This window comes from Pseudomonas sp. IT-P74 (genome assembly GCF_949768175.1).
In the GTDB taxonomy this organism is placed as follows: Bacteria; Pseudomonadota; Gammaproteobacteria; order Pseudomonadales; family Pseudomonadaceae; genus Aquipseudomonas.
Map to the genome: position 1 here is coordinate 1 of NZ_CATKQD010000002.1, position 227050 is coordinate 227050.

212 protein-coding genes and 2 pseudogenes (1 of these 214 cut by a window edge) are annotated in these 227050 nt (G+C 60.0%); 111 read left to right on the forward strand and 103 right to left on the reverse strand.

All coding sequences use genetic code 11. From position 1 onward, the window contains the following. The coding region (locus ACM6J5_RS01470) for a VCBS domain-containing protein (RefSeq protein WP_414927644.1) at window positions 1-2275 on the reverse strand (2275 nt) is incomplete at its 3' end. Window positions 2276-2363: 88 nt separating this feature from the next. Next, window positions 2364-2651, reverse strand: a complete 288-nt coding sequence (locus tag ACM6J5_RS01475; RefSeq protein ID WP_095941802.1) for a PilZ domain-containing protein — start codon at window positions 2649-2651, stop codon at window positions 2364-2366. A 203-nt stretch (window positions 2652-2854) separates the two neighbouring features. On the opposite strand from ACM6J5_RS01475, the gene ACM6J5_RS01480 reads away from it, so the two are divergent. The 6 genes from ACM6J5_RS01480 to ACM6J5_RS01505 all read left to right on the forward strand — a co-directional run bounded on the left by ACM6J5_RS01480 (window position 2855) and on the right by ACM6J5_RS01505 (window position 8344). Then, window positions 2855-3520: a LuxR C-terminal-related transcriptional regulator gene (locus ACM6J5_RS01480; RefSeq protein ID WP_095941801.1), complete on the forward strand. Its 666-nt coding sequence runs from the start codon at window positions 2855-2857 to the stop codon at window positions 3518-3520. A gap of 542 nt (window positions 3521-4062) precedes the next feature. Further along, window positions 4063-4551, forward strand: a complete 489-nt coding sequence (locus ACM6J5_RS01485; RefSeq protein WP_095941800.1) for an Hcp family type VI secretion system effector — start codon at window positions 4063-4065, stop codon at window positions 4549-4551. Window positions 4552-4560: 9 nt separating this feature from the next. Then, on the forward strand, window positions 4561-5538 hold the full coding sequence (locus ACM6J5_RS01490) for a hypothetical protein (protein ID WP_150673334.1): 978 nt from the start codon (window positions 4561-4563) through the stop codon (window positions 5536-5538). After that, window positions 5535-5900 carry a hypothetical protein gene (locus ACM6J5_RS01495; protein WP_095941799.1) on the forward strand — a complete coding sequence of 122 codons (366 nt, stop codon included), beginning with the start codon at window positions 5535-5537 and terminating at the stop codon, window positions 5898-5900. The genes ACM6J5_RS01490 and ACM6J5_RS01495 overlap by 4 nt, the downstream gene beginning before the upstream one ends. Before the next feature lie 635 nt (window positions 5901-6535). Next, window positions 6536-6934, forward strand: coding sequence for a hypothetical protein (locus ACM6J5_RS01500; RefSeq protein ID WP_150673333.1), 399 nt, complete (start codon window positions 6536-6538; stop codon window positions 6932-6934). Window positions 6935-7171: 237 nt separating this feature from the next. Next, complete coding sequence (locus ACM6J5_RS01505; RefSeq protein ID WP_414927645.1) at window positions 7172-8344, forward strand: DUF1624 domain-containing protein; 1173 nt, start codon at window positions 7172-7174, stop codon at window positions 8342-8344. Between the two features lie 126 nt (window positions 8345-8470). On the opposite strand, the gene ACM6J5_RS01510 is transcribed toward ACM6J5_RS01505, so the two are convergent. From ACM6J5_RS01510 to ACM6J5_RS01545, 8 genes are all read right to left on the reverse strand, one after another. Then, the gene (locus tag ACM6J5_RS01510; protein ID WP_414927646.1) at window positions 8471-9868 is read right to left on the reverse strand and encodes an LLM class flavin-dependent oxidoreductase; all 1398 of its coding nucleotides are present in this window, start codon (window positions 9866-9868) and stop codon (window positions 8471-8473) included. A gap of 34 nt (window positions 9869-9902) precedes the next feature. Further along, entirely contained in the window at window positions 9903-10748 is an 846-nt protein-coding gene (locus ACM6J5_RS01515; protein WP_414927647.1) for an amino acid ABC transporter permease, read from the reverse strand. Beyond that, window positions 10745-11566, reverse strand: coding sequence for an ABC transporter substrate-binding protein (locus tag ACM6J5_RS01520; protein WP_414927648.1), 822 nt, complete (start codon window positions 11564-11566; stop codon window positions 10745-10747). The genes ACM6J5_RS01515 and ACM6J5_RS01520 overlap by 4 nt, the downstream gene beginning before the upstream one ends. A gap of 265 nt (window positions 11567-11831) precedes the next feature. Next, window positions 11832-12284, reverse strand: a complete 453-nt coding sequence (locus ACM6J5_RS01525; protein ID WP_414927649.1) for a VOC family protein — start codon at window positions 12282-12284, stop codon at window positions 11832-11834. A gap of 121 nt (window positions 12285-12405) precedes the next feature. Further along, a complete protein-coding gene (locus ACM6J5_RS01530; RefSeq protein ID WP_414927650.1) occupies window positions 12406-13659 on the reverse strand; it encodes a thiolase family protein in 1254 nt (417 codons plus the stop codon). Then, complete coding sequence (locus ACM6J5_RS01535; RefSeq protein ID WP_414927651.1) at window positions 13656-15539, reverse strand: feruloyl-CoA synthase; 1884 nt, start codon at window positions 15537-15539, stop codon at window positions 13656-13658. The genes ACM6J5_RS01530 and ACM6J5_RS01535 overlap by 4 nt, the downstream gene beginning before the upstream one ends. 90 nt (window positions 15540-15629) lie before the next feature. After that, window positions 15630-17078, reverse strand: a complete 1449-nt coding sequence (locus tag ACM6J5_RS01540) for an aldehyde dehydrogenase (protein ID WP_414927652.1) — start codon at window positions 17076-17078, stop codon at window positions 15630-15632. 83 nt (window positions 17079-17161) lie between these two features. Beyond that, on the reverse strand, window positions 17162-17992 hold the full coding sequence (locus ACM6J5_RS01545) for a p-hydroxycinnamoyl CoA hydratase/lyase (protein ID WP_046038330.1): 831 nt from the start codon (window positions 17990-17992) through the stop codon (window positions 17162-17164). Between the two features lie 213 nt (window positions 17993-18205). On the opposite strand from ACM6J5_RS01545, the gene ACM6J5_RS01550 reads away from it, so the two are divergent. Further along, the gene (locus ACM6J5_RS01550) at window positions 18206-18694 is read left to right on the forward strand and encodes a MarR family winged helix-turn-helix transcriptional regulator (protein ID WP_414927653.1); all 489 of its coding nucleotides are present in this window, start codon (window positions 18206-18208) and stop codon (window positions 18692-18694) included. A 61-nt stretch (window positions 18695-18755) separates the two neighbouring features. Here ACM6J5_RS01550 and ACM6J5_RS01555 read toward each other — a convergent pair whose 3' ends face one another. Beyond that, the gene (locus tag ACM6J5_RS01555; protein WP_414927654.1) at window positions 18756-20078 is read right to left on the reverse strand and encodes an OprD family porin; all 1323 of its coding nucleotides are present in this window, start codon (window positions 20076-20078) and stop codon (window positions 18756-18758) included. Between the two features lie 331 nt (window positions 20079-20409). Here ACM6J5_RS01555 and mhpT point away from each other — a divergent pair, with 331 nt between their 5' ends. Beyond that, the gene (mhpT, locus tag ACM6J5_RS01560) at window positions 20410-21627 is read left to right on the forward strand and encodes a 3-(3-hydroxy-phenyl)propionate transporter MhpT (protein WP_150673324.1); all 1218 of its coding nucleotides are present in this window, start codon (window positions 20410-20412) and stop codon (window positions 21625-21627) included. Between the two features lie 423 nt (window positions 21628-22050). Here the strand turns inward: mhpT and ACM6J5_RS01565 are convergent, their stop codons facing one another. Continuing rightward, on the reverse strand, window positions 22051-22950 hold the full coding sequence (locus ACM6J5_RS01565; protein ID WP_414927655.1) for a LysR substrate-binding domain-containing protein: 900 nt from the start codon (window positions 22948-22950) through the stop codon (window positions 22051-22053). A 140-nt stretch (window positions 22951-23090) separates the two neighbouring features. On the opposite strand from ACM6J5_RS01565, the gene phnA reads away from it, so the two are divergent. The 5 genes from phnA (at window position 23091) to ACM6J5_RS01590 (ending at window position 28931) form a co-directional block, all read left to right on the forward strand. After that, the gene (gene phnA / locus ACM6J5_RS01570) at window positions 23091-24314 is read left to right on the forward strand and encodes a phosphonoacetate hydrolase (protein WP_150673322.1); all 1224 of its coding nucleotides are present in this window, start codon (window positions 23091-23093) and stop codon (window positions 24312-24314) included. Between the two features lie 96 nt (window positions 24315-24410). Further along, window positions 24411-25697 (forward strand): MFS transporter, encoded by a 1287-nt coding sequence (locus tag ACM6J5_RS01575; RefSeq protein WP_414927656.1) that lies wholly within the window; start codon window positions 24411-24413, stop codon window positions 25695-25697. 405 nt (window positions 25698-26102) lie between these two features. Continuing rightward, window positions 26103-27047, forward strand: coding sequence for a chromate resistance protein ChrB domain-containing protein (locus tag ACM6J5_RS01580; RefSeq protein WP_414927657.1), 945 nt, complete (start codon window positions 26103-26105; stop codon window positions 27045-27047). Continuing rightward, window positions 27040-28395, forward strand: a complete 1356-nt coding sequence (gene chrA, locus ACM6J5_RS01585; protein ID WP_414927658.1) for a chromate efflux transporter — start codon at window positions 27040-27042, stop codon at window positions 28393-28395. The genes ACM6J5_RS01580 and chrA overlap by 8 nt, the downstream gene beginning before the upstream one ends. 83 nt (window positions 28396-28478) lie before the next feature. Next, window positions 28479-28931, forward strand: coding sequence for a chromate resistance protein ChrB domain-containing protein (locus ACM6J5_RS01590; RefSeq protein WP_414927659.1), 453 nt, complete (start codon window positions 28479-28481; stop codon window positions 28929-28931). Between the two features lie 48 nt (window positions 28932-28979). Here ACM6J5_RS01590 and ACM6J5_RS01595 read toward each other — a convergent pair whose 3' ends face one another. Next, window positions 28980-29132 carry a YHYH domain-containing protein gene (locus ACM6J5_RS01595; RefSeq protein WP_414927660.1) on the reverse strand — a complete coding sequence of 51 codons (153 nt, stop codon included), beginning with the start codon at window positions 29130-29132 and terminating at the stop codon, window positions 28980-28982. 265 nt (window positions 29133-29397) lie between these two features. Here ACM6J5_RS01595 and ACM6J5_RS01600 point away from each other — a divergent pair, with 265 nt between their 5' ends. Beyond that, a complete protein-coding gene (locus ACM6J5_RS01600; protein ID WP_414927661.1) occupies window positions 29398-30714 on the forward strand; it encodes an MFS transporter in 1317 nt (438 codons plus the stop codon). A 38-nt stretch (window positions 30715-30752) separates the two neighbouring features. On the opposite strand, the gene ACM6J5_RS01605 is transcribed toward ACM6J5_RS01600, so the two are convergent. Then, window positions 30753-31052, reverse strand: a complete 300-nt coding sequence (locus ACM6J5_RS01605; protein WP_057387496.1) for a metal-sensing transcriptional repressor — start codon at window positions 31050-31052, stop codon at window positions 30753-30755. Window positions 31053-31565: 513 nt separating this feature from the next. Here ACM6J5_RS01605 and ACM6J5_RS01610 point away from each other — a divergent pair. From ACM6J5_RS01610 to msrA, 3 genes are all read left to right on the forward strand, one after another. Beyond that, window positions 31566-32303 (forward strand): HupE/UreJ family protein, encoded by a 738-nt coding sequence (locus ACM6J5_RS01610; protein ID WP_414927662.1) that lies wholly within the window; start codon window positions 31566-31568, stop codon window positions 32301-32303. Window positions 32304-32315: 12 nt separating this feature from the next. Next, window positions 32316-32999, forward strand: coding sequence for a transmembrane anchor protein (locus ACM6J5_RS01615; protein WP_414927663.1), 684 nt, complete (start codon window positions 32316-32318; stop codon window positions 32997-32999). Window positions 33000-33465: 466 nt separating this feature from the next. Further along, on the forward strand, window positions 33466-33972 hold the full coding sequence (gene msrA, locus ACM6J5_RS01620) for a peptide-methionine (S)-S-oxide reductase MsrA (protein WP_414927664.1): 507 nt from the start codon (window positions 33466-33468) through the stop codon (window positions 33970-33972). A gap of 141 nt (window positions 33973-34113) precedes the next feature. On the opposite strand, the gene ACM6J5_RS01625 is transcribed toward msrA, so the two are convergent. Then, a complete protein-coding gene (locus tag ACM6J5_RS01625) occupies window positions 34114-35595 on the reverse strand; it encodes a PLP-dependent aminotransferase family protein (RefSeq protein ID WP_414927665.1) in 1482 nt (493 codons plus the stop codon). 62 nt (window positions 35596-35657) lie between these two features. On the opposite strand from ACM6J5_RS01625, the gene ACM6J5_RS01630 reads away from it, so the two are divergent. Together ACM6J5_RS01630 and ACM6J5_RS01635 are read left to right on the forward strand one after the other, a co-directional pair. Continuing rightward, a complete protein-coding gene (locus tag ACM6J5_RS01630; RefSeq protein WP_095941780.1) occupies window positions 35658-36275 on the forward strand; it encodes a nitroreductase family protein in 618 nt (205 codons plus the stop codon). A 34-nt stretch (window positions 36276-36309) separates the two neighbouring features. Then, window positions 36310-36855, forward strand: a complete 546-nt coding sequence (locus ACM6J5_RS01635; RefSeq protein ID WP_414927666.1) for a carboxymuconolactone decarboxylase family protein — start codon at window positions 36310-36312, stop codon at window positions 36853-36855. Window positions 36856-37155: 300 nt separating this feature from the next. On the opposite strand, the gene ACM6J5_RS01640 is transcribed toward ACM6J5_RS01635, so the two are convergent. After that, window positions 37156-37695, reverse strand: coding sequence for a hypothetical protein (locus ACM6J5_RS01640; protein WP_414927667.1), 540 nt, complete (start codon window positions 37693-37695; stop codon window positions 37156-37158). 298 nt (window positions 37696-37993) lie between these two features. Here ACM6J5_RS01640 and ACM6J5_RS01645 point away from each other — a divergent pair, with 298 nt between their 5' ends. Both ACM6J5_RS01645 and ACM6J5_RS01650 read left to right on the forward strand, forming a co-directional pair. Further along, complete coding sequence (locus ACM6J5_RS01645) at window positions 37994-38284, forward strand: hypothetical protein (protein WP_414927668.1); 291 nt, start codon at window positions 37994-37996, stop codon at window positions 38282-38284. A 132-nt stretch (window positions 38285-38416) separates the two neighbouring features. Further along, a complete protein-coding gene (locus ACM6J5_RS01650; protein WP_095941776.1) occupies window positions 38417-38977 on the forward strand; it encodes a hypothetical protein in 561 nt (186 codons plus the stop codon). A gap of 30 nt (window positions 38978-39007) precedes the next feature. On the opposite strand, the gene ACM6J5_RS01655 is transcribed toward ACM6J5_RS01650, so the two are convergent. Genes ACM6J5_RS01655 through ACM6J5_RS01675 form a run of 5 tightly spaced genes read right to left on the reverse strand, consistent with a single transcriptional unit; the run spans window position 39008 to window position 44041 of the window. Beyond that, window positions 39008-39325, reverse strand: a complete 318-nt coding sequence (locus tag ACM6J5_RS01655; protein ID WP_008053359.1) for a cytochrome C oxidase subunit IV family protein — start codon at window positions 39323-39325, stop codon at window positions 39008-39010. Between the two features lie 13 nt (window positions 39326-39338). After that, window positions 39339-40052: a heme-copper oxidase subunit III family protein gene (locus ACM6J5_RS01660; RefSeq protein WP_095941775.1), complete on the reverse strand. Its 714-nt coding sequence runs from the start codon at window positions 40050-40052 to the stop codon at window positions 39339-39341. A gap of 5 nt (window positions 40053-40057) precedes the next feature. Further along, a complete protein-coding gene (locus tag ACM6J5_RS01665; RefSeq protein WP_414927669.1) occupies window positions 40058-40750 on the reverse strand; it encodes a cytochrome c oxidase subunit 3 in 693 nt (230 codons plus the stop codon). Beyond that, window positions 40747-42519, reverse strand: coding sequence for a cytochrome c oxidase subunit I (ctaD, locus tag ACM6J5_RS01670; protein WP_095941773.1), 1773 nt, complete (start codon window positions 42517-42519; stop codon window positions 40747-40749). Before ctaD ends, ACM6J5_RS01665 begins: the two co-directional genes overlap by 4 nt. Window positions 42520-42568: 49 nt before the next feature. After that, window positions 42569-44041: a c-type cytochrome gene (locus tag ACM6J5_RS01675; protein ID WP_414927670.1), complete on the reverse strand. Its 1473-nt coding sequence runs from the start codon at window positions 44039-44041 to the stop codon at window positions 42569-42571. A gap of 315 nt (window positions 44042-44356) precedes the next feature. On the opposite strand from ACM6J5_RS01675, the gene ACM6J5_RS01680 reads away from it, so the two are divergent. Both ACM6J5_RS01680 and ACM6J5_RS01685 read left to right on the forward strand, forming a co-directional pair. Then, window positions 44357-44695, forward strand: a complete 339-nt coding sequence (locus ACM6J5_RS01680; RefSeq protein ID WP_095941771.1) for a hypothetical protein — start codon at window positions 44357-44359, stop codon at window positions 44693-44695. A gap of 544 nt (window positions 44696-45239) precedes the next feature. Next, window positions 45240-45395, forward strand: coding sequence for a hypothetical protein (locus ACM6J5_RS01685; protein ID WP_172435283.1), 156 nt, complete (start codon window positions 45240-45242; stop codon window positions 45393-45395). 289 nt (window positions 45396-45684) lie between these two features. On the opposite strand, the gene ACM6J5_RS01690 is transcribed toward ACM6J5_RS01685, so the two are convergent. Together ACM6J5_RS01690 and ACM6J5_RS01695 are read right to left on the reverse strand one after the other, a co-directional pair. Further along, window positions 45685-46611: a LysR family transcriptional regulator gene (locus ACM6J5_RS01690; RefSeq protein WP_095941770.1), complete on the reverse strand. Its 927-nt coding sequence runs from the start codon at window positions 46609-46611 to the stop codon at window positions 45685-45687. After that, window positions 46608-47582 carry a quinone oxidoreductase family protein gene (locus ACM6J5_RS01695; RefSeq protein WP_414927750.1) on the reverse strand — a complete coding sequence of 325 codons (975 nt, stop codon included), beginning with the start codon at window positions 47580-47582 and terminating at the stop codon, window positions 46608-46610. The genes ACM6J5_RS01690 and ACM6J5_RS01695 overlap by 4 nt, the downstream gene beginning before the upstream one ends. A gap of 369 nt (window positions 47583-47951) precedes the next feature. Here ACM6J5_RS01695 and ACM6J5_RS01700 point away from each other — a divergent pair, with 369 nt between their 5' ends. After that, a complete protein-coding gene (locus ACM6J5_RS01700; protein ID WP_057715339.1) occupies window positions 47952-48230 on the forward strand; it encodes a DUF2790 domain-containing protein in 279 nt (92 codons plus the stop codon). 275 nt (window positions 48231-48505) lie between these two features. Continuing rightward, entirely contained in the window at window positions 48506-49159 is a 654-nt protein-coding gene (locus ACM6J5_RS01705; RefSeq protein ID WP_414927751.1) for a hypothetical protein, read from the forward strand. A 239-nt stretch (window positions 49160-49398) separates the two neighbouring features. On the opposite strand, the gene ACM6J5_RS01710 is transcribed toward ACM6J5_RS01705, so the two are convergent. Together ACM6J5_RS01710 and ACM6J5_RS01715 are read right to left on the reverse strand one after the other, a co-directional pair. Further along, window positions 49399-49698: a hypothetical protein gene (locus ACM6J5_RS01710; protein WP_095941767.1), complete on the reverse strand. Its 300-nt coding sequence runs from the start codon at window positions 49696-49698 to the stop codon at window positions 49399-49401. 348 nt (window positions 49699-50046) lie between these two features. Then, the gene (locus ACM6J5_RS01715) at window positions 50047-50688 is read right to left on the reverse strand and encodes a response regulator transcription factor (RefSeq protein WP_095941766.1); all 642 of its coding nucleotides are present in this window, start codon (window positions 50686-50688) and stop codon (window positions 50047-50049) included. Window positions 50689-50985: 297 nt separating this feature from the next. Between ACM6J5_RS01715 and ACM6J5_RS01720 the strand changes: the two genes are divergently transcribed. The 8 genes from ACM6J5_RS01720 to ACM6J5_RS01755 all read left to right on the forward strand — a co-directional run bounded on the left by ACM6J5_RS01720 (window position 50986) and on the right by ACM6J5_RS01755 (window position 67740). Then, window positions 50986-55848 carry a HAMP domain-containing protein gene (locus ACM6J5_RS01720; protein ID WP_414927671.1) on the forward strand — a complete coding sequence of 1621 codons (4863 nt, stop codon included), beginning with the start codon at window positions 50986-50988 and terminating at the stop codon, window positions 55846-55848. Between the two features lie 49 nt (window positions 55849-55897). Next, a complete protein-coding gene (locus ACM6J5_RS01725; protein WP_095941764.1) occupies window positions 55898-57031 on the forward strand; it encodes a response regulator in 1134 nt (377 codons plus the stop codon). A 381-nt stretch (window positions 57032-57412) separates the two neighbouring features. Continuing rightward, a complete protein-coding gene (locus tag ACM6J5_RS01730; RefSeq protein WP_414927752.1) occupies window positions 57413-60478 on the forward strand; it encodes an Ig-like domain-containing protein in 3066 nt (1021 codons plus the stop codon). A gap of 310 nt (window positions 60479-60788) precedes the next feature. Further along, a complete protein-coding gene (locus tag ACM6J5_RS01735; RefSeq protein ID WP_414927672.1) occupies window positions 60789-61529 on the forward strand; it encodes a Mut7-C RNAse domain-containing protein in 741 nt (246 codons plus the stop codon). Between the two features lie 109 nt (window positions 61530-61638). After that, the gene (locus tag ACM6J5_RS01740) at window positions 61639-63765 is read left to right on the forward strand and encodes a TonB-dependent receptor family protein (protein WP_414927673.1); all 2127 of its coding nucleotides are present in this window, start codon (window positions 61639-61641) and stop codon (window positions 63763-63765) included. 88 nt (window positions 63766-63853) lie between these two features. Next, window positions 63854-65131 (forward strand): flavohemoglobin expression-modulating QEGLA motif protein, encoded by a 1278-nt coding sequence (locus tag ACM6J5_RS01745; RefSeq protein WP_414927674.1) that lies wholly within the window; start codon window positions 63854-63856, stop codon window positions 65129-65131. A gap of 156 nt (window positions 65132-65287) precedes the next feature. Further along, window positions 65288-66826: a DUF3300 domain-containing protein gene (locus ACM6J5_RS01750; RefSeq protein ID WP_414927675.1), complete on the forward strand. Its 1539-nt coding sequence runs from the start codon at window positions 65288-65290 to the stop codon at window positions 66824-66826. An 80-nt stretch (window positions 66827-66906) separates the two neighbouring features. Continuing rightward, window positions 66907-67740: a DUF2950 domain-containing protein gene (locus ACM6J5_RS01755; RefSeq protein WP_414927676.1), complete on the forward strand. Its 834-nt coding sequence runs from the start codon at window positions 66907-66909 to the stop codon at window positions 67738-67740. A gap of 42 nt (window positions 67741-67782) precedes the next feature. Here ACM6J5_RS01755 and ACM6J5_RS01760 read toward each other — a convergent pair whose 3' ends face one another. Continuing rightward, the gene (locus tag ACM6J5_RS01760; protein ID WP_414927677.1) at window positions 67783-68286 is read right to left on the reverse strand and encodes a GNAT family N-acetyltransferase; all 504 of its coding nucleotides are present in this window, start codon (window positions 68284-68286) and stop codon (window positions 67783-67785) included. A 154-nt stretch (window positions 68287-68440) separates the two neighbouring features. Here ACM6J5_RS01760 and ACM6J5_RS01765 point away from each other — a divergent pair, with 154 nt between their 5' ends. From ACM6J5_RS01765 to ACM6J5_RS01775, 3 genes are read left to right on the forward strand one after another with little or no spacing between them, the layout of a single operon-like run. Continuing rightward, a complete protein-coding gene (locus ACM6J5_RS01765; protein WP_095941756.1) occupies window positions 68441-68788 on the forward strand; it encodes a metalloregulator ArsR/SmtB family transcription factor in 348 nt (115 codons plus the stop codon). Window positions 68789-68811: 23 nt separating this feature from the next. Further along, entirely contained in the window at window positions 68812-70095 is a 1284-nt protein-coding gene (locus ACM6J5_RS01770; RefSeq protein ID WP_095941755.1) for an arsenic transporter, read from the forward strand. 29 nt (window positions 70096-70124) lie between these two features. Then, window positions 70125-70595 carry an arsenate reductase ArsC gene (locus ACM6J5_RS01775; protein WP_414927678.1) on the forward strand — a complete coding sequence of 157 codons (471 nt, stop codon included), beginning with the start codon at window positions 70125-70127 and terminating at the stop codon, window positions 70593-70595. Between the two features lie 231 nt (window positions 70596-70826). On the opposite strand, the gene ACM6J5_RS01780 is transcribed toward ACM6J5_RS01775, so the two are convergent. Next, window positions 70827-71999 carry a hypothetical protein gene (locus ACM6J5_RS01780; RefSeq protein ID WP_414927679.1) on the reverse strand — a complete coding sequence of 391 codons (1173 nt, stop codon included), beginning with the start codon at window positions 71997-71999 and terminating at the stop codon, window positions 70827-70829. 359 nt (window positions 72000-72358) lie between these two features. Between ACM6J5_RS01780 and ACM6J5_RS01785 the strand changes: the two genes are divergently transcribed. From ACM6J5_RS01785 to ACM6J5_RS01795, 3 genes are all read left to right on the forward strand, one after another. After that, on the forward strand, window positions 72359-72844 hold the full coding sequence (locus tag ACM6J5_RS01785) for an adenosine-specific kinase (protein WP_095941740.1): 486 nt from the start codon (window positions 72359-72361) through the stop codon (window positions 72842-72844). 333 nt (window positions 72845-73177) lie between these two features. Then, window positions 73178-73987 carry a glycosyltransferase gene (locus ACM6J5_RS01790; RefSeq protein ID WP_414927680.1) on the forward strand — a complete coding sequence of 270 codons (810 nt, stop codon included), beginning with the start codon at window positions 73178-73180 and terminating at the stop codon, window positions 73985-73987. An 84-nt stretch (window positions 73988-74071) separates the two neighbouring features. Beyond that, window positions 74072-74875, forward strand: a complete 804-nt coding sequence (locus tag ACM6J5_RS01795; RefSeq protein WP_095941738.1) for a 2OG-Fe(II) oxygenase — start codon at window positions 74072-74074, stop codon at window positions 74873-74875. 93 nt (window positions 74876-74968) lie between these two features. Here ACM6J5_RS01795 and ACM6J5_RS01800 read toward each other — a convergent pair whose 3' ends face one another. From ACM6J5_RS01800 to ACM6J5_RS01820, 5 genes are all read right to left on the reverse strand, one after another. Further along, entirely contained in the window at window positions 74969-75718 is a 750-nt protein-coding gene (locus ACM6J5_RS01800) for a hypothetical protein (RefSeq protein WP_095941920.1), read from the reverse strand. A 103-nt stretch (window positions 75719-75821) separates the two neighbouring features. Next, complete coding sequence (locus ACM6J5_RS01805; protein WP_414927681.1) at window positions 75822-77435, reverse strand: DUF5666 domain-containing protein; 1614 nt, start codon at window positions 77433-77435, stop codon at window positions 75822-75824. Further along, entirely contained in the window at window positions 77432-78274 is an 843-nt protein-coding gene (locus tag ACM6J5_RS01810; RefSeq protein ID WP_150673829.1) for a DUF6502 family protein, read from the reverse strand. Before ACM6J5_RS01810 ends, ACM6J5_RS01805 begins: the two co-directional genes overlap by 4 nt. A 129-nt stretch (window positions 78275-78403) precedes the next feature. Then, window positions 78404-79003 (reverse strand): hypothetical protein, encoded by a 600-nt coding sequence (locus ACM6J5_RS01815; RefSeq protein ID WP_414927682.1) that lies wholly within the window; start codon window positions 79001-79003, stop codon window positions 78404-78406. A gap of 305 nt (window positions 79004-79308) precedes the next feature. Then, window positions 79309-79881 (reverse strand): hypothetical protein, encoded by a 573-nt coding sequence (locus ACM6J5_RS01820; protein ID WP_414927683.1) that lies wholly within the window; start codon window positions 79879-79881, stop codon window positions 79309-79311. Between the two features lie 233 nt (window positions 79882-80114). Between ACM6J5_RS01820 and ACM6J5_RS01825 the strand changes: the two genes are divergently transcribed. Together ACM6J5_RS01825 and ACM6J5_RS01830 are read left to right on the forward strand one after the other, a co-directional pair. Next, window positions 80115-80741 carry a dihydrofolate reductase family protein gene (locus ACM6J5_RS01825; RefSeq protein WP_414927684.1) on the forward strand — a complete coding sequence of 209 codons (627 nt, stop codon included), beginning with the start codon at window positions 80115-80117 and terminating at the stop codon, window positions 80739-80741. 96 nt (window positions 80742-80837) lie between these two features. Continuing rightward, window positions 80838-81644 (forward strand): glycosyltransferase family 2 protein, encoded by an 807-nt coding sequence (locus ACM6J5_RS01830; RefSeq protein ID WP_414927685.1) that lies wholly within the window; start codon window positions 80838-80840, stop codon window positions 81642-81644. A 78-nt stretch (window positions 81645-81722) separates the two neighbouring features. On the opposite strand, the gene ACM6J5_RS01835 is transcribed toward ACM6J5_RS01830, so the two are convergent. Together ACM6J5_RS01835 and ACM6J5_RS01840 are read right to left on the reverse strand one after the other, a co-directional pair. Then, complete coding sequence (locus tag ACM6J5_RS01835) at window positions 81723-82355, reverse strand: c-type cytochrome (RefSeq protein ID WP_414927686.1); 633 nt, start codon at window positions 82353-82355, stop codon at window positions 81723-81725. Window positions 82356-82365: 10 nt separating this feature from the next. Continuing rightward, window positions 82366-83607 carry a molybdopterin-dependent oxidoreductase gene (locus tag ACM6J5_RS01840; protein WP_414927687.1) on the reverse strand — a complete coding sequence of 414 codons (1242 nt, stop codon included), beginning with the start codon at window positions 83605-83607 and terminating at the stop codon, window positions 82366-82368. A 353-nt stretch (window positions 83608-83960) separates the two neighbouring features. On the opposite strand from ACM6J5_RS01840, the pseudogene ACM6J5_RS01845 reads away from it, so the two are divergent. Both ACM6J5_RS01845 and ACM6J5_RS01850 read left to right on the forward strand, forming a co-directional pair. After that, window positions 83961-84131: pseudogene (locus tag ACM6J5_RS01845) on the forward strand (transposase domain-containing protein); the annotation flags it as partial. A 57-nt stretch (window positions 84132-84188) separates the two neighbouring features. Further along, window positions 84189-84554, forward strand: a complete 366-nt coding sequence (locus tag ACM6J5_RS01850) for an NIPSNAP family protein (protein ID WP_095941706.1) — start codon at window positions 84189-84191, stop codon at window positions 84552-84554. A 143-nt stretch (window positions 84555-84697) separates the two neighbouring features. Here ACM6J5_RS01850 and mqo read toward each other — a convergent pair whose 3' ends face one another. Continuing rightward, on the reverse strand, window positions 84698-86344 hold the full coding sequence (gene mqo, locus ACM6J5_RS01855; RefSeq protein WP_150673851.1) for a malate dehydrogenase (quinone): 1647 nt from the start codon (window positions 86342-86344) through the stop codon (window positions 84698-84700). Between the two features lie 372 nt (window positions 86345-86716). Between mqo and ilvD the strand changes: the two genes are divergently transcribed. Then, window positions 86717-88399: a dihydroxy-acid dehydratase gene (gene ilvD, locus ACM6J5_RS01860; protein ID WP_414927688.1), complete on the forward strand. Its 1683-nt coding sequence runs from the start codon at window positions 86717-86719 to the stop codon at window positions 88397-88399. A gap of 144 nt (window positions 88400-88543) precedes the next feature. Here ilvD and ACM6J5_RS01865 read toward each other — a convergent pair whose 3' ends face one another. Beyond that, complete coding sequence (locus ACM6J5_RS01865) at window positions 88544-89194, reverse strand: DUF2238 domain-containing protein (protein WP_095941703.1); 651 nt, start codon at window positions 89192-89194, stop codon at window positions 88544-88546. Window positions 89195-89351: 157 nt separating this feature from the next. Here ACM6J5_RS01865 and ACM6J5_RS01870 point away from each other — a divergent pair, with 157 nt between their 5' ends. After that, window positions 89352-89783 carry a nuclear transport factor 2 family protein gene (locus tag ACM6J5_RS01870; protein ID WP_414927689.1) on the forward strand — a complete coding sequence of 144 codons (432 nt, stop codon included), beginning with the start codon at window positions 89352-89354 and terminating at the stop codon, window positions 89781-89783. A 142-nt stretch (window positions 89784-89925) separates the two neighbouring features. On the opposite strand, the gene ACM6J5_RS01875 is transcribed toward ACM6J5_RS01870, so the two are convergent. Next, window positions 89926-90741, reverse strand: coding sequence for an AraC family transcriptional regulator (locus ACM6J5_RS01875; RefSeq protein ID WP_150673854.1), 816 nt, complete (start codon window positions 90739-90741; stop codon window positions 89926-89928). 134 nt (window positions 90742-90875) lie between these two features. Between ACM6J5_RS01875 and ACM6J5_RS01880 the strand changes: the two genes are divergently transcribed. Next, the gene (locus ACM6J5_RS01880) at window positions 90876-91388 is read left to right on the forward strand and encodes a carboxymuconolactone decarboxylase family protein (RefSeq protein WP_095941700.1); all 513 of its coding nucleotides are present in this window, start codon (window positions 90876-90878) and stop codon (window positions 91386-91388) included. A 146-nt stretch (window positions 91389-91534) separates the two neighbouring features. On the opposite strand, the gene ACM6J5_RS01885 is transcribed toward ACM6J5_RS01880, so the two are convergent. The 3 genes from ACM6J5_RS01885 to ACM6J5_RS01895 are packed head-to-tail and all read right to left on the reverse strand — an operon-like array spanning window position 91535 to window position 94508. Next, window positions 91535-93043, reverse strand: coding sequence for a tripartite tricarboxylate transporter permease (locus ACM6J5_RS01885; protein WP_095941699.1), 1509 nt, complete (start codon window positions 93041-93043; stop codon window positions 91535-91537). A 15-nt stretch (window positions 93044-93058) separates the two neighbouring features. Further along, entirely contained in the window at window positions 93059-93541 is a 483-nt protein-coding gene (locus tag ACM6J5_RS01890) for a tripartite tricarboxylate transporter TctB family protein (protein ID WP_414927690.1), read from the reverse strand. A 1-nt stretch (window position 93542) separates the two neighbouring features. Next, complete coding sequence (locus tag ACM6J5_RS01895) at window positions 93543-94508, reverse strand: Bug family tripartite tricarboxylate transporter substrate binding protein (RefSeq protein WP_414927691.1); 966 nt, start codon at window positions 94506-94508, stop codon at window positions 93543-93545. A gap of 341 nt (window positions 94509-94849) precedes the next feature. Here ACM6J5_RS01895 and ACM6J5_RS01900 point away from each other — a divergent pair, with 341 nt between their 5' ends. Further along, on the forward strand, window positions 94850-97279 hold the full coding sequence (locus tag ACM6J5_RS01900) for a DUF3772 domain-containing protein (RefSeq protein WP_414927692.1): 2430 nt from the start codon (window positions 94850-94852) through the stop codon (window positions 97277-97279). Between the two features lie 171 nt (window positions 97280-97450). Here ACM6J5_RS01900 and ACM6J5_RS01905 read toward each other — a convergent pair whose 3' ends face one another. The 7 genes from ACM6J5_RS01905 to feaR (ACM6J5_RS01935) form a co-directional block, all read right to left on the reverse strand. Next, window positions 97451-98941: an aldehyde dehydrogenase family protein gene (locus ACM6J5_RS01905; protein WP_095946275.1), complete on the reverse strand. Its 1491-nt coding sequence runs from the start codon at window positions 98939-98941 to the stop codon at window positions 97451-97453. A gap of 138 nt (window positions 98942-99079) precedes the next feature. Next, window positions 99080-99469, reverse strand: a complete 390-nt coding sequence (locus tag ACM6J5_RS01910; RefSeq protein WP_095946276.1) for a c-type cytochrome — start codon at window positions 99467-99469, stop codon at window positions 99080-99082. A 237-nt stretch (window positions 99470-99706) separates the two neighbouring features. Further along, on the reverse strand, window positions 99707-100444 hold the full coding sequence (locus ACM6J5_RS01915) for an ATP-binding cassette domain-containing protein (protein ID WP_095946277.1): 738 nt from the start codon (window positions 100442-100444) through the stop codon (window positions 99707-99709). Then, window positions 100444-101187 carry an ABC transporter permease gene (locus ACM6J5_RS01920; RefSeq protein ID WP_095946278.1) on the reverse strand — a complete coding sequence of 248 codons (744 nt, stop codon included), beginning with the start codon at window positions 101185-101187 and terminating at the stop codon, window positions 100444-100446. Before ACM6J5_RS01920 ends, ACM6J5_RS01915 begins: the two co-directional genes overlap by 1 nt. Before the next feature lie 11 nt (window positions 101188-101198). Beyond that, a complete protein-coding gene (locus ACM6J5_RS01925; RefSeq protein WP_256589172.1) occupies window positions 101199-102398 on the reverse strand; it encodes a YcaO-like family protein in 1200 nt (399 codons plus the stop codon). 786 nt (window positions 102399-103184) lie between these two features. After that, entirely contained in the window at window positions 103185-104042 is an 858-nt protein-coding gene (locus ACM6J5_RS01930) for an McbB family protein (protein WP_414927693.1), read from the reverse strand. An 894-nt stretch (window positions 104043-104936) separates the two neighbouring features. Continuing rightward, window positions 104937-105845 carry a transcriptional regulator FeaR gene (gene feaR, locus ACM6J5_RS01935; RefSeq protein WP_095946281.1) on the reverse strand — a complete coding sequence of 303 codons (909 nt, stop codon included), beginning with the start codon at window positions 105843-105845 and terminating at the stop codon, window positions 104937-104939. 281 nt (window positions 105846-106126) lie between these two features. Here feaR (ACM6J5_RS01935) and ACM6J5_RS01940 point away from each other — a divergent pair, with 281 nt between their 5' ends. Further along, window positions 106127-107449 carry a hypothetical protein gene (locus ACM6J5_RS01940; protein WP_150673860.1) on the forward strand — a complete coding sequence of 441 codons (1323 nt, stop codon included), beginning with the start codon at window positions 106127-106129 and terminating at the stop codon, window positions 107447-107449. Between the two features lie 578 nt (window positions 107450-108027). On the opposite strand, the gene hpaC is transcribed toward ACM6J5_RS01940, so the two are convergent. Further along, window positions 108028-108537, reverse strand: a complete 510-nt coding sequence (gene hpaC / locus ACM6J5_RS01945) for a 4-hydroxyphenylacetate 3-monooxygenase, reductase component (RefSeq protein WP_095945909.1) — start codon at window positions 108535-108537, stop codon at window positions 108028-108030. A 259-nt stretch (window positions 108538-108796) separates the two neighbouring features. Between hpaC and ACM6J5_RS01950 the strand changes: the two genes are divergently transcribed. Next, window positions 108797-109426 (forward strand): response regulator transcription factor, encoded by a 630-nt coding sequence (locus ACM6J5_RS01950; RefSeq protein WP_053161157.1) that lies wholly within the window; start codon window positions 108797-108799, stop codon window positions 109424-109426. Window positions 109427-109577: 151 nt separating this feature from the next. Here ACM6J5_RS01950 and feaR (ACM6J5_RS01955) read toward each other — a convergent pair whose 3' ends face one another. The 9 genes from feaR (ACM6J5_RS01955) to ACM6J5_RS01995 all read right to left on the reverse strand — a co-directional run bounded on the left by feaR (ACM6J5_RS01955) (window position 109578) and on the right by ACM6J5_RS01995 (window position 117544). Further along, window positions 109578-110498, reverse strand: coding sequence for a transcriptional regulator FeaR (feaR, locus tag ACM6J5_RS01955; RefSeq protein WP_414927694.1), 921 nt, complete (start codon window positions 110496-110498; stop codon window positions 109578-109580). 151 nt (window positions 110499-110649) lie between these two features. Beyond that, window positions 110650-111600 carry a PDR/VanB family oxidoreductase gene (locus ACM6J5_RS01960; protein WP_414927695.1) on the reverse strand — a complete coding sequence of 317 codons (951 nt, stop codon included), beginning with the start codon at window positions 111598-111600 and terminating at the stop codon, window positions 110650-110652. A 172-nt stretch (window positions 111601-111772) separates the two neighbouring features. Next, window positions 111773-112513, reverse strand: a complete 741-nt coding sequence (locus ACM6J5_RS01965; RefSeq protein ID WP_414927696.1) for an SDR family NAD(P)-dependent oxidoreductase — start codon at window positions 112511-112513, stop codon at window positions 111773-111775. A 10-nt stretch (window positions 112514-112523) separates the two neighbouring features. Continuing rightward, entirely contained in the window at window positions 112524-113024 is a 501-nt protein-coding gene (locus ACM6J5_RS01970) for an aromatic-ring-hydroxylating dioxygenase subunit beta (RefSeq protein ID WP_414927697.1), read from the reverse strand. Then, window positions 113021-114304, reverse strand: coding sequence for an aromatic ring-hydroxylating oxygenase subunit alpha (locus ACM6J5_RS01975; protein WP_414927698.1), 1284 nt, complete (start codon window positions 114302-114304; stop codon window positions 113021-113023). The genes ACM6J5_RS01970 and ACM6J5_RS01975 overlap by 4 nt, the downstream gene beginning before the upstream one ends. A 36-nt stretch (window positions 114305-114340) precedes the next feature. Then, complete coding sequence (locus ACM6J5_RS01980) at window positions 114341-115471, reverse strand: amidase (RefSeq protein WP_414927699.1); 1131 nt, start codon at window positions 115469-115471, stop codon at window positions 114341-114343. Next, window positions 115468-115974, reverse strand: coding sequence for a nuclear transport factor 2 family protein (locus tag ACM6J5_RS01985; protein WP_414927700.1), 507 nt, complete (start codon window positions 115972-115974; stop codon window positions 115468-115470). Before ACM6J5_RS01985 ends, ACM6J5_RS01980 begins: the two co-directional genes overlap by 4 nt. Window positions 115975-115977: 3 nt before the next feature. Beyond that, window positions 115978-116349 carry a hypothetical protein gene (locus ACM6J5_RS01990; RefSeq protein ID WP_057715413.1) on the reverse strand — a complete coding sequence of 124 codons (372 nt, stop codon included), beginning with the start codon at window positions 116347-116349 and terminating at the stop codon, window positions 115978-115980. 31 nt (window positions 116350-116380) lie between these two features. Further along, on the reverse strand, window positions 116381-117544 hold the full coding sequence (locus ACM6J5_RS01995) for an acyl-CoA dehydrogenase family protein (protein WP_095945901.1): 1164 nt from the start codon (window positions 117542-117544) through the stop codon (window positions 116381-116383). Window positions 117545-117878: 334 nt separating this feature from the next. Here ACM6J5_RS01995 and ACM6J5_RS02000 point away from each other — a divergent pair, with 334 nt between their 5' ends. The 8 genes from ACM6J5_RS02000 (at window position 117879) to ACM6J5_RS02035 (ending at window position 124313) form a co-directional block, all read left to right on the forward strand. Continuing rightward, window positions 117879-119369: an ATP-binding protein gene (locus tag ACM6J5_RS02000; RefSeq protein ID WP_150673870.1), complete on the forward strand. Its 1491-nt coding sequence runs from the start codon at window positions 117879-117881 to the stop codon at window positions 119367-119369. Window positions 119370-119609: 240 nt separating this feature from the next. Beyond that, a complete protein-coding gene (locus ACM6J5_RS02005) occupies window positions 119610-120758 on the forward strand; it encodes an amine dehydrogenase large subunit (protein WP_095945898.1) in 1149 nt (382 codons plus the stop codon). A gap of 10 nt (window positions 120759-120768) precedes the next feature. After that, complete coding sequence (locus ACM6J5_RS02010; RefSeq protein WP_095945897.1) at window positions 120769-121308, forward strand: MauE/DoxX family redox-associated membrane protein; 540 nt, start codon at window positions 120769-120771, stop codon at window positions 121306-121308. Window positions 121309-121313: 5 nt separating this feature from the next. Then, complete coding sequence (mauD, locus tag ACM6J5_RS02015; protein ID WP_095945896.1) at window positions 121314-121940, forward strand: methylamine dehydrogenase accessory protein MauD; 627 nt, start codon at window positions 121314-121316, stop codon at window positions 121938-121940. An 18-nt stretch (window positions 121941-121958) separates the two neighbouring features. Beyond that, a complete protein-coding gene (locus ACM6J5_RS02020) occupies window positions 121959-122480 on the forward strand; it encodes a methylamine dehydrogenase light chain (RefSeq protein WP_008050506.1) in 522 nt (173 codons plus the stop codon). 234 nt (window positions 122481-122714) lie between these two features. Next, window positions 122715-123236, forward strand: a complete 522-nt coding sequence (locus tag ACM6J5_RS02025; RefSeq protein WP_414927701.1) for a cytochrome C — start codon at window positions 122715-122717, stop codon at window positions 123234-123236. 91 nt (window positions 123237-123327) lie between these two features. Next, a complete protein-coding gene (locus ACM6J5_RS02030) occupies window positions 123328-123546 on the forward strand; it encodes a DUF4287 domain-containing protein (protein ID WP_095945894.1) in 219 nt (72 codons plus the stop codon). 95 nt (window positions 123547-123641) lie between these two features. Then, a complete protein-coding gene (locus tag ACM6J5_RS02035; protein WP_414927702.1) occupies window positions 123642-124313 on the forward strand; it encodes a class I SAM-dependent methyltransferase in 672 nt (223 codons plus the stop codon). 379 nt (window positions 124314-124692) lie between these two features. Here ACM6J5_RS02035 and metE read toward each other — a convergent pair whose 3' ends face one another. Continuing rightward, window positions 124693-126981 (reverse strand): 5-methyltetrahydropteroyltriglutamate--homocysteine S-methyltransferase, encoded by a 2289-nt coding sequence (gene metE, locus ACM6J5_RS02040; protein ID WP_414927703.1) that lies wholly within the window; start codon window positions 126979-126981, stop codon window positions 124693-124695. Window positions 126982-127351: 370 nt separating this feature from the next. Between metE and ACM6J5_RS02045 the strand changes: the two genes are divergently transcribed. From ACM6J5_RS02045 to ACM6J5_RS02065, 5 genes are all read left to right on the forward strand, one after another. Next, on the forward strand, window positions 127352-128335 hold the full coding sequence (locus ACM6J5_RS02045; RefSeq protein WP_414927753.1) for a FecCD family ABC transporter permease: 984 nt from the start codon (window positions 127352-127354) through the stop codon (window positions 128333-128335). Further along, window positions 128335-129102 (forward strand): heme ABC transporter ATP-binding protein, encoded by a 768-nt coding sequence (locus ACM6J5_RS02050; RefSeq protein ID WP_095945890.1) that lies wholly within the window; start codon window positions 128335-128337, stop codon window positions 129100-129102. Before ACM6J5_RS02045 ends, ACM6J5_RS02050 begins: the two co-directional genes overlap by 1 nt. A 54-nt stretch (window positions 129103-129156) precedes the next feature. After that, window positions 129157-130041: a ChaN family lipoprotein gene (locus ACM6J5_RS02055; protein WP_414927704.1), complete on the forward strand. Its 885-nt coding sequence runs from the start codon at window positions 129157-129159 to the stop codon at window positions 130039-130041. A 154-nt stretch (window positions 130042-130195) separates the two neighbouring features. Beyond that, the gene (locus ACM6J5_RS02060) at window positions 130196-130801 is read left to right on the forward strand and encodes an SCO family protein (RefSeq protein WP_150673878.1); all 606 of its coding nucleotides are present in this window, start codon (window positions 130196-130198) and stop codon (window positions 130799-130801) included. 1 nt (window position 130802) lies between these two features. Continuing rightward, on the forward strand, window positions 130803-131312 hold the full coding sequence (locus tag ACM6J5_RS02065; protein WP_095945887.1) for a copper chaperone PCu(A)C: 510 nt from the start codon (window positions 130803-130805) through the stop codon (window positions 131310-131312). A gap of 229 nt (window positions 131313-131541) precedes the next feature. Here ACM6J5_RS02065 and ACM6J5_RS02070 read toward each other — a convergent pair whose 3' ends face one another. Then, entirely contained in the window at window positions 131542-131958 is a 417-nt protein-coding gene (locus ACM6J5_RS02070; protein WP_095945886.1) for an organic hydroperoxide resistance protein, read from the reverse strand. 125 nt (window positions 131959-132083) lie between these two features. Beyond that, complete coding sequence (locus ACM6J5_RS02075) at window positions 132084-132413, reverse strand: hypothetical protein (protein WP_095945885.1); 330 nt, start codon at window positions 132411-132413, stop codon at window positions 132084-132086. A gap of 184 nt (window positions 132414-132597) precedes the next feature. Between ACM6J5_RS02075 and potE the strand changes: the two genes are divergently transcribed. From potE to ACM6J5_RS02110, 7 genes are all read left to right on the forward strand, one after another. Next, window positions 132598-134007, forward strand: coding sequence for a putrescine-ornithine antiporter (gene potE / locus ACM6J5_RS02080; RefSeq protein ID WP_150673880.1), 1410 nt, complete (start codon window positions 132598-132600; stop codon window positions 134005-134007). Next, window positions 134004-136289, forward strand: coding sequence for an Orn/Lys/Arg decarboxylase N-terminal domain-containing protein (locus ACM6J5_RS02085; RefSeq protein ID WP_095945883.1), 2286 nt, complete (start codon window positions 134004-134006; stop codon window positions 136287-136289). The genes potE and ACM6J5_RS02085 overlap by 4 nt, the downstream gene beginning before the upstream one ends. 180 nt (window positions 136290-136469) lie before the next feature. Continuing rightward, window positions 136470-136871, forward strand: a complete 402-nt coding sequence (locus ACM6J5_RS02090) for a hypothetical protein (protein WP_095945882.1) — start codon at window positions 136470-136472, stop codon at window positions 136869-136871. Next, complete coding sequence (locus tag ACM6J5_RS02095; RefSeq protein ID WP_095945881.1) at window positions 136871-137410, forward strand: phosphohydrolase; 540 nt, start codon at window positions 136871-136873, stop codon at window positions 137408-137410. The genes ACM6J5_RS02090 and ACM6J5_RS02095 overlap by 1 nt, the downstream gene beginning before the upstream one ends. 199 nt (window positions 137411-137609) lie before the next feature. After that, a complete protein-coding gene (locus tag ACM6J5_RS02100) occupies window positions 137610-139223 on the forward strand; it encodes an arylsulfatase (RefSeq protein WP_414927705.1) in 1614 nt (537 codons plus the stop codon). Window positions 139224-139291: 68 nt separating this feature from the next. After that, window positions 139292-140560, forward strand: a complete 1269-nt coding sequence (locus ACM6J5_RS02105; protein WP_414927706.1) for an OmpP1/FadL family transporter — start codon at window positions 139292-139294, stop codon at window positions 140558-140560. A gap of 50 nt (window positions 140561-140610) precedes the next feature. Next, entirely contained in the window at window positions 140611-141285 is a 675-nt protein-coding gene (locus ACM6J5_RS02110) for a DUF3313 domain-containing protein (RefSeq protein ID WP_095945878.1), read from the forward strand. A 50-nt stretch (window positions 141286-141335) separates the two neighbouring features. On the opposite strand, the gene ligD is transcribed toward ACM6J5_RS02110, so the two are convergent. Together ligD and ACM6J5_RS02120 are read right to left on the reverse strand one after the other, a co-directional pair. After that, a complete protein-coding gene (ligD, locus tag ACM6J5_RS02115; RefSeq protein WP_414927707.1) occupies window positions 141336-143924 on the reverse strand; it encodes a DNA ligase D in 2589 nt (862 codons plus the stop codon). Window positions 143925-144726: 802 nt separating this feature from the next. Next, window positions 144727-145455 carry a tellurite resistance TerB family protein gene (locus ACM6J5_RS02120; protein WP_414927708.1) on the reverse strand — a complete coding sequence of 243 codons (729 nt, stop codon included), beginning with the start codon at window positions 145453-145455 and terminating at the stop codon, window positions 144727-144729. Between the two features lie 257 nt (window positions 145456-145712). Here ACM6J5_RS02120 and pcsA point away from each other — a divergent pair, with 257 nt between their 5' ends. After that, window positions 145713-146435 carry a phosphatidylcholine synthase gene (pcsA, locus tag ACM6J5_RS02125; RefSeq protein WP_095946388.1) on the forward strand — a complete coding sequence of 241 codons (723 nt, stop codon included), beginning with the start codon at window positions 145713-145715 and terminating at the stop codon, window positions 146433-146435. A 2-nt stretch (window positions 146436-146437) separates the two neighbouring features. After that, a complete protein-coding gene (locus ACM6J5_RS02130) occupies window positions 146438-146824 on the forward strand; it encodes a DUF488 domain-containing protein (RefSeq protein WP_414927709.1) in 387 nt (128 codons plus the stop codon). Between the two features lie 97 nt (window positions 146825-146921). Here the strand turns inward: ACM6J5_RS02130 and ACM6J5_RS02135 are convergent, their stop codons facing one another. The 4 genes from ACM6J5_RS02135 to ACM6J5_RS02150 all read right to left on the reverse strand — a co-directional run bounded on the left by ACM6J5_RS02135 (window position 146922) and on the right by ACM6J5_RS02150 (window position 149228). After that, window positions 146922-147191 (reverse strand): DUF4242 domain-containing protein, encoded by a 270-nt coding sequence (locus tag ACM6J5_RS02135; RefSeq protein WP_095946386.1) that lies wholly within the window; start codon window positions 147189-147191, stop codon window positions 146922-146924. Between the two features lie 148 nt (window positions 147192-147339). After that, entirely contained in the window at window positions 147340-148557 is a 1218-nt protein-coding gene (locus ACM6J5_RS02140) for a cytochrome c biogenesis protein DipZ (protein ID WP_414927710.1), read from the reverse strand. 146 nt (window positions 148558-148703) lie between these two features. Continuing rightward, window positions 148704-148916, reverse strand: coding sequence for a hypothetical protein (locus tag ACM6J5_RS02145; protein WP_095946384.1), 213 nt, complete (start codon window positions 148914-148916; stop codon window positions 148704-148706). 48 nt (window positions 148917-148964) lie between these two features. Continuing rightward, window positions 148965-149228 carry a DUF2790 domain-containing protein gene (locus ACM6J5_RS02150; RefSeq protein ID WP_095946383.1) on the reverse strand — a complete coding sequence of 88 codons (264 nt, stop codon included), beginning with the start codon at window positions 149226-149228 and terminating at the stop codon, window positions 148965-148967. Between the two features lie 306 nt (window positions 149229-149534). Between ACM6J5_RS02150 and ACM6J5_RS02155 the strand changes: the two genes are divergently transcribed. Together ACM6J5_RS02155 and ACM6J5_RS02160 are read left to right on the forward strand one after the other, a co-directional pair. Further along, window positions 149535-150275, forward strand: a complete 741-nt coding sequence (locus tag ACM6J5_RS02155) for a response regulator (protein WP_095946382.1) — start codon at window positions 149535-149537, stop codon at window positions 150273-150275. Continuing rightward, window positions 150272-151582, forward strand: coding sequence for an ATP-binding protein (locus ACM6J5_RS02160; protein WP_414927711.1), 1311 nt, complete (start codon window positions 150272-150274; stop codon window positions 151580-151582). Before ACM6J5_RS02155 ends, ACM6J5_RS02160 begins: the two co-directional genes overlap by 4 nt. A gap of 662 nt (window positions 151583-152244) precedes the next feature. Here the strand turns inward: ACM6J5_RS02160 and ACM6J5_RS02165 are convergent. Both ACM6J5_RS02165 and ACM6J5_RS02170 read right to left on the reverse strand, forming a co-directional pair. Continuing rightward, on the reverse strand, window positions 152245-153000 hold the full coding sequence (locus ACM6J5_RS02165) for a DUF2063 domain-containing protein (RefSeq protein ID WP_414927712.1): 756 nt from the start codon (window positions 152998-153000) through the stop codon (window positions 152245-152247). Then, window positions 152993-153835: a DUF692 domain-containing protein gene (locus tag ACM6J5_RS02170; protein WP_095945684.1), complete on the reverse strand. Its 843-nt coding sequence runs from the start codon at window positions 153833-153835 to the stop codon at window positions 152993-152995. Before ACM6J5_RS02170 ends, ACM6J5_RS02165 begins: the two co-directional genes overlap by 8 nt. A gap of 440 nt (window positions 153836-154275) precedes the next feature. Here ACM6J5_RS02170 and ACM6J5_RS02175 point away from each other — a divergent pair, with 440 nt between their 5' ends. Together ACM6J5_RS02175 and ACM6J5_RS02180 are read left to right on the forward strand one after the other, a co-directional pair. Then, window positions 154276-155322 (forward strand): class I SAM-dependent methyltransferase, encoded by a 1047-nt coding sequence (locus tag ACM6J5_RS02175; protein ID WP_414927754.1) that lies wholly within the window; start codon window positions 154276-154278, stop codon window positions 155320-155322. Between the two features lie 124 nt (window positions 155323-155446). Further along, complete coding sequence (locus tag ACM6J5_RS02180) at window positions 155447-156289, forward strand: NAD-dependent protein deacetylase (protein ID WP_414927713.1); 843 nt, start codon at window positions 155447-155449, stop codon at window positions 156287-156289. Between the two features lie 115 nt (window positions 156290-156404). On the opposite strand, the gene ACM6J5_RS02185 is transcribed toward ACM6J5_RS02180, so the two are convergent. Further along, window positions 156405-157307 carry a LysR substrate-binding domain-containing protein gene (locus ACM6J5_RS02185; RefSeq protein ID WP_414927714.1) on the reverse strand — a complete coding sequence of 301 codons (903 nt, stop codon included), beginning with the start codon at window positions 157305-157307 and terminating at the stop codon, window positions 156405-156407. 175 nt (window positions 157308-157482) lie between these two features. Here ACM6J5_RS02185 and ACM6J5_RS02190 point away from each other — a divergent pair, with 175 nt between their 5' ends. The 5 genes from ACM6J5_RS02190 to ACM6J5_RS02210 all read left to right on the forward strand — a co-directional run bounded on the left by ACM6J5_RS02190 (window position 157483) and on the right by ACM6J5_RS02210 (window position 161988). Next, entirely contained in the window at window positions 157483-158181 is a 699-nt protein-coding gene (locus tag ACM6J5_RS02190; protein WP_046043267.1) for a CoA transferase subunit A, read from the forward strand. A 36-nt stretch (window positions 158182-158217) separates the two neighbouring features. Continuing rightward, window positions 158218-158883 carry a CoA transferase subunit B gene (locus ACM6J5_RS02195; RefSeq protein ID WP_008026717.1) on the forward strand — a complete coding sequence of 222 codons (666 nt, stop codon included), beginning with the start codon at window positions 158218-158220 and terminating at the stop codon, window positions 158881-158883. 11 nt (window positions 158884-158894) lie between these two features. Continuing rightward, entirely contained in the window at window positions 158895-160076 is a 1182-nt protein-coding gene (locus ACM6J5_RS02200; RefSeq protein WP_095945680.1) for an acetyl-CoA C-acetyltransferase, read from the forward strand. Between the two features lie 412 nt (window positions 160077-160488). Beyond that, on the forward strand, window positions 160489-161283 hold the full coding sequence (locus ACM6J5_RS02205; RefSeq protein ID WP_095945679.1) for a hypothetical protein: 795 nt from the start codon (window positions 160489-160491) through the stop codon (window positions 161281-161283). Between the two features lie 138 nt (window positions 161284-161421). Next, window positions 161422-161988 carry a hypothetical protein gene (locus ACM6J5_RS02210; RefSeq protein ID WP_150674099.1) on the forward strand — a complete coding sequence of 189 codons (567 nt, stop codon included), beginning with the start codon at window positions 161422-161424 and terminating at the stop codon, window positions 161986-161988. Between the two features lie 3 nt (window positions 161989-161991). On the opposite strand, the gene ACM6J5_RS02215 is transcribed toward ACM6J5_RS02210, so the two are convergent. From ACM6J5_RS02215 to ACM6J5_RS02225, 3 genes are all read right to left on the reverse strand, one after another. Further along, on the reverse strand, window positions 161992-162708 hold the full coding sequence (locus ACM6J5_RS02215) for an alpha/beta hydrolase (RefSeq protein WP_095945677.1): 717 nt from the start codon (window positions 162706-162708) through the stop codon (window positions 161992-161994). Between the two features lie 182 nt (window positions 162709-162890). After that, window positions 162891-164003 (reverse strand): succinylglutamate desuccinylase/aspartoacylase family protein, encoded by a 1113-nt coding sequence (locus ACM6J5_RS02220; RefSeq protein WP_095945676.1) that lies wholly within the window; start codon window positions 164001-164003, stop codon window positions 162891-162893. A gap of 204 nt (window positions 164004-164207) precedes the next feature. After that, a complete protein-coding gene (locus ACM6J5_RS02225) occupies window positions 164208-164987 on the reverse strand; it encodes an ABC transporter substrate-binding protein (protein WP_095945675.1) in 780 nt (259 codons plus the stop codon). A 330-nt stretch (window positions 164988-165317) separates the two neighbouring features. On the opposite strand from ACM6J5_RS02225, the gene ACM6J5_RS02230 reads away from it, so the two are divergent. Beyond that, the gene (locus ACM6J5_RS02230; RefSeq protein ID WP_414927715.1) at window positions 165318-165959 is read left to right on the forward strand and encodes a type 1 glutamine amidotransferase; all 642 of its coding nucleotides are present in this window, start codon (window positions 165318-165320) and stop codon (window positions 165957-165959) included. Between the two features lie 31 nt (window positions 165960-165990). Here the strand turns inward: ACM6J5_RS02230 and ACM6J5_RS02235 are convergent, their stop codons facing one another. Continuing rightward, window positions 165991-166425 (reverse strand): rhodanese-like domain-containing protein, encoded by a 435-nt coding sequence (locus ACM6J5_RS02235; RefSeq protein WP_414927716.1) that lies wholly within the window; start codon window positions 166423-166425, stop codon window positions 165991-165993. A 101-nt stretch (window positions 166426-166526) separates the two neighbouring features. On the opposite strand from ACM6J5_RS02235, the gene ftrA reads away from it, so the two are divergent. Continuing rightward, window positions 166527-167501 carry a transcriptional regulator FtrA gene (ftrA, locus tag ACM6J5_RS02240; RefSeq protein ID WP_095945672.1) on the forward strand — a complete coding sequence of 325 codons (975 nt, stop codon included), beginning with the start codon at window positions 166527-166529 and terminating at the stop codon, window positions 167499-167501. A gap of 118 nt (window positions 167502-167619) precedes the next feature. Here the strand turns inward: ftrA and cobF are convergent, their stop codons facing one another. Both cobF and ACM6J5_RS02250 read right to left on the reverse strand, forming a co-directional pair. Next, complete coding sequence (gene cobF / locus ACM6J5_RS02245) at window positions 167620-168375, reverse strand: precorrin-6A synthase (deacetylating) (protein WP_095945671.1); 756 nt, start codon at window positions 168373-168375, stop codon at window positions 167620-167622. Then, entirely contained in the window at window positions 168375-168947 is a 573-nt protein-coding gene (locus ACM6J5_RS02250; protein WP_414927717.1) for a histidine phosphatase family protein, read from the reverse strand. The genes cobF and ACM6J5_RS02250 overlap by 1 nt, the downstream gene beginning before the upstream one ends. Before the next feature lie 564 nt (window positions 168948-169511). On the opposite strand from ACM6J5_RS02250, the gene ACM6J5_RS02255 reads away from it, so the two are divergent. The 3 genes from ACM6J5_RS02255 to ACM6J5_RS02265 all read left to right on the forward strand — a co-directional run bounded on the left by ACM6J5_RS02255 (window position 169512) and on the right by ACM6J5_RS02265 (window position 172623). Further along, complete coding sequence (locus tag ACM6J5_RS02255; RefSeq protein WP_414927718.1) at window positions 169512-170528, forward strand: arginine N-succinyltransferase; 1017 nt, start codon at window positions 169512-169514, stop codon at window positions 170526-170528. 49 nt (window positions 170529-170577) lie between these two features. Beyond that, window positions 170578-171612, forward strand: coding sequence for an arginine N-succinyltransferase (astA, locus tag ACM6J5_RS02260; RefSeq protein ID WP_095945668.1), 1035 nt, complete (start codon window positions 170578-170580; stop codon window positions 171610-171612). Between the two features lie 141 nt (window positions 171613-171753). After that, a complete protein-coding gene (locus ACM6J5_RS02265; RefSeq protein WP_095945667.1) occupies window positions 171754-172623 on the forward strand; it encodes an isocitrate lyase/PEP mutase family protein in 870 nt (289 codons plus the stop codon). 329 nt (window positions 172624-172952) lie between these two features. Here the strand turns inward: ACM6J5_RS02265 and ACM6J5_RS02270 are convergent, their stop codons facing one another. Then, the gene (locus ACM6J5_RS02270) at window positions 172953-174026 is read right to left on the reverse strand and encodes a diguanylate cyclase (RefSeq protein ID WP_095945666.1); all 1074 of its coding nucleotides are present in this window, start codon (window positions 174024-174026) and stop codon (window positions 172953-172955) included. 198 nt (window positions 174027-174224) lie between these two features. On the opposite strand from ACM6J5_RS02270, the gene ACM6J5_RS02275 reads away from it, so the two are divergent. The 3 genes from ACM6J5_RS02275 (at window position 174225) to ACM6J5_RS02285 (ending at window position 178175) form a co-directional block, all read left to right on the forward strand. After that, on the forward strand, window positions 174225-175679 hold the full coding sequence (locus ACM6J5_RS02275) for a flavin-containing monooxygenase (RefSeq protein WP_414927719.1): 1455 nt from the start codon (window positions 174225-174227) through the stop codon (window positions 175677-175679). Between the two features lie 22 nt (window positions 175680-175701). Then, window positions 175702-176658, forward strand: a complete 957-nt coding sequence (locus ACM6J5_RS02280; RefSeq protein WP_095945664.1) for an alpha/beta fold hydrolase — start codon at window positions 175702-175704, stop codon at window positions 176656-176658. 110 nt (window positions 176659-176768) lie between these two features. Then, entirely contained in the window at window positions 176769-178175 is a 1407-nt protein-coding gene (locus tag ACM6J5_RS02285) for a VOC family protein (RefSeq protein WP_095945663.1), read from the forward strand. A 348-nt stretch (window positions 178176-178523) separates the two neighbouring features. On the opposite strand, the gene ACM6J5_RS02290 is transcribed toward ACM6J5_RS02285, so the two are convergent. From ACM6J5_RS02290 to ACM6J5_RS02305, 4 genes are all read right to left on the reverse strand, one after another. After that, complete coding sequence (locus tag ACM6J5_RS02290; RefSeq protein ID WP_095945662.1) at window positions 178524-179102, reverse strand: hypothetical protein; 579 nt, start codon at window positions 179100-179102, stop codon at window positions 178524-178526. Window positions 179103-179233: 131 nt separating this feature from the next. Next, entirely contained in the window at window positions 179234-180307 is a 1074-nt protein-coding gene (locus ACM6J5_RS02295) for a lipocalin-like domain-containing protein (RefSeq protein WP_414927720.1), read from the reverse strand. Continuing rightward, a complete protein-coding gene (locus tag ACM6J5_RS02300) occupies window positions 180297-182768 on the reverse strand; it encodes an ABC transporter permease (protein ID WP_414927721.1) in 2472 nt (823 codons plus the stop codon). Before ACM6J5_RS02300 ends, ACM6J5_RS02295 begins: the two co-directional genes overlap by 11 nt. A gap of 1 nt (window position 182769) precedes the next feature. Then, window positions 182770-183438, reverse strand: a complete 669-nt coding sequence (locus ACM6J5_RS02305) for an ABC transporter ATP-binding protein (protein WP_414927722.1) — start codon at window positions 183436-183438, stop codon at window positions 182770-182772. Window positions 183439-183575: 137 nt separating this feature from the next. Here ACM6J5_RS02305 and ACM6J5_RS02310 point away from each other — a divergent pair, with 137 nt between their 5' ends. After that, window positions 183576-185549, forward strand: coding sequence for an alkyl/aryl-sulfatase (locus ACM6J5_RS02310; protein ID WP_414927723.1), 1974 nt, complete (start codon window positions 183576-183578; stop codon window positions 185547-185549). A 200-nt stretch (window positions 185550-185749) separates the two neighbouring features. Here ACM6J5_RS02310 and ACM6J5_RS02315 read toward each other — a convergent pair whose 3' ends face one another. Beyond that, complete coding sequence (locus tag ACM6J5_RS02315; RefSeq protein ID WP_095945657.1) at window positions 185750-186589, reverse strand: AraC family transcriptional regulator; 840 nt, start codon at window positions 186587-186589, stop codon at window positions 185750-185752. A gap of 97 nt (window positions 186590-186686) precedes the next feature. Between ACM6J5_RS02315 and ACM6J5_RS02320 the strand changes: the two genes are divergently transcribed. Continuing rightward, window positions 186687-187604 (forward strand): LysR family transcriptional regulator, encoded by a 918-nt coding sequence (locus ACM6J5_RS02320; protein WP_095945656.1) that lies wholly within the window; start codon window positions 186687-186689, stop codon window positions 187602-187604. 137 nt (window positions 187605-187741) lie between these two features. Here ACM6J5_RS02320 and ACM6J5_RS02325 read toward each other — a convergent pair whose 3' ends face one another. After that, the gene (locus ACM6J5_RS02325; RefSeq protein WP_256589149.1) at window positions 187742-188107 is read right to left on the reverse strand and encodes a hypothetical protein; all 366 of its coding nucleotides are present in this window, start codon (window positions 188105-188107) and stop codon (window positions 187742-187744) included. Between the two features lie 75 nt (window positions 188108-188182). On the opposite strand from ACM6J5_RS02325, the gene ACM6J5_RS02330 reads away from it, so the two are divergent. Beyond that, a complete protein-coding gene (locus tag ACM6J5_RS02330; RefSeq protein WP_095945655.1) occupies window positions 188183-189223 on the forward strand; it encodes a helix-turn-helix domain-containing protein in 1041 nt (346 codons plus the stop codon). 151 nt (window positions 189224-189374) lie between these two features. Here ACM6J5_RS02330 and ACM6J5_RS02335 read toward each other — a convergent pair whose 3' ends face one another. After that, on the reverse strand, window positions 189375-190181 hold the full coding sequence (locus ACM6J5_RS02335; protein WP_095945654.1) for a class I SAM-dependent methyltransferase: 807 nt from the start codon (window positions 190179-190181) through the stop codon (window positions 189375-189377). Between the two features lie 172 nt (window positions 190182-190353). On the opposite strand from ACM6J5_RS02335, the gene ACM6J5_RS02340 reads away from it, so the two are divergent. Beyond that, a complete protein-coding gene (locus ACM6J5_RS02340; protein ID WP_095945653.1) occupies window positions 190354-190734 on the forward strand; it encodes a hypothetical protein in 381 nt (126 codons plus the stop codon). A gap of 58 nt (window positions 190735-190792) precedes the next feature. Here the strand turns inward: ACM6J5_RS02340 and ACM6J5_RS02345 are convergent, their stop codons facing one another. The 4 genes from ACM6J5_RS02345 to ACM6J5_RS02360 form a co-directional block, all read right to left on the reverse strand. Continuing rightward, complete coding sequence (locus ACM6J5_RS02345) at window positions 190793-192226, reverse strand: sigma-54-dependent transcriptional regulator (RefSeq protein WP_095945652.1); 1434 nt, start codon at window positions 192224-192226, stop codon at window positions 190793-190795. Further along, the gene (locus ACM6J5_RS02350; RefSeq protein WP_095945651.1) at window positions 192195-193688 is read right to left on the reverse strand and encodes an ATP-binding protein; all 1494 of its coding nucleotides are present in this window, start codon (window positions 193686-193688) and stop codon (window positions 192195-192197) included. Before ACM6J5_RS02350 ends, ACM6J5_RS02345 begins: the two co-directional genes overlap by 32 nt. A 144-nt stretch (window positions 193689-193832) precedes the next feature. After that, window positions 193833-194891 carry an SCO family protein gene (locus ACM6J5_RS02355; RefSeq protein WP_414927724.1) on the reverse strand — a complete coding sequence of 353 codons (1059 nt, stop codon included), beginning with the start codon at window positions 194889-194891 and terminating at the stop codon, window positions 193833-193835. Between the two features lie 202 nt (window positions 194892-195093). Beyond that, on the reverse strand, window positions 195094-196539 hold the full coding sequence (locus tag ACM6J5_RS02360) for a sensor histidine kinase (protein WP_095945649.1): 1446 nt from the start codon (window positions 196537-196539) through the stop codon (window positions 195094-195096). A gap of 278 nt (window positions 196540-196817) precedes the next feature. On the opposite strand from ACM6J5_RS02360, the gene ACM6J5_RS02365 reads away from it, so the two are divergent. Both ACM6J5_RS02365 and ACM6J5_RS02370 read left to right on the forward strand, forming a co-directional pair. Beyond that, window positions 196818-198164, forward strand: a complete 1347-nt coding sequence (locus tag ACM6J5_RS02365) for a hypothetical protein (RefSeq protein WP_414927725.1) — start codon at window positions 196818-196820, stop codon at window positions 198162-198164. A 35-nt stretch (window positions 198165-198199) separates the two neighbouring features. Then, window positions 198200-200440, forward strand: coding sequence for an Ig-like domain-containing protein (locus tag ACM6J5_RS02370; protein ID WP_414927726.1), 2241 nt, complete (start codon window positions 198200-198202; stop codon window positions 200438-200440). A gap of 52 nt (window positions 200441-200492) precedes the next feature. Here the strand turns inward: ACM6J5_RS02370 and ACM6J5_RS02375 are convergent, their stop codons facing one another. Together ACM6J5_RS02375 and ACM6J5_RS02380 are read right to left on the reverse strand one after the other, a co-directional pair. Continuing rightward, a complete protein-coding gene (locus ACM6J5_RS02375; protein ID WP_414927727.1) occupies window positions 200493-201899 on the reverse strand; it encodes an FAD/NAD(P)-binding protein in 1407 nt (468 codons plus the stop codon). A 14-nt stretch (window positions 201900-201913) separates the two neighbouring features. Continuing rightward, window positions 201914-202477 (reverse strand): helix-turn-helix domain-containing protein, encoded by a 564-nt coding sequence (locus tag ACM6J5_RS02380; RefSeq protein ID WP_414927728.1) that lies wholly within the window; start codon window positions 202475-202477, stop codon window positions 201914-201916. A 15-nt stretch (window positions 202478-202492) separates the two neighbouring features. On the opposite strand from ACM6J5_RS02380, the gene ACM6J5_RS02385 reads away from it, so the two are divergent. From ACM6J5_RS02385 to ACM6J5_RS02415, 7 genes are all read left to right on the forward strand, one after another. Then, complete coding sequence (locus ACM6J5_RS02385) at window positions 202493-203500, forward strand: DMT family transporter (RefSeq protein WP_095945847.1); 1008 nt, start codon at window positions 202493-202495, stop codon at window positions 203498-203500. A 272-nt stretch (window positions 203501-203772) separates the two neighbouring features. Next, window positions 203773-206691 carry a monovalent cation/H+ antiporter subunit A gene (locus ACM6J5_RS02390; RefSeq protein ID WP_414927729.1) on the forward strand — a complete coding sequence of 973 codons (2919 nt, stop codon included), beginning with the start codon at window positions 203773-203775 and terminating at the stop codon, window positions 206689-206691. After that, a complete protein-coding gene (locus ACM6J5_RS02395; RefSeq protein ID WP_007973781.1) occupies window positions 206691-207035 on the forward strand; it encodes a Na+/H+ antiporter subunit C in 345 nt (114 codons plus the stop codon). The genes ACM6J5_RS02390 and ACM6J5_RS02395 overlap by 1 nt, the downstream gene beginning before the upstream one ends. After that, a complete protein-coding gene (locus ACM6J5_RS02400) occupies window positions 207032-208717 on the forward strand; it encodes a monovalent cation/H+ antiporter subunit D (protein WP_414927730.1) in 1686 nt (561 codons plus the stop codon). Before ACM6J5_RS02395 ends, ACM6J5_RS02400 begins: the two co-directional genes overlap by 4 nt. Next, complete coding sequence (locus tag ACM6J5_RS02405; protein WP_095945850.1) at window positions 208714-209202, forward strand: Na+/H+ antiporter subunit E; 489 nt, start codon at window positions 208714-208716, stop codon at window positions 209200-209202. Before ACM6J5_RS02400 ends, ACM6J5_RS02405 begins: the two co-directional genes overlap by 4 nt. Continuing rightward, window positions 209199-209477: a K+/H+ antiporter subunit F gene (locus ACM6J5_RS02410; RefSeq protein WP_007986253.1), complete on the forward strand. Its 279-nt coding sequence runs from the start codon at window positions 209199-209201 to the stop codon at window positions 209475-209477. Before ACM6J5_RS02405 ends, ACM6J5_RS02410 begins: the two co-directional genes overlap by 4 nt. After that, window positions 209474-209836 (forward strand): Na+/H+ antiporter subunit G, encoded by a 363-nt coding sequence (locus ACM6J5_RS02415; protein ID WP_090456437.1) that lies wholly within the window; start codon window positions 209474-209476, stop codon window positions 209834-209836. The genes ACM6J5_RS02410 and ACM6J5_RS02415 overlap by 4 nt, the downstream gene beginning before the upstream one ends. Before the next feature lie 138 nt (window positions 209837-209974). Here the strand turns inward: ACM6J5_RS02415 and ACM6J5_RS02420 are convergent, their stop codons facing one another. From ACM6J5_RS02420 to ACM6J5_RS02435, 4 genes are all read right to left on the reverse strand, one after another. Beyond that, window positions 209975-210412 (reverse strand): DUF3995 domain-containing protein, encoded by a 438-nt coding sequence (locus ACM6J5_RS02420; protein ID WP_150674076.1) that lies wholly within the window; start codon window positions 210410-210412, stop codon window positions 209975-209977. A gap of 118 nt (window positions 210413-210530) precedes the next feature. Beyond that, on the reverse strand, window positions 210531-211544 hold the full coding sequence (locus ACM6J5_RS02425) for an ABC transporter substrate-binding protein (protein WP_414927731.1): 1014 nt from the start codon (window positions 211542-211544) through the stop codon (window positions 210531-210533). 118 nt (window positions 211545-211662) lie between these two features. Beyond that, on the reverse strand, window positions 211663-211866 hold the full coding sequence (locus ACM6J5_RS02430) for a hypothetical protein (protein WP_414927732.1): 204 nt from the start codon (window positions 211864-211866) through the stop codon (window positions 211663-211665). Then, a complete protein-coding gene (locus tag ACM6J5_RS02435) occupies window positions 211866-212315 on the reverse strand; it encodes a hypothetical protein (RefSeq protein WP_172435400.1) in 450 nt (149 codons plus the stop codon). Before ACM6J5_RS02435 ends, ACM6J5_RS02430 begins: the two co-directional genes overlap by 1 nt. A 233-nt stretch (window positions 212316-212548) precedes the next feature. On the opposite strand from ACM6J5_RS02435, the gene ACM6J5_RS02440 reads away from it, so the two are divergent. The 4 genes from ACM6J5_RS02440 to ACM6J5_RS02455 all read left to right on the forward strand — a co-directional run bounded on the left by ACM6J5_RS02440 (window position 212549) and on the right by ACM6J5_RS02455 (window position 213757). Continuing rightward, window positions 212549-212737 carry a hypothetical protein gene (locus ACM6J5_RS02440; protein ID WP_141250094.1) on the forward strand — a complete coding sequence of 63 codons (189 nt, stop codon included), beginning with the start codon at window positions 212549-212551 and terminating at the stop codon, window positions 212735-212737. Window positions 212738-212749: 12 nt separating this feature from the next. Then, window positions 212750-212998: a hypothetical protein gene (locus ACM6J5_RS02445; RefSeq protein ID WP_095945854.1), complete on the forward strand. Its 249-nt coding sequence runs from the start codon at window positions 212750-212752 to the stop codon at window positions 212996-212998. A gap of 159 nt (window positions 212999-213157) precedes the next feature. Next, window positions 213158-213388: a hypothetical protein gene (locus tag ACM6J5_RS02450; RefSeq protein ID WP_008052572.1), complete on the forward strand. Its 231-nt coding sequence runs from the start codon at window positions 213158-213160 to the stop codon at window positions 213386-213388. A 132-nt stretch (window positions 213389-213520) separates the two neighbouring features. After that, window positions 213521-213757 (forward strand): DUF2789 domain-containing protein, encoded by a 237-nt coding sequence (locus ACM6J5_RS02455; protein ID WP_015094504.1) that lies wholly within the window; start codon window positions 213521-213523, stop codon window positions 213755-213757. A gap of 113 nt (window positions 213758-213870) precedes the next feature. Here ACM6J5_RS02455 and ACM6J5_RS02460 read toward each other — a convergent pair whose 3' ends face one another. Continuing rightward, window positions 213871-215478, reverse strand: coding sequence for a methyl-accepting chemotaxis protein (locus ACM6J5_RS02460; protein ID WP_371918297.1), 1608 nt, complete (start codon window positions 215476-215478; stop codon window positions 213871-213873). 235 nt (window positions 215479-215713) lie between these two features. Continuing rightward, window positions 215714-216118: a TraR/DksA family transcriptional regulator gene (locus ACM6J5_RS02465; protein ID WP_007907888.1), complete on the reverse strand. Its 405-nt coding sequence runs from the start codon at window positions 216116-216118 to the stop codon at window positions 215714-215716. A gap of 370 nt (window positions 216119-216488) precedes the next feature. Here ACM6J5_RS02465 and ACM6J5_RS02470 point away from each other — a divergent pair, with 370 nt between their 5' ends. The 3 genes from ACM6J5_RS02470 (at window position 216489) to ACM6J5_RS02480 (ending at window position 219349) form a co-directional block, all read left to right on the forward strand. Continuing rightward, window positions 216489-217094, forward strand: coding sequence for a glutathione S-transferase (locus ACM6J5_RS02470; RefSeq protein ID WP_150674072.1), 606 nt, complete (start codon window positions 216489-216491; stop codon window positions 217092-217094). A 190-nt stretch (window positions 217095-217284) separates the two neighbouring features. Continuing rightward, window positions 217285-217968 carry a response regulator transcription factor gene (locus ACM6J5_RS02475; protein ID WP_008052577.1) on the forward strand — a complete coding sequence of 228 codons (684 nt, stop codon included), beginning with the start codon at window positions 217285-217287 and terminating at the stop codon, window positions 217966-217968. Further along, entirely contained in the window at window positions 217946-219349 is a 1404-nt protein-coding gene (locus ACM6J5_RS02480; protein ID WP_150674071.1) for a sensor histidine kinase, read from the forward strand. Before ACM6J5_RS02475 ends, ACM6J5_RS02480 begins: the two co-directional genes overlap by 23 nt. 126 nt (window positions 219350-219475) lie before the next feature. Here ACM6J5_RS02480 and ACM6J5_RS02485 read toward each other — a convergent pair whose 3' ends face one another. From ACM6J5_RS02485 to ACM6J5_RS02495, 3 genes and pseudogenes are all read right to left on the reverse strand, one after another. Further along, window positions 219476-219889, reverse strand: coding sequence for an SRPBCC family protein (locus ACM6J5_RS02485; protein WP_414927733.1), 414 nt, complete (start codon window positions 219887-219889; stop codon window positions 219476-219478). A 26-nt stretch (window positions 219890-219915) separates the two neighbouring features. After that, complete coding sequence (locus tag ACM6J5_RS02490) at window positions 219916-220713, reverse strand: SDR family NAD(P)-dependent oxidoreductase (protein ID WP_095945858.1); 798 nt, start codon at window positions 220711-220713, stop codon at window positions 219916-219918. A gap of 2 nt (window positions 220714-220715) precedes the next feature. Next, a pseudogene (locus tag ACM6J5_RS02495) lies at window positions 220716-221042 on the reverse strand (aldo/keto reductase); the annotation flags it as partial. A gap of 198 nt (window positions 221043-221240) precedes the next feature. Between ACM6J5_RS02495 and ACM6J5_RS02500 the strand changes: the two are divergent. Then, window positions 221241-222161: a LysR substrate-binding domain-containing protein gene (locus ACM6J5_RS02500; RefSeq protein ID WP_414927734.1), complete on the forward strand. Its 921-nt coding sequence runs from the start codon at window positions 221241-221243 to the stop codon at window positions 222159-222161. On the opposite strand, the gene ACM6J5_RS02505 is transcribed toward ACM6J5_RS02500, so the two are convergent. Together ACM6J5_RS02505 and ACM6J5_RS02510 are read right to left on the reverse strand one after the other, a co-directional pair. Continuing rightward, complete coding sequence (locus ACM6J5_RS02505; protein WP_095945860.1) at window positions 222082-222678, reverse strand: DinB family protein; 597 nt, start codon at window positions 222676-222678, stop codon at window positions 222082-222084. The genes ACM6J5_RS02500 and ACM6J5_RS02505 overlap by 80 nt on opposite strands. Before the next feature lie 72 nt (window positions 222679-222750). Further along, entirely contained in the window at window positions 222751-223860 is a 1110-nt protein-coding gene (locus ACM6J5_RS02510; protein ID WP_095945861.1) for an NAD(P)/FAD-dependent oxidoreductase, read from the reverse strand. A gap of 111 nt (window positions 223861-223971) precedes the next feature. Between ACM6J5_RS02510 and ACM6J5_RS02515 the strand changes: the two genes are divergently transcribed. Further along, window positions 223972-224292: a DUF2388 domain-containing protein gene (locus ACM6J5_RS02515; protein ID WP_095945876.1), complete on the forward strand. Its 321-nt coding sequence runs from the start codon at window positions 223972-223974 to the stop codon at window positions 224290-224292. Between the two features lie 53 nt (window positions 224293-224345). On the opposite strand, the gene ACM6J5_RS02520 is transcribed toward ACM6J5_RS02515, so the two are convergent. After that, window positions 224346-225278, reverse strand: a complete 933-nt coding sequence (locus tag ACM6J5_RS02520) for a pyridoxal-phosphate dependent enzyme (RefSeq protein ID WP_150674065.1) — start codon at window positions 225276-225278, stop codon at window positions 224346-224348. A 187-nt stretch (window positions 225279-225465) separates the two neighbouring features. On the opposite strand from ACM6J5_RS02520, the gene ACM6J5_RS02525 reads away from it, so the two are divergent. After that, a complete protein-coding gene (locus tag ACM6J5_RS02525; protein ID WP_414927735.1) occupies window positions 225466-226125 on the forward strand; it encodes a methyltransferase family protein in 660 nt (219 codons plus the stop codon). Between the two features lie 43 nt (window positions 226126-226168). Here ACM6J5_RS02525 and ACM6J5_RS02530 read toward each other — a convergent pair whose 3' ends face one another. Both ACM6J5_RS02530 and ACM6J5_RS02535 read right to left on the reverse strand, forming a co-directional pair. Then, the gene (locus tag ACM6J5_RS02530) at window positions 226169-226831 is read right to left on the reverse strand and encodes an HAD-IA family hydrolase (protein ID WP_414927736.1); all 663 of its coding nucleotides are present in this window, start codon (window positions 226829-226831) and stop codon (window positions 226169-226171) included. A gap of 60 nt (window positions 226832-226891) precedes the next feature. Further along, window positions 226892-227050: the 3' portion of a response regulator gene (locus ACM6J5_RS02535; protein ID WP_095945865.1), read on the reverse strand. The gene runs 249 nt beyond the window's last position; 159 of the gene's 408 nt are visible here — the last part of the coding sequence; the start codon falls outside the window, past its right edge — the gene reads right to left on this strand; its stop codon occupies window positions 226892-226894.

Sequence of the window (227050 nt, forward strand, 5' to 3'; positions counted from 1 at the left end):
TGGTGACGGTCTGCGGCGCCGAGACCGCGTTGCCCGTACCGCTGTCATCAGTGGCCACCACGGTGTAGGAGAAGCTGATGGTTTCACCGGTGCTCAGGAAGTCCAGGTTCTCGCTGCTGCTGTAGGTCCAGCCGGCCTGATTGACCGAGAAACCGGCGACCAGCGCCGCGGCCTGCGCCGCTCCGAGGGTGCCGCCGCTCCAGGCGATATCGTGGTTGGCGCTCTGGCTGACCGTCACCCCGTCATTACTGTCCAGATCGGCGAAACTCAGCGTACCGCTGTCGCTCAAGGTGGCCGCGCCGTTGCCTTCGTTCATCGCCCCGGCCGTGTCGTCGATGGTCAGCGTCGGCTGGTCATTGGTGCCGGTCAGGGTGATCGTCACCGTTTGCGCTGCCGAGGTCGCGGTGCCCGTACCGCTGTCATCAGTGGCCACCACGGTGTAGGAGAAGCTGATGGTTTCACCGGCGCTCAGGAAGTCCAGGTTCTCGCTGCTGCTGTAGGTCCAGCCGGCCTGATTGACCGAGAAACCGGCGACCAGCGCCGCGGCCTGCGCCGCACCGAGGGTGCCGCCGCTCCAGGCGATATCGTGGTTGGCGCTCTGGCTGACCGTCACCCCGTCATTGCTGTCCAGATCGGCGAAGCTCAGCGCTCCGCTGTCGCTCAAGGTGGCCGCGCCGTTGCCTTCGTCCATCGCCCCGGCCGTGTCGTCGATGGTCAGCGTCGGCCGGTCGTTGGTACCGGTCAGGGTGATCGTCACGTCCTTGGTCACTGTCGCCCCGAAGTCGTCGGTCAGCGTCACCGTGAACACTTCGGTCTTGGTCTGACCTTCAGCCAGGTACTGCGCCGCACTGTTGTTCAGCGTATAGGTCCAGCCCACGCTGCCCGCCGCGTCGCCGGTGCTCTCGTCGCTGACATTGGCCACCAGCGAACCCAGCGCACCGGATGGCGCGCTCACGCTGGCCACATGGGCGTCATCGGCCAGGTCCACGTCACCGAAGGCGAAACTGCCGCTGGCTACCGTGGTACCGTCTTCGGTCACCGCACCGCTTTCAATTTCTGCCGCCGACACCGTTGGCGCGTCGTTGGTACCGGTCAGGGTGATCGTCACGTCCTTGGTCACTGTCGCCCCGAAGTCGTCGGTCAGCGTCACCGTGAACACTTCGGTCTTGGTCTGACCCTCGGCCAGGTACTGCGCCGCACTGTTGTTCAGCGTATAGGTCCAGCCCACGCTGCCCGCCGCGTCGCCGGTGCTCTCGTCGCTGACATTGGCCACCAGCGTACCCAGCGCACCGGACGGCGCGCTCACGCTGGCCACATGGGCGTCATCGGCCAGGTCCACGTCACCGAAGGCGAAACTGCCGCTGGCTACCGTGGTGCCGTCTTCGGTCACCGCACCGTTTTCGGTTTCTGCCGCCGTCACCGTCGGCCCGTCGTTGGTGCCGGTGATAGTGATGGTCACATTCTGCGATACCGACGAACCATGGCCATCGCTGATGGTGACCAGGTAAGTTTCGGTGACTGTCTGTCCCTGTGCCAGGTACTGTGCCGCCGCATTGCTCAGGTTGTACGTCCATTGCACCGAACCGTCGGCCGCGTTCGCTGCTTCGCTTACCGGCGAGAGCGCGAACGTACCAAGATAAGTAGCGTTGCCCCCCGCTGGCGCGAACGTCGCCATGTGCGTGTCACTCAGGTCGACGTCGTTAAAGACAATCGTGCCGCTGGCCGTCAGCGCGTCGGTCGCGCTCGCAGTGGTGTCGGCGTCTTCGGTCACCATGCCGGCCTGCGCGCCGAGGCTGATCGTCACGCCATCATTCTCGCCCGAAAACTGCACTGTCGCGGTGGCCCAGCTGAGCGTTCCATTGCCCAGACGCATCGCATAGGTAAAGCTGTCCGTCAGGAACTCGCCAGTAGCAAGCGCCTGGAGTTGTGCCTTGAAAGCAGTGGTGAATGTAGCGGCGTCGTAGCCAACCTTGCCGTCAGAGGTGATCCAGATCTTTGCACCATTCATACTGGTGTCAGAACTCGTCGCCTCAGCCCTCGCCGTATCCTGGGTCAGGAGGTCGGCCGGAGCATAAACCTTGGTGGCAGTAGGATCGCTCACCGCATTGTCGAGTGACCAGAGTGTCTTCGCGTTACCGCCGAGGTCATTGGACATGACGTCCCAATACACGACCCCCAACAGATTTTCAGTGGTGGTAAAGACGTCATCCTTCGCCTGCGGCGTGTTGGAAAACGAGGTAATGGTTCCGCCGCTGGTAGTTGTAGTGCTAGCCATGTCTTTCTCCCTAGAAGTCACCCTGAGCAAAAAACCGCTGTGGGCCGCTAACAGCCACCATCCGATTCTTCCCCCACCCACGAACACATCACTCCACCGGTACCAGCCGGCTGGCCAGCAGCTTCACGCCCACCCCGGCCCTGCCGCCCTGCGGTTCAATGCGCACGATTTGTCCTTGCGCCTTGAACTTCATGGGGCCGCCGGGAGTGTCGAGTTCGATCTCGAAGTCAATCAAGCTACCCACCTGCTGCTCGCTATCGGTTTCGAAATACAAACCGGAGGCGCTGATGTCACGGATGACACCGCTACCCCCGCCGATCAGTTGCAGCGACAGGGTGACTTGTTCACGGGGCTCAATTCGGTGTGTGTCTTTCATGGCAGCAGTCTAAAAACGGCCTCTGTTTTTTACATGAGCGCGCTATCCCTTTTTTCTGGGAGTCAATCACCCATGAAAACAGTGTTTTACGGGACAAATGTCATGGGAGGGGATGTCTGAAGCGCTATAGAAAAAAGCCAGGGGCTGCAACGATTGCTATCATGGTCAGCTAACACAACCCGCCTAAAGAGGCAGCGAGCCGCATGCCAATTCAAGTCCTGTTAGTCGCTCTACCGCTCGTGGCCTGGGGCCTTGAGCGTCTGGTGGAAAGCGCTCAACCGAGGTTGAAGCTGGCGGGTTCGACGGCGTCGGTGGCGCAATACCTGCTTTCGTTGCACCAATACACACCAGATGTGGTGGTATTGGACCTGGACAGCGAGGACTGTATCGAGTCGCTGGCCGAGCTGCACAGCCGGACCAAGGCCAAGATTCTGGTAGTGACAGGGTCGAGTGACTTGGCACTGCATGACAGTGCGGTGCTGGCGGGCGCACGTGGCGTGGTGGATAAGCGGGAGTCGGCATCGGCATCAACATTGCTCAAAGCCATAGAAAAAGTGCATGAAGGCGAACTCTGGATCGACCGCAATGCGACCAGCCGTATCTTCCTTGAACTGGCGCGCAAGAAAGTCGAGCGCGATATTGACCCGGAGCAACACAAAATCGCCAAGCTGACGCGCCGCGAACAGCAAACCATTGCATCGCTGGCCAGCGACCCCTCTGCCCCTGGCAAGTTGGTGGCCGAGAAGCTGCACATCAGCGAGCACACGCTGCGCAACCATTTGACATCGATCTACAGCAAGCTGGGCCTGACGAACCGTGTAGATCTTTACGCCTACGCACACAAGCATGGGCTTTCCACAGGCGACTGAGGGCCGCGGCAACACGACCGATCTACCCCACCCTTCTCCTGCATTGGGCCACAGTGGGAGGCACTACTTCATTCCAATCGGTGGTGACCAGACTCTCTCAATCGGTGATTGCAAACCGTACGCCGGGAAACGGATTGCGGGCGACAGGCACTGCGTGCCAATTGGGGTTAACTGTATTTTGGCAGGCGGTAATCGGCCAGGAGCCGCCGCTCAAATACGTCCAGCAAACTGAACACAATTCCATGTATAGGTAGAAATGGCTTGGGTTTGATCCAGGCGGCACGCATGAATAGGCACGATAGTATGTCTATCTCAAAGATGTACTGACCTGGCTGCCAGCGCAGCGGACCATTGAAATCGGGCAACCGCTACCGCGCGCGCGTATGCGGGCCTGACTCACTCAAGGGTAAGTTGGGCAAGGCTTACGTCTAATCGCGATAGACGGTTAGCCGAACGCTAACGGACCATGGAACATTTTGCTGATGCAAGTGTCACACCTTTCCATCAGGAGTCACCCCAATCACTACCAAGGAGAGGTAACTATGGCTTTCGACGCCTACATCCAAATCGAAGATATTGCTGGCGAAGCGCTGGATGAGCAATACAACAACTGGATCGAGATCACCAGCTACGGCTTCGCCGTCAATCAAAGCACGTCTGCTACCGCAAGCTCTTCTGGCGGTGCGACATCAGGCCGTACGACCCTGACCAATTTCACCTTCACCAAGTTTCTCGATAGCGCCAGTTGCAAGCTGCTGGAAGCAAGCTGTGCGGGTCGGCATCTGAAAGAAGTGAAGCTTGCGCTTTGCCGGGCAGGCACAGACAAGCTTAAGTACTACGAAATAGTCCTGGAAGAGGTGATCATTGCCGACTACTCGCAGAACGCCAGCTCGGGCGTTCCCATCGAGGTCGTTCAGTTGAACTACGGGCGCATCAAGACCACTTACACGCGACAGAAACGATCCGATGGTAGCGCTGGCGGGAATGTGACGGGGGGCTGGGACCGGATCAACAACAAGACGTATGCGTGAGGTAAGACGATGTCTGAAGCAAGGAGCTTCATCAACCCCAGAACTCAGTCATACCAGTCTTTGAGAGCCAGCACACCGGTTTCGGGGCACGCCCGGGGCAAATTCGATGTCCTCAATGCCCACATTACCAACAGCGTAGTCATGGCAGGGGAGCTGGTGATTGTGGGCGACTCCGATACACCCTCTTGCACCAGTCACGAAGCATTCCTGATGGCCAAGGCTGCGCAAGTGCACACTGGCCTGCTGACCAGCGGGGTCGAGGCGGACGATTTCTTTCTAGAGCATTTCGATTTACTGCAAAGTATGCTGGCAAACGCCTCAATGGGGGCAGGTGCGGCCAGTGAGGGGTGGAGCAAGCATCTGAGTAATATCAAGGTCACCCTTGAAGAGATCGAGAAGCTGCACCGCGATTACCTTGGTTCTGGCACCTTAAGTGCGCGCGACGCGTTCTACGCAAAGCGCACCCTGTTGTTCATGAAGCTCGAAAAGCAGTTGGCGAGCGTTGCCGCATACGGCTCAGGCTTACGTAATCAAGGGAAGATCAAACAGGCATTGGGTATTTCGACGCGAAGCTATTTGAATCATGGTGAAATCGCGGGCTATGCCGACAAGGTGTCTGGGGTTGCCAGAGCATCAAATCTGGTCAAAAAAGGCACGTATATTGGTACCGCGCTGGATGTGGCATCCACCGGCCTGGCGATTCATAAAGCCTGCACGACGGGGCGGGAGGACCAATGTCGACGCGCCAAATATGTTGAAAGTTCGACCTTGATGGGTAGCCTGGCGGGCGGCAGCGCGGGGGGGTATGTGGGCGGTATGATAGGGACTGGTGTTTGTGCCGTCGTTCTGGGGATCAGTACAGGCGGCCCCGGAGCACTAGCTTGTGCTGTCATCGGTGGAGCAGCGGGCGGTAAGATTTTCGGTGATTTCGGGAGCAAGGGAGGCGAGATGCTGGGTGACTTTTTGTATAGTGAGGTATCGGAGTGAATGAAGTTCACCCTGGACTGATCGCGTTACTGATCATTGCACCCATGATACTGGCAATGATCGTACAGTGTTGCATTGCTCATAAATACACTGAGCGCTTTGAGTCGTTTCTTACGAATTGTATTTTCGTGACCGGCAATAAAAATACATTTCAACATGCAGGCCTTCTGGGCAAGGTTATGCGCACGGGGTTGATCTCTATGGTGCTGGCTGTACCGAAGATCTTTGTGCGCAGGGGTTTGATTGACATCGATGAAGTCAAACGATTCCCGCCCCGTATGAGACGACTGCTGGTGAGCCTGTTAGGCATCCACATCGTGTTGCTCACCGCGCTGGCCATTTTCAATTATGCACAGCGTTGAAACTTAGCCGGCTAGCATTGGCTTTACCCGGTCGGTGGCCAGCTAGATGGTATTGGCACGGTCACCGGACCAGCTCTTGTCAACGTGGAGAAAATCACGGATAGAACTACTGGGCCTCGGTCAAAGGCGACTACCTGAGCCAAGGTAACCCGCGCCCCGTCAAATTCTCAGACACCGTCAACTTCTAAGTAGAACCTAGCAACAGATCGTTCATTTTCGATCCCCTGGGACTGCAAAACACGCCTTAACGGACCATTTTTTAATAGCGGGAACGTGACTGGCAGCAAACCTTTAGAATAGACGGCGGCGTTTGAAGCGCCGCCGTCATTTAACCAGTCAGATACAGAGGTCGAAGTTAGATTACGACCGATAGCTACTTGATGTGAGAGACCGCTAAGGGTCGTTTTCTGCCTCTCGCGACAGGCAAAAACCGACCAGGAACGAACATCAAGCCAGCAAACCCCAAAAGCCCCGCACTCTGACGCCGTTAGCTATTTAAGCAACGCCTCCTAGAACTTTTTCCTATTTATCGGTCTATGTGGATAGGCACATCCATTCGCCAAGCGCGGACCCGCAGGCTCCCCCGAAGCCGGATGGCCACACGTCCAGAAATCAATCAGAGGTTGTCTTCGCTCATGAAATTCCATGACCCACGGATGGTGCTCTTCGGCCTGTTCGCGTTCGCGGCAGTGGGCTCGGCATCAGCCACACAGATGAAGACCTCAACCCCTGTTTTGGCACCTGAAGTCGCGGTCGTTCAGGTGCCGGTCCAGGCTGCGGTCAACCCTTGGCCGACCTTGGCCAGTATGGCCGGCAAGCAGCCAGGGCCGTTGCTTGCCCATGACGACCGATACTGGCATGACGGCCGTTGGCACTCTCGTCGAGACGATTGGCGCCGGGATGACTGGCGTAGGGATAACTGGCGCAGAGAGCAAGCCCGCCGTGAAGCAGAACGCCATCGTTACTGGGAGCGCCACCAGGATCGGGCCATGCGGTACCGCTACGAGGACGATCGCCGCTACTATCGACGCTAGTGCGACGCCCCGCAGGTTAAAAACGTCGACGGGATACGGGCGCCCCGCTTTCGCCCTCCTCGTCGGCGTTGAAGGCAATATGCAAACGCCGCCCTCCTCCAAGTGCCGATGACGCCGAAATCAGCCACCCCATGTGAATGCCCATGAAGCAGGCTTGAGTGTTATGTTATATCCTATACCAACATAAACTGTCAGTCGTTACTGACAGAGCCATCCACTCCCTGCTTGCGGCATTCGATGACAACGCCTAATCACCTCCCCCCCATCACAAGCTTGAACCAACGCCTGTTGTCCATTGACGCCCTGAGGGGATTAGTCATCCTCCTTATGCTGTTGGATCACGTGCGCGAAACGTTCTTTTTGCACCGTCAGGTAGTAGACCCGATGGACATCGAGTCCACTGAGCCGGCGCTATTTTTCAGCCGCACACTTGCCCATTTGTGTGCGCCGGTTTTCATACTGCTCACCGGACTGTCCGCTTGCCTGTACGGCCAAAAGCACCAGGGCAAGGGCGATGTATCAGCCTTTTTATTCAAGCGCGGTCTGTTCCTGGTACTGCTGGAGTTCACCCTGGTGAATTTCGCCTGGACCTTTCAGTTCCCGCCTACGGCCATTTACATGCAGGTGATCTGGGCCATTGGCATCTGCATGATTGCCCTGGCCGGACTGGTTTGGTTACCCAGGCCCATTCTGTGCTGTCTGGGTCTGGTGATCGTGGCCGGGCACAACCTGCTGGATAATCTGCACTTCGCGGCAAGCTCGCCCATGCATATACCTTGGGCGATTCTGCATGATCGCGGCTGGATCGATTTCTCCGACAGCTTGCGTCTGCGCACCTCGTATCCTGTACTGCCGTGGATTGGTGTGATTGCTCTTGGGTACAGCATCGGCCCCTGGTTTGCCGGCCAGGTCTTGGCCGCGGATCGTCAACGTGCTCTGCTGCTTGCAGGGGTCGGGACATTGATCGGATTTGTCGCACTGCGAGCCGTCAATGGTTATGGCGAGGCGCCTTGGGTCGCCCATGAAGGCGTCACGCAAACCCTCATGAGCTTCTTCAACATTACAAAATACCCACCTTCCCTGCTGTTCCTTTCGCTGACGCTGGGCACGGGCCTGTTACTGCTTCGAGCCCTGGAACGGGCCCGACAACGCAAGTGGGTCAATGCGTTGGCAGTCTTTGGCGCGGCGCCGATGTTCTTCTACTTGCTCCACCTTTACGTACTCAAGACGCTGTATCTGGTCGGCGCGGCGTTGTTCGGATTGAATCAGGGAAATTATTTCGGTTTCGACAGCATTTGGGCGGTGTGGCTGACGGCGGTGCTCTTGGCTTTATCCCTGTATTTACCCGTGCGCTGGTTCGCGGCATTGAAGGCACGCCGTCGCGATATCGGATGGCTCAAATATTTCTGATCAGGACATGCGCTCACAAAAAGGGCGCCTGGAGAGTAGTGCCTGCCAGTTAAGCTCGCTCCCACAAGGTTTGCGGTGTTCAAACGTTTAACTGATTGGCATTAGCCCTTGGAGAGCCCATTTTTTCTAGACTGTCCCGTCCTGAAAACCTTTATCAAAGCGGAATGAGGCGCCGTAAGCCGAATCTGGTAAATGGCTAGCGCCATCGCCCCGTAACCGCGAACGGAAAGTACCGCTCTGCGGCCGGGTGCGATACAAGCCACGTTTTTGCAATTCAGGAATGACCAACTCTACGAAGTCCTCAAGGCTACCCGGGCTGATCAGCGGGTTGAGCATGTAGCCGCTGGTGCCGGAAATACGGGCGTGCTCTTCGATCCGGTCAGCCACCTGTTGCGGCGTTCCCACCAGAATCAGATCACTGCCCCGGGTGACGTTGGCAAAGCGCTGTTTGACATCGCCGGCGGTCAAGGGCTTGCCGCTGCCATCAGGCCGCATCACATAAGAGGTCATGCCTTCGGTATGAGTGGACAACGCTTCGCTGTCCGCATAGCGGCTGATGTCGATACCGGTATCACCGGCATAGCTCACCAGTTGTGCCTGCAAGTGATAGTTGCTTTGCAGCTCGTCATATTTGCGTTGGGCTTCGATCTCGGTCCTGGCCGTGACGATGCGCAGTACGGTCAGTGATTTGACATCCCCGGCGTGACGCCCCCGTGCCCGGGCCTGCGTCCATATATCTTCCAGCCCCTGGCGAATCTCCAGCGGGTTGGACTTGGCGATGAAAATCAGCTCGGCGTGCTTGGCCGCAAACTCACGACCACGGCCTGACCAACCGGCCTGGATCAGCAAGGGTGTGCGTTGCGGTGACGGAGACGTCAAATGCGGCCCGGCCACCCGGTAATGCTCGCCGACATGATTGATCGGTCGCACGCGATCGCCCTTGGCATAGACCTGGCGAGACTTGTCGGCAACCACGGCATCGTTTGCCCAACTGCCTTCCCAGAGCTTGTAAACCACATCGAGAAATTCATCGGCGCGTTCATAGCGATCATCGTGCTTGATCATCTGTTCCAGGCCGAAGTTACGGGCAGCGCTGGTCAGGTAGGACGTGACGATGTTCCAGCCGACCCGGCCATTGGTCAGGTGATCCAGCGTGCTGAAACGCCGGGCATGGGTGAAAGGATGCTCGTAACTGGTGGTCACGGTGACGCCGAAGGCCAGGTTTTCCGTCACGGCGGCCAATGCCGGAATGATCATCAATGGATCGTTGGCCGGTGCTTCCACCGCCCACTTCATGGCCGCGTCGGCATTACCGCCAAACACATCGTAGAAACCCAGCACATCACCAAAAAACAGCATGTCGAGATGAGCCTGGTCGGCGATGCGCGCCAGGTTCGACCAGTAGCCCAGCGAGTTGATGGCCAGTCGTTCGTCAGCCGGGTGCGTCCAGAGGCTCGGCGCGCCGCCACAGCCAACACTGGCTTGCTCGTATAACGCAAACAACAGAGGTTTTGGATCGGACATCGTAGTACCTGTAAAAAGTCATTGAGCGGATGGGTCAGCGCTGAGGCTTGAAACCTTTGCCGTAATGGCGTTCAAGTCGGTTCTGTATCAGCTCCAGTCCAATGGACAGGAGCCAGTAGATAACGGCTGCGGTGGTGAGCATTTCGATGTAGCGGTAGGACGAGCGACCATAGGACTGCGCGAGGAACATCACTTCCCAGACCCCCATCACCGATATCAACGATGAGTCCTTGAGCATTGAAATGAACTGGCTGGTTGTCGGTGGAATGATCGTGCGCATGGCTTGCGGCAGAATGATGTGCAGAAACGTTGCCGCAGGCCTCAGACCCAAGGCCATCGCCGCTTCGCGCTGCCCGGGTGCTACAGCCATGATGCCGGCACGAAAAATCTCGCTGAGGTAGGCACCGTAATTGAGTGACAGCGCAATGATCCCCGCGCTGATCGCGCCCGGAACCACACCCAACTGCGGCAGCCCCAGATAGATCAGCAGGATCTGGATCAGCAGCGGCGTACCGCGAAAAAAGGACGCATAAAAACTGGCAATGCCCAAAGCCACTGCACTGCGAGACAGGCGCGCCAGTGCCGTCACGAAGCCAAGGAGCAACGACAGCCAGATCGAGCAGAAGCACAGGAACAGCGTCAGCGCGGCGCCCTGCAAGAAACCGTCAGGCCCCGGATGCAGGCCGACCAGGTTGGGCAACTTCTGCACAATGATCGAGAACTTCAGATCGAAGCTCATGAAAAACATGACGCACAGGCCGAACAGCATTGCCCAGGTCAAATACAGGCGAGTGCGAAAACCAAATAGCTGGCTGAAACGACGCGTCTGGGTTTCGGGGGCGACAACCGCCTTGGCCGGGTGTGGATTGAGGGCTGTCATTGGCTGATATCGGCACCGATCCACTTCTGTGAAATCCTGCTCAAGGTGCCATCGGCCTTGAGCTGGGTGACGACCTCAGTGATCTTGGCATTCCATTGCGGATCGCCCTTTTCGATCGCGACCACGTTGGGCTCCGCATACAGCGTGTCGCCGGCAATTTTGAAGCGAGGATCCTGGGCGATGCGTTCGCGAGCAGTGATGAGGTTGGTGACCATGGCATCCAGACGCACGCCCGTGCCCAGGGCCAGATCCTGGAAGGCTACCGTTTCGTTGTCGTATGGCGCGATCTGGACGCTTTCGAATGGATAGCTCAACGGCTTGTCCTCGGCGCCCTCGATCAGCAGATCCTTGTTCAGATAGGCTTCATAGGTCGACGCACTGATCACACCGACTTTTTTACCTGACAGATCCTTGCCCGTGACAATGTTCTTGTCGTTGGCATTCACCACGATCACGGCCGGTGACTGGTAATACTCCACCGGGAAGTCGAACACTTCGGCCCGTGCCTTGCTCGGGGTCATCGAGCACACGCAGATGTCATACCGACCGTTCCAGTGTCCGGCAGCGATGACATCCCAGGACGGTGTTTGCAGCTTCAGCTTCACCCCTAGCCGTTGCGCAACGGCCTTGGCGACATCCACGTCAAACCCGTCCAGTTGGTTCTGTTCATTGAGAAAGGAGAATGGCGGATAACTTTCCATCAGAACGCCGGTCAGCTCCCCGCTGCTGGTTACGCGATCCAGCGTGGCGCCCGCCAAAGCCGTCGAGCAGGTAGCGAGTAATGCCAAGCCAAAAGGTAAAAGCGCCTTAGTGTTCACAGACAAGTGCTCCAATCGATTCAAAATACTGAATAGATTAAAACGCACTATAAAAATAGTTTGTACTTCCTTTATGGAATATAAGACTGCGTTCAAGCTATATTGGATCGAGCGCGTCAGGTGCTTGCAGCGCTGACTTCTGGTGACAAGCAACACCCACGCGCCAGGCACAACTGGTCAAGACCTTGCTCAATAGCGTGGTGTCGCTGGGGTAGGCGTCTGCCGCTGATGTTTCAGGCACTGAGGCGAGCATCCAGCGATGAGCTCATCGAGAAGCGTGCTGCCCGAGCTCCTGGGCAAGCCCGATGAGAATGCCTTCGGGCCCCCGTATGTAGCAGAGTCGATACGCATCTTCGTACCGGGCCACTTTGCCGACGAGCTGCGCGCCGAGTTTGTGGAGCCTGGCGAGCGTGTCGTCGATGTCCTCGACGGTGAACATGACACGCAGGTAACCGAGGGCGTTCACCGGGGCGTTGCGGTGATCGGCGACCACAGGGGGTGCGAGGAATCGGGATAACTCGAGCCGGCTGTGACCGTCCGGCGTACGCATCATGGCAATCTCGACGCGCATGTCACGTAATCCGGTGACGCCATCTGCCCAGTCGCCTTCGATGGGCGCGCGCCCTTCGAACTCGAGGCCGAGTTCGGTGAAGAACTCGATGGCGGTGTCGAGGTCTTCTACCACGATGCCGATGTTGTCCATTCGCTTGACCGTCATGATGTCTCCTTGCTGTCCAACGTAGCCGTTCAACGTAGTAGTCGAACACCTAGCTTGGCATTGCCGGGCAAGACGACAAAATGAACTGACCAGCGGATCCCCCCGCTCAACCGATGAGGCATCAGGCACGCCAGTCGGGGTTCTCGATCAATAGCGCCATGCCCTGCCCGCCGCCGACACAGGCCGCGGCGACCCCGTAACGCAAATTGTGCTCACGCAGTTGTCGGGCCAGGGTCAGCACCAGACGCAAGCCACTGGCGGCCAAGGGGTGGCCGAGTGCCAACGAACCACCCTGGACGTTCAGACGCGAACAATCCAGCTCCAGTTCCTGAGCCACCGCCAGCACCTGGGCGGCCTGGGCTTCGTTGATTTCAAAGCGGTCGATCTGCTCCAGACTCAAGCCGCTGCGCTGCAGCAGCAGGCGAATCGCCGGTGCCGGACCGATGCCCATGAACTCTGGCGCCACCCCGACCACCGCGCTGGCCCGCAGCAAGGTCAACGGTGTATCCCGGCAAGCCGAAACGCGCCCGACCAGGGCTGCTGCCGCGCCATCGACCACCGCACAACTGTTGCCGGCGGTTTGCACCCCGCCTTCATGCACGGTGCGCAACCGGGCCAACGCTGCGATCTCACCAGGCCGCGGGTGGCTGTCTTCACTCACCGTCACGACACCGCGTGACAGGCGGATGCCCCGTGGCTGATAGCCTTGCAACTCAAACACCTGAGGCCCCACGGCAACGATCTCGGGTGCCAGCCAGCCCGCTTGTTGTGCCGCAAACGCTCGCTGATGACTGGCACAGGCGTAGGCGTCCACCGCTTCGCGAGTCAGCCCATAACGCCGCGCGAGGTTGTCGGCGGTGGTGATCATGTCCACACCGGGAGCCGGGTCGTACAAGGCTTCCCAGAGAAAATCCCTGAACTGCACTTGCGCACCAAGGCGGAAACCGCCTCGATGGGTAAAGGCCGCAATCGGATTGCGCGACATCGATTCGGTGGCCACGCACAGGGCCAATTGCACGCCGTCATCCAGTTGCCTGGCGGCCTGGCGCAGCAGTTCGAAACCGGTGGCGCAGATGCGCTGCACCCCCAGTGCCGGAACCGATTGCGCCACGCCGCTGTAGAGGCCGATGTGCCGAGGCAGCATATAGGCATCGAAGCTGGCCTGGGCCATGGAGCCCGCCAGCACGCTGTCTACCGCCAGCGGGTCGACTTTCGCGCGCGCCAGTACTTCGCGCCCGACCTTGATGCCAAGGTCGATCGGCGACACCTCGGCCAACGCCCCACCGAGGTCCACCCACGGCGTGCGCACGGCATCGAAAATCGCCGCATCGGCAAAGGCCGAGTACTGCCCGCCTGTGTTCGGGACTTCGCTCACGACTTCGCCCCGGCGCGCAGGATGGCCGGATCGAGCCCGCGATACAGCGCCTCGACCTGCTCCGCGCGCCACTGCAATACCGCACGCTGATTGATCGAGCCCTTGTCGGTGATTTCCCCCCGGTCGATGGACGCCGGCTCATCGAGCAAGGCGATCCATTCCAGGCGACTGGCATTGCCCGTGGCCTCGCGATTGAGTCGCTGCAACCAGCCGGCGAACCATTCGCGCACCGGCGCGCTGGCCAACACTTCGGCGTCACTGGCACTGGCCGCCAGCCCTGACAGCCGTCGACATTCAAACATCCGCGCAAAGACCAGCGCGCCCAGGCATTCACGATCCGGCGCGGTCACCACCAGGTCCTGGACATAGGGCGAACCTTCGAGCACCGCGCGGCTGCGCAACGGCCCGACGCTGACGAACACCCCGGATGACAACTTGAAATCTTCGGCGATGCGCCCGTCGAACATCAGCCCCAATTGCGGATCCCTCGGGTCGGCGAGCTTGAGTGCATCGCCGGAACAGTAGAAGCCCTGGGGGTCGAACGCTTCGAGGGTCTGCTGCGCTGACCGCCAGTAGCCGGGCATGATGTGCGGCCCACGAAAGCGTCCTTCGAGTTTGCCGTCCACCGGCACCAGGCGCACCTCGCAACCGGGTGCCGGCAGGCCGACATAACCGGCCATGGACAACGGCCCGGTGGTGAAGGTGCAGGACGGCGAAGCCTCGGTCATGCCGAGCCCGGCCATCATGCGGATACGCTCGCCGCAGTGCTGTTCGCTGACGCGGTCGAGACGGTCCCAGACACTTTGCGACAGGCCGGCCGCAGCAAAAAAGAACAGGCTGATGCGTTTGAAAAAGATCTCCCGCAGTTCCGCGTCCTGCTCCAGTGCCGAGGCCAGTTCCTCCCAGCCCTTGGGCACGGTCAGGTAGGCGGTGGGCGACACTTCCTTGAGGTTACGCAGGGTTTGCGCGAAACCCTGCGCCGTGGGCTTGCCGTCGTCCAGGTAAAAACTGCCACCGTTGTAGAGCACGATGCCGACGTTATGGCTGCCGCCGAAGGTGTGGTTCCACGGCAGCCAGTCCACCAGCACCGGCGGTTCTTCGCCGAACACCGGAAACGTCTGCAACAGCATCTGTTGGTTAGAGCACAGCATGCGTTGGGTGGTGATCACCGCTTTGGGGAGTTTGGTCGAGCCGGAGGTAAACAGGAACTTGGCGATGCTGTCTGGCCCCGTGCTGGCAAACGCGGCTTCGGCCTCGGCAGCGCCCGGCTGCTCAAGCAGGCTGGCAAAGCTGACCTGGTGGCGTCCTGCGACTTCGCCCCGGACGGTAATCATGGGCGTTTCAACCGGCAGCACGGCATCGATGGCACGCTGGTAGGCTGCGGCATCACTGACAAACACCAGGCCGGGTTGCAGCAGGTCGCAGACGTGACGCAGCTTGGCGAAATCCTGGGACAGCAGCGAATAGGCCGGCGACACCGGGCAGTAGGGAATGCCCGCATACAGGGCGCCGAACGCCAGTTGCAAATGTTCGATGTCATTGCCCGAGAGCAGCACAAGCGGTTTGTCCGCCGACAGGCCGTAGCTCAACAGGCTTTGGGCGATGGCCCGGACACTGTCGAGCATCTGCGCGTAACTGACCCGACGCCACTCACCGTCGGCCTGTCGGGCGGCGATGAAAGTCTGCTCGGGACGCACCCGGGCCCAATGCACCAGACGGTCGAGCAGTCGCGGCGGATAGTCGGCCAATGGCTCCAGGGAACACATGTGCAACGCGCCCTGCTGTTCTGTCACCTCGACCGCTGCGCGACCGATGGACACGTGACGGTAGCGCGGCGCGCGGGCCTGGGTATGGGGTTGCGATCTGAATTCGGAACTCACGTGCTTGTTCTCCATCAAGGCACGCTACCACCAGGCCGCACGAATGGGCATGGTGGTGGCTGCCGCCTTTTTTATTGTTATTTCTGCGGTTCAGATCGGGTAATGCCGCGGTCCATGTTGCAAGGTGACCCAGCGCAACTGGGTGAAATGCTCGATGGACGCCTTGCCGCCAAAGCTGCCGTAGCCGCTGGACTTGACCCCGCCGAAAGGCATTTGCGCTTCGTCGTGCACGGTCGGGCCATTGATATGGCAGATGCCCGACTCGACCCGTTGGGCCAGCGCCAGGGCGCGCCCGGTATCGCGACTGAAGATCGCCGCCGATAACCCGAACTCGGAATCGTTGGCCAGGCGCAGCAACGCTTCATCGCCCTCCCCGCGCAGCAATACCGCCACCGGGCCGAAGGACTCTTCGCGATACAGACGCATGCTCTCGTTGACGCCATCAAGCAGGGTCGGCTGCAAAATGCTGCCGTCCAGTTGCCCGCCGACCACCAAACGCGCGCCCTTGGCCAGGGCATCGTCGATCAACCCCTTGATGCGCGTTCCGGCACTGGCATCCACCAGCGAACCGAGCACCGAATCCGCCAACGCAGGATCACCCGCCCGCAGGGTCTCGACCTTGGCCGCCAGCTTTTCGACAAAGGCATCGGCGACCTTGGCATCGACGATCAACCGTTCGGTGGACATGCAGATCTGCCCCTGATTGAAGTACGCACCGAAGGCCGCTGCCGCCACCGCTGCATCCAGGTCGGCATCATCGAGCACCAGCAACGGCGCCTTGCCACCCAACTCCAGCAAAGCCGGCTTGAGGTGGCGCGCCGAGAGTTCGCCAACGATACGCCCTACATGGGTCGAGCCGGTGAAGTTGACCCGCCGCACCGCCGGGTTGGCGATCAGCCGCTCGACAATCGCCGGGGCATCCGCCGGGGCATTGCTGATGACGTTGACCACGCCGTCACCCAGTCCGGCATCCTGCAAGACCTGGCCGATCAGACGGTGCACCGCCGGGCTCAGCTCAGAGGCCTTGAGCACCACGGTATTGCCGCACGCCAGCGGCATGGCGATGGCGCGGGTGGCGAGAATCACCGGGGCATTCCACGGGGCGATCCCCAGCACCACGCCGCAGGGTTGGCGCAGGGCCATGGCAAAACTGCCCGGCACATCCGAGGGGATGACTTCGCCATTGATCTGGGTGGTCATCGACGCCGCTTCACGCAGCATGTTGGCCGCCAGCCGCACGTTGAATCCGTACCAGTTGGCCATGGCCCCGGTTTCGCCGGCCGCCGCGATGAATTCGTCGCTGCGCGCCTGTAACTGCTCGGCCGCTATAAGCAAACGGGTACGACGTTCATTGGGCGCCAGGGCGGCCCAGGCGGGAAACGCGGCCTGGGCGGCAGCCACTGCGGCGTCGGCATCTTCCAGGGTGGCGGCGGCTACCCGCGATACCACTTCACCGGTCACCGGATTGCGACGTTCGAAGGTCCGACCGTCGCGGGCAGGCAGCGACTGGCCGCCAATCAGCAGGGGCACGTCCAGCATGGTGATTCCTCTTTATTGTCTTTATCGGAAATTCATTCGAGCGATGCAGAGCGCCGGGGCGGACAGGCACCCGGCGATCAGTCTCAGCGCTTGTAGGCCTGCAGACCGGGTTTGATGCTCTTGTCGTCGAGGAATTGCTTCATGCCTTGTTCGCGGCCACCTTCGGTGTCGAGCAGGCGCGACTGGTCGAGCTTGGCGTACAGGTAGTCCTCGTTCTGCTCCCAGGTCAGCTCGCGGCAGCGCTTGAAGCCATGCTTGGCCGCACGCAGCACCACCGGGTTTTTCTCCAGCAGGTTGCGCGCCAGATCCACGGTGACTTCACGCAATTGCGCCAGGGGTACGCTTTCGTTGACCAGGCCCATCTCGGCGGCTTTCTGCCCACCGAAGGTCTTGCCGGTCATGATGTAGTACAGCGACTGACGATGGCCCACGGTGTCGGCCATGGCCTTGCTCACCAGGTTGCCCGGCGGAATGCCCCAGTTGATTTCCGAGAGGCCGAAGGTCGCTTCGTCGGCGCAGATCGCCAGGTCACAGGCCACCAGCGGGCTGAAGCCGCCCCCGAAGCACCAGCCGTTGACCATGGCGATGGTCGGCTTGGTGTACATGCGCAGCAGTTTCCATTGCCATTGCGAGGCTTCGCGGCGGATCTTTTCCTGGAGGATCTCCGGGCCCGCGTCCACTTCGCGGAAGTATTCCTTGAGGTCCATGCCCGCGGTCCAGGCTTCGCCGGCACCGGTCAGCACCAACACGCCGGCCGCCGGATCCTGCTCCAGGGTTTCCAGCACATCGATCATTTCCCGGTTGAGTGTCGGGCTCATGGCGTTGCGTTTTTCCGGACGATTGAGAATGACCCAGGCGATGCCTTCTTCGATCTCGACCTTGACGGTTGTCCAGCGACCTTCGTAGTTGCTCATGGCATTGCTCTCTTGTTCTTGGCTTGAAGATGACTGGAAATTAAAGGACCGACATAGTTATGTCAATTAACTATTAATCGAATTAACCATTTTTTTATCCAACAGAAATATCCTCCGACCCTACCGCCATGAACGACGGGCGTAGCTATCAGCGGCCAACCCCGGCAAACTGGATACACTTGTTAACCTCCACTTCTTCAGGATTCACCCGCAATGGCCAAGCCTTCCTCCCTCGCCGACCAGAGCGAGTCCCCGTCCGCCACCGCCGAGCTGCAGGCACCGCTGGATTCGGCACTGGATGACCTGATCGGCTACGCGATGCGGCGCGCCCAACTCAAACTGTTCCAGAACCTGATCGGTCGCCTGTCAGCCCACGACCTGCGCCCCGCGCAGTTCTCGGCCCTGGCGATCATCGACCAGAATCCGGGGCTGATGCAGGCCGACCTGGCCCGGGCCCTGGCCATCGAGCCGCCGCAGGTGGTGCCGCTGCTCAATAAACTGGAAAGCCGCGCGCTGGCGGTACGAGTGCGCTGCAAGCCGGACAAGCGCTCCTACGGAATCTTCCTGAGCAAGACCGGCGAAACCTTGCTCAAGGAGCTCAAGCAGATCGCCGCGCAAAGCGATTTCGACTCCACTTCATCGCTGAGCGGCGGGGAGCGCGAGGAACTGCTGCGCTTGCTGAGAAAGGTCTACCAGGACTGAACGCAGGCTGCCGGCACGCTCCAGAAGGTGCGGCCGGCGGGGAACATCGAAGAACCCGGGCTTACCAGATCGGCAAGGTATAGAGCACCTGGAAGCGGGTCTGGTTTTCATCACGAAACGCCGTACCGCTCGGGAAGTCATTGCGATAGATCGCCTTGCGCGCCAACAGCCCGACGTTTTTCAGCGGGCCGCTCTGAATCACATAACCCAGTTCCATCTGGAATTCGCGCTCCTTGCGGTCCTCGGCGTTGTAGGCGGCCAACTCGATATTGTCGCCGCGTACGTAACGCAACCTTCCCTTCAAACCGGGCACCCCGGACGCCACGAAGTCGTAGTCATAGATCGCTTGCCAGGTGCGCTCCCTGGCGTTGAGAAAATCCGAAGCCATGGTCTGTTCGCTCATGCCCATCAACTCCGTGCCGGAGATGTAGGGCGTCGCCGTGTCGCCGCTGGAATGCATGTAGCCGAGGCTCACACGGTGCCCGCCGAAGCGGTAGCCGAACAATGCCGAGAGGTTGCGATTGTCCACCCTGCCCGCCTTGGCGCTGCCATCCTCGCGGCTGAAAAAGCTGCGCAAGTCGCTGGTGAACACACCTTCGCCGAGCGGCAGGTTATGCAGCAATGCCAGGGTGTCCTGTTGGTACAGGTCAGTCACCTCGGCATGGTAGGCGCGCAGACTGAGTTCTTTGTTGACCTGATAATCACCCCCTACGTACGCCAGATGCGAGGTGGTGGCGGCGCCGTTGAATCGCCGGTTTGGCGAGGCGATGCTCATGGCCTGATAGTCCGTGGAATCGCGCTTGTTGATGCGGTCGATATAGCCGGTGTTGAGGGTCAGGCCCTCGATATCTTTGGAACTGAGGGTCGTGCCGCGAAAGGTCTGTGGCAACAGTCGCGATGGGCTGGCGAAAGCGAACGGCAGGAAAATCGAGACATCGCCGCTCTTCACCGTGGATTGGGCAAATCTTAGTTTGGCCGTCGGGGCGAGCCGTGAATATTCATCCGCCGCGCGCTTGTCGCTGGCCGACACCGGCAACAACTCGGTGCCGCTACGATGCGGCGCAGAGTCGAGCTTGACCCCCAGCAACCCGCGAACGTCCAGACCGAATCCCACAACGCCTTCGGTAAACCCCGACTCCACGCCCAGGATGAAACCCTGGGCCCACTCCCGTGCAGCCGTCTTGGCGCCGCCGTCTTTGTAGTCACGGTCCATGTAGTAATTGCGCAGGGTCAAGTTGGCGTGACTGTCCTCGATAAACCCCTCTGCTCGCGATGTTGAGGGCAGGACGCTGAAGCCGAGAAGCGCCAGGAGCAATCCTGGATTAACACGGGACACACAGGAAACTGACGCCGCTGCATCGGCGTTGACGGGGTGTTTTGGCATGTTCGATATCCATTTTTATTGTTGTGCTGGATGCCTGACGACCACAGGGCAATCGGCTTCGTGGACAGAGAATGGAAACAGCCGAGGGTGATCGTCAATCGCAGATAGCCGATAATCGAACATTAATATTGTTATCTATTTTTCAACAAGATCATCATAAATCAATTAATCGATTGTTTTTAAAGGCTTTAATTCAGAGGATCGTGCCTTTTAAGAGGTCGTTCATTTTTTAGTTATATTTGTTATCTTAATCGCCAGCCATTACATCCAGCGTGCCGGAGTGCAACGGGATGGCTCGACTCCACAACAAAAACAACAATGAGGTTCACCCATGGACAGTCCATCGCGTCGCTCGACGCTGACAATCGCTTTGTGCTTTATCGTTGCGCTGATCGAGGGGTTCGATCTGCAGGCTGCCGGCACCGCTGCCGCGGGTTTGCGCCAGAGCTTTGCCCTGGACCCGAAGATGATGGGCTGGGTGTTCAGCGCCGGGATCATCGGCCTGCTGCCAGGTGCGTTTTTTGGCGGCTGGGTGGCCGATCGTATCGGCCGCAAGAAAATCCTCGTCGGCGCCGTACTGCTGTTCGGCGTCTTCTCGCTCTGCACCGCCTATGTCGAGAGCTATTCCAGCCTGCTGCTGGTGCGCTTCATGACCGGCCTGGGCCTGGGTGCCGCCCTGCCCAACCTGATTGCCCTGTGTGCCGAGGCCGTGAGCGAGCGCCATCGCGGCACCGCCATCAGCGTCATGTACTGCGGCGTACCCCTGGGCGGCGCGCTGGCGGCGGTGGTGGCGATGTTTTCCAGTGAACACTGGCAAACCACCTTTATCATCGGCGGTCTGACGCCCTTGCTGGTGGTGCCGCTGATGGCCCTGCTGCTGCCCGAATCCACGGCGTTTCGCCAGCAACACGTCACGACCGCCAGCCCACGGTCGTCCACCGCCCAGGCGCTGTTCGGCGAAGGACGCGCACGCTGCACGCTGGCCTTGTGGTTGAGCTACTTCTTCACCCTGACCGTGATGTACATGCTGCTCAACTGGCTGCCCTCGCTGTTGCTGGAACAGGGTTTCACCAAGCCCCAGGCAGGCATGGTGCAGATGCTGTTCAACATCGGCGGCGCCATGGGTTCGCTGCTCGGCGGGGTGATGCTGGACCGCTGCAACGGCCTGAAAGTGGTCCTGTTCGTGTACGCCGGGGTGTTGGCGGCGCTGGCCGGGGTCGGCCTGTCAGTGGGTATCGTGCCGATGGCCATCGCCGGGTTTGCCGTCGGGTTGTTCGTCATGGCCGCACAGCTGGTGCTGTACGCCCTGGCGCCCCCTTCCTACCCGACGTCGGTGCGCGCCACCGGTGTCGGCGCGGCCGTGGCCATCGGCCGGCTCGGTTCGGTGGCAGGTCCCCTGGCCGCCGGCCAGATCCTCGCCGCCGGTGCCGGCACCACTGGCGTGCTGCTGGCAACGTCACCGGGGCTGGTGATCGCCGCGCTGTCGATCCTGACCGTGATCGCCCGCAACGGCGCGACCACTGAGTCTCATCCGCAAGCTGCAAGCTGAGCCACGCCACCCTGGGGTTTGAGGAATGAAAATGCCCGGCAATTTGCCGTAATGCTGTTCACTTAAGCGAATGTGGTCCTCTGTAGGAGCGAGCCTGCTCGCGATGGTCGTTAACGATAACGCGTATTTACTGGCTAAACGCGGCGCTCTTGAGTCCATCGTCGGAACGCCGCCCGGAGCAAGCTCGCTCCTACAATTTCCTTAACTGAACAGCATTACGGCAATTTTCCGGGCATTTTCATGACCACCGAATCTGCCTCAAATCGATGCACATCATTGACTAATCAGTACAAGGGGGACCGTTAAGCGTCTTATTGCCCATCCACTTCGAACCGGTAAAACTGTCGATCCGGTTCGCTGACATCACTGAAGGGACGAAAGCCAGGGAGCCTTAAATACCGGCACCAATATCTACGACTACCATCACTGCGATTCCTCACCTGTCACACTCACTGATTGCAGCCAATCAACAAAGGCCCGCAAATGGACGGGCTTGTCGGCGTCAAGCGGAACCAGCGCATAGTAAGTCGGGCCGAGTGAGCGCAAAGCCGGAAAGGGTCTCTGCAACCGTCCGGCGGCACATTCGGCCTCAAGCGTTGGAAAGGGACCTATTCCGAAACCAAGCCCATCGACGACGGCCTGCAAGGTCACGAAGAAATGATCGAAGCGCAAGGTTCGGCTCGCTCGAAGCATCGGTTGATTTGCACTTTCCAACCAGGCTTCCCAGTCACCTGGGCGGGTTTCGGTGGTCAACCAGGTTTCGGCGGCCAGTTGCTCAACTGCCTCGATGCCTGTCCTGGCGAGCAAAGACGGGCTCGCAATCACCGTATTCGATTCCCGGTACAAGGGTATTGCCTGAAATTGACCACCGTTTGGTACGCCCCGTCGTATGGCAATGTCGAAACTTCCCGTGAACGCCGGTTGCGTCGAAAGCACGGTCGAAACGCGCACGTCCACCCCGGGGTGTGTCTCGGTAAATAAAGGCAATCGGGGGATCAGCCAGCGCATCGCGACGGTGGCCGGGGCGCTGACACGGATGATTTTCAGCTGCTGCTTCTTGCCATAGCGCTCGGCAGCGTCCGCGATGTGATCGAACGCGGCGCTGATTTCCCGGGCGAGCGCCCGGGCATGGGGCGACGCCACCATGCTCTGCCCATCACGCACAAACAGCGGTTGACCGAGCCACTCCTCAAGGGCCGCAATCTGCCGACTGACCGCGCCGTGAGTCAGGTTCAGTTCCCGGGCCGCAGCCGAGTAACTGCCTGCCCGGGCGGCCACTTCAAAAATGCGCAGCGCGTGAAGCGGCGGAAGTTTTTGCCTCATGTGTGAGCCTCATGCACAGGTATCGCCAGTTTAATTCGATTGTGTGAGAAAGATGCTCAGAATACGGTGAATCGCCGGTTTCAAACAGTGCAGGTCACTCACCGCGCCGTGCGCTCACTCATCGAAGGGAAGGCTTATCCATGACACAACTGATCAACGTGAACTCGCGCTCCTATCGCCTGTCGTCGGCACCGACGATTGTTATCTGCGTCGACGGATGCGAGCAGGAGTACATCAATCAAGCCATTCAAGCCGGACAGGCGCCGTTTCTTGCCGAACTTACCGGCTTCGGCACAGTGTTGACTGGCGATTGCGTGGTGCCTTCGTTCACCAACCCGAACAATCTGTCGATCGTCACCGGGGCCCCGCCATCCGTTCACGGTATTTGCGGCAACTTCTTTTTTGACCAGGAGACGCAAGAGGAGGTGTTGATGAATGACGCGAAGTACCTTCGCGCGCCGACCATTCTTGCCGAGATGGCCAAAGCGGGCCAGCTCGTCGCCGTGGTGACCGCAAAGGACAAGTTGCGCAACTTGCTGGGGCACCAACTGAAAGGGATCTGTTTTTCCGCTGAAAAAGCCGACCAGGTGAACCTGGAGGAACACGGTGTCGAGAACATCCTGGCAAGAGTCGGCATGCCCGTGCCTTCGGTGTACAGCGCAGACCTTTCCGAGTTCGTGTTTGCCGCCGGCCTCTCGTTGTTGACCAACGAACGCCCCGACTTCATGTACCTGTCCACTACCGATTATGTACAACACAAACATGCGCCAGGCACGCCCGAAGCCAATGCGTTCTACGCAATGATGGACAGCTACTTCAAGCGTTATCACGAGCAAGGCGCGATCGTGGCGATTACGGCGGATCACGGCATGAATGCCAAGACCGATGCGATAGGTCGCCCCAACATCCTGTTTTTGCAAGACCTTCTCGATACTCAATATGGCGCGCAGCGCACACGGGTATTACTGCCGATCACCGACCCCTACGTAGTGCATCACGGTGCGCTGGGCTCTTACGCGACCGTGTACTTGCGCGATGCGGTACCGCAGCGCGATGCCATCGACTTTCTCGCAGGCATCGCCGGTGTCGAGGCAGTCTTGACGCGTTCGCAGGCCTGCCAGCGGTTCGAACTGCCCGAAGACCGGATTGGCGACCTGGTGGTACTCGGTGAACGGCTGACGGTGCTTGGCAGTGCTGCCGACAAACACGACCTGTCCGGGCTGACGGTGCCCTTGCGTTCCCACGGTGGGGTGTCCGAGCAGAAAGTGCCACTGATCTTCAACCGCAAGCTGGTCGGTCTCGACAGCCCCGGCCGCCTGCGCAATTTCGACATCATCGATCTCGCGCTCAACCATCTCGCTTGATTCGCAAACCCGGCAGCGCAGCGAAGACTGCGCGCTCCCGCTTAATCCAAAAACTGGTTAGCGCAGCGAAAGACTGCGCGCCACACGGAGACAGGCATGCCTACAAAAACCGCTGATACCCTGCAATACAAGGCGAACTCGCGAGTATCCACCTTTGACCAATACAAATGGCGCGCACTGATCGGCGTTACGTTCTGCTATCTCTTCTATTACACCGGGCGCCAGACCCTGGGTTTCGCGATCCCCGGCATCCAGCATGATTACGGTTTATCGAAATACGAGATTGGCTGGATCAGCGCCATGATGTTGTGGTGCTACGCGGGCGGTCAGTTCATCAACGGCAACCTGGGCGACAAGTTCGGCGGCAAGCGAATGATGATCGCTGGCGCGATTCTCTCGCTGGGGGCCAACTGGGTCTTTAGCTTCGGCCACTCGTTCTGGTTTTTCCTGCTTGCGTGGGGGGCGAACGGTTACTTCCAATCCATGGGTTTTGCGCCCGGCAGTCGCCTGCTGTCGAACTGGTGGAGCCATAAACATCGCGGCTTTGTGTACGGTGTTTATGTCGGATTTTCCGGTTTCTCCTCTGTGCTCGCGTTTATTCTGCCGCTGGTCATTCTGGGCGCGATGCAACTGGACTGGATCTGGATTTTCCGGCTGGCACCACTGTCGATGCTACTTGGCGCAATTGTCCTGTGGTTTTTTGTCTCCGAGCGTCCCGAAGACAATAAATCGGCCCCCCTTGAACAGGCGGACGACACCTCGCTGCCGGCAGCGGAGGATAATTCAACCAGTGCACAGCGCTATGTAACCGTGCTGCGGAACTGGCGACTTTATATCACCGGATTCGCCATCGGTTTCCAGAACGCTGCGCGCTACGCATTAGTGGTCTGGGTACCGGTGCATTTTCTCGGGCTGGACTGGAAGACATCGTCAGCGATTATTGACCCGAAATGGATCACTATCGCGCTGCCCGTCGGGATGGCGTTGGGTGCCCTGTCGAACAGCTGGATTTCCGACGTGGTATTTCAAGGAAGACGTTATCTGGCGATAGTCTCGTACATGGTGCTCGCTTCAACAACCGCGATTGTCATGATGTTCGTGCCGCATGGAAGCATGGTCGCGATTGGCTTGCTGTTTCTTTGCGGGTTTTTCGTCTTCGGCCCGGCGTCGTCGTTCTGGGCCCTGTGTCCGGACATCTTTGGACGTCACGTTGCAGGCACTGCAACCGGCGTACTCAATACCATGTCCTATGCATTTGCAGGCATGAGTGAGCCAGTCATCGGCCACATGATCGATTCAACCGGTAGTACGTCGATCATTTTTCCGATAGTAGCGGGACTCTGTGGGGCGAGTGCAATGTTGTCGTTATTGATCAAACGCTGACAACCTTAATGCGCGGATCGTAGCGCCACAAGCGCCACGATTCGCGCGCCCCGAGCGATTTATGATAGCGATACTGACTCGCTCAGGGTTGTCGTTGCAGTGCGTATCAATGGCAACCGTTACCAGTATCGGTGAAGGCGGGACGGACTATCTATACTGGGTTGTGGATGTCCTTCGCAACAGGCAGAAATCGGCCAAAAGCGGCCCTTCACCTTTAAAGTCTAAAGCGCATGAAAGAAGCCTTTCTGTCGCTGTCCACATCGCACAGCACCTAATGCCCCTACTGCACACGACCACACCTCTCTCCAGTCGGACTCACCAAAACCTAGTTTCGAGGCGCGGCTTTCCAAACGGCCAGATCAAGAGTAATGTAATTCTTACTACAAATTACATAGCTAACTCTACATGAATAATTGGCTGGCTCTGATTCTTGGCTTACCCACTGCCAATGCCACCGAGCGCATGCGCGCCTGGCGTGCATTGAAAGCTTCGGGTGCTGTGGTTCTGCGCGATGGCGCGTATCTGCTGCCAGACACTGGCGCCTGCCGTGAAGCGCTGACGTCTGTCGAGCGCGATATCCTCGCCATCAATGGCACGGCCTACGTTCTGCCGGTCGTCGACCCTGGAGGTGAGCGCTTCGTCGAGTTGTTCGACCGTAGCGATGACTACGGCAAGCTTGGTGCGGAGATCGAAGAATGCCGTGGGCAGCTCAATCCTGAAAACGCATTGGCCACCACCAAGCAAATTCGCAAGCTGCGCAAAACCTACGATCAACTGGTCAGCATCGATTACTTCCCAGGCAAACCCAAGCATCAGATCGATTCGGCGTTGCAGGAGCTGGAGACGGCGGTCAGTAGAGCCCTGTCGCCGGATGAGCCACACAGCTGCAACCAACCAATAACGGCACTCAATCTCGGTGATTATCAGGGCCGTATCTGGGCAACCCGTAAACGTCCCTGGGTGGATCGTTTGGCTTGTGCCTGGTTGATTCGCCGCTTCATCGACCCTCAAGCCCAGATTCTCTGGCTCAACAGCCCAACAGACTGCCCAGCAGATGCACTGGGTTTTGACTTCGATGATGCGACCTTCAGTCATGTCGGCAACCGCGTGACCTTCGAAACCTTGCAAGCCAGTTTTGAGCTTGAAGAGCCCGGCCTAAACCGCATCGCGGCCTTGGTGCACTACCTCGATATCGGGGGCATTCAGCCGGTGGAGGCTGCCGGCATCGAGCGCGTGCTGGCAGGACTGCGCGAAACCATCACCCACGACGACCATTTGCTGGCTGCTGCGAGCGCTATTTTCGACGGTCTGCTCGCCGGGTTTGTGAAGGAGGAACAACCCAATGAATAAGGTGTTGGCATCAACGGCTGAAGAGGATCTATCGAGGCCAGAGGCGATCAGTTTGCGTGAGGCTTTCTGGTTCTGGTTGAAGCTGGGTTTCATCAGCTTCGGCGGGCCAGCCGGACAGATCTCGATCATGCACCAGGAACTGGTGGAGCGACGGCGTTGGATCTCCGAGCGCAGATTTCTGCATGCCCTCAACTACTGCATGCTGCTGCCTGGGCCAGAGGCTCAGCAGTTGGCAACCTATATCGGCTGGCTGATGCATCGAACCTGGGGTGGAGTGATTGCGGGCGTGCTGTTTGTGCTGCCCTCTTTGTTCATTCTCATCGCTTTGTCGTGGATGTACATCGCGTTCGGCGAAGTGCCTGTGGTGGCCGGCCTCTTCTATGGGATCAAGCCTGCCGTGACGGCCATCGTGGTGCAGGCGGCACATAGGATCGGCACTCGGGCGCTGAAGAATAATTGGCTATGGGCGATAGCAGCAGCTTCATTTACCGCGATCTTCGCGTTCAATGTTCCTTTCCCGCTGATCGTATTGGGGGCTGCGTTAATCGGCTATGTCGGAGGGCGTCTGGCGCCTGAGAAGTTCAGAATCGGGGGCCATAGCGCTGCCAAAAAGTCCTTCGGCCCAGCCTTGATCGATGACGACACCCCGTCCCCGGAACATGCCCGGTTCAGCTGGTTCAAACTTGCGTCGCTCGCCCTGATTGGCGCCGCGCTGTGGGCTTTGCCGATGGGTACTTTGATCGCCCTATTTGGCTGGGAAGGCACCTTGACCCAGATGGGCTGGTTCTTTACCAAGGCCGCGTTGCTGACTTTTGGCGGGGCCTATGCAGTCCTCCCGTATGTCTATCAAGGTGCGGTCGGTCACTATGGCTGGCTTACCCCGACCCAGATGATCGACGGTTTGGCACTGGGGGAAACCACACCAGGGCCGCTGATCATGGTGGTGGCCTTCGTCGGCTTTGTTGGAGCGTACGTCTCACAAGTGTTCGGTGCCGATCAGGTGTTTCTGGCCGGGGCTGTGGCCGCCTCGCTGGTGACATGGTTCACTTTCCTGCCCTCGTTTCTGTTCATTCTCGCCGGCGGCCCGCTCGTGGAGTCGACCCACAACGAACTCAAATTCACCGCACCGCTCACCGCCATTACGGCAGCCGTCGTTGGGGTGATTCTCAATCTGGCGTGTTTCTTTGGCTATCACGTGCTGTGGCCGAAGGGCTTCAGCGGCAACCTCGACTGGCCCTCTGCACTGATCGCCATCGCAGCGGCGATTGCCTTGTTCCGCTTCAAGCGGGGCGTCATCCAGGTGCTGATGGCCTGCGCGCTCGTTGGGTTGGCAGTACTGCTGCGCTAGACCGCATGAGTGGATTAACAATCTCTGGCGGGCACTGGGCCCGCCAGATCACCCAGCCTACCGAGCTAGGCAGGAGGTGTTCCATGAGGTGGATTACCCGTGAACGACCCAAGATCGACCGCATCGCTTGTCCCTGGTTGATCACACGCTTTATCGATCCCCAGCCTGAGTTTTTATACGTACCCAGTGGTGATGTGCTGCGATTAGCGGCGGAGAAAGACGCTGCGCCTTACGACATTCCCGGCGTAGAACTTACCCATGAGGGCGAACTGTGCAGTTTCGATGCATTTCTGAAGAAGTACCAACTCAGTGAGCCCACCTTGCAGCACTTGGCCAAGATCATACGCGGCGCTGATACCTCTCGCCTGGATCTGACTCCGCAATCGGCTGGGCTGTACGCCATCTCACTGGGACTGTCGCAGCGATATTCCGACGATCATGAAATGCTTTCGCATGGACTGATCCTGTACGACGCACTCTATGCATGGTGCAAGGAGTGCCAAGGTGAATCGCATAACTGGCCTCCACAAATGTGAGAAAGCCAGCTTGCATTGAAGCCCAGCCTCAAGCTGGGCTTTTACCGTTTAGTGGCAGTGGTAGTCGTTCGTTTTATGGTTGCGGTGGCAACCTTTTGCATCAGTACCGCCGCTGTGCGCGAAGGCCGCCACGGAGGTAATGGAAAGTAAAGAGGCGATCAAAAGGGCAGACAGTTTCATCAGGGCTTGCTCCATGCTCATGTTTTTACATCCGTGAGACCTCTCACGCTCCGCAGAGTATGGCTAATTGCCTTCACTGGGCAAGCGCCTTCCTTACTCTCTGCCTGACATTCGATGAAAGGCTGAGCGCCTACTTCTTGAGCTGTCCCCGCCTCTAGTTTAGGATGGTGCTATATCCCCCTAGGGGGGATATAAAAACATCTATAAACGAGAAACTCGTCGCTCTCTTTCTTCGAGAAATGCTCGACAACCAGATGGGCACACGCCTCTCCATGTGAGATTTCTCATGCTGAAAATCCTGGCCAACCGAACCTACCGCCATCTCTTTCTAGCCCAAGTGATTGCGCTCATAGGAACAGGTCTTGCCACTGTCGCGCTGGGCCTACTGGCATTCGATCTTGCAGGAGCCCAAGCGGGGGCCGTCCTTGGTACAGCGTTGGCGATTAAGATGACGGCCTACATCGGCGTTGCGCCCATTGCAGCAGCTTTTGCAGAGCGTCTCCCCCGTCGGGCAATGCTGGTTTCGCTGGATCTGGTGCGAGCCTTGGTTGCGCTGGCTCTGCCGTTCGTGACCGAGGTCTGGCAAATCTACGTACTGATTTTCGTCCTTCAGTCAGCCTCAGCAGCGTTCACACCGACATTCCAGGCGACCATTCCAGACATACTGCCGGATGAAGATGACTACACCCGTGCCTTGTCGCTATCGCGTCTGGCCTACGATCTCGAAAGCGTCGCCAGCCCTATACTCGCCGCAGCACTGCTGACAGTGATCAGCTTCCACAACCTATTCGCCGGCACTGTCATTGGGTTCCTTGCCTCAGCGGCATTGGTCGGCACAGTGCTGCTGCCAAAGGCGAAGCAAACACCGCGACGTAGCATCTATGAGCGAACCACCCGTGGCATGCGTATATTCCTGGCGACGCCGCGCCTGCGAGGGCTGCTGGCTCTCAACCTGACGGTAGCTGCCGCCAGTGCCATGGTTATCATCAATACGGTAGTGCTGGTGCAGTCGCGCTTCGCTCTGCCGCAGAGTTCTACGGCATTGGCGCTGGCCGCGTTTGGCGGCGGCTCCATGATCGCTGCTTTGGTCTTACCTCGGCTTTTGAAAGACATCAAAGACCGAACGGCCATGCTGTTTGGCGGAGGAATCTTGGTAGTAGGCTTGGCCGTTGGCATCAACCTGACCACCTACAATTTCCTGTTGCCGTTGTGGATGTTGCTCGGCGTGGGCTATTCCCTGGCGCAGACCCCGAGCGGTCGGCTGTTGCGTCGCTCGGCGCATGCCGAAGATCGCCCGGCATTGTTTGCCGCCCAATTTGCGCTGTCCCATGCCTGCTGGTTGATTACCTACCCACTTGCGGGATGGCTGGGTGCCAACATCAGCCTTACGGCGTCGTTTGTTGGGCTAGCTATTGTGGCTGGTGGCGCACTGGTGGTCAGCATTGTGATCTGGCGTCCGGCTCATGACCAAGAGTCGATCAAACACACCCATGAGAACCTGCCGGACGATCACACTCACTTCGACAGCCAAGAGGGTGCGGATCACGAACACCCTTATGTGATCGACGACCAGCATCGCCGATGGCCAGATAGACGACCGTAGTCCCTAAGATTTGCTAAGACTGGTTGGCCATGTCAGATCTAGAGGTACTTGGTGATTTGCTTGAAAGCTTCCAGCGGTGCACGCTCGCCATTGTTCAAGGCCGAGACGGTGTCCTCCAGGCAGTGATCGATGTGATCCTGAATGAGCGTGCGCTTGGCTTGGCACACGGCTTTTTCAACCGCATGCAGCTGTTGGGCGATGTCCACGCACTGACGACCCTCTTCAATCATGGTGATGATGCCGCGTAAATGGCCGTCCGCCCGCTTGAGGCGCTTGATGATCGCCTCATGACTTTGGTGGGTATGGGGATGGTTGTGTTCGTGTTCGTGCTCACTCATGGCTTGAGCCTCGGGCCTCAATGAATTACGCTGGCATCCTATCCCCCCTAGGAGGATATGGTCAAACGCGTCAAAGCCCTACAAAACGAGTTGAAACCCGAACGCTATGTTCAGCAGAACACTGACAACCACGGTGGTAATCGCGCTTGTTCTCGCCATGTTTGTGGCCTGGGCCGGGCATACCTATACGTTGTCAGTGACACCGAAACAGCCAGCTTGGGAGATTGCGCAAGACGCCCATCACTCCCATGAACAGCAGGCCGAGATGTCGTGTGCGAGCTGCTCGGATCACTATCACTCGCCGCTGACCCCTGACCATCAGCACGAAACGCCACAGCTCACCTCCGCGTTGAGCTTGGCCGCGCAGCCGAAGCTCTCTTTGCGGGTCGATGCCCCACGCTATTCCGTTCCCCGTCCGCCGATTTTCTTGATTGAGCGGCCACCCCGTCCTTCGTTCGCATCCTGACCATGGCCGCCCTGCGGCCTTTGATCCCTGCAACGTAGGATTGATCTATGTATTCGCACTCGATGAGCGGCGTTGACGCACTTACTGCGCCTTCGCGTCGCCTGCTACTGCTGCTTTTTTTATTTGTCGCGTCACTTTTCCTCGCAATGCCCGAGGCGATGGCTCATGCCGTCGCCGAAGGTGACAAGGGATTCATCCAGGAAAGCTCCGGCGTCATGTTGCTGCCCTTCATCTACATGGGCGCCAAGCACATGATGACGGGCTACGACCACCTGCTGTTTCTGTTCGGGGTGATCTTTTTCCTCTACCGCCTGAAGGATGTTGGGCTCTACGTCACGCTATTCGCCGTAGGCCACTCGGTCACGCTGCTGCTGGGCGTGCTGACCGAGGTCAGCATCAGCTCCTACATCATCGACGCCATCATCGGATTCTCGGTGGTGTACAAGGCGCTCGACAACCTGGGTGCATTCCAGCGCTGGTTCGGCTTCCAACCCAACACCAAAGTGGCCACGCTGATCTTCGGCCTGCTCCATGGTTTCGGTCTGGCCACCAAGATTCAGGAATACGAGATCTCGCCTGATGGCCTGATTCCGAACCTGATCGCCTTCAACGTTGGTGTCGAGATTGGCCAATTGCTGGCCCTCAGTGCGATTCTCATTCTGATGGGGTATTGGCGGCGCACCGGCAGTTTCTGGCGCCATGCCTACACCGCTAACGTCGCCATGATGTGTGCCGGTTTCCTCCTGATGGGTTACCAGATCACCGGTCTGTTTGTCTCCGCGTAAGGAATTCTGACCATGTTTAATACTCCGCTTCCAACCGTTAATGAATTGCCTAGCACTCGCAAACTCGTGCGTTCGACTGTCATTGCACTGCTGACTGCGGTCGGTCTGCTGGTGACCGTGGTCATGCCTTCGGAATATGCCGTTGATCCTACGGGTGTGGGACGCGCACTGGGCCTGACCCAGATGGGCGAATTGAAGATCACCCTTGCCCAAGAGGCATTGGCGGATGCAGCGCCGCCGCAAGCAGTAGCTCCAGCTCCAGCTCCAGCTCCAGCTCCAGCTCCAGCTCCAGCTCCAGCTCCAGCTCCACAGATTGCGCAAATCCAGCCTGCTGCGTTACCTGCGACCCAACCAGCGGCTACACCTGCCCCAGCTATGAAGTCGAATCAAATGACCGTCACACTCAAACCGGGTGAAGGGACAGAGATCAAACTTGAAGTGCTGAAGAACAAGACAGTCAGCTATGAATGGGCAGCGGCTGGCGGGCCTGTGAACTACGACACCCATGGCGAGCCCTACAACGGTGAAAAGGGTTACTTCCACAGCTACAACAAGGGCAAGCAGGTCAAAAGTGATAAAGGTGAGTTCACCGCCATTTTTGACGGTACTCACGGCTGGTTTTGGCGTAATCGCAGCAATAACGACGTGACCATTTCGTTGAAGACGAGCGGTGACTACCTGAACGTCAAACAGTAATCCGAAACCAGCAACGGTTGTCCTTCTGCCAAAACGCGGGACTCAGCCTGACCACAGACCATTTTTTTCATCCATTTTTGTAGAGTCTTCCCATGAAAACCCCAACTTCTCTGATTCGTTCGATTCTCCTGATCTGCTTCCTAGGCCTGATGACGGCATGCGGCGGTGGCGAGAAAGGCGCAACCTCCGAGAGCGCCGAGCACGGACATTCGCACGAGTAACACCCTGAAACAAACAAGGCCGCGATTGCGGCCTTGTTTGTTTCTATGTGACGACACTGTCCTCTGGGCCAGCGATTGAGTGACACAAAATGAATGTCGGCTTTGGGTCGATTGTCGCCCTTTGGGGCGGGCAACAATCGGCCAGGAGCGGTCATTCCAATTCTGTTTGCGCGAAACCTTGGAATTGGCCAACACGCCCTCATAACAGTGGCTATACACAACGCTCCCGAGAGGAAGGACAGACCATGACCAGACACACCGAAACTGCCATTCTCGCCGGCGGCTGCTTCTGGGGCATGCAGGATCTGCTGCGGCGCTATCCCGGTGTGCTGCACACGCGGGTCGGTTATACCGGCGGCGATGTGCCGAATGCCACCTATCGCAACCATGGCAACCACGCCGAAGCCATCGAGATCGTCTTCGACCCTGCCGTAATCAGCTACCGGCAGATTCTTGAGTTCTTCTTCCAGATACACGACCCCAGCACGCCCAACCGTCAGGGTAACGACCTGGGCCCCAGCTATCGTTCGGCGATCTACTACCTCAACGAACAGCAACGCGACATTGCCGAGGACACCGCTGCCGATGTCGATGCTTCACACCTGTGGCCAGGCCGAGTAGTCACCGAAATCGAACCAGTGGGGCCTTTTTGGGAGGCGGAACCAGAACACCAGGATTACCTCGAACGTATTCCGAACGGCTACACATGCCACTTCATCCGCCCGAACTGGAAGCTCCCCAAGCGCGCCTGAAAGTCGAGTTTGTGAGGCGCAGAGGTGACCGCTTCCGACCGTTTTCCGCCCTTACGACAGGCAGCAACCAGCCAGGAGCGCGAGGTGGACTCACCAACAATACTTGCCAGCATCCCCGGCACTGAAGGTTTCCTCCTCCTCTTATGTGACGCCTCGAACACCGGGCTCGCAATATCGCCCGATGATCTCGAACAATCGATGGCACGATGTCGCAAGGTAAGGTTCAGACGCTGTGGCAACTCCGAGCAACAGGCCGGAGGAGCTCCCGGACGGCGTCGCGAACCACGCTGACAAAGGCGATGGGGCCATGCCAAAGGTCATCGCTTCCCGAACGATTTGCACGTCGGGTGCCCCGTCGGGGAGTCTGAGAAGCACGGCCAGGCCTGCCTTGACCCACTCTGCATCGTGCATTCGTAACTGCTCGCATAACGCGTCACGCTGGGCAACATACAGTCGCTTGAGCCGACGGACACGCCGAATGTAGTGGCCTTCGCGCATAAATTGAGCCGTGGCGAGTTGAATGACGGGTGAAGGCGCGGGGGCAAGCGTCGTCGCCACCTCGGAGAACGCAGTAATAAGTTCGGTTGGCGCTACAACAAATCCAAGTCGCAGCCCCGGGCTCACAGTCTTGCTGAAAGAACCTATGTGGATAACCCGTTTACCCTCGTCCAAAGACGCCAAGGCAGGGGCCGCCCGGCCTTCCAGTTGCAGCTCGCTGAGGTAGTCATCTTCGATGATCCAGGCGTCGCTGGAGACCGCCCATTCGAGCAGTTGAAGCCGTCGCCTCAATGACAGAGTCGAGCCCAAAGGCGCTTGTTGACCGGGGGTCAGGACGGCTAATGCAGCGTCCGCGGCCTTCTCGATTCCGTAGTCTACGTTGAGGCCTTCGGCGTCCACCGGAATCGGAATGACATTCAAGCGAGCGAGCTCCAACCCCTTGCGGGTAAGAAAGAATCCGGGCTCCTCCATCCAGACCTTCTTACCGTCCAGACCTAACACCCGCAGTGCAAGCCCTAAGCCGGAGCTGTATCCCGACGTGATGAACACCTGCTCAGGGAGGCAGTGCAGGTTTCTGGAGATGGAGAGATAGCCTGCAATCTCTCGACGCATCTCATATTCCCCGCGAGGATCGGGATAGATCAGTGACGAGAAAGATCCTGCTTTCAACAGATTGGACGAGCGCGCGCGTGCGAAAAGCTTTTCCAGGCCATCAAACGCTGGAATACCGAGCTGAAAGATTGCAGGTCCAGTGTTCACCCGCTCATAGGCGCTCATAAAAGCTCCAGGCCCCGGTGGTGCCGGTTGAGCCGTCGCGGCACGGGGGCGTGGCGCCACGCGTGTGCCCTTTGCTCCGAATGTTTCGATCATTTGGGCGTCGGCTAATCGTTCATACGCCGTTTGAACGGTCCCGCGCGCCACACCAAGGTGCGCGGCGAGATCCTGCCACGAAGGCAATCGAGTACCTGGTGTGAGCAGGCCTGACTCTATTGCCCTGCTGATACTCAAACGAATCTGCTCTGACAGGGACAGCTTTGCTGTTCGGTCGAGCTGGATTTGCAGGTCTGAATTCATATTCTTGGTACACACAAAGGTGGGTGATCTTGGTTCTTTTATTCGTACCATCGACGGTACAAGATTTAAAGACCAAGCCGGAGAAACCTACCCCCTCATCCATAGGAACCATCATGACCAACGCCGTCATCGAATGTATCGTGAGTCGCAGTGCCGCCAAGTACTACGACCCTGCCGCCACTTTGAGCGACGACCAAATCCGTGAGTTGGTGCGAATCGGCACCACGGCACCAACGTCCTTCCATATACAGAACTGGCGCTTCATCGCGGTACGTACGCCTGGAGCCAAAGCCCGGTTGAGTCCTATCGCCTGGAATCAGCCCCCGATCACTGAAGCCGCCGTTACCTTCATCATCTGCGGCCAACTGGCCGATTCCAGCGTCATACCCGAACGCCTTGCGCCGCTGGTGGAAGCGGGCGTCATGCCCGCAACGATGGTGCCGGATTGGGAACTCCCCGCGCGCGATTTGTATTCAGAGCACCCACAGCGCCAGCGTGACGAGGCAGTACGCACCGCCACCTTCGGTGCGTCGGCGATCATCTATGCCGCCCGCTCGCTAGGCCTGGGTTCGACGCCGATGATCGGTTTCGATGCCGAAGCGGTGGCCCGCGAATTCGGACTGGCTGAAAACGAAGTGCCGGTCATGTTGTTGTCCATAGGCGCGGAACGTCCGGGGAACTGGGCTCAGAAGCCGCGCCGTCCGCTGTCTGATGTGTTGGATCTCGTTTAACTGTTAATAAACCAGGTAATTGACGGAGACTACAATGCCTAGAAGTGCAGTTCTAAAGCCGGAACAAGTGCCGGCCGATTCGAAACCGACTCTCGATGCGTTCACCAGGAACATCGGGTTCACTCCAAACATGATGATGACCTTCGCGCAGAGTCCAATCGCGTTCAACTCATGGGCTACTCTGCTCGGCTCCTTGAGCAAAGCGCTCGATCTGAAGACGCGTGACAGTATCGGCCTCGCCGTCTCCGAAGCGAATGGCTGCAACTACTGCCTGACGGTTCACAGCTTTACGGCCGAGCATATGGCCAAGCTGTCGGCCGATGAAATCATTCTCGCTCGCAAGGGCCATGCCCCCGACCCGAAGCGCGACGCTGCCCTCCAGTTCTCCCACAAAGTCATCGAGACTCGCGGCAAGGTCAGTGACGCTGATCTGAAAGCTGTCCGTGATGCGGGCTACACCGATGCGAATATCATGGAGATTGTCGCGTTGGTGGCCATGTACTCCCTGACGAACTTTTTCAATAACGTGTTCGATCCCGAAAAGGACTTCCCTGCCGTTACGCTGGCTGGCTCGATCTGAGTTCGATCCGCCCCGCAAATACCGCGTATAGGCAAACGGTACTCACATTCGCGACGGTCAGGCCCGGACCGTCGCTACCGTCCCGAAAAAGTCCCATTGACGAATCAACAGCCGTTCCTGAGCGTCCAGCTTTTCCACATGAGTATCAGATGAGCACATGCAAAGAATAAGACATACATAAATAAGCGAACACGAGTCTTGCTGTTCAGGTTAACGTGAAAAACAGATCTGCCCCCGCGCCCTCACTCAAGAACCTCATTTACTTCGCACCATTAAATTGACTTATCTTTAGCAGTTTCTTCAACTGGAAAACACATACTGTCCTTTGACTTTTCTCGGTGAAAAAAAAGCCAAATCCGGAAATAACTTCTGGCGAACGTAGAATATATAAGCAAACATTCCGAGCGCTATGGCCGAGCCGATAAACATTGTAATGGACCCTGAAGCCAACCCGTCCACCTGCCTCGCTACCGAGCCCATGGACAGAATAATATATGCATTGTAAGCGCCTGCCAGATGATTGTAGAACCCCCAGGCAAACAAGAGCGGGATAAGTGCGCCCAAACCACCAACGACCCATCTGGCGTTAGGCCCAATAGTCGAACCTGCAATAAATCCGACTAGAAGAACGAGTGCAGCCCGGATAAACATGAGTGTAATAACGGCATTAACCTTGCGGTCATGTATATCGCAGAGGTAGGGATCAGCAGTTGAAGCGATCAACCTGGCAAGCAGACGGTCCTTGACCCCTTGGCCTGAAAGCCGAGTGAATACTTCCGATTTCGGTACTCCGGACGAGATCAGGTCTTTTACTTTGGCTTTAGCTTCTTTTTTGTTCATGTTAGTGACGACTCCGTGGCACAAGGGCAATTTGTGATGACGCCTGAAGCGAGGTGATCACGTTTTCACGAGCCTGCTGAACGGTGTTCCCCCCAACACGTACAGGTAGCTGACCAAGCATAGCCACTAATCTGCCACTAGACTGCCTTCAGCCAAACACGGCCGGTGGTCGTCGCATTACGACTGTCGCCGGCGTTTGGCTAAGCTTAGTAAATCAGGACGAACCGAAACCTTAAGTGATAGCGGCCATCAACGGATCCGGATTGGCATAAAGGCGGCACTCCCAAGGGAGACGACTATGTATGCGGTGATAAGAACCTACCTGGGTACTGGAGCAAAGCAGCTTTTCGAGCTGTTGGAAGAGCGCAATGCCGACGTCGAAGCGACCCTGCGGACAGTGCCTGGCCTCGTTAGCTACACACTGTTGAATACGGGTGACGGTGGCACGGCGGTGACTGTTTGCACGGACAGGGCCGGCAGCGATGCGAGCCTGAAAGTCGCGCGTGAATGGATTCAGAAAAATGCCTCGAATATCCACGCGAAACCGCCGATCGTAACGGAAGGCCCGGTCATTGTGCAGATCAGCTAGCGACCGATCCGCAGGATAGTGAGTGCTATACTTTTTTCAGATTGCACGGGGTGTGCAACGTTCCCCACAGTACAGCTACCGACTGCTGCCGGACAGAGGAGGTCTGCAGCAACCCGAGATGGGAGGTGTTGCATGAACCGGCACTATTACATCAGTGACAATCTCAACGATCTTGAAAACGTTGAATATGAATTGGAAGCCAGCGGCATCAATTCCGAACAGATTCATGTACTCAGTGAAAAAGTTGCTGATGTAGAAGAACATCACCTCCACGAGATCAGCTCGTTAATGGAACAGGATGCTGTTCACTCTGGTGAGATTGGTGCGGTGATCGGTGTGCCACTCGCGGCATTGGTACTGGTTGGCGCCTATTGGATGGGCTGGACCGAATCCGCCGCAGGCTGGATGCCCTTTATCTTCCTTGCCATTGTTGTATTGGGCTTCTGCATCTGGGAAGGCGGTTTTTTTGGCTTCCAGGTGCCGAACACTCACTTCCGCAATTTCAAACAGGCAGTAAAAGAAGGCAAACATATCTTCTTCGTGGATGTTGAACCGAATCAGGAATCGGTACTGGATCAGGTCATCAAACAGCATCCGAAGCTGAAGATCGCCGGCACGGGAGCGGCAGCCCCCCACTGGACGGTGGCCTGGCAGCACAAATGGCATCAGTTCAAGCGAGTGATATCCGGTTAGCCCGGAGACTCGAGGCCATCCGAACGCTGCTTACTGACCAAAGAAAATGACCCGGCTGAGGAAGACATAGTCTGCCTCGGTGGCCATCAGCCCGATGAGCACCAGTAAACACAAAGGTGGCACCAATATGGCGTAGACCATCGCCAGGCGCTCCCATGCCATATGCATGAAGATGGAGACAATCAAACCTGCCTTCAACAACATGAAAGTGATAATCAGAGACCACCGAAGATAACCATGGAAGTGGAAATAATCGACAAGGTACGACAGCGTGCTGAGGACAAATAACAGCCCCCAGATCTTAAGGTACAAACTGATTGGATGTTGCTGACCCTGAGCATGTGCCATCACTCGTGCTCCTCTACCATAAATAGAAGAATGCAAAAATAAATACCCACACCAAATCCACGAAGTGCCAATAGAGCCCGGCTATCTCGACGTTCTGATAGTTTCCGGAGCGCTCATAGTCTCCGCGCCATACTTTCAGCGCCACAATGCTGAGATAGAGGGCGCCGATTGACACGTGCAGTCCGTGAAATCCGGTAATCATGAAAAAGCTGGCACCAAATTGCGCGGCTCCCATGGGGTTCCCCCAGGGACGGACCCCTTCTGCGATCAGCTTGCTCCATTCGAATGCCTGCATGCTGACGAAAGTCACCCCCAGGGCAGCCGTGGCCAGCATCAGCGCCGTGGTTTTCGCGCGATTACGGCGATAGGCGAAATTGACGGCCATGGCCATGGTGCCGCTGCTGCTGATCAGCACAAAAGTCATGATGGCGATCAGAATAAGCGGGATTTCCCTGCCGCCGATCGTCAATGCGAACACTTCACTGGGGTTCGGCCAGGCGCTGGTGATGGTCATGCGTACCGACATGTAGCCGGTCAGAAAACAGGTGAATATAAACGTATCGCTGAGCAGGAATATCCACATCATCGCCTTGCCCCAGGGCACCTGTTTGAAGGCCTCTTTATCCGAGGACCAATCGCTGGCGATGCCCTGCCATCCCGGTGCAGGCGGCGAACCTGGTGGATTGGATGAACGGGGCTCGACTTGGGCTTGTGAGTGCAATGCCATGGCTGTTACCTCAGGCCGCAGAATCTGGCGATGGCTTCATAGGTTTGCGGCGTGCTGGCCAGCAGCGCGAAAAGCACGAACCAAAGGCCCAGCAAGTAATGCCAATAGATGGCACAGAGCTCGACGCCGGCGCCAAGTTGCGCCAGTGGCACATGACGCAGGAATCTGGCGACGATCCAGCACCAGGCGATCAGCCCGCCCAGCAGGTGGAGCCCATGCAGGCCGGTCAACAGGTAGAAGAAACTGTTGGCCGGATTGCCGGCGACAAAGTAGCCCCAGGCGACAAACTGCTGCCAGACCCAGAGTTGCCCCGCCAGAAAGGCAATGGCAAAGACACCCCCCAATGCAAAACCAACGACAGTTGCGCCCGGCCGAGCCTTTCGCGCGGCCATGCGCGACCCTTGCAGTGCGATGCAACTCAATACCAGAAATGCCGAATTCAACCAGAGCGGCCGCAGATTGCCTAACGGCGCCAAAGGCTCTGTCAGGGGGAGCCAGTCGGCCATTTGTGAACGGGCAATGAAGGCGATCAGGAAGAGGAAGAACAACGAACTCACCACCACCAGAAACAAGCGCAGCCCTACCCTTGCGGTTTGCCTTCTATTGGCATCCTCGGCGGCCTGAATACCCTCAGGGTCGCGACTCCAGCTGCCGCCGGGATCAGCGCCGTCGGCGTTTCTCAATAGCAGCCTGTTCATGTCTTGATGTCCGCCCTGGTTCCGGCACTGAGTTGCCGCATCTGCTCCAGTTCCTCGGCGGAGACCGTTTGCGGCACGAAATCCTGCTCGATCCCCGGCACACTGTAGTCATACGCCCAGCGATGCACGACCGGCAATTTCTCTCCCCAGTTACCGTGTTTCGGCGGAGTGTCCGGCGTTTGCCATTCCAGGCTGGCCGCGCCCCAGGGATTACCGCCTGCCGGCTTGCCCTTGAATGCACTCCAGGTCAGGTTGAACAGGAACAGCAACTGGGAAACGCCGACAGTCAATGCGACCACCGTAATGAAGGCATTCAAGTCTTGCGCGGACTGCGGGATGAACGCGTAGTTTTCATAGGCGTAGTAGCGACGGGGCATGCCCTGGAAACCCAGGTAGTGCATGGGGAAGAAGATGGCGTAGGTGCCCAGAAAGGTAATCCAGAAATGCAGCTTGCCCAGGGTGTCGTTCCACATGCGCCCAGTGACTTTCGGGTACCAGTGATAAATGCCGCCGAACACCACCAGTACCGGAGCGACCCCCATGACCATATGAAAGTGGGCCACGACGAAATAGGTGTCCGAGAGCGGGATGTCCACGATCACATTGCCGAGAAACAACCCGGTCAGACCACCGACCAGGAAGGTGACGATAAAGGCCAGGGCAAACAGCATTGGCACGGTCAGGTGGATGTCGCCCCGCCACAGGGTCAATACCCAGTTATAGACTTTCAGCGCGGTCGGCACCGCGATGATCAAGGTGGTGACGGCGAAGAAAAAGCCAAAGTACGGGTTCATTCCGCTGACATACATATGGTGTGCCCAGACCACAAAACTGAGTACGCCAATCGCAATAATGGCCCACACCATCATTCGGTAACCGAAGATATTTTTACGCGCATGGGTACTGATCAAGTCGGACACCAGGCCAAATGCAGGGAGTGCAACGATGTAGACCTCCGGGTGGCCGAAGAACCAGAACAGGTGCTGGAACAATATCGGGCTGCCACCCTGGTGATCGAGCTGCTGCCCCAGCGAGATCATCGCCGGCATGAAGAAGCTGGTGCCCAACAGCTTGTCGAACAGCATCATCACCGCACTGACAAACAATGCCGGGAACGCCAGCAAGGCCATGATCGAGGCCATGAAGATGCCCCATACCGAGAGCGGCATGCGAAACAGGGTCATGCCGTGCGTGCGCGCCTGCAACACCGTGGTGACGTAGTTCAACCCGCCCATGGTGGCCGCGACAATGAAAATCGCCAGTGAGACGAGCATCAGGACAATGCCCCACTCGACCCCCGGTGTCCCCTGGGTGATCGACTGTGGCGGATAGAGCGTCCAGCCGGAACCTGTGGGGCCGCCCGGGACAAAAAAACTGCTGAGCAACACCAGTACCGCCACCAGGTAAAACCAGTAACTGAGCATGTTGACATAGGGGAAGACCATGTCGCGGGCGCCCACCATCAGCGGGATCAGATAGTTGCCAAAGCCACCCAGAAACAAGGCCGTGAGCAAATAAATGACCATGATCATGCCGTGCATGGTCATCGCCTGATAGTAAGTACTGGCGTCCATGAACGCCAAACTGCCGGGAAAGCCTATCTGCATGCGCATCAAGCCGGACAACACCAACGCGATAAGTCCCACGAAGATGGCCGTCAACGAATATTGAATGGCTATGACCTTGTGGTCCTGACTCCAGATGTATTTGGTCAGGAAACTTTTGGGCTCGTGCAGCGCTTCTGTTTCGGCTTGCTCCGCATAGGCCATCACGTCACCCTCCTGCCGAAGTTTCAGTGTTTTCCTGGCTGCTTTACGGCTACTTCCCTGGCTCCGCGTTGTTCGCATCAGTGTCAGCATTCGCTTTGGACTTGATGAAAGCGATCAGTGCATTCAGCTCCTCGTCACTTGGAGCCAGAGCCGGCATGACGGCGGCATAGCCCTTGACGATTTTGGCGTTGGGATGAAGAACCGAATCCTTGAGATAGCCCTCATCGACCTTTACGCTCGTATCGTCGGCAAAGGTTTCCGTCTTGCCATACAGGCCCTGCCAGCTGGGGCCGACGCCCTTGTTGCCATCGACACTGTGGCAAGCCAGACAGCCGAGCGACCCGGCCAGCCGCTGCCCCTGCGCCACCAGGTCTTCACCCGGGCTCGACGTTTCGCCGGTCGAAGGTTCATCGTCTTGCCCCGCGGCACCCAGTGATTTGATCAGGGCGATGACAGCACCCAGTTCATCGTCCTTGAGAGTATAGGCCACCATGACCGGCGGGTAGCCCTGCACCAGTCGGGCCTTCGGATCGAGAATCGACTCCTTCAGGTAGGCCTCGTCGACCTGCACACGGGTGCCATCGACAAGCTGTTCAGTGCGGCCGTACAACCCTTTCCATCCCGGGCCGAGACTGGCACCGCCATCCTGGCTATGGCAGGCCTTGCAGCCGAGTTGTTCGACCAACTGGCGGCCTTTTTCCACCACGCTGTCTCGACCGGGTTTGGCCGCTGTCGTCAATGTCTGCGCAAAAGTCGGTTGGCCTTTGAGCCATTGATCGAAGACGCCCTGCTCTTCCACGATCATATGGCCGCGCATGTTGTAATGACCTACGCCACAGAACTCAGCGCAAAGGACTTCGTATTTTCCGGTTTTAGTCGGCGTAAACCAAAAGTACGACACCATCCCAGGCACCATATCCATCTTGCTGCGAATTTGCGGTACATAGAAATCGTGCAGGACATCTTTAGCCCGCAGCAAGACTTTCACCGGCCGATCGAGCGGCAGGCGAACCTCATTATTCATGACAAGCACATCGTCCTGCCCGGCAGGATCCTTGGGATCAACGCCGAGGGGATTGGCCGAATCGACAAACCTGATATCCGACTTGCCCAACTTCCCGTCCTGGCCGGGAAAACGAAAGGCCCACTGCCACTGCTGGGCAATTACTTCAAGTTCGTAGGCCTCTTTCGGCACCCGGATGAAGTCGTTGTAGACAACCAGGCCTGGCGCCAACATCCCGGCAATACCTAGTGAGGTCACGATAATCAACCACAGTTCCAGCTTTTTGTTTTCCGGCTGGTAGGCCGCCCTGGCACCCTCCTTGTGACGATATCGCATCACCGCGACTGCCATGAATACCGTGATGGCAATGAAGAATATTCCGCTGATGATCAGGGTGATGAACAGGGTGGTGTCTATGGACCCCCAGTTGGAAGCTGCCGGCGTCGCATGCCAGGGCGCCAGTATGTGGAATAGCACTGATGCAATAACGATTAGTATCAGGATAATTGCTATTGCCATTTCCTCTTCATCCTATTCCTGTTGTTCATTGGTTACGCAAAAGCATCGCCACTGACATCCAAGCAAGGCAGACAAATACCACCCGTCCGGGCGGCAAAGTCCGTAAGAAGTATAGAGCCCATCGGGTTGTACCGTGGGCTTGGCCAGCGAGGTCCGGCGACCGGCTATACTGAATGTCTGATGGCGAACAGCAGAGATCGGTCGGAAGCGGTGCCAAAAGACGAACTCTGCCATTAAGTAGTCATCAAACATGAGTGATGGCATTGAGCAGGGACGACAGCCACAGAGTCCAGCAATCCAACTGGAGGTTTCGTCATGAGTGCCCTGACGATCGAAGGCTGGTGCAAAACCGGCAACGCCCAAAAGTCCACCCCGATGGGGGAAGTCCATTTCAACGTCGATGGATCTCTGCATCTGCGTCTGGAGGAAGCTGAAGAGCGCTTGCAGAAGACCCACGATCGGGAAGCCATGGTCGATGTCGATATGGATTCGATGGAGTTGATCATGCCCGAGGGATACGCCCCCTTGTCCGACTGCCAGATGCGTGTCTATCTGCACCACGACCGCGGACAGTTCCATCTGGTTGGGCACCGAGCGAGTGACGGCAGTTTGATCTACACCAACGCGGTGTTGATTGATCAACTGCTCGAGTAGCGGTTACGTGATTCCCGGCATCGGTGTTTCCCCGCGGGGGTAATGTGCGGTGCCGGAAACTCACGGGTCTTTTAAACAGAATTCAGTGTATTGCTTCGACCGGTTTAAACCCCAGACAGAAGCGGCTCTTCCCGCCCGGCTAAATCCACCTCGCCTCTGGGGCAAGCCCCTGCCAAAAGCGATCGGTGAAACAGGGCCGCTACTCTCTCCATAAATGGGGGACTACACCCACCCGACCAGTCGTTTGCCACCAAATTTGAGGAATATTCCCCCCTCACCCTTCCTCTCGCTTGAATCCCCCCGAAACAGTTTGTTAATTCATTTGAGTTTTTTCTTATCACTATTGAAATGGCTCATTAGTTGCACCACCCCTGGTACCCGCAACAGCTGTCGTCCCGGACATCATGGAGACGGCGGGGCTCGCCGGATTCGACATGACGCGAGGGGTGAAAAATGAAACGCGCAACACCACCATGCAACTCCATCGCCGTGTTGCCCAGGTCAAGCCTGTGGTGCGTGCTCCACGCAACAGTGAGGATGAGTGATGGCTTCCACCAATAAATCGATTGCTCGAATCACGAAACGGCCTTTGGCCCTTTATAAACAGCTCGCTGAGTTGGGCCTGATGTTTATCGCGTTGCTGATGACGCTGGCGTTGTCCGCGGTGCTGGCGATGGAGTTCACCCTTGGAGTGTTCTGACGAATACGTCTTTCACTCAAATGGCTTGATGATTGCGGTACTCATACGAGCGCCCGTTTTACCAGGCACCCATGCAACAAAAGCGGTTATGGGAGGTGTGTCATGTGGAATCAGCCTCTGATGATTGTGGCGATCTACCTTACTATCACCCTCTGCATCGGCTGGTTGTGGTCCACTGCTATCCTGTATTGGCTTTGATCCAATGGAAAAAGTGAGTCACCACCTGGTTTTATGAACACACATGACCAGCAGCCATGGGTCGGTCAGATGGGAGCCGAAGGTACGCCAGTCAAACGGCCCATGGGGGCGCGGGGATGAACTTTGACTCGATCCATTGTTTGAACGCGACGACCACCGCGCCCGGAAACCTGGCCGATGGCCTGACCAGATAGACCCCACCGGCGGTGTCCAATTGCCAGTCAGGAAGGACATGCAACAGCCTCCCGGCAGCAATATCACGACTCATCAACCAGTCACCGGCCCCCAGTATTCCCGCATCGGCGCGGGCCGCTGCCAGTAAGGACTCGCTGTCATTGGCCGTCAGGTTTCCTTTGGGAGAAACCGTCTGCAACTCATTGCCGCGATGGAGTCTCCACAGGGGAAAAGACGCAAGGCCGCTGAAGCGAAGGCAATTGTGCCTGATCAGGTCCTGTGGCGTTTCGGGCATACCGTGCTGTCTGATGTAGGCAGGCGAGGCACACAGTATCCGGCGATGGTCACTCAGTTTTTTGGCGATCAACCGGCTATCTTCCAACTCTCCGATTCTGATCGCCGCGTCAAAACCTTCATCGATGATGTCGACCAGACGCTCGCTATAGTCAGCGAGGATCGAGACATGCGGATGAGCCTTGAGAAACTCCGGCAGCATCGGGCCAAGCCAACGCCTGCCCATGGCGGCCGGCAATGCAAGGCGCAAAGTACCGCGGATTTCGCTGGCGCCCTCGGACGCCTGCTGCTGCGCTTCATTCATCGACTCGATGGCCGAGCGCAGGCGCTGCTCCAGCCTGGCACCGGTTTCAGTCATTCGAACCTGGCGGGTGGAGCGTTCCACGAGCCGAACGCCGAGGCGTTTCTCCATGGCGGCGAGGCGTTTCGAGACGATTGTCGGGTGTCGCTGCAATAGCCGGCCAGCCCCGACAAACGAGCCTTGCGAGGCCACGGCCAGAAACGCAGCGATTTCGTCACTGTGCTGGTTGTTCAGAACATCAGGATTCATGGTTTTAGAATGATCGCCCCCGATGAACGCCCCGACTCCAGGTCGGCATGCGCCAATGCTGCGTCCGCCAGAGAGTAGCTTGCCCGGACCGAAGGTTTGATAATACCCGCACCTATGGCGACCAACACATCCTGCGCGCGTTCCTGGTACTCGCAGGCGCTCGCCGTATGGGCTGCCAACGAAGGACGTGTCACGAACAGCGAGCCTTTGGTATTCAGCGTTGATAGCTCCACGGCTGACGGTGCACCTGATGAAGCACCAAACGATACCATCAGCCCTCGCGGTCGCAAGCTATCCAGGGATGCCTGGAAAGAAACACGCCCTATCGGGTCATAGACGACGTCGACCATTTTGCCCTGGGTGATACGAGCCACCTCGCCAGCCAGGCTGTCAGCATCGAACACCAGGACTTCATCGCATCCCGACGCATGAGCTTTCTCGACACTGGCCTGCTTTGAAACCACGCCGATCACGGTGGCCCCCAAGTGCTTGGCCCACGGCACCATGATTTCCCCCAGCCCTCCAGCCACACCGTAGAGCAGAATGGTTGTGCCGGGGCCGACGGGATAGGTGGCTTTCAACAGGTACTGCGCCGTGATGCCCTTGAACATGACGGCTGCGGCATCATCGAACGACAGCGAATCCGGAATTTTCACCAGCCGCTCTGCCGGATAAAGCCGGGCCGAAGCATAGGAACCCAAAGGGCCGGTGGCATAGGCCACGCGATCCCCTGCTCGAACGTTGCTGACACCCGCCCCCACCGCGGCGATACGCCCAGCGCCTTCCAGCCCAAGCCCGGATGGCAAAGAAACGGGCACCGCTCCCCTACGCTGGGTAACGTCGAGAAAGTTCACACCTACAGCCTCTTGCTCGAGCCAGACCTCGCCCTGGCCTGGCGTTTGTTCGCTCAGTGTCTCCAGGTTCAGCACTTCAGGGGAGCCGGACCGGTTAAACCGGATCGCAGATACCATGGTCATTTCTCCTTCCATCGCAAGCCGTAATGAAATATGTGGCCTCAGTGTGAGAGCTGATCTGCGGATGAACAAGACTGGTTGATTGCAGGAGATTAATGCATTTTTTGCAGCAATATAATGATTGACTCACCTTGCTTGAAATCCGTCATGACATGTCATGACTTCCCTAAAAAATGGACTTTGACCAATAAATACGGGGGTTAAAGGACGAATGGTCGAGAGGCGTCAAGCGCGGGGAATTGCCGGGAGTTTGCAGCCACTACAGGCTTTTCAGGCGGGCACGTTCGTCGCGGTGAAGTGAACTTCACCTTCTCGACGTGTCACATTAGGTCCTTGTCAAGCAAACGTCAGAAGAGGTACAGCCTTATGAGCATGGCCACAATTGTCAGTGCCGTGATTTCCAGTCTCGCACCCAGTGTCTTCGACCAGAGCAGCCTGCAAGAACCTGGCGCGCATGTCTCGGCCGTCGAATACCACTACGGAATGGACATCGATGTGAAACGGGTGCTGCAGCGCACCGATACATCCGACAAGACCGGCGTGGTACCGGTGACCCTGGTCTACGAAGACAGCGAGGGCGAGGTTCACAAGATTCGTTTCCTCGAATGGGGTGGAAGCCCCGCCGACCCAACCAGCATTGCCTGATCCGCTCGTCGATCGGGTTCCAGGCCTGACCGGCCTCCCAGAAGTGGAAGTTAAACCTTCTGTGCACTCAGTGCGATAAGGTTTTTAGTTACCTGAAAATGGACATGATCGAATGACTAAAAGTTCATTCGAGAAACTCACTATTATCTTGACGGCGGAATGTCGCAAGATTAATTGATAACAATTACTGAATCTAAATGGCGGTCAGCAACGGTAAATCCAAATTATACCGTACCAAAAGCCAAGTTGATTCACTATTGAAGCCAGAGGTAACCATGGAACTTAGTATGTTCTCTTCGTCCACCGTGGAATATGTGCGTTTGGGCGTTGTATATTTTCATCTTATCGCCTGCTGTGTTGCAATCGGACTGGTATTGACCAGTGACATTGCAATGGTCAAGCAACTCCTGAAGGGGGATGCGTCAGGTCACCACGATGACGCGCACATGGAAAGCCTTCAAAAAACCGTAGTACTTGCACTTGTAGTGCTTTGGATTACGGGCATTGGCATTGTCGGGATCGATTATGCCGGTAAGGGGATGGAATATTTCCTCAATCCAAAATTGCAAGCCAAAATCGGCATTGTTGTGCTGTTGACCTTTAACGGCTTCCTGTTGCATAGCGCTGTATTGCCGGCGCTGAAAAAAGCCGGTTCGTTACTCAAACTTTCCTTCAGCCTGCGCATGCTGGCGCTGTTCTCCGGCGCCCTCTCTGCCGTCTCGTGGTTCTATGCCGCCATGCTGGGGGTGGGTCGTCCGCTGGCCTGGAAGTACTCGCTGCTGGAGTTGCTGGCCGCCTATCCGGTGCTCATCATCGGTGGATTCGGGGCGATGGTACTGCTCACCGTCTGGGCAAAAGACAAAGACACCGAAGCGCGTATCGAGCAAAGCACCCGGCCAGCAGGAAACGCCGCCCTGGCTGGCTGGTGAAGCCAGGTTGAACACGGAAGTTCAGCCCAAGGCGTCCGATCACAGCAACAGCTGATCGGTGCAGCCTCTGTCCACCGGCTGACCACAAATGTGCAGCCTCAAGCCTCGCTAGCAGCACCCAAGGTACTGCTAGCGCCGGTTTAACCAAGATCCCGCCTACACCCAATCCAGTGTGTTGAATCCGCCTCAAGCAGCCCGGAATCGGGCCGACGACCCGCAGTAGTCATGGAGACAGGCGTCTATCGCTTGCCCTTCATACAGACTACGGAAAGATAAACACCCCAAAGAACACCACAGAGTGCAAGTATCAGCTCCGGATTGAAAATGTTCTGATCGACCGGTGCCACCAGGATTTCGCTATAAAGGCACATGGCGCCCGCGATCAACGCAATAAAGTAGCCAGTCCGGGTTCTGGTCCGGCGCAACAACAGAACTCGTTTCAGGCCCTCGTCTTTCCATTCTTGAAGGGGCATGAGCTGGATCTCCTCCAGCAGCACCACACCCCATAGCAACGCACATAACCAATAACCTATCATCATGACGTTCTCCAGTTAGAACATTGACGCAACATGAATGTAGCGTGCACTCCTCGCTCAACTTGCGAATATCGATTCCGGAGTCTTTTCTGACTCGTGAAAATGGCTGTACAAGACGTTGACGAAGACAACTCCATTGAGCGGGCGAGAATTTTCCGAGAGGTAAGCATGCTTGATTGGAGCGGCCCCCACTATCGACGTAAGCAGTACTTCTTTGTGGCGATATCGGCCAAACGCTTGTAGTGATTCCACTACAAGCAGACTGGAACCGGTGAAGCTGGGCATGTACCGCAGAGCTGGAAGCTGCCGAGTACGATTGAGTGGCTCGGCTGCGTCGGATGGCAGGGCGTTCTAAGTCAACAGGCCATTTTCGAGGGCATAGCGGGCCAGTTTCGCGTTGCTGTCCATCCCTGTTTTTTCCAGGATACGTGCCCGGTACGTCGTGACGGTACTCGGACTCAAGTGCAATATCTGAGCGATGCGGACAATCCTCTCGCCTGAAGCGAGGAGCTTGAGGACTTCAAGCTCCCGGTCGGATAGCGCTTCGTGGGGTGCCCCGTCGCCCCTGCCAATAGCGTTGACCAGTTTTTCTGCCAGTTCGGGACTGACGTGCTTGCCGCCTGAGGCCACCTTGCGAACCGCCGCAACCAGGGTGGCTGCGGAAATATCCTTGGTGAGGTATCCCGCTGCGCCATGCTTGATTGCGCGTAACGCATAGGCCTCGACCGAATGCATGCTCAACATCAGAACGGCGAGCCTGGGTTTCTCTGCACGCATGAGCTTGAGGAGTTGCAGGCCGGTCTTGTCGGGCAGCTGAATATCTACCAGCGCCACGTCGAAATCCTGCTCCCGGACCAGGAGCATTGCGCCTTGTGCCGTCTCTGCTTCACCCGTAACGTCGATCTCGCCGGCAGTCTCCAGCATGCGTCGCACGCCGCTACGCACGATGCTGTGATCATCCACCAGCAAGACTCTGATTTTGTGGTCAACCATCTGTATTTTCCATTCGGCAGTGGCCAGCAAGCCATGGAATCTGCTGCAGCGTTTGACCTTAGCAGGCATAGAGCACACTTGCACTTTTGCCTCAGGCGTTAGTGCTCACTTCTGCGGACTGCGGGTGCAGTCGGCTGGAACGGCCTGATCCCGGCCATTTTCCCCAGGATCCTGGGCATTGCGCCAACCTTGCTAATATTTCGTGAGCCAACGCTCAGTATTCAGCATGGTCAATACTGCATTGCCGGCTCCTGCATGACGCCTTGCGCGTGGCATCCACTTTGACTGGACATAGACATGGCCACAGTGACGACACCGATCGAAGTTTTCGACATGAAGACGTTGCTGGCAGCGCTGAAAGCGTTGCGCAATGGTGACTTCACCACGCGCATGCCGCAAGACTGGACCGGCATGCCGGGAAAGATCGCCGACACGCTCAACGAGATCATCGATATGGCGGCCGACACCGCCACCGAATTCGAACGCGTGGCGCGACTGATCGGCAAGCAGGGCAAGGTCGATGAGCGTATCCAATTGCCGATGATGAAAGGCTCATGGCAAAAGATCGTCAACTCGAGCAATGCGCTGACCAGCGACCTCATCAGCCCGATGAGCGAGATGATTCGCGTTATCGGGTCGGTTGCCGAGGGTAATCTGAGCCAGCAGGTACCACCGGTACTTGACGGCCTGAGACTGCGGGGCCAGTTCCTCAAATCCGCCAGGATCGTGAACACCATGGTGACGCGACTGGGCTCCTTCGCTTCCGAGGTCACCCGCGTGGCCCGCGAAGTCGGCACTGAAGGGATTCTCGGTGGGCAGGCCAATGTCAAAGGGGTGTCCGGCACCTGGAAAGACCTGACCGATTCCGTCAACGACATGGCCGCCAACCTGACCACCCAGATGCGCAACATCGCTTACGTGACGACCGCGGTGGCCAAAGGCGATCTGGGCAAGACGATTACCGTTGAAGTCAGGGGTGAAATTCTCGAGCTGAAAAACACCATCAACACGATGGTCGGCCAGCTTTCCAGCTTCGCTGCGGAGGTGACCCGCGTCGCGCTGGAAGTCGGTACCGAAGGCAAGCTGGGCGGTCAGGCGGAAGTGCGTGGCGTATCAGGCACCTGGCGCGACCTGACCGAATCGGTCAACGGCATGGCGGCCAACCTGACCACCCAGGTGCGCAACCTCGCACAGGTGACGACGGCGGTGGCGCGCGGCGACCTGGGCAAGAAAATCACCGTTGAAGCCAAGGGCGAGATTCTCGAACTGAAAAACACGATCAACACGATGGTCGACCAGCTCTCCAGCTTCGCCTCGGAGGTGACCCGCGTCGCGCTGGAAGTCGGTACCGAAGGCAAACTGGGCGGACAGGCCGAAGTGACCGGCGTGTCCGGTACCTGGAAGGACTTGACCAATTCGGTCAACGGCATGGCGGCCAACCTGACCACCCAGGTGCGCAACATTGCCGACGTGACGACGGCAGTGGCCAACGGCGACCTGTCGCGCAAGATCACAGCCGAAGCGAAAGGTGAAATTCTCCAACTCAAGGAAACCATCAACACCATGGTGGACCAGCTCTCGACCTTTGCCGACGAAGTGACGCGCATGGCTCGCGAAGTGGGGACTGACGGCAAGCTCGGTGGCCAGGCAAAAGTGACGGGCGTCGGTGGAACCTGGAAAGACTTGACCGACTCGGTCAACAGCATGGCGGCCAACCTGACCAATCAGGTGCGCAACATCGCCGACGTAACGACGGCGGTGGCCAAAGGCGACCTGGGGCGCAAGATTACCGTGGAAGCCAAGGGCGAAATCATGGAGCTGAAAAACACCATCAACACCATGGTGGACCAGCTCAACAGCTTTGCCGCCGAAGTGACGCGGGTGGCGCGCGAAGTCGGCACCGAAGGAAAGCTCGGGGGGCAGGCACAGGTGCAAGGCGTGTCCGGCACCTGGAGGGACTTGACCGAAAACGTGAACTTCATGGCGGCCAACCTGACCAGCCAGGTACGAGGCATCGCAAAAGTGGTGACCGCCGTAGCCAACGGCGACATGAAGAAGAAACTGACACTGGAAGCCAAGGGCGAGATCGCTGAACTGGCCGACACCATCAACGGTATGACCGATACCCTGGCGCTGTTTTCCGATCAGGTGACCTCGGTGGCGCGTGAAGTGGGCGTCGAGGGCAAGCTGGGGGGCCAGGCCAACGTGCCGGGTGCAGCCGGCACCTGGCGCGATCTGACCGACAACGTGAACGGTCTGGCGGCCAACCTGACCAATCAGGTGCGCGCGATTGCCGACGTGGCGACTGCCGTGACCAAGGGCGATCTGACGCGTTACGTGGAGGTGGAAGCAAAGGGTGAAGTGGCGGAATTGAAGGACAACGTCAACGAGATGATCCGCAACCTGCGGGAAACCACCCGGCAAAACGCAGAACAGGATTGGCTCAAGAGCAATCTCGCGAAATTCAACCGTCTGCTGCAGGGCCAGCGCGATCTGGCGGCAGTCTCCAAGATGGTGCTGTCTGAACTGGCTCCGCTGATCAACGCCCAGCACGGCGTGTTCTACATGATGAACGAGAGCCCGCCCGATCCTGCGAAGCTCAAACTGCTGTCCGCTTATGCATACAAGGGCAACATCAATGTGAACGATGAGTGGCGGCTCGGCGAGGGCCTGGTCGGGCAATGCGCCTACGAGAAGCGGCGCATCCTGCTGACCGATGTACCCGCCAATTACGTCGCGATTTCATCGGGACTGGGTGCGGCCGCCCCGCTGAATATCATCGTGTTGCCGATCCTGTTCGAGAACAAGGTCAAGGCCGTCGTCGAAATGGCTTCGTTCACGCGCTACAGCATCATTCATCAAACCTTCCTTGATCAGCTTGCTGAATCGATTGGTATCGTACTCAACACGATCGAAGCCAATATGCGTACCGAAGAACTGCTCAAGCAGTCGCAATCGCTGGCGCACGAGCTGCAAAGGCAACAAGAAGAATTGAGGCAGACCAACGAGGAACTGGGGGACAAGGCGGGACTGCTGGCGGAGCAGAAAGCCGAAGTCGAGCGCAAGAACCGCGAGGTCGAAATCACCAAGCTGTCGCTGGAGGAGAAGGCGGAACAGCTGATGCTGACCTCGAAGTACAAGTCCGAATTCCTCTCCAGTATGTCCCATGAGCTCAGAACGCCATTAAACAGCCTGCTGATCCTGGCCCGGCAGCTCAGCGACAACGCAGAACACAATCTCACGCCCAGGCAGGTCGAATATGCCAAGACCATCCGTAGCGCGGGCAAAGACCTGCTGGAGCTGATCGACGAGATTCTCTATCTGTCGAAGATCGAGTCGGGCACGGTCACGCTGGATCTGAATGAAACGCTGTTCGCCGATCTGCACGACCAGATCGAACGCACCTTCCGGCCGGTCGCCGAAAACCGAGGCCTCGACTTCACGATTGAACTGGCGCCTGCCCTGCCCCCCGTCATCTGGACCGACGAAAAGCGCCTGCTGCAGGTGGTCAAGAACCTGCTGTCCAACGCCTTCAAGTTCACGGAACAAGGCAGCGTCAAGATCAACATCGAACCCGCTGTGTCCGGGTGGAGCGTGGATAACGACGAACTCAATCGTGCCGATGCGGTGGTCGCCTTCGTGGTCACCGACACCGGCATTGGCGTATCCGCCGGCAAGCAGAAGCTCATCTTCGAAGCGTTCCAGCAAGCAGATACCGGAACCTCACGCAAATACGGCGGCACCGGCCTCGGCCTGTCGATCAGCCGCGAGCTCGCACACCGGCTGGGCGGTGAGCTGCGGCTGATCCCCGGTGAGATCGGCAAGGGCAGTACTTTCGCGCTGTACGTGCCCTTGCGTACTCAGGATGCCCAGCGTCAGACGCTAGACGAATCAACGACAGAGGCCGTACCTGACCAGGTCAAGCGCGACCTCATGCCAAGCCCGTCTGCACAGATACCCGACGACCGCGAGTCGGTCCAACCCGGGGACCAAGTGCTGCTGATGCTCGAGGGCGACGCCCGATTCGCCAGCATTCTGCTCGAAGCCGCGCACCAGACGGGCTTCAGGGCTATCGTCTCGACCCGTGGCGCGGATGCGCTGGAGCTTGTCGAACGCTTCAAACCCGCCGCGATCACGCTGGACCCAGGCCTGACGGACATCGATGGCTGGTCGCTGCTCGAGCAGTTGAAGCGCAATTTCGCCACGCGTCACATTCCGGTCCAGATCATCTCGAACGCTGACGACCACACACGCGGGCTGCGCTATGGCGCTTTCGACCATCTGCTCAAGCCGGTCACAGCCGAGGAGATTCAAAATGCACTGGTCGGTATCGTGGCATTCGCTCGGCGCAAGACCAGGAACCTGCTGCTCATCGACGGCAACGATGAGAGCCGCGCCCGCATCCTCGATCTACTCGGCAACACCGACGTGAAGATCGAAACGACCGCCAGCGGCGCGCAGGCCTTGAAGAAACTGGCAAAGAAACGCTACGACTGCATGGCCATCAATCTCGAACTGCCCGACGCATCCGGCATCAGCTTTCTCGAGGCCTTGCAGCAAGACCACGCCATGCGGGAATTGCCGATCGTCGTCTATGGTGCACAGACACTGACCAAGCCGGAACACGAGCGTTTCAGGACACTGCTCGGCAAGGGCGTGATCAAGTCAGTTCAGTCCCCCGAGCGCATACTCGACGAAACCGCGCTGTTTCTACACCGTGTCGTCGCCAGACTGCCGCAGACCCAGCGCAGAATGCTGGAAAAACTCTATGAGGGCTCGGACAGTCTGGAGGGTAAAAAGGCCCTGGTGGTCGACGATGACGTGCGCAACATCTTTGCCCTGACCAGCGTGCTTGAATGCAACAAGATGCTGGTGGCCACGGCGGAAAACGGTCGAACCGCCATAGAACTGCTGCAGCAACAGCCCGATACCGACATCGTGCTGATGGACATCATGATGCCCGAGATGGATGGCTTTGAAACCATGCGCCAGATCCGTACATTCAAGAGATTCGAAGCCCTGCCCATGATTGCGCTGACGGCCAAGGCGATGATGGGCGACCGTGAAAAATGCATTGAGGCCGGCGCCTCGGACTATGTCAGCAAACCGGTGGATACCGACCAGTTGCTGTCACTGATGCGCAAATGGCTCTATCGATGACGCTGTACCGCGCTCATTGCGCACTAGCGCGAACCGAAGTGGCATAGATATGCAACAGGAACCTCCGATATTCAATGACAGAGCCCAGGTGCGGCACCCGCTCCCGCCCGATGGCGTGCCAGCATCCGTGTTGCTGGTGGATGACAATCCCGCCAAGCTTACGGCGCTCGCCGCGGTGATTGCCGACATGGGCCTCGATGTTGCCACGGCGACTTCCGGACGCGAGGCGCTGCGCCTGCTATTGCAACGCGACTTCGCCGTCATTCTGCTCGACGTGAAAATGCCGGTGATGGACGGTTTTGAAACCGCTGCACTCATTCACGGCCGCCCGAAGTCGGCCCACACGCCCATTATCTTCGTCACAGCGGAGGCCGACACGGATTCCGAGCGTTTCCGCGGGTATACGGCCGGCGCTGTGGATTACATCTTCTCGCCGATTGTGGCCGAGGTTCTTCGCGCCAAGATCCAGGTGTTTGTCGACCTGTTCTACTTGCAGCGCAAACTGACGATGCAGGCCGAAGAATTGCGGCAATCGAAACGGCAACTGCGTGAACTGGCCTCCTATCAGGAGCACATCAAGGAAGAAGAGCGAAAGCGGATCGCACGGGACATCCATGACGAGCTGGGACAGAGCCTGCTGGCGTTGCGAATCGATGTCTCCATGTTGCAGGCGCGCACCAGTACCCGGCACCCCAGGCTCAACGAAAAGGCCAGCGATGCGCTGAATCACCTCGATACAGCCATCCGCAGTGTCCGCAGTATCATCAATGATCTTCGGCCACCCGTACTCGATCTGGGACTACAGGCAGCGATCGAGTGGCAACTTGAAGAGTTCCGGCAGCGCAGCGCGATCGATTGCACGATGTCGGCCAAAGACGAAAATTTCCGTCGCGACCTGAATGAAAAATCCGCCACGACTCTGTTTCGCATCGTGCAGGAATCGCTGTCGAACATTGCCCGGCACGCGCAAGCGACACAGGTGCATATCGAACTCTGCAGAGAGGGTCGCCGGCTTTATCTGCAGATCAAGGACAACGGCGTAGGCATGACGGATCGCAAAAAACTGAACTCGTTCGGGCTGGTGGGAATGAAGGAACGCATCAGCATGCTGGGCGGGGAATTCACGATTGACAGCGCACCGGACAAAGGAACGAGATTAACGATATCGCTGCCACTCGACTGATCCGGATGCTTCAGGCACCCCCACAACAGACAGCAATCGGCCAATAAAGATCGGTGAAACAGGGCAGCAACTATCTCCATAAACGGGGTACTACGCCCATTAACGGGTATTTACCACCTAATTAGAGGAGTATTCCCCACTCCCCCTTCTCTCGTTTGAAACGCTCAAAAATAGCTTATTAATTATCCTGAACTTTTTTCGCCCCAGTGTGATGGCCCATTAGTTGCACACCCCGTTGTACCCGCAAAAGCTATGTCCCAGACATTCTGGCGACGGCGGGTTTCGCCAGACTCGATATGTCGCGAGGGGTGAAAAATGAAACGCACGACACCACTACGCAACTCCATCGCCTTGCTGCGCAGGTCAAGCCTGCCCTGTGCCATGCTCCTTACCCTAACCTCCAGTGCAAACGCCGTGCCGCTGGATGATTTCGGCCCGCCACCACCGACGGACCCCTCGGCGTTTAGCAACCCGCCGGCTGACCTCGATGCCGCGGCAGCTGCCTTACGGGCTCTGCCACCCGCCAACCAGGGCGCCCTCGCCCTGCCCAACGGCGTGTTTGGCGACCGCACCACGCCAACGACCGACAACGTGCTGCCGCCAGCCCTGCAGACATCCTTCAATATTCCCACCAACGGCAAGCCCAGCCCATTGTTCGGGGCCCAGCCGTACACCCAGCAACTGCTGCTGTTCGAAGAGTTCGGCACGGAGAAACTCGACCCGACACTTCCGGCACCGCCCCTGACCTTCCCGGTTCCGACCGTCGGCCCGGCGCCCACGCAGGACCCGAACAACATCGCCCGCAGCGGCCCTTCGGCCGCGGCGCTGGAAGCCTTCATGAGCCAGCCGGGGCTGTTCCCGTTTCCGTCGCAGTTTTCCAACGTACTGGACCGCAACCCATGGAAAGCGCAGATCGAAGCCTTCCTCAACCGCCATCCGGTCGACTCGCCGGCCGAAGGTCGTCCACCAGGAAAAGGCTGGTCGCACCAGCGCTGGAACGAGTTCTTCCCGCAGGTCGGCTTCAAAACCGTGCAAGCGGGCGCCCAGATCAACAGCGGCATGCGCGACCACCGACAGTTGCACAACTACGCCGTCGGTGAGTTCGGGCCGGGCGGGCTCTACAACCAAACCTCGGACACCCCGGTCCTGGCGGGCACCACCAAAGGCATAAGTGTTCGTTTTCACCCCAACATGCCGATTCAGAACCACCAGGCGCTCTGGACTTTCGACGGCACCCTTCCGCCAAAACTGTTGATGGTGCGTTACGGTCAAGCCGCGCTGATGCGCCACTACAACGCCCTGCCGATCGATCTGTCGGCCAACATGGGGTTTGGCCTGCACACCATTACAACCCACGAACACAACGGCCACTCCCCGGCCGAAAGCGACGGCTATGCCAATGCGTTTTTCTTTCCGGGGCAGTACTACGACTATCGCTGGCCGATCCAGTTGGCCGGTTACGACACCATCAACACCAGCGCCCAGGATCCGCGCGCGGCGTTCCCCTGCGCCCCGGGCGAAACCCTGTTCGTCAACGATGCCACGCCCGGCCTCAAGACCTGCAACAACGGCAGCATCAAGATCCGTGGCGACTGGCGCGAAACCATGAGCACCCACTGGTTCCACGACCACATGCTCGATTTCACCGCGCAGAACGTCTACAAGGGCAACGCGGTGATGATGAATTACTACAGCGCCCTGGATCGCGGTAACGAAGCGCTTGAAGATGGCGTCAACCTGCACCTGCCCAGCGGTTCGGCATTGCCCTGGGGCAACCGTGACTATGACGTCAACCTGCTGGTGGCCGACAAGGCCTGGGACGCCAATGGCCAACTGTGGTTCAACCCGTTCAACACCGACGGTTTCCTCGGCGATCAGCTCCTGGTCAACTGGCAGTACCAACCGCGCCTGAATGTACGGGCGCGCAGCTATCGCTTCCGCATCCTCAACGGCTCGGTCTCGCGCTACTTGAGAATCGCGCTGGTGCGTGAAGTCGCCGGTACCGGCGGCGAATTCCCCGGCCCGGCCGGTTCCGGCCTGTCTTATAGCCGGGTGCCGTTCCACATGATCGCCAACGACGGCAACCTCATGGAGCACACCGTGCCGTTCGACGGCAGCATGGACCTGGACGGTGACGGCGATGTCCAGGACCACAACGCCATCTTGCCCACCCAGGGCATCGCCGAGCGTTACGACATCATCGTCAACTTCGCGAAAAACGGGATCAACACCGGCGACAAGCTGTACTTCGTCAACCTGATGGAGCACCAGAACGGCAAGAAGCCGACGGCTACACTGCTGAGCCTGGCCGATGTCCTGTCCGGCAAGTACAAGGCGGTGCTCAGGCAGGGCAACAAAGGGCTGGAATGGAACGGCGGCGACCCGGCGGTGGGTAAGTTCCTGCAACTCGTGGTCAAGCCTTATGCCGGCCAGGACGTGAGCATGAACCCCGCCGACTTCGAACCCGCCAAGCCGGGCAAACCGGCCGGCAAGAGCATGATCCCGCTGACCCTCAACCGCGATGATCCGGTGGTGCAGGCCACGCTCAAGGTGGCGCGGCATCGCGAGTTCATCTTCGGCCGCTCCGACGGCACCGACGAACAACCCTGGACGATCAAGACCGACGGTGGTGAATTCGGCTTCCCCATGGACCCACGAGTCATCAGCGCCGCCCCGCAACTGGCCAACGGCCCGACCCCTGCCGGGTTCTCCGGCGACGGCACCCTTGAGGTGTGGAAAATCAAGACCGGCGGCAACGGCTGGACCCACCCGGTACACGTGCACTTCGAAGAAGGGATCATCCTCCACCGCGATGGCAACCCGCCGCCGGAATGGGAAAAATGGGCGCGCAAGGACGTCTATCGCATCGGTCAGGGCATCGACAGCTCGGTGGATGTGGAAATGGCGATCCACTTCCGTGAATTCGCCGGGACCTACATGGAGCACTGCCACAACACCCAGCACGAGGACACGTCCATGCTGCTGCGCTGGGATGTCGAAAACCCCGGCCAGTTCCAGTTGATGCCAACCCCCCTGCCCGGCTGGGACGGCGTCACCTACGTCAACTCCGCCGCGCTGCCGACCTTCCGCACTGGCGATACCCGCACCAATAACGAGGGCAATAACCAAAATCCGGTCGCCAATCCCGACAGCGCCATCAGCAACACCGGCCAACCGCTGCCCATCAACGTGCTGGCCAACGACACCGACCCTGACGCTAACGTGCCACTTAAGGTGGTGGGGCTGGAGCAGCCGGACTCCGGCAAGGGCGTGGTCAGTACCGATGGTGTGCGCGTGACCTACACACCACCGGCCACGGTCCCCGCACCGTTCACCGCGACCTTTACCTATAAGGCCAGCGATGCCAAGGGCGCGGAGTCGGCACCGGCGACGGTGTCCGTAGCGGTGTCCGTAGCGGTCTCGGTAGCGGTCAGCGGGAACCCGTAGTGGTGCACTAAGTACAACCAGGCTATAGCGACGAGGGCCTCATTGAGGCCCTCTTGCTACAAACGGCATTACGAACGCCTATGTCGCTGACCAGGGCTATTCGCGCTTTCGCCTGCTGATTCCACAGGCAACCCGCGCGACTCTCAGCCTTCATCGCGCGTATTTTCACACAGCCTGGATCGGTAACTGCCCCTCGTCAGAGGCAGCAATCGGCCCGACAACGGTCATTCAATGCCTACAAGATCGGGGGCGACTCAGTAGATATCCGAATCAGACTCGCTCACCCTACAGCCCTGCCATACTGTTCAACATGACCCGTGCAACTTTCCGCTTCTTTGATGAGCTCAACGATTTCCTGCCGGCCGAACGGCGGCGGCAACCCTTCACCTGCCAGTGCGCGCAAGGGGCGACGGTCAAGCACATGATCGAGGCGCTCGGGGTGCCGCACACCGAGGTCGAACTGGTGCTGCTCAACGGCGAGTCGGTGGGCCTGGAGCGGGTGATCCTCGACAGCGACCGGCTGGCGGTGTATCCCAAGTTCGAAGCGCTGGACATCAGCCCGCTGCTGAAGGTTCGCGCGCAACCTTTACGGGTGCTGCGTTTCGTCGCGGATGCGCACCTTGGCGGGCTGGCCAGCCTGCTGCGCATGAGCGGCTTCGACACCCTCTACGACAATGGCTTCGAGGATGGCGAGATCGCCGAGATCGCTGCACAGCAAGGCCGCATCGTGCTGACCCGCGACCGCGAACTGCTCAAGCGCCGAATCATCAGCCACGGCTGTTATGTGCATGCCCTGAAACCGTCGCTGCAGCTGCGCGAATTGTACGAGCGCCTCGACCTGGCGCGTAGTGCGCGGCCATTCAGCCTGTGCCTTCATTGCAACCTGCCGCTGCACGAAATCAGCCTGGAACTGGCCCGGACGCAGGTGCCGCCACGCATTGGCGTCCTCTATTCACGCTTCCTGCGCTGCGACGCCTGCCAACGGGTTTACTGGGAGGGTTCGCACTGGCGCGGCATGTGTGCATTGCTGGCACCGCTGCTGAACCGATAGCCGCCAGCCCTTGGCGGGCAAAAAAATAACAAAATTGCCATGTGCTCCCTTCGTTCCTTCTTGCGTCGCACTGTTCATTGCCCGTTCCCGCACGTCTGGAGTTTTCCCAATGCCCTCGCCTCATTCCTTGCCCGCTGCGCTGCTGGGCCTGGCCCTTGTTTGTCCGGCCATGACCGAGGCTCAGGGCCTGGAGCTGGGACAAGTGCTGATTGGCGCCGAGGACCAGAGCGACGAAGACCAGGGGATCGAGGACGCCAGGGCCCGGCTGGCCCAGGTGCCCGGCGGCACCAACGTGGTCGACATGCGCCGTCCGTTGCAGGGCCGCGTCGCCAGCAATCAGGATGTGCTGGCTTACCAGCCGGGGATCTATGCCCAGTCGGCGGGCAACGAAGGGGTGAAGATCTCGATCCGCGGATCGGGCATCAACCGCGCACCGGGCGCCCACGCCTCGGGGCTGTACACCCTGCTCGACGGCCTGCCGCTGACCGGCCCCGGCGGCACGCCCTATGAATTGCTGGAACCACTGTGGCTCGACCATGTGGAGGTGCTGCGCGGCGCCAACGGGTTCGACCGGGGTGCCCTGGCCCTGGGCGGGGCCATCGATTACGTCAGCCATACCGGCTACGACGCGCCGAAGTTGCAGGTACGCTACGCAACGGGCAGTCACGGCTATCAGCAGCGCCTGATCAGTTCAGGGCAAGTGCTCGGCGCTTTCGATTACTACGTGGCCATGACCGATGCCAACGCCGACGGCTACCAGGACCACACGGCCAGCGAGAGCCAGGGTGTCATCGCCAACTTCGGTTATCGCTTCAACGCCAACCTGGAAACACGCTTCTACCTGCGCCACCGCCAGACCGACAACGACCTCGCGGGACGGGTAACCAAACATTCCATCGAGCATGACCCACGGGCGGCCAACCCGGCCTACGTGGCGCGGGACGACCGCCGCGACGAGCCGGGCAGCACCTTTATCGGCAACAAGACCACCTGGTACATCGATGACGATTCGAGCATCCAGACCGGCCTTGTCTACCACGACTACCCCATGGACCTGAGCGAGGGCCCCAACCGCTTGAAGGTCGCGTACACCGATGTCAGCGGCACGTTCGACTACAAGCGGCGCGACACGCTCTGGGGTCTGCAAAGCCAAAGTACCCTGGGCCTGCGAATGACCAGACACCTGCCCAGTGCCGGTGCCAGCGAGTTCGTGCGCATCCCCACCGGCAACACCGCCGGTTATGCACCGGGCACACTGATTCGCAACTTCACCTACCAGGGCTCGGACACGGTCCTGCATGTGGGCAATGACCTGGAGATCGCCGACGACCTGTGGCTGACCACCGGCCTCGCCGCGATCTACACCCGCCGTGAAAGCGATGTCACCTACCCGCAGGAAGGTGGCAAGACCAGCCTGCACGACTGGGACTACGCCCCGCGCGTGGGCCTGCGCTACCAACTGACACCGGACCTGCAACTGTTCGGCAATCTCAGCCGCTCGGTCGAGGCGCCGCACCCGTGGTCGCTGATCTATAGCTCGAACATCCGCTTTCCCAAGGGCAGCGGCGTTGCCACGGGCGCCCAGCGCGAACCGGTCACACTGCAAAACCAGACCGCCACCACCCTGGAAATCGGCGGTCGCGGTGACAGCACGCTGGGGCAATGGAGCCTGGCCTGGTACTACGCCCAGGTGCGCCACGAACTGCTGTCGGTGTTGCCGGACGCCAACGCCACCACGCCCTACGAGCTCAACGCCAGCCCCACCGTGCACCAGGGCGTGGAAGCCAGCCTGCTGAGCCCCCTCTGGTCGCCGGAGGATGGCGGCCAATTGAGCCTGCGCCAGAGCTATACCTTCAGTGACTTCCACTACCGCGACGATGAGCGCTTCGGCGACAACCGCTTGCCGGGCCTGCCGATGCACTATTACCAGGGCGAACTGCGCTACGACTGGCCACAAGGCTTTTTCGCCGCGGTCAACACGCAATGGGTGTCCAAAGTAGCAGTCGATTACGCCAACAGCTACTACGCCGATCCCTACGCCCTATTCGGCGCCACACTGGGCTACAACGCGCCCAAGGGCGACTGGCAGACCTGGCTGGACATGCGCAACCTGACCGACAAGCACTATGCCGCCACGGTCACGCCGGGCTACGACGACAAGGGGCTGGACGCGGCACGCTCCACCCCCGGCGAAGGCATGGCGATGTACGTCGGGGTGTCGTGGAGCCTGCTCTGAGGTCACTGGCCCGACTTCGCAAACGCACGCAACTGCGCCGCGACGACTAAGCTTTTGTAACGTCACCTCGTCCCTCAAGGAGATATCCATGAGCGCCGCAGCCCTGTCCGAACTCGATGCCGCCCTGCCCGACCTGACCCGCAAGATCCGCGTGCTGGATGCCCTGTCCTGGCCGGACGGCGTCGAGGAAGACTTCCTGGCCAAATGGCGCGGCGGGCGGGTCGAGTTACCCAGGGTCGAGTTGCAGCCTCGCGACCACAGCGCCGACATCGCCGCCCTGGAAAGCTTTATCAGCCATTGCGATGTGGGGCATCCGGCCGGAAATTTCCTTGCCATGACCGCCCGTAGCTATGCCACGGCCGGACACATGCTGGGGGCCATCGGCACTCCCGCCTTTACCCAATATTCGTCAGCGCTGTACCGCCGTCCCGACTTCTACTACACGCGCTTGCAACTGAGCATGCTCGACGCGGCCCGTTTCTTTCTCAAGACCACCGACGCCCTGCTGGGCGGTGCGCGGATTCCACCCTGCCCGGCCGAGATCCCGGCCAAGGCGTTCGCCGCCTGGATTCAACCGGAACTGGACCGCTTCTTTGGCGCCGGACAGATCACGGTCGTGCTCGATCCGAACCTGGCCGCCAAGGCCATCGCCGGATCGAGCCGCATTCGCCTGCGGGCCAGCGCGCTGTTCTCCGAGCTGGACAAGCATCAGCTGTTGCAACACGAGGCCTTCGTGCATGTCGCCACCGCACAGAACGGCGCGCGCCAGCCCAACCTCACAAGCCTGGGCCTGGGAGCGCCCCGCACGACCCAGACCCAGGAAGGCATTGCCACCCTGGCCGAACTGTTCACCGGCAGCATGGACATCAACCGCCTGCGTCGCCTGGCCCTGCGCGTGCTCGCTGTCCAGCAGGCGCTGGAGGGTGCCGACTTCATCCAGGTGTTCGAAGGTTTTCTGACGGCCGGGCAGACAGAAGAGGAATCCTTCCGCTCGACTCAACGGGTATTCCGCGGCGCCGACCTGCGGGGCGGTTCGGCATTCACTAAGGACGCCGCTTACCTGACCGGGTTGCTCGGCGTCCACACCCTGCTGCGCATTGCGATCCGCGATAACCGACCGGATCTGGTGGGGCATTTGTTTGCCGGGCGACTCAGCCTGGCCGACACCGTGCGCCTGGCGCCCCTGTTCGAGTCCGGCTGGCTGAAGGGGCCGGTCTATCTTCCCGCCTGGGCCAGCGACCTGCGCCTGCTGGCCGCCAACCTGGCCTTTTCGGCGTTCATCGCCCGGATCAAGCTGGATGTGCTGGACCTTGATGTGTTCATGGCATTCGCCGAAGAACACGAAAGCGATGCCAGTGCGCTGTGATCGGCGCCGAGTTTTTCAGCCGGCCTTGACTCTTCGAATCAACTGCTACCATTAGGAAGCGGTGCCAAGGCCGGGCTCTGTGGCTTTCAAAAACGGCTTTCACCGCCAGGGATTGATCCACTCATTTCAAACCTGCCTGACCCCATGGGGGTTGCAATGCACAATCCATTGCTTTACGCGTTGTCGGCTGTACTGCTCTTGAGCGGATCGCCCTGCCTGGCACTGGGTACGGATGGAACCGCTACAGCACCGGCCCCGGCACCCGCCGCCGCTACACCGGCAAGCGCAGCCACGACAGCGCCCGCCGCGCCGGTGACCAAGGATCCGGTGTTTAGCCAGGAACAGCTGGATCAGATGCTGGCGCCCATTGCGCTTTACCCGGACCCACTGTTTGCACAGGTGCTGATGGCCACCACCTACCCCGGAGAAGTCGGCGAGGCAGTCAGCTGGTCCAAAGCTCACCCGGACGCCAAGGGGGACGATGCGGTCAAACAGGTGGCGAATCAGCCTTGGGATCCGAGCGTGCAGGCACTGGTCGCCTTCCCGCAAGTGCTGGCAATGCTGGGACAGGACCCCGTCTGGGTCCAACGCCTGGGCGATGCCTTCCTGGCGCAGCCCGACGATCTCATGGAAAGCGCGCAACGCTTGCGGCGCCAGGCCCAGGCAGCCGGCAATCTGCAGAGCAACCAGTATCAGAACGTGACGATCCAGAATGTCGCGGCGCCGGCACCGGCAACCACGACTGCGGCACCGGCCCCAACCCCTGAACCGGCCCCGGCCGGCAACTCGACCATCATCATCCAGCCTGCCGATCCGCAGGTGGTGTACGTCCCCACCTATAACCCCACAACCACCTACGGCACCTGGCCCTACCCGGCATCGCCGCCCGCGTACTATCCGCCGCCACCGGCCTATTACCCTGGTCAGGCCCTGATGGCCGGACTCGCGTTCGGTGCCGGTGTGGCGATCATTGGATCGTTGTGGGGTGAATGCGACTGGGGCAATAACGACGTCGACATCGACGTCAATCGCTACAACAACATCAACGCCAACAACCGGATCACCAACAACAAATGGCAGCACAATCCGGTGCATCGCAATGGCGTGCCCTATCGAGACAATGCGAGCCGCGCACAGTACGGCCGGCAACTGAACGGCGCCAATCAGCGTCAAGCCTATCGCGGAGAGAATGCCCAGCGCGCCCAGGCCCGTGAAAATGCCCGCAGCTCAATGGACAAGCACGGTATCGAACGACCCGCCACCAGCAATCTCGAAGCCCGTGATCAAACGCGCAAACTCCAGTCCGCAAGCGCAGGCGGCGATCGGCTGCAGGCCGGTGCGGACAGGCCGAGGGCGGCGGACAGAAGCCAGGACACGGCCAGAAACACCCGAGAGAATCAGCAGCCCAGGAGGGAGACCCAGCAGGCCAGGAACCAGAGCGCCCAGTTGGATCAGCGCAGAGAAGGCTCCGCGCAGACGCGGCAAACGACGAACAAACGGCCCGCCGCCAGTGCCGGCAGTGCCCGCAACAATGCGTTCGCCGGCGCACGCTCACCGTCCCAGGCCAACCTCCAGGCCAATCGTGGCCGGGCCAGCCAGGCATCCGCCCAACGCCCCAGTGCTTCGCGATCGGGCGGTCACCAGGTCAGCCGGCCGTCCAATCCACCAGCGCGTCAAAGGGGGAGCCGTCGTTGAAAAACCATCCTCGATTGAAGGGACTCACGGGCTTTCTCCTTCATGTACTGGTTATAGCCGCCGGCTTGTCGTGGTCGTGCATGGCGACGGCCCAGCAGGCCTTTCCAACCCCGGAAAAGGCTGCAGAAGCCTTTGTCGAAGCACTGGGCACGGAGCACGCCGACCAGGCACGCCTGACCGAACTGCTGGGCAATGACTGGCACATTTACATCCCCCGTGAAGGCGTGCAGCGCAAAGATGTGGATGCGTTCTTGCAGCAATATCGCGAGCAACACCACTTTGAAAACACCAGTGACCGTCAGGCTGTCCTGGCGGTCGGCAGTGAGAACTGGACACTGCCTATCCCCCTGACAAAAAACGAGAACGGTTGGCGCTTCGACATGAAGGCCGGCAGTGCCGAGACCCGTGCACGTCAAATCGGCCGCGATGAACTTGCCGCGGTGCAATCGGTGCTGGCCTATCACGATGCCCAGATGGACTATGCGTCGGTGGATCGTGACGATGATGGCGCACTCGAGTATGCGCAGAAAATCTTCAGCACCCCCGGCAAACACGACGGACTCTATTGGGCCGAAGACGACAGCGGCCAGATCAGCCCGCTGGGGCCTTCGTTCGGCAAAGCCATCGCCGACGAAGAATGGCATGGCTACCGCTTCCGCATCCTTCATGGCCAGGGTCCTTCGGCACCGGGTGGTGCCTACAGCTACCTCATCGGTGACAAGATGAGCCGCGGCTTTGCGCTGATCGCCTGGCCGGCGAAGTACAACGACACTGGCGTGATGAGTTTCATGATCAGTCATGAAGGCCAGGTGTTCGAGAAAGACCTGGGGCCCGAGAGTGAAAAACTGGCGCTGGCGATGAAGCGCTTCGATCCGGATGACAGCTGGAAAGAGGTGCCTGAAGATCAGGAGTAGCAGGCGTGACCTGCTACCAGCCTTCAGAACGGTTGAAAGCCGTTATCTGATCGACAGGACAAATCGGTCTTCGCCCCCCGTGCTGTCGTTGCAGGAGGGTTGCTCAAGCTTGAATCCGCACCGTTCAAGTACTTTTCGCGAGCCCAGGTTTTCCTTGAAGGCATAGGCAACCAGTTGCGCAAGCCCCCAGCGCATCCGCGATTCCTGGATCAAATGCCTCAGCGCCAGTGTCGCCAGCCCCTGGCCGCATGCGCACTCGGCAATCCGATAGCCGACTTCAGCGGAACGGGTCGATGAGTCGATGCGTTTCAAATTGGCTCGACCGACGATTCTCTGACTGGAATCCTCAATGACAAAGGGGTGCCAGGCACCGATGGCGAAATCGGACAAATAGCTTTCGATATGATCGGCGACACCCTGCAACGAGTAAAAAGAAGGGTCGCGCGCATCGATATGGGATTCGAACCATTCACGGTTCTCGATTTCGAACGCCAGCAACGCTTGAGCGTCAGTCTTTTTCAGCTCGCGAACGCTAAATGATTCCATTCATCACCTCTGCTGTGTCTTGCGCCGAATTGGCTCGAGTCTATCTCATACCTGAACAACCTGGCCGGGCCTTCCTCCTCTCGAACGCGAGCGGCTTGCACAGTACATATGGAAAAACGTATATTCGAATAACCATATATACAGAGCCGCGCCAATGCTCAATCCTGCCGCCGTATTCAAATGCCTGTCCGACGAAACCCGCGCCCGGGCCACTTTGCTCATCACTCGTGAAGGCGAGTTATGCGTGTGTGAACTGGTCTGCGCCCTTGACGACAGTCAGCCTAAAATTTCCCGCCATCTTGCACAGCTACGCGGCTGCGGCCTGCTTCTCGACCGCCGTCAGGGACAGTGGGTGTATTACCGGCTCAACCCCGATCTGCCCGCGTGGGTTCGCGACGTTCTCGAAACGACCTTGCTGGCAAACGCCGACTGGCTTGCGAACGACAGCACTCGCCTTGCCGCGATGGGCGACCGTCCGCTGAACACTTCCGCCTGCTGCTGACCTTTCATTCATCGAGACTGTTCATGTTTACTGCATTTACCATTTTCCTGCTGACCATGGTGTTGGTCATCTGGCAACCCAAGGGCCTGGGCGTCGGCTGGAGCGCTTCCCTGGGCGCCATCCTGGCCCTGCTGGCAGGCGTCGTTACACTGCACGATATTCCGCTGGTGTGGGCCATTGTCTGGAACGCCACCGCGACCTTCATCTCGCTGATCATCATCAGTCTGCTGCTCGATGAGGCCGGGTTTTTCCAGTGGGCCGCATTGCATGTGGCACGCTGGGCCAAGGGTGACGGGCGGCGCCTGTTCGTATTCACGATACTGCTGGGGGCCGGTGTATCCGCCCTGTTTGCCAACGACGGTGCAGCCCTGATCCTGACCCCCATCGTCGTTTCAATTCTGCTCGCACTGCGTTTTTCGCCAGCCTCTACCCTGGCGTTCGTCATGGCGGCCGGTTTCATTGCCGACACGGCGAGCCTGCCCCTGGTGGTGTCCAACCTCGTCAATATCGTTTCGGCTGACTACTTCGACCTGGGCTTCAGCGAGTACGCCGCCATCATGGTGCCGGTCAACTTCGTTGCCGTGGCGACCACCCTCGTGGTGCTGTATTGGTTTTTCCGGCGCGACATTCCCAGGCACTACGCTCTCGATGACGTGATGGATCCGCGACGCGCCGTGCGTGATCCCCTGACCTTCCGCGTCGGCTGGATGGTCCTGGCTCTGCTGCTGATCGGGCTGTTTGCCCTGGAACCCTTGGGCATTCCCATCAGCGCCATCTCAGCGGTCTGTGCCGCGATGCTGTTCGCCGTGGCGGCGCGTGGGCATGTGATTTCAACGCGACGGGTGCTGCGTGAGGCGCCCTGGCAGGTCGTGATCTTTTCGCTGGGCATGTACCTGGTGGTATACGGGCTGAAAAACGCCGGACTGACCACCTACATGACCATGGCCCTGAACCGCACGGCCGAATTCGGCATCTGGGGCGCCGCGCTGGGCACTGGGCTGCTCACGGCCTTGCTGTCATCGGGCATGAACAACATGCCGACGGTGCTGGTGGGTGCCCTGTCGATCCAGGCCAGCGACGCCACCGGTGTGGTGCGTGAAGCCATGATCTACGCCAATGTCATCGGCTCTGACCTGGGCCCCAAGATCACCCCCATCGGCAGCCTGGCCACCCTGCTCTGGCTGCATGTCCTGGAGCGCAAGGGCATCCGCATTACCTGGGGTTACTACTTCAAGGTCGGCGTGGTCCTGACGCTGCCGATTCTGTTCATCACCCTGTCTGCCCTGGCCCTGCGCCTGAGCGTTTAGCCCCCGTGCGACTGCAAAGAGGAGTCACCATGCGCGTTCTGTTTATGTGTACCGCCAATAGCTGTCGCAGCATCCTGTCCGAAGCCATGTTCAACCATCTCGCCCCCGAAGGTTTCGAGGCGTTCAGTGCCGGCAGCTTCCCCAAGGGCCAGGTGCTGCCCCGCAGCCTGAGCACGTTGCAAGAAGCCGGTATCGCCATCGACGGCTTGAGCAGCAAAGGCAATGAGGCTTTCGAAGCCAACCCGCCGGACATCATCATTACGGTCTGCGACAAGGCCGCCGGTGAAGCGTGCCCCGTGTATTTCGGGCCGGCACTGAAAGCTCATTGGGGCCTGGAAGACCCATCGGACATACAGGGAGACGAAGCGATGGTATCGGCTGCGTTCCACTCAACCCTGGCGCGCATCGAAACACGCTGCCGGGCATTGCTCGACCTGCCTTTTGCACAACTTGACCGCGATGCGCTGAAGCGGGAACTCGACCGCATCGGCACGCTTTGACCGGAGCCCCCATGACCCATCCCCTGCCCAATCTCGACACCTCACTGACCCAGCCCATCGCCAGCGGATAGCGTCGTCCTCGTCAGTGTTTCAGACCTGCGGCATATGTCGAAAAAAAGTCGCAAGCCCCGCGATTCTTAAGGGCTTGCGACTCATTGCCGATACGTCCTTCAAACCCCCGGGACGTCATCGACGGGTAGACCTGCCGTGTTCATTGCCGAACGTGCGGGCCTAGTTCTCTATCTCAACCGTATCGAAATCCGGTGCGTCAGCCACATCCTCTCTGGCCGCCCGCGCCTTGGCTTTGTCAGCCTCTCTGGCTACGTTCGCCTTGGCTTTGGCTGCGTCCCTGGCAGCATCCGCATCAGCCTTGGCTGCATCCCTGGCAGCATCTGCGTCGGCCTTGGCGGCGTCTCTGGCTGCATCCGCGGCGGCCCGGGCAGCGTCTCTGGCTGCATCGGCCTCTGCGCGCGGTACGCCAGCAGCTCTTGCGGCATCCCGTGCTGCATCCGCCTCAGCTCTGGCGGCGTCCCGGGCTGCATCAGCAGCGGCTTTTGCCGCATCCCGGGCTGCGTCTGCATCAGCCTTGGCTGCGTCTCTGGCTACATCAGCGTCATTTCTGGCAACGCCTCTGTCTTCCGCGGCTTCCCGGGCAGCGTCAGCAGCGTCTTCTGCAGCTTCCCTTGCAGCGTCACCAACGTCTTCCGCGGCTTCCCTTGCGACGTCACCAACGTTTTCCGCGGCTTCCCTTGCAGCGTCATCGGCGTCTTCTGCCGCTTCCCTTGCAGCGTCACCGGCATCTTCTGCGGCTTCCCTGGCTGCATCGGCGGCGTTATCCGCGTCGTTGTCATCATCGTTGTCTTGCGCTTTGCCTGGGCCTCTATTTGGGCCTCTATTCCCGGCCATGGCACCATTGTCATCGTCGTTGTCACGCGCATTGCCCGGGCCTCTGTTCCCGGCCATACCACCATGGTCAGCATCGCCGCGACCGTCACCGCCATGGCCTGTTGCACCATGACCGCCACCGCCGTCACCACCATGACCACCGCCTCCGGAGCCTCCACTGCCGGAGCCACCGCCGCCACCGTGACCACCGCCGCCGCTGCCGCCACCACCGTGGCCGCCTCCGCCACCGCCGTCACCACCGTGACCGCCGCCTCCGGAGCCGCCGCCACCGCCGTTACCACCGCCCCCGGAACCGCCGCCACCACCGTGACCACCGCCTCCGGAACCGCCGCCACCGCCGTGACCGCCACCGCCTCCGCCGCTACCACCACCACCGCCGCTGCCACCATCTTTGGCATACACGCTGGAGAAACTACTGATGTAATCGGGCACCAGAACAGTCGATGCCGACAGGACCCCGCCTATTGCCAGAGCCAACAAACATTTCTTGAGCAGCATGATGCACCTCCGCTTGGAGTTGCGTTGTCACCTCCGTATCGAACGCAATGTCCAGTGAGTTCCCGGCCGCCCACTGGAGCGGCCACCCAACCGGCACGGCCATGAATAGGCAGCAGCAACGAGCCACTGCGGTATCCGTACGATCCTTCAGAGCCAGCTGGCATCTTAGCGTGGGAAATATTCCCACACCACTTAGATTAGTACTGTCAGCACAAGTGTCAACGACCGGATATCAGGTCCGCGGCACGCGTTGAGCAATCGGCCAACAGCAGACAGAAGACGCAGCAATGGCAAATGAGTAGCTATGCTTGGTTTGTTGCCTGGCTCTCTTGGCAACATCGTGAAAGGAGGCGTTTGAGATGCAACTCATCACGTTGAAAATCGAAAAACCGGATGAGACGAACTTCATTCTGGGTCAGACGCATTTCATCAAGTCCGTCGAGGACATCCACGAAGCGCTGGTCAATACCGTGCCAGGCATCCAGTTTGGCGTGGCCTTTTGTGAAGCCTCCGGCAAATGCCTGGTGCGATGGTCTGGCACCGATAGCTCAATGATTGAACTTGCACAGAAAAATGCGAAAGCCATCGCAGCAGGCCATAGCTTCATCATTTTCCTGGGCGAAGGTTTCTATCCGCTGAACGTGTTGAACACCATCAAAACGGTTCCAGAGGTATGCCGTATCTTTTGTGCAACAGCCAATCCGACCGAAGTGATTCTCGCCGAGACGCAGCAAGGGCGAGCGATCCTGGGCGTAGTGGATGGCTTTTGTGCCCATGACATCGAAGGCGATGAAGACATTCTGTGGCGCAAGAACTTGTTGCGGCAGATTGGCTACAAGCTGTGAGTGGCAGGGCGCCCCCCCCCAAACACGCTCGACCGGTGCATGATACGCGGCGCGTGACGCCCTGTTTGGGCCGGGACTGCAGGGGATGACCTGATCGGCCTCCTGGTGTAACTAATCAAGTCAAAATGTTTACCTGCAGGGCAGATCCTTATACGATGAAGTCCGCTTCTACTGCTCTCCATCGGGCCTGAGCAATCCGTGGTTATTATGCATGACAAAGCGACTTAACAAATTGTGCTCTATGGTCATGCATAATTTTGCGCGACGAACAAGCAAAAATTGTATACAAGTTCATTCATACAATTAAATAAAATAACATTGAGCACCTGAACGATGAACAACCCTGATTTACAGGCCGAAAGCTCCAAAGCCTTCAGCATAGTTATAGTAAATTACAAAACACCAGAAATTACCAAGATATGCCTGGACTTATTGCACCAGCATTTCGGCAACAACAACGTCCCGGTATGGGTGGTTGACAACTATTCCGCCGATGAGAGCACTGAGTATTTAAGAACGCTTGACTGGATCAATTTGATCGAGCGCTCTATTTCCGAACCAGAAGCGGGCCATATTGCCCATGGCAAGGCACTTGACCTGGTTCTGGAGCGAATTGACACCGATTATTTATTTCTGATGCACACCGATACATTTGTTTTCGACAAGAATGTTTTTTCGATGATGTTGAATAAATGCTTGAAAAACCCGAAGGTCGCGGCCGTCGGTTGTGTCGAGCAAATTAACCGCGGCACCATGAGAACCGCCTGGCGCTTTAGCTCACGACTATTTAAACACCACTTCAGACGCCTGAAAATCTCCATGGGTTTGCGTTCCAGAGAGCCAAAACCGTACAAAGAAGTCTATTTGAAAAGTTTCTGCACCTTGTGGAACTGCAAACTTGTCAAACAGCACAACATGCACTTTTCGATGGATGATCGCGTGCCAGGCTATACCCTCCAGGACCGCATGACCGAACTTGGTTATGTCATTGAAATGTTATCACCGCGTAAAATCTTCAGCTATCTGGATCACATTCAGTCCGGCACTGTTGCTGCGGTTGGCGGCTATGGTGAAACCCATAGGCGAACCAAGATGTACAACAACATCCTCAAGCGTCTGAACAAGGACGACAGGACAGCGTGAGCGGCGAATAGACGCAATGAGCAGGGGCGTTCAACCCTGTGTGAAGTCACCCATACATTTTTATATCAGGTCATTGGAGCGGTAATGGCACCCATCACTCAAGCACTACCTATCACCCTGTCCCCGGAGCTTGATTTCGACCAGAATGCCGCCAGCGCCTTTGGTGCTTCGTTGACCGGCAGCTATGTTCAGGCTACGCCATTTCCGCACATAGTCCTCGACAACTTCTTGCACGAAGACCTGATTGCGAGCATCTGCTCGCACTTCCCGGTCGAGCCAACCAACAATGAAATGCTCTACGAGCGCGGCTATAAAGGTCAACGCAAACGTCAAATCAGCCCCAACGAATGCGACCCCTATTTGAAGACCGTTTTCAACGCCTTCAACTCGGCCCCCATGTTGCAGTTTCTTGAAAAGCTCACTGGCATCGAAGGATTGATACCCGACCCCTACTTTAGCGGTGGCGGCCTGCATGAAACGAAAAGCGGTGGTTTCCTGGGGGTGCACTCGGACTTCAGGCTCAACAAAAAACTTAATGTTGAACGCAGACTGAACATCATCATTTATCTGAATGAAGACTGGCAAGAGGAATACGGCGGCAACCTAGAGCTTTGGGACGTCGGCATGAAGACCTGCCTTAAAAAAGTCCTGCCCATTTACAATCGCTGTGTCATTTTCAACACAGACAAGGACAGCAATCATGGGCACCCGGAGCCTTTAACGACTCCGGAACACATCACCCGCAGGTCTATTGCGCTTTATTACTACACTGCGGGAACCATGGCGATCGATCCGGCACAAAGAAACAAAACCCACTACAAGCCAAGGCCCAAGGATCGTTTAAGCCTGAAGTACTACATTAATAAGCTGATCAAGAAGAAAAACTGACCTGCAAAACGCCCGGGAACAAGGCAAAGGGCCTGAGTCGATGCGGTGAAGCCCATCAATGCTGGAGGCAACCTGACAGGCAACGGCCAGGAATCAGAAAGCGTGGCTAAGCAACAGTCCGGCCTCGCCGTCCGGGCTGGCGTCGGAAAAGCCCTTGACGGCGTACAACTGAAACTTCCATTCCTGATTGAGCTTGTGCGTGAGAAAGAGCGTGAGCTCCTCGATCTCGTCGCCGGTGGAAACGACCTTCTGCCGCCAGTCGTAAGACACGCCCGCCGTGGTGCGCGCAAACACGGGCATGGCAAAGCCCAGGCCGGCGAATATCGGGTTGTCGAAGTCGGAGCCCGACGGGTCGCCGAACTTTTTCCAGCCCAGGGTCGCGAACCCGGTCACACGACCGAAGGCTTTGGCGACATCGACCTGGGCGGAATAGTCGGTTTTGCCGGTGCCCAGGCACTCGTCTTCGTCGGCGGTGGGCAATTTGACCTTGCCGATCAGGTCCACGAACAGCCCGCCAACGCTGCCGTCCAGCACCGCATAGTCGGCACCGGCAACGGTGTCGCCCAGACCGCTTTCCACCTTGCCGCAACCGCCGGGCAGCGGCTCGCCGTCAGGGCCGACCGAAGGATTGGTGATGCGTAGCCAGGGCACGGTGAGCTTGTAGGTCATGGGACCGGTTTCGTATCTGCCCACCAGCGGGACGTACCAGGTTTCGGACATGGTACCGGTGCCATAGTCGCCCCGAGAGTAGTCGGTTCCGATCGAGGTCGTGAAGGTATCGGCCAAGGCCGGCAAGGACAGGCTGGCAAGCCAACCGACGAGCAGGATGCGCTTGGGGTCCATGTTCACCTCGTGTCTGGCGTCATCGAAGTTCACACGCATGTTTTGTTGCGTGACTTACCCAGCCTAGTTACTTATGACGAAAGTGCATCATGGCTGCACTGTTTTAACCCGACCTGCCGGAGTGATCGATTTTTTCAACTGGTTCAACCTTCTCGACTTTTTCTGGCCGATCAACCTTTTCAACCTTCTCGACTTTTTCCGGCCGATCAATTTTTTCGATCTTTTCAGGTCGATCGACTTTCTCCGCACGTTCTACCTTCTCTACTTTCTCTACCCGCTCTACCCTCTCCACATTCTCGCCTTTGCCGGATTGCTCGACCCTTTCGACTCGCTCTGATTTGCCAGACTTGTCCACGTTCACGTTCACGTCCACGCGTTCTATATTGTCGCCACCGCCATGACTGTCACTGCCCCCGTGGCGAGTATCGTCGATGACACTGCCTGCGCTCTCGGAGCGGCCGCTCCTGTCACTGCCCGAGCTCCCGGAGCTCCCACTGCCAGAGTTGCCAGAGTTGCCGGAGCCGCTCGAGTCGCTCGAATTGCCTGAGCCGCTTGAATCGTCGGTGTCTTGCTCATTGCTGCCGAGTCGTCCGTGTCGGTTGTTGGCTGGGGAATCGGAGCCCTCGCGGGGCAATTCGATACGCGTTGCCTGCACCTCCCGCGCGCCGGTGAACACGCCATTGATCCGCACGCGTCGATCCAGCGTCAGCTGCGAAGCCTGCACACCGACAAACACGGTGTCGCGCGCCAGCTTCACATTAAAGCCGCCCACCACCAAATGGCGCTCCTGCCGGACCTGTACCAGGCCCTCGATCACTGCATTGTGTGCCCGACCAATGAAAGGCAGGCTCGGGTCGGGACGGCTTTGGCTCACGTCCAGCTCGCGACCGGACCAGTGGCCGCGCACCAGCATTTCCTGCGCCGGGCCCGAGTGGTTGCTGAGTTTGAGCCCGTGGAGATAGCCGCTGCGATCCACCGGGCCGATGGCACTGGCCTCCTTGAGGCCGAGTGCCCGGTCGATGCGGCTGGCCACCACTTCGCCTCGAGCATCGCGCAACCCACTGACCCGCACGGGATCGCCCGGGCGCAGGTCGGCAGCGACCTGGGCACCCTTGGCCAGGCGTACCGGTTGTCCCATGACGCGCATGGGCATGGAATCGCGCGGCAGGGCTGTCAAAGGGCCTTCGTAGGCGTGCAGGATAGAAATGCGTCCGGCCTCCAGACCGCGCTGGGAGTTGAACGCTTCCACGGCAACCACCTGGCCTATCGCCAGGCGGGTACTGGAGGTGGCAATGCCGTTCTCGCTGACAGGAACGTTTTGGTTGAAGTGCACTTCCACGCCATTGACGCAGATCGAGGCGAACCCGGTGATGGTGCCGACAATGCCGGTACCTCCGATCCCACCGTTATCGTTGCTGATACCCGTACCACCCACGCCGCCTGCAACGGCCCCGGTGCCGCCAATACCGCCCGGGCGTTTTTTCAGTGGCGCGCCGGTACCACCGACTCCACCGTTGTCGGTATCGATGCCGGTACCGCCCATGCCGCCAGGCGCTACGCCCGTGCCGCCGGTGCCTCCCGGTGCCTGGATGACCGGCACTTCGCTGGTGCCCGCGTCATTCTGGCTGACACAGGCCGGAGCGGCTTGCAACACAATCGGAAGCGCGAGGCCCAGAACGAGGGCGACTGCACGAATCAGGCGCAATTTGACGGTCATGGTTCAGGGGCTTTTGGCGAATGGGTATCGGTAGCTTCAGTGTAGAAGTACAAGCCGACCGTGATGCGTTGGCGTGGTTCAAGGCTGGGCAGGTCCCGGAACTCCAGTTCGGCGGCGAGTCGGTTGAAGCTCAACAGGGCCTGCATTCCTTCGCTGGCCACGGCCTGGCGCAACGCCTCGACGCTCATCGGGGTCAGTGCGTCATAGTGGACGCTGCGTTCAAAAAAGGCCGGGGCGTCGCTGCTCAGGTTGTGAACTGCAGCGCAGGCATGATCGTGCAGGTTATGCCCCAGGTAAGCGGTTTTCTCATCGAAGCCCTTTTGTGGCACGAAGGCCTGCGCTTCGAGATGCACGCGTTCTTGCTCGTCAAGGCGCACGACCCCCAGACGCAGCCACTCGTCCAACACCACCCGCGCCCTGATATCGGTACTGACCTTCGCCACCAAGGCGTCGAAGGAACGATCGCCGCCGACACTGGCCAATCGAGGCAACGGCAGTGGCTGGCCGGCGTCGTTGCAAAAGGGCGCCTTGGCCCAGGCGTTGACCAATTGCGCACCGAACGTGATGTTTTCCGGAAGCGTGGAGGCAGCCGGGTCGCCGGTATTGCGCAAGCGCCGTACATCCTTGCGGTGCACGCCGGTGAGCAGGCTGATGCGGCTGTCGGTTGGTGCCTTCTCGCCCAGGCGGAACTCACGGTCCGCCACTTCGACGAAAACCTCCTTGAGCAGGTCGGCAAACACCAGGTAGGTGACGCCTTTGCGCAGCATCAGGCGCACCAGCGGCTGCATGACATGCCGCAAGGCTTTGAGGAGCGAGGTGGGCAGCGTGGACGATTGCATTCAGCGAATTCCTGGATAGATAACCCCAGTATAGCCATGTGGGAAATAATCCCATGAAACCACGCACGTATTTTTGCCACGACTCATGCAAAACCGGTCCCCGGGGTTTTGCATGAATCACAAAACGCCTCAGATCCGGCTGTTGTCGTCGCCGGGTTCGCCGCCGACATGGACACCGCGGTCATCACCTGGCTCACCGCCAACGTGGACACCGTGGTCATCACCCGGCTCACCGCCAACGTGGACGCCGTGGTCATCACCCGGCTCACCGCCAACGTGGACGCCGTGGTCATCACCCGGCTCACCGCCGACGTGATTGCCGTGATCATCCCCCGCTTCAGCATGCGTACCACCGCGACCGGAGTTCGCGCCACCAGAACCGGCATGGCCTGAATTCCCATGGTCGCTGCCGCTGTGACCACTGTTACCACCGTGGCCACTGTTGCCGCCGCTTCCGCTATTGCCACCATGGCCACCGCTCCCACTGTTGCCGCCGTGACCGCCACCGCTACCACCATTGCCGCCACCGCCGCTTCCACCACCACCACCACCACCACCACCACCACCACCACCACCACCACCACCACCACCACCACCACCACCACCATCCTTGGCATAGGCACTGGAGTCATGGGAAATGGAATCTGGTACCAGAACGATGGAAGCCGAAAGGACACCGCCAATTGCCAGCGCCAGCAATCCTCTCTTGAAAAACAGGTAATTGTTCATCGTGCATTCTCCTGGTGATTTACCGCGAACAGTGTCAACGCCATAAGCGTTGCAATCCGGGAGCGGCATGGGAGCAGACTGTCAAACCTACAGCTTCTTCTGAATTCTTTAACGTGGGAATTTTTCCCACACACAGAAGTTAGCCCTTTCTGGCTCAGGGTCAACTCGCGCAGGAGAAAGCCGACCGACGGCCTGTGGACACAGATGGGGATGAGAGGGGGTTGCCCATGCGGGAGTCGCATGGGCGGTGGTACTTTACGTTTTAAACCGCAGGTTTACAGGTATGGAATACAGCCTGTTGATCGCTACCCGGGAACCGAGGATTTTTGCGCGCCAACACCGCCCGCCCTGCCGGCGACTGCCAGTGCCACGCAACAGGCCAGCAACGAGAACGCAGCGAATGCGCCCATCACATGCAGATAAGGCAACACGTGATTCCAGGCTCGAGCCCCCCCCAGGAAAGCGGCGAACAGCCAACCGCTCATGGAAAGCGCACCCAACAAGGCGAGCCGTGAGCGGCCTGCACTGCGCAGTGCGACGAAGGGAGCCTTTTGCAGCAGCGGGAAGCCGATTCGATGCAAAAGTGCGCCGTTGAGGCTTAGCAGCGCGACGACCGTCACCTTGGCCCAGAGCTTCTGATTGAGCAGATACGCGTCACCTTCATCGAGATAACCCTGAAGCACCAGCAACAGCCCACTTGCCCAAAGGGCCAGCAGCGCGAGGCTGACAATCTTCTGGGTCTCATCGAGGTACTCAAGCCTCGCCTGGTCCAGTATTTCCTTGCGCCAACTCCAAAGCTTGTGATCTGCCTGCAACACCCTCCCCAGGGCAATACACGTAGCGAGCAGATGACCGTACACGAGAAGCATCTTGAGCATTGCCTTGACCTTTTTATTGTTTTGGCGCTGCGTTCCCTGCTTCGCTGAATTGAAAACGAATGATACAAATTAGCAATTGCGCTTTCAAGACAAATACTTGCTAACACTCAACGGAACAGACCGCCATACGACTTTCGTCGAATATGGAAGCGACTATCTTTCAAGGAACGGTCTCAAGAGATCGCAGACTTCCCTGTCTAAACGCTTAAACCAGGATCAATCAGGAGAAGACCATGCGCGCACTGACTGTTGCCGCGTTCGTAAGTCTGGACGGCGTCATGCAGGCACCCGGCGGGCCTGAAGAGGATTGCAGTGGCGGATTCCGCTTCGGTGGCTGGATCGTGCCCTACGCTGACAAAACCACCGGCCAGGCCGTCATGGACCTGTTCTCACAGCCATTCGAGCTGCTGCTGGGGCGTCGTACCTACGACATCTTCGCCGCCTATTGGCCGAACATTCAGGCCGACTCAACTCACCACACCATCGCCGACCTGTTCAACGCCGTCCCCAAGCATGTGGCCACCCATTGCGCCGACTCGCTGGCCTGGCACAACAGTCATGCGCTGGAGGGCAATCTGGTCGACGCGATCAACGCGCTTAAACGCCAGGACGGTCCCCGGCTACTGACCCAAGGCAGCGGTGATCTGGTGCGGCAACTACTATCCGCCGGCCTGGTGGACGAGTTGCGGCTGATGATTCATCCCATCCTGCTGGGACGCGGCAAGCGCCTGTTCGACGACAACGCACAAGCGTCGGCCTTCACCCTGGTGAATTCGATCAGCTCACCCGGGGGTGTGCTGATCACCCGCTACACCCGCAGCGGCGAGGTGCGCACAGGTTCGTTCGAAGGCGTGAGGTAGCGATAGCCGGCGTCTCTGTCGCCCAGGTGAAATTAAGCTTGGGCTAAGGTTGGCTCTTTAGTCTTCGACACTTTCGAGTAGTCGAGCATTTCGAAGATGGGTAGTGTCGATACAAGCGCCAAACCACCGTTCAGCATCGTTCTGGTTAATTACAAAACCCATGATTTGACCAGGATCTGCCTGGACCTTTTGCGCGAACCGGTACGAAAAGCCGGAATCCCGGTCTGGGTGGTCGATAACGGTTCGGCGGATGCCAGCGTCGAGTATTTGCGCTCGCTCGACTGGATCAACCTGATCGAACGCGATGCCCCCACCAAAGAACCGGGGCACATCGCCCATGGCAAGGCACTGGACATGGCGCTGGCCAGGGTCAACACCGACTACCTGTTCCTGATGCACACCGACACGTTCGTCTTCGATGCAAACGTATTTGCGATGATGATGGAGCGCTGCACCAAGGATCAAAACGTCATCGCGGTCGGTTGCACGGAGCAACTCAACCGCGGACTGCCAAGGACCGCGTGGCGCTTCACTTCACGCCTGATCAAGCACCACTACCGACGCTTGAAGCAATCGCTGGGCCTGCGATCAAAGGAGCCGAAACCCTACCGGGAAACCTACCTGAAAAGCTTTTGCACGCTATGGAATGGCAGGCTGATCAAGCAGCAGGGTCTGCATTTTCAGATCGATGACCGTGTGCCCGGTTATGAGCTGCAAGACCGCGTGATCGACCTTGGCTACAAAGTCGTGTTTCTTTCGCCCGGCAAAATCTTCAAGTACCTGGACCACGTACAGTCCGGCACTGTCGCCGCTGCGGGCGGATATGGCCAGGATCATCGGCGGACCAAAATGTACCAGGACATTCTCAAGCGCTTCAGTGCAACCAACTCCTCGATGTCTTGAACAAACCCGCACCCACAAAAATTAAGCCCACTGACCGTTGCCGGTGCAGTGGGCTTTTCGCATCAGGCTGATACCGGCTCACTGTTGCAGGATAAAAGTCGCCAGGCTTTTCAGGTCGTCCGGACTCAACTGCGCGAAAGGCGGCATGGGCACATCCCCCCACTTCCCGCTGCCGCCGTGCTGGATGCTGGACATAAGCCGGTCCATTGCCTGCGGGTCCTTGGCATATTTGGCCGCCACATCGCGGTAGGCCGGGCCCACCACTTTGTGGTCGATCGCGTGGCAGGACAGGCAGGCGTTGTTCTGCAGCAAGGCCTTGGCGTCGACTTTTGCATCAGCCACCGCCGGGGCGTTCGAGGCCGCCTGAACATCGGCATCATTGACCTTCGCACTGCCGTAGGTCACTGCCAGGTAAGCGCCGATAACACTCACCTCCCGGTCGCTGATCGGAGCACCGTACACGTGCTGCATCTTGCCCGCTTCGGCGGTCCACTGCGCCAGGCTCATGCCCGGCGGCTGGAAGTTGATGTAATCGGCCGAATGGCAGATAGAACACTTCTGCTGCGCCAATGCGTAGCCAGGCATCGCGCTGGGCTTGAACACAGCCGTTTCAGGCGGCAGCGTAATGGACAGCGGCGTGGCGCCAGCCAGGGTCGCCAGACAAACCTGAGCCGCGCAGAGCAAGGCGGTCATGCATTTCACAAGTTTCATGCGGCCCTCCTCAGGCGACGGTCACGTGGATGGTTTCGACGACGTGGCGACGGTAGCCAGCGGGGTTCCAGTCGGCTTGCAGCGGCTGCGTCTTGCCAGCACTGTTGCTGGCCCGCACCATCAGCTGGGTGGCGCCCTTGCCGGTAAAGGTGATCGGCAGTGTCCACTCACGAAAGGAGAAACGGCCAAGGTCCTGCCCGAGCATGGTTTCACGCCAGGTTTTCCCGCCGTCGATCGACACCTCCACCTTGTTGACCCCAACGCCACCGTCGAACGCGATGCCCTTGAGCACCAGGCTTTTGTTCAACGGCAATACATCGCCGTGTTTAACGCTGGTGATGAAACTGCGCACCGGCAATTTGGAAATCGGCCGGGTTTTCGCCGCCGTGGTGCCGGGGGCAATGCACAAGCAATCGTTATCCGGAACCCGGTATCCCTTGGCCATGAAGAAACCGTCGTAGGTATGATCGACGACTTCGATCTCACTCAGGTGCTTGACCCAGTAGGTACCGAAATAGCCAGGCACCACCAGACGAATCGGGTAGCCGTTGAGAAATGGCAGGTCGGTGCCATTCATCGACCAGGCGATCATCGGCTCACCGTCCATGGCATGGCTGATGTCCAGCGCCTTGATGTACTCCGGCGTGCTCGGCAGCACCGGTTTATCGAGCCCACGGAAGGTCACTTGCACGGCGCCGGCTTTCACACCGGCCTTTTCCAATACCGCCTTGAGCGGCACCCCCACCCACCGCGCATTGCCCATGGAACCATTGCCCAACTGAGCGCCGAACACCCGAGGCATCGAGAAGCCACGGCTATTACCCGAACACTGATTGACGGCCACCACTTCCACCGGTTCGGCGAGGGCCTTGAGCTCGGCAAGGGAAAGCGACAGTGGCGTGTCGACCGAGCCCTTGATCATCAGGCGGTAGCTGTCGGGATCGATGCTGGTCGGAAAATTGGCCAGGTGGTAACGCACGAAAAAGGCGTCATTGGGCGTAATCGGCCCTTCGTTGAAGACGGAGAATGGCGTTTCCAGATGCGGCGGACGCGTGGTCACCAGGGTCAACGGACGTTTTTGCGGGTATTGCACGAGCGGTCGTGGGCCGGCGGCAAAGGTCACTTCTTCGACGTTTTCCTCGGCAGCCCTGGCGAGATTTGCCAACGGCGAGGCCGCCAAAGCCAAAGTGAAAGCATCGCGTAAAACCCGCCGACGGGTCGGCTGGCTGTTGTCTACAAAACTGAACTTCATTCTGCGCTCTCTATGATTGTTTTATTGAGATGCAACTGATCGTTCCCCACCAGGACGCAATGCTTTTATGTAGGAGCGAGCCTGCTCGCGATGGACTAAAGAGCGTCACGTTTAACCAATAAACACTCGTTATCGTTAACGACCATCGCGAGCAGGCTCGCTCCTACAGAATGTTGCGCGCCAGGCGGTGAGATATCAGGCTTACGGTCGATGAACAAGCCAGTATCGTCAGGGCCAAACTGTCCGCTTTTCATTGAGCGTCAGCGACTTGACAATTGATGACAGGAACTCCCGTCAAGGCCGGCGTAGACACTTCGGATTCGAAGCCCTGCCTGTGCCATCACCCACAAAAAGGCTCGTTACGCCATGGTAATCGGGCGGCGGCGATCATGGGATTGATCCAGTCGGTCCGGCTCAACGGGCATGATCCGTATGCTTACCTGAAGTATGTTTTAGCGCGCCTGCCGACGCAGTGGGCGAGTAAGATTACCGAGCTGCTGCCGCATAACTGGCCACCCACCTGACAACGTAAACCGGGATGTTCGGATACTCACGTTGAAACTCCACATGGAAGACTTGGTATGACTCGAATTATTGAAATCCTGATGTACACCTTAAAGCCAGGATCGGGATTGGATTTTCATCGAATAATGCAGAATGTAAGTATTCCGCTTCACCTGGAAGCTGGCATCGATGTCGTTTCTTATGGCGGCTCATTGCATGATTGTGACAGCTATCACCTGATTCGCGCCTATGAAAGCGAGAGCCATCGCTTGGCATCTCAAGATATTTTTTACGCAAGCGCTGCCTGGAAACAGGGCCCGCGAGCAGACATTATCAGTCTCATTGAAGTCAGTACAACGACAGTAATGGCGCTCACTCAAGACGTAATTGATGCCTTCAGAGCGTCCATGGATATGTCGAAAGCCGACGTTCAATCAGCGTGATAGGCCCGTATTCTTCAACGCAGGGATCAGGAAGGTGTGTTAGCCGGACGCTTACGATCATGCCTCCAGAATCATTTTCCAGCCCACAAAAAAACCCACTGACCGTCGCCGGTTCAGTGGGCTTTTTTTGATCCGGTCTCTAATTACAGAGCCATATCACTCGCAGCATTCGCCTTCGGCGCTTTTACTGCAGTATCAACAGTCACAGGCGTCACAGCCGGCGCGATCACCGCGGGTGGCGGAGTCAGTTCCAGCACCTTGGCGGTGTAGGCCCACTCTTGCGCAACCTTCTCAGGGCTGGCGTTCAACTGGGTGCCGTAGCTCGGTACGATCTGGTGCAGCTTTGCCTGCCAGTCAGGGGTCGCGACCTTGTCCTTGAACACTTTCTGCAGCACGGTCAGCATGATCGGCGCGGCGGTCGATGCGCCCGGGGAGGCGCCCAGCAGGCCGGCGATGCTGCCGTCTTGGGAAGCGACGATTTCGGTGCCCAGTTTCAGCACGCCACCGGCGGCTTCGTCACGCTTGATGATCTGCACGCGCTGGCCGGCTTGCCACAGGCGCCAGTCTTCAGCCTTGGCGTTCGGGAAGTATTCCTTCAGGGCGTTGAGGCGGTCTTCGTCAGACAGCATCAACTGGCCTGCAAGGTACTCGACCAGCGGGTATTCCTTGATGCCGACCTTGGTCATTGGCCACACGTTGTGGGTGGTCGTGGTGGTCAGCAGGTCCAGGTACGAACCTTCTTTCAGGAATTTGGTGCTGAAGGTGGCGAACGGGCCAAACAGGATCACGCGCTTACCGTCCAGCACGCGGGTGTCCAGGTGCGGAACCGACATCGGCGGCGCGCCAACGGAGGCTTTGCCGTAGGCCTTGGCCAGGTGTTGCTCGGCGATGGTCGGGTTCTCGGTCACCAGGAACGAGCCGCCTACCGGGAAGCCTGCGTATTCCTTGGCTTCAGGAATGCCGGACTTCTGCAACAGGTGCAGGGCACCGCCGCCGGCGCCGATGAACACGAATTTCGCGTCGGTTTCGGTCTTGCTGCCGTCTTTGAGGTTCTTGTAGCTGACGCGCCAGCTGCCGTCTTCGTTCCTGGTGATGTCCTGCACTTCGCTGGACAGCTTCAAGTCGAACTTCGGCGTGGTTTGCAGGTGCGCAACGAACTGGCGGGTGATTTCGCCGAAGTTCACATCGGTGCCGAGCGGGCTCCAGGTGGCCGCGATTTTCTGGCTCGGGTCACGCCCTTCCATCATCAGCGGCACCCACTGCTTGATCACAGCCGGGTCTTCGGAGTACTGCATGCCGGCGAACAGCGGGCTTGCTTGCAGGGCTTCGTAGCGCTTTTTCAGGAACTTGATGTTGTCATCGCCCCACACGAAGCTCATGTGCGGGGTGGAGTTGATGAACGAACGCGGGTTCTTCAGCACGCCTTGCTGAACCTGCCAGGCCCAGAACTGACGGGAGATCTGGAACGCTTCGTTGATTTCAACGGCCTTCGGGATCGACACCTTGCCGCTCTCGTCTTCCGGGGTGTAGTTCAGCTCGGCCAGGGCGGAGTGACCAGTACCGGCGTTGTTCCAGCCGTTGGAGCTTTCCTGGGCGACGCCGTCGAGGCGCTCGATCATTTGCATCGAAGTACCGGGTTCCAGCTCATTGAGCCACACACCCAGGGTCGCGCTCATGATGCCGCCGCCGATCAGCAGCACATCGACTTTCTTGGCCTCTTGCGCGTGGACGGCAGACATCCCCATGGACAAAGCCAGCCCCAGCAGGGCCGTGTTCACTTTCTTAAACATCTGTAGCACCTATGATAAAACGCCATCCGCCCTTCCATCCTCACGCGCACAGCCCCGTGTTTCACGGCAGTCACGGGTGCGGCACTCAAGGATTACAGGGTGGGCACACAAGGCCGATGAACCGCATCGACCCCAGTTTAATGTCCCTTCTGAACTGACTTTTTATCTTTATTGGCTTCAGCTACTTGAGCGACAGTGATTCGGTCGGCACGTCTCAAAGACATGCAAACTGAATAGGTCAAACCAAGTTGGCGCGAAGAATATCACGACAAGGCTTACCCGCGCGTCTGTTCCCGACCGGTTAGTCCGGGCGCGGGCGATCGGCCTTCTATACTCATCCTGTTTTTCTCCATGAGTGTGTGAGGAACAGCCATGAGCGACAAAGACGATCTGCGCAAGTACTCCTCTCAAGTGATCGACGGCGTGGAGGCCGCACCGGCACGCGCCATGTTGCGGGCCGTGGGCTTCACCGATGCAGACTTCACCAAGCCGCAGATCGGCATCGCCTCGACCTGGGCCATGGTCACCCCATGCAACATGCACATCGACAAACTGGCGCTCGAAGCCGAAAAAGGCGCGAACGCCGCCGGGGCCAAGGGCGTGATCTTCAACACCATCACCATTTCCGACGGCATCGCCAACGGCACCGAAGGCATGAAGTATTCCCTGGTGTCCCGCGAGGTGATCGCCGACTCCATTGAAGTGGTCACCGGTTGCGAGGGGTTCGACGGCCTGGTGACCATCGGCGGCTGTGACAAGAACATGCCGGGGTGCCTGATCGGCATGGCACGGCTCAATCGCCCGTCGATTTTTGTCTATGGCGGCACCATCCAGCCGGGCGCCGGCCACACCGACATCATTTCCGTGTTCGAGGCCGTGGGCCAGCACGCGCGGGGCGATATCAGCGAGATTCAGGTCAAGCAGATCGAGGAAGTGGCGATTCCCGGCCCCGGTTCCTGTGGCGGCATGTACACCGCCAACACCATGGCCTCGGCCATTGAAGCACTGGGCATGAGCCTGCCCGGTTCCAGCTCCCAGGACGCCATTGGCGGCGATAAGGCCTCGGACAGCTTTCGCGCCGGCCAGCAGGTGATGGAGCTGCTCAAGCTCGACCTCAAGCCTCGCGACATCATGACCCGCAAAGCCTTCGAGAACGCCATCCGCGTGGTAATCGCCCTCGCCGGCTCGACCAATGCCGTGCTGCATCTGCTGGCCATGGCCAACGCAGTGGATGTCGAGCTGACCCTGGATGACTTCGTCGAGCTGGGCAAGGTTTCCCCGGTGGTCGCCGACCTGCGCCCCAGCGGTCAATACATGATGAGCGAGCTGGTGGCCATCGGCGGCATTCAACCGCTGATGAAGCGCATGCTCGATGCCGGCATGCTGCACGGCGATGTGCTGACCGTCACCGGCCAGACCCTGGCGGACAACCTGGCCAGCGTGCCCGACTACCCGGCCGGCCAGGACGTGATCCGGCCTTTCGACCAGCCGATCAAAAAGGACTCCCACCTGGTCATTCTGCGCGGCAACCTCTCGCCCACCGGCGCCGTGGCCAAGATCACCGGCAAGGAGGGTCTGCGCTTCGAAGGCACGGCCCGGGTCTATCACGGCGAGGAAGGTGCGCTGGCCGGCATCCTCAATGGCGAAGTGCAGCCCGGCGAGGTGATCGTGATCCGCTACGAAGGACCCAAGGGCGGCCCGGGCATGCGCGAAATGCTGTCGCCGACGTCGGCGGTCATGGGCAAGGGCCTCGGCAAGGAGGTGGCGCTGATCACCGACGGGCGTTTTTCCGGCGGCTCCCACGGTTTCGTGGTCGGTCACATCACGCCGGAGGCCTTTGAGGGCGGGCCGATTGCGCTGGTGGAGGATGGCGACAGGATCATTATTGATGCTGAAACTCGGCAGATCACGGTGGATGTCACCGATGCCGTGCTGGCCGAGCGCAAGTCGCGCTGGGTGCGGCCGGAATCGAAATACAAGCGCGGGGTGCTGGCCAAGTATGCGAAGACAGTTTCCAGTGCTTCGGAGGGGGCTGTGACGGATAAGTACCTGTAAGGTTTGAGTCTGGCGCTGTTTGGTCTAATGCCATCGCGAGCAGGCTCGCACACAGTTGATCTCCATATGCCGAAGATCCCCTGGGAGCGAGCCTGCTCGCGAAGGCGGCCTGTCAGGCAACCTCTACCTCAAAGCCTGAACCGATCACCTTGCAGTCGTCACCGATTGCTTTTGCGCCATACCGCGCAAAGACACCAGCAACAGACTGACAAACGCACCGGCAACCGCGATGCCCATGTCCTTTTGCGAATCCCACGGGTCATTTTGCGCGCCGACGAAGGCGTTCGCCGTGTCTTTGCCCAAGAAGGCTCCACCGATCCATTCCACCAGTTCGTACACCGCGGATGTCGACAGCATGATGTTCAGGGTCACGAAAAACAGCCAGAACCCGCGCAGCGGCGTCAGGCGCCACAGGACTTCGCGCACCGGATAAGCCAGCAGCAGCCCGTAGCTCAGATGCACCAACCGGTCGTAGTGATTGCGGTGAGTACCTGCCGCCCGGTCAAAACTGAAGCCCAACCACGCCGAAGACCAGTGATCGTATGGCACCAGGGAATAGGTGTAATGGGCGCCCAGTTCGTGCACGCACAGAAACGCAAACACCAACGTGATGGACATCGCCGACAAGCGGAAACGACGTGATACCGCCACCAAAGTCCCCACCAGCAACAACACCAGCAGGTTTTCCAGCGCCCAGTCCACCCGACTGCGGGGAGAAAAACCCGACGCCACGACAATCAGCACAAACACCAGGAGCAGCATCAGGTCGTGCCGTAAACGCGGGTCAGGCTGCATGGTGCAATACCTCGAAGTCAGGGCATCGCCCTTTTAACTTCGAGGCAAGGGTGTCAGGCAAGTTCGCTTTTTTCCTTCAGCTCATGATAGGTTGTACGATGACTGACGAATGTTTATCCAGTCATCGCTCTATCCCTACAACAACAAGGAAACACCCATGAAAAAAGCAAACGTGCTGATTGGTTTTCTGTGCCTGTTCAGCGGCTACGTCGCCGCCACCCCGGCTGCCGCGGACAAAGACGTGGCCCAGGCGGTCGACCACCTGACCCAGGCCATGCTGCACAAAGACATCCCGGAACTGAACGCCTTGACCGCCGAGAACCTGACCTACGGGCATTCCAGCGGCAAGATCCAGGACAAGCAAGCCTTCATCGCCGACATCGAAACCGGCAAAAGCGCGTTCAAGACCCTTGAGATGCAAAACCAGACCATTACCGTCTCCGGCGATGTCGCGCTGGTCCGTCACCACTTCTCGGCGCAAGCGCTCAAAGGCACTGAAGTGGTGCCGACGGAAATCGAAAACTTCCAGATCTGGCAAAAGCAGGACGGTAAATGGCTGTTGGTAGGACGGCAGGCGTTCAAGTTCTGATGAGTTCGTAAGCCACCAACATAACCTGTAGGAGCGAGCCTGCTCGCGATGGACGTAAATGCACCGCGTTTATTCAGGTAACACGCGTAATCGTTAGCAACCATCGCGAGCAGGCTCGCTCCTACAGGGGTTTTCGGGTGAATCAACTACCTTTCCACTCCCTGGGACTGAGCCCGGTCTTGCGCCGAAACGCCCGGGCCAGCGCCGAGGGGCTTTCGTAGCCGACCTCCTCGGCAATCAGCGCAATCGGTCGGCCCTCGCGCAAGCGTTTCTGTGCCAGGCTGATGCGCCAGCTCACCAGGTAATCCACCGGCGTCTGCCCGACTACCCGGCGAAAGTGCTCGGCGAAACTGGCTCGCGACATGTTGGCGGCGACCGAGAGTTCGGCCACGCTCCAGGCCTTGGCCGGGGTTTGATGCATCAGGCTCAGGGGGCGCGCCAGGCGCGCATCGGCGAGGCCGGCCATCATGCCCGGCTGCTGGCCTGTGGTACTCAAGATGTGCCGCAACAACAGAATCACCAGCAACTCGAACAGGCGATCCATCACCGCTTCGCGCCCGCACGTACCGTCGAACGCCTCGTTGAACAGCCATTCCAGGGTCCCGGCCAGGGTCGGGATTTCATCGAGTTTGAGCACCAGGTAATCCGGCAGCGCCGCCGCCAGGGCATTGCCTGCACCGCCGTCGAAATCCAGGGTCGCGCAGACCAGTTGCGTGCCGGACGCTTCAGACGCGAACAGACGATGTCGATAGGGCCGGGGGAAAAAGATCAGGGTCGGCTCGGTCAGTTGCAGGTCCGGCTGATCGCCCATCTTGAGCAGCAACTCGCCCGCCTGAAGCAAGTGCAGATGACCGCTGGCCTGTTGGCCATCGAAGGCGGAGGTGCCGCAAAACGTACCGCTATGGAAAGTGCCGGCATTGACGCCAAAGTGTGTGAGCAAGGTGGACAAGCGATCCATGACAAGGCTCCCGAAGGCAGTTCTGGACGATGTGTCGCATATCCTCGACGATTTGCACCCAACAAGCCAGCCACTCTCCCTAACATCAGCTCCGTACCCAGCGCATACCGCGCTTCACACCACGGAGTATCACCATGACCCGCATTGCCCCGATCAGCCTGGAACACGCCACCGACGCCACCCGCCCGCTGCTGGAAGCCGTGCAGAAAAAAGTCGGTTTTGTGCCCAATACCTTCAAAGTCCTGGCTCACGCCCCAGCGGTGCTGGCCGCGTACCTGCAAAACTCGGCAGCGTTGGGCAAAACGTCCCTGAGCGCCACGGAAAAAGAAGCGGTGTCCCTCGCCACCTCGCAGGTCAACGGCTGCGACTACTGCCTGGCGGCTCATACGTTGTTCGCCGGCAAGGCCGGATTGTCGAAGCAGGACATCCTCAGCGCACGACACGGCGAGCTCAACGCCATTGCCGCCCTCGCCCGCCAAGTTACCGAAAGCCGTGGTCACCTGACCGTCGAGCAGCTCGCCGCTGCCCGTGCCGCCGGCATCGATGACGGCAAGATCATCGAAGTGATCGCCCACGTGGCCTCGCAGACATTGACCAACTACCTGAACAACACAGCGCTGACCGACATCGACTTCCCGGCCATCTAGCGTAAATCCAGTCTGAAAAAACCTGTAGGAGCGAGCCTGCTCGCGATAGCGTTGAGTCAGACACCTATGATGTCGTCTGACACTCCGCCATCGCGAGCAGGCTCGCTCCTACAGATATTCACTCCGCTGCCATGTATTCGCAGGCCTCAATCATCCTCATGCAACTTGATGCCGCGTTTATGCAGCACATGAGGCACCACCAGCACCAGCAGCGTCAGAGCGAGGAAGAACGCCGAGATCGGTTGCGTGAGGAACACCGTCCAGTCGCCCTGGCTGATGGACAAGGCATTGCGCAGTTGTTTCTCGGCCATCGGCCCCAGCAGCATGCCGACGATCACCGGGGCGACGGGGAAGTCGAAACGGCGCATCAGCACCCCGCCCCAGCCAATGGCCAACATCAGGATCAGGTCGAAAGATGAGTGGCGCATGCCATACACGCCGATGGTGGCGAACACGAGGATGCCGGCATTCAGGTACGGCCGGGGGATTTGCAGCAGTTTGACCCACAAACCCACCAGCGGCAGGTTCAACACCAGCAGAATCGCGTTGCCGATGTACAGCGAGGCCACCAGCGTCCAGACAAGCTCCGAGGAGGTTTCGAACAGCATCGGCCCGGGTTGCAGGTTGTAGTTCTGGAACGCCGCCAACAAGATCGCCGCGGTGGCGGACGTCGGGATGCCCAGGGTCAGCAACGGCACCAGGGACCCGGTCGCGCTGGCGTTGTTGGCCGCTTCCGGGCCGGCGACGCCTTCGATGGCGCCCTCGCCCTTGTTGGCGGAAAACTCCTTGGGGTACTTGCTGAGTTTGCGTTCGGTGGAATAGGACAGGAAGGTCGGAATCTCGGCGCCACCGGCCGGAATCGAACCAAACGGAAAGCCGATCAGCGTGCCGCGCAACCAGGCGGGGACCGAGCGTTTCCAGTCGGCGCGGGTCATCCACAACGAGGTCAGGCGGTGCCGTCCTTCGTTTGATTCCTTTTGATAGAGCAGGCTGTACAAGGCCTCGCCCACCGCGAACAAACCAACCGCCACCAGCACCACCTCGATACCATCCACCAGTTCCGGCACGCCGAGGGTGTAGCGGGCAATGCCCGAGGTCGAGTCCAGGCCGATCAAACCGATGGTCAACCCGACGCCCAGCGAGGCAAACCCGCGCAGCATCGAAGCGCCAAGCACCGCCGACACGGTGGTGAACGACAGCACCAGGATTGCGAAGTATTCGGTCGGGCCGAAATTCAGGGCCAGCCTGGCCACGATGGGCGCAAACAGCGTGAGCAAAATCGTGGCAATGGTGCCGGCGACGAACGAGCCGATCGCCGCCGTCGCCAGCGCAGGTCCCGCTCGGCCGTTGCGCGCCATCAGGTTGCCCTCCAGGGCCGTGACCATGGAGGATGATTCACCGGGCGTGTTGAGCAGGATCGAGGTGGTGGAGCCACCGAACTGCGCACCGTAATAGATACCGGCGAACATGATCAGCGCGCCAGTGGGGTCGACCTTGGCGGTGATCGGCAACAGCAGGGCCACCGTCAGTGCCGGACCGATCCCCGGCAGCACGCCGATGGCGGTGCCAAGCAGGCAGCCGATGAACCCCCACATCAGATTGATCGGCGTCAGCGCCGAGGAAAAACCCATCGCCAGGCTTGAAAGAATGTCCACGGTGTCGAGCTCCTTTCAAAGCCAGATGTTGATCAGCGACGGCAGGGAAACCCCCAGCCCGGCGTTGAACAGCCAGTAGATCGGCAGGGTCAAGGCAATGCCGATGGCCAGGTCCCGCAGGGGATGACGGCTGCCGAACCCCCGCGCCGAACAGGTAAACAGCAACCCGGCGGCCAGCACAAACCCGATCAGGTTGATCAGCACCGCCACCCCGACAAGCCCCGCCGTCACCCAGGCCGCACCGTTTTTTCCACCGGGCACCGTGGCAGTGTCGTTATCCAGTTCGCGAAAACCGCCACTGACGGCCTGATACCCCAGCAGCAGCCCCACTGCACCCAGAAACGCTGCCACGACATAGGGGTAGACGTACGCCGGGAGGATCACGAAGCCCATTTCGGGCGGAAACCGGTAGGCGCCAATCGCCAATACGACGCTGATGGCGATCAGGCCGATGCCGACCGCCAATTGCGTCGGTACTACTGCGCGCTGTGTGGCCATCTCAAAGCAGCCCGACCTTGACCAGCATGGCATGCAACCGTACGTGTTCTTCCTCGACGAATTTGCCGAACTCATCGCCGGTCAGCACGCTGGGCGTCCAGGCATTGGTCTGGATATTGTCTTGCCAGACCTTGCTGTTGGTGGCGGCCACGACCGCGTCGATCACCTCTTTACGCTGTTGCGGGGTGAGGTCCGCCGCACCGTAAACGCCGCGCCAGTTGCCGATCGTCACGTCATAGCCGCTCTCCTTGAGGGTCGGTGCATCAATGCCGGGAACCCGCTCCGGCGCGCCGATGCCCAGGACACGGAACTGACCGGTCTTGATGTATTGCCCCAGCTCGGCGTAACCGCCGGTGATCACCTTGAGCTGGCCGCCCAACGCCTGGGCAACCACCTCGCCACCGCCACCAAAGGCCACGTAGTTGACCTTGTTGACCGGCACGTCCAGCTTGCCCGCCAACTCGGCGATGCCAATGTGATCCACCGAGCCCTTGGAGCCGCCGCCCCAGGTGATGCTGGTTGGATTGGCCTTGAAGGCCTTGATCAGGTCATCGAGGGTCTTGAATTCAGATTCCTTGCGCACGGCGATCACGTTGTACTCGGTGAACAGCCGGGCAATGGGCGTCACATCCTTCAGGCTGATCTGCGGTTTGTTCTGTTCGATGCCCGCGACCATGATCGCGCCGACCACCAGCAATGCGTTCGGATCGCCCTTGGTGCTGTTGGCAAATTGCGCCAGCCCCAGGGTCCCGCCCGCCCCGCCCTTGTTCTCGAAGGTCGCGGACTTGGCCGTACCGGCCTCGACCATGGCCTTGCCCAGCACACGGGCGGTCTGGTCGTAACCACCGCCCACGGAACCCGGGGCCATGAATTTCACGGTATCCAGCGCGAAGGCCGGTGCGACAAGCACGGCAGCGGTCAAACCGGCGGCCATGCAGCGACTGAAACGACGGATCAAAGCAGACATGGGCATCTCCTGATTGCATTGTTTTTATAGGTGCCGCTTGCTCATCGACGTGCGCGATGAACAGGGGCCTGCAAACAAGCTTAGGCCATGGATCCTCGGGTTGATCTGTTTTAAAGCGCTGCACCACCCTGTAGGAGCGAGCCTGCTCGCGATGGTCGCTAACGATTACGCGTGTTACCTGAATAAACGCGGTGCCTTGACGTCCATCGCGAGCAGGCTCGCTCCTACAGGAAACGCCCGGGCGAAAAACAGCCAGGGCACTTGCGACAAAACATCGCTCAGGGTGCGTGTCTTGACCTAACCTCATTGGCTAAGTGACTAACAACCCGTCGAGCTCGCCGATGTGCAACGTCTTGAAGTCCATGATCTACGTCGCCTTCGCGGTTCTGGCGGCAAGCCCGGGATGGCTGTTGGCGGGGGACATGGCCGACGCTCCTGCTCCTGCTCCTGCTCCTGCTCCTGCTCCTGCTCTTGCCCCGGCCCCTCCCCCCGCAGCCCCGATCATCAGCATTTCCGACAGCGAATTGCTGGGGGTGCAAAACCAGCTCAACAGCCTCAAGCAGCAGGTTTCCCAGGCCACCAATTACACTCAGCTGGAAAGCTCGCAGGACCTGGTGCAGGTACTGATTCAGGAGATTGAACGCCTGTCCACATCGCTGCTGCCTGGACAGGCGCAATTGCAGGCGCAACTCAACGTGCTGGGGCCAGTGCCGCTTGACGAGAACGCACAGGTGACGACTGCCATTACCTCCCAACGAGACGCCCTCGGCGAGCAAAAAGACAAGATCGACAGCCAACTCAAAACCCTGGCCGCGCTTAAAATAAGTGCCGGCGAGTTGATCACGCAGATTGCCAGCATCCGGCGCAGTCTGCTGGAAGCGGAAGTGACCCAGCAGACCAGCAGCATCCTGAACCCGAGCTTCTGGTCGCCATTGTTCAATCTTCCGATCGATGACCGCCAACGTTTCAGCGCCCTCATCGAACAGCTCGAGACCACGCACCGGGCCGCCTGGCAACCCGGACAACGCGGGATCACCGCCACTCTGCTGATCCTGGCCCTGGCCATCTGGACCGTGGGGCGAAAGCTCGCCGGACGGGCCCTGGCCTGGCTGTGCATCCATCGAATGCCTGAAGGTCGGCTGCGGCGCAGCTCCCTTGCACTGGCGTCGGTGGTGGCGACGGTGCTGACCGCCGGCATCGCCTTGCAACTGCTGCATTTTGCCGGGACCCGGCAATTGCCCTACACCCCCCTGTTGGCCGACCTGGCGCAGAATCTGGAAAAACTGGCCTATACCTGCGTGCTGATCACCGGGCTGAGCCGCGCGTTGTTGTCCACCAAACATCCTTCATGGCGCCTGCCCGATATTGCCGATCCGGTGGCGCTGGTGATGGAGCCCTATCCGAGGTTGCTGGCCAGCCTGCTACTGGTGCTGGTAACCCTGGTGCAGATGAGCAACGTCACTGGCATGAGCGCCGAAGTGGTGTTGTTCGGTCGGGGCATCGTAGCCTTGATCGTGGCACTGGTGATCGCTGCGCTGCTGTTGCGCGTCAGCAAGACGCGCAGAGACCTGATCGTTGCCGGAGAGGCCCCCGAAGGCGTCACCACCTTCGCCGGTCTGATTTACACCTTCACCGGCGTTGCCGTGGTGGTGTCCCTGTTCGCCCTGTTGATCGGCTACGTGACGATGGCCCGGTTCATCACCTATGAAGTGGTCTGGATATTCATCATCTGCGCCGGTTTCTACCTGCTCTCACAGGTCTACCAGGACACCTGCGACTATGTGTTTTCGCCCCGAAAACCCACCGGCAAGGCGATCAAGCAACTACTGGGCATCGGCAATCCACGCCTGGAGCAGATCTGCACCGTCATGTCCGGGGCTGGCCGCGCCATCCTGATGCTGATCGGCGTCATTGCCCTGTTCGTCGGCGGCGTGGGGACGACCCTCGGGCAACTGGTCACCGGCACCGTGGCCGTACTCGGCGGCGAAGGGCTGCGCAAACTCAACATCGTCCCGGACAACCTGCTCCATGCCATCCTCGCCCTGGTGATCGGCATCTACCTGATTCGCTCCTTCCGGCGCTGGCTGGATAACGAGTTCCTGCCCAAAACCGAGATGGACCCAGGCATGTGCGCCTCGCTCAGCACCCTGTTTGCCAACATCGGTTACGCATCCGTGGTGCTGCTCACGCTGTCGTCGCTGGGGGTCAAGTGGACCAACCTGGCGTGGATTGTCAGTGCGCTGTCAGTGGGTATCGGCTTTGGTCTTCAGGAGATCGTGAAGAACTTCATCTCCGGTCTGATCCTGCTGACCGAGCGTCCGGTGAAAGTCGGCGACCTGATCAGCATCAGCGGGGTCGAAGGCGACATACGACGGATCAACGTGCGGGCCACGGAAATTCAACTGGCCGACCGCTCGATCATGATCGTGCCCAACTCCCACCTGATTTCGCAGAACCTGCGCAACGTCACCCTCGGCGGTAGCGCCCAAGGCGTGGTGATGCTCGAACTGGTGTTCCCGCTGGACATCGATCCGGAGCAAGTACAGAACCTGCTGTACGACACCTTCACCGAACACGAATCGATCCTGGATAAACCGGTGCCTTATTTGCGCTTCAGTCAGCTGAAGCCTGAAGGCATCACCTTGACCATCACCGGCTATGTCGGCAGCCCACGCACGGTCAGCGCGATCAAAAGCGAGCTGCTGTTTGAAATTCTCAAGCGGCTGGGTGCCGCGGGGATTGAACTGGCGAAACCGCCACCCGCAGCATGATGTGGGAGTTTGCTCCCACAATTTATCGCGGGTGTACGCACATGACGTGCTCACCGCAAATCCACTGTGGGAGCGAGCCTGCTCGCGATGGTCGCCAACGATAACGCGAACTGACTGACAGACCGCATTATCTTGACGTTTTTCGCGAGCAAGCTCGCTCCTACAGGTTGATCAATGGGCGATACACACCGACTTGAGCTCGGTGTAAGCCTCGATCACCGCACGGCCAAACTCGCGGCCCATGCCCGATTGCTTGAGGCCACCGAACGGCATCGCCGGGTCGAGCAGCACGTGGGCGTTGACCCAGACCGTACCGGCTTCGATGCGTGGCACCAGGTTCATCGCCTTGCCCAGATCGTTAGTCCACAGGCTGGCGGCCAGACCGTAGCGGTTGTCGTTGGCCAGTTCGATCACGGCGTCTTCGTCGTCGAACGGCATCACGCCCAGCACCGGGCCGAACACCTCTTCACGGGCCACGGCCATGCTGTGGTCGATGTCCGCCAGAATGGTCGGCTGCACGAAGAAGCCGTCGCCTTCCAGCAACTCGCCGCCCGTCACCACCCGCGCACCTTGCTGGCGGGCCAGTTCGATGTGCTTGAGCACGCTTTGTTGTTGCTTGCGCGACACCAACGGGTTGATGGCCGCGTCGCAGTTCATGCCGGCGCCAATTGGCATCGAGGAGACGGCGGCAGCCAGGGCTTCGACGAACTGATCGTGGATCGAGCGGTGCACGTAGAAGCGCGAGGCAGCGGCGCAGACCTGGCCGTTGTTCAGCAAGCCGCCGAGGATCGCACCCTGCACGGCTTTTTCGATGTCGGCATCGGCGAGCACGATCATCGGGTTCTTGCCGCCCAGTTCCAGGGAGAAGCGCGTCATGTTTTCCATGCACGCCACGCCGACGCTCTTGCCCACGGCGGTGGAACCGGTGAACGACACTTTGCTCACCAGAGGATGCGCAGTCAGCACGCCGCCAACGGAAGCGCCGCCACCAGTGACCACGTTGAACACGCCGGCCGGGATGCCGGCTTCCAGCGCCAGTTCAGCCAGGCGCATGGCGGTCAGCGGGGTTTCCATGGCTGGCTTGATGATCACCGTGCAACCGGTGGCCAGGGCCGGCATCAGCTTCCAGGCGGCGATCAGCAGCGGGAAGTTCCACGGCACGATGCCGACCACGACACCCACCGGCTCACGCTTGGTGAACGCGGTGAACTTGGCGCCCGGTGGCAGCGGGATCGACACGTCGAAGGTCTGGCCTTCGATCTTGGTCGCCCAGCCGGACATGTAGCGCATGAATTCCACGGTGGCGTTGAGGTCCAGCGCGCGGGCCATGTTGATCGACTTGCCCTGGCTCAGGGTTTCCAGTTGGGCCAGTTCTTCGGCGTGTTCTTCGACCAGGCGGGTGAAATTCAGCAGGATGCGTTCACGGTCGGCCGGACGCAGGCTCGACCACACACCGGATTTGAAAGCCTTGTGGGACGACTGCACGGCGCGCTCGACAAGTTCCAGCGGCGCATCCAGGGTCTCGCACAGGGTTTGCCCAGTGGCCGGGTTGACCACGGCGATGCTGTCGCCCTCGGCAAGCACCCACTGACCATCAATGAAGCAGCCGTGGCGACGCTCAAGGAATGCAGCAACCTGGGGCAGAATTTCAACGTTGCTCATAATTCACCTTTCATTCAGATGTAGGAGCCAGCTTGCCGGCGAAAGCGTCTTGACGGGCGTTGCAAGACTCAAGGCCGTCTTCGCTGGCAAGCCAGCTCCTACAGGGGGTGGTTGGTTGGCAGTCGGTAATCCGGCTGATCAGTGTTGTTCTTTGAGGAAGCACGCGACCGCCTGGCGGTCGTCGGCGGACGCCAGGCCCATGTAGGGCATGTAGGTGCCCGGCACGAAGGCCTGGGGCTGGGTGATCAATTGCGTGATGGTCTCGGCTTGCCAACTGACGTCTTTGTCGCGCATGGCCTGGGAGTAGCTGAAGTCCGCCAGCGAGCCGGACTTGCGCCCATACACACCAAACAGGTTCGGCCCCATCATGCCGGTCGTGCCCTTGGTCACCGCGTGGCAAACGCTGCACTCGGTGGCAAACACTTCGCCGCCACGGCGCGTGTCCGGGGCGCACTCGGCGGCGGACACCGCCTGGACCAGGGTGAAGGACAACAAACCGATCAGGGACCAACGCAGCGAAGTGAACATAGGAAAACGACCTTGAAAATCCACGCGTCCGCCAGCAGGCGAACGCCAACACTAAAAATGCCGAGGCAACGGTGCTTCGACAGGTTGATGGGGATTGTCGGTGGTCGTCGGCACGCAGGTTTTGCCCTGCGTGCCAGTTGTGTTGGCGGTTGTGCCAGATTGCGCATTAGAAACAGCGCGTGCAGGTATGCGACATTAGAAGCTCGTTTTAGCTGAGCTGAGAAGGCGATGAACTCGTTATTTTTTTTGAGCAGAAGGCGCCGTGAACACGGGTGCAGCCGCCGCGCGGATAAAAGCTTCATCCAGAGTGCTTGCACCGTAAGACTCCAAGAACTCTTTACCGGAGCTGAACGGTACAAACCGTCGCATGCTGATCATATAAAAGTTGTCACAGTTGCTCACAACCTCCTCGATGTTATGTGAAGACACTAGAATTGCCGTTCCCTCACCAGCAGCTCCACGCAAACACTTCCAAATGTAGTGTCTGAACTCAGGATCGACTCCAGCAGTGGGTTCATCCAGTATCACCAGATCCGCCTCTACAGCCAGCAATGATAGAGTAAAGAACCAACGCTTTTCACCATAGCTGCAAACAGAAGACTTCTTGTTCCAGATTTCCTTATATCGCTCAATTATTTCAGGGCTCCAGACAGCGAGCTTTTTCAAAGCATGCTCTTGCGACATTCGGACCGGAGAGCAAAGTAATGTAGTCATTCTAAAGACATCGAACATACGCAGCACGGGGGGCGTCATGATCGTCTGTGATAAATAAAGCTGCCTGACAAACCTATTGACAAGCTGCCCTTCTTTCGCCTTTTTCAAGCCGCACACAATATCGAAAAACGTAGTCTTTCCAGAGCCGTTTGGACCCAGCAGACCGGTAATAGAGCCTGGAGTCACACTGATAGATGCGTCATTGAATATTATCTTTTCAGAATACTCAAAACAAAGCGACCTGGCTTTTATAATACCCATCAATATCGACTCCACACTGGATTTATGCGCAAGAATCGCAAGGACAACAAGAATACAGCAATAAAAGAAAAGAAAACCCCCAATATCAAAATCGGGTGCCTTTCAATCCCCCCAGCCATTATTTGATTTGCAATATACAAAGGATTAAACCCTTTGATAAAATCCAATACAGGATGCAAATCGCGAACACTTAGAACACCCAACACAAGCATTCCAAATGACGTCATGGAGAAAATTGTATTGGCATTCTGAAAACTAACAGGCAACAAGCTCAACAGAATTCCAGGCACACAAAACAATACATAGCAGATATAAAACCGAGAAAAAACCAATAAAAACTCAGCCACTTCAAAGCCTCCAAAAGAAAAACATGTCATCACATAGAAAGCGGCACAGTAAATCAAAGAAATAAGCGAGCATGCAAAAAACTGCGCCAACATAAATATCAGTTTGGCTTCGGATGTATATACAAACGACCTAATAAATCCACTTTCCCTTCTGCCCACAATGTAAAAGGAGAAGCCAAAAAAAGCGACACTTGAAGAAATATAAGCGTGAAACCAAGAAGTGCTTTCTAAATAGCTCATACCCGAAGGAGAAAGCTCTCCTCTGGAGTATGCCAGCAAATAATAGGTTGCTACCGGCGAAACAATAATCCAAAAGAGCGCAACAGGCTCTTTTAGCTGTTCCTTCACAAACAACCACGTAAGCTCGAAAGATCTTGATATTGTAAAATCTGTCATGAGTCACCCTTTCATGGAAATGGAACCATAATTTTTTTCCGCTCAGAAAATATCTGCCCCATAAATCTCTCAGAGTATTTATTGCGGAAATTTATACCCCTAGAGTTATTCATGTGCAAAAATAAATCGGGAGAAACAAACTTACTGAAAAAATATAAGCCACTCTGTATCACAAGAGAATTGACGTAGAGATAACCATCAACCTGCTGAGACTTGAGCGCAGCCAAAAGTCCAGACAAGTTAAACTCAAGCGAAGACCCTGATGTGTCGGAGCCACGGAATCTTACCGAAGTTATCTCCTTGTATGTCCCATAGGTGTTACAGCTTAAAAAATACTTCAAATATGAATCTTTAACCTCTTCGACGTCACTCTCAGTAGCTCGAAACAAATCAATGAATCTGTAGGTTTGCCACAATTCATAAATTGATTTCTCAAGTGCGCTGCTTAACGTTTCCGCATACGACATTCCGGCGCAATACCGAACGTGACGTTTATTATCCTTTTGACCGTAAACAGCCAACAAACATGCACCTGGGTAATCATGATCTGATATATCGATAACCGTGATCTCACCTGACTTGCATAGTGCATCGTATAACGTTTGAGCACGACTTTCACTCAGGGCTATTTTAATGTCAGATTCAAGAACCAGCCGAGTGCATTCCTTTGTGAGCCAAAATCTTGCCAGGAACTGCCTTTCCAAATATTCCTTTATCGACCCAAAAGCTGCATCCTCAAATCGATAGTGAAAACTGCAACCGCATGTATCTCGCAGCGGATATATTGAATTTTCACTTTCAACTTTATTATAGTTAAGAGAAACACATGCAGTAGGTATGTGACAGCAAGAAAAATCCGATACACGCAACACCTCCGTCAAATTATATGAATGTTTGGCAAGCTGTGCGGATGTCAAATTACTCTCATTAGTTTGAGAAAAAGCATAGATAAATTTCCCAGCCTCCAATCTCGACAATGTATGATTGATATCCCCTACTACGTCGGGCTTAACCTCCATATAGAAATGCCGTCTTTCAAAGTACTCACCTAGCGCCGCTTTTATAGAGGAGGAACCGCTCCCTATTCCAGATCCTCCGTTTAACCAAGGGTCTTCCACTTCAACAGAGGACGGAAGAGACAGTAAGCAGGCTGGCTGACAAATCAGCGCACCAGGTAACGCTGAGTAGTGACTAGAATTATATAGAATCACATTGCTCACCAATGAAGTGCACACACATAGGAAAGAAAAGAGTTGGATTAAGACCTATTGCCTTACACAGCATCGTGTCTGTGTACGCGGACCACAACCTGCATCGCAATCCAAGCTTTTTGGCTTGCAATTCGATCAGCATGTAAATGGATCCAACCTCCATAAGCGCAAGTCTGTACCCTCGATACCTGTACTTAAATAGTGTTTTAGGTATGTAGACGGCATAAACTATCGCTATACGAGGCGTGCCAATACTGCCTGGAGATGACAAAATCGCCCTCTTAAAATCATCGATATTTTGTGTACCCTGCATTACTTCAAACCTCCTCGACCGCGGTAGTAAATGCAAGATCTTTTCAGGACACGGCCAACTTTCCTCATCATCCATCAGAGAACAAATAAACATCTCAACTGGATATAGCGCACCACCGCTTGGATATCCACGCTTATAACTATCTTTTCTTGGGGAAAGCACAGGAGACATTAGATTTTCTAGCCTCGAAAAAACTATATTTGTGCTGGAGAAGGTTTCACATGATTCATCACGACAGACATCCGAATCCAAATTCAATTCAGAGCGAACAGAGAATTCAAAATTTAGATCCGGGTAAAGCCGCAGTTCGTTCCCGGTTAACTGAGTAAGTTGCTCATCGCTGACATTATGAAGACGAGTAGCATGTTTGAATGCATCATGGATCGTATAATTCCCTTTTACGTGAAAATCCAAGGTTTCCGCATGAACAGTTGAACTCATGAACTTCAGATAATAGTCATGGGGTATATACTTCATCCCTGTACCCTCAAACAGTCGCACATATACCAGTGAGAGGCCGAGACATCCCTCACGAAGTTGCCATTAAAATCAACATAGGAGTCTTGAAGTACATTATCCTGATAACGATATTCACTACCAGGGTTCGTTAGCAGCTTTATTTTCTTTACAATCGCCCCAACAACCAATGATCGCTGCAGGATATTTAGCGGATCGGTAGGAACGGCTATATGCTTATTTTTGCAAAAATGAAGCAGCCTTGACCAAGTATTCCTGCCACTATGATATTCCTCATAGTTTATCAGTCTGTCTATGCTACAAAAATGACATGGATTTCCGACTTTCGGCAAGTACGGCTGACTGATACAGAACGAATTACCCGAGCGATAACAAACACTGATCGCACTGTCCGGCGCAGCACTTACAAGATCGAAGTATATTTTCTTTATAAAATCATAGTCATAATTCATGCAAGCGATTACAATGTAGCATTTCTTACTTAAAACAATGTCCTTGAGCGAGCCTGAGATGTCACTTATTTCCAACGGGGTATCGATCTCACTTCTTAACAATGCCTCCAGGTCGGTGGTTTTGTCCCAGTCATGGGCCACAATTGTTTTCTCAAAGTAAATCTCACCAGGGTCTTCTTTAATAGAGAGCGCTTTTTCTAAAAAACCATAGGCGGCTTCTGGATTTAAGCCATGCTCCGACAATATCTCAAGAAATTCAGCCTTTGAAATATTCTTATAACTTTTTAACTTAGTCAGAGCTGCCAGCAAAGATGGCGAACTGATCTTCGAAACACCTTTCCTTGAAACCACTAAATTATCAGAGTGAAAATTAAGTATTTCGTAGCTTTGTATATTTAACATCATCCAGTTCCTTTACATGGCTTTTCTGGCTAACACCAGAAAAGCCATACTTGATGAATTGTCAGTCGTTGTCGGACGATACCTGAGGAGTTACAGCGTTCCCTCCACTCCCACCGCTTCCGCCGCTCCCGCCACTACAACCGCCGCCGCCCCCACATCCGCCGCTACCTCCACATCCGCCTTGACCGCCAGACCCTCCAGCCATGTGTGGGCATGAGCCGTATTCAAACTCATCGCCAAGATAAAGAACGTCTCCAAAGTTTTCGCTGTTCATCATTGATTACTCGCTATTAGAGGAAATGCCACCAAAGTTAGTGACCCTTCTATATTTAGTAACTTCCAGAACTTGATGCAATAGGCCATTTTTTTGTGCGTAGGAATTTTCACTCAACATCTAAGGAAAATTCGTGCGAGATTTCCGGATCGTTTTTCGTTCACTTTCGGTTTAAAAAATGGCATCGCACTGGCAGATAGCTATAAGTACTTAAAAGCCAAAAACAAAGTTGACTCAAAACTGAAACAAACGAAAGACACTGAACTCAGCGATCTGTAGGACGGAGTAAGAAATTTCTTTCTTTTTCAAAGGATATTTTTTTAAGTTTGATTTTAAATTTTAAAAAATACGACGAACGGTAACTTTGATGATCGTATGCCGTTCTGTGGTGAGGTTCTAACTGGCGACGATGGTGTCCGCTACGTTGTTGGCTGTGGTGTTTGGGGATGTACTGCTCAGTCCGTGCAGCAGGAAAAGAAAAGCACCCGCCTACAGAGCTTCAAGCGATGCGGAGCTACCGTAGGCTCGAGCCGCGTTCAGACGATCATTTGAGCTTGTTTTTTGAAAGCAAGATCAAAAGATCGCAGCCTTCGGCAGCTCCTACCGGGAAATGGTCACGCTCAATTCATGTAGCGCTTGCGATACTCACCCGGCGAAACACCAAAGCGCGCCTTGAACGCCGTGGAAAAATAGCTCGAATCGTTAAAGCCCCATTCATAGCCCAGCGCACACAGCTTGCCCTCGCCCCGGGCATGGCGCAGTTGTTCGGCGCAAAGGTCGAGTCGGCGTTTTTTCACGTATTGCGCCACCACCAGGCCGTGTCGGGAAAACAGCCGGTACAGGCCGCGCACGGAGACGCCCACCTGGGTCGCCAGCCATTCGGGGCACAGCGCCTCGTCACCGATGTGTTCATCGATATAGCGCAAGGCCTTGCGGAAGGTGCGCGCCTGGGGTGAGTCGTCCACTTCGCTCGCCCCCATCGCCGGGCGCAACAGGCTGATCACCGCGTCCAGCGTCGCTGCGCTTTCCGCGTGATTCAGGCCTTGCTCCGTTGAACCGAGGATCAGGCGCTGGGCCAGCCCCGCCATCGGAGCCGAAGCCGGAATGCGTTGCGCGGGTTTGACCTTGGTGCAACGCAGGTGCTGTTCGACCCGCTCCCGGGGCAGTATCAATGACAACTGACGGGCGTTGTTGCGGTAGACAAAGTTGCTTGGGCGCGTGGAGTCGATCAGCGTGATATCCCCCGGCAACAGGGTGATGCAACTGCCCTGCTGCTCCATCACGGCTTCGCCGGCCAGCTGGAGCGCCGCGTAGAAATGCGAGCCTTCGCCCTGATCGATCTCATGCTGCGTGCGGAACAGTCGGGCCTGGGCCACGTCGACAAAACTCATCTTGAGCTCACCGCTGCGGTACTCATCGATAGAGCCCGCAAACTGCGTCCCCAACACATTGGCACCAAAGCGCCCGCAGACCTGATTGACCTTATCGAGCCATTGATCAATGCGCTCGACCTGTTGTGCATTGCTCATCGCAGCCTCATCCCTCGCATTAGTCGCTGCGAGGCGCCCTGCACTTTTCGTTTCTGTCGCTCGCCACCGCGAAATACCGCGGTGGCCATGCCGATCCGTGCGCGATTACTGCGCAGCGCCTGTTCTCGTGCACCAGGAACCGGCGTCGTGGCAACGCACCATGCAATCTGGCATGCACAACCAACTAATTGGCAAACAGGGAAAAGGGCAAACAATGGCCGCGCCTTAGTATCCGGACAGACCGCAAACCTGCGCTCAAGAACAAGAACGGATGCCACACCATGCTCAAGTCCCCCTTGCTTCGTCTCTCGACGCTCGCGCTGATGATCAGTGCCGGCAATGCCGGTGCCTATGAACTCTACGCCGATGACGACAGCCACCTGAACGCTACCCTCGAAGCCGTATTCGGCATTTTCCACAGCCAGGAAAACTACGCCCTGTCCGGTCGCCTGAATGAAGGCAGCTCGTCGTGGCGCGAGGGCTACATCAAATACGGCTTGAGCTTCGATCAAGGCCTGGGCGGTGTGGGTACCGCGTACGGCGCGGGGAACCTGCTCAGCTCCGGCACCTGGGGCGATGGCGATGCCGCCGGCTTCTCCGATGGCACGGAACGCACCACCAAGTTCGAAGACGCCTACCTCGGCTGGCGCTCGGCCGATCTGTTCGGCGCGCTGGGCAGTGACGGTGTCGACCTGTCCTTCGGCCGACAGAACATTGTGGTCGGCGACGGTTTCCTGATCGACGGCGACGCGCTGAACATGGGTAAAGGCCTGGCCGACGGCGAGTTCAACCGTGGCGGCGCCTACTACCTGGCGGCGCGCAAGGCCTTCGATGAAACCGCCGTATTGCGTCTGGGCGGCAAGGAAGGCTGGCGCAGCGACCTGATGTGGCTCAAATCCGACAACCGCGCCCAGGCCAAGACCGAAATGTACGTCGGCACCCTGGAGCACGTGGCCGAGGCCGGCACGGTCGGCCTTACCTACATCAAGACCACCGATATCGATGAACAGTACGCCTCGCCGATCCAGCTTGAACGCGACGGCATGAAGACCTACAGCCTGCGTGCGGCGGGCAACGCCGGGGTGAAAGACCTGTTCCTGTCCGGTGAATACGCCAAGCAGGACAAGCCTCACACCTCGACCGAAGACGCCTGGTACCTGGAAGCCGGCTGGACCTTCTCCGACGCGGTCTGGACACCTAGCGCCAGCTACCGCTACAGCCGTTTCTCGGAAGGCTACGACACCCTGTTCTACGGTTTCAGCCGTGGCTACGGCACCTGGTTCCAGGGTGAAGTGGCGGGCAACTACGCCGGGCCGTTCAACAGCAACTCGCGCATCCAGAACGTCACGCTGAAAGTCTCGCCGCTGGAGAACCTCACTGTCGGCGCGATGTACTTCAACTTCGACACCATCGACCGCAACCTGGGCAACACCGATGGCCACGAAGTCGACCTGTACGCCGAATGGCACGTCAACGACCACCTGACCGTGATGCCACTGGTGGGCATCTACCAACCGGACAAGAGCGCCGAAGACGGCGGTACCCAACTGGGTAACAACGACAAGAACGTCTACGCCCAGGTGGTGTTCGCCACCGGTTTCTGATTTCGGCCGCGGGGAGCTTTCGTATCTGAGATTTGCAGTGCCTGATACACCGCCATCGCGAGCAGGCTCGCTCCCACAATTGGATTTCTGCCGCACACAAAATCCGTGTACACCGCAGATCCCCTGTGGGAGCGAGCCTGCTCGCGATGGGGTCATCACATCCAGCATCGTTGCTGACAGATACTCCGCTATCGTCGGAACGCCGCCCGGAGCAAGCTCGCTCCCACAGTGTTTAGTGGTTAGCCGGGCCGATCGACCTGACTGTCTGGACTGCCAATGCGCCTCATATCACCACGGGCTGCTAAACCCGATCACTGGAAATCAGTGACGCGGACCAAGTTACCGACTGCCTCCAGGGCGCACAAGCCGGCGGATTCTGGCGTACCTGTAGGCAATGACGCAAGGTGCTGTGGCTTGCAGGAAGTTACTCCTACAGCCGTTAAACATGCATTCCAGGCGGGTACCGCTATCGCGAGCAGGCTCACTCCTACAAGGTCCCGCAGTGAACACAGAATTTGTGTTCGACGGCGATCCTGTAGGAGCGAGCCTGCTCGCGAAGAACGATAACGCGGTCTCAGTCAAGCCGCGCTGGCATGCTCAACGCGATGAAACAAGCGGTTGAAATACACCAGGCTGTCACGCGGCTCACGCACGCCCACCTTCGTCAGCTCCACAAACATCACCGAGTGCGATCCCACTTCCTTGCACTCGCTGATCCGCCCCTCAAGCTGCACCAGAGCATCGCGCAACACCGGCACACCGGCCGCGCCGTCGTCCCACAGGTCCCAGGCAAAACGCTCGGCCATCGGCACCTGGGTCATGCCGGCGAAATGCCGGGCCAGTTCTTCCTGCTCACCACACAGCACGTTGACACACAGGTGGCCGTTGGTGCGGAACACGTCGTGGGTGGCACTGTTGCGGTTGACGCATACCAGCACGGTGGGCGGCGAGTCGGTCACCGAGCACACGGCACTGGCGGTGATGCCGCAACGACCGCCGGGGCCGTTGGTGGTGATGATGTTCACCGCGGCAGGCAGCTGCGCCATGGCGTTGCGAAAGTCGATTTGCTGCTGGCTCAGGTCGGCCATGTCGATGCCCCTTCCTTCAGGAGGACCGCTATCTGGCGGCCCGTAGGTGATGGAACAAGACTAAGGCTGCGGGCGCGGCACAACCATTCTCGCGATCCCCATGGCGGGGTTGGGTTTCCGCTAGTCGACTAGGTGGTTTCTTTATCGCAAGGGCCGGCCACAGTGGGTATTCTGCATACTGGTTCCAGAAAGATGAGCCAATGCGTGCCGCACGTTCTCGTGCGAAAACAATAATTAGAAAACTTTCGTGGCAGCCCCGATGGAAATCCGTAAACCGATTGTTTATATCGTTGACGACGACAAGGACCTGCGAACCTCACTGGCCTGGTTGCTGGAGTCGGTGAGCGTGCAGGCGCAGTGCTTTGCCGGCGCCGAAGAGTTCCTCAGCCAGTACGACCCCAAGCAGCCCGCCTGCCTGGTGCTCGACGTGCGCATGCCGGAGACCAGCGGTTTCCAGTTGCAGGAAATCCTCAACCAGCGCGGCAGCACCTTGCCGACCATTTTCGTCTCGGCCCATGGCGACATTCCGATGTCGGTCACGGCGATGAAGAACGGCGCGCTGGATTTCGTCGAGAAGCCCTACAACCCGCAGCAGATGATCGACCGCATCCAGGCCGCGCTGAAGACCGCCGTGCACGCCCAGGCCGATCAGCAGCAGCGTCAGAACCTGCAAGGCAAACTGGCTTTACTGACCAGCCGTGAGCGGGAAGTGTTGATGCTGGTGATCGATGGCAAGGCCAGCAAGGTGATCGCGCGGGAGCTCAACATCAGCGTGAAGACCGTTGATGTGCACCGCACCAAGATCAAGGAAAAGATGGGCGTGAGCAGCATCGCCATGCTGGTGCGCGAAGTGCTGCATTTGCCGGTGGATGAGCCGGTGCGGCACTGAGAGATTTGTGGCGGTCATGAGACCGCCATCGCTAGCAGGCTAGCGCCTACAGGGACTCTCGTCGTACACAAATTTTGTGTTCGCTGGAGATCCACTGTAGGAGCGAGCCTGCTCGCGATGAGGCCAGCAGACTCAACATCAATAGCGGGGGTCAGTTCTGACTGTAGCGCTTGCGATAAGCACCCGGCGACACGCCAAAGCGCGATTTGAAGGCCGACGAGAAGTAGCTCGAATCCGAGAACCCCCACGCATAACACAACGCCGAGAGCTTCTGCTCGACATCGGCGCGGCGCAGGTTTTCGGCGCAGAAGTCCAGACGCCGGTGCTTGATGTATTGCGCCACCACCAGGCCGCGCTTGGAGAACATCCGGTACAGACCGCGCACGGAAATCCCCACTTCACGAGCAATCAGTTCGGGGCACAGCTCTTCGTCGCTCAGGTGCGCGTCGATGAACGCGATGATCTTGCGAAATTGCCGCTCATGGGCGTCCGCACCGCAGTCGCGGGCGCTGATGCCCGGCAGCAACAGGCTGGCCAGGGCATCGAGCACGGCCTCGCTCTCCTGCATCTCCAGCCCTTCCTGCTGGCGGGTGTCCAGCACCAGCTTGTTGGCCATCGCCGCCAGGGGGCTGCCGGCCGCGATGCGCGTGGCGCAGTTGACGGCATTGAAGTGCGAACCCCGCTCGACCACCTGGCGCGGAAGAATCAACGACAGTTGTCGGCAATCGTCGTGGTAGATCATGTCGCTCGGACGGCTGGCGTCGATCAGGGCGATGTCGCCACAGCCCAGTTGCGCTCGGTTGCCGCCCTGCTCCAGCTGCGAGCTGCCACGCAGCTGGAACACCGCGTAGTAGTGGCCGTCGCTACTGGTGCTGACGTCCTTGCTGGTGCGATACAAATGCACGTGCGCCATGTCGACCACACTCAGGTTGATCGCTCCGCTGCGAAATTCCGTCAGTTCGCCGTAGAAATCGGTGTCCAGTGCCCGGGCATCGAAACGCCCACAAGCCTGGTTCACCTGGCTCAACCAACTTTCGAACGCTTCGTTGCGCACCGTCGATGCTGTAATCATGTCCGCAAAGCCTCAGGTTTTTGTTGTTATTTTTCGACCACTTCATCGAGCGGTTCGTCAACACGGTTATTTCTGTAGCCATCTCCTCCTTCGACGGCTGCCGGGCGCCCATTCAACAGGCTCCGGCCCAAGCTTTCCAGTCGACTTTCGGTTACAGGTCCAATACCAGACGAGCGGAAAGCGCCCGTGATACACAGGCGCAAATCTGCTTGTTGGAGGCCTTTTCCTTGTTCGACAGACAGTGGTCGCGGTGCTCCGGCAAACCGTCCAGGACCTCGACGATGCAAGTGCCGCAGATGCCTTCACGGCACTCGGTGTCGATATCGCAACCATGGGCCTGCAGCACATCGACCAGACTGGCGTCGGCCGGCACGTGCAGCACCACGCCGGAACTGGCCAGCTCCACTTCGAAACCGCCGGCCGGGGCGCTGTTGGCCGCCGGGTCCGCCGCGAAGTGTTCGAGGTGGATGGCATCATCCGCGCGACTGCGCGAAGCCACTTCCACGACCTTGTTCATGAACGGTGCCGGGCCGCAGGTGTAGACGTGGGCCGTGCTGCCGGCACGCTCCAGGCATTCGCTCAATGCACCGTCGAGATCAACTGGCTCCACGCCGTAGTGAAACTCCACACGCTCGGCAAACTGGGTCGCCAACAGCTCGGTAAACGCCGCGTACTGCGCCGAACGAGCGAAGTAATGCAGCCGGTATGGCTGGCCGCTTTCCGCCAGTTTGTAGGCCATGCTCAACAGCGGCGTGACACCGATACCGGCGGCGAACAACACATGTTCGCTGGCGCTTTCATCGAGACGGAACAGGTTGCGCGGCGCACCCATTTCCAGCTCCATGCCCTCTTCCACTTGCTCGTGCAGCGCGAGCGAGCCACCGCGCGACTGCGCTTCTTTCTTCACCGCCACCAGATACGCACGTCGATCCTGCGGCGGGCTGCACAGCGAATACTGGCGGGTCACCCCGGTCGGCCCGGTCAGGTCGACGTGGGCACCCGGTTCATAGGTGTCGAGCGGCTGGCCGTCACTGCGCACGAGGCGAAAGGAACGGATATCCAGCGCTTCGTCGACGATCCTTTCGATCTTCACCTTCATCATTGCATCACCTGAATACACTTGTTTTGATTTAGTACTACGGCTTGGTGAGACCTTGTAGGAGCGAGCCTGCTCGCGATGGAGTGTCAGTCGACATCGATTCAGCTGATACACCATCGCGAGCAGGCTCGCTCCTACAAGGATCATTCCCCGGCCATAACATTGGTTGATGCGTTCAGCGCATGAACAAGCCGCCGTTGACGTCCAGGCACGCGCCCGTCACGGAGGTCGCGTTGTCGGCGATCAGCAGCAACACGCTATCGGCGATGAACGCCGGATCACCCAGGGTGCCGGCCGGGATCATCTTGAGGATCTGTTCCAGTCGCTCCGGCGCCACGGTTTCACGCACCACCGGCAAGTCCAGCGGGCCCGGCGAGATGCTGTTGACCGTCACGCCCTGGGGCGCCAGTTCACGGGCAAAAACCTTGGTCAGGGTCGCCACGCCGCCCTTGGCCGCCGCGTAATGCGCGCCGGTGGCGGTGCCGCCGTTCTGCCCGGCAAGCGAAGCGATGTTGACGATGCGCCCGAAGCCGCGTTCGGCGAAGTGCGCGCCGAACACCTGGCAGGCGACAAAGGTGCCGCGCAGGTTGATCGCCATCGACTCGTCGAACTCTTCCGGCGTGATGTCCATCAGCGCGGCGACTTTCGACACGCCGGCGTTGTTCACCAGAATGTCGGTGCCGCCCCAGTGCTCAGTGAGCAAGTCGCGAGCACGCTGGAAGTCGACCTTGCTGCGCACATCCAGCTCGATCGCCATGGCGCTGGCACCACTGCCATCGAGTTCCAAAGCCAACTGTTGCACGCCATCGAGGCGCACATCCGCCAAACCGACGCGATAACCCGCCGCATGCAGACGCCGGGCGATGCACTCGCCCAGCCCGCGCGAGGCACCCGTTACGAGGGCTACTCGATTCATGATGTTGTCCTCACAAAAGGAAGCCGAGCGCGCTCAGGCTGTCGGTGGAGTTGATCAGCCGCACCACTTTGCGCTCCAACGTAGGCACGCCATCGGTGAAACGAATGCGGTGGTTCAGGTCAGCCACGAACGGCGTGTGTACGCCGCGCTTGTAGGCGTACAGCAACTGCGCCGAATTGACTTCGACGATGTCACCGGCCGCTTCCACCAGGCGGAAACGCGAGATCGTGCGGATGGTTTTCGCCGCGTCCACCGCCGACGGTGAGTAGCCGGCGGTCAGGCGTTCGATGCGCAGGTCACGCATGCGCGCATCGTCGTAGGCGTAGTTGAGGGTCGCTTCGAAATCTTCGGTGTCCGGGTCGATCGGCACGATGTACTTGCCGCTTTCGCTCCACAGGGTCGCCCATTCGGCGTAGTGCTTGTGGTCGAGCAGTTCGGCTTCGCGCCAGATGAGTTCGATGGCCTGGGCCAGAGGACCGGTAAAACCGTTCAGGGTGTCGTGATTGCTCATTGGCTCATCATCCTTTTCCACATGTCGTAGGCACCGCGCATGCCGCCTTCGTCGGTGGCGTGGCTGACCTTGTCGCCGTTTTCAGCGGTGATTTCGCGGTTCAGGCCGCGGTTGACCAGGATTGGCGCATCGACGCCGGCATACGAGCCGCGCTGCACGCGGTCCCAGGCCTCGGCATCGTCAGGGCTGCCGAAACCGAACGGGCCCTGGAAGTGTTCGTGGATGCGCATGCGTTCGCGGTTGGCGATTTCCGGGCCGCCGTCCATGCCGAGGGCCACGTGGCGGATCTCGGTTTCGGTGACCGACACCGGGCGCAGCACGCGCAAGAACGACATCGACATCGCCACGTTGGGGAACAGGTTCAGGTTAAAACCGGCGCCGTGTAGCGAGCGTACGATGCGACGAACCTGATCGGCCGGCAGGGTTTTCGACAGTTCTTCGGTCACATGGGCGAAACGCTCCTGCAACTGTTCGGTGCCGTCGTCGTGATCGAGGTCGACGTGCTCCGGCACCATGACCATCACGCTGTGGCCGTTGCCCAGGGAGTGGGTGACGGCTTGTTCGTCGGTCATGAACGAGAGCATTTCCGAGGTTTCTTCATCCACCGACGACATGAACGACTTGTGCACGATCGGGAAGTGATAACCGTCGGTGGTGTTTTCCAGCTGGATCTTCCAGTTGCCCTTGAAGCTGAACTTGTGTTCGCCCTGGGTCTTGATCGGATAGCCGGCGCCCTGCTTCATGAACAGGTCCATCCAGTGCTTGGCCCCGCCGAGGAAGTCTTCCAGCGGTTCGATCTCGTCGTTGTAGCTGGCGAACACCATGCCGGCGTAGCTCTCGACACGCAGGCTGGTCAGCGGCAGTTCGGATTTCTCCAGGATGCCTTCGTAGCCATCCGGATACGGCAGCGCACGCAGCTTGCCGTCCAGGCCATAGGACCAGCTGTGGTACGGGCAGGTGAAACCGGTGGCGTTGCCCTTGTGCTTCTCGCACACGGTGGCGCCACGGTGGCGGCAACGGTTTTCCAGCACGTTGATGTTGTTCTTCTTGTCGCGCACGACGATCACCGGGCGACGGCCGATGGTGGCGGTCTTGAAGTCGCCGCTGTTGCGCACTTCGCTTTCGTGGGCAACCCACACCCAGGTGCGGTAGAAAATCTTGTCCAGCTCGGCTTCGAACAGCGCCGGGTCGTTGTACAGCGAGACGTCGACGCGGTCATGCCGGACCAGGTCTTCGGGGCTTTTCGACGTTGCGATCAGCTGATATTCATGAGTGCTCATGCGGTTCTCCTCATGGCTTCTTTTTATGATTTGTTGTTAGCCGCGTGTACCGGCCATGCTCTGTTGCAGCTGCGCACCGAAGGCGCAGACCAGCTCGTCCTGACCTTTACGACCGACGATTTGCAGGCCGACTTTCAATCCGCCGCAATCGAGTTCCACCGGCACGGTCAGGGCCGGGTGGCCGCTGAGGTTGAAAGGCCGTACCAGCGGGGTCATGCCGGCCACGGCTTTGCTGCCGGCGCGGGCTTCGCTGAGGGTCGGCGGCAGGATTGGCAAGGTCGGCAGCAGCAATACGGCGAAGTCTTCCAGCGCTGCGTCCACTTGCTGGGTGAACGCCGTGCGCACGGCTTCGGCCTGGGCCAGGTCTTGACGCGTGGTGCGGCTGGCCGCCAGCAGACGTGTTTCCACATCGGCGCCGATCAGGCCCTTGCCGGTCAGATGGCCGAACGCCGCCCAGTTTTCGAAATTGATCACGGTCAGGCCGGCCGCGAACGCCGCTTCGAACTCGCTCAGGTGCAGGTTGCTTCGACGCCATCCGGCGCGGTCCGCGGCGGCACCCAGGCTGGCTTGCAGGTGCGAATCGCAGGCCACCTCGAGAAAGCCGACCCTGGCGCCGTCACCTGGCAGGCCTTGAGCGGTAAAACCCGGGCAGATCACCTGCATCGCGGCGATCAGGTCGTCCATGTTTTTGGCGAACGGCCCGACGCAATCGAGGCTCGATTCCAACGGATGGGCACCGACACGGCTGACGCGACCATATGTCGGCTTGAGCCCGGCAATGCCGCAGCACGCTGCCGGCACCCGCACCGAACCACCGGTATCGGTGCCGATGGCGATGTCCGCCAGGCCTGCCGCGACCGCCGAAGCCGAACCGCTGGACGAGCCGCCAGGCACACGATCCGGCGCTTGCGGATTGATCGGTGTGCCGGTCCAGTCGTTGATGCCGGTCACGCCGAACGCCAGTTCATGCAGGTTGGTCTTGCCGACGATCTGCCAGCCGGCGTCGAGGATCGCATCGACCACTTCGGCGTTTTTCGTCGCCGCCGGTGCATCGGCAAAGGCGCGACTGCCCGAGCGGGTCGGATGGCCGGCGATGTCGATCGAATCCTTGATCGCTACGCGCTTGCCGTTGCCACCGAGGAGGAATTCGCTGATGAAGGTACTCATGCGCCCGCCTCCAAGGTGAAGAGTTCCGTGTTGAACAAACGCTGCGTGCGGAAATGCGCGATCAACCAGGTGCCGTCGACACAACGGAAATCGATGTTCAGTCGCGTGCCGAACAACTCGTTGCGGCCGTCGGCGTAGGTGGAAATCTGCTGCATGATCCATTGGCCCTGCGCCGAACCGCCGTCGACCACGATCGACTCGCTGGTGAGGTAATGCAGGTTCAGCTTGAAGTGGTCGGACGGCGGCAGATAACCGCCGACAAACGCCGCCACCGCCGCACGCCCCTGGTGCTGACCGAAGGTTTGCGCGGTCTGGGTGCCGAGGCCTTCCCAGATCGCATCTTCGGTGAACAACCGGGCCAGATCGCTGACATGCGTGACCGCTCTCGGCACATCGCACAGATCCATGTAGCGCGCCAACAAGCGCCGCACTGCACTTTCCCCTTCGAGCTTCGCCAGATCTCCTTCGAGCGTCGCCAGACGCTGCAGCAAGGCCTCGTTCATGGCTTACACCTTGGCCGCGTCAGGAATGGTCAGCGGACGACCGATGCGCGCTTCGATCTTCGCGTAGCGCCAAAGGCTGTACTGGCCGACCGGCGTGGTGCGGAACAGGTTGCAGGCGTCGATCACCGACTGGTGACAGTCGACGTCGGCCATGATGTACACGGTCCATGGCGAGGTGGTGGACGGGCCGACCATCAAACGGTCGTCGTCCATCGCGCCGAGCACGGTGATACCGGGCATGGCGCCGAGGTCACCCATCATCTGGCTGAAGCCTTTCCACACGCTCAGGCCTTCGCCGGTGGGCAGGTCGAAAAAGTTCTGGGTGATGCCGATGCAGAAGACGACGCGCAATGGCTCTTGGGTGGTTTGCGACATGGGTGCGATTCCTTGAAAAAGTAAGGGGGATTCAGATGTAGCCCGGGAACGGCGGGACGCCGAGGAACACCGAGCCGGCGCCGTCGTACAGGCCTTCGCTGAGGAAGGCGTGCTGGGTCACCACCATCGAGTCGCGCAGGTAGCGTTGCAGCGGATGGCGCAGGTAAATGGCGGTGGTGCCGGCCAGGCCGTAGGCGCTCTGCACCACCTCGGCACCGGCCTGGGACACGTGAATCGCCGACAGGCGCAACAGGCTGGTCTGCTCCGGTGTGACCGGGTTACCGGCCAGGATCGAGTTCCACACCTGTTCGGTGGCGTTGTAGAAGAAACCGCGGGCGGCGCTGAGCTTGGCTTCAGCCTTGGCGATCTCGATGCGCACGTAGGCGCGATCGGACAGTTTCGGCGCGCCGGTGATGCCGCTGCCGCCAGCCATGCGGCTGATTTCGTCGAGGGCCGCACGGGCCAGGCCGAGGTTGACCACTGCCAGCACTTGCGCGGCGTAGGCAATCGACGGGTAGCGGAACAGCGGCTCGTCGATGGTCGCGGCACCGCCACGGATGAACGTCCAGCGCTCGTCAACGTGTTTGTCGGTCACCCGCAGGTCATGGCTGCCGGTGCCCTTGAGGCCGACCACTTCCCAGTTTTCGACGATGTCTACCTGCTTCGGGCGGAACACAGCGGTGCGCGGCTTGCCGCCGGCAGCGCCGATACCAACGCCCAACAGGTCTGCGCCTTTGCAGCCGCTGGCGAATTTCCAGGTGCCGTTGACCTGATACCCGCCTTCCACGGCCTCGGCCGGTTGCAAGGGGAACAGGCCGCCGGCGAATACCAGGTCAGGGCTTTCGGCGTAGAGCTCCGCCAGGGTTTCCCGTGGCAAGGCTGCCAGGTAGACACCGGCGCTGCCGAAGCTGGCCACCCAGCCCGCCGAGCCGTCGGCTTCGGAGATGCGTTCGACCATTTGCAGGAACAGCGACGGTGCCAGGGCATCGCCGCCGAAGCATTTCGGCGTGGCAGCGCGGTAGATGCCCACCTGCTTGAAGCGCTCGATCATGTCCCGAGGCACGTGGGAGCCGGCGTCGAATTCCTCGCGACGCTGGCGAACCTCATCCAGCACTTGCTGAAATAGCTGACTCTCGACCATTGGCACGACCGGGGCGGTCACAGGGTCTTGTTGTGCGACAGCTGAACGCAGCATGGGCTAGTTCTCCGTTTTGATTATTGTTAGTGGGCTCCGCTGCTCCCTGTAGGAGCGAGCCTGCTCGCGAAAAACGTCTGGACAACACGGTCATTCAGACAGGACGCGTTTTCGTTGACGTCCATCGCGAGCAGGCTCGCTCCTACAGGATCTGTGTGGTCGCCCTTGCATTGCGGTCCAGTGTAAAAACCGCATCCGGTCGCCACTATTGGTGCGTGCAGCCCCCCGACTAAAGAAAACCCCTAGGCCGACACCCCTTACCTCTGAGCGCATCCCGCTGTGCGAGCAGGTATAAAACGCCATACTGCAAATCTCTGCCGCCAGGGGCCGTGCGATGTACCAGCCAAAACCGAACGACTTTTATGCGCTGATCGAAGCCATGCCGCTGTGCATCATTCTTCATGACGCGCACACCAAGGAAATTCTCTGGGCCAACGCCGCTGCCCTGGCGGCGCTCGGCTTTACCCTGGAAGAACTGACGCCGCTCAAGGCCCCGGACATGACCCGCGACGCACCGAAGTACCGGCGCTCGGTGGGCTTGCGCTGGCTGGAAGGTGCCGCGCGCACCGGACAACGGGCCATCGAGTGGTGCTATCGCTCCAAGCAAGGGGTGGAGATTCTTTCCGAGGCGGTGGCGACCCTGGTGCACCTGGACGGTCGTGATGTGTTGATGGTGCAGTTCCGCGACATTTCCAGGGAGGACAAGGTCAAGCGCGACCTCAAGCGTTTCGAGAGCCGGCTCAAGGCTTTCATGCAGGACCTGGCCGAAGGCGTGGCGGTGCTCGGTCCCGAGGGCGACATTCGTTTTATCAGCGACTCCGGCGCGCACCTGCTCAACAGCGAAGTGCACAAGCTGATGGGCAAGAACTTCCTGGCCTGGTGCGACGACGCATCCGGTCAGCGCCTGTTGCAACAGCTGGCCCATGAGACGCCGGAGCACGCGCCGTTCAACGTGCACTACAAGGTGCAGCGCCGCGATGGCGAGTGGCGCTGGCATCACGCAACGTGCCGCTACATCGAGATCGAGGACGATCTGGTCGGCCATCTGCTGCTGTTCCGCGATGTGACCGAACAGGTGCTGGCCGAAGAGGCGCGGCGGGTCAGCGAGCAGAAACTCGAATACCTGGCGCGCTACAACGCCATGGGGGAAATGGCCGTGGCGATTGCCCACGAATTGAGTCAGCCATTGGCCGCGACCCGCAACTTTATTGAAGGCGCGGTGATTCGCCTGGGCAACACCGGCGAAACCGATCAAGGCGTCGCCTGGGGTTTGCAGAGTGCGGTACGGCAAATCGAGCACGCCTCGTTGATCATCAAGAGCGTGCGCGATTACGTGGTCAAGCTGGAGCAGAGCGAAGAGCTGGTCGACCTCAATGAACTGCTGCGCGAAACCCGCTACTTCATCAGCCTGCGGGCCGATCCGAGCCTGGTGCGCGTGGAAATCGTCACCGCGTCCGAACCGCTGCGGGTGAGTTGCGAGAAGGTGCTGATCGGCCAGGTGATCCTCAACCTGGCGTTCAACGCCATTGAAGAAATGGCCGACTTGCCCACTGAACGACGCCTGTTGCGTATCCATGCCAGCCGCGAGAACGACGTGGCCCTGGTGCGCATTGAAGACAGCGGGCGCGGCATCCAGGCCCAGGCGCAAGAGAAGCTGTTCGACGGCTTTTTCTCGTCCAAGGTCAGCGGCAACGGCATTGGCCTGGCGCTGTGCAAGAACATCATCGGCCGCCACCGTGGCGATATCTGGGCGCAAAACCTGGAGCCGTGTGGCGCGGTGTTCAGCTTCTCCCTTCCCCTCTTATCGTCTCCCTACCCCCTGTAGGAGCGAGCTTGCTCGCGATGGACGTGAACGAAAATGCGTCCTGTCTGAATGACTACGGTTACCGGACATTTTTCGCGAGCAAGCTCGCTCCTACAAAATGCTTTATGACACTGGCACAGACACACAAACACTTGGCAGGCAGGGCAATTCTCCCGATCGCGGGGCACGGCAGAATCAAAGGGTAAAAATCTGCCAAAGCACCCGCGATCCGCGTTACCAACAATTCAGGAAGTTCCCCTTATGCGAACAAACAGGATCTCCGTACAGTCAGCGCTAGGCCTGAGCCTGCTTGTACTCGGTTTGAACAGTGCCCGCGCGGATTTGCCCGCCGGTACGATTGGCCAGACCGTTCTGGCGTTTCCACCCGAAGCTCACCGCGCGTTCGTCATCGACGTCGAGTTCGAAAGCTTCGTGGCTGGCCGCGTGACCGTGGTCGACCCGGACCAGAAGCGCATCCTCGGCATGGTGCCGACCGGTTTCGCTGCGCCGTCGACCCTGAGTCACGACAAGAAAACCCTCTACAGTGCGGACATCTGGTATTCCCGCGGCACCCGCGGTACCCGCACCGACGTGCTGACAGCCTGGGACAGCTCGACCCTGTCGCCCGCCTGGGAAGTGCTGATTCCAAACAAACGCGCCGAATCGCTGACCCAGCGTTACTCGCTCAAGCCGAGTGGCGACGACAAGTTCGTCTACGTCTACAACTTCACCCCGTCGACGTCGGTGACCGTGGTCGATACCCAGGCCAAGGCCGTTGCCACGGAAATCGCCATCCCCGGTTGCGTGCTCAACTACCCGGTCGGCAACCGCCGCTTCGCCTCGCTGTGCGGCGACGGCAGCCTGCAGGTGGTGACCCTCAACGATCAGGGCCAGGAAACCGCGCGCAGTCGCACGCCGTTCTTTGATCCGAACGCGGAAAAACTGGTAGAGCGCGCCGTCAACGTCGGCGACACCTACTACTTCACCACCACGACCGGCACCGTACGCCCGGTGGATTTCGCCGGTGATGCGCCGAAAGTCCTGCCTTCCTGGTCGCTGGTTTCCGACGAGGAAAAGAAAGCCGGTTGGGCGCCGGGGGGCTGGCAGTTGATGGCCGTGGCACCGAAGCTGGACCGCCTGTACGTGCTGATGCACGACGCCCACGAAGCCATGAAGTGGGAAGACCCGAGTCCGCTGATCTGGGCCTTTGACCTCAAGTCCCACAAGAAAGTCGCGACCCTGGAAGCACCGGTTCCGGTGTGGAGCATGCAGGCCACTGGCGACGACAAACCGCTGTTGCTCGGCACCGACGTGGAAGGCGGTTTGCAGATTTTCGATCTGAAGACCAACAAGCTCACCGGCAGCATGCCGAAAGTCGCCAAAACCGCGACTCAGGTCCTGAGCTACTGAGAGGTTCGCCATGCACACAGATCCGATCTTCATCATTGCCAGCGCCATCGCCATCGCGGTGTTGCTGGCCAGCGCCGCGACCCACAAGGTGCGCGCGCCGGCCCGCTTCGCCCGGCAACTGGCGGACTATCAACTGCTGCCCGAGGCGCTGGTGCGCCCCACGGCACGGCTGGTGCCGCTGCTGGAACTGGCCATCGCCTTTGCCCTGCTGGTGCCGGTCAGCCGCGGTTATGCCGCGCTGAGCGCCGCCAGCCTGTTGGCCCTGTACGCCGCCGCCATCGGCATCAACCTGTGGCGCGGTCGCGCGGACATCGACTGCGGTTGCGCCGGTCCCGACCAGGCACAGCCACTGCGTCCGGTGCTGCTGGCACGTAACAGCGCACTGGTGCTACTTGCGCTGGTGGCCAGCGTGGCGCCGGTTGCCCGCGACCTGAACCTGTTCGATGGCTTCGTGACCCTGGCCGCCGCCGCGGTCGCGCTGCTCATCTACGCCGCGGCCGATGGCCTGCTGGCGAACTCCCCTCTTCTGCTCAAATTGATTGGTAGGTAATCGAAATGGAAGGCTTGATTGTTTCCAACGTTCTGCTCTGGGTGCTGCTGGTGGCCGTGGCGTTTGTCGTCATGGGCCTGGTGCGGCAGATTGGCGTGCTGCACGGGCGCCTGGCGCCGGCCGGCGCGTTGATGGTGGACAAAGGCGTGGCGGTCAATGAACCCGCGCCGCAAGTCACCGCCAGCGACCGTCACGGTCGCCCGGTGAACTTCGGTTATGCCGGCGAGAAATCGCAACTGCTGTTCTTCCTCTCGCCGACCTGCCCGATCTGCAAATCGCTGCTGCCGGCGATCAAATCCATCGCCAGGGAGCAGGCAGGCAACCTCGACGTAGTGTTCGTCAGCGACGGCGACATGGACGCCCAGCAAGCGCTGATCCGTGAGCACAAACTGGAAGACGCGACTTATGTGGTCGGCCCGGAAGTGGGCATGACCTACCAGATTGGCAAGCTGCCGTACGCCGCGCTGATCGACAAGGCCGGCACCCTGCGCGCCAAAGGCCTGGTCAACTCCCGCGAGCACCTGGACAGCCTGTTCGAAGTCGAGCACCTCAAGCACGCCACGCTGCAGCAGTACCTCAATGCCCAACCGCACACCCAAGATCACGACCACAGCCACGGCCATAGCCACTGATAAGGCAGGGAGACCTTTATGAAACTGCTGGATCTGTTGTTTGAGCGTTCGTCCCGCCGTGTCGCCGACACCACTTCGCGCCGCAAACTGCTGGCACGCATGGGTTCACTGATGGTGGCCGGTGCCGCCCTGCCCCTGCTGCTACCGCTGGACCGCACCAGCAAGGCCCTGGCCGCGGAGCCTGCACAGGCCGGTGACCCCGGTGATCCGAACAGCTGCGACTACTGGCGCTACTGCTCCATCGACGGCTTTCTGTGCAGCTGCTGCGGCGGGTCGGTGACGTCCTGCCCACCGGGCACCGAAGCCTCGCAAGTGACCTGGATCGGCACCTGCCGCAACCCGGCCGACGGCAAGGACTACATCATTTCGTACAACGACTGCTGCGGTAAGCAAAGCTGCGCCCAGTGCGCCTGCACCCGTAACGACAGTGAAGAACCGGCCTACCGCCCGTTCAACAACAACGATGTGAACTGGTGCCTGGCCGCCAAATCCCACATCTACCACTGCACCGTTTCGGTCATCCGCGGCGTCGCCGTTTAAAAAACGCGCTTTGCGCCGGTTGTTCGCGCAATCGGCGCTTTTTTTCTGTGGCGGCTTTTCTTTTTTTAGCTGTTCTCTGTACCTCTATACCTCTGTAGGAGCGAGGCTGCTCGCGAAAAACTCAAAGGCGACGCGTTAAATCAGACAGCACGCGTTATCGTTGACGCCCTTCGCGAGCAGGCTCGCTCCTACAGGGATGCAGAGCCAAACCGGTCATCAGCGGAGTTGGGTTACATGCGTAGTTTGATATTGCTCGGTCTCGTCTGCGCCCTTGGCGCACCGCTCGCCCATGCCCGGGCCATTCCCGACCCGAACCAGCATCACGCGCCGGGCAATGAATCACTGCAAACCCCGATCGCTCAGGCCGGTTATGGCGTCGGCGTGAACTACCAGTTGCAATGCGCCGGTTGCCACCTGGGCGACGGCAGCGGTTCCGCCGCCAACGACACGCCACGGATGAAAGGCTTTGTCGGCAACTTCCTCAAAGTCCCCGGTGGCCGCGAATTCCTCGTGCGGGTGCCGGGCATGTCGCAGTCGGCGTTGAACAACGCGCAACTGGCGGACTTGCTCAATTGGCTGATGCGGGAAGACGGCATGGCGGGCAAAAGCGTGCCGGCCGACTATCAGCCTTACACTGCCGAAGAAGTCACGGCATTGCGCGCCAAGACCATGCTCAACCTGCCCGGCACCCGTAGCGAGTTGATCAAGGCCATGCGTGCCAAGGGCATCGCGATCGATGACGGGATGAATGACTGAGAACGCCGTGCCGATGGACGCATTGACGGCAAATAAGTAACGTAACCGGTGCTGTTTTCGAACCTGGAAAATCGAAAAGGGAGTTTGCATCGTGACCGAAGAGACAAAAACCAAAGGACCGGCTTCGTATTTCCCGTCCATCGAAAAAAAGTATGGGCAGCCGATCAGCCATTGGCTGGACCTGCTCAAGACCGTCAGCGACAAGAAACACATGGAGATGGTGGCCTGGCTCAAAGCCGAACACGGCATGGGGCATGGTCATGCCAATGCGCTGGTTGCCTATCATCTGGCAGCCACTAAAAGCGCCTAGCCATGCGCAGTCGGTGGAGCCGGGTAAATCCGGCTCCACCGTAAACCTTCCATTGCCCTATCCTTTCATCCAACCCATCACGCCGGTCATCGACCATGTCAGCCCCCGAAACCACTATCCTCGACAGCTGGCACCACAACGCCCAAGGCTGGATCGACGCCATCCGCAGCGGCAGCATCGAAAGCCGTCAAACGGTCACCGACCAGGCCATCCTGCTGGCGGTGCTGGGTCGTCAGCCCGAACGTGTGCTTGACCTGGGTTGCGGCGAAGGCTGGTTGTTGCGGGCGCTGGCAGACCGGGCTATCGAGGCGGTCGGCGTGGATGGCGATGTGACGCTGGTGGAGGCGGCGCGGGCGGCGGGCGCTGCGCCGGTGCATTTGGCAAGCTATGAACAACTGGCAGAAGCGCAAGTCGACATCGGCCGCGACTACAACCTGATCTGCGCCAACTTCGCCCTGCTGCACCAGGACATCATCCCCCTGCTCGCCGCCATGAACACCCTGCTCGCCCCGGGTGGCACGCTGGTGATCCAGACGCTGCACCCGTGGGTGGCTGCGGCGGGCGACTATCAGGATGGTTGGCGGGAAGAAACTTTCACAGCGTTCAAGGGGCAGTGGCAGCCCATGCCCTGGTATTTCCGTACCCTGTCCAGTTGGCTGAATGCGCTGGACATGGCCGGCTTTGCATTGGCCGGCTTGCAGGAGCCACAGCACCCGCAAAGCCCCGTGCCACAGTCATTGCTATTGGTGGCCGAACCACGTCTGTAGGAGCGAGCCTGCTCGCGACGAGGCCGGTACATTCGACATCGATGTCGTTTGACACTCAGTCATCGCGAGCAGGCTCGCTCCCACAGGTTTCAGTGGCTGTACGCAACATCTGCGAACCACCCAAATCATTGTGGGAGCGAGCTTGCTCGCGATGAGGTCGGCACATTCGACATCGATGTCGTTTGACACTCAGTCATCGCGAGCAGGCTCGCTCCCACAGGTTTCAGTGGCTGTACGCAACATCTGCGAACCACCCAAATCATTGTGGGAGCGAGCCTGCTCGCGATGAGGTCGGCACATTCGACATCAATGTCGTTTGACACTCAGTCATCGCGAGCAGGCTCGCTCCTACAGGTTCAGTGGCGTACACACTAAAGCGTCAGGCCCATTCTTTACGCAGATGGCGCGCAGCGTTGACCATGTGCACCAGCGCCGCTTCGGTTTCCGGCCAGCCGCGGGTTTTCAGGCCGCAGTCCGGGTTGACCCACAGGCGGTCGGCGGGAATGCGCTTGGCGGCCTTGCGTAGCAGGTTGGCCATTTCCGAGGAGTCCGGCACCCTTGGCGAGTGGATGTCATACACGCCAGGGCCGATTTCGTTCGGGTAGGCGAAGGCTTCGAACGCGTCCAGCAGTTCCATGTCCGAGCGCGAGGTTTCGATGGTGATCACGTCGGCATCCATGGCGGCGATGGACTCGATCACATCGTTGAACTCGCTGTAGCACATGTGGGTGTGGATCTGGGTTTCGTCACGCACACCGCAGGCGCACAGGCGGAACACTTCGGTCGCCCAGTCCAGGTAGTGCTGCCACTGCGCCTGGCGCAACGGCAGTCCTTCGCGGAACGCGGCTTCGTCGATCTGCACGATCTTGATCCCGGCGGCTTCCAGGTCCACCACTTCATCACGAATCGCCAGCGCCAGTTGACGGGCCTGCACTTCACGGGTCACGTCTTCGCGCGGGAACGACCACATCAGCATGGTCACGGGCCCGGTCAGCATGCCCTTCATCACCTTGTCGGTGAGGCCCTGGGCGTAGCGGATCCACTCCACGGTCATGGCTTTCGGACGGCTCAGGTCGCCGAAGATCACCGCCGGTTTCACGCAGCGCGAGCCGTAGCTCTGGACCCAGCCGAAACGGGTGAACACGTAGCCATCGAGTTGCTCGGCGAAGTATTCGACCATGTCGTTGCGCTCGGCTTCACCGTGCACCAGCACGTCCAGGCCCAGTTGCTCCTGCACGTGCACGGCGTGACGAATCTCGCTGTGCATGGCTTCGGTGTATTCGGCTTCGGTCAGCTTGCCTTGCTTGAACGACTGGCGAGCCAGTCGGATCGACGCGGTTTGCGGGAACGAACCGATGGTGGTGGTCGGGAACAGCGGCAGGTTCAGGCCGGCGCGCTGTTTCTCGATACGCTGGGCAAACGGCGAGTGACGCTGGCTGTCCTGGGCGGTGATGGCAGCAACCCGCGCCTGCACGGCTGGCTTGTGAATGCGTGGCGACGCAGCACGGCTGGCCTGCACCGCGCGGCTGTGAGTCAGCGCTTCAAGCACCTTTGGCGCTTCCGGCGCGTTGACCGCCTGAGCCAGCACCGCGACTTCTTCACACTTCTGCACGGCAAACGCCAGCCAGCTTTTCAGTTCGGCATCGAGCTTGTCTTCACGACCCAGGTCAACCGGGCTGTGCAGCAGCGAGCAGGATGGCGCGACCCACAGGCGATCCCCCAGACGCTCTTGAGCGTGCTGCAAGATGGCCAACGCGTTTTCCAGGTCGCAGCGCCAGACGTTACGGCCGTTGACCACCCCCAGCGACAAAACTTTGTAGGCCGGCAGACGATCGAGGATGGTCGGGAATTGCTCCGGGGCGCGCACCAGATCGATGTGCAGGCCGTCCACCGGCAGATTGGCGGCCAGGCCCAGATTCTCTTCCAGCCCACCGAAGTAAGTGGCGACCAGTTTCTTCAGCGGGTCTCGCTGAATCAGGTTGTAGGCCCGTTCAAAGGCATTTTTCCATTCCTGTGGCAGGTCGAGCACCAGGATCGGCTCATCGATTTGCACCCACTCGACGCCCTGTGCCGCCAGGCGCTGGAAGATCTGGCCGTACAGCGGTAACAGACGATCCAGCAGCTCAAGCTTGTCGAATTCGGCGCCCTTGGCCTTGCCCAGCCACAGGTATGTCAACGGGCCGATGATCACCGGCTTAACGTTATGGCCCAGTGCGCGGGCTTCTTCGACTTCTTCGAACAACTGGTCCCAGCCGAGCTGGAACTGCTGATCGGCGCTGAATTCAGGGACAAGGTAGTGATAGTTGGTGTCGAACCACTTGGTCATTTCCTGGGCATGCGCGCCGCCGCAGCAACTGTCGCTCACGCCGCGCGCCATGCCGAACAGGGTTTGCAGGCTGGCCTTGCCATCGTGCGGGCGGAACCGCTCAGGGATCACACCGAACATCAACGAATGGGTCAGGACCTGGTCGTACCAGGCGAAGTCGCCGACCGGCAGCAGTTCGATGCCAGCTTTTTTCTGCAAATCCCAGTGGGTCTTGCGCAGCTCGCGGCCCACGGTGCGCAGACCGGCTTCGTCGAGCTCGCCCTTCCAGAACGCCTCTTGCGCCTTTTTCAGTTCGCGGTCGCGACCAATGCGCGGAAATCCAAGGGAATGGGCCACAGCCATGTCAAATAACTCCAATGCGTTCAATGGGGCCATTGTCGACAGTGCAGTCGAGTGAGACAAACTCATTTTAATCGCGATGATCACAAGTTATTCTCATGTTCAATGACGCCGCACATGAACACCTGACCCGGTGTGATCGAACCGTGGCGTGTGCGTTAGCCGGGCGTCGATGGCATCATCACCCGCTACGAAGGTTTCGATGCCCGCCACCCCCTCTGATCGGCTAAGGAATAGTCCCGATGCGTATGAAAACACTGCCGGCCTGTGCCACGGCGTTCTACCCGGACGCCATAGCGCAGACCGCCGGGACCAACCCGTGACGGCCATTTTTCGGCCGCGTCCGACGTTGATCTTTTTGCTGTTGTTGCTGGTGCTCGTGTTCTGGTTGTCCCTAGCCCTCGGGCCGGTCAGCCTGCCCCTGAGCGATACCTTGCTGGCCGGGATGCGTCTGTTGGGGTTGCCGCTGGACGGTGGCGATACGCAGCAGGCGGAACTGATCCTCGGTCAGATTCGCCTGCCGCGCAGCCTGCTCGGTATCGCCGTCGGTTCGGTACTGGCGTTGTCCGGCGTGGCGATGCAGGGGTTGTTCCGCAACCCCTTGGCCGATCCGGGTCTGGTCGGTGTTTCCGGCGGTGCGGCGCTCGGTGCCGCCTTAGCCATCGTCGGCGGCAGTCTGCTCGGTGGCTTGCCGCCGGCGATCGAACCCTACCTGCTGTCGGTCAGCGCCTTCGCCGGTGGCTTGATCGTCACGGCGGTGGTGTATCGATTTGGTCGCCGCAACGGGCAAACCGACGTGGCCACCATGCTCTTGGCGGGTGTGGCGATGACGGCGATGGCCGGTGCCGGGGTCGGTCTGTTCACCTACCTGGCCGATGATGCGACCTTGCGCACCCTGACGTTCTGGAACCTGGGCAGCCTCAACGGTGCCAGTTACCCGCGCTTGTGGCCGTTGCTGATCGTCACCCTGGGCGTGGCATTGTGGTTGCCCCGTCGGGCGGCGGCGCTCAATGCAATGCTGCTGGGTGAATCGGAAGCGCGTCACCTGGGCTTCGACATCGAGCGGATCAAGCTTGAGCTGGTGTTGTGCACGGCGCTCGGCGTCGGCGCGGCCGTCGCGGCGGCCGGCCTGATCGGCTTTATCGGTCTGGTGGTGCCGCATCTGATGCGCCTGCTCGTCGGCCCGGATCACCGGGTGTTGCTGCCCGCGTCGTTGCTGGCCGGTGCCAGCCTGCTGTTGCTGGCCGATCTGGCGGCGCGTTTGTTGTTGGCGCCGGCCGAATTGCCAATCGGCATCGTGACTGCACTGATCGGCGCTCCGTTCTTTCTATATCTGTTGGTACGAGGGCGTTCCTGATGCTGCGGGCAAACAACCTGCTGGTACGTCGTGGCAACCGCACGGTCCTGGCGAACATCGATATCGAGTTACGCCCCGGTGAAGTGCTGGGTGTGCTGGGGCCCAATGGCGCCGGCAAAAGCACCCTGCTCTGCGCTTTATGCGGCGAACTGGCAACCAGCGAAGGCAGGGTCAGCCTCGACGAGCGTCCACTCGCCGACTGGCCGGGTCAGGAGCGGGCCAAACGCCTGGCGGTGCTGCCGCAGAGTTCGAGCCTGAACTTTGCGTTTTCGGTCAATGAAGTCGTCGGCATGGGTCGTTTGCCCCACACCAGCGGTCGGGTGCGCGACGCCGAAATCGTCGCCGAGGCGCTCAAAGCCGCCGACGCCCTTCATCTTGCCGGACGCAGCTACCTGGCCCTCTCCGGCGGTGAACGCCAGCGCGTGCATCTGGCGCGGGTGCTGGCTCAGCTCTGGCCAGGTGCGGCAGGGCAAACCCTGCTGCTCGATGAACCGACGTCAATGCTCGATCCGCTGCACCAGCACACCATTTTGCAAGCCGTGCGTGACTTCGCCGAACGCGGCGCCGCGGTGCTGGTGATCCTGCACGACCTCAATCTGGCCGCACGTTACTGCGATCAACTGCTGTTGTTGCAACAGGGCCTGCCCCACGCCTACGGTCCACCGGCCGAGGTGCTGACCGCCGAAGCGCTGGCAGCGGTCTATGGGTTGGAGGTACTGATTCACCAGCATCCGGAACGCGGCCACCCATTGATCATCGCGCGCTGATACCGCCCCCTCCTCTGTCATCGAGGGGGGGCAACTATCCAATAAGGAAAACCGATGCGCTTTCTGTTGCTCTGTGCATTCAGCCTGTTGGCGGCCTGCCAAACCCATCAAGTCACACCACCGCCGGCGCCGATCGCCCCGCAAGGCCGTGATCACACCGACCTCGGAGTCATCCGTGAACTCGCCACGGGCCGTACGCTGACGCCGCAAGCACTGGTCGAACGCCTGGCCGCTGCCCCACGTGTTCTGGTCGGTGAACAACACGACAACCCGGACCACCACGCCCTGCAATTGTGGCTGCTGCGCGAACTAGCGGCACAACGAGCCCAGGGCAGCCTGCTGATGGAAATGCTCAATCCCGATCAACAGGCCAGGGTCGATGCCGCGCAGGCCGCAACCCGCGCAGACCAGCCACCGGCCGATGCGTTCAAGGCACTGGCCTGGCAGGCCAATTGGGACTGGAGCGTCTATGGCGCACTTGTCACCTACGCGCTGCGGCAACCGTATCCGCTGCTGGCGGCGAACCTGGACCGCGCGCAGATCATGCAGATTTACAAACAGCGCCCGGTACTCACGGGGCAAGCGTCCACCACCCAACAGGTGCAGGCGACGTTGCTGGACGACATTCGCGAATCCCATTGCGGCTTGCTGCCCGAAGCGCAAATGCCCGCCATGCTCGCCGTGCAGCAACAGCGTGACCGGCGCATGGCCGAACGCCTGATGGCTGCGCCGACGCCTGCGTTGCTGCTGGCCGGTACCTTCCACGTGCGCAAGGATCTCGGGGTGCCGCTGCACCTGAAGGACTTGGGTGCCGGTGAAGGGAATGCGGTGCTGATCCTGGCCGAAGCGGGCAAGTCCGTGACCGCCGAGAGTGCGGATTATGTCTGGTACACGGCTGCGCAACCGCAACAGGATCATTGTGCGGAGCTACGTCGCTGAACCTGTGGCGCGACACTATGTCACGCCTGTGCTCCGGTCCAATGGTCGTATCCACCCCTCCGGCACCGGCACTGTTTGTTAACATCCCCCCGATTTTTTCGTCTGTATAGTCATCACGCTGTCATTTCAGCCTGTTCAACAGGATGCTTTTTTCATGAGTACTTTGTATACCCGCCGGACTGTCCTGCAAGGCATGGGCCTGTTGAGCCTGGGCCTGCTCGCCGGTTGCGACGACAGCAGCAAGCTGTCGTTCAAGTACGGCAAAGACCTCAGCGACAAGATCATGGGGCGTAACTTCAAGCTCAAGAACGCCCAAGGCGAAACCCGGATGCTGGGCAGCTATCGCGGCCTGATGCCGATGGTGTTCTTCGGTTTCACCCAGTGCCCGGCCGTGTGCCCCACCACCCTGGCCCGTGCGGCCCAGGCCAAAAAGCTGATGGGGCGCGATGGTGAAAGGCTGCAGGTGATCTTCATCACCCTGGACCCTGAGCGCGACACTCCCGAGATGATCGATAAATACGTAAAAGCCTTCGACCCGAGTTTTGAAGCGCTGTACGGCACCCTGGAAGAAACCGCCGCTACCGCCAGGGAATTCGGCGTGTTCTTTGAGAAGGTGCCAAGCGGCGATACCTATACCCTCTCCCATACCGCGACCAGCTATGTCTTCGACTCCCGGGGCACTCTGCGCCTGGGACTGTCCACGTCCCTGACGGCCCAAGAGTGCGCAGAAGACCTGCTCACCGTGATGGAGGTTTGCTGAAATGAATGCCCCGCAGGCTAAAAACCGTTTCGCGCAACGCTGCAAGCAACTGGCGCTGGGCTTGTCCCTGATCGGTCTGGCCCTTCAGGTGTCGGCACAAACCCGGGTCGACGACGCCTGGGTCCGCGCCACCGTGGCCGGCCAGCCGTCGAGCGGCGCCTTCATGACCGTCACCGCCAGCGCCGACAGCAAGCTGCTGAGCGTGCAAACGCCGGTTGCCGGGCTGGTGCAGATTCATGAAATGAGCATGAAAGACGACGTGATGAAAATGCAGCAGGTGCAGTCCGTTGTACTGCCGGCCGGCAAGCCGGTTAGCTTCGATCCCAACGGCTATCACATCATGCTGATGAACCTCACCGGCCAGATCAAGGAAGGCGACAAGGTGCCGCTGACCCTGACCGTGGAAGACGCCAAGGGTACGAAAGAGTCGGTTCAGGTTGAAGCCGTTGCCAAGGCGATCGGCACCATGGATCACAGCGCGATGAAGCATGATCACAGCAAGATGAACTGATTGCTCCATCAGTTAAAACACAGAACCTGTGGGAGCGAGCCTGCTCGCGATGAGGCCGCCACATTCAACACCGATGTCGCCTGACACTCCGCCATCGCGAGCAGGCTCGCTCCCACAGTTTGATCTTCAGTGAATGCGAGTCCCGCGGCCGGCCACAATATTTGTGGGAGCGAGCCTTTCAGGTCTTGGCGACAACCAGTGTCGTTCGCCAAGACCTTTTCACATCAACTCAAACGAGCTTGAGCACGACGTTGATGTTGTTGCGCGTGGCTTTCGAGTACGGGCAGTACTGGTGCCCGGTGTCGACGATTTTCTGCGCGGTTTCACGGTCCAGCCCCGGCAGACTGACATTGAGCCGCGCCTGCAGCAGGTAGCCGCCGTCATTGGTGCCCAAATCAACCTCGGCATCGACAGCTACATCCTTGGGCAGTGCCACTTTCATTTCCCTGGCCGCTACCTGCATGGCGCCGATGAAACAGGCTGACCACCCGGCAGAGAACAGTTGCTCGGGGTTAGTACCGCCACCGCCCGCACCTGGCGACGAAAGCTTCACATCAAGGATTCCGTCAGAGCTGCGGGAGGCGCCGTCGCGCCCGCCGGTGGTGTGGGTTTTGGCGGTGTACAACACTTTATCGATCTGGCTCATGGTGACCTCCTGATTGAGTTGTAAGAAACCGGTGTCGACACCCCGTCAGGTGGCCGGGGGTGGTCAATCAATATAGACGTCACAGCCCCGCGCCGCAGTCGATCCGACCGGTGCCCGCTTCTTGTTTATTTACGCGCCAGCTTGTACTTGACGCAGTCCTCATAAAAGCTCTGGCGTACTGCAGCCGGTTTGAATCGCGACGGACTGTCATAAGTTTGCTCTGTAATGCCAAGAGCCATCATGCGCATCCAGGACTTGGCGAACTTATAAACCTGGATTTTTTGGCGGGCGGCATACAAGGAAACGCCTGAAAGCTTGAGTTCCTGTGCCCTTGCAGCGGTACCCGCGCCCCAACTGCACATGTACTGTTCTTTGGCTGCCAGTTCTTTTGCTTGAGCCGAGTTGGCTATTCCCGAAACTATTAGCGGAATTAACGCGATCCATATCTTGCGCATTTCGACCTATCTAACCGACTGAAAACAAAGTAATTTTGCAGAGAACTTTGAAACTTGGGGGCCAGCATCCTGCCTTTTCTGCAAATAAATGAAAAAAGCGCGATGGGGGTCGTCAATTTCTTGCGAGATTTCAAACCTTTGCTATAGCTAAGGTTCTCTATCGCCAACTAAGTGAGGCAACGGAATGTCAGTCGCAAAGAAAATGAGTGTGGGGCAACTGACAATGTTGACGGCGGTCAACATGTTGGGCTCAGGAATTATCCTGCTACCGACGAAACTCGCGGAAGTCGGTGCGATTTCGATCCTCTCCTGGCTGATAACGGCCACCGGCTCCCTCGCTCTGGCCTATGCCTTTGCGCGATGCGGGATGCTCAGCCGCAAGACCGGCGGCATGGGCGGTTATGCCGAATACACCTTCGGTAAAGCCGGTAACTACATCACCAACTACACCTACGGTCTGTCGCTGTTGATTGCCAACGTGGCGATCAGTATTACCGCGGTCGGCTATATCCAGGTGTTGTTCGGGATAAAACTTGATTCGCTGCAAGTAGGCCTGGCGACCATTGCGCTGCTGTGGATCACCACCTTCGCCAACTTTGGCGGCGCGCGCATTACCGGCCGGATCGGCGCGGTCACGGTCTGGGGTGTGATTGCACCGGTGGTACTGGTATCCACGGTGGGCTGGTTCTGGTTCGACAGCAGCGTATACGCCGCTGGCTGGAACCCCCACGACAAGGGTTGGTTCGAAGCGGCAGGCGCCTCGGTGGCCATTACCCTGTGGGCCTTCCTCGGCCTGGAGTCGGCTTGCGCCAACACCGACGCGGTGGAAAACCCTGAGCGCAACGTACCGATTGCGGTGCTGGGTGGCACTCTGGGGGCGGCGGTGATCTACATCGTCTCCACCAACGTCATCTTCGGCATCGTCGGCAACGAAGAACTGGTTGCGTCCACCGCGCCGTTCGGCCTGGTGTTCGCCAAGATGTTCACCCCAATGGTCGGCGACATCGTGATGGCGGCCATGGTGCTCGCCTGCATCGGCTCGCTGCTGGGTTGGCAGTTCACCATCGCCCAGGTGTACAAAAGCTCGGCGGACACCGGTTACTTTCTGCCGATCTTTGCCAAGGGCAACAAAGCGGGAACGCCGATTGTCGGCATGCTGGTGCTGCTGGCGGCGCAGACCGCGCTGGCCCTGCTCACCATCAGCCCCGACTTGAGCAAGCAATTCGACACCCTGGTCAATCTCGCGGTGGTCACCAACCTTGTGCCGTACATCCTGTCCATGGCCGCGCTGATGACCATGCAGAAAGTCTCCAACGTGCCGGAAGGCAAGGCACTGGCCACCAACGTCATTGCCCTGATCGCAGCGGCCTACAGCTACCTGGCGCTGTACAGCTCCGGTGAACAGGCACTGATGCTGGGCGGCGTAGCCACCATCGTTGGTTACACCCTGTTCGGCTTCGTCAACAACCGCCTGATCCGCCTCGAAGCGCTCAACAACAGCGTACCGACGCAAACCGTCAGCGCGCAGCACCTCACTGCCGAGCCAGTGCCGGTAAACAATCTGAATAAAGCCACTATGGAGGTTCGAGCATGACGGAATATAAACACTCGCTGGGCATGCTGGCGCTACTGGTCAGCAGCCCGCCGGACAAGCGAACGGTGTTTGGCCGCGCCCTGGATCAACTGGTCCACGACGTAGAGGGACGTGGCGTCAGTGTTCTGGCTTCGGAAAGTCTCATCGATGCCGCCTCGATCCTGCGCTCGGACCCGGCCATTCAATGCGTACTCATCCGCTGGGAAATGGACACCAGCGAAGGCCACGCCGACTGCACCAAATTGCTGGTCAAGCTGCGCGAGCGCAACACCCGGGTGCCGGTGTTCCTGATCAGCGACCGCACCACCGCGTCGAGCATTCCATTGCTGGTCATGCAACACGCCGACGACTTCATCTGGCTGCCCGAGGACACCTCCCGTTTCCTCAGCGGGCGCATCCTGGCGGCCATCGAGCGCTATCGCCAGGCCGCCCTGCCGCCGATGTTCGGCGCGCTGGTGAAGTTTGCCCGCAACTATGAATACTCGTGGCACACCCCCGGCCATGCCGGCGGCACCGCATTCCTCAAGAGCACCGCAGGCCGGGCCTTCTACGAGTTCTTCGGCGAGAACCTGCTGCGTTCCGACCTGTCGATCTCGGTTGGCGAACTGGGCTCCCTGCTCGATCACAGTGGTCCCATCGGCCAGGGCGAGCGCTACGCCGCCAAGGTCTTCGGCGCCCATCGCACGTACTACGTGACCAACGGCTCGTCGATGTCCAACCGTGTCATCCTCATGGCCAGCGTCACGCGCAACCAGATCGCCCTCTGCGACCGCAATTGCCACAAGTCCGCCGAGCACGCGATGACCCTGTCCGGGGCGATTCCGACCTACCTGGTGCCGACCCGCAACCGCTACGGCATCATCGGCCCGATCCTGCCGCAGACCCTGAGCGCCGAAGGCGTGAAAGCCGCCATCGCCGACAACCCGCTGGTCAAGCCAGGCATCGACCCGACGCCGGTGCACGCCATTGTCACCAACTCCACCTACGACGGCCTGACCTACAACGTCACCCGCGTCGAAGAGCTGCTGGGCGAAAGCGTGGACCGTCTGCACTTCGACGAAGCCTGGTACGGTTATGCGCGCTTCAACCCGCTGTACAGCGGACGCCATGCCATGCACGGCGACCCGGCCGATCACGACAAGTCCAAGCCGACCGTGTTCGCCACCCAGTCGACCCACAAGTTGCTGGCCGCCCTGTCCCAGGCTTCGATGATCCATGTGCGTAACGGGCGTAACCCGATCGAACATGCGCGCTTCAACGAGTCGTACATGATGCACGCCTCGACCTCGCCGAACTACGCGATCATGGCGTCCTGCGACGTCAGTTCGGCGATGATGGAAGCACCGAGCGGGCAGATCCTCACCAACGAGTCGATTGAAGAAGCGATCAGCTTCCGCCAGGTTCTCTCGCGCATGCACAACGAGATGCTGAGCAAGGATGACTGGTTCTTCACCTGCTGGCAGCCGCCGACCGTACAGGTTGGCGCAGCGACCGTGCCGTTCCATGAGGTCGACCCGGCCACGCTGAAAACCGACCCGAACTGCTGGGTCCTGCACCCGAACGCGGTCTGGCACGGCTTCGGCGACATCGAAGACGGTTACTGCATGCTCGACCCGATCAAGGTTTCGGTACTTGCCCCGGGCATGGGCGACGACGGCAGCCTGCTCGCCTCCGGTATTCCCGCTTGCGTGGTCACGGCGTACCTGGGTCGTCAGGGTATCGTGGTCGAGAAAACCACCGACTTCACCATCCTGTTCCTGTTCTCCATCGGCATCACCAAAGGCAAGTGGGGCACGCTGCTCAACGCCCTGCTCGACTTCAAGCGTGACTACGACGACAACGCCGAGCTCGAACTGTGCCTGCCCGATCTGTACAACGCCAACCAGCATCGCTATGCCGGCATGGGCCTTAAGGATCTGGCCGACGAAATCTTCGCCGCCATGAAGAAACACAAGACCACCGCCAACATGTCCCAGGCCTTCGGCACCCTGCCAAAAGCCGAGTTCAGCCCGGTGGAGGCCTACGAAAAACTGGTGCGCAACGACATCGAGCTGGTGACGCTCAACGAAGCCGCCGGGCGTCTTGCCGCGACCGGTATCGTGCCGTATCCACCCGGCATCCCGCTGCTCATGCCGGGTGAGAACGCAGGTCCGGCGGACGGTCCGTTGCTGGCGTATCTCAAGGCACTGGAAGCCTTCGACAAATCCTTCCCCGGCTTCACCCATGACACCCACGGGATCGAAGTCGAAGATGGCGTTTATCGGATGCTGGTACTGAAATAAGTCACGCTGGTTCACCGCAACACCTGTGGGAGCGAGCCTGCTCGCGATAGCGTTTTTGCAGTCAACATTGCTGTTGCCTGACACGACGCCATCGCGAGCAAGCTCGCTCCCACATTGCTTTGCATCCCCCCAAAAATCCCTATGGGCAAACTCGATCACAGCGCTCTATGATTGATCCCCATGACCACCACCGCTGCGATCCGCTCACCCTGCCCGCCCGGCGCCTGCGACTGCGGGCGTGACCCGTTGCTGGAAACTCCAGGGGCGGACCTGCGCATTCTGTTTCTGACCCGCAACGAAGAAAAACGCCTGATCGAACGGCTGGAGAACCTGCAGAGCCTGAGCGATCTGGAGCACCTGCAACGGCGCATGCTCGAACAGTTGGGTATCCGCGTGAACATCGCTCCCGGTTTCAACGAAGTGCGCACCATGCGCGGCATCGGCATCCAGATCAGCGAACTGCCCGGGCTGTGCCGCAAGACCCGCGCCAGCATCCCGGCCGCCATCCGCCGAGCCATGGAGAAGCGCCCGGAAATCGCCTACGAACTGCTCAATGCCAACGACCTGTTGCGTGACGCCTGATGAAACCTCTACTCGAATTCCCCCTCACCGACGAGATTCTCACCTCGTTCGCCCTGGCCATCGGTGCCGACCTCCAGGGCTACCGCAATCACATTTACCGGGTGCTGAATTTCCATTGCGCCCTGCGCGGTGCCGAAGGCTTGCCCCCGGACGCCGTACAGATCGCGGTGGCGTTTCATGACCTGGGTATCTGGACCGATGACACCCTAGACTACCTGCCGCCGTCCATTGCCCTGGCCACCGAGTACCTGGACAACCAGCAACGTCCGGAACTGAAGGATGAAGTCAGCGCATTGATACTTGAACATCACAAGCTGCGCCGGTATCGCGGCGCCTACGCCGACAATGTCGAACCCTTCCGCCAGGCCGATCTGGTGGATGTGTCCCTGGGCCTGGTGAGTTTCGGCTTGCCCCGCAGCTTCATCAAAACCGTGCAGGCGACCTTTCCCGATCACGGTTTTCACTCGATGCTGATGAAGCTTTCAGCCCGGCAGCTCATCCGCTCTCCGCTACGGCCACTGCCCATGTTTCGCTGGTAACACAAGCGTCTGCCTTCCCCACCGATGGCGCCATTGTCGCAACGCCATTTCGCAACAAAGTGCCTGAAACACTCACTTTCTGACTATTCATTACTGGATATTTCACAATTCAAACCTACGCTCTTCGCGGGGGTCATGAATTTCAACGATGGTTGGGGGCTCGTCTCGATGTACTCACGCTAGTACGCAGGAGCTCGACATGAACCGGAAAACCTTATCCACGATGTTTGCGATACCCCTTTTGCTGTCTGCAATGGCGCTTCCCGGCCAGACCCTGGCGGCCGACAAAGTCCCCAACATCCTGGTGATCATGGGCGACGATATCGGCTGGTCGAATATCGGCGTCTACAACCAGGGCATGATGGCCGGCAGAACCCCCAACCTCGACCAGCTGGCAAATGAAGGCATGCGTTTCACCGATTACTACGCCGAAGCCAGCTGCACCGCCGGACGCGCCAATTTCATCACCGGCGAACTGCCGATTCGTACGGGCATGACCACCGTCGGCCAGGCCGGCTCGCCCGTGGGGATTCCCGCCGAAGCCGTCACCATCGCAACCGCACTCAAGGCCATGGGATATGCCACCGGCCAGTTCGGCAAGAACCACTTGGGCGACCTCAACCAGTTCCTGCCCACCGTCCATGGTTTCGATGAATTCTTCGGCTACCTCTATCACCTCGACGCCATGGAAGATCCGGCACACCCCAATTATCCGCAGGAACTGCTCGCGACCGTGGGCCCACGCAACATGGTCCACAGCTGGGCCTCCACCACTGATGATACGACCGTGATGCCGCGCTGGGGCAAGGTCGGCAAGCAGAAAATCGAAGACGTCGGCACGCTCTATCCGGAGCGAATGAAAACCGTCGACGAGGAGATTCGCGACAAGGCGTTCTCTTTCATCGACAAGGCCAAGCAGGACAACAAACCGTTCTTCGTCTGGCTCAACCCGACCCGCATGCACATCGTCACGCACCTGTCCGACAAGTACCAGGCCATGCGCAACTCGCAAAATGGCTGGTCGGAACAGGAAGCCGGCATGGCGCAGCTCGATGACATCGTCGGCGATGTCCTGGCGAAGCTGAAGAAAGACGGCATGGACGACAACACCATCGTCATTTTCACCACCGACAATGGAGCGGAAAACTTCACCTGGCCCGATGGCGGCACAACGCCGTTCGCCATGGGCAAGGGCACGGTCATGGAAGGTGGCTTCCGGGTGCCAGCAATCATCCGCTGGCCGGGCAAAGTGCCGGCCAATCAGGTCGCCAACGGCATCATGTCCGGCATGGACTGGTTCCCGACTCTGGTCGCGGCGGCGGGCAACCCGAACATCACCGCCGAACTGCTCAAAGGCAAACAATTGGGCGACACCACCTACAAAGTTCACCTGGACGGCTATGATCAAACTCCAATGATCACCGGAAAAGGTCCGTCGAGCCGGCATGAAATCTTCTACTTTGGAGAGAGCGCCTTGGGTGCAGTGCGCATAGACGACTACAAATATCGCTTCATTGACCAACCGGGTGGCTGGTTGGGGGCTAAAGTTGATGTGGACGTACCGATCCTGACCAATCTTCGACTCGACCCGTTCGAGCGCATGGGCTGGCCGGAAAACCAGGCCGCGCAGGGTTCGCAACAGTACTTCGACTGGTTCAAGTTCCAGTTCTGGCGTTTCGTGTTCGTCCAGCAGCAGGTGGCCAAACTGGCGGAAACGGCAATCGAGTTCCCACCGATGCAAAAAGGCGCGAGCTTCAACCTCGACTCGGTTAAAGCCAAGATCGCCAAGGCTCGAGCAGAGATGGCCAAGTAACAGCCGAATCCACGGGTGGCTAGTTAAGTCCACCCGTATTCGAAATGGACAATTGCCGAGGGATTTCAATGCCAATAAAAACAACTACCCTGCCCGCCTCTGCGCTACTTGCCCTGTGCTGCCAGCAAGCCTGGGCCGGTGGCATCATGCTCTATGAAATCGGCACCGATAACGCCGGCCTGGCCAACGCCGGTGCCGCCGCCCGTGCCCAAGACCCCTCGACTATCGCCAGCAACCCCGCAGGCATGAGCTATCTACCGGGGACGCAAATCACCGCCGGTTTGCAGGTTCTGTATGGCGACCTGAGCTTCGACCGCGACTCCGGCACCAACACCCCGGGCAGCGGCAGTGGCAACGCCCTCGATCCGATTCCCGGTGGCAGCTTCTTCATCAGCCATGAACTGGACGAGCACTGGAGCGTCGGGTTCGGCCAGTACGGTGACTTCGGCCTGGCGCTCAATTACGACAACGACTGGTCTGGCCGCTACTTCGTGCAGAACGACAGCCTGCTCGGCTTGTCGCTGGTGCCCAGTGTGGCGTATCGCTTCAACGAGCAGTGGTCGGTCGGGCTTGGCATCAAGGCCATGTACGGAATGTTGAAGGCCGACACCGCCATCGACCGCTCCCCTTTCGGCTTCACTGATCGCTCTGACGGCCAATTCAAGTACCGGGACAACGACTGGGGCTTTGGCGCCAACGTCGGCGTGATCTACGCCCCGCAACCCGGCACGCGTATCGGCCTGACCTACACCAGCCAGGTCGACCTGGACTTCGAAGACAAGCTCGACGTCAAGGGCGATGGTCGGCTGCTCGAGCGCGTCAACAACACCAACACCGAACTCGACACCAAGGTGCCGCAAACCGTCACCCTGAGCCTGTTCCAGCAACTGGACCGGCGATGGGCGCTGCTGGCCTCGGCCAACTGGCAGGACTGGTCGGAGTTCGGCGACATCGGCGTAGAAGTCGACACCACCGCGTTTGGAGCGCAATCGAAAACGATCGACGCCGGTTTCAAGGACACCTGGCACCTCTCCCTTGGCGCGCAATACCAGGCCACCGAGCAGTGGTTGTGGAACTTCGGCGTGGCCTACGACAGCAGTGCCGTCTCGGACAGCAACCGTAGCGTGATCCTGCCGATGAACGAATCCTGGCGCATTGCCACAGGCGCCACCTATGCTCTGAACCAGGACACCGATGTCAACGTCAGCTGGGCCATGGTCTGGCTCGGCGACATGCCGGTGGACCAGGCCAAATCCGTGTCAGGCAATCGAGTTTCCGGTCAATTCGACAATGCCTGGATTCAAGCCTTGAGCGGGAACATGACCTGGCGATTTTGATGACTTGTAAACAAAAGAACGACGATTTCTTCCAAGGAGTAAACACCACTATGAATCTGTCCCGAAAACTGCTCGTCGGCGCCACGCTGGCCAGTCTGCTGCTTGGCGGTTGCACCTCGAAAGTGACGGAGAAGGAGCAATACTCAGGCTTCCTGTCCAACTACAACAACCTGCAGGAAGTCGAAACGCCGAGCGGCGGTACCGCGATGCGTTGGGTCAGCCCTTCGTGGAACCCGAATGCCTATGACACCGTGGTGTTCAACAAACTGGAGCTCTACCCGGCGCCAAAACCCGATGAGCGGGTCAACCAGCAGACCCTGGCCGACATTCAGAACTACATGACCAGCAAGGCCAAGGCCTCCCTGGGACAGAAGTATCGCGTAGTACCCACTTCCTCATCCGCTCCGGCGGGTTCGCGCCCTCTGATCATGCGTGCGGCGATCACCGGGGTGAACGCCGAGAACGAAGGCATGAAGTGGTATGAAGTGGTTCCCATCGCGGCCGTAGTCGGGGCAACCCAGGCTGCCACCGGTCACCGTGACCAGAACACCACCCTGTTCATCGAAGCCGAGTTCGTTGACGCCAAGAGCAACCAGACCGTAGCCAAAGTGGTGCGCAAGGTGTTCGGCACCGAACTGAAAAACGAAAGCCAGCAGATTACCGCCAAGGACTTCAAGGCGGCGATCGACAAACTGGGTACCGACTTCCAGGCGTTCCTCAAGTAACACACTCTTGTGGCGAGGGAGCTTGCTCTCTCGCCACACGCCCCTTCCAGTCACTTCTTCATCCCCACCCGCCGCCGCATCTGGGCAGTAATCGTTTGCCGGATTTTGGGCATGTCCGCCCAGGGTCCATCCCCGACTTGCGCCAGACGTTCATGCACGTTGTGCAGGTTCCATTGATTGGCGCCCTTGAGTTCGGCCACCTCTTCGCGCCAGATCGGCATCGACACCGGTAACCCCTCGCGGGTACGTACGGCGTAGGCACAAATGGTGGTCGCCCCCAGACCATTGCGCAGGTAATCGATGAAAATCCGTCCGACCCGGTTCTTCGGACCCGACACCGCCGAAAATCGTTCGGGCAACAACTTGGCCATATGGCTGACAATGGCGTGGCTGAAGTCCTTGACCTCATCCCAACCGAGCTTGCGGGTCAACGGCACCACCACATGAATGCCCTTGCCGCCGCTGGTTTTCAGAAACGCCTTGAGCCCCAGTTCATCCAGCACCGACAGCGTCAGCTGCGTGGCCTCGACCATGCGTTTCCATGGCAGCGCCGGGTCCGGGTCAAGGTCGAGGACAAAACGGTCCGGCTTGTCGAGTTTGTCAGACGTCGCATTCCAGGCATGCAGTTCCACGGTACTCATCTGTACCGCGCCAACCAGCGCCTCGACGTTGTTGATGAGCATCATCGGCTGGCCGGTGAGTTGTTTGTCCAGGGTGGTGATGCCGGGGATCGCCAGGTGCTCGGCATTCTTCTGGAAGAACAACTCGCCGGCGATGCCGTCCGGGGCACGTACCAGCGCCACCGGACGATCCTTGAGTTCGGGCAGGATCCACTCGGCGACACTGGCGTAGTACTGCGCCAGTTGCAGTTTGGTGGTGCCGCCGCCGGGGTCGATCACCCGGTCCGGGTGAGTGATGCGTACCTTGCCCTGCTCCAGCCCGATTTGTGAGGGGGCGGGCGCGGTTTGCTTTTGCGTGGCAGCGGGCCTTGCCGTGCCGGTTTTTTTCGCAGTGGAGGTTTTCACGGTTTTCGCGCGCTCCTGGGTGATGGCTCGGGCCGGTTTGTCATTGCGCAGGCCATGGAACACGGCATGGCGCACCGAGCCGTCCCTGGTCATTTCAGCGAAGGCCACTTCCGCCAACAGCTTGGGTTGGAGCCAGTGCACATCCCTGGCCAGCGATCCGCCAGGTGGATTGACCACCGGCGGCGTTTTCACTTGCAACGGCTTGAGCTGTTCATGGAGGCTGCGCAGCGTTGCCTCGTTGAACCCGGTGCCGACCTTGCCGGCGTAGCGCAACTGGCCGCCATCGCGCTCATGCAGCCCCAGCAGCAACGCCCCGAAGGCTTGGCGCGAGCCCTTCGGCTCGGTGAAACCAACAATGACGAATTCCTGCCGGTTCTGGCATTTGAGCTTGATCCAGTCGCTGCTGCGCCGAGAGACATAGGGCGAACCCAGGCGCTTGCCGATCAACCCCTCCATGCGCATCTGGCAGGCGGAGTCGAGCAAGGCGCGGGGCTCCTCGTCAAACGACTCGGAGAAGCGCAGCAACGGCTCAGCACTGGCCTTGAGCACGGTCGCCAGCGCGGCCCGACGTTCTTCGACCGGCACCTCGCGCAGGTCCACGCCATTGAGATACGGCAGATCGAACAGGTAGTAGAGAATGTCGTCACCGTGCCCCTCTTCGAAGGCGTTTTGCAGCGCCTGAAAGTCCGGTACACCCTGTTCGTCCGTTACCACCATCTCACCGTCGAGCCACGCCGACTCCAGGCCCAGCGCGGCCAGGGCCCGGGCTTGCCCTGACAGTTTGTGGGTCCAGTCGTGGCCATTGCGGGTGATCAGCTTCACTGCGCCGTGGTCGATGCGGGCCATGATCCGGTAGCCATCGAACTTGATTTCGTAGCTCCACGGCCCATCCGGAACTTTTTCCACCAGCGTTGCCAGCTCCGGCTTGAGCAGGGCTGGCAATCTGGCTTTGCGCGCGCCGGTCAGGGGCGATGATTTTTTCTGGTGTGAGCTGGCTGATGGTTTGCGGGTGGGCCTGGACCTGACCGCCGTTTTTGATGGTTTGTCGACGATGCTGCGGTTGCTGAGCACGCTGTCCGGCTCGGCGCTGAGCACGTCGTAGTCACTTTGCGATCTGGCGGCGCCGTCCCGGTGCTTGATCAGAAACCATTGTTCCTGCTTGCCCGGCATGTGCGTACGCACCAGGTTCCACAGGCCGCCGAGCTTCTCCCCCTGCAACTCGAACTTGAGCCGCCCCTTGGCGTAGGCCGTCACCGGATCGTCCAGGGGAATCCAGATGCCCCGGTCCCAGACGATCACCTCGCCGGCGCCGTAATGTCCCTCGGGAATGCGGCCCTCGAACGTGGCGTACGCCAGCGGATGGTCTTCGACATGCACCGCCAGACGCTTGACCGACGGATCCAGCGACGGGCCTTTGGGCACGGCCCAGCTCTTTAGCGCACCTTCGAGCTCCAGGCGAAAATCATAATGCAGGTGAGAGGCGTCATGCTTTTGAATGCAGAACTGCAAGGCATGATCCCTGGCGGTTTTCCTGCGTGGACGCTTGTCGGCGGCAGGCTCGGAAGTCGCCGAAAAATCACGCATGCGGTTGTAGTCAACAAGGTTGCGGGGCATGGCTCACCTGCTTCGCGCCAGGACGTTGAATGCAAATGTCTTCTAATCAAGCAGAGCAGGCCTGCGGCGTAATAATTCAATCGGTGTTGAAATTGCCCGGACGGACGGGCTTGGAGCGGAGGGCGAGTTTCAGCAGGTTGACCGAATCATCGTTCTTCGCGAGCAAGCTCGACCTCACAGGGATTTTCAGCGCACGCAGGATCTGCGCTCGGCGGGGATCAAAATGTGGGAGTGAGCCTGCTCGCGATGGCGGTGGGTCAGGCGCCAGGGATGTTGGCTGTGGCGGCCTCATCGCGAGCAGGCTCGCTCCCACAAGTATTTTCAGCGCCCACAGGATCTGCGTTCGGCGGGGATCAAAATGTGGGAGTGAGCCTGCTCGCGATGGCGGAGTGTCAGGCGCCAGGGATGTTGGCTGTAGCGGCCTCATCGCGAGCAGGCTCGCTCCCACAGGGACTTTCAGCGCACGCAGGATCTGCGTTAGGCGGGGATCAAAATGTGGGAGCGAGCCTGCTCGCGATGGCGGTGGGTCAGGCGCCAGGGATGTTGGCTGTAGCGGCCTCATCGCGAGCAAGCTCGCTCCCACAAGTATTTTCAGCGCCCACAGAATCTGCGTTCGGCGGAGATCAAAAAATGTGGGAGCGAGCCTGCTCGCGATGGCGGAGTGTCAGGCGCCAGGGATGTTGGCTGTAGCGGCCTCATCGCGAGCAGGCTCTCTCCCACCAGGGACTTTCAGCGCTCGCAGGATCTGCGTTCGGCGGAGATCAAAAAATGTGGGAGTGAGCTTGCTCGCGATGGCAGTGGGTCAGGCAGTGCCCTTGGCCTGCCGCTCCAGGTGCAATTGCAGAGCCGGGTCGATCCGCAATGCCGCGGCCAGTTCATCCAGATAGTTGCGCTCGGCGTCCTGCTGGTCGTCCACCAGCATCACGCTGGCCAGGTACATCTCCGAGGCCATGCCGGGGTCGGCGGCCGATTGCGCGACATCACTGGCGTCCAGTGGCTTGGCAACCTCCTCGTCCAGCCATTGCTGCAATTGCGGATCGTCGGTGTGACGGCCGATTTCAGTGCTGATCATCTTCTTCTCGGCTTCATCGATGCGGCCATCGGCCTTGGCCGCGGCAATCATTGCCCGCAGAATCGCATGGCTGTGCTCTTCGGCCTCAGGGCCGGCCAGCAAGTCCACGGTCCGTGGCGCTTCTTGCGGAGCCGACGCCTGACTGCGCTGCCAGGCCTGATACGCCTGGAACGCCATCATGCCCAGGGACGCCAGGGCGGCATAATGGGTGCCACCACTGGAACGGCTTTGTGGCGCACCGCCCATCGGCGAACCGCCGCCAAGCAAACCACCGAGCAAACCGCCCAACCCTGCACCACCGCCACCAGCACCCGCACCGGTGCCACCGCCCAATAAGCCGCCGAGCAATCCACCCAGGTCGCCGAACCCGCCCTGGGCCGACGCGCCAGCGCCACCCTGTTGCGCCATCGAGCCCTGGCCGGCGCGCAGTAATTGTTCGAGCAGATCGCTGGTGTTCATGATGTTTGTCCTCTTGAAGGGCGTTTATCCAGTCAGGCAACGATAGCCCCCGCAGACGAATGTGCCAGCGCCGTTGGGCTGACCCGCCTGCGCTATCCCGGATTCGTCCGGGGTATTTTCTTGCGGCGCAGCTAAGATTCATGAGTGGTGAACCTTATTCCCGGATGCCCGGTCGATACCTGCAACCCGACCCGGTTTGCCACCGCCCCGTACGCGGAGTGACAACTGGCTTGCTTCATTCACTGGAGAACGCCCCCGTGATTTCAACCCTGTACATCGCCAGGCTCAAAGCATGGGGCGCCCATGGTTTTACCGCCACTGGCGTGGTCACCGCTTTCCTCGCCACCCTGTCCCTGCTGGATAACCAGCCGACCCATTGCCTGCTGTGGCTGGGTGTCGCCCTGATCGTCGACGGACTGGACGGCGCGCTGGCACGCAAGGTCAACGTCCAGTCGGTGTTGCCGAGCTTCGATGGCTCGATCCTCGACCTGGTGATCGACTACCTGACGTACGTGTTTATCCCGGCACTGTTCATCTACCGCTACATTCCGTTGCCGGACTACACCTTGCTGCTGAGCGTGTCGCTGATTCTGGTGTCGTCGCTGTTCTGCTTCTGCAACGTCAACATGAAGAGCACCGACAACTACTTCCAGGGCTTCCCCGCCGCCTGGAACGTGGTCGCCCTGTGCCTGTACATCATCGCCCCGTCGCCGTGGATCACCTTCGTTACGGTCATCGGCCTGGCCCTGCTGACCGTGACCCGGATGAAATTCCTGCACCCGTTTCGCGTGCGCCGGTTCATGCCGATCAACATTGCGGTGACGGCCATCTGGTTGCTGTGCAGCCTGTCGCTGGTGCTCAACCATCCACGGATCAACCCGTTGGTGATGGGGCTGTGGCTGCTGATGTCGGCGTACTTCCTGGGCATCTGCCTGTGGCGCACGGCGCTGGAGTGGTTCGACGAATCGGGGCTCAAGTAGCCATGGCGATCCATATCGTTCAACTCGGATCACCCCGTCGGCCCGACGAAGGCTTGCGCCTGGGCACGGTACGCCGACCTCCCCGTGGTGTACCGAAAACCGAATTCGCCCGTCGGGACTTTTATGATGTCTGGCAGCCACTGCTGTCGCCCAGCGCCGAGTTGGTGGCCGAAGCCAAGGCTGCGCAAGATGCCAAGGCCTGGGAGATGTTCCGGCGCAAATTCAAGGCCGAGATGAGCCAACCCGCCGCCAGTCAGATGCTGGATCTGTTGGCCGCGTTGTCCCACCAGACGTCCCTGGCGGTGGGTTGTTATTGCGAAGATGAAGCGTATTGTCACCGTTCGGTGTTACGCGAGTTGCTGGAAGCGCGTGGCGCGAAGGTCATTTAGCCGGCACCACCAATCCCCTGTGGGAGCGAGCTTGCTCGCTCCCACAGGGTTTTGCATTGTTATCGCTCACTGCCGCGTGATCACCATTTCCAGGTATTCATTCCGCCGTTGTCGGATCGATGATGTTCATGACCTGGGAAATGCGATTGGCGGGAAACCCGCTCACCCGGGCGTGCTCCCTGATCTGCTCCTCGTTCGGCGAAATGTACACGCAGTAGAGCTTGTCAGCGGTGACATAGCTCTGCAGCCACTGCACCTGCGGCAACTCACGCAACGCCTGGCAGGACTTGAGCGAAGCAGCTTTCAAGTCCCTTTCCGACAGACCTCCGGCGCCCTGGATCTCACGTTCAATGACGAACTTAGGCATGGCAACCTCTCTTTATTGTTCTGGATGGCAGGGCAGCACTCACCCTGTGATCAAACTATCGTCCTGATAGGCGTTGGCGTCCTGTCCGATCGTCGGCCAGGCCTGCCCGATCGTCCGGAGATTCCACGTAGCGCTCCGATCGAGCGGATCACGCCGCTGGCGCGCCGGCCCTGGCCTCCTTCAGTAACTGCTGAATCATTTGTTCTTGAGTGTCGTAGCTGCCTTCGCCGAAGTGGGTGTAACGCACCTGCCCCTTGGCATCGATCAGGTAGTGCGCCGGCCAGTACCGGTTATCGAAGTTGCGCCAGATTGCGTAGTTGTTGTCGATCGCCACCGGGTAGGTGATGCCGTACTCCTTCACCTTGGCCTTGACGTTGTCGATGATACGTTCAAAGCCGTATTCGGGCGTGTGCACGCCGATCACCACCAACCCGTCCTTTTCATACTTCTTCGCCCAGTCTTTCACGTACGGCAGGGTGTGCTTGCAGTTGATGCAGTCGAAAGTCCAGAAGTCCACCAGCACCACTTTGCCTTTCAGGGCCTCGTTGCTCAGGGCCGGCGAGTTGAGCCACTCCACCGCGCCGGACAGCGACGGCATGGCGCCCTGGGCGTTGTCCATGGTGCTGTCGGCCTTGACCTTGCTGACCAGGTAATCGACGACTTTCGGTACTGTTTCCAGCACGCCTTTCTCCACGCGGCTGACACCTTCCGAGGAGGTGTTGGCCAGCAACAGGTCATTGGCCCCCGTTGCAATCACCGCCGCCCCGGACAGCACCGCAACCCCGGCGCCACGACGCAACCAGCCGGTGACCGGAATCGACGGTTTCAAGCGATTGACCAGGCCGCGACCGGCGAAGATCAGGATGCCCAGGGACAGCGCACTGCCGGCGCCATAAGCCACCAGCAGCAGACTGGTGCCGGCATTTGCCCCTTGCAGCATGGCGCTGGTGAGTATCACCCCCAGGATCGGTCCGGCGCAGGGTGCCCAGAGCAGCCCGGTGGCGACACCGATCATGATCGACGCCAGCGGCCCGGACATCTTGCGCGAGTTCGGGTCGATGCGATTGCCCAGCAGCACGAAGGGCCGCGCCAGCCAGTCACCGACCCGGGCGGAGATCAGCGACAGGGCAAACAGCACCATCACCGCCAGCGCGACATGGCGGCCGGTATTGCTGGCCTGGATCACCCACTCGCAGCTGACCACGGCCAGGCTGGAGACCAGGGCAAAGGTCAGGACCATGCCGCCGAGGGTCAGCAGTATCGAGGAGCGTGTACGGTCGGCCCCGGCAAACAGGAAGGGCACGACCGGCAGGATGCACGGGCTGAGGACGGTCAATAGGCCGCCCAGGAAAGCGATGAGTAACATGGGATCACCTGATGCAAATTAATGGGCAACACATCACCACTGTAGGAGCGAGCCTGCTCGCGATGGCGTCCGGTCAGGCGACACACCGTTGACTGAACCATCGCTATCGCGAGCAGGCTCGCTCCTACAGTGGATCGGGGGTGTTCTCAAGCGGTCTGCTCATCCTGCAACTGCCCCTGCGGAGTACGGCTGGAACCGTCCTGCGCCAGGAAGCCCTGGGTATCCTTCTGCGCCACCGGCGTGAGCTGGAAGCAGGTGTTGCCGGCGCAGGCGCTCTGCTCGACAGCAGCGTTGGCATGGGCCGCCGCACCGGCGACGGCAAAGACGATGGCGGTCAGGTGGCGGGAAATGTTGTTCATGATGTCCTTCCTGTTTCAAATGGATTGAGCGGTGATTGATCGCGACACTCAGTTTTCCGAGTTGCAGTTGTCAGCGAACTTGCTGTAATTCAGCACCTGGGTCCGGGACTGGGAGTCGAGGTACGTCAGCCGCGCATTCACCACGCCGCAGGAAGGTGTTGTGTCCTCGTTCAGCGACACCACTTTGCGGATATCCAGCTGGGTGCCGTAGGTGTAGGTTTCGGGAGTGACATCGGCTTCGGCACGGGCCGACAAGGTGCAGATGTTCAGGGCGGCAAACAGGCAGGCGGCGTAGATGGCCTTGGTGTTCATGGCGAGTTCCTCAGGGTTTCAACAGGTTGATCGTTGGCTGATCCGAGGCGGTCTGGTTTGCCTCGATGGAACCCATTAAAAGCCTGCGAGGTATCTCGTCTGTGTCGGGAATCGGCGTGAATCAATCGCTGCGTATCAGAACCGGGCGCAGATACAGAGCAATACAAAACCGCTGGAAATCGGCTTTTTTGCCTTCGTGTGTATCCGCAGGCAAGCCAGATACACTGCAATACAAAGGGCGGCAGGCGAGCCCGCCCAGGCTCGATAGACTGTGTGGCATTCCCCATTTACCAGAGGTTTGGCCCAATGGATCACGTTGATCACATCCTCATCGTTGACGATGACCGCGAAATCCGCGAACTGGTTGGCAACTACCTGAAGAAGAACGGCCTGCGCACCACGGTCGTGGCGGATGGACGGCAGATGCGCGCCTTTCTGGAAACCACCCCGGTGGACCTGATCGTGCTGGACATCATGATGCCGGGGGACGATGGCCTGGTGCTCTGCCGTGAATTGCGCGCCGGCAAGCACAAGGCCACCCCGGTGCTGATGCTCACCGCCCGCAACGATGAAACCGATCGCATCCTCGGCCTGGAAATGGGCGCCGACGACTACCTGGTCAAGCCGTTCGCCGCCCGTGAACTGCTGGCGCGGATCAACGCGGTGCTGCGACGCACGCGCATGCTGCCGCCAAACCTGGTGGTGACCGAAGCCAGCCGGCTGTTGGCTTTCGGCCGCTGGCGCCTGGACACCTCGGCCCGACACCTGCTCGATGAAGACGGCACCATGGTGGCCCTGAGTGGCGCCGAATATCGATTGCTGCGGGTGTTTCTCGACCATCCGCAACGGGTGCTCAACCGCGATCAATTGCTCAACCTGACCCAAGGCCGCGATGCCGACCTGTTCGACCGTTCCATCGATCTGCTGGTCAGTCGCCTGCGCCAGCGCTTGCTCGACGACGCCCGGGAACCGGCCTACATCAAGACCGTACGCAGCGAAGGCTATGTGTTTTCCCTGCCGGTGGAAATCCTGGGCGATCAATCATGACCCTGGCGCTGCATTGGCCGCGCACCCTGGCCTCGCGGCTGTCGCTGATTTTCCTGATCGGCCTGATCCTTGCCCAGGCGCTGTCCTTCGGCGCGCAGTACTACGAACGCTACGAGTCCTCGAAAAACACCATGCTCGGCAACCTGGAAACCGACGTTTCCACCTCCGTTGCCATCCTCGACCGCTTGCCCGTCGATGAGCGAGCCGCGTGGCTCAAACAATTGGAACGGCGCAATTACAGTTACCTGCTCAATGAGGGTTCGCCGGGCACGCCCATCCGCACCGACATGCCCGATGCGCCCATTGCCATTGCCTCGATCAAGGACGCCATCGGTCACGATTACCCGATGACCTTTACCGACATCCCCGGGCCGAAAAAACATTTTCAAGTGCATTTGAAACTGGCGGATGGCAGCCCGCTGACCATCGACGTCCGCCCGGCGATGGTGCCGTTGTCGCCCTGGCTGCCCATCGTGTTGCTCGGGCAACTGGCGCTGACGCTGGCCTGCTCCTGGCTGGCGGTCAGAATTGCCATCCGCCCCCTCACCCGCCTCGCCGGTGCGGTAGAAACCCTGGACCCCAACGCGCACCCAGTACTCCTGGACGAAAAAGGCCCGACCGAAGTCGCCCACGCCGCCAGGGCCTTCAACTCGATGCAGGCACGCATCGCGGCCTACCTGAAGGAACGCATGCAGTTGCTCGCGGCAATTTCCCACGACCTGCAAACCCCGATCACCCGCATGAAACTGCGTGCCGAGTTCATGGACGACTCCAGCGAAAAAGACAAACTGTGGAACGACCTGGGCGAAATGGAACACCTGGTCCGCGAAGGCGTGGCCTACGCCCGCAGCATCCACGGCGCCACCGAAGAAAGCCGCCGCACCGACCTCGACTCGTTCCTCGATAGCCTGGTGTTCGATTATCAGGACGTGGGCAAGGACGTGCAGCTCACCGGCAAAAGCGCAGCCGTCATCGACACCCGTCCCCACGCCTTGCGCCGGGTGCTGGTCAACCTGACGGACAACGCATTGAAGTTTGCCGGTGCTGCTCAATTGCAGGTGGAAAAACGGGCCGATGGCAATCTGTCGATCAGGATCCTTGACCGAGGCCCGGGGATCGCCGAGGAGGAGCTCAAGCAAGTGATGGAACCGTTCTATCGCGTTGAGAGTTCCCGCAACCGCAGCACCGGCGGCACCGGGTTGGGGCTGGCGATCGCCCAGCAGCTAGCGGTTGCAATTGGAGGGTCGTTGACCTTGAGCAATCGTGAGGGTGGCGGGTTGTGCGCGGAGCTGAAGTTGCCGGTGTAGAAGGGTTTGGCTTAAGGGTGAGGATATCGGCCTTGCCGTAAAGAATGGTTGGCTGGCAGGCCGTCATCGCGAGCAGGCTCGCTCCCACAGGTACTCAGTACATCCGCGAGATATTGCTCGGCTGGCAGGACGCCTTCGCGGGCAAGTCGGATCGCCGCACCGCCGCTCCCACAGGTACTCAGTACATCCGAAAGATTTCGATCGGCTGGCAGGCCACCATCGCGAGCAAGCTCGCTCCCACAGAAAGGCAAAGGCAAAGGCAGAGCGGCGTACACCGCGCCGCTTTTCACCACTCATCAGGCCGAGCGTTAGCTCGCCTGCAGCTCTTGATCTTGATCCACCCGCCCCCATCGGCAGGCTGAGTGGAGGTGTTCATCCGGGGACTGGTGCGCAGCGCCGTTCGACGCAGTCGAACTCATTGCATGTAGGTCGAAGCGAAGCCGACCGGAGGGCAATGCCCCCGGATGAATACCGCAGCGAAGGAACACCGAGCCTTAGCGAGGGGCCGTACGTAAGGGGCGAGACCTTTGGTTCCTTTGGGGCGTTTGCCAAAGGGACTCGCCGTAAGGGCGAAACCATAAGTCGCCGTTACCGCAGAAACGGATATGTACTCAATCAACCAAGAGCCTGGTCGGCCCAGAGGCCGCCAAGGTCAAAGAAGATCAACCAACACCAACAACCCCCTCCCCATGCATCTGCCGCAATAAAGCCAACCCACCCTCCAGAAAAGCCAAATCCCCCACCATCCCCGCCTCGACCGCCAATCCCTGCAACTGCTCACGCCCGGTCAACTCGGGAAACTCGCCAATTCGCTGCAACAACCGCCACGCCAACGGACTCAGTTCAGAAAACTTCACTCCCCAGTCCTCGGCACGACGCACCAGCAACAAGGTCGGCTGAGCAGGCACCACATCAGGCTGACAATCCGGCCCCACCCGTTGCACCGGCCAGGCATACGCCAACGGCCAGGCCAGCGGCGACACCTGCAAGGGCCGATCCATCAGCAATGCGGCATCACCGGCAACCAGAGGCTCGGCGTCAGACTGCTGCAGCGCCATTTCCACCCACTCGTAATGCGCCAGTTCCACCATGAACGGCGGCCACGACCCATTGCTCAACGCCTGAGGCCCGGCCGCGAGAAACTCGACAAACTCCTGGGCGATCTCACCAAATTTCGGCGTGCGAGCGCGGTAGTCCCGCAGAAAGATCCGCACCAGCGAACGCCAGCGTTCATCCCCCAGAACCTTCACTAACACCGGAAAGGTGCCACTGAGCAGCGAAGACAGGTTGGCGAACACCAGATCGCGATAAACCTGTGCCCGCACCGGGTCCATTTCAGTGGGTGGCGCGTTGTGTTCAGGGTCGCGCAGGTACAGGCCCAGGGTGGTTTGTTGATGCAAAAGACTCGACTTATCCACGGTTCACGCCCTCCCGTTGCAGGCGGCGAATGGTCTGCAGTTCCGCCACCAGTTCGGCGAATACGGGAAAGTTGAAATCCCGCTCCAGCAAGGTCGGTTGCGCGCCAAACCGGGCATAAGCCTGGGCCAGCAACGACCACACCGCCGGTTTGACCGAAGCGCCATGGGTGTCGATCTTCAAAGTATCGGACTCGTCGAAATGCCCGGCAATGTGCATCGCCACCACCCTGCCTGAATCGATGCCCGCCAGAAACGCCTGCGGATCGAAGCCGTGGTTGATCGAATTGACGTAGACGTTGTTGACGTCCAGCAGCAGGTCGCAATCGGCCTCACACAGCACGGCATTGGTGAACGTCACCTCCTCCATGTCCTGTTGGGGCGCGGCGTAATAGGAAACGTTTTCCACCGCCAGACGTCGCCCGAGAATGTCCTGGGCCTGGCGGATACGCGCGGCGACGTGGTGCACCGCCTCTTCGGTAAACGGCAGCGGCAACAGGTCGTACAGGTGGCCGTCATCGCTGCAATAGCTCAAATGCTCGCTATACAGCGGCACGTTGTAGTGATCGAGAAAAACCCGGACTTCCTGCAAAAAAACGATGTCCAGCGGCGACGGCCCACCGAGGGACAGGGACAGGCCATGACAGGACAACGGATAGCGTTCCGCCAGGGCGCCCAATGCCGCGCCGTGGGCGCCGCCGATGCCGATCCAGTTTTCCGGCGCGACTTCCAGAAAGTCGAAATCGCCTGCCGGTGCGGCCTGGAGGTCTTTGAGTAAACCGCGACGCAGGCCAAGCCCTGCGCTGGCCTTGGCTACGGGGGGGATGGATGTCTGCATGGTGTCGATCTCGCATGTGTCCAGGATTGCGGGCAGGTGCCCGCCTTGAGACACAGTTAATCGAAGGGGTGTATCGGGACTGTGTTCGACAGGGCACGACAATGGATGGCTATGTATCGAAACCGGGGCTGGACACACTGCAATACACAACGCCACCCCCTGTAGGAGCGAGCTTGCTCGCGAAAAACCCGAGCACACCGTGTATATCCAGACAGCGCGCGTTATCGTTGACGACCTTCGCGAGCAAGCTCGCTCCGACAGAGGGTTGTGCCAGGCTCGCCGCTTTCGTCGCGCCAGACCACGCAATACAAGGCCCGAACTAAACTTAACGCACACAGGGCCCGCTCAGCGCCCTGCACATTCCAACGACCACCGCCCAGCGGCGAGCACCTCGCCAGACAATGCCTCTGGACCGTGATCCTGCTGAAGGAGCACACATGATGGACGAGGCCAGACTTAACGATTTCATGGGCAAACTGGTGAATGACATGGGCGGCGCGGCGATGCTCGCCAACGTCATCCTCGGCGAAGAGCTCGGCCTGTACCGGGCGATGGCCGACAGTCAGCCCATCACCCCCGAAACCCTTGCCGAGAAAACCGGCTGCAACACCCGTCTGTTGCGCGAATGGCTCAGTGCCCACGCCGCCTCGGGCTACATGGAACATCGCAACGGCCAGTTCCGCCTCCCCGAAGAGCAAGCCATGGCTCTGGCAAACGAAGACTCACCGGTTTATGTGGCGGGCGGGATCGGCGTGGTCGCATCGTTTTTCCATGACAAGGACAAACTGGTCAAAGCGATGCGCGGCGACGGCGCCCTGCCCTGGGGCGATCACCATCCGTGCATGTTCAGCGGGACCGAACGCTTCTTCCGCCCCGGCTACAAAGCCCATTTGGTTGCCGAATGGTTGCCGGCCCTCGACGGCGTGGTGGCCAAACTGGAGGCAGGGGCCAAAGTGGCGGACATCGGCTGCGGCCATGGCGCCTCGACGGTGATCATGGCCCAGGCGTTTCCGGATTCGCGCTTCGTCGGTTTCGACTACCACGCGCCGTCCGTTACCGTTGCCACGCAACGGGCCGAAGAAGGGGGTGTGTCCGATCGGGCCCGGTTCTTCCAGGGCACGGCCAAAAGTTACCCCGGCAGCGACTACGATCTGATCTGCTACTTCGACTGTCTGCACGACATGGGCGACCCGGTGGGCGCGGCCAAGCATGCTTATGAATCATTGAAAGACGACGGCACCGTGCTGCTGGTCGAGCCCTACGCCAACGACTTGCTCGACGACAACGTCAACCCGGTCGGACGCCTGTTTTACGCGGCGTCGACCTTTATTTGCACGCCCAACTCGCTGTCCCAGGAAGTAGGCCTCGGCCTCGGTGCCCAGGCCGGTGAAGCGCGGTTGCGCAAGGTGTTCACCGAAGCGGGTTTCACTCAATTCCGCCGGGCGACTGAAACGCCGTTCAACCTGATCCTGGAGGCACGTAAATAGTCCCCGCCGCCATCTCTGTAGGAGCGAGCTTGGTCCGGGCGGCATTCCGACGATGGTGTGTCAGCTATATTGATGACGACTGACACTCCATCGCGAGCAAGCTCGCTCCTACAGGTTTCCCGGCATGCTCGATCGCCAGACCCGTGACCAACTCGATCGCCTCCATCAGTTCATGGCCGACGCGCCGTTTGCAGTGCTGACCGGTGCCGGTATCAGCACGCCCTCGGGTATCCCGGATTATCGCGACAGCCAGGGCCTGCGGCGTGGCCGACAGCCAATGATGTACCAGGAATTTCTCTCGGCCCCGGAGTCCCGGCGACGCTATTGGGCGCGGGCGATGCTCGGCTGGCCACGGGTGCGACTGGCACAACCGAACGTGGCCCACGACACCCTGGCCCGCTTGCAAGGCACGCGGCAGATCAGCGGGCTGATCACCCAGAACGTCGACACCCTGCACGACCAGGCCGGCAGCCGTGACGTGATCGAACTCCACGGCAGTCTGCACCGGGTGTTGTGCCTGGATTGCGGCCAGCGCAGTGAACGCGATTCGATCCAGTACCTGATGGAAACACAGAACCCCTACCTGGCCGGCGTCGACGCGATGCAGGCGCCGGACGGCGACACCTTGCTCGACCCGGCCTTCGAGGAACGCTTCAAGGTCCCCCGCTGTCCGCATTGCGCCGGGGAACGGATGAAGCCGGATGTGGTGTTTTTTGGCGAGAACGTCGCACAGGCCACGGCGGCCAAGGCGATGGCCGCCGTCGAACAGGCTGCGGGGCTGTTGGTGATTGGCTCGTCGTTGATGGCCTATTCGGCGTTTCGCTTGTGCCGGGCGGTGGTGGATCAGGGCAAGCCGTTGATTGCGATCAACCTGGGCAAGACCCGGGCCGATGAGATGCTGGATTTGAAGATCGAGGAGTCGTGCGAGCGGTTGTTACCAGTATTGGCGAAGCTACTTGGCAACTGACGAAACCCGATCCCTGTAGGAGTGAGCCTGCTCGCGATGGGGCCGGCACATACAACATCTTTGTCAACTGACACACCGCCATCGCGAGCAGGCTCGCTCCTACAGAGGATTGTGATCAGCTCATGGCAACTCGCTGCCCAAGATTTTCCTCTTTGAGCACATCAAACAACGCCTGCGCCGCCGCCGACAGCTCTCCCCCCGGCAACGTCAGCACCCCCAGCGCCCGCTCCACCACAGGGTCGCGCAAGGTAATGCAACGCGCCCCCAGTTCGCGCATCTGCCCGGCGCACAAGGCCGGCACCGCGCTCACGCCCAGGCCGCTGGCGACCATGCGCCCGACCGTCGCCAGTTGATGGCTTTCAAACTCCACCGGCAGCTTCATGCCCCGGGCCTGCAAGTGTTCTTCCAGCATCACCCGCACCGTCGACGGTCGCTGCAAGGTAATGAACGGTTCCTTGAGCAGGGTCTGCCAGTCGATGTCATCGAGTTCGGCCAGCGCCGAATCCAGGGGCACCACCGCGACGAATCGGTCGATGTACAACGGCGTAAATTGCAGCGACGAACTCTGGGTCGGCTCGAACGCCACCCCAAGCTCCACCTGGCGGTCACGGACCATTTCCAGCACCTGCTCGTTGATCACGTCATTGACCGTCACGTTGACATTCGGATAGCGCGCGCGGAAGGTCTTGAGGATCGGCGGCAGCAGGTTGCCGGCAAACGACGGCATCGCCGCCAGGGTCACGCGACCGCGCTGCAGGGTGAAGCGCTGACGCAGTTCATCCTCGACATTGTCCCAGTCGGCGATCAAGCGGCGCGCCAGCGGCACCAGGGATTCGCCTTCGGCGGTGAGCGACACGTTACGTGTGTTACGGGTGAACAAGCGCCCGCCCAAGCCCTCCTCCAGCGCCTTGATGGTCAGGCTCAGGGCCGATTGCGACAGGTGCAGGCGCTCGCAGGCCACGGCAAAGCTCAGGCTCTGGGCCACGGCCAGAAAGGCGCGGATCTGCTTGACGGTCATGGGGCGATGCTCCGGTTGTAAGCTTCAGGTTCTAAGCTGCAATAGAAGAGACAAAACATTATTGAGCTTTATCAATCAATCCGCTCTAAAAAACAACTTAACAAATGAATCTCACAGCGAGACACTCCATCCCATTCGGCTAGCCAGCCGCCCACAAAGAATAAAAGAGGTGCATATGGCAGGTTTCGACAAGCGCGTGAGTTCCTACGAGGAAGCACTGGCAGGTCTTGAAGACGGCATGACCGTGATCGCCGGCGGCTTCGGCCTGTGCGGGATCCCGGAGAACCTGATCAACGAGATCAAGCGCAAGGGCACCCGCGATCTCACCGTGGTTTCCAATAACTGCGGCGTCGACGGTTTCGGCCTGGGCGTACTGCTGACCGACCGCCAGATCAGCAAAGTGGTGGCCTCCTATGTCGGCGAAAACAAGCTGTTCGAAGAGCAACTGCTCAAGGGCGAAATCGAAGTCACCCTGACCCCGCAAGGCACCCTCGCCGAAAAAATGCGCGCAGGCGGCGCCGGCATCCCGGCCTTTTTCACCGCCACCGGCGTTGGCACTCCAGTCGCCGAAGGCAAGGAAGTCCGCGAATTCCATGGCCGCAAGTACCTGATGGAAGAATCCATCACCGGCGACTTCGCCATCGTCAAAGGCTGGAAAGCCGACCATTTCGGTAACGTGATCTATCGCCACACCGCCCAGAACTTCAACCCGCTGGCGGCCACCGCCGGCAAGATCACCGTGGTCGAAGTCGAAGAAATCGTCGAACCCGGCGAGCTGGACCCGGCGCAGATCCACACCCCTGGCATCTACGTCGACCGGATCATCTGCGGCACGTTCGAGAAGCGCATCGAACAGCGCACCGTGCGTAAGTGATCCCCTGCCCCCGGACCGAATGAAGGAATAACGACAATGGCACTTTCCCGCGAACAAATGGCTCAACGCGTCGCCCGCGAAATGCAGGACGGCTTCTACGTGAACCTGGGCATCGGCATTCCGACCCTGGTCGCCAACTACATCCCCGAAGGCATGGAAGTCATGCTGCAGTCGGAAAACGGCCTGCTGGGCATGGGTCCGTTTCCTACCGAAGAAACCATCGATGCCGACATGATCAACGCCGGCAAGCAAACCGTGACCGCACGCACCGGCGCGTCGATTTTCTCCTCCGCCGAGTCCTTCGCGATGATCCGCGGCGGTCATGTCGACCTGACCGTGCTGGGCGCGTTCGAAGTGGACGTGCAAGGCAATATCGCCTCGTGGATGATCCCCGGCAAACTGGTCAAGGGCATGGGCGGCGCGATGGACCTGGTGGCCGGCGCCGACAACATCATCGTCATCATGACTCACGCTTCCAAGGACGGTGAGTCCAAGCTGTTGTCCCAATGCAGCCTGCCGCTGACCGGCGCCGGGTGCATCAAGCGTGTACTGACCGACCTGGCCTATCTGGAAATCGAAAACGGCGCGTTCATTCTCAAAGAACGTGCACCGGGCGTCAGCGTCGAAGAGATCGTCGCCAAAACAGCCGGTAAACTGATCGTGCCGGACCACGTACCGGAAATGCAGTTCGCTGCCCAGTGAGGAATCATTCCATGCAAGAAGTCGTCATTGTTGCCGCCACGCGCACCGCGATCGGCAGCTTCCAGGGATCCCTGGCCAATGTGTCCGCGGTTGACCTGGGCGCTGCGGTGATCCGCCAGCTGCTGGCGCAAACCGGCCTGGACCCTGCACAAGTCGATGAAGTGATCATGGGCCAGGTGCTGACCGCCGGCGCCGGGCAAAACCCTGCGCGCCAGGCCGCGATCAAGGCCGGCCTGCCCTTCGCCGTACCGGCCATGACTTTGAACAAGGTCTGCGGCTCGGGTCTTAAAGCCCTGCACCTGGGCGCCCAGGCGATCCGCTGCGGCGACGCCGAGGTGATCATCGCCGGCGGCCAGGAAAACATGAGCCTGGCCAACTACGTCATGCCCGGCGCCCGCACCGGCCTGCGCATGGGCAACGGGCAAATCGTCGACACCATGATCAGCGATGGCCTGTGGGATGCGTTCAACGATTACCACATGGGCATCACCGCCGAGAACCTGGCCGAGAAATACAGCCTGACTCGCGAGCAGCAGGACGCGTTCGCCGCCGCCTCGCAGCAGAAAGCCGTAGCCGCCATCGAAGCCGGGCGCTTCGTCGATGAAATCACCCCGATCCTGATCCCGCAGCGCAAGGGCGATCCGCTGTCCTTCGCCACCGACGAGCAACCACGGGCCGGCACCACCGCCGAATCCCTGGGCAAACTCAAAGCCGCCTTCAAGAAGGACGGTTCGGTGACCGCCGGCAACGCTTCGTCGCTGAACGACGGTGCCGCCGCCGTGATCCTGATGAGCGCGGAAAAAGCCAAGGCCCTCGGCCTGCCGGTACTGGCGAAAATCGCTGCCTACGCCAATGCAGGCGTCGATCCGGCGATCATGGGCATCGGCCCGGTGTCGGCCACTCGCCGCTGCCTGGACAAGGCCGGCTGGAGCATCGACCAGCTTGAGCTGGTTGAAGCCAACGAAGCCTTCGCCGCGCAATCGCTGGCGGTGGCCAAGGACCTGGAATGGGACTTGAACAAGGTCAACGTCAACGGCGGCGCCATCGCCCTGGGTCACCCGATCGGTGCCTCGGGTTGCCGCGTGCTGGTGACCCTGCTGCATGAAATGCTCAAGCGCGACGCCAAAAAAGGCCTCGCCACCCTGTGTATCGGTGGTGGTCAGGGCGTGGCACTGGCGCTCGAACGGGCGTAAGCCAACAGCGTTCAACAGACGGCGCGGGGACCCACGAAGATCCGTGACCGCCTGGAAAAACACCCGGTACGATGCAAGTCGCACCGGGTTCTTTTTTGCCTGCGTTTTTTCAGGTGGACCGAGTCATCGTTCTTCGCGAGCAGGCTCGCTCCCACAGGGGATTTGTGGTCACAGAAAGTTAACTGTGGGGGCGAGCCTGCTCGCGATGAGGCCCGAACTGTCACCTCAAAAACTGCAGATTCAACCATAGCGGATTGACCCCATCGCGGGATGTCCAAAAAACGTATGCGCAAAGACCTTTCGCACAATTTTCAAAGGGCTTGGATTTTGTATACAAAATCCACATACAAATAAAGCAATCTACCCGATGCAATGTTACCGTTGCCACTTCACACAGGTCGGAGACGTGCGCGTGTTGATCCTCAAATTGCTGGTGATCCCAGGCTTCCTGCTACTGATTTCCCTGGCGGGCAAACGCTGGGGGCCGAGCGTGGCCGGTTGGTTATCGGGGTTGCCGGTAGTGGTCGGACCGATCCTGTTGTTCCTCGCCCTCGAACAAGGCCAGGCGTTCGCCGCGCAATCGGCCACCGCCGCGCTGTCGGCCATGTTCGCGATGATTGCGTTCTGCGTGACTTACGCCCAAGTCGCACAACGGGCCGGATGGCCGCTGGCGCTGCTGATCTCACTGTCGGTCTGGGCACTGGTGGCGGTTGCCCTGTCGCTGATCCCGGCCTCCCTGATGTTTTCGGTGTGCTCCGCCGCCACCGCGCTGCTCGCTGCACCGTACTTGTTCCCCACCGTGCAACCGGTGCTCAGTGGTCCGGCACCGAAGTCCGACAAACTCCTGTTGCGCATGGTGGCCGGTGCGTTGCTCACCCTGATCGTGACTCTGCTGGCCAGCACCGTCGGCGACCGCTGGAGCGGCCTGCTGGCGGTGTTCCCGGTATTGGGCAGCGTGATGGCGGTATTCTCCCAGCAAACCCGTGGCCCGGCCTTCACCGCCGCGCTGTTGTGCGCCACCGCCACCGGCATGTACTCGTTCGCCGCCTTCTGCCTGGTGTTGGCCCTGGCCCTGCCGACGATGGGAATGAACGCTTTTGTACTGGGCGTCGCGGTGTCGGTGGCCATGCTGGGCGTGACCAAGCGTTTGCTGGCGCGGCCGGCGGGCCCGGCGACTGACACTGAAGGAGCAGCCATCAAACGCTAAGCTGCATCAGCTCATCGGGCTGTCCTCAGCATAGGTGGATACTTGGCCAAGGCGACCGCTGGGTAGAGCACACTGGAATGCATCGCAACCTCCATGGGATGATCGCGCCCCACCGCGCGCCCATCCCTGGAGATCCCGATGTCATTGTTGAGTAAAAAAGCCCTTGTCCTTCTGTTGGCCGTCGCTACCGGCCTTGGGGCTTTGAATGCGCAGGCCGCCAAGGCCGCTTCCAGCAATACGCCCACCCATAAAGTCTCGATGCTCGGCAGCAAGTTCACCTTCAACCTGCCCAAGGGTTTCATCGCCAACCCGCTGCCGGCCAGCCCGGACGGTGCCAGCGGCACCCTGTACAGCAACGAGACCACCAAGACCGTGGTGATTGCCGCTGAAAACACCCTGCCCAACGGTATCAGCGTCAAGGACAACGACGGCGGGTTCCTCGACGGCACCGTGGCCGACTTCGATGCGGCGCAACACAAATCCCTGCCCGACTACAACAAGCTCAGCGAGAAAGCCCTGACCCGGACAAACGGGCTGGGCCTGCGCCAGATCGACGGCACTGCCACCCAGGGCGGTGGCATGACCCTCACCACCACGTTGATGGCGGCATCCGGCACCCGCATGGCGGTGATCCAGGTGATTTCCCGCCCAGGCGACATGGCGGCCCACGAAACCCTGGTCAAACAGATCGTCAGCGGAAAATGAGGCTCAAGGGTTGAGACGCTGCAACCAGGCGCTCAGATCCTGTACCTCGTCGGCACTGATGCTGTGACCGACACCGGGGTAAGCGTGAAACTCGGGCTCGAGTGACACGCTCTGCAACAGGCTGTTGGCTTCGGTGCCGTCGCTCAATGGCAGGCGTTTGTCCTGTTCGCCATGACCGATGAAAATAGCCAGCGACTGGCGTTTTTCATCCGGTTGGAGCTCGGACTTGAGCACCGGCAGAATCCGCCCGCTCAACGCAGCGATCCCGCCGAGCGCCTCGGGATGCCGCAAGCCTGTTTCGTAGGACATGATCGCGCCCTGGCTGAAACCGACCAGGAACACCTTCTCGGGTTCGGTCTGATATTTCTTCGTGGCCTGTGCGACGAAATCCAGCAGCAATTGGCCGCTGGACTTCAGATCATCGGTCTCGCCGTTGTAGGCCCCTTCGCCCTTCTTGCGAAACCACTGGTAGCTACCCTCTTGCATCACCATCGGCGCCCGCACCGACAGGTAGGTGTAGGACTTGGGCAAGCCATCCTTGATATCGAACAGGTCCTGCTCGTTACTGCCGTAACCGTGGAGAAAAATCACCAGGGGTTGATGGGTCGAATCGGCGCTGGCCTGCGCCAGGTACTTGAGCGGCAGGTCGGTTTGCAGCGGGGTTTGGGCGTGGACGGCGGTGGATAGCAAGAGCGTGAGCAGCGCGAGCATCTTCAACATGGGGCTTCCTTCACTGAATGCAGGATTCGGGGAAGAGCCTAACACTGGTCAGTAGGCAGAGGCATCTCTAGCGTGGCGGATGCCGCCTTCGCGAGCAGGCTCGCTCCTACATATGAAATGCATTCCACTGTAGGAGCGAGCCTGCTCGCGATGAGGCCAGGACAGACAGCGAAGTACCTGGATCAGTCGTTGATCAACTTGCCCACCCGAATCGGCTCGCGCCCGGCGACTTTCGCCTGCCAGCTGCCCGGCTGGGTGTAGCGCCCACGGTCGATGGCAAACAGCACGCCACTGGTGCCGGCCTGCACGGTGGTGACCTTGTCGTTCAATGGGTCGACCACCTCGAACAGTGCATCGCCCTTCTCCACCCACTCCCCGGCCTCGCGCAGGAAGCTGACCACGCCGTGATGCGGGGCGAACAGGTACTCGGTGCCTTCGAACGGCATGCCCTCACAGCATTCGGCCGGTGCCGCCGGCCAGGTGCCGGAGATGAAACCCTGCTCGGCGAGGAACCCGAGGATGGCCTCGCAATTGGCCTGGGCCTGGTCGACCCGGGTGTCGCCCATGCTGCCCAGTTCCAGGGTGGTCGCCAGGTTGGCCGGTGGAATCGCCGCCGCCGGGAACGCCCTGGCCAGGCGCAACCATGGCGAAGAACAGGATTCATCGAACGAACTGCCGCCGGAGTCTTCACACAATAGCGCCACACCGGCCTTCAGGCGCGCCGCCAGGGATTGCCACTGCGGCCAGTGCTGCGGCAATGCGTAGATGTGAATGGCCGCATCGAAATCGCAATGCAGGTCGAGGGTGATGTCGGCGTCGCAGGCATGGCGCAGCAACAGGCGGTGCATGGCTTCCAGCTGCGATGGCGCCGCCGGCAAGCCGTCGAGGACCTGGCCCATGGTCTGACGAATCAGCGCGATGTTGGCTTGGGCATCGTTGCCGAGACGATCACCGATCAACGCGGCCACCGGTGCACTGAGTTCGACGAACGAGCGGTTGAAGTTCTTGCCGCTGCCGAGCTCGAAACGCCCCATGTGGCTGCCTTGCACGTGCTGGTCGAGGCCAATGGGATTGGCCACCGGCACCAGTTCGATCACACCCTTCAATTGTCCCTGCTGTTCAAGTTCGGCCAGGCGTTTCTTCAACTCCCAGGCCGTGCGCATGCCCGGCAATTCGTCGGCGTGCAGGCTGGCCTGGATGTACACCTTGCGCGTGCCCGCGCCATAACGAAACACGCTGAGGGTGCGCTCGCTGCCCAGGTGGCTCCAGGGCAGTTTGTGGTCGATGCGTTGCATGGGGGGACTCCTGATGTCAGAACGGCAAGATCACCTGTGGGAGCGAGCCTGCTCGCGAAAGTGTCATGTCAGGCAACATGGATGTTGAATGTACCGCCGCCTTCGCGAACAGGCTCGCTCCCACAGGTATCTCGTTTCAATAGAAAGAAAGCACAAAAAAAATGGCAACCGCGCCAACGGTTGCCATTTTTCCAAACGGCTGGATTACTCGCCGTAAACGTCAAACTTGAAGTACTTGTCCTGCACTTGCTTGTACTTGCCGTTGGCGCGGATTTCAGTGATGGCAGTGTTGAACTTGTCCGCCAGTTCCTTATCACCCTTGCGCACGGCAATGCCGGCACCGCCACCGAAGTATTTCGGATCGTTGTACTCAGGGCCGACGAAGGCAAAACCTTTACCGGCGTCGGTTTTCAGGAAACCGTCGTCCAGGTTGACCGAGTCGGCCAGCAACGCGTCAATGCGACCGGACACCATGTCCAGGTTGGCTTCCTGCTGGGAGCCGTAGCGCACCAGGACAATGCCCGCCGGTTGCAGCACTTCAGTGGCGAAGCGGTCGTGGGTACTGGCGCGCAGAACACCGACTTTCTTGCCCTTGAGTTCGGTCAGCGGGTCCTTGACGTCGCTGCCTTCCTTCATCACGAAGCGCGCCGGGGTGTGGTAGTACTTGATGGTGAAATCGACGTTCTTCTTGCGGTCGTCAGTGATGGTCATGGACGACAGGATGGCGTCGATTTTCTTGACCTTCAGCGCCGGGATCAGGCCGTCGAACTCTTGCTCGACCCAGGTGCACTTGACTTTCATCTGCTCGCACAGCGCATCGCCGATATCCACGTCGAAACCGGTGAGTTTGCCGTCAGGGGTTTTCATCGAGAATGGCGGGTAGCCGGCTTCGATACCGATGCGGATCGGCTTGGCGTCTGCGGCCACGGCGGTCAGGGACAACAGCGACAGTGCCAGGGCACCGAACATCACTAGCTTCTTCATTTATAACTCCTGTGTGCGGAGGCTTTTATTGGCAGCTTCGATTGGCAGCGTTCGGTCATTGCTTTATGAGCGGGAACCGAAGTGGCCGGCAGTCTAGAGCGGCTACAGGAGGGCAAATTACGCCGAGGCGACAAATATTTATAGAAAAGTGGCACCTGGAGGGAGGCGTCGAGGTGAACGCGCCATGACGGAGCAAAGTCTGTCGGACATATCTCGTTTTAAGACCCGACCTACAGGTTTTAAGGCTCCATCCGACAGAACGGGACGACTGGCGATGCCCGGTGATTTGCGGCACATTGAGCGCCCTTGCGTCCCATCGAGAGTAGCGTGATGCCCACGTTGAACCTGATCCAGCACCACCCCGCCGAAGGTCCGGGCGCCATCGCGACCTGGGCCGAATCCCGAGGGCTGACGCTGAAGGCGTTTCGCGCCGACCTCGGTCAATTGCCGCCCGTCAGTGCCGATCCCGTGATCCTGTTGGGCGGGCCTTATGAATCCAACGCCGGCCCTGCCTGGCTGGAAGCCGAACGGCAATGGCTCAGAGGCACGCTGGATCAGGACGCGGCCGTGTTCGCCATTTGCCTGGGTGCGCAGTTGCTGGCGTTGAGCCTGGGCGGGAATGTGCGACGGATGGACCGGACCGAAACCGGATGGACCACCGTGACCTTCATCGATGGGCAAGCGCTGAAGGTGCTGGAGTGGCACGAAGACGCCATCGACCTGCCACCTGCCGCGCAGCTGTTGGCCAGCAGCGAACACTGTGCGCAGCAGATGTACCGCGCCGGGCCTTTGCTGCTGGGGTTGCAGTTTCATCCGGAGTGGAACGCCGAGTCGGTGGCCATGCTTAATGCGCACTTTGGCGATGAGTCGCCGTTGCCCCGAGGGTCGCAGGAGACTGATGCTTACGCAGCAGTGGCCAAGTGGTTAGAGGCGACACTGGATGAGTGGTGGGCAGCCTCTGCCTGTCGCTGAAATACAGACCTTTGGCGAGGGGGTTTGGGTATCAGCATTCGCAACCGATCACGCTGCTGGCTTGCCGCTGTACCCCGGCACTCAACTCAAACCCTTCATCCAGCCACCCGGTCACGCCGCCGATCATCTCCTTGACCGGATAACCCAGGGCCGCCAGTTTCACCGCCGCCTTATTGGCGCCGTTGCAATGCGGCCCGGCGCAATACACCACAAACAGGCTGTTCTTCGGATAACCCGCCAGGCTTCCGGCGCTCAGCAAGCGCCCGGGAATGTTGATCGCTCCCGGTACATGCCCGCGTTCGAACGCCAGCGGACCACGAACATCCACCAGAATGAAATCGACTTCGCCAGCCTGCTGGCTGCCGTGGACGTCGGAACAATCGGTTTCGAAGGTCAGACGGTTGCTGAAATGCATCAGGGCGATGGCCGAGGGGGCGGCGGGAATTTCGCGAACCAGGCTGGTCATGGGCTGTACTCCAAATAAGCGGTGGGTGTGGGAGGACTTTATCCGCCAGCCATTTGCGGCTACAGTGGCGCACAAGACACTCACCGGGAACTTTCCGCCAAATGCACCCAACCCCAGGAACGGTCGCGATTCTGGCCTACGACGGCCTGTGCACGTTCGAGTTCGGCATCGCCGTGGAGATCTTCGGCCTGCCACGACCTGAATTCGATTTTCCGTGGTACGAGCATCGCATCGTCGCGGTCGATCAAGGTCCGATGCGTGCCATGGGCGGTATCCAGGTGCTGGCCGATGGCGGCATGGAAATGCTCGCCGATGCCCGCACCATCATCATTCCCGGTTGGCGCGACCGCAGCGCCGCGGTGCCGGCGGAACTGGTCGCCGCCCTGCGCCAGGCCCATGCCCGGGGGGCGCGGTTGCTGTCGATCTGCTCCGGTGTTTTCGTCCTCGCCGCCACCGGGTTGCTCGATGGACACGGAGCGACCACGCACTGGCGCTATACTTCGGAACTGGCCGAGCGCTTTCCCGGCATCCTGGTGGACCCGGACGTGCTGTATGTCGATTCCGGCCAATTGATCACCTCCGCCGGCAGCGCGGCAGGCATTGATGCCTGCCTGCACCTGGTGGCGCGGGATTTCGGCACCCAGGTGGCCAATTCCGTGGCGCGACGCCTGGTCATGTCGCCGCAACGCAGCGGTGGCCAGGCGCAATTCATACCGACGCCGGTCAGTCCTACACCGCGCAGCGATCTTTCCCGCGTCATGCAGTGGGCACGTGAGCGTTTGCACGAACCGCTGGAGGTACGCGACCTGGCCAGCGAAGCCGCCATGAGCGAACGCACCTTCCTGCGCCGCTTCACCGAAGCCAGCGGCCAGTCACCAAAAACCTGGTTGCAGCACGAACGCCTGGGCCGTGCCCGCGAACTGCTGGAAAGCAGCGACCAGAACACCGAGCAGATTGCCGAGCGTTGTGGTTATCGCTCGGTGGAAAGTTTTCGGGTGGCCTTTCGAACGGTGGTTGGCGTGCCGCCTTCGGTGTATCGGGAGCGGTTTGGGCGTGGGGGCAGTGCTGTTTCTTGATGTGCTCTCAGGGGCCCCTTCGCGAGCAGGCTCGCTCCCACATGAGCGGTGTGAACACTGGAGATTCACTGTGGGAGCGAGCCTGCTCGCGAAGACGTCAGCCCGGTCACCTCAATTCTCAAGGCTTGCGCAATAAATAGGTATCCATGATCCAGCCATTGGCCAGCCTTGCAGCCTTGCGCACCCGTTCGATTTCATCCGCGACATCCTTGAGCCTGCCGCTGATCAGGATTTCATCCGGCGTCCCCAGATAGGCCCCCCAGTAAATCTCGGTGTCCTGTTCCACCACCTGCCGGTAAGCATCCTGGGCATCGAGCATCACCACCAGGCTGTCGGCATCACTCACCTGCCCTGCCGCCAGACGCCGGCCGGTGGTGATTTCAACGGAGCGGCCAATCTGGTTGAGCGGCACCTTGTGTCGGGCCGCCAACGCCTGGACGCTGGTAATGCCGGGAATCACCTCGAACTCGAACCCACAGGTGCCCGAGGCCTGGATCGTCTGAAGGATGCGGATGGTGCTGTCGTACAGCGCAGGGTCGCCCCACACCAGAAAACCACCACACTGGCTGTCGGACAGTTCTTCGTTGATCAGCCGTTCGAAGGTCCGTTGTTTGGCCAGGTTCAAGTCGTCGACACTGGTCTTGTAGTCCACCTCACCGCGCTCACGCTCAGGACTGTGGGCTTCGACAAAACGGTAATCGTGGCCGGTGATGTAGCGTGAACAGATTTCACGGCGCAGATCGATGAGCGTGTCTTTGCTCCGGCCCTTGTCCATGAGAAAAAAAACATCGACCTGATTCAACGCCTTCACCGCTTGCATCGTGATGTAGTCGGGGTTGCCGGCACCGATCCCGATGACCAGGAGTTTTTTCATCACAGCAGGTCCTCGGGGTCGGTGCCCGGCAAGCGCAGTCGCCAGCGGCCATGGAAGCGCAACTCGACAGCCGAGAGAGGTTCGACGTCGATCAGGCTGGACGAAGCCCCCTGCAATACCTGCGTCAGCGCGGCGCGGATGACAAAGGGATGGGTAATGGCAACGATGGGCCCCGGGGTCGACTGCAGCGCTGTCAACCACGCGCCCACCCGCTCCTCCAGTTGCACCAGCGACTCACCACCGTGGGGCGCCGAAGCCGGGTCTTCCAGCCAATCCTGGAGCGCCTGGGCTTCAGTTTTTTGCAGCTCACCGATGCGCACACCGCTCCAGCGCCCGAAGTCGCAGTCCCTCAGTGCGTCGACAATCTCCGGCGCGCTGCCGAACAGTTCCGCGGTTTGCCGGGTGCGCAACTCCGGACCGCAGACAAGACGTGGAGAGCCCTTGAACGGGTTGCAACGGGAAAGCCTGAGCGCTTGCCAATCCATCTCCAGAGGTTCGTCCAGAGGAAAACGCGCCAATTTCTGTGCGACAGTTCGCGCATGGCAAATCAGGGTTAAACGGGTTGCCTGCACCAGTAATCACTCCAGGGATGGAAAGGAACAACGGCGTCAGGTAAGCGCCATCACGCAATTGTGCCGCAAGAAAGCAGGCCCGGGTGGTGTTTAATTTTCCTGCTCGAAACAGATTCCTACAGTCATTTCCTGCCAGACTTTCTGTCATGGCTGACCGCAACGCAGGCAATCACCTACAAGACTTTACGACATCGCCGTAGCCCTTTAGCACAGGCATTTCGCCCCTTTTTCGGGCACGAGCAGACCACGCGAAAATTCACTAGACAGGCAGTACGCGATGATCAAATACTCCTTTCAACGGACTGTTAAAACACTTGCCACGCTTATCCAGCAGGAGCCCGGATGCCTTTTTTCGAACACCCGATCAACGCGTCTGGCCAGGCATCGCCTGCGGCCGAACCACCCGTTCCTCGTTTAATGCGGTCCATCCCGGGAAACACCCGATAAGAAAAAGCGTGGCGCCTGACAACGTTCAGACGACCACCGATTTAATGTGTGGAAAAACCGACAGTGATAGTCAGGTTCGGCTCCAATCGCCGAATCGTTTGATACAGGAGTGTCTCCATGCTGGTCTTGCGTCCAGTCGAGTTGGCCGACCTGCCCCAGTTGCAGAGGCTCGCCCGTGAAAGCCTCGTGGGCGTCACGTCCCTGCCCGACGATAGCGAACGGTTACGTGGAAAAATCCTCGATTCCTGTGCCTCGTTCGAAAAGAACGTCGAGACTCATGGCCCGGAAAACTATTTTTTTGTACTCGAGGACCTGACGACAGGGCACCTGGCCGGCTGCTCGGAAATCCTCGCCACGGCGGGGTACAACGAGCCGTTTTACAGCCTGCGCAACCGGCACTTCACCAGTGCCTCGCGGGAACTGAACATCGAGCACGGCGTACCGGCCTTGTCGTTGTGTCACGACCTCAGTGGCCATACCTTGCTGCGGGGCTTCCATATCGATGCCGCGCGGGTGCGCAGTGCGCATTCCGAATTGCTGTCGCGGGCGCGCCTGCTGTTCATCGCCGCCCACGCCCGGCGTTTTTCCGACACGGTCATCACCGAGATCGTCGGCTACAGCAGCGATGAAGGCCACTCACCCTTTTGGGACGCCGTGGGCAAGCATTTCTTCGACTTGCCCTACGTCGAGGCCGAACGGCTTTGCGGCCTGCAGAGCCGCACCTTTCTCGCCGAGCTGATGCCGCAGTATCCGATCTACGTGCCCATGCTGAGCCAGGCGGCGCAGGACTGCATCGGCAGCATCCATCCCGATGGCCAGGAGGCCTTCGATATCCTCGAACGGGAAGGCTTCGAAACCAACAGCTACATCGATCTGTTCGATGGCGGCCCGACACTTTACGCGCGCACCTCGGGCATTCGCTCCATCGCCTACAGCCAGTGCGGCGTAACGCAGCCTGGCCCGGTGATCGATGCCCGTGGCTGTTTTCTGGTGAGCAACGATTCCTTGAAGGATTATCGGGCCATCGTCGTCGATCTTGATTACATCCCCGGGCAACCCGTGGGGCTGGACGCCGCCATGTGCGAGGCGCTGAAGGTGACCGAGGGCAGCCCCATCAGGCTGGTGGCCCTGTGAATATCCAGCAGATTCAACGCCCGAGTACACGCGCACAAGGAACCGCCGCATGATTGTCCGTCCGGTCCAGATCACCGACCTGCCCGCCCTGCTCACGCTGGTGCGTCAGGCCGTTCCGGGGCTTACCAGCCTGCCGGCCGACGAAGAGCGCCTGGCCCACCGGATTCGCTGGGCCCAACGCACCTTTGCCGGGCAGGTCGATCGGGCCGATGCCGATTACCTGTTCGTGCTTGAAGACGACGAGCAGCAAGTCGTGGGCGTCAGCGCCCTGACAGGTGGCATCGGTCTGCGTGAGCCCTGGTACAACTACCGGGTCGGACTGACGGTCAGCGCTTCGGCGGACCTGGGTATCCAGCGCCAGATCCCGACCCTGTTTCTGAGCAATGAATTGACCGGGCAATCGGAAGTCTGCTCGTTGTACCTGCGCCCCGACCAGCGCCAGGGCAGCAACGGCCGTTTGCTTTCCCTCGCACGCCTGGTGTTTGTGGCCGAGTTTGCCCAGTTGTTCGGCAACCGGCTCATCGCCGAATTACGCGGCAGCGCTGACGAACGAGGTGGCTCGCCGTTCTGGGACAGCCTTGGCCGGCACTTTTTCAAAATGGATTTCAGTCACGCCGATCACTTGTCCGGGTTGGGCAATAAATCCTTCATCGCCGAACTGATGCCGCGCCAGCCGCTGTACACCTGCCTGCTCACCGAACAGGCCCGGGCGGTGATCGGCAAGGCCCACCCCAATACCGAGCCGGCCCTGAAAATCCTCACCGCCGAAGGTTTTGCCCACAAGGGCTACATCGATATCTTCGATGGCGGACCGGTCATCGAAGCCCCGGTTTCCGGGATCCGTACCGTACGCGACAGCCAACCGCTGCTTCTGGCCATCGGCGCGCCGGACGATAAAGCGCCCCTCTGGCTGATCCACAATCGCCGACTGGAAAACTGCCGCATCACCTGCGCCCCGGCGCGCCAGGTGGGCAACAGCCTGGTGCTCGATCGCCTGACCGCCAAGCGCTTGCAGCTGCAACCCGGTGACTCGGTGCGAGCCGTACCGCTGCTTGACCAACGGCAACAGGCCGTGGCGGCGTGACTATCAGTTCGATCGCTGCGACGTCAATCGGCCTAACCCAGAAAATTCGTCATCATTCTCCCCCGGCGCGCGTGATAGCCTTTTATTTCTTCGGCGTTGACACTTTTGCTCAAGCCCTTCCATTCCATTGGTGGAACTCATATGTCCAGGCTTTCCCATCAAGATTTGCGCCGCAATTTTCGCCAACTGTTCGCCTCCGACACCTGCTACCACACGGCCTCGGTGTTCGACCCGATGTCGGCCCGCATCGCCGCCGACCTGGGCTTCGAAGTCGGGATTCTCGGGGGGTCGGTCGCTTCGCTGCAAGTGCTGGGCGCCCCCGACTTTGCCCTGATCACCCTCAGCGAATTCGCTGAGCAGGCCACCCGCATCGGCCGTGTCGCCCAGTTGCCGGTGATCGCCGACGCCGACCACGGCTACGGCAACGCACTCAACGTCATGCGCACCATCGTCGAACTCGAACGGGCCGGGGTCGCCGCGCTGACCATCGAAGACACCCTGCTGCCCGCGCAGTTTGGCCGCAAATCCACCGACCTGATCACGGTCGCCGAAGGCGTCGGCAAGATCCGCGCGGCGCTCGAAGCCCGCTGCGATTCGGAAATGGCAATCATCGCCCGCACCCACGCCGGGATTCTGCCGGTGCAGGAAATCATCAGCCGCACCCGGCAATACCAGAACGCCGGGGCCGACGGGATCTGCATGGTCGGTATCAAGGATTTTGACCATCTGGAGCAGATCGCCGAGCACCTGAGCGTGCCGCTGATGCTGGTGACCTACGGCAACCCGCTGCTGCGCGATGACAAGCGCCTGGCCGAACTGGGTGTGCGCGTGACCATCGACGGTCATGGCGCGTACTTCGCCGCGATCAAAGCGACCTACGACAGCCTGCGCGAGCAACGCCAGATCCTCACCCAGACATCGGACCTGAGCGCCACCGAGCTGACGCACACCTACACGCAACCCGAGGAATACATCCGCTTCGCGCAAGAGTTCATGAGCGTGAAGGAATGACGGTTTAAACCGACACATCGCCATCGCGAGCAGGCTCGCTCCCACAGGTGATCGCGGGTGTACGCAAATCATGTGTTCACCGAAAATCCTCTGTGGGAGCGAGCCTGCTCGCGATGAGGCCTTCACAGCCAGCATCCAGATCGCCAGACACGCCGCCATCGCGAGCAAGCTCGCGCCCACAATTGATCACTGATGTGCACAAATGATGTGCTCACCGCAAATCCTCTGTGGGAGCTTGCTCGCGATGAGGCCTCCACAGCCAACATCCAGATCGCCAGACACTCAGCCATCGCGAGCAGGCTCGCTCCCACAGGTGTTGCGGCGGACAATCACACCGAGTCGAGCAGTTCGCGATAGGGTTTCCCGTTACCGCAGCAGATCACCCGATTACGCCCGGTGGTCTTGGCTTCGTATAGCGCGTGATCGGCGTCATTGAGCCAAAGCGTCGCGTCGGCGTGGGCCGGGTTGAATGACGCCAGGCCAATGCTCAGGCTGACTTTCAGCGCCGGACTCTGCTCGTACCCCAAGGTGGCGAAACGATCGCGCAAGGCATCCATGACGGCGATGGCGCGGTTCAGGGGCAGGTCTGGAAGGATCACGCAGAACTCGTCACCGCCGTAGCGCCCTGCCACATCGGTCGCTCTCAGGTTCTGCTTGAGCATCTTGCTCAACTGACGCAGGACGATGTCGCCGGCAACATGGCCGTAGGTATCGTTGATGGTTTTGAAATGGTCGATGTCGATCAGGGCGATCGCCCCACCTTTTTGCTGGCGTTTGCAACGCTGGAACTCGATCTCCAGCTGGTCCTTCCAGGTGCCATGGTTCAGCAGGCCCGTCAGGCTGTCGGTGCGGCTCAGTGCCAGCAGTTCACGCTTCTGACAGCCGAGGGTATGGGCCTGGCGGAAGCAGATCCAGCCCAGCGCCAATGGATACAGGCACAGCAACGGCAAACAGGCATAGAGCTGCACCGCGCTGGTGGCAGGAATGAACGCCGGGGCGAAAATCAGCAGGCCAACGCCCACGCCCAGGATTTGCACGGCTGTTCCGGCCAGCAGGAAGCGCAAGCCGCCTATGGCCACGTTGTTCATGGCCATCATGGAAATGGTGGTCGCGCTGGGCAGTGGATTGAATTGCATCGCGGCAATCCAGAAGCCGCCGAGAAAAGCATCGATCAGCAGATTGCGGTGTTCGGCATGATAGGGCGTCCTGGCCCTGCGCGCCCATTGGTAAGCCAGATGCGGCCAGACCAGGCCATTGAACCACATGAATCCCCAGACCCAGGGCGCCGGATCGAGTGGATACATTGCCGCGCTCACACACACCAGCCCCAGGGCCAACCCCAGGATCCGTGATGTATAGAGCCTCCTGGCCAATGAAAGTCCCTTTCCTCCCGTTTTTGCCATAGGGCCTCTGTGCCACTCGACGGAATGTGATTACAGCCTGTGCCTGTGCGCTGGAGTCTATCAGGGCGAGATCAAATAGCCATCACCGACTGACAGGCTGAATATCGCGGCATCACGCTCACATAAAAGCAAAGGCCTCACCCCGGAAACAGCTATACATGAAAGAAGGGGTTGATCGATGACCATAAGAGGAGGCCCATGCAGACCTTTCAAGTATTGATCATCGGCAGCGGGTTTGGCGGCCAATGTGCAGCAATCAATTTGCTCAAGGCCGGCATCGCCGATTTCCGCCTGCTGGAGCGGCGGGATTTCTTCGGCGGCACCTGGTGCCAGAACACCTACCCCGGCGCGGCAGTCGACGTGCCCTCGCCGCTGTACTCCCTGTCTTTCGCCCCGTATCGCTGGACACAAATGTTCGCCGAACAGGCCGAACTGCACCGCTACACCCGCCACGTGGTAGAGCGCTTCGGCCTGCGGAACAAGGTGGAACTGGACGCCAATGTCGAACGCGTCGAATGGGACGACACCCACAAACGCTGGACGGTATACACCGCCGGCAAAGGCACGTTTTGCGCGCAGTTCCTGATCAACGCGACCGGGCCCCTGAGCCAACCGGTGGTCCCTCGCTTCGATGGACAGGAACGCTTCCAGGGCAGGACGTTCCACACCAACAACTGGGACCACAGCTACGACTATCGGCAAAAACGCGTGGCCATCGTCGGCAGCGGCGCCAGTGCGGCCCAGGTCATTCCGGCCATCGCCCCGGACGTCGAGCACTTGCATGTGTTCCAGCGCACGCCCCACTGGGTCTTGCCCCGGGCTGACCGCCGCTTTGGCCGTTTCCAGCGCTGGCTGCTGGGGTTCAAGCCGGCCTACAAGCTGTTGCGCTGGGGGATCTACTGGCAATTCGAAACCCGGGTGATTGCCTTCAAGTATTCGAAGCCGGCGGTACACATGGTCCAGCGCCAGGCCCTGCGCTTTCTGAAACGCCAGGTGCCGGACGCCGAGCTACGGCGCAAGCTGACGCCGGACTACACCATCGGCTGCAAACGGGTAATCCTGTCCAGCACCTTGTACCCGGCACTGGCGCGCGACAACGTGACACTGTACAGCCGCGAGCAAGGCATCGCATCCATCGACGAAACCGGCATCGTGACCCTGGACGGTCAGCACATAGAGCTGGACCTGATCGTCTGGTCCACCGGCTACGATGCCACCGACGGGGTGATTTCCTACCCGGTAACAGGCAAAAACGGCACCCGTCTCAAGGAGGTCTGGGCGCAGTATCCGCGGGCCTACCTCGGCACCGCCCTGCCCGACTTTCCCAACCTGTTCATCGTCACCGGGCCGAACACCGGCATCGGCCACACCTCGGCGCTGTTCATCATCGAATCCCAGATGAATTACATCCTCGACTGCATTCGCACCTTGAAGTCTCAAGGTTTACGCAGTATCGAGGTTCGCCATGAGGCGGAACGTACCTACACTGAAAAGATCCACCGGGAAATGGAACGCACCGTGTGGAAATCCGGTGGTTGCCACAGTTGGTATCAAAGCAAGAGCGGTCATGTGATTGCCATGTTTCCGGGATTCAGCTTCAGCTTTCATCGCTTGACCCGAGCGCTGAAACCCGCCGATCACATTTTGTCCTGAGCAGATAGAAGGGAGACGCGTGATGCTTTTGTTGTTCGTCGTTCTCGCAGTGTTCGTCGCCTGGAGCTGGCTGACCTACCCGGCCATCGGCTACTGGCTCTATGACTTGAGCATGGCGGCCGAGGCCAAGCTGTACCGGCTGCACAAGATCGTCGTGCCCATCCCCGAGATGACCGTCTCGACCTGGCAAGGCGGGCCGTACGAAGCCACCAGCAGTGTGCTGATGCTCCATGGCTTCAGCGCCGACAAGAACCTCTGGCTGCGTTTCGCCCGGCACTTTGTCGGCAGCCATCGAGTGATCATTCCGGACATCGCCGGCCATGGCGAAACCGGCTTCAAGGCGGGCGGAGGCTACGACATCCCGCTACAGGCCAAGCGCATGATCCAGCTGCTGGACGTGTGCGGCGTGGAGAAGGTCCATGTCATCGGCAACTCCATGGGCGGCTACATCGCGGCCTGGCTCGCGGCCACGTATCCGGAACGCATTGTGTCCGTGGCCCTGATCGACCCGGCCGGGGTCACCGCGCCCGAGCCCAGTGACCTTGAGCGGCATTTGGCCAAGGGCCATAACCCGTTTCTGATTCATTCGCGGGAAGAATTCCAGCGCTTCTACGCCATGACCATGGCTTCGCCGCCCTGGGTACCGAAACTGGTGCTCGATGCCGTCGCCCAGCGCTATGAACAGTCCCGCGAGGAACTGGAAGAAATCTTCCGCGAATTTCGCGCCAGCCCGCCGATGGAACCGCACCTGCCCGACATTGCCGCCCCGGCGCTGTTGCTGTGGGGGCGCAAGGACCGGTTGATCGACGTCAGTAGCGTGGCGGTCTGGAGCAAGGGCATCGCCGACCTGCGCGTGCATATCTGGGACGCCATCGGGCACATGCCCATGGTGGAAGCGCCCTACGGTTCGGCGCGCCTGTATCGCGAGTTTTTGGCATCGCTGCGTTCGGAGAGCCCACAGGATCAACGACTGCACTAGGCATGTAGTCGTTTAAAGAATGAAGTTCGTCAGAAACTTCGTTTGCCGGCGTTGCGCAAGGCTGCGATCTTTCGTCCATCCTTTACGTCACCGCGCCAGGAATCCTGTTCATGAACCACCCGAACTTCGTCAGCCCTGACCTGATCCGCCAACGCTTTTCCAAAGCGATGTCCGACATGTACCGCGAGGAAGTGCCGTTGTACGGCGCATTGATGGAACTGGTGGAACAGACCAACCGTCACGTGCTGGACAGCGATGGGCAAATCCTGCGGCAACTCACCAGCACCGGCGAAATCGAACGCCTGGACCTGGAACGTCATGGGGCGATCCGCGTCGGCACAGCTGGTGAACTGGCGACCCTCGCCCGCCTGTTCGCGGTGATGGGCATGCAACCGGTGGGTTACTACGACCTGACACCGGCCGGCGTGCCGGTGCATTCCACGGCATTTCGCGCAGTGCATGAAGCGTCGCTGCAGGTCAGCCCGTTCCGGGTGTTCACCTCGCTGTTGCGCCTGGAACTGATCGAAGATCTGGAGCTACGAGCGTTCGCCCAGTCGATGCTCGACCAGCGCTCGATCTTCACCCCCACGGCCCTCACGCTTATCGAACGCGCCGAATCCCGGGGTGGCCTGACCGAGCAGGAAGCCCAGGAATTCGTCGAACAGGCACTGGAAACGTTTCGCTGGCACCACAGCGCCACCGTCACCGCCGAACAGTATCGACAGCTCAGCGCCCAGCATCGCCTGATCGCCGACGTAGTGGCGTTCAAGGGCCCGCACATCAACCACCTGACACCGCGGACCCTGGACATCGACATCGTGCAGGCGCAGATGCCGGCCCATGGCATCACCCCCAAAGCGGTGATCGAAGGCCCGCCTCGCCGCCAGTGCCCGATCCTGCTGCGCCAGACCAGCTTCAAGGCCCTGGACGAGCCGATAGCCTTCACCGATCAAAGCGAGGCGCGCGGCAGCCACAGCGCCCGGTTTGGCGAGATCGAACAGCGCGGTGCCGCCCTCACGCCCAAAGGCCGTGCACTCTACGACCGCTTGCTCAATGCCGCGCGGGACGAACTCAAGGACTTCCCCAACGAAACCAACGCCGCGCGCTACAACGCCCTGATGGCGCAGCATTTCAGCGAGTTCCCTGACACCTGGGAAGGCATGCGCCAACAGGGCCTGGCCTACTTCCGCTACTTCGTGACGGAAAAAGGCCTCGCGGCGGGCGACCTGAAAAGCGCCGCACTGGAAGACCTGCTCGGAGGAGGCTACCTGCGGGTTGAACCACTGGTGTACGAAGACTTCCTGCCGGTCAGCGCGGCGGGGATCTTTCAGTCAAACCTGGGGGACGCGGCGCAAACCCGTTACGGCGCCCATGCCAATCAGCAGGCGTTCGAACAGGCCTTGGGGCGTTCGACGATCGATGAGTTGGAACTGTATGCCGAGAGCCAGCGGCGTTCGATCGAACAGTGTTTCGCCGCGCTGGCCGATGTTGCTCAAGTCAATAAAAAACATGACTGAATGATTTGTCACCACTCAATAAAAGCGGGCGACCTGCAGGCCGCCCGTTTTTATGTCCAAAACTTTCAATACAACAAATAAAGTGTTCGCCCAGTGCAATGGCCTCGGCAATCCATGCACTGGTAAAGAGCCCTGACACTGGGCGAACGGAAAGTATTTTAGTAGAAGCGAATTAATATGTCCGTACTGCAAAGATGAAATTTATCGACACAATGTTTAACAAAGATGTCGATTTAAATACTACGCAACACGGCATCTCAAACTCACCAGTTCGACCATTACGAGCGGATTACTCCTATACAAAACTTGTACAAAAATAATCAGCCCGTATAGAACCATTATTCGATATCAGTGCTGGCTGGTCACCGTCAATACATCGGTGTAAACCACGTTAACGCTTTGCCCGACTTTCAAGTCCTTGAGTTTGGCCTGAACTTCAGGTCGTTTGACGTCAACCGTCTTGGACTTGCCTTCCGGGTTTTCGAAAGTCACCTGGTTTTTCTTCAGGTCGATGTGGGTGATTTTCAGCTGCACTTTCACCTGGCGATAAGCTTCGCCGCCCGGGTTGGCGCTGCCTGGCGCTGCGCGAATTTCGCCAATGGCTTCGGCGGTGCCGGGCAGGCCTTTGTCGATATCGGTGTCGAGGTAGGCTGCAACGGCGCTGGTGACCGTGATGTCGACCGTATCGCCAGCCTTGAGGTTATCGAGGTTCTTCGCCTTGTCGGTCAATTGCACCGGGAACTCATTACCCTGCGGGCCTTTAAGAACCACGGAATGATTCGCGGCATCAACCGAAACGACTTTGGTGGAGATCTGATCGGCCACAACGACTTCGGACAACGGGATATCGGCGGCCACCGCGCCAAAACTGGCGGCAGACAGCAGGGTAGCGAGGGTGATGGCTTTGGTCAGTGCATGGCGTTTCATAGGCAGTACATTCCCTGTGATAGATGGCAACAGACGGCGTTGAAACCGGGCTCAACGCCATGTGTGCGAGTGAGCATAGACGCTGTTGAGCCAGTGGTCGCACCGAAAAGTGATTTTCGTAACGGGCGCGCCTAATACCCGGTCATTTCCAGATAGCCACTCCCTGCATGACTGCCAATGAGGCGCACCGGGCCTTCCCAATAAGGAATGCGCAAATCCATCCAGGCCTGGGGATTGAGCGCGGTAATGGCGATATCGAGGTGTCTGGCGGGGATTTTGATCGACCAGCGAATGGGCATCGCGCGCCCGGCAACCCGGGCGGTGTCTTGCGGCGTGAGGATGATGTCGCCGGCATGCAGCAATTGTGTCTGCCCCCGGGCGTCGATCCAGGTGCCGGTGAGGTAAGGCTCGCCGTCCTTTTGCCGCATGCGATACAGCATCACCTGCTCGCCACTGTCCAGGTGCAGGGAAAACCAGTCCCAACCGGTCTGGTTGCTCGTCAGGGGCTGGCTGCTCCATTCCCGGTCGAGCCAGGCCGGGCCACTGACCTGAAAGGTCTTGCCGTCGATTTCCAGGGTGCCGCTGGCCTGAAAAAACGGCTGGCTGTAGTAGTAAGAAGCCTGACCCTGTTCGGATTTCCGGCTGAAGCCCCGGTCTCCCTGAAGCACCAGCGGCCCTGTCGAGGTCAACCGCAGCCGGTAGTTGAAACGCCGGTCGCGAGCACTGAGTAGCACGTCAGCCAACGGGTCGTCGGCAGTCGTCTGGCTGCGCAATTGCCAGTCGTCGATCCACGCATTGAACGGCGCAGCGCTGACACCAGCCTGACCAACGCCACCACGAGCATAACGTTCGGCCGCGTGATGCGCCGTCGCCGACGTCACCGCCGCGTGGCCGAGCCAGATCGTCTGGTTCTGCCAGCCCACTACCTCGGGGCTGGCTTTCAACGCGCTGCGGAACAAGGTCCATTGCGCGCCGAACTCATTGCCCTGATCGTCCTTCAGGTTGGCCGTGATATACCACCATTCGATGCGAAAGCCGTCGTGCGGGCCGTGATCCGCCGGGAAGCTGAACACCCGACCGGGCACCACCGGGGTGAACGCAGCGGCCTGGTTGCCCAGCCCGGCAAAGCCCTTTTCGACCGGAGCCGGTTGATCGCAACCGCTCGCCAGCAGCGCCAGGAGCAACACACAGGTCTTAATCTTCATGGGCAAACGTCCGCAGCAGGTCCGCCGGTTGCGTGCGGTACAAACGGTACAAAGGCCAGGCCGAAGCCAGTAACGTCGCCACCAGCGCCAGCCCCATCAATTGCAACAGTTGCCATGGAAACACCCGCAACGGCAGGCGCCAGCCAAAGGCCTGCACATTGATCACCGTGTCCAGGCACCATGCCAGGGCGATGCCCAGCGGCAACGCCAGCACCAGGGTCAGTATCGCCAGCAGCCAGGTTTGCCCGAGGTTGAGCAACATCAGATGCCGACGCGTCACGCCCAGGGCCCACAGCGGCGCCAATTGCCCGAGACGGCTCTGGCTTTGGGTCAACAGGCTGATGAACAACGCTACCCCGGCCACGCACAACGTCAGGCTGTTGAGCGCGGCGGTGGCGGCGAAGGTGCGTTCGAAGACTTGAGTGGACCAGCCCTTGAGTCGCGCCTGATCGACGATGCGGCTGTCGTCCAGGGTAAAACGCGCCTGCAGTGCCGTGACGAACGCCGGGATCGACGCCGGTTCGATGCGCAGGTTGAAGCGGTTCGGTGTCAGCTGCGGCCAGCCGCGCATCAGATGGTGGATGTTCACCAGAATGTGGCCCTTGGGATTGCCGTAGTCCGCGTAGATCCCGACGATCCGCGGCGACCACGGGCCGGTGGGGGTCGGCAGCGTCAGGTGATCGCCCGGTTGCACGCGCAGGCGCCGGGCCAGTTGTTCGCTGAGCATCACCGCATCATCCTTGGCCAGGCGCTCCCAGGGGTTTTCACCCAAGGCTTCGAGCAGTGGCCAATGCCGGCGATAGGTCGGGTGGTCGATGATCCCCGACAGGTCCGTCGGCCAGCCCTGCAACTGGATCGAAACCTGCCAGTTGGGCAGCACCGCCGCCAGTTGCGGCTGCTGGTTGAGCCAGCCGTGAAGTTCCCTGGCCTGGGCCGGGTTCTGTGGGTTGAGGTAGAGCTCAGCCGTCAGCCGTTGTTCGAGCCAGTCGCTGAAGGTCTGGCGAAACCCCGCGGTCATGCTGCCGGCACCGATGTTCGCCGCCATGGCCAACAGCAGCGCCATCAAGGCCAGGCTCAACGCTGGCAGTTGCTGGCGGCAATCGGCGACAAACCACTGGCCTAGCACCGAGCGAGTGCGCTGCGAAACGAGACTGAGCAGAGAACTGAGCACCACCGGCAAGGCCAGCGCGGCACCGATCAACAGCGCAGCCATCAACACGAAACCACTGATCAGGCTGTCGCCGAAGATCAACGCCAGCGGCGCGATCACCCCGGCCGTTGCCGCCACCCAACCCTGGCGTCGCAACCAGCGTGCGTGGGCCTGATGCCAGGCCTGCGGGTCGGCCAGCGCCAGCAATGGCAAGCGCGCCGCCCGCAACAGGCTGTTGGCCCCGGCCAGCAATGCGCCGATCAGACTCAAGCCGAGACCACTGAACCACCACGACAGGCTGAGATTCAACTGCCCCGCCACTTCGGCGCCATACAAGCCACGCAGGCTGGCGGCGACATCCGGCAACAGCACGCCGGCCAGCAGGTAGCCGCTGACCACACCGGCCACACCGCCGATCAGGGCCAATCCAGCCAATTCCACGGCAAGACAAGCGATCAGCGTCCGCGCACTCACACCGCAGGCACGCAGGGTCCGCAGCAGGCTTCGCCGTTGCTCCAGCGCCAGCCCGATGGCGGCGTGCACGATAAACAGGCCGACCACGAACGACAGCACCCCCAAGGCGTCGAGGTTCAGGTGAAAGCTTTCGGTCAGGCGCGTCAGGTTGTTTTCTTCACCGGCGCGTTTGAGTTGCAACTGGCCCTTGAGCGGCTCCGGCAACGGTGCGGTGAAATCCTTCGGCAACAGCAGCCGCGACACTTGATCCGGCAACCCCAGAATCTGCTGGGCAAAACCGATGTCCACCAGCAGCACACCGGGCGCCATGTCGGCCTGTACATGCAGCGGCGGCAGTGCCTCGCCCGCCAGGTTCAGTGGCCGCTCACCTTCGCGCAAACCCAGTGCCTGCAAGGTCTGCGGCGATATCCAGGTGCTGCCCGGCAGACTGAAGAAGCCGACCACCTGTTCAATCGCCAGGGCCTGCCCGGCCACCGCCGCGCCCGCCGGCAGCGACACCGGCTCGATGCCCATCAACTGCAAGCGCTGCTCTTCGTGCCCCTTGAGCGTGACCCGGCCTTGCAGCACCGGTGACACCGGCCACCCTGCGCGCCGCAGGTCGATAAACCACTGCTGGGAGAACGTGCCGCCACCGGGCGCACCGAGGCTGGCCTGGGGTTCGCCGCCGATCAACTGACTGGCACGGGCATAGCTGTCGCGGGCCTGGCTGTTGAGTGCCTGGACGCCGGTCAACAGACCGGTGGCCAGCCACAACCCGGTCAGCACACTGAAAAACTGCACCGGGTGCTGTCGCCAGTGGCTGAGCAGCGCCCGCAGGGTTTCGCCAAAGATGCGCATGTCAGCGCTCGCCCACACCGGCCAGACGACCGCCGCTCAGCAATGCTTTTTCCGCCAGCCGCGCCGCCACGCCGGGACTGTGGGTGACCATCAACAGGCTGGTGGGGCTGTCGTCGAGCAATTCCAGCAGCAACTGCAACACCTCGGCGCCGGTGGTTTCATCGAGGCTGCCGGTGGGCTCGTCGGCCAGCAGCAATGGCGGGCGCGACGCCAGCGCCCGGCCCAGCGCGACCCGTTGCTGCTGACCGCCGGACAGTTGCTCCGGGTAGCGCCGCAACAGCTCGCCCAGGCCCAGGCGTTGCACCAGATGCGCCTGCCAGCGTGGGTCATGACGCCCCGCCAGCCGCGCCTGAATCGCCAGGTTGTCTTCGACCCGCAGGCTGCCGATCAGGTTGAATTGCTGGAACACCAGGCCGATTTCCGTACGACGCCAGTTCGCCAGTTGCCCTTCATTCATCTGTTCCAGGCGATGTTCGCCACTGCGGATGCTGCCGCGATCGACCTTGTCCAGTCCGGCGATCAGGTGCAGCAAGGTGCTTTTGCCACTGCCCGACTCGCCCATCAGCGCCAGGCTGCTGCCGGGCCTGAGCGTCAGGTCGACGCCTTGCAGCACCGGCAGCGGTCCCTGCGGGGTGGCGTAGCTTTTGAAAACGCCATGGACTTCAAGCATGGGTCAACCTGCTGGATTGGCATGGCCCAAGGATAGCGGCCCTGAATGGTTTTTGTCCGCTGACGCTCATCGTCCTGCCCGACCATCGCCTTACTCTCGAAGCTGGTCTGACCATAACGATAAAAAACGGAGACGCCATGCCTCGTTTCACCTTGAGCCCTCGTGGGCTGCTCGCTTGCCTGATCGCTGCCTGCCTTGCGCAATCGGTGGTCGCCGCCGACGCACCGGTCGCGGCCAGCCCGCAAACCACAGCCAGTAACGCCGCCGTGCTGCAACAACTGCCCTTCACCGACCGCACCGACTACGAGTCGGTCACCAAGGGTCTGATCGCGCCATTCAAGGGCCAGGTCAAGGACGCCTCGGGCAAGGTCATCTGGGATATCCAGGCCTATGACTTCCTCGCCAAGGATAAAGCCCCGGAGTCGGTCAACCCGAGCCTTTGGCGCCTGGCCCAGCTCAGCGCCCATGCCGGATTGTTCGAAGTCAGCCCACGGCTGTATCAAGTGCGCGGCCTTGATCTCGCCAACATGACCATCATCGAAGGCGACGACGGACTGATCATCATCGACCCGCTGACCATGGCCGAAACCGCCAGGGCGGCGCTGGACCTGTACTACCAGAACCGTCCGCACAAACCGGTGGTGGCGGTGATCTACAGCCACACCCACGTCGACCACTTCGGTGGCGTGCGCGGGGTCATCGACGAAGCCGACGTCAAGGCCGGCAAGGTCAAGGTGTTCGCCCCCGCCGGGTTCATGGAACACGTGATGAGCGAGAACGTCTACGCCGGCAACGCCATGAGCCGCCGCGCGCAGTTCCAGTTCGGCAGCCTTTTGCCTCGCGGCGAAAAAGGCCAGGTCGATGCCGGCCTGGGCAAGAGCACGCCGAGCGGCGGCACCGTCACCCTGATCCCGCCCACCGACCTGATCGACAAGGAACTGGAAACACGCACCATCGCCGGCCTCGACGTGGAGTTCCAGTTGACCCCGGGCACCGAGGCGCCGGCGGAGATGAACCTGTACCTGCCGCAGTTGCGCGCCTTGTGCATGGCGGAAAACGCCACGCAAATGATGCATAACATCCTCACCCCCCGCGGCGCACAAGTGCGCGACGCCAAGGCCTGGGCCGAGTACCTGGACGGCAGCCTGGCGCGTTACGGCGACAAGAGCGACGTGTTGTTCGCCCAGCACAACTGGCCGACCTGGGGCGGTGAACGCATCCGCACCTTCCTCGCCGACCAGCGCGACATGTACGCCTTCCTCAACGACCGCACCCTGCACTTGCTGAATCAGGGCCTGACGTCGCTGGAAATCGCCGACTCGATTAAGAAACTGCCCGGCAGCCTGGACCAGAAGTGGTACACCCGCGGCTACTACGGCTCACTGAGCTTCAACACCCGGGCGGTGTATCAGCGCTACATGGGTTTCTATGACGGTAACCCGGCCAACCTCAATCCGCTACCGCCGGTGGAAGCGGCCAAGCGTTCGGTCGAAGCCATGGGCGGCGAAGCGGCGGTGCTGGGGAAAATGCAAGCGGCGATGGCCAAGGGCGAATACCGCTGGGCCGCGCAACTGGGCAATCAGGTGTTGTTCGCCAACCCGGACAACGGCGACGCCCGCAAAGCCCAGGCCCAGGCGCTGGAGCAAATGGGCTATCAAAGTGAGAACGCCACCTGGCGCAACATGTACCTGACCGGTGCCATGGAACTGCGCAATGGCGTGCCACCCAATGCGGGCACTTCGGTATCGGTGGACATGGTGCGGGCGATGAGCCCACAGATGTTCTTCGACTTCCTGGCGGTGCGCCTGGACAGTGAAAAGGCCGTAGGCCATGACCTGACCCTGAACTGGACCTTCGATGACCTGAACAAGGACTTCAACCTGACCCTGCGCAATGGCGTGCTGACCCACCGCGCCGGACTCAATGCCCAGGCGGACGCCAGCGTGACCATGACCAAGACCACCCTGGAACAGATCAGCCTCAAGCAACTGGATATCCCGACGGCGATGCAGAAAGGCCTGATCACGCTGCAGGGCAATGGCAAGAAGCTTGGGGAGTTGATGAGCAGCCTCGATACCTTTGCGCCGCAGTTCAATATCGTGACGCCTTGACCGGATGACGCGGGAAACCGCGTCGCCTTCATCGCGAGCAGGCTCGCTCCCACACTGGATCGGTGTCATTCACAAATGCTGTGAACAACCCGGTTCCCCTGTGGGAGCGAGCTTGCTCGCGATGGCTTTGTGTCAGGCGATGATTGTTTTGTGAGTGTACATATCCGTTACCGCAGAAACGGATATGTACTCAATCAAAATTACAAACCAAGGCGAAACTGCTTGGGCGTAATCCCGAACTGCTTGCGAAACGCCCGAATGAAATTACTCGGCTGCCGATACCCCAACCGCTCGGCAATCCGCTCGATCGGCTGATCCCCCGCCGTCAACCAATGCCGCGCCATCTCCAGGCTGTCACTGCGGGTATTCTGCACCGCCGCAGTCTGCCAATGCCGCAACATGCTCTGATGCAAAAACCCATTGGCCCCCAGCAGAGGCTCATCAAGACTGGCCGCCGGCAGGCTCAGACACGGATGTGAACCCGAAAGCACCTCGACACCTGCGCTACGCAACCACTGCCCGGCAGCCTGTTGCGGCGTCAGTTGGACCGCGACGAACACCTCGGCCGGCGCTCGCCCCAAACGTCGGGCGATGTTGCGCACCAACGTCAGGGTCGCGGCATCAAGGCCGAAAAAATGCGGCTGCCGGTCAACGCTGCGCAGGTGCAAGCGGGCCTGCCCGTCACCCTCCTCCAGTTCCGCCACGACGTAATTCGTCACCTGTGGCAGGAAATCGGTGAAACACGTCAGGCTCGCACGCAGGGTCGCGGCGGAGTCCAGCAGAATGTTCAAACCCCGCAACGTAGTGGTCGCCATGCCGTTGACCAGATCACAGCCAAACGACACCCCGGCGCCCGCACGCTCGCATTCACTCCACAGGCGTTCGACCAGGTGCACGGGCACATGCAGGTCCTGCCCTTCGATCAACGACAGGCAGATCCCGGCCCGTTCCAGCAGTTGGTCCTGGCACAGTCCGGACTGCCGGGCATGGCTGAGAATGGTGCGGGTGAAAGCGCTGGAAATGAACGGTTGGCTGGTCATGGCAAGTTACGGCGAGAAGACAGGCGTGTACTTATGCCAGCCTCTGTGCTATCGATCCAATGCATTAAAAGCATCCACAGAATGCAGGAGACGCATGATGGACCTACGACAACTCCGCCACCTTGTCGCCCTGGCCGATTACCGCAACTTCGGCCGCGCCGCCGAGGCGATCAACCTCAGCCAGCCCGCCTTCAGTCGCAGCATCCAGACCCTGGAGCGTGACCTCGACTGCGCGCTGGTAGAACGCAGCAGTCGCGAATTCCGCCTGACCGGCCAGGGTGAACTGGTACTGCAACACGCCCGGCGCCTGCTCGCCGGCAGCCAGGCCTTGCACAACGAACTGACGCAATACAACGGTCTGACCGGTGGCGAGTTGCACTTCGGCTGCGGCCCTTACCCGGCCCAGGTGCTGGTGCCCGAGGCGCTGGCGGAATTCATCCTGGCCCATCCGGCGATCCGCATCAGTTTCCACCAGGGCGACTGGGAGCAACTGGCGGTCTGGCTTCGTGAGCAGCAGATTGAATTCCTCGTGGCCGACGCACGGTACTTCACCGACGACCCGCAATATCAGGTACAGCTGTTGCGCCCTCGTCGCGGGCGGTTCTTTTGCCGTGTCGGTCATCCCTTGGTGCAACAGCAGAACCTGTGCCTGCGTGCCCTGCTCGACTACGCGGTGGTCGGCACGCGAATACCGCCGATGATCCGCAAGATCCTCGCCGACGTGCAGGGCCAAGCGGACTTCAACCCGAGCGTGGAATGCGCGCAATTCGATGCGATCCGCCGCGTGGTGATGCGTTCCGACGCGGTAGGCATCGCCACCGTGGAGGCCTTGGCCGAACTGGTCGACCAGGGTCTGATCCGCCTGCTGGAGTTTGCCGATGTGCCCAAGGAGGATCCCGGCCTGCAATTGCACTACGGCATCGTCAGCCGTGCCGGGCATTCCCTGACACCGGCCGCGCTGGCGATGGTCGATGCGGTGCTGTCGGTTGACCGACGCTTGCTGGCGTCGAACTAAGGTCTGCCTGCAACGCTGCAATCCTTGTGGGAGCGAGCCTGCTCGCGAAGGGGCCGTGTCAGTCACAATCAATGTTGAATGACACACCGCTTTCGCGAGCAGGCTCGCTCCCACAAGGGGACGGCGTTGCATCCAGATCACGCACGCCGCGCCAGTGCCTGCAATGCCCGGGGTTCACCGAGGGCGCGCAGCAGGCACTGCACCGCCTCCTCGCGGCTGCGTTCGAAGCGATAGCGCGACTCGATGTACAGCGCCAATTTCAATTCCACCGGCTCGTCCATGGGCAGCGGCACGTATTGCAGGCCCAGCACGTTGGCGACCCGGCTTGGCAGGCTGATGCCGAACGGCTGGCGATCGACGATGAGTTTCGCGGCCAGGGTGCTTTGGGTGCTCATCGCCACATTCCGGCGCAGTCCTTTCAAGCCAAGCTGCAAGTCCACCGGGCTGAGCCCGTCGCGGCGGCTCGACACCTGGATCTGCGGCTGTTCCGTGGCGTAAATCAAGCATGGTCTTGCTCCGGCAAATCGCTTAACGTCGGGCAGCCTAACCCGTGTTGCGGAACAAGCTGTGAGCCCTACATGACAAAAAGCGATCAGCCACTGCGCGATCAATCGATACCCAATGCGTTCTACGCGCCGACCCTGCTGCCGGCCATCGAAGAGTTGCTGGCCCGTGGCGTGGACCGGGACAGCATCGAAGACCTGTTTCGTCGCAGCCTGTTCGAGTTGCGCACGCCATTCATGCGCATTCCGCTGTTCATGTCGCGGCGCTTCTGGGCGTTTGCCCTGGAGCAGACCGGCGACCCGCTGATCGGCCTGGCGGCCGGCCGGCGTTTCGTTTCCACCGCCACCAATGGCCTGACGTATCTGTTCGACGTGGCCGATTCACTGGACAGCGCCTGCCAGTATTTCGTGCGCTTCTTTCCGTTTTTCAACGGACATTTCCAGGCCCGGATCGTGCGCGGCGACGACAGCGTCGAATTGCACCTGCTCGACTGCGGCAGTGTGAAAACCCACGCAGCAACCACCGATTACATCCTCATCAGCCTGTGCAGCATGTTGCGGCGCAAATTCCTCGCCAGTGGCCTGGGGCGTGATCCGATTCTGGGCGTCGGGCTGGCCGGTGCTTGCACGGCCAATGCGCAGGAACATCAACACGCCTTTCGCGCGCCGGTGCAATGGGGGCAGGCGCAGCACTCGATCCGCCTCGATCCACAGCTGTTCCTCATCCCGCTGACGCCGGGCAATCATGCACTGGAACACACGCTGATCGAGTTGCTGGAGCAAACCCGACGCAACAGCGAACCGACCTTGCTGGAGCAAGTCTGCGACCATTTGATCGCTGACCTCGCCGAGGCCAACTGGCAGCAATTCTGTACCACCCAGCACTTGCTCGAGCGCACCGCCGCCCGACGCTTGAAGGCCTTGGGCTGGAGTTTTTCAGAGTTGCTCGACGAGTACCGCCGCTACCGGGCCGAAGACTTTTTGCAGGGGACAGACCTGGAGCTGGTGGAGATTTCCGACCGCCTGGGCTACAGCGATGTGCAAAGTTTCAACCGTGCCTGCCTGCGGTGGCTGGGGTGCGCGCCGGGCGCCTGGCGAACCCGGCAAGGTCAATGAAAAACCACGCTCGTGCGCCACGGGTGCCTTTGGTTTTTGCGTCCCCCCCTTCTTGTCGTGTGCAAGAACGTAGTACGACACCGAACACCCGTGGGAGCGAGCCTGCTCGCGATAGGGCCAGCAGGACACGCACACTATCGAGTTCAGTACATCAGCCCTTCACCACCACCCACGTAAAACACAACGGCAACTGCGCCACCTGCTGTTGATAGCGGTCATAGAGTTCTTCGCGGTTGGAGTGCGGGTATTCCCTGAAGTGACGGATCTGCAGCCCTGCTGCAATGGCCGCGCTGAAGAGGTCGCCCAGGGTATGGACGAACCAGTAGGACGGCGCGGCCGGCTGTTCGATCTTGCCTTCGTAGACGATCGGTTCGTGTTGCACGAACGGTTCGCGGCGGAAGTATGAGCTGGCCGGGCGATAAGGATCGGCGGCCTCGGGGTCGAACATTTCCAGGAACGGGTGGGTTTCGTACACCACCAGCGCGCCACCCGGCTTCAGCGTGCGCGCCGCATGGCGGAAGAATTCGCCGATGTCCGGCATCCAGTTCAAGACCCCGATGGTGATCAGCGCCAGGTCAAAGCGCTCCTGCAATCGGGCAGGCAAGTGGTGGATGTCCGCCTCGATGAATTGCGGCGCGTGGGGCGAGCGGGACGCCAGTTCCCGTGCCTGCCCGAGAAAGGCTTCAGACTGGTCGACGCCCACCACGCTACGCGCGCCCAGGGCGAACAACGACAGGCTTTCACGGCCGTTGTTGCAGCCCAGTTGCACCACGTCCTTGCCATCGACGCCTGTCTGGGTCAGCAAAGCGGTCAGGGTGTCGTCCAGGCAGGAAAAATCCGCGCGCGCCACGCCCTTCAACAAGGCTTGCCATTCGCTGGAGTCCTTGTGGTGACGGGCGGAGTCATTCCAGGCCTCGCGGTTACTGGCGATGGCTTGTTCTTTTGTCGGCATTTCCATTGCACGCTCCAGGGTCCGGGTCGTCGATTTGACCGGCCGGAGTCTAGATCAACCTCATCCTGGCAGGTGTTGCGAACTTGTAATCCGCGCAGCACCGACGGCTGTCCACGGCGCCAGCTATAGTTAAAGACCTTGGGGAGAATGTGGTTAAACCGATCTAGCAGGTGTTGCCATGAAAAAGTCCGACCTGACGCTGTTGCTCGCCGTCTGCCTGGGTGCAACCGCTGTCGTCCACGCCGACGACATGCCAAACACCACCAACTACAGCAGCGAATTCAACTATTACGGCGCCGACCAACCCTTCGCGCACCCCGTACCACCGTCCATGAACATCATACCGCCAGGCTCGTACATCCCGACCGCACCCGGGGAATTCATCCCGGTTTCCAGTGAGCACGTGTTCTCGGACTCGCGCCTGCCGACAGTGGCCGACGCCACGGTTCGGGTGTTTATCCGCTCCTACGATCCGGAGCGTGGCGTATACGTGAACCAGGAAGTCGAGAACCCCGGCTGCGTGATGTCCTGCCTGAGGCAGGGCCCGGTATTGCAGTGAACCAGGGGGCATTCTCATTGGTTTCCCCACCGGTAGGGAAACCCATTGAGAACGCCCCCTACCACTGGCGCTTGTCCGGACGGGAGAGGCCGAGTTTTTCGATCCGGTAGCGCAACATGTCACGGCTCAGGCCCAGCAGGCGTGCCGATTTGGTGACGTTCCAGTCGGTCTTGTCGAGCATCTTGCGCACCATGTCGCGCTCCACTTCCGGCAGGTTCATGGATTCACTGCCGTTGTAGGACGGACGCGGTTCGCTGAGATTTGGCGGCTCGTGATGAAACACCGCTGGCTCATCCATGAGGCTCAGACAGACGTTCAACTGATGGACGGCGATGGTGTCGCTTTGTGCCAGCAAAACGGTTTGCTCCAGCATGTTGCGCAACTCGCGCACGTTGCCCGGCCAGCTGTAGCTGAGCAGCAATTCTTCGGCCTGGTCGCTGAAATGCAGGTTCGGTTTGCCGTAACGCTTGCCGTGTAGCGCCAGGAAGTGCCGGGCCAGCAGCAGGATATCGGCGCCACGGGCATACAGGCGCGGCACCTTTATGGAAATGATGCGCAGGCGGAAAAACAGGTCGCGACGGAACTTGCCTTGCTGGACCATCTGTTCGAGGTTGCAGTTGGTAGCGCTGATCACCCGCAGATTGACCTTGCGCTCCTTCACCGAACCGACCCGGCGAATGGTCCGGTCTTCCAGCAACTTCAGCAGCTTGGCTTGCAGCAGCAGGTCCATTTCACCGATTTCATCGAGGAACAGCGTGCCACCGTCGGCCGCTTCCACCAGCCCCATGCGACGATCCTTGGCGTCGGTGAAGGCGCCCTTCTCGTGGCCGAACAGTTCCGACTCCACCAGATTGGACGGGATCGAAGCACAGTTGAATTCAATGAACGGGCCTTTGGCGCGCGGGCCGTCGAAGTGCAAGGCCCGCGCCACCAGTTCCTTGCCGGTGCCCGTCTCGCCTTCCACCAGGACCGGCGGCAGATCGCTGTTGGCCATCCGCCGTTCGGCGTCGAGCAACTGACTGATGGTGCCCTTGAGGTACGCCATTGGTGCCGACTCGCCAATCAGTGCCTGCACCCCCGACTTCTGGGCTTCGCGCTCCTGGTAAAACGACAGCGTGCGCTCCATGCGGTCGGTGGCCAGGGCCTTGTCCAGCAACTGCTTGAGCTCTGGCAGGGCCACGGGTTTGGTGACGTAGTGAAAAGCGCCCTCTTTCATCGCCACCACGGCGTCTTCGACGTTGCCGTAGCCGGTCATCATGATCACTTTCAGATCCGGCGCGCTGATGCGCAGCTTCTGGATCAGGTCGTGACCACTCATGCCCGGCAACGAGTTGTCGGTCAGTACCACGTCAGGCGCGAAAGAACCCAATTGCTCCAGTGCATCTTCAGCCGAGTGGCAGACGGTGACCTCGAAGTCCTTGCGCTCCAGGTAAGTCTGAATATTCTCAGCGAGAATTTCGTCATCCTCGACCAGCAGAATGCTGTGCTCCATATGCCCCTCCCGTTGCCACTTTGAAATTGAGACAAACACGGGTTCCTTCCTGCTCCCGACTGGTCAGTTCGACCGAACCGTCAAAACGCTCCATGATTCTTTTGACCAAGGCCAGGCCTACACCCAATCCACCTTGTTTGGTGGTGAAAAACGGCTTGAAGACCATTTGCTGCTGTTGTTTGGACATGCCCTTGCCGGTGTCGGTCAATGTCATGCTCACGTCGCCGGACACCGAGGAATCGATCTCGATCGTCAGCACGCCGCCCTTGGGCATTGCTTCCAGTGCATTGGCGAACAGGCTGTTGAGTATTTGCGTAAGCAACACTTGTTGACTGACAACCGGTGGCACGCTGACAGGGGAAAATCGCACTTCGACGTCCGATCGCTTGATCAGGGACTCAAAGGCACTCAGGGTGTCTTCGAGGGCCAGCACCAGGTCGACCGTTTCACAATCGTCATTCATCGGTCGCAACGACACCAGCAATTCACGGACCCAACGCGACATGCGGTCGACCTGATTGATGATGTCGCCGATGTTTTTCTGCGCGGTCTGGCTGGCGATGTCCTGGGCCAGTTCGGCGCTGGAACGGATATTGGCCAGCGGGTTGCGCAAGCTGTGGGCCACCGCCGAGGACATCTCGCCAAGGGCGACAAAGGTCTCGTTGGCGATCAGTTGTTTCTGCTGGCTCTGCAACAGCGTCGCCGCCCGGCGCACGATCCAGAACAGCCCCAGGTAAATGGCCGCCCCGCCGATCAGCGTGGCCAGCCAGATCGCCTTGAAGCCGCGCTGGATGCGTTCCACAAGATCCAGCGGCTCCTTATAGATTTCCACCATGGCAACCACTTTGCTCCTGTCGGCGTTGAACATCGGAATGTAGTTCTCGACGAACAAATACTCCGGTTCGCGAAGCAGGCGCTGCTCGGGACGCTCCTCATCGATTTCGTGGTAGCTGGTGGACACCGGCGATTTCATTTCGAAGGACTCGTCCAGCTCAAAGTCATCTTCGATGCGCACGCCAATCAAATCGGTGTTGGTCGACCAGACCACGGTGCGGTCCAGGGCGTACACCGTCGCCAGCAGGATGTCCGGCAGATGCCTCACATGGTCGAGAAACTCAACCCGCGCGGCGGCCCGGGATTCTGGGTTGACGTCGGAGTCGGCATGGTCCATGCGTGGGTCGAGCATTTCACCCATGGTTCGGCCCGGGGCAATTCCGGCATGCCGGATTTCGGCCTCGCCAATGGACTGGATGAACTGCGCGGTCAACATCGAATCACGCTCGATACTTTCATCGACCACAAAGCGCGTGGAGATGTAACCCAGCCCCAGCGCCACCGCGGCAATGATGAAAAAGCTTGCCAGGGAAAACCAGCGCAGCAAGTTGAACTGCGGCCGCCAACCCCTGCGTTGAGCTACCGGAGCCTGCGGCGCAGCTACTTTTTGCTGTTCGAGTATCTGCATGGCTGTGTCCTGGGTGCTTGAAATCGAGCCTGTTCAGCCGTTTTCAGAATCAGTGTAGGTGGCATTGATAGCCATTGGCTGGCCCGCGTAATTTTTTTGACACTATTGCACCCGGGGTGTCTCGGGTTGCGCGACCGAATGACGTTATTCAGGCTCCTCGTTACCACTGACCAATGGCGCCGCTGGCGGATGCTGACGGTCGGTTTCTTCTTTCAGGAAATCGATGATGGACTGGGCGGAATGCGGATCCAGCCGCAAGTTGGGCATCGAGATCCTGTTGTAGCGCTCGAACAGTTCCATCGCGATCGGGTCCTTTTCCGCGAGCATGCGGTCAGGTTCGCGGATCCAGCGGCTGAGCCAGGCCGGATCGCGCTGATAGGTCACGCCGATGAGGTCCGGGCCGATGCTGCGCAGGCCGATGCCCTGCCCGTCCAGAGGACCGAGACTGTGGCAGGACGCGCAGCGGGTGCGAAACAGCTCTTCGCCATTGCTCGGCGGGCGAATTTCCGGTGCATCGGCATAGCTTTCTTCCACGCTGGGCTGTTTCCAGTTATGCAGGGTATTGGCCAGTTGATCGGCCAGAATCCACGGATTTTCGAAGGGCGAGGATTTCATCCAGCGGCCCGTTGCCTGGTTGCCGACGATCAGGCTCAGGTTGTGGTCCTTGTTGCGCCCGTTATCGACGCCGTCGATGAACAGCCCCAGTTTTTTGCGCAGGTCGGTGACGTCGGCGAATTCCCCGGTGAGGAATTTCCACCCGGGCCCGACCTGGAAGCGTTGCGCGTAGGCCTTGAGCACCTCGGGGGTGTCACTCAAGGGGTCGATGCTGATGGAGTAGAAGAAGATGTCCTTGCCGACCCGATCCCCCAGCAGTTTCTGGACTTGGCGCAGGCGCGCGGTTTCCAGAGGGCAGGAGTCGCTGCACGAGGTGAAGATGAAGTTGATCACCACCACCTTGTCTTTGATCAAGTCATCGAAAAAACGCAGCTGCTGTCCGTCCTGGTCGGTCAGCAGAGTGTTGGGGAAATAGTTGCCACCCCACGGGGTGTCGGCTTCAACGACAGCGGAATCGACAGTGGATGCCGGAGCAGGTGCGGGCATCGACGTCGGCTGGCTGGCGACCAGCAGCTGGCTGGCCAGCAAACCGGTCACCAGCATCAGCACCAGGTGCATGCCCAAGGCTCGTGAGCGTGGTGAATGCATCTCTTTTTTTTCCATCACCAGCCGCCTCGATGTGGTGAAGGGAGGGTGATTGTGGTTTTGCAAGGACCTCGCCAATCATGTGTTTTTTTATAAAAAACGTACTAACACTCGACAAAACAATGACTTATCAAAATCAATGGGCGATGACCGGGGAAGTGACCGGGGATTGACCCCCGTTATTGGGGGTAGCCCATCCCCGTTTTCAGGGAGCCAGAACAAACGACAGACGCACCGTGGTGCCCTCGCCTTCAAGGCTTTCGAGGGTCACCGCACCGCCAAATCGCTCCATGATCCGCTTGACCAGCACCAGCCCGACTCCCAGCCCGCCCTGCTTGGTGGTGAAGAACGGCCGGAAGGCCATGGTGCGCTGTTCTTCGCTCATGCCTTTGCCGGTATCGCTCACCCTCACGCTGATGCGCTGGGCATCGCGCGGTTCGATCCGGATGGTCAGGGTGCCGCCGCCGTCCATGGCTTCCACCGCATTGGACAGCAGGCTGTTGAGGATCTGGGTCAGTTGCACATGCTGGCTCAGCACCATGGGCGTCTGGTCCGGCTCGAACACCACCTTGACCTTGGCCCTGCTGATCTGATGCTCGTAAGCCATCAGGCTGTCATGCAGGGCTGCCACCAGGTTCACCGGTTCCGCCTCGTCATTGAGCGGTCGCAGGGACTGGAGCAATTCCCGTACCCATGTCGACATGCGATCGACCTGACCAATGATGTCGTTGATGTTCCCGTGCGCCGGACCGCTGTCGAACTCTATCGCCAGTTCGGCGCTTGAACGGATGTTCGCCAACGGATTGCGCAGACTGTGGGCGACCGCCGAGGACACCTCCCCCAGCGCCACAAAGGTTTCGTTGGTGATCAGTTGCTTCTGCTGCGTCGCCAGCAGGATCGCCGCCCGCCGCACGATCCAGTACAGCCCCAGGTAAACCAGACCGCCGCCCAGGGCGGTTGCCAGCCAGATCAGCACCAGGCCGCGCTCCATGCGGTTGATCAGGTCCTGCGGTTCCTTGTAGATCTCGACCATTGCCGTGACGGTGCTGCCATCGGCGTCGAACAGGGGAATGTAGTTTTCGATGAAGGTGTATCTGGGTGGTTCCAGGAACTTCTGCTCCATGCGGGTTTTGTCCACATCGTGATAACTGGTCGACACGGAAATTTTCGAGTTGAATGCCCGATCGAGGTCTTCATCGCCATGGATCGTAGTGCCCATCAAGGCCGGGTTGGTCGACCAGATCACCATGCGGTCGGGGGCATAGATGTTGGCCAGGATCACGTCCGGCAAATTTGCGATATGGTCGAGGAAATCATCACGGGCACTGGCACGGGACAGCGGGTCGACGTCAGGAAAGTCCTTGTCTTTGCGTGGGTCGAGCAACTCGCCCATGGTCCGGACGTTGGGAATCGACACTTGGCGCACCTCGGTCGAGGCAATCGCCTGTATGAATTGTGAGGTCAGTAGCGCATCGCGCTGCACGCTTTCGGTAATCACGAACCGCGAGGACACCGCCCCCAGCGCCACCGCCACCGTGCCGATTACCACCATGCTGATCAGCGAAAACCAGCGCAGCAGATTGAACGGCTCCTTGCGCGTGTTCAAGCGAACTTCGCTGTCGGTCGCAAGTACTTTGGCGATTGTGTTCATGGACACGGTTCCCGGAAACCCCCTCTAGGTTTATAGCCCACTCAGGGCCGTTTGCCCGAACCTGGGGACTGCGATACTCCACCCGCCCCGCGGCCCCGCCCCCCCCAAAGTAGGGTACAGCTGCCCGCGTCATAACTTCCCGATCTGCCGCCAGCAACTGCGCCAACGCCTTTACTGCGGGCTTCTCACGGGCGTTTTCGCCGATTGGTATGGAAGTTGCCGAACTCCCTGCCAACTGCCCATCCCCAAGGGGCAGTACTTCGACAGAGGGAATATCCATGCACCCGTTACTGTGCAAAACCGCGACCGCCCTGGCAGTGACCGCTCTAGCCCAAGGCATTGCCCAGGCAGCGCTGTTTGCCGTAGACCCTGGCCCCTACCTGCCGGTCAATGGCAATTTCGCCGCCTGGTATCAAGACAGCCACGGCCGAACCCTTGACCTGTGTTTATCGAAGGCTGTCAGTTCCAGGGTTGCCAGCGCGCCGGGCGCCCCGACTTACATGTGCTCGCTGATCCCTAATCCCGGCATTTTCGATGACACCCAACCGTTGGTCTTCCCGACCAATTTCCCCGACGAAGCGTTCTGGGCCACAGGCGAAACCTCCATCGTCGATGCCGCCCGAGGCATCGATTTGACCTATGTCTCGGCGCTCGAAGCCGCCTTCAGTGGCGGTGATCCGCTGGAGGGCGACCAGATCAGCTTCGCCCGCATCCGTGTTCGCATCGACGTTCCCACCGCCGGAACCTATGTCATCACCCACCCTTACGGCGTCGAAGTATTCAACGTCGACACTCCCGGCCGGCGGGCGATCAACATGACCCGGGACATCGGCATCGGTGCGCCGAAAACCTACGACGGCGCGCTCAAGGGCGACGTCGGGCCGTTCCTGCGCAGCGTCAATGGCCCCTACACCGAGACCAACCCGGGCACTGGCCAGGCCGAACAATTCGTCGGTGATCCGAACCTCACCGAAGCCGTCACCGGCAGCCCGTTCAACACCAACTATGTGCGCATCGAAGGCCCCAATGGCCTGGACTTGCGCACCAACCTCTTCGCCGTATCCGGCAAGTTGTCGAATGTGGCCCGGCCGACCCCCGTGATCGCCGAGCGCAGCACCTACTCGCGACAGGCCGGCACCAGCGCCCCGGTGGCCCAGCAGGACGTGTTCGTGCTGGCCCCGCCGCCACCGGCCACCGTGACCCTGGACAGCAACAACCCGGTGCTGAACTTCACCGAGGCGAACACCACCGGCCACTGGTATGCGCAGTCGCCGAACAATCCGACGCTGCCGAGCACCTTGCAGGTGACCGCCGACAACCACCTGGCCATCGCCAGCAGCACGCCGACCACCTTGCCCATGCCGCTGACCGATTTGGTGACGATCTCGCGCGCCGAGTACAGCCTGAGCACCGGGCAAATCACCATCATGGCCTCGACCAGCGATGAAACATCGCCACCGGTGCTCACCGCTACCTCCGGCACCGGCATCGCCATCGGCGCCCTGAGTGGTGACGGCGCCGTGAAAAGCCTGGCCACCGGCATCTCGCCGATTCCGCCAGCCCAGGTTCGTGTGTCGTCCTCCAACGGCGGCAGCGATACCGAAGAAGTGGTCATCGTGCAATGAACGCCCACATGCCCGGATCCTCATCAGGAGGCATCATGAACAAATGGCCACGCCTGGCGCTCAACGCCCTGGGACTGACTCTATCGCTGACCGGCGGTGCTTTGGCGCAACTCGCCGCCGTCGATCCCGGCCCTTACACCTTTGCCACCGGGAAATTCCCGATCTGGTATCAGGACAACAATTTGCTGTCGATGGAGCTGTGCCAGTCACGCGCCGCCAGCTCGCGGGTAGCAGCCAGCGTGCCACCGGCCTACATGTGCACCCTGCTGCCGACACCGGGCATTTTCGACGACACCCTGCCGATGGTGTTCCCGGATAACTGGCCGGACGAAGCCTTCTGGTTCCTGGCCGAGACCAGCATCCCCAACAACACCGCCGGCTATGGCATGGATGCCTATGTCGCCGGGATCGAGGCTGCATTTGCCGGTGGCAACCCTCTCGATGGCGACCAGGTCAGCTTCGCGCGGATTCGTATGCGGGTGAACATTCCCGTTGCCGGGACCTACACCATTACCCACCCCTATGGCGTGGAAACGGTCAACGTCACCACCCCCGGCCGTCGTGCGATCAACATCACCAGAGACGTCGGCATCGGTGCGCCGGGGGTTTTCAGCGGTGCGGTCAACGGTGCGATCGGGCCGTTCCTGCGCAGCGTCAATGGCCCCTACACCGAGGTGAACCCGGACACCGGCGCCGTCGAAACCTTCGTCGGCGACCCCAACCTCACCGAAGCCGTCACCGGCAGCCCCAACAACACCAACTTCGTGCGCATCCAGGGTCCGGCCGGGACCCTCCAGACCAACCTCTTCACCCTGTCCGGCAAGGTGCTCGACAACCGCGCGCAAACCGCGGTGGACATGACCCGTGCCACCTACCGCCGCATTGCCGGCACCGGCGGCAACAACACCCGGGTCGAAGTGTTTGCCAAAGCCGCCATCGGCTCGACCCTGTGCTTTCGCGAAAGCATCGCCCTGGTCCCCGGCCCGCCTGTGTCGCCTTGCCAGACCAACATGGTGGGCGACAACAATGGCGTGTTCTTCGCCCAGCATCTGCTGGCCAACGGGACGGTGCCGCCGGTCGTGGTGGTCACCGCCACCAACCCCGCCGGGACCACCCGCCCGACCGCGGTGTCGAGCAAGCTCTCGGACGTGGTGAAAATCCAGACCGCCCGTTACAGCTGGAGCAACCACAGCCTGCTGATCGAGGCCACCTCCACGGACGAAGTGGTGGTACCGGACATGGTCGCCCAGGGTTACGGACGGCTGTCGAAAACCGGAACCCTGCAACACCTCACGGTGGCTGACCTGACCCAGCCGCCTGCAACCGTGACGGTCAAATCCGCCGCCGGCGGCAGTGACACCGAGCCCGTTGTCGTGGTCGGCACGGCGCCGGACAGCGGCCAGAATCAGCGGCCGCTGGCGGTTGCCGACGCTGGCAGCACCAGCTTCGGTGTGCCGCTCACCCTTAATGTGCTGGCCAACGACAGCGACCCGGACGGCAATACGCCACTGAGCATCACGGCGTTGACCCCACCCGCTGCAGGCCAGGGCACCGTGGCATTGGCCGCCAACAACGTGGTCTATACCCCGCCGCCGGTCGTCACTGCACCGTTGACCACGACCTTTACCTACAAGGCTCAAGACGCCAAAGGCCTGGCCTCGGCCAATCCGGCCACCGTGACCATCACGGTGGCGCCTAACCGGCCTCCGGTGGCGGTCGCCGACAGCATTGCCACCCAGGGCGTGCCGGTCACGATCAACGTGCTGGCCAACGACACAGATCCGGAAGGTAACGTGCCGCTGGCCGTCGACAGCATCACTCCACCGGCAACAGGCCAGGGCACGGTGGCAATCAACGGCACGGCAGTGACCTACACCCCACCGGCCGTGATCCTGACGCCATTCACCACGACCTTCACCTACGTCGCCCGGGACAGCTTCGGCGTCCTGTCGGCACCGGCCACGGTCACGGTGCAGGTCTCGCCGCCACTGGTGCTTGAGACCTTCAACGTAACGACAGCCACGGTCACTGCCCGTTCCGGCAACCGCTTTACCTGGAACTTCGCCGGAACCTCTTCGGCGATCCTGGGCAACTCGGTCACTGTTCAGGTGACCACGCCGGCCGGCCTGGTCACCCTGGGCACCACCAATGTGGCGAATAACGGGCGGTGGACGTTGACGGTCAACAACAGCGCGATCCGCCCATCGGTAAGCCCGACGGCAACCATCCGGTCAGCCCGAGGCTCGGTGCGCAGCGTCACCGTCATCGTGCGGTAAACGCTCGCCCCACCGGCCAGTACAGCCGGTGGGGCCCGTTGGCAATGGACGACTAGCGCACCAGTCGTCCGGCCAGCGCCTTGGCCTGGCTCACCACGTCAGAAACGGCCGTACTTTCCCACCACATGCCGCGCAACGGCGGGCCCATGGCAAACAGCCGACTGGCGGGCTGACCCTCGGCGCTCAGGACCGCGCCATCGACCTCCGCGGCAATCCCCAGGGCCAACGGCCCCGGTCGGACCAGGCCACGGGCGAGCAGTTGCCGGGGCAACGGCCGCGCGACCCGGCGCCAGTCATATTCGATGCCGCTGGAGTTGATCAGGGCGCCAGCGCTGACGACACAGGTGTGTGCCTCGCCGCGCCGCCGAAGGCGGATACTGACGCCGTCGCCCGTCGAGCGCTCAAGCCCCTCGAACGAAGCGGCGTGAATTCGTAACCGCCCTTCTTCATACAAACGCTCCACCAGTTCGGCACTCAGGGGTGACGAGCGGTGGTGATGGCTTTCCCACCACGGCCGCACATGTCGCACGAACTGCCGACGCTGCTCGTCCGTCGCCTGGTGCCACAAGCGACCGATATGTGGCCGCACCGTGTTCAGTGGCGCCTGCCAGTCGATGCCTTGGGCAATGGCGTCCCGACAGTGCCGACGCAGTTCGCGCATCAACTGGCGAGGTGTGCGGATGTGCTGATCCTGCGCGAGAAAATCCACCCAGGCCGGTGGCTGGCGACGCACATGGGGTCGCAGGCCATGGCGGGAAAACACTTCGATGGGCCCACGATGCCCGGCCTGATCCAGGGACACCACGGCGTCGATCATGGTCAGGCCCGAGCCGATGATCATGACCGTCGATTGCGGGTCGAGTCGCTGCATGGCCGCCACGTCCCACGGATCAAGGGCTGCAGCGTTCAAGCCGCAGGATCGGGTTTGTGGCGTGCACGCGGCGGGAAACATCCCGGTGGCCAAGACCGCAAAAGCGCCCTGCAAGCTTCGGCCATCACTCAAGGTCAACCGCACGGCGTCTGCATCGGCTTGCAAATCGACCACTTCGGCCTGCACATGCTCGACCGTCGAACCGTTCAATGCGCCCAGCGCCTGCGCGTCTGCCAGGCGCTGGCGGGCGTACAGGCCGAAAAGTCCCCGTGGCGGAAACAGCTCGCCGACCGGCACCTGCTGCTGATCCGATTCCGGCCAGCCGCCCGCTTCGATGTACTCGGTCAGCCATTGGGTAAAGTCGTCGGCGTTGTCCGGGTCGACACTCACCCGCGCCGCATTGCCGTTGAGCGTATGGCCCAGTTCCACCGCGCTGTAGGCAACGCCCCGCCCCAACTCGGCCCGAGGCTCGATCACCAGCACCCGGCACCGGCCCGGCCGGCGCATCAACTGCGCCGCCAGCATGGCGCCACTGAGGCCACCACCGACAATCAGGATGTCGGCGTCATTGGTCAAGCTATGGCCCATCGTGTACTCCCTGTTCAGATCACCACATTACGCACAAACTTTGCCGCCACAGCCCCGTCGTTGCGATAACAGTGCGGCTGGTTGCTGGCGAACATGAAGAATTCACCCGCCGCGATACTCTGCGGCTGGTCGCCCAGCATAACGGTCAGGCAACCTTCGAAGACATAAATCTGTTCGCTCCAGCCATCGGCGTCCGGCTCCGACGGATACACCTCACCCGGTTGCAGGCACCATTCCCACTGCTCGACTTCGCGGCTGGCCTGGGCCTTGGAGAGCAACACCGCCCGGCTGCCGGGAATCGCGCCGGTCCAGGCCAGCTCGTTGATACGGCTGGGATCCCGGGCGTCGGGCGCTTGGATCAAATCACTGAAGGCGACGTCGAGGGCTTCGGCGACGCGGTCGAGGGTGGTCAGGCTGACGTTCTTTTCCCCTGCCTCGATCGCCACCAGCATGCGACGGCTGACACCGGACTTTTCCGCCAGTGCCGTCTGGCTCAAGTCGGCGGCATGACGCAAACGGCGGACATTTTGACTGACGTGCTGGAGGACCGATGCCCGTTGGGTAGAATCTTTGTGCACTATATTGCTCACTGAGTGGGGTTGGGCAGTATACTGCGCAACATTCGACGCATTGTGCGTCCCCCTCCAGTAGCGTGCAAGGTCATGACGTCGGTGAACTCCCCAAAGGCTTCCTCCCGTTTTACAAGGTTCAGCAAGGCCGAATGCGTGCTGGTGCTGATCACGATGGTCTGGGGCGGTACCTTCCTGCTGGTACAGCATGCGATGACCGTCAGTGGCCCAATGTTTTTCGTCGGCCTGCGCTTTGCCGCCGCCGCAAGCATCGTTGCCCTGTTTTCCTGGCGTCACCTGCGTGACCTGACCTTGTTCGAACTCAAGGCCGGGTCGTTTATCGGCGTGGCGATCATGCTCGGCTACGGCTTGCAGACGGTCGGGTTGCAGAGCATTCCCAGCAGCCAATCAGCATTCATTACCGCGCTGTACGTCCCGTTTGTGCCGTTGTTGCAATGGCTGGTGCTGGGGCGGCGTCCGGGGTTGATGCCGAGCATCGGCATCATGCTGGCCTTTACCGGGTTGATGCTGCTGTCCGGGCCGTCCGGTGCGTCGTTCAACTTCAGCCCCGGTGAAATCGCCACCTTGATCAGCGCCGTGGCCATTGCGGCGGAGATCATCCTGATCAGCACCTATGCCGGCCAGGTCGATGTGCGCCGGGTGACGGTGGTACAACTGGCGGTCACTTCGGCGCTGTCGTTCCTGATGGTAGTGCCGACCAACGAGGCGATTCCGGACTTCTCCTGGTTGTTGCTGTGCAGCGCGCTGGGGCTTGGGGCGGCGAGCGCGGCGATTCAGGTGGCGATGAACTGGGCGCAGAAAAGCGTGTCACCGACCCGCGCCACGCTGATCTATGCCGGCGAGCCGGTATGGGCCGGGATTGTCGGGCGCATCGCCGGGGAACGCTTGCCGGCCATTGCCCTGGTCGGGGCCGGGTTGATTGTAGCGGCGGTGATCGTCAGTGAGTTGAAGACCAAGGGTAAGGCGGCGGCTGAAGAAGAGCTGGAGCAGGAGCAGGAAACTCAGCGATAAACTGCGGATTCTGTGCCGCCGGTTAGACAGCCTTCGCGAGCAGGCTCGCTCCCACAGTGTTTTGGGTTGAACACAAAATTTTGTCTACACCTCCATAGCTGTGGGAGCGAGCCTGCTCGCGAAGGCGCCGGCACAGGCAAAACCCCTCTTCCGGAAACAATGTGAATCAGGGCTTTTCCGTCTACCGTGTAGGATTCTGCGACAGCTTGGCGTTTGGTGATCCGGGAGCTGGCACGTATGATGCTTCACAAACTTCCGCAGATTAGAAGCCTATGTCCCTGATAGTTCTACTGCTTCTGCCTTTCATAGGCAGCTGTTTGGCGGCCGTGTTGCCGCACAATGCCCGTAACGCCGAATCCCTGCTGGCTGGCCTGATCGCCCTGATCGGCACCGTTCAGGTCGCCTTCCTGTTCCCACAGATCGCCGATGGCGGCGTCATTCGTGAAGAGATTTCATGGCTACCGAGCCTGGGCCTGAACTTCGTCCTGCGCATGGACGGGTTCGCCTGGCTGTTCTCCATGCTGGTGCTGGGCATCGGCACCCTGGTTTCGCTGTACGCCCGCTACTACATGTCGCCGAACGATCCGGTACCGCGATTCTTTGCGTTTTTCCTGGCCTTCATGGGCGCCATGCTGGGCCTGGTGATCTCCGGCAACCTGATCCAGATCGTGTTTTTCTGGGAGCTGACCAGCCTCTTCTCGTTCCTGTTGATTGGCTACTGGCACCATCGCGCCGACGCCCGGCGCGGCGCCTACATGGCACTGATGGTGACCGGTGCGGGCGGCTTGTGCCTGCTGGCGGGGGTCATGCTGCTCGGCCATGTGGTCGGCAGCTATGACCTGGACAAGGTCCTGGCCGCCGGCGACCTGATTCGCGCCCATGCCCTCTACCCGATTCTATTACCCCTGATCCTGATCGGCGCTTTGAGCAAAAGTGCGCAATTCCCCTTTCACTTCTGGCTGCCCCACGCCATGGCCGCGCCGACGCCCGTGTCGGCGTATTTGCATTCGGCGACCATGGTCAAGGCCGGGGTCTTCCTGCTTGCGCGGCTATGGCCCTCGCTGTCGGGCAGTGAAGAATGGTTCTACATCGTCAGCGGCGCCGGTGCCTGCACCCTGTTGCTCGGGGCGTACTGCGCGATGTTCCAGAACGACCTCAAGGGATTGCTGGCCTACTCGACCATCAGCCACCTGGGCCTGATCACCCTGTTGCTCGGCTTGAACAGCCCGCTGGCCGCCGTCGCCGCGGTGTTCCACATTCTCAACCACGCAACGTTCAAGGCCTCGTTGTTCATGGCCGCCGGCATCATCGACCACGAAAGCGGCACCCGCGACATCCGCAAACTCAGCGGCCTGTACAAACTGATGCCGTTTACCGCCACCCTGGCCATGGTCGCCAGCGCCTCGATGGCCGGCGTGCCGTTGCTCAACGGCTTCCTGTCCAAGGAAATGTTCTTCGCTGAAACCGTGTTCATCAATGCCACCCGCTGGGTCGAACTGAGCTTGCCGATCGTGGCAACCATTGCCGGTACCTTCAGCGTGGCTTACTCCCTGCGTTTCACCGTGGATGTGTTCTTCGGTCCGCCCGCGACCGATTTGCCCCACACACCCCACGAACCGCCGCGCTGGATGCGCGCGCCGGTCGAGTTGCTGGTGTTCGCCTGCCTGCTGGTGGGGATCTTCCCGACCCAGATAGTCGGCCCGCTGCTCGCAGCGGCGGCGCAACCGGTGGTCGGCGGCACGCTGCCCGAGTACAGCCTGGCCATCTGGCATGGCCTGAACGCGCCGATGATCATGAGCCTGATCGCCTTGTCCTGCGGCTCCGTGCTTTATCTGCTGCTGCGCAATCAGCTCAAGCGCGGGCGCTTCGACCGTCCGCCCGTCATCGGGCGCCTGGACGGCAAGCACTTGTTCGAATACGCGCTGGTCGCCTTCATGCGCCTGGCCCGCCGCCTGGAACCGCGGATTGGCACCAAACGCCTGCAAATGCAGTTATTCCTGGTGGTGCTCGCCGCCGTGCTGGCCGGGCTGATTCCTATGCTGCACAGCAGTCTTCACTGGGGTGACCGGCCGAAAATCCCGGGGTCGATCGTCTTCGTCACCTTGTGGTTGCTGGCCATCGCCTGCGCCCTTGGCGCGGCCTATCAGGCGAAGTACCACCGGCTCGCGGCCCTGACCATGGTCAGCGTCTGCGGCCTGATGACCTGCGTCACCTTCGTCTGGTTTTCCGCGCCGGACCTGGCCCTGACCCAACTGGCGGTCGAAGTGGTGACCACGGTCCTGATCCTGCTGGGCCTGCGCTGGCTGCCACGTCGGATCGAGGAGGTCTCGCCGTTGCCGGGCAGCCTGCGCCGGGCGCGAGTTCGGCGTATCCGCGACTTGTTGCTGTCGACCTCGGTCGGTGTCGGCATGGCATTGCTGGCCTACGCCATGCTGACGCGCCAGACACCCAACGATATTTCCTCCTTCTACCTCAGCCGTGCCTTGCCCGAAGGCGGCGGCAGCAACGTGGTCAACGTGATGCTGGTGGACTTCCGTGGTTTCGACACCCTCGGGGAAATCACCGTGCTGGTGGCCGTGGCCCTGACCGTGTACGCCCTGCTACGCCGCTTCCGTCCGCCGAAAGAAAGCCTGCAACTGCCGGCCCAGCAACGCTTGCTCGCACCGGATGTGGTCACCGACCTGGTCAACCCGCGTCACGCCAGCGACACCGCGCTCGGTTTCATGATGGTGCCGGCGGTGCTGGTGCGCCTGCTGTTGCCGGTGGCGCTGGTGGTGTCGTTCTACCTGTTCATGCGCGGGCACAATCAACCGGGCGGCGGCTTTGTCGCCGGGCTGGTGATGTCGGTGGCGTTCATCCTGCAATACATGGTCGCCGGCACGCAGTGGGTCGAGGCGCAAATGAGCCTGCGGCCACTGCGCTGGATGGGCACCGGACTGATGATTGCCACCGCCACGGGGCTGGGTGCGATGCTGGTCGGCTATCCGTTCCTGACCACCCATACCTGGCATTTCTCGTTGCCGCTGCTGGGTGACATTCACCTGGCCAGCGCGCTGTTCTTCGACATCGGGGTGTACGGCGTGGTGGTCGGCTCGACCCTGTTGATTCTTACAGCCCTCGCCCACCAATCGGTGCGCGGCCACAAAACCGCCGCCCAGCCCAGATCCGTTGCCGCCAAAGGAGCCGTCTGATGGAAGAAGTCATCGCAATCGCCATCGGCGTACTGGCCGCGTCCGGCGTCTGGCTGATCCTGCGCCCGCGGACGTTCCAGGTGGTCATGGGCCTGTGCCTGCTGTCCTACGGCGTCAATCTGTTCATCTTCAGCATGGGCAGCCTGTTCATCGGCAAGGAACCGATCATCAAGGACGGTGTGCCGCAGGACCTGTTGCACTACACCGACCCGCTGCCGCAAGCACTGGTGCTGACAGCGATCGTCATCAGCTTTGCCATGACCGCGTTGTTCCTGGTGGTGCTGCTGGCCTCCCGGGGCCTGACCGGCACTGACCATGTGGATGGCCGGGAGCCCAGGGAATGATGGCAATGTCTCACCTGATCGTCGCGCCCATTCTGCTGCCGCTGCTGACTGCCGCGATCATGCTGATGCTCGGCGAGAAGCACCGCCCGCTCAAGGCGAAGATCAATCTGTTCTCCAGCCTGCTCGGGCTGGGCATTGCCGTGGCATTGCTGCAATGGACACAAACCACCGGCGTGCCCGGTTCCATCGGTGTCTATCTGCCGAGCAACTGGCAAGTGCCGTTCGGCCTGGTGCTGGTGGTCGATCGCCTGTCGGCGCTGATGCTGGTGCTGACCGGCATCATCGGCGTCAGTGCCCTGCTGTTCGCCATGGCACGCTGGGACAGCGCAGGTTCAAGTTTTCACGCGCTGTTCCAGATCCAGTTGATGGGCCTTTACGGCGCGTTCCTCACCGCCGACCTGTTCAATCTGTTCGTGTTCTTCGAAGTGTTGCTGGCGGCGTCCTACGGGTTGATGCTCCACGGCTCGGGCCGGGCGCGGGTGTCGTCGGGGCTGCATTACATCTCGATCAATCTGCTGGCCTCGTCGCTGTTCCTGATTGGCGCAGCGCTGATCTATGGGGTCACCGGCACGCTGAACATGGCCGACCTGGCGGTAAAAATCCCACTGGTGTCCGAAGCCGATCGCGGCTTGCTACACGCTGGCGCGGGGATTCTGGCCGTCGCGTTTCTGGCCAAGGCCGGCATGTGGCCGCTGAACTTCTGGCTGGTGCCGGCCTATTCCTCGGCCAGTGCGCCGGTGGCGGCGATGTTCGCGATCATGACCAAGGTCGGCGTCTACACCTTGCTGCGCCTGTGGACGCTGCTGTTCTCCGCCCAGGCCGGGGCTTCGGCGTTCTTTGGCGGTGACTGGCTGGTCTATGGCGGCATGGCGACCATCGTCTGCGCCGCCATGGCGATCCTCGCCGCACAACGCCTGGAGCGCATGGCCAGCCTGAGCATCCTGGTGTCGGCGGGCATCCTGTTGTCGACCATCGGTTTCGCCCAGCCGAACCTGATCGGCGCGGCGCTGTTCTATCTGTTCAGCTCGACCCTGGCGTTGAGCGCACTGTTCCTGCTGGCCGAACTGATCGAGCGCTCGCGCTCGGCCAACGAAATCCTGCTCGAAGATGAAACCGAACTGCTGCCCCGTCCTCTGGAGTCCCTGCATCCGCCCAAAGGCACCAACCTTGACGACGACCAGAAAGCCGTGGTCGGCCAGGTGATTCCCTGGACCATGGCCTTTCTCGGCTTGAGTTTCATCGCCTGCGCCTTGCTGATCATCGGCATGCCGCCGCTCTCCGGGTTTATCGGCAAACTCGGGTTGATCGGCGCCCTGCTCAATCCGCTCGGCCTGGGCAACAGCGGCGACACACCGGTTTCCAACGCCGCGTGGGGCTTGCTGGTGTTGTTGATTGTGTCCGGGCTGGCGTCTCTGATCGCGTTCTCGCGCCTGGGCATCCAGCGTTTCTGGACGCCAGCGGAACGGCCATCGCCCCTGTTGCGACGCCTTGAATGCATACCGATCTTCGCCCTGCTGGGCTTGAGCATTGCGCTGACCTTCAAGGCCGATCCGCTGCTGCGCTACACCCAGGCCGCCGCCGATGCCTTATACAACCCGCAGCAATATGTGATGGCAGTGCTCGACACGCGCGTCGTACCGAGCCCGTCGGCCGCAGCGCCCCCGCAGGAGGTGCAGCCATGAAGCGCCTGTTTCCGGCACCTTTGCTGTCGCTGGCCCTGTGGCTGCTGTGGTTGCTGCTGAACCTGTCGATCAGCCCCGGCAACCTGCTGCTGGGTGCCGCGCTGGGGTTCTGTGCGCCATTGATGATGCGCAGGCTGCGTCCGCTGCCGGTGCGCATCCGTCGCCCCTGGGTGATCCTGCGCCTGGTCCTGCTGGTCGGGCGCGATGTGTTGGTGTCCAACCTCGCCGTGGCCTGGAGCGTGCTCAATGCCGGTCGCCGCCCGCCCCGCTCGCAATTCATCAAGGTGCCGCTGGACCTGCGTGACGCCAACGGCCTGGCCGCGCTGTCGATGATCACCACGGTGGTGCCCGGTACGGTCTGGTCGGAGTTGGCACTGGACCGCAGCATTTTGCTGTTGCACGTCTTCGACCTGGACGACGAGGCGCTGTTCATCCAGCACTTCAAGGCGACCTATGAGCGTCCGTTGATGGAGATCTTCGAATGAGCCCCTTGCTGTCGAACGCGATCCTGCTGAGCCTGTTCTTCTTTTCCCTGGCGATGATCCTGACCCTGATCCGTCTGTTCAAGGGGCCGTCGGCCCAGGACCGGGTTCTGGCGCTGGACTATCTGTACATCGTCGCGATGCTGATGATGCTGGCGCTGGGCATTCGCTATGCCAGTGACACCTACTTCGAGGCGGCGCTGCTGATCGCACTGTTCGGTTTCGTCGGCTCGTTCGCCCTGGCGAAGTTCCTGCTGCGTGGCGAGGTGATCGAATGAACACGCCATTGTCGTTGTGGGTGGAGATCCCGGTGGCGATCCTGCTGGTGCTCGGCAGTCTGTTTGCCTTGATCGGTGCCACCGGCCTGCTGCGCATGAAGGACTACTTCCAGCGCATGCACCCACCCGCCCTGGCCTCGACGCTCGGGACCTGGTGCGTGGCATTGGCGTCGATCATCTATTTTTCGGCGCTCAAGTCCGCGCCGGTATTGCACGCCTGGCTGATCCCGATCCTGCTGGCGATTACCGTGCCGGTGACGACCCTGCTGCTGGCCCGGGCGGCGCTGTTTCGCAAACGCATGGCCGGGGATGATGTGCCGGCTGAAGTGAGCAGCCGGCGGACGGAGAGTGGTAGTTAGACCAAAGATTTTTAGTGCCTGGACCGGCCTCTTCGCGAGCAGGCTCGCTCCCACATTTGATCGCTGTCGTACACAAATCCTTTACTCGCCGAAAATCCCCTGTGCGAGCCTGCTCGCGAAAACCATTGGGCAGGCAAATCAAACCCAGGCCACCGCCAACAACCCCGCCCCCAGCACCACACACAACGGCGAGTAAACCCAGGTGTCCAGCCGGGCAAATTTCGAGCCTTTGACCTCTTTGAAAAAGCCCACCAGTTCTGAATCGCCAATGGCCCGGGCAAACAGCAAAATCGCGATCGTGCTGATCACCCACTGCAACGACCGGTGATGCAAGGGTGGCAGGCACCAACCCACCCGCAAGCACACCAGCACGGCAATCGACAGCAACAGCCCGGCCACTACCAGCGTGATCCAGCCTCGCGGCTTGAACGCCGGCCTCAGCTGCGCACTGCCCTCCTGCGGTACTTGCGGGACCACCGCCACCGCCGCCCACTCGCCACCCAACGCCCAATACACATGCACCAGACTGATCGCGGCGAAGATCGTCACCAGCGACTGAGCCAACAACAGGGTCATGGTTCAGAAATCCTTGAAAGGGATATGAACCGAACATTGTAGGAGCTACCGCAGGCTGCGATGTTTTGATTTTGCTTTTTTATGACAAAGATCAAAAGATCCCGACCTGCGGCAGCGCCTATAGGGCGGCGGAGACTTTATCCGCCACGTCCTTGGGCAACCAGGCCCGCCAGACGTCCGGATGGGCCTTCATGAATGCCTCTGCCGCCTGGCGCGGCGGAGTATGTTTCTCGCTCATCTCGGCCAGCGCTTTGTTCAGCGGTTCGATCGGAAAATCGACTTTGGTAAAGAACTCGGCAATGTGCGGATATTGCTTCTGGAAGGGGGTGGACACACCGATCGACAGCTTGGAAGCCAGGGAGCGGGTCGGCTGTGGCTTGGGGTTGTCGGCGTCGGTCAAGGTCTTCCAGGCTTCGGCGTCGAACGGTGGCTCTTCGAGCTGAATCAGCTTGAAGCGGCCAAGTAACGGCGTGGGCGACCAGTAGTAAAACAGCACCGGCTTGCCACGATGAATTGACGAACTGATCTCGGCATCCAGGGCCGCCCCCGAACCGCTGCGGAAGTTCACGTAGCTGTCGTCCAGCCCATACGCCTTGAGCTTCTGCTTGTTGACCACTTCCGAGGTCCAGCCGATGGGGCTGTTGAGGAAACGCCCCTTGGTCGGGGCCTCCGGGTCCTTGAACACGTCTTTGTAACGCGGCAGGTCGCTGACACTGCGCAGGTCGGGCGCCAGCGGCTTGATGCCCTTGGCCGGGTCGCCCTTGATCACATATTCCGGCACCCACCAGCCTTCGGTAGCGCCCTTGACCGTGTCGCCGAGGCTGACGACCTTGCCTTCGGCCTCCGCCTTGACCCACACCGGGCTGCGACCGGCCCACTCTTCGCCGATGACCTGGATGTCATTATTGGCCAGCGCGGTTTCCAGGGTGATGGTGGTGCCCGGCAAGGTGTCGGTCGGCAGGCCGTAGCCCTTCTCGACAATGATGCGCAGGACATCGGTAATCAGGCTGCCGCTTTCCCAGTTCAGGTCGGCGAAGTGGATCGGCGCCTGGGCGGCAGACACCTGGGCGGGTATCGCCAGCAAACCGAAGGTGGCCAGGACCGCAGCCAGCAACCGTCGAAATCCGTTCATGCTTTTGCACCTCGTGCTGTTCACAGCAATAGCAGGATGGCCTGGCGGTAGACCGCGAAGCCTCTGAATACTCAGTCCAATGACTGTAGTAGAGGTTCCTGCTTTCGAGGTGCGTGGATCAGTTTTCGCAAGTTTCCTGCAAACGCATCAGTGCTCGCCTGACCATGCTGGCGTACTCCGCCGGTTGCAGTTGGTAAAGCTGTGACGCCACCCAATTCAGCCAGGCCCCCTGCAGAATGGACTTCTGCCCGAACAACCGCCGCGCTTCGTCTTGAGCACTGGCCAGGTTCTGTTCGTGGAAGTCGGCGCGGGTCTGGTTCATCACTCGCTGGCCTTGAAGGTCACCAGCTCGCCCTTGCGCCACTTGGCCGCCTTGGCGGTCACGGCCTTGAGGGTCTTGGTCAGGCCTTCCTGCAACTGTTGATGGGCAGCAAACACCATCACCACGCTGTGCCCTTCCTTGAACACGATCCCCTGACCATCGGCCGTGGTCACGAAGGCGTAGTCGCCAATTCCGTAAACCGTCAGCTTGATGTCGCGGAACCTGATGTCCAGCTTGCCGCCTTCGCGACTGGGCAGCACTGACGCGCTGAAATGGTCGCCGACCTTGAGCTTGAGTCCGGGCTTGTCGTCCACCACCAGGGCTGATTCGGTGTCGATTTCGGCAATGTAAATGCCTTCAGCGTTCTGTTCGGTGATGTAAACGAAACGTGACTGAAACTGCTTGACCAGCTTTGCGCGCAAATCACCCAGCACGAACAAAGCATGCATATCGAGATTACTTACTGCCAAGGAAACATCCCCACATCTGAATAATGGTGCCGTGCGCGAAAAATGAACGCACAGCCAAAAAAGCGGCAATGCCGAAGGTGTAGCCAAAGAACCCGGGTTGAAGTCCTGAATGAGCAGTGCACTCATTCATCACGAAGCTTGAGAAGACTACTGGAACGTCACTCGCGTCGTCCTGACTGGTGTTCGTCACAGGTTGAAGGAAAACACCCTTCGTGCTGCCAGAAAATTATGGACTATCAACTTCGGGGAAAAATCTCATCAAGAAAAAAACTTTTCCTACATATCGTCCGCAAAAAATTGCTTTAGATAAACATCATTCACCCACCAGTGAGGGTGATTCTAGAGCAGCGATGCTCTTGGCGACTAGCCAAAACGACGTACATACGTCGGTAAAACAATGAAAAGGACTTCATATGTGCACGCTGACACACTTTGCCTATCCCCTCGTACCTGACTCGGAAACAGCGCCGACCCCGCACCCGACACGGCCCGGCCTCCATGAACCAGCTCCCGATGCCCCGACCCGCCCGCGATTTCGGGTGGTAATGGCAGGCATTGCCTTCTTTCACATCAAGGATATTTCTACAGGCAGTGTAAGAGGTTTCCGAGCCAATCATAACGAAGCCTGTGCCCTCGCCCGGTTTCTTGAATCACACGGTTGACATCCCACCGCGCTCGCTTCTATCGACGTTTCGTCTGCCCGCCGACTTATCTCATCCGTCGACGGGCAACTACTGCCATACTGCCCGCCCAATAAAACGGATCCGCAAAAATCGGGTTGCGTTGACAACAACAATGTATTTCCAAGGGAAGTCTGCAACGTGACGGAATTTGATATCGGCGAGTTTTTTATCCGGGGTGAAGCCAGAGAGGTCGAGGGTGAATTCCAGGCCGTGATTGTCATGCGCGCCAAACCACCGCTCAAGACCGTGACCTATCATCAGGTCGAAAAGGATCGCTGGTTCAAAACCCCGGATGTCGCCGCCATCGCGGCACAGGAATCGGCCAGGGAACTGAAGGCCGCGGTCGATGCGGGTGCATTGAACGCCTGATTACCGGGTTGGCGGTCTATGCTCATTGTTGCGTTTGAACATCGTGATCGAACCCTGCCCGTGCGGCGCCCTCGAAATCAGGACACCGCGCTTTGCTTCCCGACCCGACCGATGACCTGCAAGGAGATGAAGATGGAATCACCGACCCACGACTTGAAAGGCCTGTTCGACCAGCTCGGCCTGGACTCCAGCCAGAAAGCGATCGACGACTTCATTGCCGGCCACTTCCTGCCTGACGACAAGAAGCTTATCGACGCCGAGTTCTGGTCACCGCAACAGGCCGGCTTCCTCAAGGAACAACTGCGAGAAGACGCTGACTGGGCGCGGGTGGTCGACGACCTGAATCTGCGCATGCACCAGACCCACTGACTACCTCAATGCAGGCTGCCAGGACTTTAAGCGCTCAATTGCGCCAGCCAGGCAGCCTTGCACTCCTGCGCTTCGTCGCGGCTGGAGAACGCCCATCCGAAAGCACGGAGTTTCTAGCGCGGTTTTTCCGGTTTGTAGCCCAGGCGTAAGCCACCCCAATGCCGACCCTTGAGCATGATCGGCACCGAAAGATCGTGCATCAGCTCGCCGGTATCACGGGTATAGGTTTGCAGCAGCACGGCCTTCTGATGGCTGCCGCAGCGGATCCCGGTACGGTCAGCGAACTTGCGTTTGGTCCGGTTCTGCAAGGCATCGACCTGCGCATCTCCCGTCAACGGCTGGCTGAACACCTTGTTATGGGTCGGCACATAACCCTGTTGGGTGCAGGCGATGGCGAACACCAATCCTTCGTGACGCGGTAACAACGGTTCTTGAATCGCTGGCAAAACCTGATCGGTGTAACGGTCGAAACGCGTCTGGTACTTGGCCGGGCTGGTATCGGGGATGACCTGGTAATTGCGGTCGAACAGATCGTCGAGACTGATTCGACCGGCATCGATATCCGCTTCGAAACGCGCGGCAATCTGGCTCGCGGCGTCCCGTGCCAGGTCATAGATTCGCTGGTGATAGTCATCCAGCCCCACTTCGGCAAGACGCTCGCTGATGGTTTCGGCCTGCCCTTCCATTTGCACCGCCGCCTGGGCCAAACGCTGAGTCTGCTGGTCGCTGACCACCAGATCGCTGCGCATCTGTTCGATGGCGTGAAACAGGCTGTCGAGTTGTACGCGGTTGGTGTCTGCCCCTTGGGCGATCTCCCCGACCTGGGACTCGACACTGGCCGCCAGACGGGCAATGCTTTCCAGGTGCTGCCCTGTCCGCTCTACCTGCTCGACGCCGGAGTCAAGGTCGCTGGACAATTGCCGGATCTGCTCCACCACTTGTGCCGTGCGTTGCTGGATGTCGGCCACCATTTCGCCCACTTCCCCCGTGGCGGTCGCCGTACGTGCGGCAAGCCCGCGAACTTCGTCGGCCACCACTGCAAACCCGCGACCGTGCTCCCCCGCCCGCGCCGCTTCTATCGCGGCGTTCAACGCCAGCAGGTTGGTCTGGCTGGCGATGGACTGAATCACCAGGGTCACACGCTGGATATCATCGCTGCGCAGGCTCAAGGCTTCGATCAGTTCACGGCTGTTGCTGGCGCGCTGGCTGAGCTGATGCATGCGTGTAATGGACTCGATCAATTCCGTACGCCCGACCACTCCGCTTTGATGAGCTTCGCTGGCGGCACTGAGCGCCTGGCGACTGAGCGTCGAGGTGGCCTGTTCGGTGGTGATCATGACCTCGGCATTGCTGACGATCTGTGCCGCCGCCGTAAGCTGCGATTGCAGCTTGTCCGCCAGTTGCCGAACCGAAAACGCCACACCGGCGGCCGACAGTGCGTTATGGCTGGTGGTGTGGGAAAGATCGCGAGTCAACTCGCCGATGGCATCGGGGCTGGCGGGGCAAGCCGCCTGCGGGGTCGCGCGCGAACGCAGGCGAGGCAGCCAGACAATCAATATGGCCAGGGGCAGGCCAAGGTAGAGCGACCATCCGCCCAGCGTCATCCCGCTTAACAACAGCATCAGGGCGATGCTTTGCAGCGTTGGCGTCAGCCCGCGGTTTTTCGGCAACAGCACGGGTGCGGGCACTGCCGCAACCCGAGATCCGTCTCTCGTCATCATCGTCACCCCGTAAAGCTTCTAATTGTTGTCTTCGCATTAAACGCCACCATAAAGCCATTATCCATGAGCCTTTAGTCGCGAACGTTGCAGCAGATCAATAGAAGAACCGGGAAATCGAAGACGGCAGAAAACAAAGATCGCAGCCTGCGGCAGCACCCTACTTCAGTTGCGTAGGCGCTACCGCAGGCTGCGATCTTTTCAAAGGCAGTCCATTTTGATGGACTGCCTCACGGAATCATGCCTGACGCTGGTGCTTGTCGATTTGCTCGTGACGTTCCTGAGCTTCGATGCAGTACTTGGTGGTCGGGCTGATCAGCAGGCGCTTGAGGCCAATCGCCTCGCCGCTGTCGTCGCACCAGCCGAAGCTGTCTTCCTTGATGCGCTCAAGGGCTTGTTCCAACTGAGGCAGCATGCGCTGGTCGCGATCGATCGCGTTCACCAGCCAGGTGCGCTCTTCTTCGACCGAAGCCGCGTCTGCCGGATCGGCCGGGGTGTCCAGGCTTTCGATGGCGATGCGGTTCTGTTCGATGCGCTCATGGGTTTCGACTTTCATGTTCTGCAACAGCTCGGAGAAAAAAGCATGTTGCTCGGCATTCATGTAGTCATCCGCCGGCATGGCCAGCAACTTGTCCTTTGTCATTGATATCTCTATAAAAAAACGTGCATTAAGGCGAATAAGGGAGCGTTCCGGCAGACCTGGGCAGGTTATCGGAACTGCGCCGTTTGTTCCAAGCGCCACCCGGCACTCAATTTACGAGGGGCGGCAGTCTACGGCCGACTTGAGGCCTCAGCAACTGAAAAGACTGCGAATTTGTCCGACAAAGCCCTGAAAATGCTCTAAGGCAGGCTTTGAGGCGGTAATCGGAGTGCGTTTATAGCAAGAAATTCAATCGAGCGGCTGTATATAGAAGACAAACGGCTGGCACCGGACATTATTCACGGTCATTTGCAGGGCCGTGAACCTCAGCTAAGGTTGTCCCTCCCGAAATTGCCATATAAAGGAAAGGACCATGAAGCTGATCGGTATGCTGGATTCGCCCTATGTCAGGCGCGCCGCCATTTCTGCCAAACGCCTGGGAATCACCCTGGAACATCGATCGGTCTCGGTGTTCCGCCACTTCGAACAATTCCAGCAGATCAACCCGGTGGTCAAGGCGCCCACCCTGGTGCTGGATGACGGTGAGGTGCTGATGGACTCGACACTGATCATCGACTATCTGGAAACCCTGGCCGGCAACAGCCTGATGCCCGTCGAGCCGGGTCAGCGCCTGCGCGCGTTGCGCCTGATCGGCCTGGCCCTGGCCGCCAGCGAAAAATCCGTGCAGCTTTACTACGAGCGCAACCTGCGGCCCGAGGAGATTCAATTCGAGCCCTGGGTGCAGCGGGTCGAAGGACAATTGAAGGCAGCCTATTCGGCGCTGGAGCGAGAGCTGGAAAAGCAGCCGCTTGAGACTGACGGTTCGATTGCGCAGGATGGCATCACGCTGGCCGTGGCCTGGAGCTTCACCAACCTGGTGGTGCCGGACCAGGTGAGTGCGGCGCAGTTTCCGCGGATTGCTGCATTCACGGCATATGCCGAGGGGCTTGAGGTGTTTGTCAGTACGCCGATTGACTGACAGATTCATTTCGCCTGAACAGCCGTCATCGCGAGCAGGCTCGCTCCCACAGTAATCTGCGTCGTACGCGGAGTTTGTGTTCGCCATCAATCCATTGTGGGAGCTAGATGAAAGTTAATTTATTAAGTCGCGGGCAATTCTTGGCAAAATGCTCGTAACTTCGTAATGAACTGCTTATCAGGCCAGCCCTATGACCCGCATCTTGACCATCGAAGACGACGCCGTGACCGCCCGGGAGATTGTCGCCGAACTGAGTAGCCACGGCCTCGAGGTCGACTGGGTCGACAATGGCCGCGAAGGGCTGGAGCGTGCAGTCAGCGGCAACTACGACCTGATCACCCTCGACCGCATGCTGCCCGAACTCGATGGCCTGGCGATCGTCACCACTCTGCGGACCATGGGCGTGGCCACGCCGATCCTGATGATCAGCGCCCTGTCCGACGTCGATGAGCGCGTGCGCGGCCTGCGCGCCGGTGGCGACGACTACCTGACCAAACCCTTCGCCACCGATGAAATGGCCGCCCGGGTCGAAGTCCTGCTGCGTCGGCAGAATACCGTGACCGCCGAGGCCACGACGCTACGGGTGGCGGATCTGGAGCTGAACCTGATCAGCCACGAAGCCAGCCGCGACGGTCAACTGCTGACGCTATTGCCCACCGAATACAAACTGCTGGAATTCCTGATGCGCAATACCGGACAAATACTCTCTCGGATGATGATTTTCGAGGAAGTCTGGGGTTACCACTTCGACCCCGGCACCAACCTGATCGACGTACACATCGGCCGACTGCGCAAGAAGATCGACCCGCCTGGCAATGCCCCACTGATTCGGACCGTGCGAGGCTCGGGTTATGTCATTGCCGAACCCGTCTAAAGGCTGGCGCTCTTCCAGCAGCCGTCTGCTGGCGCTCTACAGTTCGCTGTTCGTGATCTGGAGCGGGATCCTCATGGGGGTCATGTACTACGAGGTTTCCGCTTACCTGGACAACCTGGCCAAGCATTCGCTGATGCAACGCCAGCATCTGTTTTCGCGTTTCTCCGACGAGCAACTGGTGGACGCCCTCGCCGTCAGCATGACCTTCGACATCCGCGGCATCGACGCCTACGGCCTGTTCGATGCCCAACACCGTTACCTCAGCGGCGCCCTGCGCTACATCCCGAACGGCTTGCCGCTCGATGGCAAGATCCACATGCTGCGCGATTGCGATGCCTCCGACGACAGCGACGAGCAGATGCTGCCCGCCGACAGCTGCGACGCCGTGGCGACCCGCACCCTGGACGGCCGCTGGCTGGTGCTGGTGCGCGACAATGGCTCGCTGTTCGCCGTGACCCGGATCATCCTTCACGCCTTGTTCTGGGGTATGACCCTGACCATCGTGCCGGGCATTGTCGGCTGGTATTTGCTGCGCCGACGCCCATTGCGGCGCATTCGCGGGATTCAGGCCAGTGCCGAAGCGATCGTTGCCGGCGACCTGAGCCGGCGCTTGCCACTGTCCAATCGGCGTGACGAACTGGACATGCTCGCCGCTATCGTCAACGCCATGCTCGAACGCATCGAGCGCTTGATGAACGAGGTCAAGGGCGTGTGCGACAACATCGCCCATGACCTGCGCACACCCCTGACCCGTCTGCGTGCGCAGCTTTACCGCATGCAACAGCAAGCCGGCGAAGGCTCGCCGCAGGCCATGCAACTGGACCTGGTGCTGGCCGAGGCCGATACGCTGATGGCGCGTTTCCGTGGCTTGTTGCGGATCTCCGAACTGGAAGACCGCCAGCGTCGCTCCGGTTTCGTGCAACTGGACCCGGTGGCGTTGTTGCAAGAACTGCATGAGTTCTACCTGCCCCTGGCGGAAGACGACGGCCTGGTGTTCCAGTTGCACCTGCCCGCGTCATTGCCGCCTCTCAATGGCGACCGGGCGCTGATGTTCGAAGCGGTGGCGAACCTGCTCAGCAACTCGATCAAATTCACTCCGCCCGGCGGCGCGGTGATCCTGCGCGGGGTCAATGATGGCGGGCACACGCGAATCGAAGTGCTCGACTCCGGTCCGGGCATTCCCGAAGCGGAACGTGAAGCGGTGTTCCAGCGCTTCTATCGCGCCGAGACGGGCAATCATAAAAGCGGCTTCGGGCTGGGGCTGTCCATCGTCGCGGCGATTGTCAGCCTGCACGGGTTTACCCTGGAAGTGGGTAGCAGCGAACTGGGTGGCGCGCGACTGGTGCTTGATTGTCGGGAGAGTTTGATACCGCCGGCCTGAAATTGATCCCCTGTAGGAGCGAGCCTGCTCGCGATGGACGTCAACGATAACGCGTGCAGTCTGATTCGACGCGTCGACCTTGCGTCCATCGCGAGCAGGCTCGCTCCTACAAGGGATTGCTGGTGTTTATCCAGCCGGGTAATTGGCCCGCAGCGCTTCAAGCCCGCCCTGATAGATGCCTGTAAACAACGCCTCCACCTCCTCGTTGCTCACACCCACCGGCTCGAACCGCCCGGACCAGGTCACCCGCGCGCCCTCGCCTTGCGCTTGAACCTTGATCGTCGCCAGATAATCAGTCGCCGGAAAAGGTGCCTGCAAAATCGAGTAGCTGTAGGTTTGGCTCGCGTTGTCGAACGCTTGCAGGCGTTCGATCACCACGGCGCCGTCAGCCGTTTGCAGGCTACGCACGCGCCCGCCTTCGCTCAGCTCGCTCTTGGGAATGAACGGCAGCCAGTCCGGCAGCGAGTTGAAACCGCCAATCAATTGCCAGACCTGTTCGGCCGAAGCCGGGATATCGATGAAGGCTGATGCAGTTGCCATGAAATGTTCTCTCTAATCTAAAAGGTTCAAATGGCCAGGCTGTCGACGACACCGCCGTCGACCCGCAAGGCAGCCCCGGTAGTGGCCGAAGATAGCGGCGAAGCGACGTAGGCCACCAGATTGGCGACCTCCTCGACGTCCGCCACGCGCTGGATGATCGACGTCGGCCGGGCCTTGCGCACGAACGCATCGGCTTCGTCCCGGGCGCTGCGTCCGGATTCGGCCGTGGCGTCCTTGAGCATGTCTTCCAGGCCATCGGTAAAGGTCGGGCCGGGCAGGATCGCATTGACCGTCACGCCGGTGCCGGCCAGGCGTTTGGCCAGGCCATGGGACACGGCCAGGTTGGCGCTTTTGGTCACGCCATAGTTGATCATGTCCGCCGGGGTCGCCACGCCGGACTCCGAAGACAGGAAGATCACCCGCCCCCAGCCCTGCTTGACCATGTCCGGCGTGTAATGCCGGGACAGGCGCACGCCGGAGATCACGTTGACCTCGTAGAAGCGTGTCCACTCACTGTCCGGGGCGTCGAAGAAATCCACGGTGTTGAAGATCCCGAGGTTGTTCACCAGGATGTCCGCCCGAGGTTCGGCGGCGAACAATGTTGCGGCGCCTTCGGCGGTGCCGAGGTCGGCGGTCACGCCGCGCAATTGCGCAGCAGGAACACGCTGGCGAATGTTCGCCATTGCCTGCTCGACCTTGGCCGCGTCGCGGCCGATCACCACCACCATGGCGCCCGCCTCGGCCAGTGCCTGGCTGATGCCCAGGCCAATGCCGGCGGTGCTGCCGCTGACGATTGCCAGTTTTCCACTCAAATCAATCTTCATGCTCAAGCTCCAATGAGGGGCAAGGGTGCGCGCTCGGAAACCAGCTTCGCCTCACGCATTGCCTGCCAGAATGCAGCGGCCACTGCCGGGTTGGCCAACGAGAACTGCAACGCCGCCGCTTTGATGTCGACACCATAGGCCGCCGCAATGCGTTTGATCTGCTCGACCTTGTTGATGATCGCCGGGCTGGCCTTCTGGTATTCGAAGTGCGCACCACCGGCGAGGATGCCCGAGCTGTATGGGCCACCGACCACGATTTCGACGTTCTGCGCCAGGGCAGCGTCCATCAGACGCTGCAAGGCACGATCATGGTCGAGAAGAGTGTAGCGGCAGCATTTGTGCTCGCTGAAAATCCAGTGTGGGAGCGAGCCTGCTCGTGATGACGGAGTGTCAGGCGACATCCTTTTTGCCCGATAGACCGCTATCGCGAGCAAGACTCGCTCCCACAGGTATTCAGCGAACGCTAGATTCCGCAGGGTTTGGTGCTTTACTGAAAAAACCCTCATAAACCCACCGAGAACCCCGGCATGAACCGCAACGATCTGCGCCGCGTGGACATGAACCTGCTGGTGATTTTCGAAGCCCTGATGTTCGAGAAGAACCTGACCCGGGCCGGGGAAAAGCTGTTCCTCGGCCAGCCTGCCGTCAGCGCGTCGCTGGCCAAATTGCGCGATCTTTTCGACGACCCGTTGCTGGTGCGCAACGGACGCACCCTGGAGCCGACCCTGCGGGCGTTGCAGATACTCAAGGAATTGCAGCCGGCGATGGACACCATTTCCGGTGCGGTCAGCCGGGCCAAGGATTTCGATCCCTCCACCAGCCGCGACGTGTTTCGTATCGGTCTGTCGGACGACGCCGAGTTCGGGCTGTTTCCGCCGCTACTCAAGCAGATTCGTGAAGAGGCGCAGAACGTTGTGGTGGTGGTGCGCCGGGTGAATTTCCTGCTGATGCCATCGATGCTGGCCAGTGGCGAGATTTCCGTCGGCATCAGCTATACCACAGAATTGCCGGCCAACGCCAAGCGCAAGAAATTGCGCGACTTGAGCGTGAAAATCCTGCGCGGCGATGACCGCCCCGGCCCGTTGACCCTGGACGAGTTCTGCGAACGCCCTCACGCACTGGTGTCGTTTTCCGGGGACCTGAGCGGTGCCATCGACAACGATCTGGCCCGGATCGGCCGTTCGCGCCGGGTGGTGCTGGCGGTGCCTCAGTTCGCGGGGTTGCGGGCCTTGCTGGCGGGTACTGACATGCTCGCCACCGTGCCGGATTACGCGGCCAGTGCGTTGATCGAAGGCAGCAGCCAGTTACGGGCGGACGATGCGCCCTTTGATATCAACCTGTCCGAACTGTCGATGGTCTGGAACGGGGTCAACGATAACGATCCGGCAGAACGCTGGTTGCGCTCGAAAATTGCACAGCACATGGCAGCGCCACTATCGGGGCATTGATCGACTGCAGAAACATCGGTTCAGACTCGCGCAGGTACACCGGCATGTCGGTCACTGGTGGCATGGCCGGAATCTCGAAATACATCTGCACCACCCAGCCACGGTGATAGCTGGCGTGGTTGACCACGTGCATCAGCATCGCGCCGGCGCTCATGGTGCCGCTTTCGCCCGAGACAAAGGTGAATTCCAGGAGCTTGTCCAGGGAGGCATCGGTTTGCCGGGCGCTCCAGTCGCAGTACCAGCGATCGATGGTTTTTTGCGCCATGCGCAGTTCGGACAGATCGGCATGCAACAGGTCGTGCGAGGTCTTGAAGCCATGCCCCCGGCCTTCGAGGTGCGCCTGCCAGATGCAATCGACCACGTACACGTGATTGAGGGTGCCGATCATGTTTTTGAACACCGACACCCGTTCTTTCTTGACTTCGCCCGGTGGGAGCGCCGCGAGGCTGTCAAAAAGGCGCTGATTGGCCCAGCGTTTGTAATCGGCCAGCAGGCAGGCCGTGCGTACGGTGATCATCAGAGTTCTCCGATGGCGGTAAGCGCACCTTCCAGCATAGACCCGATGGGCGCCAAGCAGTGCCAGCCCTGATCATCGGTCGTCCAGGCGTTTCACCACGAGTTCGGCGAGTGCCAGGCAACTGGTCAACCCCGGTGATTCGATGCCGAACAGATTGACCAGCCCCGCCACCCCATGTTCGGCCCGACCACTGATGAGAAAGTCGGCGGCCGGCTCGGTCGGCCCGCTGATTTTCGGGCGAATGCCGCTGTAGGCCGGTTGCAGGCTGTTGTCCGGCAAACCCGGCCAATAGCGCCGGATTGCCTGATAGAACCCCTCGGCCCGGCGGGACTCGACGCGGTAATCAATGTGCTCGACCCATTCGACATCCGGCCCGAAGCGTGCCTGCCCGCCCAGGTCCAGCGTCATGTGCACACCCAGTCCCGCGCTCTCCGGGGCCGGATACACCAAGTGGCGAAACGGCACCCGGCCATTGAGACTGAAATAACTGCCCTTGCACAGATGCGCCCGGGGAATGAATGGTCCAGGCAGACCGACGATGCTGCTCGCCACCTCGGGCGCGGACAGCCCCGCGCAGTTGATCAATTCGCGGCTGCACAGCGTCATGGGTTGACTGCCGCCCATGTGCAACTCAAAACCCTGATCGATGCAATGGGCTGACAGCAACGGCGTGTGCAAGGCCAGCGTCGCGCCAAACCTCTGGGCATCGCCCTGAAGCGCCAACATCAGCCCGTGGGAGTCGACAATGCCGGTTGACGGCGACCACAACGCCGCGACGCAGGACAACGCCGGTTCAAGCACCCGGGCCTGCGGGCCATCCAGCCATTGCAGGTCATCGACACCATTGGCACCCCCCTGCTGCAACAGACGCTGCAAAGCTGCGCGCTGCTGCTCATCGGTGGCCACGATCAACTTGCCCACGCGCCGGTAATCGACACCGTGTTCGTCGCAATAGGCGTAGAGACGCTGCTTGCCCTCCACGCACAACCGCGCCTTGAGACTGCCGCCAGGGTAATAGATGCCGGCATGAATCACTTCAGAGTTACGCGAGCTGATGCCCGTGCCGATGCCCTCACCCGCCTCGACCACCAGCACGTCGCGCCCGCTCATGGCCAGGGCCCTGGCCACCGCCAGCCCGACCACGCCGGCCCCGATCACCACGCTTTGAATATCGATGTTCAACGACCCAGCCTCCCTCTCACCCCGTTCCTCGCCAATGCCAGGGAACTCTCGGCGACCGCCACGCATCCTAAACTATGTGGTACTTCCCTTATGCTGTCGGAGGACACCGTCATGCGCCGCATGTTTATCCTTTCTTCCCTGGTACTTTGTTTACCCTTCGGTTCGGCTCTGGCCAAAGTGGATGCGGGTGACGTCGCCACTTCCGCCGGGGTTTCCGCGTCGCTGTACTCGACGTTCAAAGACGACAAACTCATGATTCCCGCCCGGGATGACGCTTCCAGCTTCGTCGCCAGCGGCGGTGCAATTCGTGGTGCTTACCTGGAGGCGCTGTTGAAAAAGGTCCGCCAGGACAATCCCGCCCTCAACAACGCAAGCGACGAGGACCTGGCCCGCGCCATTCTCGTCCAGGAAGGCGTTGCCACCGATCACTGAAGATCGTCATCGCCAGCGGTGGGGCTTGTGACACCGGGATAGCGTTTCCGGCCCTACCTGGCGTGCGTGCCAGTGGACAAGCGTGCCCACCCGGCCACGAGCTGCGCGTTGATACTCACCCCGCCGCACACCACGATTACCACGTCATTGGCGTCGGCAATCGCCGGGTGATCCAGGTAGGCAATCGCCAATGAAACCCCGCACGCCGGTTCGACCAGCTGACGCAAATCATTGGCGTAACGCACCACGCCCATGATCGCCTCATCATCACTGAGCACCACGCACTCATGGGAGAAATCGCCGATGTGCTTGACCGGCCAGGCGGCCACTTGCGCGGCGCCCAGGGAGGTGGCGACCGTGTCGATTTTCGGCAATTTGACCGGGTGCCCGGCCGCCACCGCCGCGGCGAACGACGCCGCGCCTTCGGTTTCGCAGGCTACGATGCGGCAATCGGTGTGCCGATGACGAATCAGTCCGGTGAGCAGCCCCGCCAGTAAACCTCCGCCGCCCACCGATGTCACCAGCACATCCACTGGCGGGCAGTCTTCAAGGATTTCATCGACCATGGTGCTGTGCCCTTCCCACAACACCGGATGGTCAAAGGCCGGCACAAATTCACAGCGTGGGTCCTGGGCGAGTTCCCGTGCCCGTTGATTGGCGTCGTCCCAGACCTTGCCGTGCACGATCACCTCGGCGCCGGTATTGCTGATCCGCGCCCGGGTGCTTTGCGCGGTGGTGTGCGGCACCACGATGCATGCCTTGAGCCCCAGGCATGCAGCGGCCATGGCCGTGGCGAGTCCCGCGTTACCGCCGGAGGGACAGACCACCTTGCGCTTGCCCTGCTGCGCCGCCCGGCTGCACAGCAAGCCAATGCCGCGTATTTTGAACGAGCCGCCAGGTTGCAGGTTTTCCAGTTTCAGCCAGATACGGCGGGTCGGGGTCGACAGGCCAGGGTGCAGGATCAAAGGCGTGCGGATGTGCAGCATGTCGGTTCCTGTTACACGCCACCGGCTCGCCGAACAGGTCAACGAGCCAGCGGTGAACGGTCCTCTGATGCAAGTTTAGTTCACCCGGCCTCGGGGCGACCGTCTCAGCGGTCCGGCGCCGGGCTGCGCAATGCGAGGGGACAAGACGGTATCTACACTTAAAATTAAGCCTGTTCGTGGAGGCACCATGAAAATCTCCGCCAAATTGGCGTTTTTCGCCGTCGTCAGCACCCTCGCCTACCTCACCCTGGCGATCTGGGGGCTAGGTGGTTTCGCGACTTACTTCAGCCACGGTTCACTGGTCGTCGTTGCCCTGGCCACCCTGATCATGGCTGTCGCTTCTTTGTTCACCGAGGTCAACCTGAGTTCGGGGGAACGCGAAGACCGGGCCAACCGCTGGGTCATTCCGGCCTTCGGCGTGATCGGGTTGCTGAGCGGCTTTCTGCCGGCCTATACCGACCGCATCGATTTCTGGACTTTTGGCGGTGAAGGCGTGCGCTGGCTCGGCGCGCTGTTGTTTATCCTGGGTGGCGCGCTGCGGTTGTGGCCGGTGTTTGTGCTGGGCAAGCGCTTCAGCGGGCTGGTGGCCATTCAACCGGGGCATCGACTGGTCACCGAGGGGATTTACCGCAACCTGCGCAACCCCAGTTACCTGGGGATAATGGTCATCGGCACCGGTTGGGCACTGGCCTTTCGCTCTGGTGTCGGGCTGATATTGGTGGCGCTGACGCTGGTCCCGCTGATCGCGCGCATTCACTCGGAAGAGGCCTTGCTCAGGGCGCAGTTCGGCAGTGAATACGAGGCCTATTGCGCACGCAGCTGGCGGCTGATCCCCGGGGTTTACTGACTGGAACAATGATCCCCTGTGGGAGCGAGCAGGCTCGCACACATTAGACCGCTTGCAGACGCAGACCTGCGGCATCCACCAGAACCCGAACCGAATCATAACTGGCCAACGTCCCATGCAACGTCTCGATCGGATGCTCATGGGTCGCCGTGACAATCATCAAGTTCGCCCCCGCCGCCTCGGCCGCCAGAATCCCCACCGTGGCATCTTCAAAAACCAGGCACTGCCCGGCCTCGACACCCAGGCGACGGGCCGCGAGGCGGTAACCGGCGGGATCCGGTTTGCCAGCAGTCACATCCTCGGCGGTGATCATGACAGCAGGCTCGGGAATCCCCGCCGCCGCCAACCGCCGCAACGCCAGTTCCCGCGGGGCGGAAGTGACGATGGCCCACTGGCTGGCAGGCAAGGACCGCAGGAATTTCCCCGCGCCAGCCACTTCCAATACCCCGTCGACGTCGACGATTTCCGCTTCGGTAATCCACGCGGCTTCGGCCTCGGCATCCACCCCGGGCAAACCCAGGCGCCTGATGGTGTCGATGGCGCGAGCGCCGTGAATGGTCGGCAGGAAGCTGTCGACATCGACACCATGGCGCACCGCCCAGGTGGTCCAGACCCGCTCGGCGGCGGCAATGGAGGTCAGGACGGTGCCGTCCATGTCGAACAGGAAAGCACGGTAGGTCGAGTTGAAAACAGAGTGATCGGACAAGGAAAAGAACCTCGCGGGTGCCGGACGGATTTGCCCGGCAATGTAGCATCTGCGCGCAGGTCAGTTGAGTCGTTTGGACTTGAAGGTCTGGCCCACGCAATCGAGCAGCCCGCCAATCATCCAGGGTTTCTTGATGAACGAGACCGCGTGCCGCACGCCTGCGCTTTCAGGGGTTTCGAAACCGGACATGATCATGATCGGCTTGTCCGGCCAGCGATC

Coding starts and splice junctions, on each gene's coding strand:
- ACM6J5_RS01475 (WP_095941802.1), bottom strand. CDS start 2,651: ATGAAAGACACACACCGAATTGAGCCCCGTGAACAAGTCACCCTGTCG.
- ACM6J5_RS01480 (WP_095941801.1), top strand. CDS start 2,855: ATGCCAATTCAAGTCCTGTTAGTCGCTCTACCGCTCGTGGCCTGGGGC.
- ACM6J5_RS01485 (WP_095941800.1), top strand. CDS start 4,063: ATGGCTTTCGACGCCTACATCCAAATCGAAGATATTGCTGGCGAAGCG.
- ACM6J5_RS01490 (WP_150673334.1), top strand. CDS start 4,561: ATGTCTGAAGCAAGGAGCTTCATCAACCCCAGAACTCAGTCATACCAG.
- ACM6J5_RS01500 (WP_150673333.1), top strand. CDS start 6,536: ATGAAATTCCATGACCCACGGATGGTGCTCTTCGGCCTGTTCGCGTTC.
- ACM6J5_RS01505 (WP_414927645.1), top strand. CDS start 7,172: ATGACAACGCCTAATCACCTCCCCCCCATCACAAGCTTGAACCAACGC.
- ACM6J5_RS01510 (WP_414927646.1), bottom strand. CDS start 9,868: ATGTCCGATCCAAAACCTCTGTTGTTTGCGTTATACGAGCAAGCCAGT.
- ACM6J5_RS01515 (WP_414927647.1), bottom strand. CDS start 10,748: ATGACAGCCCTCAATCCACACCCGGCCAAGGCGGTTGTCGCCCCCGAA.
- ACM6J5_RS01525 (WP_414927649.1), bottom strand. CDS start 12,284: ATGACGGTCAAGCGAATGGACAACATCGGCATCGTGGTAGAAGACCTC.
- ACM6J5_RS01540 (WP_414927652.1), bottom strand. CDS start 17,078: ATGCTGGACGTGCCCCTGCTGATTGGCGGCCAGTCGCTGCCTGCCCGC.
- ACM6J5_RS01545 (WP_046038330.1), bottom strand. CDS start 17,992: ATGAGCAACTACGAAGGTCGCTGGACAACCGTCAAGGTCGAGATCGAA.
- ACM6J5_RS01550 (WP_414927653.1), top strand. CDS start 18,206: ATGGCCAAGCCTTCCTCCCTCGCCGACCAGAGCGAGTCCCCGTCCGCC.
- ACM6J5_RS01555 (WP_414927654.1), bottom strand. CDS start 20,078: ATGCCAAAACACCCCGTCAACGCCGATGCAGCGGCGTCAGTTTCCTGT.
- mhpT (WP_150673324.1), top strand. CDS start 20,410: ATGGACAGTCCATCGCGTCGCTCGACGCTGACAATCGCTTTGTGCTTT.
- ACM6J5_RS01565 (WP_414927655.1), bottom strand. CDS start 22,950: ATGAGGCAAAAACTTCCGCCGCTTCACGCGCTGCGCATTTTTGAAGTG.
- phnA (WP_150673322.1), top strand. CDS start 23,091: ATGACACAACTGATCAACGTGAACTCGCGCTCCTATCGCCTGTCGTCG.
- ACM6J5_RS01575 (WP_414927656.1), top strand. CDS start 24,411: ATGCCTACAAAAACCGCTGATACCCTGCAATACAAGGCGAACTCGCGA.
- ACM6J5_RS01580 (WP_414927657.1), top strand. CDS start 26,103: ATGAATAATTGGCTGGCTCTGATTCTTGGCTTACCCACTGCCAATGCC.
- chrA (WP_414927658.1), top strand. CDS start 27,040: ATGAATAAGGTGTTGGCATCAACGGCTGAAGAGGATCTATCGAGGCCA.
- ACM6J5_RS01590 (WP_414927659.1), top strand. CDS start 28,479: ATGAGGTGGATTACCCGTGAACGACCCAAGATCGACCGCATCGCTTGT.
- ACM6J5_RS01595 (WP_414927660.1), bottom strand. CDS start 29,132: ATGAGCATGGAGCAAGCCCTGATGAAACTGTCTGCCCTTTTGATCGCC.
- ACM6J5_RS01600 (WP_414927661.1), top strand. CDS start 29,398: ATGCTGAAAATCCTGGCCAACCGAACCTACCGCCATCTCTTTCTAGCC.
- ACM6J5_RS01605 (WP_057387496.1), bottom strand. CDS start 31,052: ATGAGTGAGCACGAACACGAACACAACCATCCCCATACCCACCAAAGT.
- ACM6J5_RS01610 (WP_414927662.1), top strand. CDS start 31,566: ATGTATTCGCACTCGATGAGCGGCGTTGACGCACTTACTGCGCCTTCG.
- ACM6J5_RS01615 (WP_414927663.1), top strand. CDS start 32,316: ATGTTTAATACTCCGCTTCCAACCGTTAATGAATTGCCTAGCACTCGC.
- msrA (WP_414927664.1), top strand. CDS start 33,466: ATGACCAGACACACCGAAACTGCCATTCTCGCCGGCGGCTGCTTCTGG.
- ACM6J5_RS01625 (WP_414927665.1), bottom strand. CDS start 35,595: ATGGTACGAATAAAAGAACCAAGATCACCCACCTTTGTGTGTACCAAG.
- ACM6J5_RS01630 (WP_095941780.1), top strand. CDS start 35,658: ATGACCAACGCCGTCATCGAATGTATCGTGAGTCGCAGTGCCGCCAAG.
- ACM6J5_RS01635 (WP_414927666.1), top strand. CDS start 36,310: ATGCCTAGAAGTGCAGTTCTAAAGCCGGAACAAGTGCCGGCCGATTCG.
- ACM6J5_RS01640 (WP_414927667.1), bottom strand. CDS start 37,695: ATGAACAAAAAAGAAGCTAAAGCCAAAGTAAAAGACCTGATCTCGTCC.
- ACM6J5_RS01645 (WP_414927668.1), top strand. CDS start 37,994: ATGTATGCGGTGATAAGAACCTACCTGGGTACTGGAGCAAAGCAGCTT.
- ACM6J5_RS01650 (WP_095941776.1), top strand. CDS start 38,417: ATGAACCGGCACTATTACATCAGTGACAATCTCAACGATCTTGAAAAC.
- ACM6J5_RS01655 (WP_008053359.1), bottom strand. CDS start 39,325: ATGGCACATGCTCAGGGTCAGCAACATCCAATCAGTTTGTACCTTAAG.
- ACM6J5_RS01660 (WP_095941775.1), bottom strand. CDS start 40,052: ATGGCATTGCACTCACAAGCCCAAGTCGAGCCCCGTTCATCCAATCCA.
- ACM6J5_RS01665 (WP_414927669.1), bottom strand. CDS start 40,750: ATGAACAGGCTGCTATTGAGAAACGCCGACGGCGCTGATCCCGGCGGC.
- ctaD (WP_095941773.1), bottom strand. CDS start 42,519: ATGGCCTATGCGGAGCAAGCCGAAACAGAAGCGCTGCACGAGCCCAAA.
- ACM6J5_RS01675 (WP_414927670.1), bottom strand. CDS start 44,041: ATGGCAATAGCAATTATCCTGATACTAATCGTTATTGCATCAGTGCTA.
- ACM6J5_RS01680 (WP_095941771.1), top strand. CDS start 44,357: ATGAGTGCCCTGACGATCGAAGGCTGGTGCAAAACCGGCAACGCCCAA.
- ACM6J5_RS01685 (WP_172435283.1), top strand. CDS start 45,240: ATGGCTTCCACCAATAAATCGATTGCTCGAATCACGAAACGGCCTTTG.
- ACM6J5_RS01690 (WP_095941770.1), bottom strand. CDS start 46,611: ATGAATCCTGATGTTCTGAACAACCAGCACAGTGACGAAATCGCTGCG.
- ACM6J5_RS01695 (WP_414927750.1), bottom strand. CDS start 47,582: ATGGTATCTGCGATCCGGTTTAACCGGTCCGGCTCCCCTGAAGTGCTG.
- ACM6J5_RS01700 (WP_057715339.1), top strand. CDS start 47,952: ATGAGCATGGCCACAATTGTCAGTGCCGTGATTTCCAGTCTCGCACCC.
- ACM6J5_RS01705 (WP_414927751.1), top strand. CDS start 48,506: ATGGAACTTAGTATGTTCTCTTCGTCCACCGTGGAATATGTGCGTTTG.
- ACM6J5_RS01710 (WP_095941767.1), bottom strand. CDS start 49,698: ATGATGATAGGTTATTGGTTATGTGCGTTGCTATGGGGTGTGGTGCTG.
- ACM6J5_RS01715 (WP_095941766.1), bottom strand. CDS start 50,688: ATGGTTGACCACAAAATCAGAGTCTTGCTGGTGGATGATCACAGCATC.
- ACM6J5_RS01720 (WP_414927671.1), top strand. CDS start 50,986: ATGGCCACAGTGACGACACCGATCGAAGTTTTCGACATGAAGACGTTG.
- ACM6J5_RS01725 (WP_095941764.1), top strand. CDS start 55,898: ATGCAACAGGAACCTCCGATATTCAATGACAGAGCCCAGGTGCGGCAC.
- ACM6J5_RS01730 (WP_414927752.1), top strand. CDS start 57,413: ATGCTCCTTACCCTAACCTCCAGTGCAAACGCCGTGCCGCTGGATGAT.
- ACM6J5_RS01735 (WP_414927672.1), top strand. CDS start 60,789: ATGACCCGTGCAACTTTCCGCTTCTTTGATGAGCTCAACGATTTCCTG.
- ACM6J5_RS01740 (WP_414927673.1), top strand. CDS start 61,639: ATGCCCTCGCCTCATTCCTTGCCCGCTGCGCTGCTGGGCCTGGCCCTT.
- ACM6J5_RS01745 (WP_414927674.1), top strand. CDS start 63,854: ATGAGCGCCGCAGCCCTGTCCGAACTCGATGCCGCCCTGCCCGACCTG.
- ACM6J5_RS01750 (WP_414927675.1), top strand. CDS start 65,288: ATGCACAATCCATTGCTTTACGCGTTGTCGGCTGTACTGCTCTTGAGC.
- ACM6J5_RS01755 (WP_414927676.1), top strand. CDS start 66,907: ATGGCGACGGCCCAGCAGGCCTTTCCAACCCCGGAAAAGGCTGCAGAA.
- ACM6J5_RS01760 (WP_414927677.1), bottom strand. CDS start 68,286: ATGGAATCATTTAGCGTTCGCGAGCTGAAAAAGACTGACGCTCAAGCG.
- ACM6J5_RS01765 (WP_095941756.1), top strand. CDS start 68,441: ATGCTCAATCCTGCCGCCGTATTCAAATGCCTGTCCGACGAAACCCGC.
- ACM6J5_RS01770 (WP_095941755.1), top strand. CDS start 68,812: ATGTTTACTGCATTTACCATTTTCCTGCTGACCATGGTGTTGGTCATC.
- ACM6J5_RS01775 (WP_414927678.1), top strand. CDS start 70,125: ATGCGCGTTCTGTTTATGTGTACCGCCAATAGCTGTCGCAGCATCCTG.
- ACM6J5_RS01780 (WP_414927679.1), bottom strand. CDS start 71,999: ATGCTGCTCAAGAAATGTTTGTTGGCTCTGGCAATAGGCGGGGTCCTG.
- ACM6J5_RS01785 (WP_095941740.1), top strand. CDS start 72,359: ATGCAACTCATCACGTTGAAAATCGAAAAACCGGATGAGACGAACTTC.
- ACM6J5_RS01790 (WP_414927680.1), top strand. CDS start 73,178: ATGAACAACCCTGATTTACAGGCCGAAAGCTCCAAAGCCTTCAGCATA.
- ACM6J5_RS01795 (WP_095941738.1), top strand. CDS start 74,072: ATGGCACCCATCACTCAAGCACTACCTATCACCCTGTCCCCGGAGCTT.
- ACM6J5_RS01800 (WP_095941920.1), bottom strand. CDS start 75,718: ATGGACCCCAAGCGCATCCTGCTCGTCGGTTGGCTTGCCAGCCTGTCC.
- ACM6J5_RS01805 (WP_414927681.1), bottom strand. CDS start 77,435: ATGACCGTCAAATTGCGCCTGATTCGTGCAGTCGCCCTCGTTCTGGGC.
- ACM6J5_RS01810 (WP_150673829.1), bottom strand. CDS start 78,274: ATGCAATCGTCCACGCTGCCCACCTCGCTCCTCAAAGCCTTGCGGCAT.
- ACM6J5_RS01815 (WP_414927682.1), bottom strand. CDS start 79,003: ATGAACAATTACCTGTTTTTCAAGAGAGGATTGCTGGCGCTGGCAATT.
- ACM6J5_RS01820 (WP_414927683.1), bottom strand. CDS start 79,881: ATGCTCAAGATGCTTCTCGTGTACGGTCATCTGCTCGCTACGTGTATT.
- ACM6J5_RS01825 (WP_414927684.1), top strand. CDS start 80,115: ATGCGCGCACTGACTGTTGCCGCGTTCGTAAGTCTGGACGGCGTCATG.
- ACM6J5_RS01830 (WP_414927685.1), top strand. CDS start 80,838: ATGGGTAGTGTCGATACAAGCGCCAAACCACCGTTCAGCATCGTTCTG.
- ACM6J5_RS01835 (WP_414927686.1), bottom strand. CDS start 82,355: ATGAAACTTGTGAAATGCATGACCGCCTTGCTCTGCGCGGCTCAGGTT.
- ACM6J5_RS01840 (WP_414927687.1), bottom strand. CDS start 83,607: ATGAAGTTCAGTTTTGTAGACAACAGCCAGCCGACCCGTCGGCGGGTT.
- ACM6J5_RS01850 (WP_095941706.1), top strand. CDS start 84,189: ATGACTCGAATTATTGAAATCCTGATGTACACCTTAAAGCCAGGATCG.
- mqo (WP_150673851.1), bottom strand. CDS start 86,344: ATGTTTAAGAAAGTGAACACGGCCCTGCTGGGGCTGGCTTTGTCCATG.
- ilvD (WP_414927688.1), top strand. CDS start 86,717: ATGAGCGACAAAGACGATCTGCGCAAGTACTCCTCTCAAGTGATCGAC.
- ACM6J5_RS01865 (WP_095941703.1), bottom strand. CDS start 89,194: ATGCAGCCTGACCCGCGTTTACGGCACGACCTGATGCTGCTCCTGGTG.
- ACM6J5_RS01870 (WP_414927689.1), top strand. CDS start 89,352: ATGAAAAAAGCAAACGTGCTGATTGGTTTTCTGTGCCTGTTCAGCGGC.
- ACM6J5_RS01875 (WP_150673854.1), bottom strand. CDS start 90,741: ATGGATCGCTTGTCCACCTTGCTCACACACTTTGGCGTCAATGCCGGC.
- ACM6J5_RS01880 (WP_095941700.1), top strand. CDS start 90,876: ATGACCCGCATTGCCCCGATCAGCCTGGAACACGCCACCGACGCCACC.
- ACM6J5_RS01890 (WP_414927690.1), bottom strand. CDS start 93,541: ATGGCCACACAGCGCGCAGTAGTACCGACGCAATTGGCGGTCGGCATC.
- ACM6J5_RS01895 (WP_414927691.1), bottom strand. CDS start 94,508: ATGTCTGCTTTGATCCGTCGTTTCAGTCGCTGCATGGCCGCCGGTTTG.
- ACM6J5_RS01900 (WP_414927692.1), top strand. CDS start 94,850: ATGTGCAACGTCTTGAAGTCCATGATCTACGTCGCCTTCGCGGTTCTG.
- ACM6J5_RS01905 (WP_095946275.1), bottom strand. CDS start 98,941: ATGAGCAACGTTGAAATTCTGCCCCAGGTTGCTGCATTCCTTGAGCGT.
- ACM6J5_RS01910 (WP_095946276.1), bottom strand. CDS start 99,469: ATGTTCACTTCGCTGCGTTGGTCCCTGATCGGTTTGTTGTCCTTCACC.
- ACM6J5_RS01915 (WP_095946277.1), bottom strand. CDS start 100,444: ATGGGTATTATAAAAGCCAGGTCGCTTTGTTTTGAGTATTCTGAAAAG.
- ACM6J5_RS01920 (WP_095946278.1), bottom strand. CDS start 101,187: ATGACAGATTTTACAATATCAAGATCTTTCGAGCTTACGTGGTTGTTT.
- ACM6J5_RS01930 (WP_414927693.1), bottom strand. CDS start 104,042: ATGTTAAATATACAAAGCTACGAAATACTTAATTTTCACTCTGATAAT.
- feaR (WP_095946281.1), bottom strand. CDS start 105,845: ATGAGCAATGCACAACAGGTCGAGCGCATTGATCAATGGCTCGATAAG.
- ACM6J5_RS01940 (WP_150673860.1), top strand. CDS start 106,127: ATGCTCAAGTCCCCCTTGCTTCGTCTCTCGACGCTCGCGCTGATGATC.
- hpaC (WP_095945909.1), bottom strand. CDS start 108,537: ATGGCCGACCTGAGCCAGCAGCAAATCGACTTTCGCAACGCCATGGCG.
- ACM6J5_RS01950 (WP_053161157.1), top strand. CDS start 108,797: ATGGAAATCCGTAAACCGATTGTTTATATCGTTGACGACGACAAGGAC.
- feaR (WP_414927694.1), bottom strand. CDS start 110,498: ATGATTACAGCATCGACGGTGCGCAACGAAGCGTTCGAAAGTTGGTTG.
- ACM6J5_RS01960 (WP_414927695.1), bottom strand. CDS start 111,600: ATGATGAAGGTGAAGATCGAAAGGATCGTCGACGAAGCGCTGGATATC.
- ACM6J5_RS01965 (WP_414927696.1), bottom strand. CDS start 112,513: ATGAATCGAGTAGCCCTCGTAACGGGTGCCTCGCGCGGGCTGGGCGAG.
- ACM6J5_RS01970 (WP_414927697.1), bottom strand. CDS start 113,024: ATGAGCAATCACGACACCCTGAACGGTTTTACCGGTCCTCTGGCCCAG.
- ACM6J5_RS01975 (WP_414927698.1), bottom strand. CDS start 114,304: ATGAGCACTCATGAATATCAGCTGATCGCAACGTCGAAAAGCCCCGAA.
- ACM6J5_RS01980 (WP_414927699.1), bottom strand. CDS start 115,471: ATGAGTACCTTCATCAGCGAATTCCTCCTCGGTGGCAACGGCAAGCGC.
- ACM6J5_RS01985 (WP_414927700.1), bottom strand. CDS start 115,974: ATGAACGAGGCCTTGCTGCAGCGTCTGGCGACGCTCGAAGGAGATCTG.
- ACM6J5_RS01990 (WP_057715413.1), bottom strand. CDS start 116,349: ATGTCGCAAACCACCCAAGAGCCATTGCGCGTCGTCTTCTGCATCGGC.
- ACM6J5_RS01995 (WP_095945901.1), bottom strand. CDS start 117,544: ATGCTGCGTTCAGCTGTCGCACAACAAGACCCTGTGACCGCCCCGGTC.
- ACM6J5_RS02000 (WP_150673870.1), top strand. CDS start 117,879: ATGTACCAGCCAAAACCGAACGACTTTTATGCGCTGATCGAAGCCATG.
- ACM6J5_RS02005 (WP_095945898.1), top strand. CDS start 119,610: ATGCGAACAAACAGGATCTCCGTACAGTCAGCGCTAGGCCTGAGCCTG.
- ACM6J5_RS02010 (WP_095945897.1), top strand. CDS start 120,769: ATGCACACAGATCCGATCTTCATCATTGCCAGCGCCATCGCCATCGCG.
- mauD (WP_095945896.1), top strand. CDS start 121,314: ATGGAAGGCTTGATTGTTTCCAACGTTCTGCTCTGGGTGCTGCTGGTG.
- ACM6J5_RS02020 (WP_008050506.1), top strand. CDS start 121,959: ATGAAACTGCTGGATCTGTTGTTTGAGCGTTCGTCCCGCCGTGTCGCC.
- ACM6J5_RS02025 (WP_414927701.1), top strand. CDS start 122,715: ATGCGTAGTTTGATATTGCTCGGTCTCGTCTGCGCCCTTGGCGCACCG.
- ACM6J5_RS02035 (WP_414927702.1), top strand. CDS start 123,642: ATGTCAGCCCCCGAAACCACTATCCTCGACAGCTGGCACCACAACGCC.
- metE (WP_414927703.1), bottom strand. CDS start 126,981: ATGGCTGTGGCCCATTCCCTTGGATTTCCGCGCATTGGTCGCGACCGC.
- ACM6J5_RS02050 (WP_095945890.1), top strand. CDS start 128,335: ATGCTGCGGGCAAACAACCTGCTGGTACGTCGTGGCAACCGCACGGTC.
- ACM6J5_RS02055 (WP_414927704.1), top strand. CDS start 129,157: ATGCGCTTTCTGTTGCTCTGTGCATTCAGCCTGTTGGCGGCCTGCCAA.
- ACM6J5_RS02060 (WP_150673878.1), top strand. CDS start 130,196: ATGAGTACTTTGTATACCCGCCGGACTGTCCTGCAAGGCATGGGCCTG.
- ACM6J5_RS02065 (WP_095945887.1), top strand. CDS start 130,803: ATGAATGCCCCGCAGGCTAAAAACCGTTTCGCGCAACGCTGCAAGCAA.
- ACM6J5_RS02070 (WP_095945886.1), bottom strand. CDS start 131,958: ATGAGCCAGATCGATAAAGTGTTGTACACCGCCAAAACCCACACCACC.
- ACM6J5_RS02075 (WP_095945885.1), bottom strand. CDS start 132,413: ATGCGCAAGATATGGATCGCGTTAATTCCGCTAATAGTTTCGGGAATA.
- potE (WP_150673880.1), top strand. CDS start 132,598: ATGTCAGTCGCAAAGAAAATGAGTGTGGGGCAACTGACAATGTTGACG.
- ACM6J5_RS02085 (WP_095945883.1), top strand. CDS start 134,004: ATGACGGAATATAAACACTCGCTGGGCATGCTGGCGCTACTGGTCAGC.
- ACM6J5_RS02090 (WP_095945882.1), top strand. CDS start 136,470: ATGACCACCACCGCTGCGATCCGCTCACCCTGCCCGCCCGGCGCCTGC.
- ACM6J5_RS02095 (WP_095945881.1), top strand. CDS start 136,871: ATGAAACCTCTACTCGAATTCCCCCTCACCGACGAGATTCTCACCTCG.
- ACM6J5_RS02100 (WP_414927705.1), top strand. CDS start 137,610: ATGAACCGGAAAACCTTATCCACGATGTTTGCGATACCCCTTTTGCTG.
- ACM6J5_RS02105 (WP_414927706.1), top strand. CDS start 139,292: ATGCCAATAAAAACAACTACCCTGCCCGCCTCTGCGCTACTTGCCCTG.
- ACM6J5_RS02110 (WP_095945878.1), top strand. CDS start 140,611: ATGAATCTGTCCCGAAAACTGCTCGTCGGCGCCACGCTGGCCAGTCTG.
- ligD (WP_414927707.1), bottom strand. CDS start 143,924: ATGCCCCGCAACCTTGTTGACTACAACCGCATGCGTGATTTTTCGGCG.
- ACM6J5_RS02120 (WP_414927708.1), bottom strand. CDS start 145,455: ATGAACACCAGCGATCTGCTCGAACAATTACTGCGCGCCGGCCAGGGC.
- ACM6J5_RS02130 (WP_414927709.1), top strand. CDS start 146,438: ATGGCGATCCATATCGTTCAACTCGGATCACCCCGTCGGCCCGACGAA.
- ACM6J5_RS02135 (WP_095946386.1), bottom strand. CDS start 147,191: ATGCCTAAGTTCGTCATTGAACGTGAGATCCAGGGCGCCGGAGGTCTG.
- ACM6J5_RS02140 (WP_414927710.1), bottom strand. CDS start 148,557: ATGTTACTCATCGCTTTCCTGGGCGGCCTATTGACCGTCCTCAGCCCG.
- ACM6J5_RS02145 (WP_095946384.1), bottom strand. CDS start 148,916: ATGAACAACATTTCCCGCCACCTGACCGCCATCGTCTTTGCCGTCGCC.
- ACM6J5_RS02150 (WP_095946383.1), bottom strand. CDS start 149,228: ATGAACACCAAGGCCATCTACGCCGCCTGCCTGTTTGCCGCCCTGAAC.
- ACM6J5_RS02155 (WP_095946382.1), top strand. CDS start 149,535: ATGGATCACGTTGATCACATCCTCATCGTTGACGATGACCGCGAAATC.
- ACM6J5_RS02160 (WP_414927711.1), top strand. CDS start 150,272: ATGACCCTGGCGCTGCATTGGCCGCGCACCCTGGCCTCGCGGCTGTCG.
- ACM6J5_RS02170 (WP_095945684.1), bottom strand. CDS start 153,835: ATGCAGACATCCATCCCCCCCGTAGCCAAGGCCAGCGCAGGGCTTGGC.
- ACM6J5_RS02175 (WP_414927754.1), top strand. CDS start 154,276: ATGGACGAGGCCAGACTTAACGATTTCATGGGCAAACTGGTGAATGAC.
- ACM6J5_RS02180 (WP_414927713.1), top strand. CDS start 155,447: ATGCTCGATCGCCAGACCCGTGACCAACTCGATCGCCTCCATCAGTTC.
- ACM6J5_RS02185 (WP_414927714.1), bottom strand. CDS start 157,307: ATGACCGTCAAGCAGATCCGCGCCTTTCTGGCCGTGGCCCAGAGCCTG.
- ACM6J5_RS02190 (WP_046043267.1), top strand. CDS start 157,483: ATGGCAGGTTTCGACAAGCGCGTGAGTTCCTACGAGGAAGCACTGGCA.
- ACM6J5_RS02195 (WP_008026717.1), top strand. CDS start 158,218: ATGGCACTTTCCCGCGAACAAATGGCTCAACGCGTCGCCCGCGAAATG.
- ACM6J5_RS02200 (WP_095945680.1), top strand. CDS start 158,895: ATGCAAGAAGTCGTCATTGTTGCCGCCACGCGCACCGCGATCGGCAGC.
- ACM6J5_RS02210 (WP_150674099.1), top strand. CDS start 161,422: ATGTCATTGTTGAGTAAAAAAGCCCTTGTCCTTCTGTTGGCCGTCGCT.
- ACM6J5_RS02215 (WP_095945677.1), bottom strand. CDS start 162,708: ATGTTGAAGATGCTCGCGCTGCTCACGCTCTTGCTATCCACCGCCGTC.
- ACM6J5_RS02220 (WP_095945676.1), bottom strand. CDS start 164,003: ATGCAACGCATCGACCACAAACTGCCCTGGAGCCACCTGGGCAGCGAG.
- ACM6J5_RS02225 (WP_095945675.1), bottom strand. CDS start 164,987: ATGAAGAAGCTAGTGATGTTCGGTGCCCTGGCACTGTCGCTGTTGTCC.
- ACM6J5_RS02230 (WP_414927715.1), top strand. CDS start 165,318: ATGCCCACGTTGAACCTGATCCAGCACCACCCCGCCGAAGGTCCGGGC.
- ACM6J5_RS02235 (WP_414927716.1), bottom strand. CDS start 166,425: ATGACCAGCCTGGTTCGCGAAATTCCCGCCGCCCCCTCGGCCATCGCC.
- ftrA (WP_095945672.1), top strand. CDS start 166,527: ATGCACCCAACCCCAGGAACGGTCGCGATTCTGGCCTACGACGGCCTG.
- cobF (WP_095945671.1), bottom strand. CDS start 168,375: ATGAAAAAACTCCTGGTCATCGGGATCGGTGCCGGCAACCCCGACTAC.
- ACM6J5_RS02255 (WP_414927718.1), top strand. CDS start 169,512: ATGCTGGTCTTGCGTCCAGTCGAGTTGGCCGACCTGCCCCAGTTGCAG.
- astA (WP_095945668.1), top strand. CDS start 170,578: ATGATTGTCCGTCCGGTCCAGATCACCGACCTGCCCGCCCTGCTCACG.
- ACM6J5_RS02265 (WP_095945667.1), top strand. CDS start 171,754: ATGTCCAGGCTTTCCCATCAAGATTTGCGCCGCAATTTTCGCCAACTG.
- ACM6J5_RS02270 (WP_095945666.1), bottom strand. CDS start 174,026: ATGGCAAAAACGGGAGGAAAGGGACTTTCATTGGCCAGGAGGCTCTAT.
- ACM6J5_RS02275 (WP_414927719.1), top strand. CDS start 174,225: ATGCAGACCTTTCAAGTATTGATCATCGGCAGCGGGTTTGGCGGCCAA.
- ACM6J5_RS02280 (WP_095945664.1), top strand. CDS start 175,702: ATGCTTTTGTTGTTCGTCGTTCTCGCAGTGTTCGTCGCCTGGAGCTGG.
- ACM6J5_RS02285 (WP_095945663.1), top strand. CDS start 176,769: ATGAACCACCCGAACTTCGTCAGCCCTGACCTGATCCGCCAACGCTTT.
- ACM6J5_RS02290 (WP_095945662.1), bottom strand. CDS start 179,102: ATGAAACGCCATGCACTGACCAAAGCCATCACCCTCGCTACCCTGCTG.
- ACM6J5_RS02295 (WP_414927720.1), bottom strand. CDS start 180,307: ATGAAGATTAAGACCTGTGTGTTGCTCCTGGCGCTGCTGGCGAGCGGT.
- ACM6J5_RS02300 (WP_414927721.1), bottom strand. CDS start 182,768: ATGCGCATCTTTGGCGAAACCCTGCGGGCGCTGCTCAGCCACTGGCGA.
- ACM6J5_RS02305 (WP_414927722.1), bottom strand. CDS start 183,438: ATGCTTGAAGTCCATGGCGTTTTCAAAAGCTACGCCACCCCGCAGGGA.
- ACM6J5_RS02310 (WP_414927723.1), top strand. CDS start 183,576: ATGCCTCGTTTCACCTTGAGCCCTCGTGGGCTGCTCGCTTGCCTGATC.
- ACM6J5_RS02315 (WP_095945657.1), bottom strand. CDS start 186,589: ATGACCAGCCAACCGTTCATTTCCAGCGCTTTCACCCGCACCATTCTC.
- ACM6J5_RS02320 (WP_095945656.1), top strand. CDS start 186,687: ATGGACCTACGACAACTCCGCCACCTTGTCGCCCTGGCCGATTACCGC.
- ACM6J5_RS02330 (WP_095945655.1), top strand. CDS start 188,183: ATGACAAAAAGCGATCAGCCACTGCGCGATCAATCGATACCCAATGCG.
- ACM6J5_RS02335 (WP_095945654.1), bottom strand. CDS start 190,181: ATGGAAATGCCGACAAAAGAACAAGCCATCGCCAGTAACCGCGAGGCC.
- ACM6J5_RS02340 (WP_095945653.1), top strand. CDS start 190,354: ATGAAAAAGTCCGACCTGACGCTGTTGCTCGCCGTCTGCCTGGGTGCA.
- ACM6J5_RS02345 (WP_095945652.1), bottom strand. CDS start 192,226: ATGGAGCACAGCATTCTGCTGGTCGAGGATGACGAAATTCTCGCTGAG.
- ACM6J5_RS02350 (WP_095945651.1), bottom strand. CDS start 193,688: ATGCAGATACTCGAACAGCAAAAAGTAGCTGCGCCGCAGGCTCCGGTA.
- ACM6J5_RS02355 (WP_414927724.1), bottom strand. CDS start 194,891: ATGCATTCACCACGCTCACGAGCCTTGGGCATGCACCTGGTGCTGATG.
- ACM6J5_RS02360 (WP_095945649.1), bottom strand. CDS start 196,539: ATGAACACAATCGCCAAAGTACTTGCGACCGACAGCGAAGTTCGCTTG.
- ACM6J5_RS02365 (WP_414927725.1), top strand. CDS start 196,818: ATGCACCCGTTACTGTGCAAAACCGCGACCGCCCTGGCAGTGACCGCT.
- ACM6J5_RS02370 (WP_414927726.1), top strand. CDS start 198,200: ATGAACAAATGGCCACGCCTGGCGCTCAACGCCCTGGGACTGACTCTA.
- ACM6J5_RS02375 (WP_414927727.1), bottom strand. CDS start 201,899: ATGGGCCATAGCTTGACCAATGACGCCGACATCCTGATTGTCGGTGGT.
- ACM6J5_RS02390 (WP_414927729.1), top strand. CDS start 203,773: ATGTCCCTGATAGTTCTACTGCTTCTGCCTTTCATAGGCAGCTGTTTG.
- ACM6J5_RS02395 (WP_007973781.1), top strand. CDS start 206,691: ATGGAAGAAGTCATCGCAATCGCCATCGGCGTACTGGCCGCGTCCGGC.
- ACM6J5_RS02400 (WP_414927730.1), top strand. CDS start 207,032: ATGATGGCAATGTCTCACCTGATCGTCGCGCCCATTCTGCTGCCGCTG.
- ACM6J5_RS02405 (WP_095945850.1), top strand. CDS start 208,714: ATGAAGCGCCTGTTTCCGGCACCTTTGCTGTCGCTGGCCCTGTGGCTG.
- ACM6J5_RS02410 (WP_007986253.1), top strand. CDS start 209,199: ATGAGCCCCTTGCTGTCGAACGCGATCCTGCTGAGCCTGTTCTTCTTT.
- ACM6J5_RS02415 (WP_090456437.1), top strand. CDS start 209,474: ATGAACACGCCATTGTCGTTGTGGGTGGAGATCCCGGTGGCGATCCTG.
- ACM6J5_RS02420 (WP_150674076.1), bottom strand. CDS start 210,412: ATGACCCTGTTGTTGGCTCAGTCGCTGGTGACGATCTTCGCCGCGATC.
- ACM6J5_RS02425 (WP_414927731.1), bottom strand. CDS start 211,544: ATGAACGGATTTCGACGGTTGCTGGCTGCGGTCCTGGCCACCTTCGGT.
- ACM6J5_RS02430 (WP_414927732.1), bottom strand. CDS start 211,866: ATGAACCAGACCCGCGCCGACTTCCACGAACAGAACCTGGCCAGTGCT.
- ACM6J5_RS02435 (WP_172435400.1), bottom strand. CDS start 212,315: ATGCATGCTTTGTTCGTGCTGGGTGATTTGCGCGCAAAGCTGGTCAAG.
- ACM6J5_RS02445 (WP_095945854.1), top strand. CDS start 212,750: ATGTGCACGCTGACACACTTTGCCTATCCCCTCGTACCTGACTCGGAA.
- ACM6J5_RS02455 (WP_015094504.1), top strand. CDS start 213,521: ATGGAATCACCGACCCACGACTTGAAAGGCCTGTTCGACCAGCTCGGC.
- ACM6J5_RS02460 (WP_371918297.1), bottom strand. CDS start 215,478: ATGATGACGAGAGACGGATCTCGGGTTGCGGCAGTGCCCGCACCCGTG.
- ACM6J5_RS02465 (WP_007907888.1), bottom strand. CDS start 216,118: ATGACAAAGGACAAGTTGCTGGCCATGCCGGCGGATGACTACATGAAT.
- ACM6J5_RS02470 (WP_150674072.1), top strand. CDS start 216,489: ATGAAGCTGATCGGTATGCTGGATTCGCCCTATGTCAGGCGCGCCGCC.
- ACM6J5_RS02475 (WP_008052577.1), top strand. CDS start 217,285: ATGACCCGCATCTTGACCATCGAAGACGACGCCGTGACCGCCCGGGAG.
- ACM6J5_RS02480 (WP_150674071.1), top strand. CDS start 217,946: ATGTCATTGCCGAACCCGTCTAAAGGCTGGCGCTCTTCCAGCAGCCGT.
- ACM6J5_RS02485 (WP_414927733.1), bottom strand. CDS start 219,889: ATGGCAACTGCATCAGCCTTCATCGATATCCCGGCTTCGGCCGAACAG.
- ACM6J5_RS02490 (WP_095945858.1), bottom strand. CDS start 220,713: ATGAAGATTGATTTGAGTGGAAAACTGGCAATCGTCAGCGGCAGCACC.
- ACM6J5_RS02500 (WP_414927734.1), top strand. CDS start 221,241: ATGAACCGCAACGATCTGCGCCGCGTGGACATGAACCTGCTGGTGATT.
- ACM6J5_RS02505 (WP_095945860.1), bottom strand. CDS start 222,678: ATGATCACCGTACGCACGGCCTGCCTGCTGGCCGATTACAAACGCTGG.
- ACM6J5_RS02515 (WP_095945876.1), top strand. CDS start 223,972: ATGCGCCGCATGTTTATCCTTTCTTCCCTGGTACTTTGTTTACCCTTC.
- ACM6J5_RS02520 (WP_150674065.1), bottom strand. CDS start 225,278: ATGCTGCACATCCGCACGCCTTTGATCCTGCACCCTGGCCTGTCGACC.
- ACM6J5_RS02525 (WP_414927735.1), top strand. CDS start 225,466: ATGAAAATCTCCGCCAAATTGGCGTTTTTCGCCGTCGTCAGCACCCTC.